This is a genomic window from Pseudomonas sp. 8Z (assembly GCF_902506535.1).
Lineage (GTDB): Bacteria > Pseudomonadota > Gammaproteobacteria > Pseudomonadales > Pseudomonadaceae > Aquipseudomonas.
Genome location: NZ_LR733825.1, coordinates 860,022 through 1,084,703, shown reverse-complemented (window position 1 = coordinate 1,084,703; position 224,682 = coordinate 860,022). Strand labels below are relative to the sequence as shown.

Here is a 224,682-nt window from a genome sequence, read left to right as displayed (position 1 = left end):
GTTGCCGCGCGAAACCAATGGTTTTGGCGACATCTACGGTGGCTGGCTGGTATCGCAGATGGATCTCGCCGGCACGGCCATGGCCAGCAAGGTCGCCGGTGGCCGTGTAGCGACTGTGGCCATCGACCGCATGGCCTTTCTGGTACCGGTGGCGGTTGGCGCACAGCTATCGTTCTATACCCAGGCACTGGAAGTGGGGCGCAGCTCGATTCAGATGATGGTGGAAGTGTGGAGCGATGACCCGCTTTCCAACGAGTGGCGCAAGGTTACCGAGGCGGTATTCGTCTTCGTCGCCATCGACGGCAGTGGTCGTACCCGGCCTGTACCGCCACGCCGTGGCTGATCTTGATGCCTATAAAAACGCCGGCTGAGTCGCCGGCGTTTTGCTATGCACGAGTGAGGCTTAGCCGCGGATGTTATAGATGTCCTTGTCGGCCACTTCCGCGTAGTCGTACAGGCGCTTGAGGTAGGCCTTCTGGTGTTCCCAGACCTTGGTGGCGGCCGGGTCGGCTGCGGCGCTGGCCTCGACCACTTCACCCGCCACTTCCTTCAAGCGGGCCAGAACGGCGTCCGGCAGGCGGCGAACTTCCACGCCGTCGGCCTTGAGCTGTTCCAGTGCTTCCATGTTCTTGGCGTTGTAGTCGTCGAGCATGTCGCCGTTGACGTCGCGCGCGGCGGCGCGAACGATGGCTTTGAGGTCTGCCGGCAAGGTTTCCCAGGCCTTGATATTGATGTCCAGCTCGAACAGTACGCTCGGCTCCTGCCAGCCAGGGGTGTAGTAGTACTTGGCGGCTTTGTGCAGGCCCAGGGCCAGGTCGTTGTACGGGCCGATCCACTCAGTGGCGTCGATGGCGCCAGTTTGCATGGCGGTGAAAATTTCACCGGCCGGCATGTTGACCACGGTGCCGCCCATTTTGGTCAGCACTTCGCCGCCCAAGCCAGGGGTACGCATCTTCAGGCCCTTGAAGTCATCGACCGAGTTCATTTCCTTGTTGAACCAGCCTGCGGTCTGCACGCCGGTGTTGCCGCAGGCCATCGGCAGTACGCCAAATGGCTTGTAGACCTCTTCCCAGAGGGCTTGACCGCCACCGTAGCTCAGCCAGGCGTTCATTTCCTGGGCGTTCGGGCCGAACGGCAGGGCGCAGAAGAACTGTGCCGCCGGTACCTTGCCTTTCCAGTAGTAAGGGGCGCCATGGCCCATTTCGGCGGTGCCGCGCGAGACTGCGTCGAACACTTCCAGTGCCGGCACCAGTTCGCCTGCGGCGTAGACCTTGACCTTCAGGCGGCCGTTGCTCATCTCGTCGACCAGCTTGGCGAAGCGCTCAGCTCCTACGCCGACGCCGGGGAAGTTCTTCGGCCAGGAGGTGACCATTTTCCAGGTGAAAGTCTGGGCACTCGAACCCTCTTGGGGCGCTGCGGCGCTCTTCGCTTCTTCTTTGCAGCCTGCCAGGGCGGTTGCTGCTAGGCCTACGCCTGCTGCGGCGAGTATGTCGCGACGTTTCATGCAATGCTCCTTGTTGTTGTATTGGTCTGACCACGGGATCGCCGAAGGTAGACCGGGCTTGAGTAACATAGGGCGAAGTGACTCACAAGCCTAGTCGCTACGACTAAAGTTGCATGGGCATTGCTGCATGGCCTGTAGCCTGCCTAGAATCGCCGGCCCGCGTCCCACAAGCTCGCCGGTGGCGTGGTCGCCAGCCAATCGGGCTGGTCCGGTCTCCTCCTCATAACGATAAAGGACTCACTATGTCCGACAAGCCATCACTTCCCCTCGCGCTTGCGTCCCTGATCGACAGTCTCAACGCCAATTTCGGCAAGGCCTGCGCCTGGCTGACCCTGTTTCTGGTGGTCGGCACTGCCATCGTCGTAGTGCTGCGCTACGGCTTCGGTATCGGTGCCACGGCTCTGCAGGAGTCTGTGCTGTACGCTCACGCATTGGTGTTCATGGGCGCTGCCTCTTGGGTTTTGCAGCGTAACGGCCACGTGCGTGTGGATATCTTCTATCAGAAATTCAGCGCACGCCTGCAGGCACTGGTCGATCTGTTCGGCACGTTGCTGTTTTTGTTACCGGTCAGCCTGTTCCTCGGCTGGGCCAGTTGGGACTATGTGAGCAACTCCTGGGCAACCCTTGAGGCCTCCAGCGAGTCGGGCGGTCTGCACTTCGTCTATCTGCAGAAGAGCATCATCCTGGTGCTGGTGGTCAGCCTGGTGCTGCAGGGCCTGTCCAACGTCATCAAGGCGCTCTACGTCGTCAGCGGTCGCCTGCCGGCCCCGGAGGTGAAACATGGCTGAGTTGATGGCGATTCTGCTGTTTATCAGCATCTGTGCGGCTTTGATGGCTGGTTTCCCAGTGGCTTTTACCTTGGCCGGTGTTTCTCTGCTGTTCGCCGGTATCGGCGCGCTCACTGGCAGCTTCGATGCCGGTTACCTGAGCGCCCTGCCCAACCGCCTGTTCGGCATCATGAACAACCAGACCATGCTGGCCGTGCCGCTGTTCGTGTTCATGGGCGTGATGCTGGAGCGCTCGCGGGTGGCCGAGGATTTGCTCGAGTCCATGTCGCGCCTGTTCGGCACCCTGCGTGGTGGTCTGGCGATTTCCGTGTGCGTGGTGGGCGCCCTGCTCGCCGCCAGCACCGGCATCGTCGGTGCCACCGTGGTGACCATGGGTCTGCTGGCTCTGCCAACCATGCTGCGCCGTGGCTATGACCCAGCGATTGCCACCGGCACCCTGGCGGCTACTGGCACTCTTGGGCAGATCATTCCGCCGTCGATCGTGCTGGTGCTGCTCGGTGATGTGATGTCCAGCGCCTATCAACAGGCGCAGTTGAAAATGGGCATCTTCTCGCCGAAGACCGTTTCGGTCGGCGACCTGTTCGTGGGTGCGCTGCTGCCGGGCCTATTGCTGGTTAGCCTGTACATCGCCTACATCATCTTCGTGGCGATCTTTCAGCCGAAGAAGCTGCCGGCGCTGCCGCAGGAAGAGCTCGGCCCGATCGAATGGGGCAAGCTGGCCAAGGCACTGATTCCGCCGCTGATCCTGATTGGCGCGGTGCTCGGTTCGATCCTCGCCGGTTATGCCACGCCGACCGAAGCCGCGGCTTTGGGCGCTGTCGGCGCCATGTTGCTGGCGCTGAGCAAGAACAAGCTGAATTTCAGCCAGCTCAAGGAAGTGGCCTACGGCACCACTGAAATCAGCGCCATGGTCTTCATGATCCTGATTGGCGCCTCGCTGTTCTCCCTGGTGTTCCGTGGTTTCGGTGGTGAAGTGCTGATCGAGGACGTGTTCGCCCAGTTGCCTGGCGGCGTGCTCGGTGCGTTCTTCGTGGTGATGCTGGTGATCTTCCTGCTCGGCTTCATCCTCGACTTCATCGAAATCACCTTCGTGGTGGTACCAATTGTCGGGCCGGTGTTACTGGCCATGGGCCTGGATCCGATCTGGCTCGGGGTGATGATCGCCCTTAACCTGCAGACCTCGTTCCTCACGCCGCCGTTCGGTTTCGCGCTGTTCTACCTGCGCGGCGTGACACCGGCCAGTGTGGCCACCAGCACTATCTATAAAGGTGTGGTGCCGTTCATCCTGATCCAGCTATTGCTGCTGGTGATCGCCTACGTCTTTCCTGGGCTTATTACTTGGCTGCCGGAACTGGTGTACGGCAAGTAGGTCTAAACACCCGCAAGTCACGCAAACGCCCGTCCTTGTGACGGGCGTTTTGTTTTGCGGCGGCATTGCACTTCACAAAGTGAGAGCTTTCATGAGCAGCACCCAAGTTGAACGCATGGAACTGGATCAACTGACCTGCTGGCGTATTCGTGTCGCCGGCAGCGAATTGCTGCTTGCGCAGCAAGGCGCACAGATCCTCAGCTATCGCCAGGAGGGGCAGCAGCCGCTGATCTGGCTCAGTCCTGAGGCGGCCTACCGCAGTGGGCAGAGTGTGCGCGGTGGTGTGCCGATCTGCTGGCCCTGGTTCGGCGACCTGCGCCGCAATCCCGATTCCGTTCAAGCCCACTATCAGCAGGCAGACGCCCCCGCGCATGGCTTGGTGCGCGCTGAGGATTGGCAACTGCAGGGCATCGACGAAGAGGATGGCGAGGTGACGCTGCACCTAGCCTACGACACGCGTAATTCGCCTCTACCGGGCTGGCAGCAGGATGCACGCCTGACCTTCTCGGTATGTGTGGCGCAGGATCTGTCGATGCGTCTGGAAACCCTCAATCGTGACCGTGCGCCTTTGGCCATCAGCCAGGCCCTGCACAGTTACTTCGCCGTCAGCGATGTACGCCAGGTGAGCGTCGAGGGCATGCATGGCTGCCGTTATCTGGACACCCTGCAGGATTGGCGTGAGCTGAACCAGGAAGGCGAGCCGACCTTCACGGCCGAGACGGATCGAATTTACCTCGATACACCAGCGCGTCTGAGCATCGTCGACCCTGGCTGGGGGCGACGCATTCATCTGGATGCGCGAGGCTCGCGTTCAGCGGTGCTATGGAATCCCTGGATAGAAAAGGCCAAGCGCTTGTCACAGTTTCCAGATGATGCCTGGCAAAACATGCTGTGCATCGAAACCGCCAACCTGCTTGAGGATATCGTTCAGTTGAAAGCCGACGAACGGCACCTGCTTGAGCTGCGCATTTCCAGCGTACCGATTGTCTGAGGAGATCTGGGGCGTTGCCGTGGCTGTTGGCATAAATCAACCAATCAAACCGCGTTAGGCATCGCAGAAAATACTATCAGCGCGCCATCAAATGTGACGCGCCACTACTTTGCCAGTAAGTTATCTCTTACAACTAAGAAATAATTTGTCTGATAGCAAAAGCGTTTATGGCAACTTGCTCGTTAAGTGTGGCAAGTCATCTTTACGGAGGTTTCGTAATAATTTGAAAGATGTGTGTGGATGTTATGCATTTCACACTTTGAGAGGTTGAACCACTCTGTACATGGGTCTAGGATGCCCGACCTATAAGGATCTTGCGCAAGTTGTTGCACAAACGGCTGCGCAAAAAGTTGCGCAAACGGCGTTTTTGCCATCATTTTGATGGCACTTTGTAGTTCCGTAGAAATTGCCCACTTTTTATAGTCGAGTCATGGAATGACATACTCCAGCAAACTGACAGCGCATTATCTAAATCTGGCCAAGACCCCTATTATCGAGGGTAACTTTGCTGGCGAAGATGTTCGTTATTCCAGTGAATACGAAATGCTGGAAACTGAGCTGGGCAAGGCCGCTTCCCTGCATGAAACCGGCGGTATCGACTGGCAGAAAGTGCGCGAGGGCAGCGAGAACCTGCTCACCACCCAATCCAAGGATCTACGTGCTGCCACCTGGTTGACCTGGGGGCTGTTTCAGCGTGAGTCCTTCGCCGGCCTGCAGGCTGGCCTCAACCTGCTGCATTACCTCTGCGAAAATCACTGGCACGAACTGCATCCGCGCAAGGCGCGTACCCGTGCGGCTGCCATTAATTGGTTGCTGCCGCGCCTGGAGCAGGCATTGGCCGAGCATGTACCGATCAGCGAGCAACTGCCGTTGTTCCGCCGACTGGCCGAACATCTGCATGGCCTCGAAGCCAGTTTGTCGAGCCACCTTGGCGAGGAATCGCCACTGCTACTGCCGCTGTGCCGTCGCCTCGATGAGCAGATCAAACGTGCCAGTCAGGGCCAGGCCGAGCCGGGTGCTGTGGGCGCCGCCATCGCCCAGGTCAAGCAGGTTGCCACCCAAATCATCACCGGCACCGGCCCCATCGAAAACGAGAAGGACGCGCACAAGGCCCTGCGTACCCAGCAGGATGCCGCCCGCCCGCTGTGCGCCTGGTGGCTGAAGAACAAGACCACCGACCTCAAACCGCTGCGCCTGTCGCGCACTCTGCTCTGGCTGCCCATCGAGTCGCTGCCCGAGCGCAACGCCGAACACATCACAGCCCTGCGCGGCCTGCCGGCCGACAAGCTGGCCTCTTATAAAGAGCGTTTTGCTCAGGCTGCCTACGCCGACCTGCTCGCCGACCTCGAAGCCAGCATCGCCCGCGCGCCCTTTTGGCTCGACGGCCAGCGCCTGGTCTGGGAATGCCTGCAGGAACTCAAGGCCGACCAGGCCATGCGTGAAGTGGAGATCCAGCTCGCCCTGTTCCTGCAACGTGTTCCCGGTCTCGACGAGCTGCGCTTTCACGACGGCGTGCCCTTCGCCGACGCCGAAACCCGTGCCTGGATCGGTGCCCACGTGCTGCCGCACTTGCAGGCGCCGGAAATCGAGAAGAAGCCCGCCGCCAGCGAGATGGGCGCCACGCCGCCCTGGGAAGAAGCCTTGCAGAAGGTGCTGCCCGGCCTGCGCAAGGACGGCCTGAAAGCCGCCGTGCAGCAGCTCAAGCAAGGCATGTCGCGTGCCCGTGGTGGCCGCGAACGCTTCTTCTGGCAACTGACTCTGGCCCGTCTGTGCTTCGCCGCGAAGAAGTACGACCTGGCCAAGACCCAACTCGAATCGCTCGACCAGACGCTGCAGGCCTCCGGCCTCGGCGAGTGGGAACCCGATCTCGCCCTGGATGTGCTGCGTCTGCTGCACAACTGCTGCGAACTGCTGCCGCAGAACCACGCGGTACGTGACAGCAAGGACGAGATCTATCGCAGGTTGTGCCACCTCGACCTCGAGGTGGTGCTGGAGTAAAGCGGCAATACGCCCAATCAAAGGCCTCCGGGCCATCAACGCAAAGGAGAACACCCATGGCCAAAGAAGGTTCGGTAGCCCCCAAGGAACGCATCAACGTCACTTTCAAGCCCGCCACCGGCGGTGCCCAGGAAGAAATCGAACTGCCCTTGAAGCTCATGGTGCTTGGTGATTTCACTCAGCGTGCCGACGATCGCAAGATCGAAGACCGCAAGCCCATCAGCATCGACAAGAACAGCTTCGATGAAGTGCTGGCCAAGCAAGAGCTGAACCTGACCTTCGCTGTGCCGAATCGTCTGCAGGACGAAGAGACCGACGACGAGCTGGCCGTGCAACTGAAGATCAACTCCATGAAGGACTTCAACCCCGCCAACCTGGTCGAGCAGGTGCCGGAGCTGAAGAAACTGATGGAACTGCGCGACGCCCTGGTCGCCCTGAAAGGCCCGCTGGGCAACGCTCCGGCTTTCCGCAAGGCCATCGAGAGCGTGCTCTCCGACGACGACTCGCGTGACCGCGTGCTCGGCGAACTGGGCCTGGCCGCCCAAGACAAGCTCGATTCCTGATACTCAACTGACAAGGACGCAACCTCATGAGCACGACTAGCGCAGCCGTAGAAAGCAGCCACAGCGCCGCTGATCTCGGCATCCTCGATCGCATCATCGCGGAAACCAAGCTGACTCCGGACGACGAAGCCTACGACATCGCCAAACGTGGCGTGTCGGCCTTCATCGAAGAGCTGCTCAAGCCGCAGAACGAAAACGAGCCGGTGAAAAAGGCCATGGTCGACCGCATGATCGCGGAGATCGACGCCAAACTCAGCCGGCAGATGGACGAAATCCTCCACCACCAGCAGTTCCAGGCTCTGGAATCCTCCTGGCGCGGCCTCAAGCTGCTGGTGGATCGCACCAACTTCCGCGAGAACATCAAGCTGGAGATCCTCAACGCCTCCAAGCAGGATCTGCTCGATGACTTCGAAGACAGCCCGGAAATCGTTCAGTCCGGCCTGTACAAGCACATCTACACCGCCGAGTACGGCCAGTTCGGTGGCCAGCCGGTCGGCGCCCTGATCGCCAACTACTTCTTCGACCCGAGCGCCCCGGACGTCAAGACCCTGCAGTACGTCGCCTCGGTGGCCTGCATGTCCCACGCGCCGTTTATCGCTGCCGCCGGCCCGAAATTCTTCGGCCTGGAGACCTTCACCGGCCTGCCGGATCTGAAGGATCTGAAAGACCACTTCGAAGGCCCGCAATTCACCAAGTGGCAGAGCTTCCGCGAGCAGGAAGATGCCCGCTACGTCGGCCTGACCGTACCGCGCTTCCTGCTGCGCAACCCGTACGACCCGGAAGACAACCCGGTTAAAACCTTCGTCTACAAGGAAAACGTGGCCAACAGCCACGAGCACTACCTGTGGGGCAACACCGCCTACGCCTTCGCCAGCCGTCTGACCGACAGCTTCGCCAAGTTCCGCTGGTGCCCGAACATCATCGGCCCGCAGAGCGGTGGCGCGGTGGAAGATCTGCCGTTGCACCACTTCGAGAGCATGGGCGAGATCGAGACCAAGATCCCGACCGAAGTGCTGGTCTCCGACCGCCGCGAGTACGAGCTGGCCGAAGAAGGCTTCATCGCCCTGACCATGCGCAAGGGCAGCGACAACGCTGCGTTCTTCTCCGCCAACTCCGCGCAGAAGCCGAAATTCTTCGGCATCAGTGAAGAAGGCAAGACCGCTGAACTGAACTACAAGCTGGGCACCCAGCTGCCGTACATGTTCATCATCAACCGCCTGGCTCACTACCTGAAAGTGCTGCAGCGCGAGCAGATCGGCGCCTGGAAAGAGCGTACCGACCTGGAGCTGGAACTCAACAAGTGGATCCGCCAGTACGTCGCTGACCAAGAGAACCCGAGCTCCGAAGTGCGTAGCCGTCGTCCGCTGCGCGCCGCCCAGGTCATCGTTAGCGATGTTGAAGGCGAGCCGGGCTGGTACCGCGTCAGCTTGAACGTGCGCCCGCACTTCAAGTACATGGGTGCCGACTTCACCCTGTCGCTGGTCGGCAAGCTGGACAAGGAGTAAGCAGCCATGGCCTACGGCAGCCTGTTCGAGCGCCTCGGTGGTGAGGCTGGCCAACGTGCCGGCTGGAGCCGCGAGGTCGCCGCCATGGCCTCGGTGGCTGCCCATCTGGCCAAGATGCTCAGCACCCGTGCGGGCAGCGTGCAAACGCTGCCCGACTACGGGTTGCCCGATTTGAACGATATGCGCCTGTCGCTGCATGACTCGCTGCAGCAGGCGCGTATCGCCATCGAACGCTTTATCGAAGCGTACGAACCACGACTGACCCAGGTGCGGGTGATTTCCCTACCGCGTACCCATGACCCATTGCGTCAGGCCTTCGCCATCGACGCCATGCTGGAAATGGACGGCATCAAGCGCCAGGTCAGTTTCTCCGCGAGCCTGGATGGCAGCGGTCAGGTCAACGTCAACCCAGGAGCCTCACATGTCCGGTAAACCCGCCGCCCGCCTGAGCGATCCCACCGCCTGCCCGATTCCCGGCCACGGCACCAACCCGATCGCCGCCGGCTCGCCCGACGTGCTGTTCGACAGCCTGCCGGCCGCCCGCCAAGGCGACCCTTCCGCCTGCGGCGGCGCAATGGCCGGCGCGGTGATTCCTACCGTACTGATCAACGGCAAGCCGGCGGCGGTGGTGGGGAGTGTGGGGAGCCATGGGAATGTGGTGGTGAGTGGGTCTGGCACCGTGTTGATTGGCGGTTGAGTCGCTCGTGATGAATCGCCACCTGCGCTATCCGACTCGATGGAGCTGTCTGCTCGCTGTACTTGCGTTGCAGGGTTGCGTGTTGGCCCCGCATGCGACGCCGATCAACCCGGCTATCGGTGGGCGTCTGGTGTCTGCAGAGAGCGGCCAGCCCGTGCAAGGTGCGGCGCTCGTTCTTGAGGTCGCCAGCGACCGCTCGCACAGCTATGAGCTGCGCAGCGACAGTCAGGGGCGATTCGCCTTTGCGGCCCGTGACGACTGGCGACTCTTTACGGTGCTCGCCGATGCGCCGATGTGCATCGTTGCCTTGACGGTTGAGGCGCAGGGTTATCAGCCGCGGCACTGCGTCTGGATGTCCCGCAATGGTTGCCCGACTCAGACTCCACCGATAGGTGATCTGAAACTGATTCCCGCGCAATGGAATGATCACCGCGCTGACGCCTTGCTAGCCAATGCCAGCGACTGTGTCGACCCAGCCACATGGACGAGCCGCTGAGATGTCTTTCAACTACTACCAAAGCGAACTCATTGCCCTGCGCCAGCCGAGCAAGCGCTTTGCCGAGCGTAGCCCAGTGAATAACTCGGTCTCCCGATTTTTCCAGATATCCATCTGGACACCTGCGGCTCTCTTGTTGTCGCTACCTTTTCTTGAGGTTTGGAGTCGCGGCAAGGGAAGTCTTGAGGACGTGCTCGTGACCTTTGGGCTTTGGTTCGGAGCATTGGCTTATCTGACTTTTGCAGTATGGGCTAGCTGTTATATCAAGAAGAAATCCGAGTCAGCTATTGTTCGGCTTGCTTGGTTTGCGCCTCTTGTATTTATTCCGTTCTATGGGATTCCCTGGGTTGCGTATGGATTGTTTCATGTCGCAATGGGTGATGTATCGGGTTTCGCGATGGCTGTGTTATGGGTTGCTTTCTCGCCTTGCATAGTTATAGCTGGATATGTTTTTGTGGCATTAACCTTGGTGGTTTACGAGGTTTTCCTTAAGTCAGCTAATTCAGGGCGTGAGAGATGAATGTTAAAAGAATCTCTATAGTCCTGCTGTTGCCAGTATCGCTCTTTATCTCCTTGTGGGGAGTGGTTCATGTTGTCACGACTCGGGATGCACAGTACTCGTACACCAGTCCGTCCGGGCGATATGTTATGGAGAATATTCATGTGGGTGGTGTTTTAGTCGCCTTTGAGGATTTGGCTTATTTGCGGGTGATAGATAAAAAATGCCGGGAGTTGTATTTCGCTCGCCGTTGTATTCGCTGCAGTCACTCGATATGCGGTCGCATGAGGACGATATGGTTGTGGGAATTGTTTGGATCGATTTTTTCAAGCATAGCCGAACCTTCAGTATCGGAGCTCCGGAATGGAACGAGCACTGGCTTAATGTTTTTATTAGCAATACGCCGTACGAAGTTATAGAAAATTAGTCTTTTGATTTTGTGTGATCTGTGCAGGGGCTGAGTTGTATGTCAATGCTGATTGGCGTCACTGGAGGTGCACTGCTATTGCTAATGGCGAGCTTGCTGTGCGTGAAGCTTGAGGCTGGTCGTAGCGCCAAGTTGTATGACCGTGTATGGAGTGAGTCTGGAGCCTGTTATATCGATGCATATATTACTAGCTACAAGTCATTAGGCTCTATCGGCAAGACGCTTGCACTGTTTTCCGGTAATGGATTTTATCGTGTGTACAGTAGAGAAGGTCGCGAAATAAGAAGCTCGGAATGGTTACTTTGGCAGCGCGACTACCCAAATATTGAGGGGGCGTTCTGGTCGGAAGGTCATGTTACTTACTCAACGTCCAGCGGTTATGGTGGATGGTCTTTACCAGAGTGTAAATAGGCAAGAACCTATCGGAGGGTCAGTAAAGATGACGTCACCACATAGTATAGCGAGAGATTAGTGAAAATGCCGAGCACAAACATTTCCGGTTATCTAGCCACTGTTGCTGACAGTGATCTGTTTGGGCTATTGGCTATCTACTGTTTCGTGACTGCAGTATTGGGATTCTTCGAAAAAGTACGCAGCACCACGCCATACCGATTCATGGCGTTTATTGGGCTCTTGATCGTTCCGACTCTGCATATTGCAGGCACTTATTTTCTTAACCAGGTACCTGCCTGATGACTATGTCACCTGAATCAAACACGCAGTTGGCGACCTATCCACGCAAGGTCTTCACCGGAGAGCAAGCGTCTGCCGTGCATTACTGTGTTCTGATGATCTCGGCAGGTGAGTTCGCTCTGCTTTGTGCGCTGATTGCAGAACGATTTGGTCAGGCAATCAGTGAGCCAGGGCAGGTTGTTGATGCAGTGAATGGAAGCGGAGAAGCACTGAAGCTTTTTGCTCGTGAAGAGTTCAACGGTTTGCTCATCGAGTTGACCACCAACTCGCAGATCTTTCTTGAACAACTTGATGCGACCTTCAAGGCACCTCCGGCGCCATGGTTTGCCTTTCCCGACATGGCGCCCATCGAAGCGGTCATGAGCAAGCAGGGCAGCCTCGAATACTGGTGGGATTGGATCTGGAATCCCTTTTGGCAGCACGCCTCCGATGAAGTCCGCATGGCCTACCTCAAGCAACACGGGGCCAGCGATGAATGGATCGAGTATTTGGCTGAACCCGCCAATGGCTCTGACTGATCAAGGATAGATAGATGTCTTTCAACCACTACTACCAAAGCGAACTCACTGCCCTGCGCCAACTGGGCAAGCGCTTCGCCGAGCGCAGCCCGGCGCTGGCGCCCTTCCTTGGGCAGGCTGGGCGTGATCCGGATGTCGAGCGTTTGCTCGAAGGCTTTGCCTTCCTGTCCGGGCGCCTGCGGCAGAAGCTCGACGACGAGTTGCCGGAGCTGACCCATTCGCTGATGCACCTGCTGTGGCCGAACTATATGCGCCCGCTGCCGGCCTTCAGCATGCTCCAGTTCGACCCGCTGACCCGCCCTGGCCCGGCGCTGCCGGTCAATCGTGGTACGCCGGTGGAAGCCAAGGCCATCGAAGGCGTCACCTGCCGTTTTCGTACCTGCTTCCCCACCGAGGTGCTGCCGCTGGCATTGAGCGGTCTGGACTACTCGGTCAAGGGCGATGGTGCACTGCTCAGCCTGCGCCTGAGCATGACCGCCGATGGCCATATCGGTGAGATTGGCCTGAGCAAGCTGCGCCTGCACCTGGCCGGTGAGCGCTATATCGGCCAGATGCTCTACCTGGCCCTGCTGCGCAATCTCGGCGGCATCCAACTGGTGCTGCTCGATGCTGCAGGTAAGCCGCTGCAGGATGAACTGCACCAACCGCTTGGTACGCTGCAGCTCAGGCCCGAGCAGGTACAGCCGGTAGGTTTCGCCGAAGACGAGGCGCTGATTCCCTACCCGCTCAACACCTTCCGCGGTTACCGCTACCTGCAGGAGTATTTTTCCTTCCAGGAGAAATTCCTCTTCGTCGATTTGCTGGGGCTGGATGCGGTCAACACCCTGCCCGAGGAGCTGCTCAAGCAGGCGCGCGGCGTCGAGTTGCGCTTCGATATCCACAAGGCGGGCGTGCAGCGTATCCGCCCGACGCTGGAAAACGTGCGCCTGTACTGCACGCCGGTGGTCAACTTGTTTCAGCACGACGCCATCCCGATCCGCCTCGATGGCAAGCAGGATCAGTACCTGCTGCTGCCGGCCGAATTCGATGCGCAGCATTGCGGCGTGTTCTCGGTCGACCGGGTCACCGGCTGGAAACCGGGCGGCATGGGTTATGAAGAGTACGTGCCGTTCGAATCGTTCGAGCACGATCCCAGCTTCGACGTGCCGGTGGCGCGCCCGCACTACAGCGTGCGTCAGCAGCCGTCGATGCTCGGCGACGGCCTGGAAACCTGGCTCAGCTTCGGCCTGCGTAACCTGGAGCAGCACGAGACGCTGTCCATCGAGCTGACCTGCACCAACCAGAATCTGCCGCGCCAGCTCAGCCTGGGCGATATCTGCCTGCCCAGCGAGGACACCCCGGATTTCCTCAGCTTCCGCAACATCAGCGCGGTCACGCCGAGCTACGCGCCGCCGCTGCACCGCGACTTCCTGTGGAAGCTGATTTCCAACATGTCGCTGAACTACCTGTCGCTGGCCAACGTCGAGGCGCTCAAGGTGATCCTCGAAACCTACGACCTGCCGCGCTACTACGACCAGCACGCCGAGCGCGTCAGCAAGCGCTTGCTGAGCGGCTTGAAGAAGATCGGCCATCGCCATGTCGACCGCCTGCACCGTGGCTTGCCCGTGCGTGGTGTACGCACCGAACTGACCATGAACCCCGAAGGTTACCTGGGCGAGGGCGATTTATTCCTCTTCGCTTCGGTACTCAATGAATTTTTCGCCCTCTACGCCAGTCTCAACAGCTACCACGAGCTGCACGTACAGAGCACACAGGGAGAGTTGTACAAATGGACGCCACGCATGGGGCAACAGCCCCTGCTCTGAATCGGCTCAGCCGAGGCATCCGCGAGTACAGCCTATTTCAGGCCGTACAGTTGGTGCTGGAGCGCCTAGGCGCGGCTCATCCGCATCTGGATGAGGAACGCCTCTACGAATACCTGGAGTTTCAGGCCAATCCGAGCCTGGGCTTTCCCGGCAGCGACATCGATCGCATTCAGTTCTTCGAGGAGCACGGCGAGCTACGCGCGCGCATGCGCGTCAATCTGGTCGGCCTGTTCGGCGGTGGCTCGCCGCTGCCTGCTTTCTACAGCGAGCAGGCGCTGGGCGACAGTGAGGACGGCAACCCGACCCGCGATTTCCTCGACCTGTTCAACAACCGCCTGCAGCGCCTGTTGCTGCCGATCTGGAAGAAGTACCGCTACCGCGCGAGCTTCCAGAGCGGAGCAATGGACGCCTTCTCGGCGCATCTGTTCGCTCTGATTGGCCTGGGCAGCGAGCAGATTCGCCAGGCGCAGGAGCTGAACTGGAAGCGCCTGCTGCCCTATCTCGGCCTGCTCAGCCTGCGCGCTCACTCGGCGGCGTTGATCGAGTCGGTGCTGCGTTACTACTTCAAGCATGCCGAACTGTTCATCGAGCAGTGCCTGGAGCGCCAGGTGATCGTGCAGCCGGAGCAGCGCAACCGTCTGGGCCGCGCCAACAGCCTCCTCGGTGAAGACACCGTGCTTGGCGAACGCGTGCGTGACCGTGGCGGCAAATTCCGTATCCATGTGCGTCAGCTTGGCTGGACGCGCTTTCACGAGTTCCTGCCGATTGGCACGGGTTACCAGCCGCTCTGCGCGCTGGTGCGCTTCACCCTGCGCGATCCGCTGGACTACGACATCCGCCTGGAGCTGCGTCAGGACGAAATCCGCGACCTGCGCATCGGCGAAGGCAACCCCTGCCTGTTGGGCTGGACCACCTGGCTTGGGCGTGAAAACGCCGATGGCCTGGTGACGCTCGGCAGCAAGATTCATTAAGGACAGATGAAATGATCAACGTCGACCTGCAACAACTGGTTCAAGCCCTGGACGCCGCGAGCAAGCGCGACCTGGAGATGGCCGCCGAACGCTGCGTGGTGCGTGGCGGTAACAAGATCCTCGTCGAAGACCTGCTGCTGGGCCTGCTGGAGCGCCCGGAAAGCCTGCTGGCGCGTGCCCTGCAGGATGCCGAGATCGATGTCGGCGAACTGGCCCAGGCGCTGCAACCGCGTGGCGAGCATAGCGAGTCGCGCAACCCGGTGTTTTCCGCCGAGCTGGTGCAGTGGCTGCAGGATGCACTGCTGGTGGCCAACCTGGAACTGGGCGCCAGCCAGATCGACCAGGCTGCGCTGATCCTCGCTCTGCTACGCAACCCCATGCGCTATGCCGGCAGCCGTTATCAGGCGCTGCTGGGCAAGCTCAATGCCGAGCGCCTGCGTGACTTCGCCCTCAGTCAGCAGCCGCAGACCGCAGGCGGCAAGCCGGCCGCCGGTGGCGAATCGAACCTGGCGCGTTTCACCCACAACTTCACCCAACAGGCCCGCGACGGCAAGCTCGACCCGGTGCTGTGCCGCGACGGCGCGATCCGCCAGATGGTCGATATCCTCGCCCGCCGCCGCAAGAACAACCCCATCGTGGTCGGCGAGGCCGGTGTCGGTAAGACCGCCATCGTCGAAGGCCTGGCCCTGCGCATCGCCACCGGCGAAGTGCCGCAGGTGCTCAAGGGCGTCGAGCTGCTGTGCCTGGATCTCGGCCTGTTGCAGGCTGGCGCCAGCGTCAAGGGCGAGTTCGAGCGTCGCCTGCAAGGCGTGATCGACGAGGTGAAGGCTTCGCCCAAGCCGATCATCCTGTTCATCGACGAAGCCCACACCCTGATCGGCGCCGGTGGTCAGGCCGGCAGCGGCGACGCCGCCAACCTGCTCAAGCCAGCCCTGGCCCGTGGTGAACTGCGCACCATCGCCGCCACCACCTGGAGCGAATACAAAAAGTACTTCGAGAAAGACCCGGCCCTGGCCCGCCGCTTCCAGCCGGTGCAATTGCACGAGCCCACCGTCGAGGAAGCTGTGACCATCCTCCGTGGCCTGGCGCCGGTGTACGAAAAGAGCCATGGCATCTACCTGCGCGATGACGCGGTGGTCGCCGCCGCCGAACTGTCGGCGCGCTACCTGGCCGGTCGGCAACTGCCGGACAAGGCCGTAGACGTACTCGACACTGCCTGCGCCCGCGTACGCATTAGCCTGGCCGCTGCCCCCGAAGCGCTGGAGCGCCTGCGCGGCGAGATCGCCGAGGGCGAGCGCCAGGGTGAAGCCATGCGCCGCGATCTGGACGCAGGCCTGAATATCGACCACGAAGCCCTGGATACGTTGGAAAGCCGTCTGGTCGCCGCTCGCGCCGAGCTGGAGCAGGTGGAAACCCGCTGGGCCGTACAGCGCGAGCTGGCCGAACGTCTGCTGGAGCAGCGTAAACAATGCGCCGCTGCACGTTTGGGTAACGACGAGGACGCCAGCGACGAACCTCGTCCGAACCTGGAAGAGCTGGAGGCGGAGCTGCGCGACCTGCAGGCCGAACTGGCTGCCGCCCAGGCCAGCGAGCGCCTGGTTAGCTTTGAGGTTTGCCCGCGCCTGGTCGCTGAAGTGATCAGCCACTGGACAGGCGTGCCGCTGAGCCAACTGGCCCGCGAGCACAACACCAAGGTCATCACCTTCGCTAACGACCTGCGCCAGCGCGTGCGTGGTCAGGAGCAAGCGATCCAGGCGCTGGACAAGGCCATGCGTGCCACCGCCGCCGGCCTGAACAAGCCCGACGCACCGGTTGGCGTGTTCCTGCTGGTTGGCCCTAGCGGCGTCGGCAAGACCGAAACCGCCCTGGCCCTGGCCGACCTGCTGTACGGCGGCGAGCGCTTCCTCACCGTAATCAACATGTCCGAGTTCCAGGAGAAGCACACCGTTTCCCGCCTGATCGGCGCACCACCCGGCTATGTTGGCTATGGCGAGGGCGGCATGCTCACCGAAGCGGTGCGGCAGAAGCCCTACTCGGTGATCCTCCTCGACGAAGTGGAGAAGGCCGACCCGGACGTGATGAACGTCTTCTACCAAATCTTCGATAAGGGCGTGGCCAACGACGGCGAAGGGCGCGAGATCAACTTCCGCAACACCCTGATCCTGATGACCAGCAACCTCGCCAGCGAGCGTATCGCCGGCCTCTGTGCCGGTGGCGAGCGCCCGGCCGCCGAGGATCTGGAACTGGCCATCCGCCCGCAACTGTCGCAGCACTTCAAGCCAGCCCTGCTCGGCCGCATGCGCGTGGTGCCTTACTACCCGATGGACGCCGATCTGCTGCGCCAGTTGGTCGGCCTCAAGCTGGCCCGCTTCGGTGAGCGCCTGGCCCGTCGTCAGCTTGCCTTCAGCCACTGCGACGCGCTGGTCGAGCATCTGGCCGAGCGTTGCACCCACGGCGACAGCGGCGCACGTCTGATCGACCACCTGATCGACCAGCATCTGCAGCCGCTGGTGGTTGACCGTCTGCTCGATGCCATGGCCGCTGGCGAAAGTCTGCAGCGTGTACACGCCACGCTCGACGCCGATTCGACCGTGATTTGCGAGTTCGCCTGAGATGTCGCCGATGTTCGCTGAAATCCCGCAGCCGCTGCGCTACGCCGAGGCTCTGTTGCAGCGCTATGCCGAACTGGCGGGCGCCGCCAGCAGCGAGCGCCTGCTCGCTGAGCTGGTGCGTGCGGCGGCAGAGCTGGCGGGTTGCGAGCTGGGCCAGCTCTATCTGCTGGATCACACCAACACGCGCCTGACCCTCAGCGCCGAGTGGTTGGACGGCAACCTGCAAGCGCGCACGGTCGCCAGCCTGCCCAGCGACTACGACGGTGAGCAACTGCTGCAGTACTGCCTGTGCCAGAACCAGCCCCTGTGCATCGAGGAACTCGACAGCAGCCTGCATGCCATCGCCTGCCTACCTGATGGCGCCACCTGGCGCAGCCTGCTGTGCCTGCCGCTGAACAATGCCGAGGGCCAGAGCCGAGGTTTGCTGCTGGTGGCCAGCCATGGTTCGCTGGAGCTGCAGGGCTTTACCGCCTCGTTCGCCCATCTGGGCAATTTCGCCCTGGCGCAACTGCAATTGCTGCAACGCCTGCGCACACCGGCAAGTGATGAGCTGCCCACGCCGAGCGTGCCCGTTGCCAGCGCCAGCGGTTACGGCCTGCTGGGTCAAAGCCAGGCGATCCAGCAGGTTTATCAACTGATCGGCAAGGTGCTGCACAGCGCGGTCAGTGTGCTGGTGACCGGCGAGACGGGCACCGGTAAGGAGCTGGTCGCGCGCGCCATTCATGATTGCGGCTCGCGCCGCAGCAAGGCTTTCGTCGTGCAGAACTGCGCAGCGTTGCCGGAGAACCTGCTGGAGAGCGAGCTGTTCGGTTATCGCAAGGGCGCCTTCACCGGGGCCGACAGCGACAAGCCAGGGCTGTTCGACATCGCCGATGGCGGCACCCTGCTGCTCGACGAAATCGGTGACATGCCGCTGGCCCTGCAAGCCAAGCTGTTGCGCGTGCTGCAAGAGGGCGAAGTGCGCCCGCTGGGCAGTAACGAGACGCACAAGGTCAACGTACGCATCATCGCGGCGACCCATCAGGAACTGCGCAAGCATGTTGAGGATGGGCGCTTTCGCGAAGACCTGTTCTATCGCTTGTCGAACTTCCCCATCGAACTGCCACCGCTGCGTGAGCGCGGCGAAGACATCCTGCTGCTCGCCCGCCACTTCGCCAGCACCGCCAGCAGCCTGTTGCAGCGTGATGCCTGCCGTTGGAGCGAGGCGGCGCTGGAGCACCTGGCCGGTTACGCCTTTCCTGGCAACGTGCGCGAACTCAAGGGTGTGGTCGAGCGCGCGGTACTGTTGTGCGAAGGCGGTGAACTGTTGCCTGAGCACTTCAACCTGGAGCAGAGCCCTTACATCGACACGGCGCCGCTGAGCCTGCGCGAACGCATGGATCGCCTCGAACGCAACCTGCTGCTCGACTGCCTGCGCAAGAACCGTGGCAACCAGACCAACGCCGCCAACGAACTGGGCCTGCCCCGGCGCACCCTGCTGTACCGCATGCAGCGGCTGAAGATCAGCCCGAGTGAAGTGTGATGGAAGCGTTCATGAAGAATTTACCGGGCCGTATTGCCTCGTTCGTACTGGAGCCAATGATCTCCAGTGGGCGTATTGGGCGCCTCAAGTATCTGCTGCTGCATGTATGGAGCGCTTGGCCACTTTTTCTAATTGTGGCCTTGAGCAACAAGAGCAATTCGCTGTGGGTGCAGAATGTGCTCTCGGCTCTTGTCGTTCTCGGGCTCATCTATTGGTGGGTTGCCACGCTGACTGCAGGCGTTCGTCGTCTGCATGACATCGGTTGCAGTGGTTACTGGGTACTGCTGGTCAATCTGATCTGGCCGTTGCTGGCGATCTGGCCAGGCCAGCGCCGTACCAATCGCTATGGCCCTCCGGCACCACAACGCTTTGCCGCCCGGCAGCTAACCGGGGCCATCTGACATGTTCACTTTCACCTCTCGCAAAGGAGCGCACCCCATGCAGCACCGCTATCGAGCCGCCGTCCTGCTGGCGCTGGCCATCACCCTGGCCGGTTGTGCTGGCAACTACAAGTTCAGCGACGACCAATACCGCCCACTGGGCGACCCGCAAGCCGAGAAACGCGGCCACTGACCGCAAGGAGTAGGTTCACCATGGAACTGGTATTCGATGTGGTCAGCGCGCAGCAGTTCGTGCCAGGTCTAACGACCACCAAAACCTTCAAGCAGGCCGGTGGTGTGATCGGACGGGCCGAGGAGTGCGACTGGGTGATCCCGGATCGCAAGCGCGTGCTGTCCAGTCGGCATGCAGAAGTCAGCTATCGCGATGGCGCCTTCTACCTGACCGACACCAGCAGCAACGGCATTGCCCTCAAGGACACCGGCGCCAGCCTGGCCAAGGGCAGCCCGCAGCGTATCGAGCATGGCAGCGTGTACTGCCTGGGCGACTTCGAGATCCGTGCGCGGCTGATCCGCGATCCGGCTATGTTCGAGGGTGATATCGGCCTGCCGCAGACGGCTGGCAGCATCATCCCTGACGATGCCTTCCTCGACCTTGACCCGCTCAACGCGCTGGAGCAGCAGGAGCGCGTGTACGCCGAGGTGGATGATCTGACCGCCGTATTGCGCCCCAGCACCGCACAGGCGCAGCAGCGCGACTACGCGCAGATCGACGAAGAGAACCTGCTGGTGCCCGAGCTGGTGGTGCCCAAGCCTGCGCCGCAGCCCAAACCGGCGCCGGAGCCCGAGCGCCTGCCGCCAACCTTCTGGGAGAAGTTCGCCGATGCCCTCGGTGTGCGCCTCGACGACCTCGATGAAGAGGCTCGCCAAGCCCTGGCGCTCAACGCCGCCAAGCTGCTCAAGCAGAGTATCGGCAGTTTGCAGCAGGCCCTGCGCACGCGCAGCGAATTGAAAAACGAACTGCGCCTGGCGCTGACCACGGTACAGAGCGCGGGCAACAACCCGCTCAAGCACGGCTTGGATACCAGTGAGACGCTGAGCCACCTGCTGCGTGGCGGAAAGGCCGGCCTGCTGCCCGCCGAACAGGCCATCAGCCGCAGCTTCCGTGATCTGCAGGCGCATCAGGTGGCGCTGCTGGCTGCCAGCCGCGCGGCGGTCAAGGGCATGTTCGAGCAGTTCGCTCCCGAACAACTGACTCTGAACTTCGAACGCAGTGGCCGCAAACCGCTGATCGCCACCGATGGCAGCCGCTGGCGCGCCTATCGCCGCCTGCATGCCTCGCTGGAGCAGAACGACGACTGGAGTGATCGCCTGTTCGCCCGTGACTTCGCCAGTGCCTACGAAGAGCAGGTTCGCCTGATCGCCACCCTCAACACCGACCTTCAAGGATGATGCCCATGCCTCGCCTGTTTTCTCTGGCGCTGTGCGCCCTGCTGCTGACGCTGACCGGCTGCTCGGCCCTGTCGCCTTACTCGACCATGACCAAGCTCGACTTGAGCCTGACCGGTAGCGATCAGCTCAACCCTGATCTCAACGGGCGGCCCTCGCCCATCGTTGTGCGCCTGATGGAGCTGCAGCACCCGGTGGCCTTCGAGAACGCCGATTTCTTCTCCCTCTACCAGCGTCCCAAGGAAGCCTTGGCGCCCGATCTGGTGGCGTTCGAGGAGCTGGAGCTGCGTCCGGGCGAAACCCGTGAACTGAAACTCTCGGTACAAGAAGGCAGCCGTTATGTCGGCGTACTCGCTGCCTACCGCGACCTGCCAGAAGCGAGCTGGCGCTACGTCATCCCCGTTGAGGCGCTGCAGCGCAACCAGGCGCATCTGAGCCTGGAGGAACGCGGCATTCGAAACCTCGATGACGAGCAGGAGCAGGCACAATGAGCCAGCACAAAGTCATCTGGCAGGAAGGCATGCTGCTGCGTCCGCAGCACTTCCAGCAAAACGATCGCTACTTCGATCATCAGCTCAAGCTCCGCACACAGAAGCTGGCCAGCTACGCCTGGGGCTTTTTCGAGTTGGAGATCGATCGCCAGTTTCTCAACATGGGCAAGCTGGTGGTGAGCAAGGCCAGTGGCGTGCTGCCCGACGGCAGCCTCTTCGACCTTGGCGTTGAGCGTGAACCGCTGGGGCTGGACGTGCCGCCCAATACCGGCAACACCCCGGTCTACCTGGCACTGCCGCTGGTTACCGGCAACCACATCGAGAGCCGTCGTTCGGAGCAGAAGGACGTGCTGGCGCGTTACGTCGCCTTCGACGAAGAAGTGGCCGACTGCAACGCTGGCGATAGCAGCATCAGCCAGGTCAGCACTGGCCGCCCGGATTTCCGCCTGCTGCTCGGCGAGCAACAGAGCGACCAGGCTTACGTCAAACTCAAGTTGTGCGACGTGCTCGACACCACCCCGGACGGTGTGATCAGCCTCGACCCGGAATTTACCCCGACCTACGTGAACTTCCAGGCCTCCGGCTACCTGCTGAGCTGCCTCAAGGAAGTGATCAGCATGCTCGCCCACCGTGGCGACATTCTCGCCGAACGGATTCGCGCCACCGGCAAGGTGGGCGGTGCCGAGGTCGGCGACTTCATGATGTTGCAGTTGATCAACCGCTATGAGCCGATCCTGCGTCACTATCTGGGCGTCGAACTGGTGCACCCAGAGCAGATCTACCGTGAGCTGGTCGGCCTGCTCGGCGAGTTGGCCACCTTCTCCAGCGAGACCAAGCGCCCGCGTCTGGAAGGCCGCTACCTGCACAGCGACCAGGGCCTGAGCTTCCGCAAGCTGATGGACGCCATTCGCCAGGTGCTGTCGATGGTGCTCGAACAGCACGCCATCGAGATGCTCCTGCAGCAACGTCAGTACGGTATCCAGGTGGCGCCGCTGCACGACCACAAGCTACTCGGCACCTCCAGCTTCGTGCTTGCGGCCAGCGCTCAGTGCGACTCCGAAGAGCTGCGTCAGCGTCTGCCGGCGCACCTCAAGGTCGGCCCGGTCGAGCGCATCCGCCAACTGGTCAACCTGCACCTGCCGGGAATCAAGGTCAAACCGTTGCCGGTGGCACCACGGCAAATCCCTTTCCACTCGGGCAAGACCTACTTCGCCTTGGAGCTCAGCTCCGAGGAACAGGCGCAGCTAGAACGCTCCGGCGGCTTCGCCTTCCACGTGTCCGGCGAGTTTTCCGGGCTTGAGTTGAAATTCTGGGCGATCAGGAACTGACCATGACTACCAAGGAAATGGAATACGGCCAGGATGACAAGACCGTCATCCTCAACCGCAAGGGCGAAGCCCGCGCCGAAAGTCCGCTGACCGACTTCAGCGCACCGCCGAAATTCGAGCAGCTCGAAGAACGCATGATCTTTGCCGCGCGCCTGCGCCCGGCGGAGAGCTTCAACATCAGCCTCAACCCGCTGGTGGCGGCGGCGTCCTCGCTGCTCTCGGAAGTGGTGCGTCTCAAGCACAGCTTCGAGGGCGAGGATCTGGACGCCCTCAACCAACGCCTGACCCGTGAGATCAAGCTGTTCGAGCACCGTGCCCTGCACGAAGGCGCCGAAAGTAGCCAGGTGATGGCCGCGCGTTACGTGCTGTGCACCGTGGTCGACGAGGCGGTGGTGACCACGCCCTGGGGCAACGAGAGCCAGTGGTCGCAGATGAGCCTGCTGTCCTCGTTCCACAACGAGACCTTCGGTGGTGAGAAGTTCTTCCAACTGCTCGAACGCCTGTCGCGCAACCCGGTCAAGCACCTGCCGATGCTGGAGCTGATGTACCTGTGCCTGTCGCTCGGTTTCGAGGGCAAGTACCGCGTGCTGGCGCGCGGCATGCTCGAACTGGAAGCGGTACGCGACAGCCTCTACCGGCAGATCCGCCAACTGCGTGGCGACGTGCCACGGGAAATCTCGCCGCACTGGCAGGGTCTCAAGGATGGCCGTCGGCGCCTGGTACGCATCGTGCCGTGGTGGCTGGTGGCGCTGTTCACCCTGATGTGCCTGGTGATGATGTACGCCGGTTTCGCCTGGGTGCTCGGCGAGCAACGCGACACCGTCCTCAAGCCGTATCAGCAACTCGACCCGGCCTCGGGTGTCAGCATGGATGACGTGAAATGAAGACCTTCTTCGCCAAACTTGGCGCCTTTTTCCGCAAAACCTGGGTCTGGAGCCTGTGCCTGGTTCTCGTCCTCGCGCTGCTGGTGTGGTTCGTCGGCCCGCTGCTGGCTGTGGACGACTACAAGTTCTGGGAGTCGGCCACCAGCCGCCTGCTGACCATCAGCCTGATCTTCCTGCTCTGGGGCCTGGCCATGGTGTTCGCCAGTTGGCGCGCCACTGCGCGCAAGAAGGCTGCCGAGAACGACGCCGATGCTCAGGAGCGCCTGCGTCGCGAGGAGCAGATCAACGAGGAACAGAGTGAGCTGCGCCATCGCTTCAAGGACGCCCTGCGCACCCTCAAACGCTCCAGCCTGTATCGCGGGCGCAGCGAGAAATGGCGCAACGACCTGCCCTGGTATCTGCTGCTCGGCCCGCAGGGCAGCGGCAAGACCAGCCTGCTGGATTTCTCCGGCCTGGACTTCCCGCTCAACCGTGGCGAGAACCAGCGCCTGACCAAGGATGTGTCCGGCACCCGCTATGCCGACTGGTATTTCGCCGACCACGCGGTGCTGATCGATACCGCCGGCCGTTACCTGACTCAACCTGATGCACAGATCGACAACAGTGGCTGGAATACCCTGCTCGGCCTGCTGCGCCAGCGCCGCGCGCGCCCGCTTAACGGTGTGCTGGTGAACATCCCGGTCGAGCAACTGCAAGGCGGTACGGAAGTGGAGCTGGAAACCCTGGCCCGCCAGACCCGCCAGCGGCTGCAGGAAATCCACCAGCGTCTGGGCGCCGATGTGCCGGTCTATCTGGTGCTGAGCAAGGCCGACAAGGTGTTGGGCTTCGACGAGTTCTTCGACCAGCTATCGCGCGAGGAAAGCGAGCAGGTACTCGGCGCCAGCTTCCGCAAGGAGCAGAACGCCACCGACGTGGCCGTGGTGCGCCAGGAGTTCGAAGAGCTGCTGCGCCGCCTCAACAGCCAGGTGATCCTGCGCATGCACCAGGAGCGCGATACCCAACGCCGTGGCCGCATCCTCGACTTCCCGCACCAGCTCGGCCAGATCGGTGAGCGCCTGTGCCTGTTCGTCGAACTGGCTTTCGCCGGCAACCGCTATCAGCGTGCCAGCAAGTTGCGCGGTTTCTACCTGACCAGTGCGCCGCAACTCAATGAGCAGCTCGACCCGATGACGGCGGGTATCGGCCGTAACCTCGGCCTGTCTGGCAACGCCCTGCCGACCTTCCGCAGCGGCCGCGCACGCTTCATCAACCACCTGCTTAGCCGGGTGATCTTCCCTGAGTCCGAGCTGGCGGGCCTGGATCAGAAAGAAGTGCGCCGTATCGATTGGGGTCAGCGCGCCATGTACGCCACCGCCTTTGGCGTGCTGGCACTGTTCGGCGTGCTCTGGGCCAGCGGCTTCTCGGCGAACCACGGCCGTCTGGAAGAACTGCGCGACATCGCTCAGACGCTGACCCGCGAGCACGGCACGATCAACCCGCAGGACGATGCCCAGCAAGTGCTCAAGGCGCTGGACAGCAGCTACGCGGCCACCCAGGTATTCCCGCCCAAGGATGATGTGTCCTACCTGCAACGCACGGGGCTGTTCCAGGGCGAGGCGGTTAATCCGGCGCTGTATTCGACCTACCGCGCTGAGCTGGAAAACCTGCTGCTGCCGCGTGTGGCGCGTCAGTTGGAGGCGCAGATCCGCGCTAACCTCAGCGACCGCGAGCGCCTGCTCGGCAGCCTGCGCGCCTACCTGATGCTCAATCTGCAGGAGCGCCGCGACCCGGACTTCCTCAAGGAATGGGTCGGCACCGACTGGTCGGTGCGTTATACCGGCAACAGCCCGGTGCAGCATGGCCTGAACACCCACTTCGCGCGTCTGCTCGACGAGCCGTTCGCGCCCTACGCACTCAACGCCCAATTGGTTGCCCAGGCGCGTCAGGTACTGCGCAGCGAGTCGCTGGCCAACGTCGTCTACCGCATGCTGCGGGAACAGGCGCGCAGCCTGCCGGACTATCGCCTGAGCCAGAAACTTGGCCCGCAGGCAGGCCTGATCAATGGCAGCGATTACGTTATTCCCGGCTTCTATACCCAGAGTGGTTACAGCAAGACCTTCACCGCCCAAGGCGCTAGCCTGGTGCGTGAGCTGCTGCGTGACAATTGGGTGCTGGGTGAGGGTGAAACCCTCAGTGCTGCTGATCTCAGTCGCCTGATGGTGGAGCTGGAGCAACTGTACTTCCGTGACTACGGCAACTACTGGGGCGAAGCCATCGCCCAGCTCAGCTTGGAGCCGATTGGCAGCGCCGGTCGTGGTGCTGCCCTGCTCAACGGTCTGACCGCCGCCAACTCGCCGCTGCTGCAATTGCTGGTTGAGGTTCGTGACAACACCCGTTTCAAAGGCCTGGCCGATGCGGCTGATGACGCGGGTGCTGCCGCCGATGCGTTGGAAGGTGCCAAGGGCAAGCTGGGCAAGGCTGCCAAGCTGGCCAGTGCCGCTGCCGAACAGGCGCAGCAAGCCCTGGCCAAGAACACCCCGGACACCGCGCGCAAGACTCTGGAGCGCCGCTTCGAAAGCCTGCACAAGCTGCTCGACGACAACGGCGGTGCCGGTGTCGATCTGGCGGCTGGCATGCAAGCTCTCGATGAGTTGCAGCGTCAGTTGGCCAGCCTGGCCAATGCCGGTGCCAGCGACCAGGCCGCGTTCGAAATGGCCAAGGCACGCATGGCCGGCAAGCGCGATGCGATCAACCAGGTGCGCAGCGCCGCAGCACGCCTGCCGCAGCCGGTGGGCAACTGGCTGGCGCTGCTGGCCGAGGATAGCTGGGGACTGGTGCTCAACGACGCCTATCAGTTCCTCAACCAGCGTTATCAGAGTGAGCTGTACGCCGCCTACGACAACTCGTTGAAGCAGCGTTACCCGTTCAGCGCGCACAGCGAGAGCGACGTAGCGGTGGCCGACTTCCGCGAGTTCTTCAAGTCGCAAGGCATCGCCGAGCGCTTCTTCGACCAGTACCTGCGTCCCTTCGTCAGCGGCAGCTCTGACGAATACCGTCTGCGGCGTGTCGATGGCCGTGGTCTGCCGCTGTCGCGCGAGTTCCTCCTGCAGATGAGCCGCGCCCAGGTGATCCGCCGCAGCTTCTTCGCCGAGAACCCGGCCGAGCCGCAGGTGCTGTTCAAGCTCGAACCCTACTCGCTGGATTCCAGCCTGAGCCGCGCCGACTTCCGCTTCGGCAATCAGGAGCTGGAATACCGCCACGGCCCAATCGTCGCCACCGCCTTCCGCTGGCCGGCCGCGAGCGACGAAGACCGCACCAGCCTGGTGGTCGAGGAACTGGGCGGGCGCCGCGTCGGCATCGAGAAGAACACCGGCCCCTGGTCGCTGTTCCGCCTGCTCGACCTGATGGACGTGGACTACCACAGCGGGCGTGACGTGCTGATCCTCAAGGCCAACCTCGGTGGTCTGCACGCCAACTACCTGCTGCACAGCCAGCGCTCGCCGAACCCGTTCGACATCGGCCTGCTGCGCAGCTTCAAACTGCCGGCGACGCTCTGATGACGGCAGTTGCCAACGCCTGGCGCAGCGCTGCGCGCACCGACACCGGCAAGGTGCGCGCGCGCAACGAGGATGCCTTCCTGGCCCTGCCTGAGCAGGGCCTGTGGGTAGTGGCCGACGGCATGGGCGGGCACCAGAACGGCGCCCTCGCCAGCCGCCTGATCGTCGAGCAACTGGCCGAGTTGCCCGACGGCAGCCTCGACCAGCGTCTGGTCGAATTGCGTCAGTGCCTGCACCGGCTCAACCATCGCCTCGGCCAGGAGCTAACCGTGACCGCCGACCGTTCCGATACGGTGATCGGCAGCACCGTGGTTGCCCTGTTGCTCGAAGGTGAGCGTGCCGTCTGCGTCTGGGCTGGCGACAGTCGCTGCTACCTATGGCGTGGCTCACGGCTGTATCAGCTCAGTCGCGACCACTCGCTGGTGCAACAACTGATCGACGAACAGGGGCTGACGCCACAGGAAGCCGCGCGGCATCCGGCGGCACACGCCCTGACCCGCGCCATCGGTGCCAGCGAAACCCTGCAACTGGACATCCTCGAACTCGATGTGCTGCCCGGCGATGTTTTTCTGCTGTGCAGCGATGGTCTTTATCAGGGCGTTTCCGCCGACGAGTTGGGGGCTTGTCTCAACCTACCTTCGCCGCACCTGGCCGTGGAGCGCCTGTTCCAGCGCGTGCTCGACGGCCCGGCCCGCGACAACCTCAGCGCCGTGGTGATCCGCCGATGACCGAATCTGCCGAAGCCAGCGACCTCACCTACTTCGCTCTGGCCGCTACCGCGGCCAAGGAGCCTGTGCGCGAAACCCCGCGCCAGGCGCCGGGCGAGCTGCCGGATGTGCTCGGCGGGCGCTACAAGATCGAGCGTCTGCTCGGTGTCGGCGGCATGGGCGCGGTGTATCGCGCCCGTGACCTGCTGCGCGAACAGTTCGGCGACCCCGAGCCTTATGTGGCGCTGAAGACCCTCAGCGACGACTTCGCCGAATACCCGGACGCCAACGCCCTGCTCTATAGCGAGTTCGCCCTCACCTCGCGGCTCAATCACCGGCATGTGGTGCGCCTGTTCGGTTTTGAAGTGGACACCGCCTGCCAGCGCGCCTTCATCACCTTAGAGCTGATGCGTGGCCTGACTCTCGACCAGTTGCTATGCGAGCGCCCCGAAGGCTTGCCCTGGGAGGAACTGCGCGCCATTGCCATCCCCCTGCTCGAAGCGCTCGCGTACTCCCACGAACTGGGCGTACTGCACGGCGATCTGAAACCCAGCAATGTGATGTTGGCCGAAGACGGCCTACGCCTATTCGATTATGGTCTCGGTCAACCTGTTGAAGGGCTGCTGCCGGGCCTGCCGCGCTTGTGCCGCAATCGCATCGCCGCCTGGACGCCGCGTTACGCCGCGCTGGAGTTGCTCGAAGGTGCCGCGTTGTCATCCGCCGCCGATGTGTACGCGGTGGCCTGCGTGCTAGTGGAGCTGGCCAGTGGGCAGCACCCGTTCCGTCGGCTCAGCGCCAAGCAGGCCAAGAGCATGGAGCTGGACAAGCAACTGCAACGCCCGGCGCAGATGCCACAGCACTGCTGGCAGGCCCTGCGCACCGCGCTGGCTTTCGAGGAAAGTCAGCGACAGATCGACTGCAACGCACTGCTCGATGCATTTCGTCGGCCTCCGGTTTCGCGCCTGCAACGCTGGCTGGGCATAACAGGCCGTTGAAGACGGACTCACTCGAAAGGATACGAACATGTTCAACCTGGCCAATGAAACCCATTTCAGCCTCACCCTCGAAGGTGTCGAGCACGACCTGCAGGTGCTCGAATTTACGGGCCGCGAGGCCATCAGCCAGCCCTACCGCTTCGATGTAGAACTGATCAGCGAGCGCGCCGATCTCGACCTGGCCAGCCTGCTGCACCAGCGCGCGTTCCTCGCCTTCAGCCCCAACGGTGACGGCATCCACGGCATCGTCCACCGAGCCGAACAGGGCGAGTCCGGCAAGCGCATGACCCGCTATCGCCTGGCCATCGTGCCGCAGCTCGCCTACCTCACGCACCGCACCAACCAGCGCATCTTCCAAAACCTCACCGTGCCGCAGATCGTCGCCCAGGTGCTGGAAGAACACGGCATCGTCCAGGGCGGCTACCAATTCCAGCTCGGCCCCACCGTCTACCCCGAACGCATCTACTGCGTGCAGTACGACGAGACGGATCTGCACTTCGTCCAGCGCCTGTGCGAAGAGGAAGGTATCCACTACCACTTCCAGCACAGCGAAAGCGGCCATGTGCTGATCTTCGGCGACGACCAGACCGCCTTCGCCAAGCTCGGTCGGCCCACGCCCTACATCCAAGACAGTGGCATGACCGCCGACGACCCGGTGATCAAAAAACTGGCCCTGCGCCTGGAAACCCGCACACGCACCACCACCCGCCGCGACTACGACTTCGAACAACCGCGCCTGCTGCTCGAAGCCGCCTACCAGGGCGAACAGGCCGCTGCAAACGACAGCCTGCCAGCCCTGGAAGACTACGACTACCCAGGCCGCTACACCGACCGCACCCGCGGCAAGCACCTGGCCAAACGCGCCCTGGAACGCCACCGCAGTGACTACCAGCAACTCGAAGGCAAAAGCGATGAGCCGCGCCTGGTCAGCGGCCATTTGCTGGAAATCTCCGAACACCCGCAAAGCGAGTGGAACGACCTCTGGCTGCTCAGCGAAGTGCTGCACGAAGGCAAACAGCCGCAGGTGCTGGAAGAGTCCATCACCAGCGATTCAATCCTGGGCAAGGCCCTGAACACACTGCTGCACAACGTGACGGGCAAAGCGCAGCCCACGGCAAACGATGGCGATGACTTTCGCCAGGGCTACCGCAACCGCTTCACCGCCACCCCCTGGAACGTGCCCTACCGCCCAGCGCTAAAGCACCCCAAACCCAAGGTACTGGGCAGCCAGACCGCCGTGGTCACCGGCCCGGCTGGCGAGGAAATCCACTGCGACGAATATGGCCGGGTGAAGGTGCAATTCTTCTGGGATCGCGAAGGCCAAGCCGACGACAAAACAAGCTGCTGGCTACGTGTGAGTTCAAGCTGGGCCGGTGACCGCTACGGCGCCATCACCATCCCGCGCATCGGCATGGAAGTGCTGGTCACCTTCCTCGAAGGCGACCCCGACCAACCGCTGGTCACCGGCTGCCTCTACCACGCCGAACACGTCGTGCCCTACGACCTACCGGCGAACAAGACAAGAAGCGTGTTCAAAACCCTCAGCAGCCCCGGCGGTGGGGGCTACAACGAACTGCGCATCGAAGACCGCAAGGGCGCCGAACAAATCTACCTGCACGCCCAGCGCGACTGGGACGAGAACATCGAACACGACCAGAAGATCCGCGTCGGCCATGAACGCCACGACACCGTGGAGAAGAACAGCTACACCGAACTGCTGGCCGAAGAACACCTCACCGTCACCGCCGAGCGCAAGGTCGAAGTCAAACCGCAGGACCACCTGACGGTGGGCACCGACCAACACATCAAACTGGGCACCGCACAACTGACCAAGGCCGGCCGCGAGATCCACCTCAAGGCCGGACAAAAAATGGTCATCGAAGCCGGCGTCGAACTGACCATCAAAGCCGGCGGCAGCTTCATCAAACTCGACCCCGGCGGCATCACCATCAGCGGCCCACTGGCCAGGCTCAATGCCGGCGGCTCGCCGGGCAAAGGCTCAGGGCTCAAGATCAAACCACCCGTGCTGCCTGGCGCCGCCGATAGCGACAAGGCGGGGAGTTTGTTGGAGCAGGCGTTGGCGAATGAGCTGACTGAGCCTAGCCCTGCAGATCCTCGCGAGTACCGATTCAATATTCGTTTGCAAGATATTCCCGGAGACGAGGGTTTTCCTTTGGCATACGCCCCATGGAGTATTGAACAGGGGGATGATGGCAATGTTTTGCTTGAGGGCGAGGCTGATGCCGATGGCCGGGTAGTGCTGGATGACATTCAGCAGAAGCAGCTAGCCAAAATCTACGTTAAAGCACCCAAGAGCCTGTGGCTCACTTATCCCGGCCAGCGGATAGCCCTACGGGTTCATCTGGAGCAACAGGGTTGGGACAGTGAGCGTTATGCCCTGGGCGCGATGGATTTCAGCGGTTGCCTCAGTCGCAATACCACAGGGAATGCGCTGCTGGAAAAAGAACGCAGCCATCACGATAGCCAGTGCACCAGCGATCTTTATACCCACCTGCAATCCAAGGAATGATTGGCCATGGCAACTGACTCTGCCTACAACGGCATTCGTACAAAGGAACTCAACCAGATCAACACCCAGGAGGGAAAGGCCTATGCGGCGTATTCCGCCCCGGACTTCTTCCTGAATGGGACGAATCTGTTCGCGCCCAAACGCACGGGTAATCAGGTTCGTTTCTTCACGACCGGGAGTGATTACTTCAAGGACGTCGCAGCCTCCATCGACCAGGCTAGTCAATGCATTTTCATCACGGGCTGGCAGGTCAACTACGACGTGTTGCTCGATGGCAAGCGCAGTCTTTGGCAGTGCCTGCACCAGGCCCTCAAGCGCCAACCTGCGTTGAAAGTTTATGTCATGCCCTGGCTAAGCCCTTCTGGCAGTCTTGGCACTTATGACTTCGAGACCATGTTGGCCATTTTCCAGCTCAATGCTGGCCTGTCTGGCGGCCCTCGTGCCTTCTGTACGCCCGCCATTCAGCAAAGCGATATGAAGGGGCTCGGTGTCGCGTTCTCGCACCACCAAAAATCGGTCGTGATCGACAACCGCATTGCCTATGTTGGGGGCATCGACCTGGCCTACGGTCGGCGTGATGACAATAACTTCAGCCTCGACGCCAGTAACAGGCAAGGCAACGATGCCTACAATCCAGGGCTGCCGAAGTTAGGTTGGATGGATATGGACAAGCATGTCAGCTCGATGGGGCTGATGATGGCCACGCTGTTCGACCTGTCCAAGCCTGTGTCGGGTAGCAGTTTCATCCCGCTTAGCAGGAGTACAGCTCTCAATGGCATGAGCCGCATTACGGACTTTTTTCGCAGCCCTCCATTCTCCGCTCTGCAATGGCTGAATCGTGCCAAGAACAGCGCTAAGGAGAACCTTGACGAGGGCTTTGAGCGGCTTAGTACGGCTCAACGTCAGATGCTGGGTAACAGTATCCGGGCGATGGCCCGGCTTATCAGCGACAACCTAGAGACCGTTCCGATGGCCAAAGAGTTGAAGCTGCGTTTGCAAGCCTGGTTGCGGGAGCTGGATGGGGCGGCAGGCAATCTTTATGAGTCATTACGCATCAAAAGTATTGAGCTGATCAGTCAGTGGATGAGTGAGACTGAACTTGGTCGCGTTCTGACCATGCTCAGCGGCAAGAGCTTTGAGGATATTCCAGGCGTGTATCGGGAGAGCGCCAACGAGTTGGCCAGTTCGATGCTCTGGTTTATCTATCACTTGCTACAGGAGCGCTCGGGACAACATCTGGAACCTTACGCCTATCTGCATGAAAAGCCGCAGCCATTGGCCTCACCGGACAATAGCCGATTGGCCGAGGATCAACCGCGTATGCCCTGGCAGGATGTGCATTGCCGTATCGAAGGCCCCTCGGTCTATGATGTGGCGCGTAACTTCATCGACCGCTGGAACGGGCAGCAGGCCTACCTGGCCGATACGCCAGCGCTACAGGACACCACGCTGGTGCGTAACCTGCTGGAGGCTATCGTGCGCTGGCTCAATGCTTTGGTTAGTGAGACAGGCCTTGAACACTTGGGCCTGAGGCTTAAGGTCAATGAAGCCCCGCGCCTGAGCTTTCCCAAACCACAGCCCGTATGGATAAACGCGCCCGCACAATTGCCTGTGGCGCCCAGCGCACAGCCCGGCGGGGTGAGCGTGCAAGTTTTGCGTAGTGCCTCCAGCCGCATGACCCAGCAGGAGCAGGTAGGGCGCAGCAAGGCGGGCGTTAATCTGCCCCTGCCGGCAGGTATCGATACTGGCGGCGTGCAGGCCAACTGCAAGGCGGCGATGCTGCAGGCCATCTCCAGTGCACAGCACTTCATCTATATCGAGAACCAGTTCTTTCAGAGTGCCTATGGTGCAGCGCGCGAAATATTCGATGATGCTCCGCTTTCCGGGCCTATGGCCAGCTTGCGCGACTATACCAGCCTGCCTCAGGAATACGTTGCCCGTGTGCGCCTGCGCGAAGCGCTGGAGGCCGAGGACATTTGGCAACTGGACTGGAAAGAAATCGATGCCATTGCCAAGGAGCCCAGTACCGAGGCGCGCCAGTTCTTGAAAAGTTTGCAAGCCATGTGGGGCGTCAATGCTCAGGGTTGGCTTACCCATAAACTGGGTGACGCCCAGACGGGCCTACTCAACGAGATTGGCGAAGCCCTGGCCAATCGCATTGGCCGTGCCATCGATGAGAAACGGACGTTTCACGTCTATATGATTCTGCCGGTGCATCCGGAAGGCGCGCTGAACGTCCTCAACATCATGCATCAGGTCACGCTCACCATGCAGAGCCTGGCTTTTGGCGAGAACAGCCTGATCAAACGTATCCAGAAACGCATGGCCCTGCGCGAACTGCTGGATCGAAAGGTGAACCGCGCCGAGGCACTCAAGGTCATCGAGCACAAGGACGCGAGCGGCCGACCCGTTTATGAGCAACAGGACTGGAGCCGTTACCTGACCCTGCTCAACCTGCGGACCTGGGAAAACCTCAAGGGGCGCGTGGTCACCGAACAGATCTATGTGCACAGCAAGCTGCTGATCGCCGACGACCGTGTGGCCATTCTTGGCAGCGCCAATATCAACGACCGCAGTTTGCTGGGCACGCGAGACTCAGAGTTGGCGGTCATCGTGCGTGATAGCTCGCCGGTACAGGTCAAGCTCGATGGCAAGCAGCCACATACCGTTGGCAAGACCGTGCATCAGTTACGTGTCGATCTGTGGAAGAAGCACTTTGGTTTGTCTATGGCTGGAGGCTCATCTGGTGTCACCACAGCAACCGGGCTGGCGCAGTATCTGGAGCAGCCCGCGGCGGAAGAAACTTGGAAGGCTATCCAGAAAAGGGCTCGGCTTAATACACGTATCTATGAAAAATCCTTTAACTTCATTCCACAAAATATCAGCCAGGTACAACCACGCAAAACACCAGACCTGAAACAATTTAAAAAGACAGGCTTCCCCGCCTCAACTTGGCCGACTTGGGTTTATCGAGACCTGGTGAATATCGGTCACGGCGGTGAACTGATGGAGCCTATGCCTCATGAAGAGCGCTTCTGGCGCTCCAATACCCTGGCTGATGTGAAGATGTTCTCCCCAGCCGTTGGTGTACAGGGCTTTATCTGCGCCTTGCCCGTCAACTGGACGAGGGGTGAGAACAACGACTCGGGTATCAACCTGAGCATTCTGGCTCAGATCTTTGAACAGCCCGAACGTGATAGCGCATTGGCGCAGGCGGATAACGGTCGTGAAGAAGAGAACCGTCGCACATGAAAAGCCTTTTCCGATACATGAGCCTCGGCCTGATTATCCCTGCTGGCATGGCCTTGGCCGATACCTCGCGGCAGGAATGCATTGGGCGCATGACCTTCGATGTGCCTGAGGATATGCAGTGGGCTACCTATTCCGCTCAGCGAACTGACAGGATTACTGATGGTCGAGGGGGGCATGTCTTTACCCCCAAAGTAACGGCTAAAGGGGATATGGGTAGTTATGACTATGATGGCCTGACCATTCGAGTGAGTGATATTGTTGGGCGTGATACGTTCGATGATGCTGCAAGATATATCAAAGGTACGGCACAGTTGTACCAAAAAGAATTACTGAAGAACTTAGAGAGTGACAAACAGATACTCGAAGAGCTAAAAGAACTCAATAAGAAAGAAAATACCCAGACAACCAAGGATGCTGTAGAGCGGTTTGCGAAAAGCATAGAAGAAGTTGAACGCCAGATACCTTTAACCAAAGTCTACGAATTTGATCTAGGTATCCCCGACGCCTACTTCCTAGGGGATAATATTTCTCCCGCAGATGTCTTGCTTTGGCGTAATAACCGAGTCTACTACTTCGGCTTCTCCAAGGCCGGTCCCGACTCCGCCGAGCGTATCAAGGCGCTGATGGCACGCTTTCAGCCGCGCGAGTTGTACGAGGTGCCCAAAGGCCCCGGTTTCTGCTTCCCCTACGGCTTTATTGCCGACGATGGCAAGACCGCTTATAGCATCAAGAACAGCCTGCGCTTCACCAAAACGCCCAATGTGATCTTTACCCTGATTAATGCCTCGGCCAATGACCCTTGGCAGACCAAGCCGACGCAAGGCACCTACGACAGCGACTACCGACCCGGCTACGACACCGAGAAATGGCGCAAGACTTCCTTCATCGAGCGCATCCAGCTCGGCAAGCGTCTGGCAGGCCTGGAGGGTTGGCGCCTGGATCCCAAGCCAGGCTCCGGCGAGCAGGAACGAGCCTGGTTTGCCCTGGCGCATCGAGGCGGGACGGGGTCACCGCTATTGGCGGTACAGATGTTCACCTTTCAGAAGGGTACGGACGACCTGAAGGAACTGACACCACCACCAGAAGAGGTCATCCCTCGCTTTAAGAAACTAAGCGAAAGTTTTAAATAGCATCACTCAAGGCCTAATACAGCACTCATGAATTCTTGGCTTACTGGAGCAAAGGCCTTCTGGTTCATTCTCTCGGGACTGGTCATGCCCGTTATCCTGACTGTTATTCCAATAGTGACCGGGGACGCACCTTTCTTTGTCGTTGCAGGTTGTTTTTTACTGGCCGGATGTATTCCTTTCATCATGCAGCTTTCGACTATCTTGCGATTGTGTTTAATCATCGCCGTCATTAGCTCGGGGATGATCTATGACGACCCCCATCGCTGGCCAGATGGCTTGTTACTGATGCTCGGCTTGCCTCTGATTCTGTACTTCATCTTGCGAGGCTCTCTCCGGTTGCTGCAGAAGCTCGGCGCTGCAATCCGTCTCTTGTGAGCGATCGTGTGGCCATCAGCCAGCCCTATCGCTTCGACGTCGAACTGATCAGCGAGCGCGCCGATCTCGACCTGGCCAGCCTGCTGCACCAGCGCGCGTTCCTCGCCTTCAGCCCCAACGGTGACGGCATCCACGGCATCGTTCACCGCGCCGAACAGGGCGAGTCCGGCAAGCGCATGACCCGCTATCGCCTGGCCATCGTGCCGCAGCTCGCCTACCTCACGCACCGCACCAACCAGCGCATCTTCCAAAACCTCACCGTGCCGCAGATCGTCGCCCAGGTGCTGGAAGAACACGGCATCGTCCAGGGCGGCTACCAATTCCAGCTCGGCCCCACCGTCTACCCCGAACGCATCTACTGCGTGCAGTACGACGAGACGGATCTGCACTTCGTCCAGCGCCTGTGCGAAGAGGAAGGTATCCACTACCACTTCCAGCACAGCGAAAGCGGCCATGTGCTGATCTTCGGCGACGACCAGACCGCCTTCGCCAAGCTCGGTCGGCCCACGCCCTACATCCAAGACAGTGGCATGACCGCCGACGACCCGGTGATCAAAAAACTGGCCCTGCGCCTGGAAACCCGCACACGCACCACCACCCGCCGCGACTACGACTTCGAACAACCGCGCCTGCTGCTCGAAGCCGCCTACCAGGGCGAACAGGCCGCTGCAAACGACAGCCTGCCAGCCCTGGAAGACTACGACTACCCAGGCCGCTACACCGACCGCACCCGCGGCAAGCACCTGGCCAAACGCGCCCTGGAACGCCACCGCAGTGACTACCAGCAACTCGAAGGCAAAAGCGATGAGCCGCGCCTGGTCAGCGGCCATTTGCTGGAAATCTCCGAACACCCGCAAAGCGAGTGGAACGACCTCTGGCTGCTCAGCGAAGTGCTGCACGAAGGCAAACAGCCGCAGGTGCTGGAAGAGTCCATCACCAGCGATTCAATCCTGGGCAAGGCCCTGAACACACTGCTGCACAACGTGACGGGCAAAGCGCAGCCCACGGCAAACGATGGCGATGACTTTCGCCAGGGCTACCGCAACCGCTTCACCGCCACCCCCTGGAACGTGCCCTACCGCCCAGCGCTAAAGCACCCCAAACCCAAGGTACTGGGCAGCCAGACCGCCGTGGTCACCGGCCCGGCTGGCGAGGAAATCCACTGCGACGAATATGGCCGGGTGAAGGTGCAATTCTTCTGGGATCGCGAAGGCCAAGCCGACGACAAAACAAGCTGCTGGCTACGTGTGAGTTCAAGCTGGGCCGGTGACCGCTACGGCGCCATCACCATCCCGCGCATCGGCATGGAAGTGCTGGTCACCTTCCTCGAAGGCGACCCCGACCAACCGCTGGTCACCGGCTGCCTCTACCACGCCGAACACGTCGTGCCCTACGACCTACCGGCGAACAAGACAAGAAGCGTGTTCAAAACCCTCAGCAGCCCCGGCGGTGGGGGCTACAACGAACTGCGCATCGAAGACCGCAAGGGCGCCGAACAAATCTACCTGCACGCCCAGCGCGACTGGGACGAGAACATCGAACACGACCAGAAGATCCGCGTCGGCCATGAACGCCACGACACCGTGGAGAAGAACAGCTACACCGAACTGCTGGCCGAAGAACACCTCACCGTCACCGCCGAGCGCAAGGTCGAAGTCAAACCGCAGGACCACCTGACGGTGGGCACCGACCAACACATCAAACTGGGCACCGCACAACTGACCAAGGCCGGCCGCGAGATCCACCTCAAGGCCGGACAAAAAATGGTCATCGAAGCCGGCGTCGAACTGACCATCAAAGCCGGCGGCAGCTTCATCAAACTCGACCCCGGCGGCATCACCATCAGCGGCCCGCTGGCCAGGCTCAACGCCGGCGGCTCACCGGGCAAAGGCTCGGGCATCAAGATCAAACCACCCGTGCTGCCGGGCGCCGCCGATAGTGACAAGGCGGGGAGTTTGTTGGAGCAGGCCATCAGCAACTGCGTGGACAAGCCGCAGAAGGCGGTCTGTGAAGAGTGTTTGCTCCGAGCACAAAGCAAAGTCCAAGCGCTAGTCGCACGTTAAGAGGCCCGGAAACACCATGAACACCATGACTCATGCTTGGTTAACCCATCTTGGCGAGCAGGCAGAACACGCGCGTTTGCAGCATCTTGATCTTCTGGTCGATGCCAGCAATCTGGACTATCCGTTGCTTACGCACCTCGATGAATCAGATCAGCGCCCAGATGTCGCCAAGTTGCTTGACGGTACGCCGGAGGAAGCTATTGCAGCCAAGGGGCCTCTGCTGATTCGCGTGAGCCTCGAGCAACCTGAACATCAGGCTTGGTTAGACGGATTGCTCGCCAGCAAGAATGCCCATCAGCATCTTCTGGCGTTGCTCAGCCCTTGGCCGTTCACGCAACTGGCCAGTCATTTGAGGCATTGCACCCAGGCCGAGTGGAACGACGGAAGGGGCAGCGGTCTGCTGCGTTTTTATGACCCGCGTATGCTGGTGCCCACTAGCGAAGCCCTAGATCCACATCAGATATGGTTCCATGCCCCGATCATCGCCTGGCACTGGCGGGATCGTGATCGGCAGCCACGTAGTTTGCCTGGCAACCTTATGCGTCCAGCGGAGTTACCTTCACCGCTACCGGTCTTGCAACTGACGCGAGCACAGATGGCCAGCCTGCTGGCCTGGAGCGCTGCCGAGGACTATCGGCGCAGTTGGGGTGTGCAGCCTCAGGACTATGGTATGGCCCAGCAAGAACCCTTGATGCGCCACCTGATGCACGGGCAATTGGCAGCTAACCGCGAGGGGCTATATGACCTCAATCAGCGTGACACTTTCATCCGTGCCTGGTTGGCCAAGAATTCTCCTGTTGCGCCGCCTGAAGAGACTGCTGAGGTGTGGGCATGACTCCCAGGGCCTTGGCCTCTCTTCTGGTGGTCCTATCGCTGAGTGGCTGTTTGGCCAAGGAGTCTGAGATGCTCGGGGCTCCTGTGGAGGGCTATAACCATACATCCGCGGCCATCAACCGTTTCACTGTCAACGGCGCTGGAGGCCCTAACCTAGGCCCTTATGGTGGCGGGGGCGGGCAGGTTTGTTGTGGCTCTGTGCCGCGCCATTGGCGACCAGGGCTTAGAGCCATTGTAGAGTGGGAGAAAGATCCTGACCCAAGGGCTTATGTGAATTGGCCGCCATTGGGTACCGATGCTTACAGAGAGGCATATAAGAAACACGCAGCTAATTACACCCGCCACCGTGTAGTGGTGGAGATACCTCAGTACGACCGTCCAGGCCCTCTCAAAGTGCATTTTCTTCCATGCGATCAAGTCAGAGTTACAGCGGCTGGCGTACTCCCTAGCCACCCTGACTATCCATACAACTTTCCCCGCAAGATGGAGGATACGGAATGTCCCACTCCTTGAGCCTTTGGTTAGCTCGCAATCTGATAGGCCGATACCCATTCGCGGGTTTATCACTGGTGCTATTACTGGTCAGCGGTTGCATGGCCAAGGAATCCGAGATGCTTGGTGCCCCTGTGGAGGGCTATAACCATACGTCCGCTGCCATCAACCGTTTCACTGTCAACGGCGCTGGAGGTCCGAATATTGGCCCATATCAGGGCGGTGGAAAGCAAGTTTGCTGTGGAGTGCTTCCTCGACATTGGCGACCAGGGCTTAGAGCCATTGTAGAGTGGGAGAAAGATCCTAATCCTCGGGGATACGGTAGTTGGCCGGAACGACCATATTCGGATGCTTGGAACAAACGTATGGACGAACACCGCAGTCACTACACCCGCCACCGTGTAGTGGTGGAGATACCTCAATACCAAGAAGCCGGAACCTTGAAAGTGCACTTTTTGCCCTGCGATCAGGTGAGAGTTTCGGCGGACAATATTTTTTATGGGGTTTCCGGCTACCCCTATAACTTTCCCCGCAAGATGGAGGATATGGAATGTCCCAAACCTTGAACCCGCCACCTGCCAGTGTGCTGATTGCACGTCCTTTCGAACGTACGGGTTTGCCAATCGATTCATCAGAGGTCGCTAGAAATATCCGTAGCCAGAATCGTGATGAGAAGAAGGCCTGGGGTAAAACAGTTGACGCTGCAGCTAAGCAAGGGGACGAAGCCCCCGAACCTTGCTGCAAGACGCTGCATATTAGCCTTTGCTTCGATGGCACCAATAATCACGAGCCTTCGGACTCCATTGCCGACCCGATATGCACGAGTAATGTGGCGCGCTTATTTCACGCTAGCTTAGGTCAGGTGCCAGAGGCGATGGCGCAAGGTTTTTTTGCCTACTACAGCCCCGGCGTGGGCACTGTTTTCGAGGAAATCAAAGAGTATCTGCCTAGCCAGACTGGCCTGATCGGGGCGAGTGGTGGTGAAGACCGAATCAATTGGGGGCTTACGCGCTTAATCGCGGCGCTCAAGGAAACCCTCAAGGAGGCAGGGCAGGAGCCGCTTTCGATTGCACAGACCCAAGCCTTGGTCGAGGCCATGGCCACCAACTGGACTGCTTCCGTATTGAGCGGAGGCATATTGGAAAATGGGGCCCGCAAGCGCAAGGCAGCGATGCAACCCTATGAGGATGAGCTGGCCAGTTTGCTGGAGCAGCGGAGAAACAGTGGTGAAAAACCGGAAATCCTCGCCTTGCGCCTCTATGTCTACGGCTTTTCCCGTGGGGCAGCCCAGGCCCGCGCTTTCGCTAACTGGTTGATGGAGCTGACGCGTCGGCAAAACGGCGAGGCCAGCGAATACCGCTTCGCCGGGCTACCCATTTCCATCGAGTTCATCGGCCTGTTCGATACCGTGGCCGCCGTGGGGCTGGCTGACAGCGCGCCTTTCGCCGCCGGTCATATGGACTGGGCCAGTGGCACCATGCGTTTGCCGGACGAAAGCCAGGTGCAAGCCTGCATGCCAACTGGGCTGCCTGAAGATTGCCTCTTCCTCAAACGCTGCGTGCATCTGGTTTCCGCTCATGAGCAACGTGCCAGCTTCCCGCTGGACTCCATTCGCCGCCGAGAGAAAACAGCCGACGGGGCGCGTGATGACTCACGCCCTTCCACCTATCGCAAGGACACCTGGGAATACGTCTATCCGGGTATGCACTCCGATGTGGGGGGCGGTTATCCGCCTGGCGATCAGGGCAAGGCCCGTGGTGGACAAGGAGAACTGCTGTCGCAGATACCTCTGCACCATATGTATCGTTCAGCCTTTGCTGCAGGTGCGCCTTTACAGGTTCCTGAAGCCGTTGCAGAGGGCCTCGAACAATGGCGAAAAATGGATCCTGAGACATTCGGAGAGTTTGCTGTAGGCGATACACTCACAACCCGCTTCAACTCCTGGCAGAAACAGGCCAAGGCCGGATCACTTGAGAATGTGATCAAGCGAGAACAAGCCCTGATCACGGCCTGGCGTATCGACCGCTATGCCGGTGGTATCGACAAGCAGGGCTTTTACAGCCATGTGAAGGGTCAGGACATGACCGAGGAGCAGCAGGACGCTCTGAAACGGCTGCATGCCCAGAAGCTGGCGGAAAATTCCGCAGCGGCTCAAGGCAAGGAACCGCCGGTACTCAGTGCGAAAGAGCAGCAGCAGCGCGAGGCCGATCTCGAGTTGGTTGGGGGCTCCGAGGCTTATGCGCGCATCAATACCAACAAGGCATTCGAGCCAGCGTTGGATGACCGACAACTACGCCGTGCCGCCGCCGAGTTCAAGCGCGATTACGAGCGTAATTGGGGAGTTCTTGAGGATACCTTCGAATGGGGTGGAATACTTAATCTATTACTTGGCGGCACTGTCTATCTGATTAACGAAGAAGACGAAGCCCAGGAGTATGCCGAGCTTTACCAGAATGGAACGCAGCGCCATGGCCAGTTATTCGCCGGGACGGGCGTCATCGCGAGTGGGCAACAGGATCTGATCGCGCTTTTCGATGATCACGTACACGATTCTCGGGCCTGGTTCACCAACTCTTCCGGTCTTGGCGAGCGCGAGCCTTTCACCGATTATTTCCGTTACCGCCTAGTACATTTCGACAATGAATCGAACAAGAGCCTGTCGGTACTGGCCAATGCGGGCCGCGTCGTTGGCGTGGGTATCGCCTTGGCCAGTATCGGGCTCTCAATCAAGAAGCATAATCCACGCTACTTGCTCGGTCTTTTCTTGCCCTCGTTGGCGACGCCTGTACTGACGGGCAGGCCGGGACTACCGGCTTTCCCGGAAATCAGCGCATTCGATCCTTTGACCGGTATCGCATTGCCGATGATGGAGGGTATGGAAGCCGTACGAGCCTTTACTCAAAAACCTGGTGACGTGGTGGCCATGCTCAATGCCATGCCGTTGCCCGTACCGCTTACCGAGCAAACTGCTACTACACCCGAGCTGCAAGCAGTCTTCAAAGCCGCTGAAACGGCGAAGGCTATCAAGGCGGCCAATGACTCTGGTGATATGAGCGGTCTACTGGGGCAAGCGATGGACATGATGGGCGAGAGCGATCCCAAGCCAGGGCTGCAATCTCCCGGTTGGCTGGATCAGGCCAAAGGCATGGCCAAGGATCTCACTGGCTAGGAGTAAGGGGTAGCAGCGCATTTCTGCGCTGCTACCCCTTCCGGTTTACGGCTCTACCGCCTCCAGCGCACTCTTCAGCGCCCCCGCCTCCTTGAACACCTTCTGCTCCACCAACTTCCCATCTTCCAACTGCAGCCACAGCACCTCACCTTCGCCTGCCTGATAACGCGGGGCGATGCGGGCGTCGTGGTCGAGGAGGATGCGGTAGTTGTAGTCGCGCATCTTCGGCAGGGCGAAGAGGGTGGCGATGACGCTGGGCATGCGGCTGATGTCGGCGAGGAACACCGCCTGGCGCTCGTCCAGGTAGCCCTTGGGTTTGCCTTCCAGGGCGGCGTTGACCAGCTTGGCGCCGTCCATGTCGCGGGCGACCAGCAGGATCTGGGTTTTGTCGCTCAGGGTGTAGGGGGCGTCGAACTGATCCAGCAGCGTCCAGGGTGCCAGGCGGTCGCCGGGCTCCAGGGCCAGTGCAGCGGTGGACAGCAGGCACAGCAACATCAAGAAAACAGCTTTCATGCTGGAACTCCTAGGCTTTGTACGAAGAGTGTCTGCACTCGGTGATGCTTCGTTAAAAACGGGCTGGAACGCCAGCCCGGTCGAATGCTCATTTACAGCTCGTAAACTCGAATGCGAGCCCAGTCCGTTCCTCACCTGTTTTTGCGGGGCCGCCATCGGTATCGCCTGACCTTCGCTCGACGACTTTTCGTTCAGAGCCGCGCAGGGAATTTCTGGGGTTAAAGGTCTTCGTCGGTTACCAGGCGCACTTCGCTGGCATCCAGGGCGTAGGCGGCGTCGGCCAGGTCATTGCTGATCTTTTCCACCTTGAGTGTGCCGCTGACCCAGATGGGCGCGTAGATATCGTCGAGCACGATGCCCTTGGGGTAGCGCACCAGTACCAGTTGGTTGGGCGGTGGTGGCGGTACGTGAATGCAGGCGCCGGGGTAGGGCACGAGGAAGAATAGGGTGCTGTGGCCTTTGGCGTCGTTCTCCAGCGGCACCGGGTAGCCCCCCAGGCGTATGACTTTGCCATCGAGCGCTGCGACGGTTTTGGCTGAGTACATTACGGCGGGTAGGTCTTTGTCTTGCTGACGCAGGCCGCCCTTGTTGTAGAAGGTGCTGTCGCCCTCGGGGCTGTCGTGGCTGATCTCGGGCATGTCCTCAAGGGCCTTGCGGTCGTCAGGGGGCATGAGGTCGAGCCAGTCGGTTTCCGGCAGTTCGGCGTGGGCTAGGCCGCAGAGCAGCAGCAGGGCGAGCAGCAGGTGGCGCATGGTGTGGGGGATCTCGTGGCGGCAGTGAGCGAGAGCCGAGGTGTCGACGCCTCGCAGGAGGGCGTTCAGCCCTTTTTGATCGCGCCATAGATTACCAGCAGAACGATAGCGCCGATTACTGCGCCGATAAAACCGGCAGTTTGCCCGGCCTGGTAGATGCCCAGTGCTTGGCCGCCGTAAGTGGCAGCGATGGAACCACCGATGCCGAGCAGGATGGTCATGATCCAGCCCATGCTGTCATCGCCTGGCTTGAGCATGCGTGCGAGCAGTCCGACGATCAGACCGATGAAAAGGGTGCCGATGATGCTCATGAGGTTTGTCTCCGCAGGTGGCGGCCGCGTGTGCGGCCTGTGCTGCATCGGACAGGCCATTGGCCTCAAGGGTTCGCGCTATCTGGCGCGGCCACGCCATGGCGACGATAGATCAGGGCAATTTCGCCGTCTTCGCGCATCTGTTCAAGTTCGCTCGCCAGGCGGTTGTAGAGCGCCTGGCGACCGCTGCGATAGCGTTTGAGCGAGGCGCCGAAGTGGTTGCCGAGCACTTGCCTGTGGACATAGTGGGCATAGCTGAAGTCGTGAAATGCCAGTGTGCTGAATTGCGTTTCCATTGGTTGCTGGTCGAGTACGGCAATGGCGTCGAGGCGTCCGGCGCGGAACATCGCGGCCAATTGTGCGTCATCGCTGGCATAGACGCGGTTCAGCTTGCGGTCACTGTCGAAGGGCTCGAAATAGGCTGTGCCGCGTTTGACGCCGACGGCCAAGCGGTACAAATCTCCGTACTGGTCGAGGTCGGCTTCGTGGCCAGGGTGTACGACGAAGCGGATATCCAGTGCCTGATTGCCGATGCTGGGAAAAAAGTGCACGTAGGTCTGGCGCTCCTCGGTCATGAGCACTCGGGGTACCAGATCGATACGGCCTGAGCGCAAGTCGTCGAGGCTGCGCAGGAAGGGCGCCTCGCGCCATTGCAGGGCAATGCCGAGGCGTTGTGCGGCGGTTTCCAGTACGACGACCAAGGGGCCGCCAGGCGCGCCATCGACGCGATACATCTCTGGCGGGCGTTCGCGAAAATCCACCCTGAGGGTTTCCTGCGCGAGCGCAGGCCAAGTCAGGGTGAGCAGGAGGAGGCAGAAAAGACGTTTCATCGGTCGGGCTCTTGGATACTGGCCGTCATCCAAGAGCTTAGCTGAGCGCTGTGGTTCAGCGCTTGCCGATCAATGCTTCTACTTCGCCAATGCGTGCTTTCAACGTGGCGAGGTCGGCGCAGCGCAGGGTGGCGTGACCGACTTTGCGCCCTGCCTTGAAGGCTTTGCCATAGTGGTGCAGATGGCAGTCGGCAATGGCGATCACTTTATCCACAGGCGGTACTTCACCGATGAAGTTGAGCATGGCGCTCTCGCCGACTTTGGCCGTCGAGCCCAGCGGCAGGCCGGCCACGGCGCGCAGGTGGTTTTCGAACTGGCTGCACTCGGCGCCTTCGATGGTCCAGTGCCCGGAGTTGTGCACGCGCGGGGCGATCTCGTTGGCTTTGAGGCCGCCGTCCACTTCGAAGAATTCGAAGGCCAGTACGCCGACGTAGTCGAGCTTGTCCAGCACGCGGCCAACGTAGTCTTCGGCCAGCGCCTGCAGCGGGTGCCTGGTGCTGGCAATGGACAGGGCGAGAATGCCGCTGTCGTGGGTGTTGTGCACCAGGGGGTAGAAGCGGGTTTCGCCATCACGGGCGCGCACGGCGACCAGCGAAACCTCGCCGGTGAAGGGCACGAAACCTTCGAGAATGCATGGCACGCTGCCCAGCTCGGCGAAGGCGCCGGTGACGTCTTGCGGCTTGCGCAGGACTTTCTGGCCCTTGCCGTCGTAACCCAGGGTGCGGGTTTTCATCACGGCCGGCAGGCCGATGCTGGTCACTGCGGCGTCGAGGTCGGCCTGCGACTGGATGTCGGCGAACTCGGGGGTAGGAATGCCCAGCTCGCGGAACATGGACTTCTCGAACCAGCGGTCGCGGGCAATGCGCAGGGCGTCTGCGCTCGGGTAGACCGGCACGAACTGCGAGAGAAAAGCGACGGTTTCGGCCGGCACGCTCTCGAATTCGAAGGTGACCAGGTCGACCTCATCGGCCAGTTGGCGCAGGTGTTCCTGATCGCCATAGTCTGCGCGGATATGCTCGCCGAGTGCCTGGGCGCAGGCGTCCGGCGCCGGGTCGAGGAAGGCGAACTGCATGCCCAGCGGAGTACCCGCCAGGGCCATCATGCGACCCAACTGGCCGCCACCGATCACACCGATTTTCATAACAAAGCCCCTTTTTCAGCAGGTGGCGAGACCAAGCCGTTGAACGCTGCCCTCAGCGCGGGAAGCGGAGTTTACGCCGGTAAATGAGCATTCCGAGCAGCGCACAGCGCGCTAATGCGCCGTGTCGTAGCTGCTGATGGAATGGGCTTCAGGCCTCGCGTGGGTCCGGGTTGTTCAGCACCGTCTCGGTCTGCTCCTCGCGGAACTGTTTGAGTGCGGTATGGAACTGCGGGTGCTGGTGGCCGAGGATGCTGGCTGCCAGCAGCGCCGCGTTGATCGCACCAGCTTTGCCAATGGCCAGCGTGGCGACCGGCACACCGGCCGGCATTTGCACGATCGACAGTAGCGAGTCGACGCCCGAGAGCATCGACGATTGCACCGGCACACCGAGCACCGGCAGGTGCGTTTTGGCTGCGCACATGCCCGGCAGGTGGGCGGCGCCACCGGCACCGGCGATGATCACCTGAATGCCACGGGCTTCAGCCTCTTCGGCGTACTGGAACAAGAGATCCGGGGTGCGGTGGGCGGAAACCACCTTGACCTCGTGGGGAATGCCCAGCTTGTCCAGCATCTCGGCGGTGTGGCTAAGGGTGGACCAATCGGACTTGGAGCCCATGATCACGCCAACCAGTGCGCTCATCGTCGTGCCTCTCATCTCGGGCGCCTCACGGCGCATCAAAAGTGTGCCCCGCAGGGCGCGTCAAAAACCAACAAGCCACGCGGGCAGGCCAGCGTGGCTTGTGAATGTTCGGTTGGCCGGGCGCTACCGGCCGAAGGCCGCGCAGTATAGCGCAAAGCCACGGCCGACGGGCACTACGCTTGACCGTTTGTCATGGCGGCGGTAGCTGGCGAGAAAACTGCCGCAAACCTTGCTCTGGGGCAATGCCGCAGTCGCTCAGGCGCGCACACTGAGCGAACACTCGCATGGAAGAGGCACCGCATATGAACCAGACCATGAAAGCCGCAGTCGTTCACGCCTTCGGCGCGCCGTTGCGTTTAGAGGAGGTGAAGATCCCGCTGCCAGGCCCTGGCCAGATTTTGGTGAAAATCGAGGCCTCGGGCGTCTGCCACACCGATCTGCATGCTGCTGAGGGCGATTGGCCGGTGAAACCGAGCTTGCCGTTCATCCCTGGTCACGAGGGCGTCGGCTATGTGGCGGCAGTTGGCAGCGGCGTGACCCGTGTGAAGGAAGGCGATCGTGTCGGCGTGCCTTGGCTGTACAGCGCCTGCGGCTGTTGCGAACACTGCCTGACTGGCTGGGAAACCCTCTGCGAAAGCCAGCAGAACACCGGTTATTCGATCAACGGCGGTTACGCCGAATACGTGCTGGCTGATCCGAATTACGTCGGTATACTGCCGAAATCCGTCGATTTTCTGGAAATCGCCCCGATCCTTTGTGCAGGCGTGACAGTGTACAAGGGCCTAAAGGAAACCCAGGCGCGCCCCGGTCAGTGGGTGGCGATCTCCGGTATCGGCGGTCTCGGTCACGTGGCTGTGCAGTACGCCCGCGCCATGGGCCTGCACGTGATCGCGGTGGATGTCGACGACGCCAAGCTGGAGCTGGCGCGCAAACTGGGCGCCAGCCTGACCATCAACGCGCGCAAGGAAAACCCGGCCGAGGTGGTGCAGCGCGATATCGGAGGTGCTCACGGCGTGCTGGTCACGGCTGTGTCCAACATCGCTTTCGGTCAGGCCATTGGCATGGCGCGCCGACGCGGCACGGTGGCGCTGGTCGGTTTGCCGCCAGGTGACTTCCCCACGCCGATCTTCGATGTGGTGCTCAAGGCTATCCACATCACCGGCTCCATCGTCGGCACCCGCGCCGATCTGCAGGAGGCGCTAGACTTCGCGGGCGAGGGCCTGGTCAAGGCCACGGTACGCAGCGACAGCCTGGACAACATCAATGGCATCTTCGAGCAGATGCGCGCGGGGCAGATCGAGGGGCGGGTGGTGCTGAAGTTCTGAGGTGTAAGTCGCCATTTTCTTACAGATCGGACGCGTACGGGCGCACAGAACACCGCCAGGCGGCTGGCTATACTGTGCGCCCTCGACCCGTACATGGACGTGCCTAATGAAACACCACCTTACGCTCTTCGCCCTCTCCTTACTCTCGCTTCAAGTGTCGGCGCTTGAGTTGGCCAAGCATCCCCAGGTATTCGATGCAGGTCAGGGCGTGAGCCTGGCGCTGGCGCCTTCGGCTGATGGCAAGCAGGCGCTGGTGCAGGTGCGTGGCATCAACCATCCGCTCGACGAAGTGGTATTTCTCACCGATGTACAGGAACTGGGTAACGAACAGCGTGACTATGGCATTCGCCTCGATGGCCGCGATTACAACCTAATCAACAAGCGTCGTGCCTGGCGCGGTGAGAGCTACCAGCTCAATCTGCCCAATACTCAGGGTTTCGAACTCAGCTACGACGAAGACACGAGCAAAGCGCTCAAGCCCGCCGAGCTGCTCGCGCTGTATGAAAAGCAAGAGAAGGAGGGCGTGCAGGCCCGTCTCGCGGCCTTTGATCGAAAAAAGCGCGTGGCGGACTACAGCGGTCGCTTGCAGGAAATAGATAGCGAGGCCAGCAAAGCCTGCGGTACTCCGCTGGCGACTCAGGTTGAGTGGAGTGCTATCACTGACGAACAATTGATCGGCCTCAGCGTGCCGAGCTTCTGCGGCGAGGTGGTCAATCAGATGGCCTATCTGTGCGGCAATGACGACCGCTACAAGGCCGAAGCCAAGACCATCAAGGGCGTCGACTGCCGCTTCGGCGAGGGGCTGAAACTGAACGAAAAAGATGGCCGCCTGCTGTTCACCACGCACCCGGATGAAGCCAACCAGGGCGACTTCATCAACGCCATTCTGCGTAACCGCTGAGCGCATCGGGCGGGGTTCGACCCGCCAATAGCGGCATATTTCTTGCGTTTTCTTGGCCGTCTACACCCACGGAACGCATCATGCCGTACACCTCGTTGACCACCCTGCATGTGGTTTCCCTGATTCTGCAACGCTTCGCCGACCAGCCCGAGCTGCGCGCGAAAATGCTGGCCGGGAGCGGGATTGGTGCGGCTGATCTGGACAATGCCGACGCACGCATTACGCGGGTGCAAGAGTTACAGGTGTGCGCTAACGCCTTGGCCCTGCGCGCTGATTTAGGGCTGGAGCTGGGGGGCCGTCTGCATGTTTCCTCTTATGGGCTGCTCGGTTACGCCGCACTGTCGGCTGCCACCCTGGGTGATGCCTGGCGCCTGCTATTGCAGTATCCGGCGCTGCTCGGTACCTATTTCCGCCTCGATCTGCAGGTGGATGGTGAGCTGGCTTGGATTAGCGCCAGTGGTTACCGCGATAGCGCTGCGTTGGAAGTATTCAACGTGGAGATGTGCCTGGCTTCGTTGAAATTGATCGGTGACGAACTGCTGCGCCAGTCGATGCCGCTGGAGGGCGCTGAGTTCACCCACGCCCAGCCGCACTACGTGCAGCGCTATGCACAGAGCTTTCCCTGCCCTCTGCGTTTTACGGCGCAACGCAACGCCTTTGCCTTTCCCGCCGCGTTGCTGGAGCGCCGTCTACCGCTGGCCGACAGCGTTACCCATGGCGATATGGTGGAGCGTTGCCGCCGCTTGAACGCCGAGTTCAGCAGTCGCCAGGCCTGGCTGGGGCGGGTGCGCCAGTTGCTTGCCGCGCAGATGGCCGAGCCACCGGGGCTGGAGAACCTGGCGCAACAGATGCACTGCTCGCCGCGTACCTTGCGCCGTCACTTGCAGGAATTGGGCACCAGCTATCAGGGGCTGCTCGATGAATTGCGTTTCGAGCGTGCCAAAGCGCTGCTTAGCGAGGAGCTGTGGCCGGTGCATCGCATCGCCGAGGTGCTGGGGTTCAGTGAAACGGCCAGCTTCCGCCATGCCTTCCAACGCTGGAGCGGCGTGCCGCCGAGTCGTTTTCGCGCCTGAGACGAGCGATGGCATTCGCGGCTAAAGCGCAATGCCGCCCAGCCGCTTCTACATGAGCCGCAGTTCACACTCCCCGTGGGAGCGGCTTTAGCCGCGATAAAGGCTCGCCGCTGAAGCGGCTCCTACAGGTTGGGCTTATTCCTCTGCCTGTACGTGGCGGTACATATGCAGCGTGTCGAGCGGATTTATCCGGGCTACGGACTAACACTGTGGGAGCGGCTTTAGCCGCGATAAAAGCTCGCCGCTGAAGCGGCTCCTACAGGTTGGGCTCAGTCCTCTGCTTGTACGTTGCGGTACATCTGCAAGCGCGCGGCTTCGTGCAGGCCACGGCCCAGGGGCAGCAGGCGTTTGAATTCCTCCGGGTGCTGTTCGGCGACGTTGTCGCGCGGTGTCGGCGAGTGCAGGTCGTGCAGGGTCGGCGAGCTGCCGTCGTGTTGCATCTGCACGAGAAAATCCTGGGTCACCGCGCCGATCACCGGGAAGCTGCCTTCCTGCAGTACCAGCGGCACCACGCGTTCGCCTTCCGGCGCTGGCAGTTGCAGGTCGCGACCCAGGCCGCCGTTGGCGAAGGGCACGCCCACCAGCCCGGCCACGGTTGGCAGCAGGTCGGCCAGGCCCACGGCTTCATCGAACTCGCGCGGCGCCAGCCACTTTGGCGCGTGGATCAGCAGCGGCACGTTGTTGCTCTCCAGTCCCAGTTGCTCGAAGGCCGGGGCCATGTGCGGGATCTGGCTGATGCGGGTGTTGTGGTCGCCGAAGAAGACGAAAATGGTGTCGTCGTAGAAGCCCTGCTCCTTGGCCAGTTCCATCAGGCGACCGATGTTGTAGTCCAGCAAGCGCACGGCGTTGTACTGCTCGACGCTGCGCGAGCCAGCCTGCTGCACCTGTTCCAGCGGCAGGTCGAGCGCCTCGAAGTCGTCATTGTCCTTGGGGATGGTGAAGGGGCGGTGGTTGCCGGAGGTTTGCAGATAGGCGAAGAAGGGTTTGTCCTTGGGCAGGGCGCCAAGGATGCGCGTGCCTTCCTTGAAGAAATCCAGGTCGGAGATGCCCCACACGTCCACCTGCGGCGACTGCCAGTGGCGCTCTTCATAGAGCTGTACGCCGTCGATGCTCTGGCGGATCAGTGCATTGATATTGGCCCAGCCGGCGTTGCCGCCGATCATGTAGAACTTCTCATAGCCGTCGAGCGCGTTGATCAGTGTGCGCTGGCGGGCAATCATCGGATTGCGTGTCGCCGTCTCCTGGCGCGATACGTCAGGGATGCCGGTGATGCTCGCCCACACGGTCTTGGCGGTGCCGGTCACCGGCACGTAGAAGTGGCGGAAGAACCAGCTTTCCTTGGCCAGGCGGTCGAGGTTTGGTGTCGGGTTCAGCGGGTTGCCATAGGCGCCCACGGCGCTGGTGCCGAGGGATTCGAGCATGACGAAGACCACATTCGGCTGGCGCTCGGCCTGGATGCGATGAGGTTGCAGCGGCTGCTGGCGGAAGAAGTTCAGGCCCTGCGCATCGCGCTCGCTCACGCCCAGGTAATCGGCCACCACCTCGTAGTGCTCACGCGTGGCGGCCTCGTCGAAGGCGGCGGGTTCGAGCTTGAGGGTGTCGAAGAGAAACAGCGCCGGGTTGATCCCGAGCGCGCCGATCTGACTGTTGCCGCTGTAGAAGGCATCGCTCCAGCGCAGTGGCACCGGGTTCTCCAGATTCAGCGCGCTGGCGCGGCCGAGCAGGCCGAAGAACACCAGCACGCTCACCACCGCTGCACCGCCGAGTGCTGGCAACACGCCAACCTTGTCGCTGGCAGGGCGATCCAGCGTGGCGCGCTCCAGGCGCAGCAGTGCCCATGTCCACAGCGCTACGCCCGCCAGCCAGGCCAGGGTTATCCACAGCACCGGGTAGGTCTGCCAGAGCATACCGGCGGAAATCTGCGCATCACCGGCAAAGCGCAGTACCGTGGCGTTGAGGCGCACGCCCAGGTAGGCGTAGTGGCCGAAGTCGATGATGTACAGCAGACCCAACGCTGCCACAGCCAATACCAGATAGCCGCGCAGCAGCCAGCGTGTGGCGCGAAAACGCGCCAGGCGCAGTTTGGGCAGGGCCAGCAGGATGCCCGCCGGTAACATCAGCAGCAGGGCCAGGCGCAGGTCGAAGCGCAGGCCGATGCCGAGGGTGTTCAGCACGTCCGCCTCGCTGATGCTGTCGACGGCGGAGAAGCCCAGCAGAAACACCCCGCGCAAGGCGGCGAAGAGCGCGAACAGCAGCGCCGTCAGGCCTGCCAGGTAATGCAGGCGGCGCGATTTCAACCAGCTCATGCGAGGTTCCTTGTCGGACGGTTCAGCAACCAGCGCAGCGCTGCGATCAGCAGGGCGCCGAGGCTATAGAGGGCCAGGTAGGGGTCGATCAGGTAATCCCAGTAGTTTTCCGAGGCGCCCAGGCGCAGGGCGAAGGCCAGGGTCGCCAGTACCAGCGCCAGGGCGCCGAGCCAACTGCGCTGGATGATCAGCACCGCGCACAGCAGGCCCAGCACCAGCAGCATCGGGCGTGGCTCGAAACCGAGCTGGTAAGGGTCGGCATAGCTCATGCCCAGCGCCGCCGGGTAGAGCAGCACGGCCAGGCCGGCGAACAGCGCCAGGCTGGCCAGACGATCACGGCTGCCGACCGGCGGCAGGCCGAAGCGGCTCAGGGTTGCCCAGCCGAGTAGCACCAGGCTGGCTATCGACAGATCGCCGATGTAGGTGCGCAACTGCAGCGCCAGGCTGATGCCCTGCATCGGCACCAGGCTGAGCAATAGGCAGGTGAACAGCTTGACCGCCTGCAGCGGGCGGCTGCGGCCAAGCGGGCTCAGTACCAGGAAGGCGAGCAGGGTGAAGGCCAGGTGTGGCAGCCAGAAGTCAGTCATGCGGGCGGCGCTCCGACAGCCAGGCCTCGTTGAAGGCCAGGTGCTTGATGAACATGTCGTTCCACGAATAGACGAGGTGGTAGGTGCCCTCACGGTCGCGGGTGAAGTAGGGGTACTCGTAGTCGAAGGTGCAGCCTTCGGCGCTGCACATGCGCGCGGTCACGCGGTCGAGGAACTGCGCTTGTTGCTCGGGCTTGCCGCCGCTGGCGCGGTACTTCTCGCTGACCACAGTGGGGAAATCCTGCTGGGCGATCGGCTCGCCCCAGGGGTTGGGGCTTTCGTCGAGCTCGCCCAGGCTGCGCCAGTTGCTCAGGTTGGCGTCGGTGGCGTAGAGGGTCAGGCGAAAGCGCCCGTCTTCCAGGTCGTTCATCGCCACCAGCAGGCTGCCGTCGGGGCGACCGACTGCTGCTAGGGACGAGTTGGGGTTGCTCGGCTCGACCGGCTGCGGGCGACTCCAGCTACGCCCTGCGTCCTCGCTGTAACTGGCCAGCACGCGGTGATGTTCCTCACCGGCATAGCGCAGCAGGGCCACGGCGCGGCGCTCGTCCAGTGGTACTACGGTGGGTTGCAAGGAGTAGCGGCCCTTGCCGATGCGGTATTTGCCCAGCACTTCGCCGTTCGCGCTCAGGTGCAGGTACTCGGGAAACTTGCCGAGGAACTCGTGGTACACCGGCAGGCCGATGCTGCCGTCGGCGTGGAACACGGGGGCGGCACGCACCAGAGTGCTGATGTTGAGAAAGGGGCTGGTGACCAGTTGCCGAGGTGCCGACCAGGTTGCGCCGAGGTCGTCGGAGACCATGGCGTTGATCGCGCTGCCGGCCCAGCCGCCGAGCGATACCGAGACGTAGAACAGCCACAGGCGGTTGTCCGGTGCCAGGCTGATCACCGGGTTGCCCAGTTTGCGGATGTGCTTGCCGACCGCGCGCTGTGTTGACTCGCGGCTGGCCAGTACGCGTTCGGCGCTCCACTGGCCACTGGCGGCATCGAAGCGCGCGGCGCGGATCTGCACGTCGGCGGCGCCTTCGCGTGTGCCGGCGAACCAGGCGGCCATCAGGTCACCACCAGGCAGGCCGGTGATGGAGGCTGAGTGGACGAAGTCATCTAAGTCAGAGGAGGCGAAGTGCGCCGTCATCTCGGCTGTTGCGCTGGCTGCGGGTGGTGCTGCCGGGCTGGCGAAGGGGGGCAGTGGGTGTGAGGTTTGGCCGAGCCAGGCCCAGGCGAAAACACCGGCGGTGCCCAGCAATAGGGCGCAGGTCTTGAGGATCGAAGTCATGATCACGTGTTCAGGGGTGGCTGGGCTTGTCCTGGGAGCTGCTGGCGACTTGCTCGACCGGGTGGGCATCGACCGGGTCGTAGTAGACCTCCAGCTTGCGGCCCTCGCGGTCGAAGCCATAAATCTCGTAGCAGTGGCCGGGAGTGATGCGGAACTTGGTGATCTGCACGCCCTGGCGCTTCATCTGCTCGCGGAACTGCGACTCCGGCATCCAGATGCTGCGGTCAGGGCGGGCACAGTCGGTGTCGGCCAGCAGCGGCATGGCGCTGAGCAGCAGCAAACCGCCGAGGGCGGTTCGGGCGAGGTAGGGCATGGTGGGGTCTCGTCAGGGCGGTGCCGACGGCATGGTCGGCACCAGGGCTTCGCTTAGTCTTCGATCTCGGTCTTCACGGCTTTGCCGCTGACCGGGTCGTGGTAGATCTCGACCTTGCGGCCATCCTTGTCGAAGCCATAAATCTCGTAGCAGTTGCCGTCGGTGACCTTGAACTTGTTGATCTTGTAGCCATCGGCCACGAGCTTGGCCTGGAATTGCTCGGGATCTTGCCAGGTAGAGCGGTCGGCGGTGGTGCACTCGGTCTTGGCGAAAGCCGGCGCGGCGCAGGCGAGCAGGGCGGAAACGAGCAGTAGGCGACGCATGGTGAGGCTCCTGATGGGTTCGGAGTCGCTACCTTCGACGCGCTGGCTTAACGAAAACTTAAGGTTCACACCCCGTTACATCTTGTCGGTGAGTCGTGAGGCGGCAGGGCAATTTGGCCATTTCGATCCCCTTTTGGCCGTTGCCAGCGTTCTCGCCGCCGCCCGAGCAAGCGAACAATGCAGGCACAACAACGAGCCTGGAGCGCTTTGCATGCTCACCTACTACAGCGACGACCACCACCTGCACCACGGCAAATGCGAGCTGATCGACGGGCAACTGATGCCCTGCTTCGAGAAGCCGCAGCGTGCTGATCACATCCTGGCGCGGGTCAAGCAGCGTCAGCTCGGCGAGGTGCGCGCACCCAAGGATTTCGGCCTGGCGCCCATCGAGCGCATTCACAGCCAGGCTTATTTGCAGTTCTTCCAGGGTGCCTGGACACGCTGGCAGGAACAGGGTGGCAAAGGCGATCTGCTGCCGTTCACCTGGCCTGCACGCACGCTGCGGCGGATGATCCCCAATGACCTGCACGGCCAACTCGGTTACTACAGTTTCGACGGTGGCGCGCCGATCACCGCTGGCACCTGGCAGGCCGCCTACAGCGCCGCACAGGTGGCGCTCAGCGCCCAGGCCGAGATCGCCAATGGCGCACACAGCGCCTTTGCCCTGTGCCGTCCGCCAGGTCACCACGCCGCCGCTGACGTGATGGGCGGCTACTGCTACCTGAACAACGCCGCCATCGCCACCCAGGCCTTCCTCGACCAGGGCTGCAAGAAGGTGGCCATCCTCGATGTCGATTACCACCACGGCAACGGCACCCAGGACATCTTCTACCCGCGCAGCGACGTGCTGTTCGCCTCGATCCACGGCGACCCGGCCGAGGAGTTCCCGTTCTTCCTCGGTTACGCCGACGAACTGGGCGAGGGTGAGGGCAAGGGCTGCAATTTCAACTACCCGCTGCCCATGGGCAGCTCCTGGGAAGCCTGGAGCGCGGCGCTGGAGCAGGCTTGCCAGCGCATCGGCGAATACGGCGCCGAGGTGCTGGTGGTGTCGCTGGGCGTGGACACTTACATGGACGACCCGATCTCGCAGTTCAAGCTCGACAGCCCGGACTACCTGGCCATGGGCCGACGCATCGCCGCGTTGGGCCTGCCGACGCTGTTCATCATGGAAGGCGGCTACGCGGTGGAGGCCATCGGCGTCAACGCGGTCAACGTACTGGAAGGATTCGAGGGTGCGTAGGGTGGACCGGTCCACCCAACTAAAAGACCAACAACGACACTTCAGGGGTGAGAAACGATGAACGCCATCAAACAGATGCTCGGCGCCGCCTTGTGCGGCGCCACCCTGCTCAGCGGCGCGGTGCAGGCCAAGGAGCTGCGCGTATACAACTGGGCGGACTACATCCTGCCGTCCGTGCCCAAGGACTTCCAGCAGGAAACCGGCATTCAGATCACCTGGGACACCTTCGAGACCAACGAGGCGCTGGAAGCCAAGCTGCTCACCGGCAACTCCGGCTATGACCTGGTGATCCCCTCCAACCAGTTCCTCGAAACCCAGATCAAGGCCGGCGTATTCGCCAAACTGGACAAGTCCAAGATCCCCAACTGGAATAACCTCGATCCGGCGCTGCTCAAGCTGCTGGAGAAGAACGACCCAGGCAACCAGTACGGCGTGCCCTATATGTACGGCACCGTACTGCTCGGCTACAACCCGGACAAGGTCAAGGCCGCGCTTGGCGACGATGCGCCGGTCAATAGCTGGGATCTGGTGTTCAAGCCGGAAAACATGGAGAAGCTCAAATCCTGCGGCGTGGCCATGCTCGACTCGCCCACCGAGATCATCCCCATCGCCCTGCACTACCTGGGTCTCGACCCCAACAGCAGCAACCCGGCTGATTACGAAAAAGTCACCGAGCTGCTGCTGAAAGTGCGTCCGTACGTGGCTTACTTCCACTCCGCCAAGTACATGACCGACATCGCCAACGGCGACATTTGCGTGGCCATCGGCTATTCGGGCAGCTTCTACCAGTTCGCCAACCGCGCCAAGGAAGCCGGCAACGGCGTGAAGATCAACTGGCGCCTGCCGAAAGAAGGCGCGCCGATCTGGTTCGACACCTGGGCCATCCCCAAGAGCGCGCAGAACGTCGATGAGGCCCATGCCTTTATCAATCACCTGCTTGACCCCAAGGTGATCGCGCCGATCAGTGATTTTCTCGGCTACCCCAATCCCAACGTGCCGGGTATGAAGCGAGTGGGCCAGGAAATCGCCGCCGACTCCGACTTGACGCCGACACCGGAGCTGCAGAAGTCGCTGTACGTGGTGCAGCCGCTGCCGCAGAAGATCGAGCGGGTAAGGACGCGGGCGTGGACTTCGATCAAGTCGGGTAAGTGATCTGTCCTGACAACGGACTGGCAAGTTTGTGTGGACGTGCTGTTATTTTCGGCGTTTAGGCTGCTTATCGGTGTTCTGCTGATAGCTCCCGTTTCGCCTCCCGGCGACCTTCTTTTGTCAAACGCCACAAAAGAAGGCAAAAGGTCTTGGCCCTGACATCCGGCCCCGGCTGCGCCGGGGTTCGTTCGTTCCATCATTGCTCCGAGGGCACGCTGCGAAGGGCCATCCATGGCCCGTCGCAGCTCTCGCGGCATCCATGCCGCTCAACCCTCTACACAATGATTCCACTCACCCTCCTGAAGGGGCCATTCGCGCGCCTGAGACTATGGATTTGATTCGGCGACCCCAGCGGTTTGCTGTTGCTCTTGCCAGAGCACTCCCAGCTACACCTGAGTTACCGCAGGTTCAGGCGCGTGCAGAGCCCGCCCAGGAGGGCGAACGGAATCGTCGTGGAAGAGGTCGAGCGACAGGATGTCGCGAGAGCCACGGAGGGCCATGGATGGCCCATCATGCAAAGCGCATGAATAACGCTTTACATTGACTTGCTAAGCCATTGATTTATAAGAGATTTATGAGTCGATAAAAGTTGGTACGAGCGCTGCAAGGATCAGTCATGTAAACCCCGACTGACCTACGTCGTGCTGCCCCGCCAAGTGTGATCGTGCAAATTGCATGCTGCGCAAATCGAGCATCATGCAAAGCGCATGAATAACGCTTTACATTGACTTGCTAAGCCATTGATTTATAAGAGATTTATGAGTCGATAAAAGTTGGTACGAGCGCTGCAAGGATCAGTCATGTAAACCCCGACTGACCTACGATGGAGACGCGCTATGCACACTGTACGACTGAGCCTGTTTTGCGCCGCTGCATTGCTGGCCAGCGGGGTTTACGCCAACGACTTCAGCGATGCGCTGGGCGCCAGCGCCAAAACCGCCGACTTCGTACTGACCCCTGCGCAAGACAACGTCACGCAGCCCGATGCCAAGCGTGAGCAGCGCCAGCAAACGACTTTCGAGGAAAGTCGCTGGTTGCGTGTTTCGGATCAGGGTCAGGTCGGCCTTGCCAGCCGTGAACCACGCCTGGCCAACAAAAGCCCGCGCTGGGTGTTCTGACCAACAAGGAGCCGCCGAGATGTCCAAAAGTGCCATCGTTCTGCTGACCATGACCCTGTTGAGCCTATCCCTCCTGTGGCTGGTGCCCGAACTGCAAACGCCAATCGACTTGGCACTCAAATGCACCAGCGGCGCCTTCGCCATAGGCTTTCTTGCCGCCTTGATGGTGGGCCGCCGCTTCAAATTCGATCCGGTGCTGCGCTAACCCAGCAAGCCTCGCGCTATGCCGGTTGCACCCTGCAAAACGCCGCGGAAATCGCGGCGTTTTGCTGTCTATCAGTTTCAGGCTGGCAGGCTGAAAGAGAAGCAAGCCCCTTCACCAGGCCGCGCGCAGACCTCCAGCCGCCCGCCATGCAGTTCAGCGATCTCCCGTGACAGCGCCAACCCCAGGCCGACACCCCCCTTGCGGCGGCTGACCTGCACGAACGGCTCGAAGATGCGCGCCTGTTGGCCGAACGCAATACCTTCGCCCTGATCCTGAACGCTGACGACTACTCGCTCACCCTCGCGCCGCACCTGCAACTCGACCTGACCACCCGCGTCGCTGTGGCGCAAGGCATTGCTGACCAGGTTGTCGAGCAGGCGCTGCACTTGGGCGACATCGAGGTTGAGCTGCGGCAAAGGCGCCTGGATCGCGCAAACCAGCGCTATCTCTCGTTCGGCGGCTTCATCAGCGAAACGCTCGCGGGTCTGCTCAAGCAGGGCAGCCAGATCGCACGGGCTGCGCTGCAGAGTTTTCAGGCCGTTCTGGTAACGGGAGAAATCCAACAGGTCGTCGATCAGCCGAACCAGGCGGCGCATTTCCTCGTCGACGGTACGAATCAGATCCTGCTCGCGCCCGCCTTCGGGCACTGACAGGCGCTCACGCAGTAGGCTGAACGCCATGTGCATACCGGTGATCGGCGTGCGCAGCTCATGCGAGGCGCGCAGCACAAACTCATTGCGCACGCGCTCAAAGGTGCGCTGTTCGGTGACATCTCGCAGCACCATCACCGCGCCAACGCTGCCGCCTTCGCGCAACTGCACTGGCGTTAGCGCCCAGGCTAGCAGGCGCACCTCGCCATTGCCCTCAATGCGCAGGTCGGCCGGCTGTTCATGCAGCACTTCACCCGCCAGCACCTGGCGCAACGCCTCGTCCACAGCATGGTCGGGCAACAACGGGCCGATGGGTTGCTCCAGCACCGTATCGTTCCACGAGAGCTGACGTAGCGCGACCGGGTTGGCGTGTTCGACGCGCCCCTGAGCGTCGAGGATGACCAGGCCGTCATCAATGCTGTCGAGCACCGCTTTAAGACGCCCCTCACTATTGAGCAACTGGTAGAGATTACTGGAGTGGTATTGACGCAAAGCCTCAGTCATCAGACCGAAACGGCGGCTCAACACCGCCAATTCGACGACCGGAGAAACAGGCAGTACGACGTCGTAGCGTCCTTGACCGACCCGATCAGCCGCCCTGGCCAACAGGTCGATAGGCGCACCGAAGCGGCGGGCGATACCGTTGGCCGTCAGCACACCAATGGTCAATATCGACAGGCCAATGAATACAAGCAGCGCAACGATCAACTGTGAGCGCTCACCCGCCAGTTTCTCACTGCCGCTAACGCGAGCTACGACCCGATCCTGCTCTTCCAGCAAGTGGCTGCGCAGTGCCTGGAAGGACTTGATGAAAGGCTCGTAAGTACCCAGGTTGTAGGGGGTCTGACCCTCCGGCACACCTTGCTCGGCAGCCTGCTCCATCACCTCGTACAGCCTCTTGGCCTCTGCCAGACCTTGCACATACTGTTCGCCCAAATTGCTCTGGAGTCCTTCGTTCAGAGCCCCGTGAAAGGCTTCGCGAGCATGGCTGAGACCTTGGGCATCAGGCTTCTGGGCAATCAATAAAAGCAGCTCTTCGCCCAAATGCTGGCGTAATTTCTGGCCGAGCTGCACAGCGCTGAAACCACGCTGGATCAGCTCACTCTGGCTGCGAGTCATCTGGGTGACGCTCAACAGTCCAACCAACAGCCCCAGCAAAGCCACCGTGATCAGAGCAGAAATGCTGAGGAACAGGCGGGTGCGAAGCTTCATCGAACGCTCCATGCGTGCTTCCTGAATCAAAGGTTGTACTGCTTGCGCTTGCGATAGAGGGTCGAGGCATCGATGCCCAGGGTCTTGGCCGCCAGATCCAGCGTGTTGCTGCTGGCCAGAACGGCAGCGATATGCGCCTTTTCCAGCTCTTCCAGACTCATCGGCGCGCCCACGCGCACGGTGCTGCTCGGCACCTCCGCGCCACCGCCGAGGCCCAGATGAGCGACTTCAACTGCCTCCTGTTGGCAGATGATGCTGGCGCGTTCGATGACGTTGCGCAGCTCACGGATATTGCCCGGCCAGCGGTAGGCCTGCAGCGCGGCAGTGGCTTCATCGCTGAAGGTGCAGGCCGGGCGCCCGTAATCGCTGACGAAACGAGCGAGAAAACGCTCGGCCAGCGACATGATGTCCTCGGGACGCTCACGCAGCGGCGGCAACTTGAGGGTGATGACATTCAGGCGGTAGAGCAGATCCTCACGGAAACGACCTTCACGCACCATTTCGTCGAGGTCCAGATTGGTCGCCGCGACGATACGCACGTCAGCGCGGCGGGTGACCGGGTCGCCCACGCGCTCGTATTCCTTGTCCTGAATGAAGCGCAGCAGCTTGGGCTGCAGGGCGAGGGGAAAGTCGCCGATCTCGTCGAGGAACAGGGTGCCGCCATCGGCCTGGCTGACCCGCCCCTGAGTGCTCTCGCTAGCACCGGTGAAGGAGCCCTTAGCATGGCCGAACAGCTCGCTCTCCATCAACTCGGCGGTCAGCGACGGGCAGTTGATGGTCACGCAGGTGCGCTTGGCGCGGCGGCTCCAGCCATGAATGGCGCGCGCCAGTTCACCCTTGCCGGTGCCGGACTCGCCGAGAGTGAGAATGTTGGCGTCGGTCGCCGCCACCTGGCGCGCGGTTTCCAGCACGCTCATCAGTACCGGGCTGTGGCTGTCGAGCTGTGCGCCTTTCTGGCGAACCTCATCCTCCAGCGCCTCCAGACGGGCCACCAATTGCCGCGCCTCCAATTGTTTGGCGGCGGCCATGCGCAGTTGCTCCGGGCTGCAGGGTTTGACCAGATAATCGACCGCACCGGCCTGCATGGCGTCCACGGCGGTGTCCACGGCGGAATAAGCGGTGACGATCACCACCCGCATCCAGGGCGCTTGAGCGCGCATTTGCGCCAGCACATCCAGACCACTTTCATCGCCCAGACGCAGATCGAGCAAACACAGGTCGAACACCTGACGCTGCAGCAAGGCTTCGGCTTGCGCCGCGCTGCTGGCAGTCGCCACGTCATAGCCTTCATCTTCCAGGCAATAGCGAAAAGTGCGCAGGATCGCGGCCTCATCATCCACCAGCAGGATGCGCCCGCCGGTCTGTGCTGAATCTGCCATGGTCATGCTCCGTCTAAAGGGTTTGATGCAGCTTAGTTAGGGAAAAACCGTGCAAGTTGCAAGACGCGCGCAAATAGATCCTGCAGGCTGCATGCAGGCAAATCGCCTTAAAATATCTATCTAACTGTTTTATAAGGATTTTTAGAAAATTTGTCGCCTGGCATGGCGGTTGCGTAAAGAAAAATATCTTTCCCGCACAGGAGTCAGCTAATGCCACGGTTCAATTCCCTGCTGCCGGCCCTCACTCTGGCCTTGGTGTTCGGCACCGCGCCATTGGCCAGCCATGCCGCGGAAACCGAGCTGGAGCAGCAACTTGTCGCCGCCCGTCAGGAAGGCTCGATCTGGACGGCCTTCGCCCTCAACCGTCACCTCAACCCATTCAAGCTGAAGGTCGACGTAAAGGACAATCGCGCCACCCTCAATGGCCGCGTCGAGAGCAACGTACAGAAAGACTTGGCCGAACAGGTTGCACTGAGCGTCGAAGGTATCGAAGCGGTGGATAACCGCATCGAAATCGACCCAGCCATCAACGAAGGCAATCCGCCGGGCCTGGTACAACGTCTGGACGACGCCACCCTGGCCGCCACGGTGAAATCCAAACTGCTGTGGAACAGCGACACACGCGGCCTGAACATCCAGGTACGCAGCGAGAACGGCGCCATCACCCTCAGCGGTAACGCACAAACCCCGGCGGCCAAGGAGCTGGCCGGCGAACTGGCAGAAAACACCGAAGGCGTGAGCGAGGTATTCAACCACCTGAGCATCAGCACCGCCGACAGCAGCAGCACCGAAGTGCAAACCGCCGTCGAAGAGGCCCGCGAAAACATCAGCGACGGCTGGATCACCAGCAAGGTCAAGGCCAGCCTCCTCTACAGCCGCAACCTCGACGGCCTGAACATCGAGGTCAACACCCAGGAAGGCCTGGTCACCTTGCGCGGCAAGGTACTGAGCAGCGCCGAAAAGCGCCTGGCCATGGACATCGCCCGTAACATCCGTGGCGTGCGCGGTGTGGACGCCGACGCCCTACTGGTCAGCAGCTAATCACCTCGGTGGCTGCGACCTGCGCGGCCACCATCCCTGCAAGTCCCATAGCCAAGGAGAAACTCCATGAGCAGCAAGACCGCACAACTCAACGAACTCATCGAAATCACCCGTGACGGCAAACGCTTCTACCAGCATGCCCACGAAGAAGTGCAGGACATCCGCCTGCAGGCGCTGTTCCGCGACATGGTGCGCGCCAAGACCGAAGTGATCGACGCCCTCACCGTCAAAGTTGCCGCCAACCAGAGCGAACCGGCCAGCGGCGGCACCCTGCTGGGAAAACTGCGACAGGTCTACGCCGACACCCGCGCCACCCTGGCCAAGGATGAAGAAGCCGCCTACGTCGCCCAACTCGAAGAAGCCGAAGACCGCATCCTGCACGCCTTCGAAGACGCCCTGGAAAGCGCCGAGAACGATGTGCGCGTACTGCTGGCGGTGGAAATGCCCAAGGTACGTGCCTGCCATGACCGCATGCGCGCACTGAAGCAGGAAATGAACTGAGCCATCGGCCAGTACCCAGCCCGCTGCGCCTGGCGTAGCGGGCTTTTTTGTGGGGCAATTAGCACCTTTGCATGCAAAAGCTCGCGGCTAAAGCCCCTCCCACAGCGCCATGCAAACACCGTGGGAGGGGCTTTAGCCGCGACAGTCCATGCCTAGCAGGACACCCAGACATACACCCGGATGTTTGCACCGCCTGGCAGCGTTACAGAACCGTAGGATGGGTAGAGCAACGCGAAACCCGTCAACCGGCTACCGGGTTTCGCTGCGCTCTACCCAGGCTACTTACTGCGCCTGGCGTANGTGGAGAGGTGGGCTGAAGCCCACCCTACAGCCCACCCTAATCGGGCGCCGCGTAGGGTGGGCCGGGCGGCGATCCGTTTCAGTGGCGTAGGGTGGGCTTTAGCCCACCAATGACAAGAGCGCCTGCTATCAGAACAGCGACAGCTTGATCACGCAGAAGATGGCCAGTGCCACCAGCATGCCGTTCAGTTCACGGAAGCGGCCGGCCAGGGTCTTGGCCGCGACCCAGGTGATGAAGCCGAAGGCGATGCCGGTGGCGATGGAGTAGGTCAGCGGCATGGCCAGCGCGGTGACCACCACGGGGGCGGCGACGGTGATGTCGTCCCAGTCGATTTCGGCCATGCCCGAGGCCATCAGCACGGCGACGAACAACAGCGCCGGGGCGGTGGCGAAGGCCGGTACGCTGCCGGCCAGCGGGGCGAAGAACAGGGCGAGGAGGAACAGCGCTGCGGTGACGATGGCGGTCAGGCCGGTGCGCCCGCCAGCGCTGACGCCGGCTGCCGACTCGATGTAGCTGGTGGTGGTGCTGGTGCCCAGCAGCGAGCCGCCCAACGCGGCGGTGCTGTCGGCGATCAGGGCGCGGCCCATCTTCGGTAGGTGGCCGTCCTTGCGCATCAGGCCAGCCTTTTTGGCCACGGCGATGAGGGTGCCGGAGTTGTCGAACAGGTCGACGAAGAGGAAGGCGAAGATCACGCTGACCAGGCCGACATCCAGCGCACCGGCGATATCCAGTTGCAGGAAGGTTGGGGCCAGAGACGGTGGCATCGACACCACGCCGCCGAACTGGCTGACGCCGAGCAGGATGCTCAGACCGGTGACCAGCAGAATGCTGATCAGCACCGCGCCGGTCACGCGCAGCGCTTCCAGGCCGATGATCAGGAAGAAGCCGAGGATCGCCAGGATCGCCTGCGGGCTGGCCAGGTTGCCGAGACCAACCATGGTGGCCGGATTATCAGCGACGATACCGGCGTTTTGCAGGGCAATCAGCGCCAGGAACAGGCCGATACCGGCAGCAATGGCCGAGCGCAGCTCCAGCGGGATGCTGTTGATGATCCACTCGCGGATCTTGAAGATCGACAGCAGGAAGAACAGGCAGGCCGAGAGGAACACCGCGCCGAGGGCGACTTGCCAGGTGTGGCCCATGCCCAGCACCACGGTGTAGGTGAAGAAGGCGTTGAGGCCCATGCCCGGCGCCAGGGCGATCGGGTAGTTGGCGATCAGGCCCATGACCACCGAGCCAAAGGCTGCGGCCAGGCAGGTGGCGACGAACACCGCGCCCTTGTCCATGCCGGTCTCGCCGAGGATGCTCGGGTTGACGAAGAGGATGTAGGCCATGGTCAGAAAGGTGGTGATCCCGGCCAGTACCTCGGTACGCACCGTGGTGTTGTGGGCTTTGAGTTGGAACAGTCTTTCCAGCATGGTGGCTCCCCGAGGCGCAAGTGCGCGGCAGTGGTCAGAACTCACGCACAGTACACCCGCTGTTTGGGGTGAAAATCTGTCGGGTTCGGTGAAAGCCGCGCATCATAGCAGCAAGATTGTGCACGGTGAATTTATGACCGGGCGGACAGTTTCAAGAGGCTGGATCGCTTGTTTTCGTGGCTGACAGGCTTGGCGATTCCTGCTCTAGCAAGCGTTGTTTGCGCAGCACTCCCCAGCGGTAGCCACTGAGGCTGCCGTCACTGGCCAGCACGCGGTGGCAGGGCAGGAGCAGGCCGATGGCATTGCTGGCGCAGGCCCGCGCCACGGCACGTGGGTGGCTGTCGAGTTGTTTGGCCAGCTCGGCGTAGCTGCGCGTTTCACCGCTGGGAATGTGCTGTAGGGCTTGCCATACCCGTTGCTGGAAGGCCGTGCCGCGAATGTCCAGCGGCAGATGGGCGGCACGTTCGGGTTCTCCGAGTTGATCGACTACCGCTTGCAGCCAGCTCTGCAGGGCGTGCCCGTCTTCTTGCAAATGGGCGGCGGCGAAGCGTTGCTGCAACTCGCTGCGCAGGCTTTCGTGGCTGTCGCCGAACAGTAGCGCGCAGACGCCTTTGCCACTGCTGGCGAGCAGCACCAGCCCCAACGGGCAGGGGGCGATGGCGTAGCGCAGGTGTTCGCCTGCGCCGCGTTGGCGGCGTTGGCTCGGGCTTATGCTGTGCGGCTTTTCATACAGGGCGCGGGTGCCTGCGTAACCGACCTGCAGAGCCGCCTGCAACACGCTGGGGGCGCCGGGCAACTGGGCGTCGAGGCGCTGGCGCCGTGCGGCGGCAGCCCAGGCGTTGGGCGTAAGGCCGGTGCGCGCCTTGAAAGCGCGGGCCAGGTGCGACGGCGAGAGGCCGATGCGTGCGGCCAGTTGCGCCAAGGGCAGGCGCTGTTCGTCGCGCAGCAGCTCACAGGCGGCAGCGACCAGCGCATCGAGCTGCTGCGCCGGACTCTGGCCCTGTGGCGAACAACGCTTGCAGGGGCGAAAGCCAGCGCCTTCGGCGTCGATGGCGGCCTCGTAGAAGCTGACGTTGGCTCGTTGCGGGCGCCGCGCCGGGCAGTTGGGGCGGCAATAGATGCCGGTGCTGTGCACGGCGAAGACGAAGCGACCGTCATACGCTGCATCGCGTTCGCAAACGGCCTGCCAGCAGCGATCCGGGTCGAGCATGGCGTGTTCCTCAATGACGATGGCTGGATTGTCCTGCGCGCTTCGCCGCCTGCCAATCCGTATCGCGCTTTCAAACTGAATCGTGGGGATCGGTAGGAGGGGCTTTAGCCGTGAGCTTTTTGTCGCGGCTAAAGCCCCTCCCACGGGTTCGTGCTGTGCAGGGCGATTGGTGTCAGGCTCGATCATCTCGCGCTGAAGCCGTTCCTAAGACAGGCTTACCTGACTGGTAGGAGCGGCTTCAGCCGCGAAAAGGGCTGGCACCGCACTGCGCAGCAATACTCACCTGTCAGGCAATTCGCTCCACGTGATGGCACGCTACCTGGCGTGCATCGATCAAGCGCAGCTCGGGTCGTTCGCCACGGCAACGCTCATCGGCATGCGCGCAGCGTTTGTGGAAGGCGCAGCCGGAGGGTGGATTCAGCGGGTTGGGTAGCTCGCCGCTGATCCTGAGCCGTGGCTTGTTCGGATCGGGATGGATGGCCGGCGTCGCCGATAGCAAGGCGCGGGTGTACGGGTGCAGCGGGCGACTGTAGAGCGCTTCGGCTGGGCCGATTTCCGCCGGGCGGCCGAGGTACATCACCAGCACGTCGTCGGCGACGTGGCGCACCACGGAAAGGTTGTGCGAGATGAACACGTAGCCGGTGTCGTATTGCTCCTGCAGATCCATGAACAGGTTGAGCACCTGGGCCTGGATCGACACGTCCAGCGCCGAGGTCGGTTCGTCCGCTACCAGCACCTTGGGTTGCAGCATCATGGCGCGGGCCAGGGCGATACGCTGGCGCTGGCCGCCGGAGAACATGTGCGGATAGCGCGCGTAGTGTTCGGGGCGCAGGCCCACCTGCTGCATCATTGCCTGCACTTTTTCGCGTCGCTCGCTGCGCGACAGGTGGGTGTTGATCAACAGCGGCTCGGCCAGTTGATCGCCAACCTTCTGCCGTGGGTTGAGCGAGGCGTAGGGGTTTTGGAACACCATCTGCACGTCGCGGCGCAGTTGCTTGCGCTCGGCCTTGCTGGCGCCAGCCACTTCGCGCCCGGCGATCTGCAGGGAGCCGGCGCTGGGCTCCTCGATCAGGGTCAGGGCGCGGGCCAGGGTCGACTTGCCACAACCGGATTCGCCAACCACCGCCAGGGTCTTGCCGGCGGCCAGCGTGAAGGACACGCCATTGAGTGCCTGCACTTTGGCTGCCGGTTGGAACAGACCGCGCGAGACGTTGTAGTGACGGGTCAGCTCATGGGCTTCGAGTACGGTGCTCATCAGGCCACCTCCAGCGGGAAGAAGCAGCGCGCGGCGCCACGGGCATGTTCGTCGAGCGTCGGGCGTTGCTGGTGGCAGCGCTCCTGCACGTAGGGGCAGCGTGGTGACAGCAGGCAACCCAGTGGACGGTCATAGCGGCCAGGCACGATGCCCGGCAGGGTGGCCAGGCGGCTGGCGCCTGCGCTGTGCTCGGGGATGGCCTTGAGCAGCGCCTCGGTATAGGGATGACTGGGCGCGTCGAACAGGGTCGGGATGCGGCCCAACTCCACCGCTTGCCCGGCGTACATCACGCAGACGCGCTGGGCGGTTTCGGCCACTACGGCCAGGTCGTGGGTGATCAGCACCAGAGCCATGCCCTGGTCGCGTTGCAGGTTCAGCAGCAGTTCCATGATCTGCGCCTGGATGGTCACATCCAGCGCCGTGGTTGGCTCGTCGGCGATCAGCAGCTTGGGTTCGGCGGCGATCGCCATGGCAATCGCCACGCGTTGGCTCATGCCGCCGGAGAGCTGGTGCGGGTAAGCGTCGAGGCGGCTGGCAGCGGCGGGGATTTCCACTCGCTCCAATAGCTCCAGAGCACGCGCGCGCGCTGCCTTGCCTTTCAGGCCGAGATGCTGACGGAGCACTTCCTCGATCTGGAAACCCACGGTGTAGCTGGGGTTGAGGGCGGTCATCGGGTCTTGAAAGACCATGGCCAGATCCTTGCCCACGATGTGCCGGCGCTGGCGGCCCTTCAACCGCAGCATGTCGGTGCCGTCGAACTGCATGCAGTCGGCCTGGACGATGCCGGGGGCGTCGATCAGGCCCATCAGCGCCATCATGGTGACCGATTTGCCGGAGCCGGACTCGCCGACGATGGCCAGCACTTCACCCTTGTCCACGCTCAGGTCGAGGCCGTCGACCACCGGTACGGCATCGGCGGCGCCGAAGCGCACGGACAGGTTGCGGATATTCAGCAGGCTCATGGGCGTGCCTCCTGGCGTAGGGTGGACGACGCTTCACCCGTCCACCGTCGTGCGCTCATGGTGGATGAAAAGAGTGTCATCCACCCTGCGCTACGGCGCGCTGTTGGGGTAGAGGGTACCGTGTGCACCGAGATGGTTCGGACAATGCGCTTACTCATTCGGGCTTCCTCACTGCGCATTCTTGAGTTTCGGGTCGAGCGCATCGCGCAGGCCGTCACCCATCAGGTTGATCGCCAGCACGCTGAGCAGAATCGCCAGGCCAGGCAGGCTCACCACCCACCAGGCGCGTTCGATGTAGTCGCGTGCCGAGGCCAGCATGGTGCCCCACTCGGGCGTCGGCGGTTGCACGCCGAGGCCGAGAAAGCCCAGCGCGGCGGCATCGAGAATCGCCGAGGAAAAACTCAGCGTGGCCTGCACGATCAACGGCGCCAGGCAGTTGGGCAGCACGGTGACGAACATCAGCCGTGGCAGGCTGGCGCCGCCCAGTTGCGCGGCGGTGACGTAATCACGACTGCGCTCGCCCATCACCGCCGCGCGGGTCAGGCGCACGTAGGACGGCAGCGAGACGATGGCGATGGCGAAGATGGTGTTGATCAGCCCAGGGCCGAGGATGGCGACGACCGCCACCGCCAACAGCAGCGAGGGCAGGGCCAGCATCACGTCCATCAGGCGCATGATGCTCGGGCCGAGCAGGCGTGGGTAAAAGCCCGCGGCCAGGCCCAGCAGAATGCCGGGCAGCAGCGACAGCAGCACCGAGGCCAGGCCGATCAGCAGTGACAGGCGCGCGCCATGGATCAGCCGCGAGAGCAGGTCGCGGCCCAGTTCGTCGGTACCGAGCAGAAATTGCGCCTGGCCGCCTTCCAGCCAGGCCGGCGGGGTGAGCAGAAAGTCGCGGTACTGCTCGCTGGGATCATGTGGCGCAACCCAGGGCGCGAACAGCGCGCAGAACACCATCAGCAGCATGAACGCGAGCCCGGCGAGTGCGCCTTTGTTGCGTTTGAAGGCTTGCCAGAACTCCTTGAGCGGCGAGGGGTAGAGCAGGCTTGGGTCGAGCGTGGTGGAGGTGGTCATGGGCGCACCTCGCGCAGGGTGGACGACGCTTCACCCGTCCATCGAAGTGTTTTCACGGTGGATGAAAAGAGCGTCATCCACCCTACGCAAACTATGGGCTTATGCATGGCGCTTTCCTTACTGCTGATGGCGAATGCGTGGATTGGCCAGGCCATAAAGGATGTCCACGATGAAGTTGACCAGGATGACCAGGCAGGCGATCAGCAGGATGCCGTTCTGCACCACCGGGTAGTCGCGAGCGTTGATGGCTTCGATCAGCCATTTGCCGATACCGGGCCAGGAGAAGATGGTTTCGGTCAGTACTGCACCGGCCAGTAGGGCGCCGACTTGCAGGCCGAAGACGGTCAGCACCGGCGTCAGCGCATTGCGCAGGCCATGCACGAACACCACGCGCGTTGGCGACAGGCCTTTGGCCCGTGCGGTGCGGATGTAGTCCTCACGCAGCACTTCGAGCATGGCCGAGCGGGTCATGCGGGCGATCACTGCCAGGGGGATGGTGCCGAGCACGATGGCGGGCAGCACCAGATGATGCAGCGCATCGAGGAAGGCGCCTGGCTCGTCGCTGAGCAGGCTGTCGATGAGCATGAAGCCGGTCACCGGCGCGATGTCGTAGAGCAGGTCGATGCGCCCGGAAACCGGCGTCCAGCCCAGGCCGACCGAGAAGAACATGATCAGTAGCAGGCCCCACCAGAAGATCGGCATGGAGTAGCCGGTCAGCGAGATGCCCATGACACCATGATCGAGCAGCGAGCCACGCTTGAGCGCCGCCACTACCCCGGCGATCAGCCCCAGGGTGCCGGCGAACAGCAGCGCGGCCAGGGCCAGTTCGACGGTGGCCGGAAACAGGGTGAGAAATTCCTTCCACACGCTCTCGCGTGAGCGCAGCGACTCGCCCAGATTGCCCTGGGCAAGCTGGCCTATGTAGTCGAAATACTGTGCATACAGCGGCTTGTTAAGACCCAGGCGCTCCAAAGCCTCGGCGTGCATTTGTGGGTCGACGCGGCGTTCGCCCATCATGACTTCCACCGGGTCGCCGGGGATCAGGCGGATCAGCGCGAAGGTCAGTAGGGTGACGCCGAAGAAGGTGGGGATCAGCAGCCCCAGGCGTCTGGCGATGAATGACAACATCAGGCAGTTTTACTCCGTGACGGGATCTGTACGCCTGACTGCATGGCCGGGCGTTGTTGTGGATATTGCTGCGTAGCCCGGATGCAAACCGGGCGACTCGTGGATCGGCCTGTGCGTTGTGGGAGGGGCTTGAGCCGCGACCGTATCGTCGTTAACGCGTCTGCCTCAAGCTCGGTGGGGTGATGCGCCCAGCCCTCGGCACGCACCATCAGACAGTCGTAAGCCGTAGGGGCACGAGTGTAAGACAGCGCTACCGATAACAGGCAGGGGCTTAGGCCGGGCATTAATTGCATTGGCATTCCTGAACGCGGCGCCCTAGCAGGCGCCGCCTGCATCACTTGATGCCGACACCATAAAAGGAGTTCAGGGCGAACGGGCTGATACGGAAGTCCTGCACCTCCTTGCGCATCGGCTGGTACACGGTGGAGTGTGCCAGCGGGGTGATCGGCACCTCGTGCTTGAGTATCACCTGTGCCTGCTTGTACAGCTCGGTGCGCTTGTCCACGTCGGTGGTGCGTTTGGCGGCCTTGACCAGCTTGTCGTAGTCCTCAAAGCACCACTTGGAGAAGTTGTTGCCGTCGACCGCATCGCAGCCGTAGAGGGTGCCGAGCCAGTTGTCCGGGTCGCCGTTGTCGCCGCTCCAGCCAATCAGCATGGCATCGTGCTCACCGGCCTTGGCGCGCTTGAGGTATTCGCCCCACTCGTAACTGACGATGCGTGCCTTGATACCGATTTTGGCCCAGTCGGCCTGCAGCATCTCGGCGATCTGCTTGGCGTTGGGGTTATAAGGGCGCTGCACCGGCATGGCCCACAGGGTGATCTCGGTGCCTTCCTTGACGCCAGCCTGCTTGAGCAGTGCCTTGGCTTTTTCCGGGTCGAAGGCCGGGTCTTTGATGTCTTCGTTATACGACCACTGATTCGGCGGCATGCCGCCCACGGCGAGTTGACCGGTCTTCTGGTAGACCGCATCGAGGATGGCTTGCTTGTTCACCGCCATATCCAGTGCCTGGCGCACTTGCAGTTTGTCGAATGGCGGGTGGGTGACGTTGTAGGCGATGTAACCGAGGTTGAAGCCGGCCTGATCGGGAACCTTCAGGTTGGCATCCTGTTGCAGCGACTCGATGTCCGCCGGGCGCGGGTTCAGGGTGACGTGACATTCGCCCGCCTTGAGCTTCTGCATGCGTACCGAGGCGTCGGTGTTGATGGCGAAGATCAGGTTGTCGATCTTCACGTCATCGGGCTTCCAGTAGTCCTTGTTGCCCTTGTAGCGAATCACCGCATCCTTCTGATAGCGGCTGAATACGAACGGGCCAGTACCGATGGGTTTCTGGTTGATGTCGGCGGCTTTGCCCGACTTGAGCAACTGCTCGGCGTACTCGGCGGACTGGATCGAGGCAAAGCTCATCGCCAGGTTCTGGATGAAGGCGGCGTCCACGGCATTGAGGGTGAAACGCACGGTCATGTCATCGAGCTTCTCCACCTTGGCGATGTTGCTGTCCATGCCCATGTCGGTGAAGTAGGGGAACTCGCTCGGGTATGCCTTGCGAAACGGGTGATCTTTGTCGAGCATGCGTTCGAAGGTGAACAGCACGTCGTCGGCGTTGAAGGTGCGGCTGGGCGTGAAGTATTCGGTGGTGTGGAATTTCACCCCAGGGCGCAGCTTGAAGGTGTAGACCAGGCCGTCATCGGAGACCGTCCAGCTCTCGGCCAGGCCGGGCTCGACCTTGGTGCCGCCACGCTCGAACTGGGTCAGGCGGTTGAAGATGGTTTCCGCTGCCGCGTCGAAATCGGTGCCGGTGGTGTATAGCGCCGGGTCGAAACCGGCGGGGCTGCCTTCGGAACAGAACACCAGGTTGGCGGCGCTGGCGAAGGGGACGCTGGCGATCAGCCCAGCGGTGAACAATGCCTGGATCAGGGCGTTCTTGCGCATCTTGACCTCGTGTTGTTGTGCTTGTTGGCGAGGAACCCCTCATGAGGGCCTCCTGGCAAACTATGCAGGGCATGTGCCCGAGGCAAGTTGCAGACGGGGTTCAGGGCTGTGTTTGCGGCGACTTTGTACGATCGTGTCGCATTTGTGAAATTTGCCGTGAAGATGTGGCAAAGCGCCGCTATTTGCATTGAACGGCGCTGCTTGATGTTGGGGCGAGAGTCAGGGCATCTGCACTTCAATGACGCCATCGGCGCTGACTGTCACCTGGCTGGTACCGGCTTCGATCTGTGGCGTAGGCGCTGCGTCCATTCTCTCCATGGCTTTGGCGGCGTAGGCGCGCATGGGAACCGGCGACTGGAAACCGCCGCTGTTGATGTTCAGGTTGACCAGCTTGTAACCCGTGCCACCGAGGGCTTGCGTGGCCAACTGGGCGCGCGCCTTGAAGGCGTCGATAGCGTCCTTGAGCATGGCGTCTTCGTGGCTCTTGCGGGTGGCCGAGGCGATGCTGAAATCCATGCCGGCCATCTTCATCGATTGCAGCAGTTCGCCGGTCAGGCCGGACAGGCGGGCGAAGTCGGCACTTTCCAGACGGACTTCGGCGCGCTCACGCCAAGCGCTGATCTTCTGGCCTTTGTCATCGTAGACCGGGTAGCTGTTACGGCTGCCCAGCTTGACCGCTATGCCAGCGACCTTGCGCGCCTGTTCCAGGGTTTTGTTGAGCGTGGTGGTGATCTCGGCGGCCAGTTTGGCCGGATCGGCACTTTGCGACTCGGTGTAGAGGGTGACGTGCATCAGGTCATGGGCGACTTCCTGATTCACCTCCGCACGCAGGGCAATCTGGTTGTAGCGCGGCTCGTCGGCGAACAGGGCGCTGCTGGCCAGGCTGGCAGCCATCAGGGTAAGGGCAGTGGCGAGGCGAGGCAGATTTCGCATAAGGCAGTTCCTTTTTCAGTGGCCGTAGTGGCCGTTGCCCGAGGGTAGACGAAGAGGATCAGGGAATGGGGTTAAGTGGTGTGTGTTTTTTGGGGCGCTGGCTCTGATAGCGGGCGTGCCATAAACAGGCGAAGCTACCCGTGCGTCCGGTTGCCGCAGCGGCGTAAGGCCGCGACTGGCTTGGTTATACTCGGCGCCAATCATTGGAGTCGCCATGCTCGAACCCGTCCAGTTACTGTCCGCCAGCCGCCAGAACCTCTGGCGACTGACGCTTATCCGTTTCCTCGTGCTTGCCGCTCAGGCCGGTTCGGTTGGCCTCGCCTATAAATCGGGCGTGCTGCAATTGCCTTGGCTGCAATTGTCGGTGACGTTGGGCGTCGCGCTGGTGCTGTGTCTGGGCACGGCGTTGCGCCTACGTGGGCCTTGGCCGGTCACAGAGGTGGAGTACGCGGTGCAGTTGGCCTGTGATCTGGTGATCCACAGTGTGCTGTTGTACTACTCCGGCGGTTCGACCAACCCTTTCGTGTCCTATTACCTGGTGCCGCTGACCATCGCCGCTGCGATCCTGCCGTGGCTGTTCACCATGGTGTTGTCCGGGCTTGCTCTGGCCGGCTACACCCTGCTGCTGGTGTGGACGCATCCGCTGGAGTTGCCAGCCGCGCGTGAGAGCTTGCTGGTTTATGGCATGTGGTTGAGCTTCGCCTTGGCCGCCGCATTGATCACTTTTTTCGTCGCCAAAATGGCCGAAGAGCTGCGCCGCCAGGACGCGATACGTGCCGAGCGCCGTGAGGAAAGCCTGCGTGATCAGCAACTGCTGGCCGTGGCCACCCAGGCTGCTGGCGCCGCCCATGAACTGGGTACGCCGCTGGGCACCATGAGCGTGCTGCTCAAGGAATTGCGCCAGGAATATTCGGATAAACCGGCACTGCAGGATGATTTGGCCCTGCTCCAAGAGCAGGTCAAACAGTGTAAATACACCTTGCAGCAACTGGTGCGCGCCGCTGAAAACGACCGCCGCCAGGCAGTGGTGGAGCAGTCCTGCGTTGATTGGCTGGAAGCCACTCTTAATCGCTGGCACCTGATGCGCCCTGAAGCCAGCTATCGCTATCAGTGCCTAGGGCGTGGCACTGCGCCGCGCTTGATGCCGCCGACCGATCTGACTCAAGCGTTGCTCAATTTGCTCAACAACGCAGCCGATGCCTGCCCGGACAAGCTCGATATCCGTCTCGACTGGGATCACCAGTGGTTGCGCCTGAGCATCCGCGACCACGGTGCTGGCGTGCCGCTGGCCATCGCCGAGCAGTTGGGCCGCCCTTTCTTTACCACCAAGGGCAAGGGGTTTGGTCTCGGCCTGTTCCTTAGTCAGGCCAGTGTGACCCGTGCTGGTGGTACGGTTAAGTTGTATAACCATGAAGAGGGCGGCACCCTCACCGAATTGAAGTTGCCACGCGTATATGGCGTGGCCTGATTAGGAGGATCCAGCATGAGCGAAGAAGCCCTGTTCGAAGGTGAAGAGCATCCACACCTGTTGTTGGTCGATGACGACCCCACCTTCACCCGCGTCATGGCGCGGGCCATGAGCCGCCGTGGTTTGCGCGTTTCCACCGCCTCAAGTGCAGAAGAAGGTCTGGCGCTGGCCAAGGCTGATCTGCCGGATTACGCCGTGGTCGACCTGAAGATGGAAGGCGACTCCGGCCTGGTGCTGCTGCCCAAGCTTTTGGAGCTGGATGCGGAAATGCGCGTGGTGATCCTCACCGGTTACTCCAGCATCGCCACCGCCGTGGAAGCCATCAAGCGCGGCGCCGCCAACTATCTGTGCAAACCGGCCGATGCCGACGACGTGCTCACCGCACTGCTTTCCCAACATGCCGACCTCGACAGCCTGGTGCCGGAAAACCCCATGTCAGTCGACCGCCTGCAGTGGGAGCATATTCAGCGTGTGCTGGCCGAGCATGAAGGCAATATCTCCGCCACCGCTCGTGCCCTGGGTATGCACCGTCGCACCCTGCAGCGCAAATTGCAGAAGCGCCCGGTACGGCGCTGAGTGTAGGCACGCGTAGGGTGGGCTTTAGCCCACCAGCGAAGGGCGTATTCGGCTTGGGCTTCCTGCGTCGCTGGCGGGCGTCTTGGGCGTGAATCGTGGTGCCGATCTCGGCATGGCCCGGCGGGCTGTTCGCTTTGCTCCTGAGCCCGCCCTACAGCCGACCTATGAGCAGAGTCCGCCGCTGGATCGCGCTTTTCGTAGGAGCGGCTTCAGCCGCGAAGCTTTTGGCTCACCGGCCTGATAGCGGCTGAAGCCCATGCCGCCCAACTGCCCCACGCGAGCGGCTATTGGCGCTCCGTGCCCATAGCCGATAAATGCTTAGCCAGCTAACATAGGTCGTCAGACAACTCTGGTGCCTCATGTTCGCTGTCGCTGCCCAAACCCTCGCCATTACCGCGCCTGTGTTCGCCATGCTGTTTCTCGGCGTGCTGCTCAAACGTCTGCGCTGGATCGACGGTGCTTTCATCGACACCGCCTCAAGCCTGGTGTTTCGCGGCACCATGCCGACGCTGCTGTTTCTCGGCGTGGTCAAGGCCGATCTGGACACGGCCCTGCAGCCTGCGCTGCTGACTTACTTCTTTCTGGGCACTGTCGCCTCGTTCTTCCTGGCGTGGGTATGGGCGATCTGGCGGGTGCCGTTCCAGGAGCGTGGCATCTACACGCAGGGCGCCTTCCGTGGCAACAATGGCATCGTCGGGCTGGCACTGGCGACCAGTATGTATGGTGACTATGGCCTGGCTGTTGGCTCTCTGCTCGCGGCACTGGTGATCCTTTGCTACAACGTGCTCTCGGCCATCGTACTGGCCATCTACACGCCGGGCGTAAAACCGAGTGCCAAAGTCATCACCTTCAGCATCGTGAAGAACCCGCTGATCATCGGTGTGCTGTCGGCAGTGCCTTTCGCTTACTGGCAGATTCCCTTGCCGCAGTGGCTGCTGACTTCAGCGCAATACTTTGCGCAGATGACCCTGCCGCTGGCGCTGATCTGTATTGGCGGCACCCTCAGCCTGGCTTCGTTGCGCCGCAGCAGTGGCGTGGCCATCGGTTCGAGCCTGATGAAGATGGTCTGGTTGCCGCTGCTGGCAACCTTCGGTGCTTGGTTGTTTGGCTTTCGCGGCGCTGATCTGGCGATCCTCTTTCTCTACTTCGCCAGCCCTACGGCGGCCTCCAGCTTCGTCATGGCGCGCGCCGTAGGGGCCAACCATGAGCTGGCGGCGGCGATTATCGTCATTACCACCCTGGCGGCAGTGTTGAGCACTAATGTCGGGCTACTGCTCCTGCAGTGGGGCGGCTGGATCTAGGTGCGCCGCCGCTCCAGATTGTCACGCATGGTTTATGGCTGAAGCGCCTGGCCGCGTTGTTTGTGCCAGGCACGCGCGGCGATCACCAGCAGAGTGATGGCTGTCAGTGGCAAGACGTAGCCGATCATTGCGTCAGCGAAGCTTTGCGCGAACGGTCGCCCTGTGGCGAACAGCACCAGATACAGGGTGTACGCCGCGTAGTAGGCGACGAAGAGCGCGCCTTCCCAGCGGTTGATGCGGTAGCCGCTGAAGAAAATCGGCAGACAGGCCACGGCCACCGCGATCATCACCGGGAAGTCGAAGGCCAGGGCGTTGGCGGCCACTGGAATGGCGTTAGGCGAGACCAGCGAGGCCAGACCCAGCACGCAGAGCAGGTTGAAGATGTTGCTGCCGACGATGTTGCCAACGGCGATGTCGCGCTCACCCTTGAAGGCGGCAATGATTGAGGTAGCGAGTTCCGGTAGCGAGGTGCCGATGGCGATGACGGTCAGGCCGATCACCAATTCCGAAAGGCCCAAGGCGCGGGCCAGTTGCACGGCACCTTCGACCAGCAGGTTGGAGCCACCCACCAGCAGTACCAGACCGGCGACGAGCAGGCCGAGGTTGACTGCCCAGGCGTAGGGTTTGGCGGGTTCGTTGAGGCCGAACTCTTCGGCGAACTCATCGTTCTGCGCGCCTTTGTCCTTGCGTGCGCTGTAGATCAGGAAACCGGTGTAGCTCAGCACGCCGGCGAATAGCAGGGCGCCGTCGAGGCGGCTCAGTTCGCCGTCCCAGGCCAGCGCATAAACCACCAGGCTGGCACCGATCATGATGGGCACGTCGAGGCGGATCAGTTGGCGCGAGACGATCAGCGGCGCGACCAGGGCGGTCATACCGAGGATCAGCAGGACGTTGGCGATGTTGCTGCCGATCACGTTACCGATGGCCAGGTCGCCGCTGCCATTGAAGGCCGACTGCACGCTGACGGCGGTTTCCGGCGCGCTGGTGCCGAAGGCCACCACGGTCAGGCCGATCACCAGTGGCGGAATGCCGAACTGCGCAGCCAGCTTGGCTGCGCCACGCACCAGCACTTCAGCGCCGGCTACCAGCAGCACCAGGCCGGCGATCAGGTACACGTAGGTCATCAGGGTCATTGCGCAGGGGCTCCGGAAAAAGTGCGGCTAGTGTAGCCACGGCCTGTGGTGATGCCAGTGGGGCCGTGCAGTGATTTGTTACAAGCTCTGTTTTAGTCCAGGGCTTCGATGCGTACCGGCACCACGCCGCTACGCAACATATCCAGGCGTTCGGCGGCCGCGCGCGAAACATCAATGATGCGCCCACGCACGAAGGGGCCGCGGTCGTTGATGCGTACCACCACGCTACGCTCGTTGTTGAGGTTGGTGACGCGCACCTGTGTCCCGAAGGGCAGGGTGCGGTGAGCGGCGGTCAGTGCGTTCTGGTTGAAGCGCTCGCCGCTGGCGGTTTTCTGCCCGTGGTGGCGATTGCCGTAATAAGACGCTTCGCCGGTTTCGCTGGTGCCTGAGCCCGCGCCGCCGAAGGTTGAACAACCTCCGAGCAGAGTGAGTGCACCAAGCAGGGCCCAGGCCTGTAGCCTGGCCGTAATCCGGGGGCTGGTGATTTCCCGGATAGCATCCGGGCTACGGATCATCATGGTGGTTATCTCCAGATAAAAAGACGCCGGGCAGGCCCGGCGTCGTTTCGATGAATAATAGAGGCTCAGCTTTCGAGCTTTTTCTTCAGCAGTTCGTTCACTTGTCCCGGATTGGCCTTGCCCTTGGAGGCTTTCATGGCCTGGCCGACGAAGAAGCCGAACATCTTGCCGCGTTTAGCTTCGTCGCTGGCGCGGTACTGTTCGACCTGCTCGGCGTTGGCCGCCAGCACTTCGTCGAGCATCTTCTCGATGGCGCCGGAATCAGTGACCTGCTTGAGGCCCTTCTTCTCGATCACTTCATCGGCGGTTGCGCCTTCACCGGCAGCCAGGGCTTCGAAGACCATCTTGGCGATCTTGCCGCTGATGGTGTTGTCCTTGATGCGCAGAATCATGCCGCCCAGTTGCTCGGCAGACACTGGCGACTGCTCGATCTCCAGGCCCTCTTTATTCAGCAGGCTGGACAGCTCGCCCATCACCCAGTTGGCCGATAGCTTGGCGTCGCCGCAGGCTTTCTCGACCGCTTCGAAGTAGTCGGCCATTTCGCGGCTGGCGCTGAGCACGCTGGCATCGTAGGCGGACAGGCCGAACTGGCTCTCGAAACGCTCGCGCTTCTGCGGCGGCAGCTCGGGCAACTGGCTGCGCAACTCGTCGAGGAAGCTGCGTTCGATGACCACCGGCAGCAGGTCGGGGCAGGGGAAGTAACGGTAGTCGTTGGCTTCTTCCTTGCTGCGCATGGAGCGCGTCTGATCCTTGTTCGGGTCGTACAGGCGGGTTTCCTGCACCACCTTGCCGCCGTCCTCGATCAGCTCGATCTGGCGCTGCACTTCGTGGTTGATGGCCTTTTCGATGAAGCGGAACGAGTTGACGTTCTTGATCTCGGCGCGGGTGCCGAACTCGGCTTGGCCTTTCGGACGTACCGACACGTTGCAGTCGCAACGCAGCGAGCCTTCGGCCATGTTGCCGTCGCAGATGCCCAGGTAGCGGACGAGTGCGTGGATGGCTTTGACATAGGCCACCGCTTCCTTGGCCGAACGGATGTCCGGCTCGGAAACGATTTCCAGCAGCGGTGTGCCGGCACGGTTGAGGTCGATGCCGCTCATGCCCTGGAAGTCTTCGTGCAGGCTCTTGCCAGCATCTTCTTCGAGGTGCGCGCGGGTGATGCCGATGCGCTTGACGGTGCCGTCTTCCAGGGTGATGTCCAGAAAACCCTTGCCGACGATGGGGTGATCCATCTGGCTGGTCTGGTAGCCCTTGGGCAGATCCGGGTAGAAGTAGTTTTTGCGGGCGAAGATATTGCGCTCGCCGATTTCAGCATCGATTGCCAGGCCGAACTGGCAGGCCATGCGTACAGCCTCGGCGTTCAGTACCGGCAGGGTGCCGGGCATGCCGAGGTCGACCAGGCTGGCCTGGGTATTGGGCTCGGCGCCGAAGGTGGTGGCGCTGGCCGAAAAAATCTTCGATTGGGTGCTGAGCTGAGCATGGATCTCAAGCCCGATCACGGTTTCCCATTGCATGTCTTGATCCTTCCTCAGAAGCCGCTCGGTGCGTGTTTATGCCAGTCGCTGACCTGCTGGTACTGGTGGGCGACGTTGAGCAGGCGACCTTCCTGGAAATAGTTGCCGAGCAGTTGCACGCCCACCGGCAGGCCATCGACGAAGCCGGCCGGCATCGACAGGCCGGGGATGCCGGCCAGGTTGGCGGTGATGGTGTAGATGTCTTCCAGATAGGCGGATACCGGGTCGCCACCTTTCTCGCCGATCTTCCAGGCCAGGTTCGGCGTGGTCGGGCCGAGGATCACGTCGACCTCGTTGAAGGCCGCGAGGAAGTCGTTCTTGATCAGGCGGCGGATCTGCTGGGCCTTGATGTAGTAGGCGTCGTAGTAACCGGCGGACAGGGCGTAGGTGCCGACCATGATGCGCCGTTTGACTTCCGCACCGAAGCCTTCGCCACGGGAGCGCTTGTACAGATCCTGCAGGTCCTTCGGGTTTTCGCAGCGATAGCCGAAGCGCACGCCATCGAAGCGCGACAGGTTGGAGCTGGCCTCAGCCGGGGCGATCACGTAGTAGGCCGGGATCGCGTGCTGCATGTTCGGCAGGCTGATGTCCTTGACGGTGGCGCCGAGCTTTTTCAGCTCTTCGACCACTGCCATGACCTTCTCGCCGATGCGCGCGTCGAGGCCGGCACCGAAGTATTCCTTCGGCAGGCCGATGCGCAGGCCGGCGAGCGGCTGGGCCAGCGCGGCCAAGTAATCATCGACCGGTTGATCGACGCTGGTGGAATCCTTCGGGTCGAAACCGGCCATGGCGCCGAGCAGCAGGGCGCAATCCTCGGCAGAGCGGGCCAGCGGGCCGCCCTGGTCAAGGCTGGAGGCGTAGGCGATCATGCCCCAGCGCGAGACGCGGCCGTAGGTGGGCTTGATGCCGGTGAGGTTGGTCAGCGCGGCCGGCTGGCGGATCGAACCGCCGGTGTCGGTGCCGGTGGAGGCCGGCAGCAGGCGTGCGGCCACTGCGGCGGCCGAACCACCCGAAGAACCGCCAGGTACACGGCTGGTGTCCCAAGGGTTCTTCACCGGGCCGTAGTGGCTGGATTCGTTGGCCGAGCCCATGGCGAACTCGTCCATGTTCAGCTTGCCGAGGGTGACGGTGCCGACGGCGGCCAGTTTTTCGACCACGGTGGCGTTGTACGGCGCCTTGAAGCCAGTGAGGATCTTCGAGCCGCAGGAGGTCAGCACGCCTTCGGTGCAAAACAGATCCTTATGTGCGATCGGTGCGCCGAGCAGGGCGCCATCCTCGCCAGCGGCACGGCGGGCGTCAGCGGCCTGAGCCTGAGCGACGGCCTGCTCGGCGGTGACAGTGATGAAGCTGTTGAGCTGCGGATCGAGCTGTTCGATGCGCGCCAGCAAGCTGCGGGTCAGTTCTTCGGCGGAGAATTGCTTGGCTGCGAGGCCCTTGGCGATCTCGGCCAGAGTCAGTTGATGCATGTCAGGCCCTTTCCTTTATTCGATGACTTTCGGCACGAGGTACAGGCCGTTTTCCACGGCCGGGGCGATGGCCTGGTAAGCGTCGCGCTGGTTGTGCTCGGTGGCCGCGTCGGCACGCAGGCGCTGGGTGGCTTCCAGCGGGTGGGCCAGGGGTTCGATGCCCTGAGTGTCGACGGCCTGCATCTGGTCGATAAGGCCGAGGATGTTGTTCAGGGTCTCGGTGGTTTGCGGAATATCGCCTTCATTCAGACCCAGGCGGGCCAGGTGGGCGATTTTTTCCACCTCGGAGCGTTCAAGCGCCATCGGGGTTCTCCAGTGGAAGTGTGATAAAGGGAACAGATCTGCAGGGAACGGATGCCGCAGGCAGACGGTCAAAGGCCGCTATGTGTGGCTGCAAGGCCCGGAAAAACGGGCAATCTACCATATTGCCGCCTTGCTCAAAATCCCTGCCGTTGTTAGAGTTTGCCGCACTTTTTACCTGCGCGTTTTCCGCGCCTGGCCTTCACCCACGCGTTGCCTAGGGTCCCTTCCTAATGTTCAAGAAACTGCGTGGCATGTTTTCCAGCGATCTGTCGATCGACCTGGGCACTGCCAATACCCTTATTTATGTGCGCGAGCGCGGCATTGTTTTGAATGAGCCGTCTGTGGTTGCCATTCGTACTCATGGCAATCAGAAAAGCGTTGTAGCTGTTGGTACCGAAGCTAAACGCATGCTGGGCCGTACGCCTGGCAATATTTCCGCAATCCGCCCAATGAAAGATGGCGTGATCGCTGACTTTAGCGTTTGCGAGAAGATGCTGCAGTACTTCATCAACAAGGTTCACGAGAACAGCTTCCTGCAGCCGTCGCCGCGCGTGCTGATCTGCGTGCCGTGCAAGTCCACTCAGGTCGAGCGCCGTGCCATTCGTGAATCCGCGCTGGGCGCCGGTGCCCGCGAAGTGTTCCTGATCGAAGAGCCGATGGCCGCTGCCATCGGCGCCGGCCTGCCGGTCGAAGAAGCCCGTGGTTCGATGGTCGTCGACATCGGCGGCGGCACCACCGAGATCGCCCTGATCTCCCTCAACGGCGTGGTCTATGCCGAATCCGTTCGCGTCGGTGGCGACCGTTTCGACGAAGCCATCATCACCTACGTGCGCCGCAACTACGGCTCGCTGATCGGTGAAGGCACCGCTGAGCGCATCAAGCAGGAAATCGGCACCGCCTATCCGGGCGGCGAAGTGCGTGAAGTCGACGTGCGTGGCCGTAATCTGGCCGAAGGCGTACCGCGCAGCTTCACCCTCAACTCCAACGAAGTACTCGAAGCGCTGCAGGAATCCCTGGCGACCATCGTGCAGGCAGTCAAAAGCGCCCTGGAGCAATCGCCGCCCGAACTGGCTTCGGACATCGCCGAGCGCGGCCTGGTGCTGACCGGTGGTGGCGCGCTGCTGCGTGATCTGGACAAGCTGCTCTCCCAGGAAACCGGCCTGCCGGTGATCGTCGCCGAAGACCCGCTGACCTGCGTGGCTCGTGGCGGTGGTAAGGCGCTGGAAATGATGGATCGCCACGCCATGGATCTGCTCTCCACCGAGTGAGCCGCGTAGCCGTGGCTACTACCGTGCCGCCTTCGGGCGGCACGCGCATATTCGAGCATTGCAGTACACTCGGCCCTATTTACTGACTGGTTCGCCGTACGCATGATTTCGCGCGCTGTTCAACGCTGTGGCGCACAAGGAGCAGGTTATTAAGCCGCTCTTCGCCAAAGGACCTTCGCTGGGGATTCGCCTGTTGGTGTTTGCCGTGCTCTCGGCTGCGCTGATGGTGGTCGATGCGCGTTTCGAAGCGCTCAAGCCGGTGCGCAGCCAGATGGGTCTGGTGCTGACTCCCTTCTATTGGATGGCCGATTTGCCTGTGCGTGCCTGGCAGAATGCCACGCAGCAAATCTCTTCACGCAATGAGCTGATGGCCGAGAACGAGAAACTCAAGGCCGAAGCCCTGTTGTTGCAGCGTCGTCTACAGAAGCTGGCGACCCTCACCGAGCAAAATGTGCGCTTGCGTGAGTTGCTCAACTCCGCCGCGCTGGTGGATGACGAGGTACTGGTCAGCGAACTGATCGGTGTCGACCCCAATCCTTATACCCACCGCATCCTTATCGACAAGGGTGAGAAGGACGGTGTGTTCCTCGGTCAGCCGGTGCTCGACGCCCGCGGTCTGATGGGGCAGGTGGTGGAGATCATGCCGTACACCGCGCGGGTGCTGCTGATCACCGATAACACCCACAGCATTCCCGTGCAGGTCAATCGCAACGGCCTGCGCGCCATTGCTGTCGGCACTGGCAACCCGGAAAGCCTGGAGCTGCGCCACGTCGCCGATACTGCCGATATCAAGGAGGGCGACCTGCTGGTCAGCTCCGGTATGGGTCAACGCTTCCCGGCTGGCTATCCGGTGGCGACGGTCAAGGAGGTGATTCATGACTCCGGCCAGCCCTTTGCCATCGTTCGTGCCACGCCGACTGCTGCGCTCAATCGCAGCCGCTATCTGCTGCTGGTGTTCTCCGACCGGCGTACGCCGGAAGAGCGCGCCAATGATTCTGCTCAGGCGCAGGAAGCCGCTGACCGCGAGGCGCAGCAGCAGCGTGAAAGCACCACGGCCAGTCAGGCCGAGAGTCCGGGCGAGGCGACTGATGCAGCGCCGCACGCGCCGACGCCCGCTCAGGAGACGCACTGATGGCCGGTACTTATCCCCGTAATGGCTGGGTGATCTGGCTCAGCCTCGGCCTCGCCTTGCTGCTGAGTGTGTCGCCGTTGCCAGAGTTCATGCAGGTTGGTCGACCGCTGTGGGTGGCGCTGTTTCTCACCTACTGGGTGCTGGCTTTGCCGCATCGTGTCGGTATGACCACTGCCTGGGTTCTCGGCTTGGCTCAGGATGTGCTGTTCGGTACGTTACTTGGACAGAACGCCTTGGTGCTGGCGCTGATCACCTTTCTGGTGCTGAGCCTGCACCAGCGCTTGCGGATGTTTCCCATGTGGCAACAAAGCATGGTGCTGATTGTGGTATTCGGCCTGGCGCAATTGGTGCAGCTATGGCTCAGCGCCCTGACCGGGAGTCGCCCGCCGACTCTGGCCTTTATTCTGCCAGCGCTGGTCAGTGCGCTGCTTTGGCCGTGGGTGTGCGTCATCCTGCGCGGCCTGCACGTACGCCTTAACGTCAACTGAGCGCGCTCCACTGCATGGTGGGGCGCCGTTCGCAAAGGAGTCACGCGCATGGCTGAGTTGTTTCTCGCATCCGCCTCACCCCGTCGACGTGAGTTGCTGGCCCAGATTGCTGTGCCTTGCGTCACGCAAATCGCCTCGATAGACGAAACCCCATTGCCAGATGAGCCGCCGGCAGCCTATGTAGAGCGTCTGGCGCGCGGCAAGGCGCACGCCGGGCTGGCAGCTCTGTCGAAACAAACTGACGCTGTGGTGCTTGGCGCCGATACAGCCGTGGTGCTCGACGGCGAAATTCTCGGCAAGCCACAGGATTTCGCTGATTTTCAACGTATGTTACGTGCGCTGAGCGGTCGCACTCATCAGGTGATGACCGCCGTGGCTCTGGTTGGTCAGGCACGCGAAGTGGCCCAGGTGGTGAGCAGTGATGTCACCTTTCGTGCGCTGAGCGATGCCGACATCTCGGCTTACTGGGCCAGCAACGAACCCTGCGACAAGGCAGGCGGTTATGGTATTCAAGGGCTGGCGGCGGTGTTCGTCAGCCGTATCGAGGGCAGTTACTCGGCGGTGGTCGGTCTGCCCTTGTGCGAAACGGCACAGATGCTCGCCGATTTCGGTATTGCCTGCTGGCAGATGCCGACGGCCAATTAACAGGGTTTGCCTCGCCAAGCGGGCAACGAATCCATCGGGATGGATACATGAGCGAAGAAATTCTAATCAATATCACGCCGATGGAATCGCGCGTGGCGGTGGTGGAAAACGGCGTTCTGCAAGAGGTGCATGTCGAACGCACGCAAAAGCGTGGCATTGTTGGCAACATCTATAAGGGCAAGGTGGTGCGGGTGCTACCGGGCATGCAGGCGGCGTTCGTCGATATTGGTCTGGAACGCGCGGCTTTTATCCATGCCTCGGAAATTTCCAGCCGTGAGGGCGCGGCGGTGGAGCCGATCAGTGCGCTGGTGCACGAGGGCCAGAGCCTGGTGGTGCAGGTGACCAAGGACCCCATCGGCAGCAAGGGGGCGCGTCTGACCACACAGTTGTCGATCCCTTCGCGCTATCTGGTGTACATGCCGCGCACCAGCCATCTAGGCATTTCCCTGAAGATCGAGGACGAGGCCGAGCGCGAGCGCCTCAAGCAGGTGGTCGCCGATTGCGTCAGCGCTGAGGGTATCGAGGAGGTGGGTGGCTTTATTCTGCGCACCGCTGCCGAGGGCGCCGGCGCTGATGAAATCCTCATCGATATTCGTTATCTGCGCCGCTTGTGGGATCAGATTTCTGCGCAGGTGCAGACGGCCAAGTCTCCGTCGGTCATCTATGAGGATCTGTCGTTGGCACTGCGCACGTTGCGCGATCTGGTCAGCCTGCGCACCGAGAAAATTCGCGTCGATTCACGGGAAACCTTCGGCAAGATCACCCTGTTCGTCGCCGAGTTGATGCCGGAGATTGCCGACCATTTAGAGCACTACCCTGGCGAGCGGCCTATCTTCGACCTGTACGGTGTCGAGGATGAAGTGCAGCGCGCGCTCGAGCGCAAGGTTCCGCTGAAGTCCGGTGGCTATCTGGTGGTCGATCCGGCTGAGGCGATGACCACTATCGACGTCAACACCGGGGCTTTCGTCGGTCATCGCACACTTGAAGAAACCATCTTCAAGACCAACCTGGAGGCGGCCACGGCCATCGCCCGGCAACTGCGTCTGCGTAACCTCGGTGGCATCATCATCATCGACTTCATCGACATGGTGGACGAAGAGCACCAGCGCCAGGTGCTGCGCACCCTGGAGAAGCAGCTCGAACGTGACCATGCCAAAACCAACATCATTGGCATCACCGAGCTGGGCCTGGTGCAGATGACTCGTAAACGCACCCGCGAGAGCCTTGAGCAGATCCTTTGCGAGCCGTGTAGCGCCTGTCAGGGGCGCGGCAAGTTGAAGACGCCAGAGACCATCTGCTACGAGATTTTCCGTGAGATTCTGCGTGAGGCGCGGGCCTATCAGGCGGAAAGCTATCGTGTGCTGGCCAACCAGAAGGTGGTCGATCGCCTGCTCGATGAAGAGTCGGGCAATGTCGCCGATCTGGAAGCCTTCATTGGCCGCACCATCAAGTTCCAGGTGGAGAGCATGTACTCCCAGGAACAGTACGACGTGGTGCTGCTCTGAGCGCGGGCGCCGAGGTGAACCGCCTCGCCGTGCTGTTCGCGGCGTTGCTGCGCTGGGGCCTGGGCCTGTGTGCGGCGCTGCTGGTGCTTGCCGCACTGTATGTCAGCCTGGGGCGTGAGTTGCTGCCCTTGGTGGCCGAGTATCGTTTGGAGCTGGAAAACCGCGCCACGGCGCAACTTGGCATGCCGGTGCGTATTGGGCGTCTGGAAGGGCGTTGGCAGGGTTTTTCCCCTGTTGTGGTGGCGCACGATGTGCAATTGGGGGCTGAGGCTCAAGGGCTAAGCCTGGAGCAAGTTCAGGTTGTGCCGGATATGCTGGGCAGCCTGCTGGCGCGCGCGCCGCGCATCGCCCATCTGCAAGTGCAGGGGCTGCAACTCAATGTTCAGGAAGATCAGCAGGGCGCTTGGCACGTGCAAGGCTTGCCGCAGCGGCAGACCTCGCCGGACGTTGCCCAGGTGCTGCAACAGTTGCATGTGCTGCAGCGTGTCAGCCTGGTCGATAGTCGTGTGGTGCTGCAGGCTCAAGGGCGTGAGCCACTGCTGCTCAGCTACGTCAACCTGAGTCTGCGCTACGGTGCTTCCAGCCAGCGCTTGGATGGCCGCCTGTTGTTGCCCGACGGCCAGCCAGTGGCCCTGCAGTTGCGCACGCGGTTGCAGCCACAAACGTGGCGCGAGGCGCAGTCCGAGCTCTATCTCAGTCTGCCGCAGAGTGATTGGGCCGCGTGGCTGCCGCCGCGGCTAACCGCTGACTGGAAGCTGCAACGGTTGAGTGCCGGTGGCGAGCTGTGGCTAGCGGCGCAGGGGACGCAACTGCAGCGCGCGGCACTGCGCGTGCATGCGCCACAGGTGCGGCTGAACTATGCCGAGCGTGCGCCGGTGACCGTTGATGATCTCGCCTTCAATGCGTTTTTCACTGGCAATGACGACGGCCTGCACGCGCAGATCGATTCCCTGGCCCTGAGTCACGGAGAGCAGCGCTTGGGTGAGGTGCATCTGGCTCTGGACGGTAGCGGTGAGGGTGAACAGAAGCAGTGGAAGCTGGCGGCTGACCGTATCGAACTGGCTGCTTGGTCACCGCTGGTCGAGGCGCTCGCGCCCATGCCCGAGGCGGTGCACGAGGCCCTGGTCGCTCTGGCGCCGAAAGGTAGCGTGAGCAATCTGCATCTGGATTACCGCCCTGCGTTGAGCGGCCCTGAACGCTTGCAGTTCGCCGCCAATCTTGAGCAGGTCGGCTTTGCTGCTTATCACGGAGCCCCAGCGGCGGAAAATGTCAGCGGTAGCATCGGCGGCGATCTGCAGCAGGGCGAGTTGCGCCTCAATGCTGAGGACTTCGCTCTGCATCTGGATCATTTTTTTCCCGAGCCCTGGCGTTACCGACATGCTCAAGCGCGTTTGGCCTGGCGTTGGAACGATGAAGGCGTGACGCTGATCAGCCCTTACATGCGCCTGGATGGCGAGGAAGGGCAATTAGCTGGCGATATGCTGATCCGCTTGCTGCGCGACCCTGAGGCCGAGGACTACATGGATCTGCGTGTGGGCCTGCGCGATGGCGATGCGGCCTACACCCGCAAGTATCTGCCGACGCGCTCACCGGCGATGAGCGAGGCCTTGAGCCAATGGCTGCAGAGCGCCATCAAGGGCGGCAAGGTGCAAGAGGGCTACTTCCAGTATCAGGGTTCGATTCGCAAGGGCGATCCGCGCGAAGCGCACAACATGAGCCTGTTCTTTCGTGTCAGCGATGCCGAGTTGGCGTTTCAGCCCGGCTGGCCAGCTCTGCGTGAGGGGCGCGGTGATGTGCTGATCGAACCCGACGCGGTGCGCGTGCGCTTGCAGCAAGGGCGCTTGCTTGACAGCACGGTCAGTGACGTCACAGCCGATATTGCTCTGCTGCACGATGGCAAACCGCCGCGTCTGAAGCTTGAGGGCGATGTACGAAGTAGTTTGCCGGATGCTCTCAAGTTGCTGCAGCAAGTGCCGCTGGGGACACAGAAAGTGTTCGCCGGTTGGCAGGGCGAGGGGCCACTGGCAGGTCGCCTGAATCTCGATATCCCCTTGCAGAAAGGACAAATGCCAGGTGTGGTGGTGGATTTCGCTACCGAAGGTGCGAGCCTGAAACTGGCTAACCCGGATTTGCAGTTGAGCCAGATTGAGGGCGCCTTTCGTTTCAATAACGCCAGTGGCCTGAGTGCACCTAAGGTCAGTGCTCAGGTATTCGGGCGTCCGGTGAGTGGCAGTATCAGCGCCCAGGGCTCGCGCGGGCAGGGGCGTACGCTGTTCGATCTGCGCGGCCAGGTTCAAGTGACGGCCTTGCAGAAGTGGCTCAAGGCTCCTTCGAGTATTCCTGTTTCGGGCTTGCTGCCTTACCGGCTACGTTTGACGCTCGATGGCGACGATAGCCTGTTACGTGTTGATTCCACGCTACGCGGCGTCGCTGTCGACCTGCCTGCGCCTTTTGGCAAAGCGGCAAATGAGAGTCGCCATGCCGATTGGCGCATGACCTTGGCTGGGCGTGAACGGCGCTACTGGGCGCAGTACGGCGAGCTGGCGAGTTTGAGTCTGGCCTCGCCGCCGAGCGCCTTGACTCAGGGGCGTGGCGAGTTGGTGCTGGGCGGTGAGGAGGCGCGCTTGCCGACCGAGCCCGGTCTGCGTGTGCGCGGGCGTTTGGTCGAGCTGGATCTTGCCGCCTGGCAGCAAGTGGGTAGCAAGCATCAGGTGTCGGTCGATGCCGACAGTCAGCGTTTGCTCAAAAGTGCGCAACTGGATATCGGGCGCTTCCACGGCTTCGGCCAGGATATCGAGAATATCCAGGTCGGGCTGCGGCGCGCTGGACAGGCCTGGGCGCTGCAACTCGATAGTGCACTGGCGGCTGGCCAGGTGCTGCTGCCCGATGCCGATGGCGCACCCATCGGCATCGATATGCGTTACGTGAAGTTGCCTGCGCCCGAGCCCAGCCAGGACAAGAGTGCGTCAACGGTCGACCCGCTGGCAGGTGTTGATCCGCGCAAGATCCCAGCCCTGAATGTGCATATCGACCAGGTCTGGCGTGGCGATAAAGTGCTTGGCACCTGGTCGCTGCAAGCACGGCCTGAAAAGCAGGGCGTGCGTTTCGACGCGCTGGATCTTGACCTGCAGGGATTGAAGATCGGCGGCACTATCGGCTGGCATGGCGAGCCTGGCAACACTCGTACTTGGTACAAAGGGCGCTTGCAGGGCAAGGAACTGAACAAGGTGCTGCTGGCCTGGAATTATGCGCCGAGTGTCACCAGTGAGAGCTTTCGCGTGGATGTCGATGGTAACTGGCCGGGCTCGCCCGCCTGGTTCTCGCTCAAGCGTTTCTCCGGCAATCTCGATCCATCGCTGCGCAAGGGGCAGTTCGTCGAGGTGCAGGGTTCGGCCCAAGCGCTGCGAGTGTTCGGTCTGCTCAACTTCAACTCCATTGGCCGCCGCTTGCGCCTGGATTTCTCCGATTTGCTGGGCAAGGGGCTGAGCTACGACCGGGTCAAGGGTAACCTGCAGGCGACCGATGGCCTGTTCGTCACGCGTGAGCCGATTACCCTGACCGGGCCGTCGAGCAACCTGGAGATCAATGGTCATCTCGATATGAACGATGATCTGATCGATGCCAAGCTGCTGGTGACCTTGCCGGTGACCAACAACCTGCCGCTGGCTGCGTTGATCGTTGGCGCTCCGGCAGTGGGTGGGGCGCTGTTCATCGCCGACAAGCTGCTGGGTGACAAGGTGGCGCGCTTTGCCAGCGTGCAGTACGACGTCAAGGGGCCTCTGCAGGAGCCCAAGATCACCTTCGACAAACCGTTCGAAAAGCCGCAATGATGCAGCGCATTGGCGTAGTCTGTGCCCAGGCGAACCCGTCGCGTACAAGGGCATACCCATGAATCTCGCAGTAATTCAGATGGTCAGTCAGGACGATGTGTTGACCAATCTCAGACTGGCGCGTCGCATGCTGGAACGCGCCGCTCAGGGAGGCGCTCGTCTGGTCGTACTGCCGGAGAACTTCGCGGCGATGGGGCGGCGTGACCTGGCTGCCATCGGCCGTGCCGAGGCGCTCGGTGAAGGCCCTATCCTGCCTTGGTTGAAGCAGGCCGCTCGTGACCTCAGCTTATGGATAGTGGCCGGCACGCTGCCGCTGCCGCCCGATGACGATGCTGAGGGCAAGCCACGGGCGTGCTCCTTGTTGATCGACGAGCAGGGCGAGCGTGCCGCGCGTTATGACAAGTTGCATCTGTTCGATGTCGATGTGGCCGACAGCCGTGGCCGTTATCGCGAGTCGGACGACTTCGCCCATGGCCAGCGCATTGTCGTGGCCGATACTCCGGTCGGGCGGTTGGGCCTGACGGTGTGCTATGACTTACGTTTCCCCGAGCTGTTTGGCGCCTTGCGTGAGGCCGGTGCCGAGTTGATCAGCGTGCCGGCCGCCTTTACCGCCGTGACCGGCGCTGCGCACTGGCAGGTGCTGACCCGCGCCCGCGCCATCGAAACACAGTGCTACCTGTTGGCTGCCGGACAGGGCGGTGAGCACCCCGGCCAGCGTCTGACCTTCGGCCATTCGGCGATCATCGACCCCTGGGGCAAGGTGCTGGCCGAGCAGGAACAGGGCGAGGCTGCCCTGCTGGCTTCGCGCGATGCCGCCGAGCAGGCAGCCATTCGCCAACGCATGCCGGTGCAACAGCACCGCCGATTATTTTCATCGGACGTACCGCGTCCGATCGTTGTGGAGTGATCATGAATACGATGTTGCAATCCGTCAGCGAGCACCTGCTCGCCCCCGGCAATCTGACCCTCGATAGCCTGAGCGCTGTGCTCGGCGAAGTCGCCGGGCCGGGCATCGATGCCGCCGATCTGTATTTCCAGAGCCAGGTCTCGGAAACCTGGGTGCTGGAGGATGGCATCGTTAAGGAGGGCAGTTTCAATCTCGACCAGGGCGTCGGTGTGCGCGCCCAGTCCGGCGAGAAAACGGGTTTTGCCTACAGCAATGCCATCAACCTTGATGCCTTGAGCCAGGCTGCGCGTGCGGCGCGCTCTATTTCCCGTGCGGGGCAGGAAGGCCGTGTGCAGGCTTTCGTCAGCCCGCAGGTGACGCAGCTCTACGCGGAAGGTAATCCGCTGGATGTGATGAGCCGCGCCGAGAAGGTCGAGTTGCTGCAGCGCATCGACCGCGCCACGCGCGCGCTGGATCCGCGTATCAAGCAGGTGACCGTCAGCCTGGCTGGCGTCTGGGATCGCATTCTGGTCGCTGCGCATGATGGCAGCCTGAGTGCCGATATCCGTCCGCTGGTGCGCTTCAATGTCAGTGTCATCGTCGAGCAGAACGGTCGTCGCGAGCGCGGCGGCCATGGTGGCGGTGGGCGTACCGATTACCGCTATTTCCTCGAAGAGGATCGCGCCATGGGCTATGCCCGCGAGGCGCTGCGCCAGGCGCTGGTCAACCTCGAAGCCATTCCCGCACCGGCCGGCACGCTGCCGGTGGTGATGGGCGCCGGCTGGTCCGGCGTGCTGCTGCACGAGGCGGTCGGTCATGGCCTGGAGGGCGATTTCAACCGCAAGGGCAGTTCGGCCTACAGCGGCAAAGTGGGCGAGAAGGTCGCTTCCAGCCTGTGCACCATCGTCGACGACGGCACCCTGGCCGGGCGCCGGGGTTCGCTCAGCGTCGATGACGAAGGCACCCTGACCCAATGCACCACGCTGATCGAGAACGGCGTGCTCAAAGGCTACATGCAGGACAAGCTCAATGCGCGCCTGATGGGCGTGGCGGCTACCGGTAATGGCCGTCGCGAATCCTACGCACACCTGCCGATGCCGCGCATGACCAACACCTACATGCTGGCCGGTGAGAGTGACCCTGAAGAAATCATCCGTTCGGTGAAGAAGGGCATCTACTGCGCCAACCTCGGCGGTGGCCAGGTGGACATCACCAGCGGCAAGTTCGTGTTTTCCACCAGCGAGGCCTATCTGATCGAGGACGGCAAGATCACCGCGCCGGTCAAGGGCGCCACGCTGATCGGCAATGGGCCTGAGGCCATGAGCCGGGTGTCCATGGTCGGTAACGATCTGGCGCTGGACAGCGGCGTCGGCACCTGCGGCAAGGACGGCCAGTCGGTGCCGGTAGGCGTGGGCCAGCCGACGCTGAAGATCGACGCGATCACCGTGGGCGGCACTGGCGCATGAAGCAGCCGCTTTTACCTGCGGCCTGTAGCTTGCGGCCTGCAGCCGCTTCTAGCAGACCGTTGAAAAACGTAGGCGAGGCAGCCAGTGCAATACCGATGGCGGCCCCGCAAAAACAGGCGAAAAAGCGGAGTTTACGCGTTGTAAATGAGCATTTTGATCGGACTCGCGCACGAGCCTGTTTTTAACGCAGCAATGGCAACGCAGGTAGTTTTTCAACAGCCTGCTAGCGCAGGCCGCGCTGGATTTCGTCCAGCTCGCGGATGTACTTGAACACCTTGCGCGCAGCGGCCGGTGGCTTGTTGCGCGCGGCTTCATGCTGGGCATGACGGATCAGCCCGCGCAGGTGTTGGATGTCGGCCTCGGGGTAGAGTTCGACGAAGCTTTCCAGGGCACTGTCGCCTTCGCCGATCAGGCGGTCGCGCCAGCGTTCGAGGGCATGGAAGCGCTCGTTGTATTCGCGGGTGGAGCTGTCCACCTGGTCGATCAGGGCGAGGATCGCCTCGACATCCTGTTCACGCATGAGTTTGCCGATGAACTGGATGTGGCGTTTACGCGCGGCGTTGGCCGTGTGCTTAGGCGCTTCGGCCAGAGCGCGGCGCAGGGCGTCGGTCAGCGGCAGCTTGGCCAGTAGATCCGGTTTGAGTGTCGTCAGGCGTTCGCCGAGATCCTGCAGGGCATGCAGTTCACGTTTGACCTGGGATTTGCTCTTCTCCAGAGAGAAGTCGTCATAGGAGTCAGACATGGGGTGGGTCCAGAGGGAAACGCTGCCATGATAACAGCAGCGGCAGGCTTCAGGCTTCAGGCTTCAGGCTGCTGGCGAAGAGCGGGGTAGGTGTTTTTCTTGTAGCTTGAGGCTTGTAGCTTGAAGCTGCTTTTTTAGGAGAGGTTATGAGTGACGTAGAACGGATCGGGCCACAGGCTCTGCCGGCGCTGCAACAGCAGGTCGAAGCCATTCTTGCCGAGGCCGCACGCCAGGGCGCCAGTGCTTGCGAGGTGGCGGTTTCCGCAGGCCAGGGGCTTTCCACCACTGTGCGCCAGGGGGAGGTGGAAACCGTCGAGTTCAACCGCGACCAGGGCTTTGGCATCACGCTCTATGTCGGCCAGCGCAAAGGCTCGGCAAGCACGTCGGCCACTGGTGAGGCGGCGATTCGCGAGACAGTGGCGGCGGCTTTGGCCATCGCTCAGCATGCCAGCGAGGACGAGTGCGCCGGCTTGGCCGATGCAGCCTTGATGGCGCGCGAGTTGCCGGAGTTGGATCTTTACCATCCCTGGTCGATCACGCCCGAGCAGGCGGTCGAGCAGGCGCTGAGTTGCGAAGCCGCTGCCTTTGCCGCTGATGCGCGGATCAAGAATGCTGATGGCACCAGCCTCAACACCCACCAAGGCTGCCGCGTATACGGTAATAGCCATGGCTTCATTGGCGGCTATGCCAGTACCCGCCACAGCCTAAGCTGCGTGATGATCGCTGAAGGCGAGGGGCAGATGCAGCGTGACTACTGGTATGACGTCAACCGTCAGGGTGAACTGCTGGCCGATGCCGTGGGCATTGGTCAGCGCGCGGCTGAGCGTGCGGTCAGTCGTCTCGGCGCGCGCCCGGTGCCAACCTGTGAGGTGCCGGTGCTGTTCGCCGCCGAACTGGCCGGTGGGCTGTTCAGTCATCTGTTGGCGGCGATCTCGGGCGGCAATCTGTATCGCCATTCCTCCTTCCTCGAAGGCGCGCTGGGCCAGCGTCTATTTCCTGAGTGGCTGAGTCTCGACGAGCGCCCGCATCTGCCGCGCGCGCTGGGTAGCGCGACGTTCGATGGCGACGGCCTGGCTACTTACGCCAAGCCTTTCGTGGATAAAGGCGAACTGGTTTCCTACGTGCTCGGCACCTATTCCGGGCGCAAGCTGGGGCTGCCGAGCACCGCCAACTCTGGTGGTGTGCACAACCTGTTCGTCACCCATGGCGATGAAGACCAGCAGGCGCTGATTCGTCGCATGGGACGTGGGCTGCTAGTCACCGAGCTGATGGGGCAGGGGTTGAATCTGGTAACGGGCGACTACTCTCGTGGCGCTGCCGGCTTCTGGGTGGAAAATGGCGAGATCCAATTCCCCGTGCAGGAAGTGACCATCGCCGGCAATCTGCGAGATATGTTCCGGCAAGTTGTCGCGGTCGGTCGCGATCTGGAGCGACGTGGCAACATCTGTACCGGCTCGGTGTTGATCGAACGGATGACGGTCGCCGGTAGCTGATCCATCCCCTCAGGCTCGGCCAGCAACAGGCCGAGCCTACCTTTTTGATAAAACCCGCACTTTCTGTGTATTGATTATTTTTCTCAAAAGAGAATAAATATCATTATCGGATAGGCGGGCACTTATGTACGACCCCTTCTTCACACCTTGTGCGAACTGCTGGCGCTGGCAGGGCTTTGTCTTGCGCTGTGCCTTACGCCCCGATGAGCCGCGCTTGTTCGATGTGCACGAGTGGCATGGTCGGCAGTTGGTGGCGCACGGTTTGCTCGATGCCTGGCGTGTATCGCGCATCACCTTCGAGTTGCTACTCGATAGCGCGAGTGATCCTGCGCTGCCCTGGCATTGGCGCTGTTTGTGCCTGGATCGCGCCTATCGCCCGTTATTGGTTCTGCAGCGTCTTGCGACCGATCTCAAGCGTCAGCACTGCCTGAATCGGCTGCGCAATCGCCTGGCGACTCTGCGCCTGGAACCCTCGCTCTCATTCAATGAATCGGCAGAAGGATATCCCTATGACTGACCCTCGCAATGACACCCGCATCGAACGTGACAGCATGGGGGAACTGGAGGTGCCGATGGCGGCCCTCTATGGCGCGCAGACTCAGCGCGCGGTGAACAATTTCCCTGTCTCTGGGCGGCGCATGCCGGCGCCATTCATTCGCACGCTGATTCTGGCCAAGGCTGCTGCTGCGCGCGCCAATGTGGAGCTGGAGCAACTGAGTCCGGCCATGGGCGATGCCATCGTCGCGGCCTGCCAGCAGTTGCTGGAGGGCGATTTCATGGCGCATTTCCCTGTGGATGTGTTCCAGACCGGCTCTGGCACCAGCTCCAACATGAATGCCAACGAGGTGATCGCGACCTTGGCTGGGCGCATCCTCGGTGAGGCGGTCAGTGCCAATGACCACGTCAACTGTGGGCAGAGCAGCAACGACATCATCCCCACCACCATCCACGCCAGTGCTGCCATCGAGCTGCACGAACAGCTCCTGCCGGCGCTGGGGCATCTGCTCAAGGTGTTGTGCGAAAAGTCGCTGGAGGTGCAGCCCTACGTGAAGACCGGGCGCACCCATTTGATGGATGCCATGCCGGTTCGCATGAGCCAGGTGCTCGATGGCTGGGGCCAGCAAATCCAGGCCAACATCGAACATCTGCGCGCACTGCAGCCCAGCTTGCAGGCTTTGGCACAAGGCGGCACGGCAGTCGGCACCGGGGTCAACGCCCATCCGCGATTCGCTGCGCAGTTCTGTCGTGAGTTGAGTGCGCTCAGCGGGGTGACCTTCAGCAGCGGGGGCAATTTCTTTGCGCTGATCGGTTCGCAGGATACCGCCGTGGCCATCTCTGGGCAGTTGAGGACGGTTGCTGTCTCGCTCATGAAGATCGCCAACGATCTGCGCTGGATGAACTCCGGCCCGTTGGCTGGGCTCGCCGAAATTGAGCTGGAGGCGCTGCAACCGGGCTCTTCGATCATGCCAGGCAAGGTCAATCCGGTGATCCCTGAGGCGACGGCCATGGTAGCCGCGCAGGTGATTGGCAATGATGCCGCCATCGCTATTGCCGGGCAGTCCGGCAACTTCGAGCTGAACGTCATGCTGCCGCTGGTGGCGGACAATCTGCTCGGCAGTATCCAACTGCTGAGCAATGCCAGTCGCTTGTTGGCCGACCGCGCGGTGGCAAGTTTCCGCGTCAATCAGCCGAAACTGAAGGAGGCGCTGGACCGCAACCCCATCCTGGTCACTGCTCTGAACCCGATTATTGGTTACCTCAAGGCTGCCGAAATTGCCAAGCAGGCCTACCGCGAGGGGCGGCCGATCATCGAGGTGGCTCTGCAGCACACGGATCTTTCGCGTTCGCAACTGGAGCAGTTGCTCAACCCGGAAAAACTGACCGAGGGCGGTCTCTGAGCGCCCATTGGGCGCCATGACTGCTGCCATGGCCTACAGGCCGAGGAGCTGGTAATGGAGCACTGGAAGAACACCATCGAGGCAGGCAACCGCTGTTTTGCCGAGGGCGATTGGGTGCAGGCGCGCGAACTCTACCTGCAGGCGCTGGCTGAGGCGCAGGTCTTGTTCGGGCGCTGGCGCGACCCTGACATGGCGGTTGCCGCATTCGTCATTTCCCACCACAACCTGGCTGACTTGCACCTGATGCTCGGCCAGTCGGAGGCGGCAGCGGATAACCTCTGCGCGAGTCATGAGCGGTTGCTGCAGACGCTGGCCGATGTGCAACAGCCTGAGGCCTTGCGTGACGCTGCGCTGCATCACAGCAGCCGTACCTATTTCCAACTGCTGCAGTTCATTGCCGAGCATGGCGCGTTTCCGCGCACCGATCGTCTGCTCGGTGCTGCGCAGCGCTATGCCTCTCGCCGCTGCGCTACCGACGCTGTCGGTCACGGGCGTCACTATCACTGAAGGAGAACCGCCATGCCGCACAGCTTGCCAGCTTTGCCTTATGCCTACGACGCCCTGGAGCCGCACATCGATGCGCAAACCATGGAGATCCATCACAGCAAGCATCACCAGACCTACATCAATAACCTCAATGCGGCTCTGGAAGGTACGGTATACGCCGAAGAGCCTGTGGAGACGCTGCTGCCGCGCCTGGCCGAATTACCTCAGGCGCTGCATGGCGCCTTGATCAATCAGGGCGGCGGTCATGCCAATCACACGCTGTTCTGGGCGGTGATGTCACCGCGCGGGGGCGGCGTGCCTCAAGGGGAGCTGGCGGCGGCCATCGACAGCCAACTCGGTGGTTTCGATGCATTCAAGGAGGCCTTCACCAAGGCAGCATTGACGCGCTTTGGTAGCGGCTGGGCATGGCTTAGCGTAACGCCTGAAAAAACACTGAGCGTGGAAAGCAGCGCCAATCAGGACAGCCCTCTGATGCATGGCAACACGCCTATCCTCGGTCTGGATGTTTGGGAGCACGCCTACTACCTGCGCTACCAGAACCGTCGCCCGGAATACATCGGCGCCTTCTACAACGTCATCGACTGGACCGAAGTAGCGCGCCGATACCGGCAGGCATTGAGCTGAATGGGTAGATATTGACCGTTATGCGAAGCCTGCTGACTACCTTGCCCGGCCTCAATGGTCGGGTCATGCGCTATTTGCTCGGTGGCACCATTATCTTCTGTGGTGGGTTGCTGCTTTTTATCCAGGCGGCAGTATTGATCGACCAGAGTGTGCAGCCGCAGTTGATGCGTGCATTGCAGGCCGGTTTGCTATGCGCAACGGGTACGGCCTTGGGCGCGATACCGGTGCTATTTATGGGCGAGCTTTCTCAACGCTGGCGCGACAGCCTGCTTGGTTTCGGCGGTGGCGTCATGCTGGCCGCCAGCGTGTTCTCCTTGCTGGTGCCAGCGCTGGATGTAGCGGGCGAGCAAGGCTTTACGCCTTGGGGCGCGGCTGGTCTGGCCAGTATTGGCCTGCTGTTGGGGGCGTTATTGTTGCTGGGCTTGGGGCGCTGCCTGGATGACTGGCAGCGGTTACCGAATCTTTATGCGCAGATGACGCCGGGCGTAGTGCTGTTCGTCATTGCCATCATGCTGCACAACGTGCCAGAAGGCATGGCTGTCGGAGTGGCGGCTGGGGCCGGGCTAAGCGGCGCGGATGGCCTGGCGATCGGCATTGCCTTGCAGGACGTACCTGAAGGTTTGATCGTCGCTCTGGTGTTGGCTGGTGCAGGCATGAAGCGCGGTAGCGCGGTGTTGGTAGGCGCTGCTTCCGGTCTGGTCGAACCGCTGTTCGCGGTTATCTGTGCCTGGTTGGTTGGCGTATCGCAGGTGCTCTTGCCTTGGGGGCTGGCGCTGGCGGCGGGGGCCATGTTGTTGGCCGTGGTTCATGAAATCATTCCTGAATCGCACGGCAATGGTTATCGCAGCGATGCCAGTCGGGCTCTGGCGATGGGATTCTGCTTGATGATGGTGCTGGACACTGCCTTGGCCTAGTTGCCTTTGGCTGTGTGCCGCAGCTTTATTCGCCTTCGTCGAAATAGTTTTCGATCAGCGCGACCAGGGCGGCCATGGCTTCTTGGTCCTGCTCGCCTTCGGTATGCAGGTGCACGTTGGTGCCCTTGCCAGCGGCCAGCATCATCACGGCCATGATGCTCTTGCCGTCGACCAGGCTCTCACTGCTGCGACCGATACGCACCTGGCAGGCAAATTGGCTGGCGACGCCGACGAACTTGGCTGCCGCGCGGGCATGCAGGCCAAGCTTGTTGATGATGGTGATTTCGCGGTTTGGCATCGCGTCGGAAGTTCCTTAGCTGAGGTCGCGGTGACGAACCTGAATGTTCTTTAGTGACCGCTTTAGTGCTTCGCTCAAGCGACTGGCCAGATAGACCGAGCGGTGATGACCACCGGTACAGCCAATGGCGACGGTCACGTAAGCACGATTGCTTGCGGCGAAACGCGGTAGCCATTTGTCCAGATAGGCAAGGATGTCCTGATACATCTCCTCGACTTCCGGCTGAGCGGCGAGGTAGTCGATAACCGGCTGATCGAGCCCGGAAAAGTCGCGCAGTTCAGGTTTCCAGTAGGGGTTGGGCAGGCAGCGCGCGTCGAACACCAAATCAGCGTCCACGGGCATGCCGCGCTTGAAGCCAAAGGATTCGACGAGAAAGGCTGTGCCCGTCTGGGCCTGGCCCAACAGGCGCAGCTTGAGGGTGTCGCGCAGTTGATAGAGGTTCAGGCGAGTAGTGTCGATTCGCAGGTCGGCGAGGTCGATTATCGGGGCCAGCAGTTGCGTCTCGTAGGCGATGGCTTCGGCCAACGAGCGATTGTCGTTGGTTAGCGGGTGGCGCCTGCGGGTTTCCGAGAAGCGTTTGAGTAAGGTGTCGTCTTCGGCATCGAGGTAGAGCACCTCGCAGCGGATGCCGTGCTTGTTGACCTCGCTCAGTAGCTCTGGAAAACGGCGTAACTGGCTAAGCAGGTTGCGGGCGTCTATGGAGACCGCGACCTGCGGTAGCATCAGGTCGCTATGCGGCAGGAATCGTTCAGCCAGATCCGGCAGCAGGCTGGCCGGCAGGTTGTCGATGCAATAAAAGCCGTTGTCTTCGAGGACATCGAGGGCGGTGCTCTTGCCTGAGCCGGAGCGACCACTGACGATGATCAGGCGCATGGTCATTGACCGTTCTGGATATCCACGACGACCTGATAAAGCGCGTCGCTGGTCGGTGCCTGGCGCAGGCGCTCGCGGACGTCCTGGCGGTCGAGCATGCTGGCGATCTGGCGCAGGAGTTCGAGGTGGGCGTCGGTAGCAGCCTCCGGTACTAGCAGCACGAACAGCAAATCCACCGGGGCTCCGTCGATGGCGTCGAAGTCGACCGCCGTATCGAGGCGCAGCAGAGCACTGATCGGGGCGCTGCAGCCAGCTAGGCGGCAGTGAGGAATGGCGATGCCATTGCCGAAACCGGTAGAACCGAGTTTCTCGCGGGCAATGAGGCTTTCGTAGATGTCCTGGTTGTCCAGGTCGGAGAGATCGCGGGCAACCAGGCTGGCGATCTGTTCGAGCACGCGCTTCTTGCTGCCGCCCGGCACGTTCACCAGGGAACGGCCGGGGGTCAGGATGTTTTCAAGTCGGATCATGGAGGGGAAATGTCAGCGGGCTGTAGCGCCTTGCAGGCGGTCGAGCTGCTTTTCCTTGTGCTTGATGAGTTGACGGTCGAGTTTGTCGGCCAGCAGGTCGATTGCAGCGTACATATCCGTATGCTCAGCGTTGGCGACAACCTCACCGCCGGCAACGTGAAGGGTGGCTTCGATCTTTTGCTTGAGCTTCTCGACCTCCATGATCACCTGAACATTGGTGATCTTGTCGAAGTGGCGTTCCAGTCGGCCCAGTTTCTCGCCGATATAGTCACGCAGGGCGTCGGTCACATCCAGCTGATGTCCACTGATGTTGACTTGCATACCGCTTTCTCCTTGTTGCCTTGTGTAAGTGGTGGGCCAGAAATCGGCCCACCGCCGGAACACCGTGGCCTGCTCGCGTGTGCGATCAGTCTGTCTTGCTTACATCAGGCGCTTGCGTTCACTGGACGGCGCGATACCGAGAGACTCGCGGTATTTGGCAACCGTCCGACGGGCGACCTGGATGCCTTGTGCTTCCAGTAAACCAGCGATCTTGCTGTCGCTCAACGGCTTTTTCGCGTTTTCTGCGGCGACCAGTTTTTTGATGATCGCGCGGATCGCGGTGGACGAGCATTCGCCGCCTTCGGAGGTGCTGACGTGGCTGGAGAAGAAGTATTTCAGCTCGTAAATACCGCGCGGCGTATGCATGAACTTCTGTGTAGTAACACGCGAGATGGTCGACTCGTGCATGCCCACCGCCTCTGCGATGTCATGCAGCACCAGCGGTTTCATTGCCTCGTCGCCGTAGTCGAGGAAGCCGCGCTGATGTTCGACTATCTGCGTGGCCACCTTCATCAGGGTCTCGTTGCGGCTTTGCAGGCTCTTGATGAACCAGCGTGCTTCCTGCAACTGGTTGCGCATGAAGGTGTTATCGGCGCTGGAGTCGGCGCGTTTGACGAAGCCTGCGTACTGCGCATTGACGCGCAGGCGCGGCATGGCTTCTTGGTTCAGCTCCACCAGCCAGCGCTCGTTGTGCTTGCGCACGATCACATCTGGCACCACGTACTCCGGCTCGCTCGACTCAATCTGTGAGCCTGGGCGCGGGTTGAGGCGCTGGATCAGATCGATGACCTGCTTGAGCTCGTCTTCCTTGAGCTTGGTGCGGCGCATCAATTGGGCATAGTCGCGGCTGCCGAGCAGTTCCAGATGATCACTGACCAGGCGCTGGGTTTCGTTCAGCCAGGGCGTACTGGCAGGCAATTGGCGCAACTGCAGCAGCAGGCATTCGCGCAGGTTGCGCGCGCCGATACCGGCTGGTTCGAACTGCTGGATGCGGTGTAGGACGACTTCCACTTCATCGAGTTCGATGTCCAGCTCAGGGTCGAAGGAGTCGGTGACTTCCTCGAGGGTTTCTTCGAGGTAGCCATCGTTGTTGATGCAGTCGATGAGGGTGGAGGCGATCAGGCGATCCTTGTCCGACATCGGCGCCAGGTTGAGTTGCCAGAGCAGGTGGCTCTGCAGGCTTTCGCCACCGGAAGTACGCGTGGTGAAGTCCCACTCGTCATCGTCATTGCTGGGCAGGCTGCTGGCGCTGGTCTGGTAGATGTCTTCCCAGGCGGTATCGACAGGTAGTTCATTGGGAATGCGCTCGTTCCATTCGCCATCTTCCAGGTTGTCCACGGTCGGTGTGGTTTCCTGAAAGCTGTCTTCCTTGGGCTGAGCTGGGGAGGCGCTTTCCGCGCCGTCGGCCATCGGATCGCTGTTATCGAAGTCGTCGCCATCTTCCTGGCGCTCGAGCATGGGATTGGATTCCAGTGCCTCTTGGATTTCCTGCTGAAGATCCAGGGTCGACAGTTGGAGGAGGCGGATAGCCTGTTGCAGCTGCGGTGTCATCGTCAGCTGCTGGCCCATCTTGAGGACTAGCGAAGGTTTCATTGCAGACCTTAATTTACTGGCGAGTTACGCCTTCCACATCAGGGCGCCGAAGCGCCGCCAGGAAGCAAATTATATGCCTGAAAATCGCTCGTTTGCCTAGGGGTTGCCTTATTTCTGTAATGCAAATCCGAGCGATTTACAGGCGGAACTCGTGCCCCAGGTACACATCTTTTACCGTCTGGTTGGCGAGGATGGTTTGGGCGTCGCCTTCGGCGATTAGCTGACCGTCATTGACGATGTAGGCTGTCTCGCAGATGTCCAGGGTCTCGCGCACGTTGTGATCGGTAATCAGGATGCCGATGCCCTTGGCCTTGAGGTGGTGGATGATCTGTTTGATGTCGCCCACCGAAATCGGGTCCACACCAGCGAAGGGTTCGTCGAGCAGGATGAACTTGGGATTGGTGGCTAGGGCGCGGGCGATCTCCACGCGGCGTCGTTCGCCGCCTGACAGGCTCATGCCCAGGCTGTCGGCAATGTGGTGGATATGGAATTCCTGCAGTAGGTTTTCCAACTCCGCCTGGCGACCGGAACGATCCAGGTCTTTGCGGGTTTCGAGAATGGCCATGATGTTGTCGGCCACCGACAGTTTGCGGAAGATCGAGGCTTCCTGAGGCAGGTAGCCAACGCCTGCTCGGGCGCGGCCATGCATGGGTTGGTGGCTGACGTCGAGGTCGTCGATCAGGACGCGCCCCTGATCGGCGCGTACCAGGCCGACGATCATGTAGAAGCAGGTGGTCTTGCCTGCGCCGTTGGGGCCGAGTAGGCCGACAATCTGCCCGCTTTCGATATTCAGGCTGACATCACGTACGACCTGGCGACCTTTATAGCTCTTGGCCAGGTGCTGAGCTTTGAGAGTGGCCATTACTGCTGTTGATCCGCGGGCTTGTTCTTCGGTTGGATAACCATGTCGATGCGTGGGCGCGGCATGCTTACATTGTTACCGGTGGCGCGGCCTGCGTTGACGATCTGGCGGCGGGTGTCGTAGACGATCTTCTCGCCTTCGAAGGTGTTGCCTTCCTGAATCACCTTGGCTTGGTCGATCAGTACGATGCGCTCATTGCTGGCGAAGTACTGGATGGTTTTGCCGTAGGCCTTGACGATTTCCTTGTCCACCGCAGGCTTCTGCTCGTAATAGGCCAGGTTGCCTACCGAGGTGAAAACGTCAACGTCGCCGCTGGCAGTCTGCGTGATGGTGACGGTATCACCGGTGATTTTCAGGGTGCCCTGAGTGATGACTACGTCGCCGCGATAGACCGCCACGCCCTGCTTGTCATCCAGTTCAGCCGTATCGGCCTGAATGCGGATCGGCTGGTCGCGATCGGAGGGCAAGGCCCAGGCGGCCGCGCTTCCCAATGCGGCGCCGAGGCTGAAAATCAGGGGGAGGGTATTAACGAACCTCATGCTGGCCTCTTACGTTGGACTGCAGGATCATCCTGCCGTCATTCAAGTACGCTTTCATTCCTTGTGCCGTGGTCACCCCATTGGCCGCGACGATTCTAACGGCTTGCTCGGTCTGCGCATATTCCTTGTCAGGAATCACGGTCATGCGGCTGCTGGTGATGATGGTCGGACGATTCTTGGCGTCGGTACGGGCGATGCGTACATCGTCGATCAATTCGACTTCGTTGCCGCCCGGGGACACTTCAGCGCGTTGGCTGGTGACTTTCCAGGGCAGTTCGGTGCCGCGGTAGAGATCCAGTTTGGGGTTCTCGACCTGGGTAATGTCGCTACTCTTGATGTGCTCAAGCTTGTCGGCAGTCATGCGGTAATGCAGTTTGCCGTCGTCTTGAAACTGTACGGTATGGGCGCCGACGGCATAGAAATCAACGATATCGTCACTGCCCGCCTGCTGTGCGGTGCGCGCGTTTTCCGGCGCGATATTCCAGTAGCCCAGTGCGCCGACCAGTACGGCGATCAGGGCGAAAATCAGGAGGTTGAGTGCTTTGCGCGGCATGCTGTGCCCTACAGGTAAGCGGCTTGGGCCGCATCTAGCGTGCCTTGGGCGCGCATGATCAGTTCGCAAAATTCGCGGGCGGCGCCTTCGCCGCCGCGAGCTTGGGTCACGCCGTGAGCGTGCTGACGCACGAAGCCATCGGCGCTTGCCACTGCCATGCCGAGGCCGACCCGACGAATGACTGGCAGGTCCGGCAAATCATCACCGAGATAAGCGACTTGCTCATAGCTTAGGCCGAGTTCGGCGAGCAGGCCGTCGAGTACGACGAGTTTGTCTTCGCGTCCCTGAAACAGGTGCTGGATACCAAGGTTGTTGGCGCGGCGCTCGACTACTGGTGTCTTGCGGCCACTGATGATGGCGGTGCGTACCCCTGAGGCCATCAGCATTTTGATGCCATGGCCGTCTAGGGTGTTGAAGGTCTTGAACTCGCTGCCGTCTTCGAGAAAGTACAGGCGGCCATCGGTCAGGACGCCATCGACGTCGAATACGGCCAGTTTCACGTCACGAGCACGCTGCAACAAACTATTCATCACATCACTCCTGCGCGTAGCAGATCGCCGAGATTAAAGGCGCCAACCGGGCGATCTTCTTCGTCGACCACCACCAAGGCGCTAATCTTGTTGTCTTCCATGATTTTCAGGGCCTCTGCCGCGAGCATTTCTGCATGCACGGTCTTACCGTGGGCGGTCATGACCTCATCGATTTTTGCGTCACGCACGTCGATGCCTTTGTCCAGCGCCCGGCGTAGGTCGCCATCGGTGAAGATGCCGGCCAGGCGGCCATCGCTTTCCAGTACGGCAGTCATGCCCAGGCTCTTTTGGGTCATTTCCAGTAGGGCGTCACGCAGGCTGGTGCCGCGCTGTACCAAGGGCAGTGTGTCACCGGCGTGCATGACGTGCTCCACTTTGAGCAGCAGGCGACGACCCAGGGCACCGCCTGGATGGGAGAACGCAAAGTCTTCGGCAGTGAAGCCGCGGGCTTCCAGTAGGGCGATGGCCAGGGCGTCGCCCAGTACCAGGCTGGCTGTGGTGGAAGAGGTGGGCGCCAGGTTCAGTGGGCAGGCTTCCTGCGAAACACGGGCATCCAGATTGACCTCAGCGGCCTTGGCCAGCGGCGATTCCGGGTTGCCGGTCATACTGATCATTTGGATGCCGAGGCGCTTGATCAACGGCAGCAGGGTGACGATCTCGGCGGTGCTACCGGAGTTAGAAAGGGCCAGGACGATGTCGTCACGGGTAATCATGCCCATGTCGCCGTGGCTGGCTTCGGCCGGGTGTACGAAAAAAGCCGCTGTACCGGTGCTGGCCAGGGTCGCGGCGATCTTGTTGCCAATGTGCCCGGATTTGCCCATGCCCACTACAACCACGCGACCCTTGGCTTGCAGGATCATTTCGCAAGCTTTGACAAAGTCGTTATCGATGCGCGGCAGCAGTTCCTGCACCGCGTCGATTTCCATGCGGATGGTGCGGCGGGCTGTTTCGATCAGGTCGTGGCTCTTATTCATGGGAGGGCGTTAGCTGCTTCTTGCGAAAAAGGCGGAGATTATACCGATAAAGCGTGTCCTGCTCACCTTCTACAAAATGTAGATTGGCTCGCAAAGCTGTCGCGAATCTGAACGTGAAAAACCGGCATGCTGGGCCCTTTGTATGGCAAATGCTATAGTCCGCGGCCATTTCAGCCATCCAGTAGCTGTGTCTCCATGCATGGGAGGTGGCGTCTGCCAGGAAGGCTTGAATTTCAAAGGAGTCTAGATGAGCGCCGAACACGATTACGCAATTGAGCTGCAAGGCGTCAGTTTCCGGCGTGGTGCGCGTGCGATTTTCGACAACGTCGATATCCGTATTCCGCGCGGCAAGGTCACCGGCATCATGGGGCCGTCTGGTTGCGGTAAAACGACGTTGCTGCGGCTTATTGCCGCCGAACTACGGCCTTCTGCCGGTGATATTCGAGTCGCCGGGGTAAGCCTGCCCACGTTGTCGCGTGAAGCGCTGTTCGACATGCGTAAACAGATGGGCGTGCTGTTTCAAAGTGGTGCGCTGTTCACCGATCTTGATGTGTTCGAAAACGTCGCCTTTCCCCTGCGCGTGCACACCCAGCTCCCGGAAGAAATGATTCGTGACATTGTGCTGCTCAAGTTGCAGGCCGTTGGTCTGCGTGGCGCCATCGAGCTGATGCCCGATGAGTTGTCTGGTGGCATGAAGCGCCGTGTGGCCCTGGCGCGTGCTATCGCTCTAGACCCGCAGATTTTGTTGTATGACGAGCCTTTCGTCGGCCAGGACCCTATTGCCATGGGTGTTCTGGTACGGCTCATTCGCCTGCTCAATGATGCGTTGGGCATTACCAGTGTGGTGGTCTCGCATGACCTGGCTGAGACCGCCAGCATTGCCGATTACATTTATGTGGTTGGTGATGCTCAGGTGTTGGGTCAGGGAACGCCGACCGAGCTGATGAACTCCGATAATCCACGTATCCGTCAGTTCATGAAGGGAATTCCTGATGGGCCGGTGCCGTTCCATTATCCGGCGACTGATTACCGCGATGATCTATTGGGGAAACTGTAATGCGTAGGACTTCTCCACTAGAACGGCTGCGCCTGTTCGGCCGCGCGGGTATCGATGTGGTGGCGACGTTGGGGCGCTCGGTGCTCTTTCTCGCTCATGCTGTCTTCGGGCGTAGCAGTGCCGGCAAGCCATTGCAGCTACTGATCAAGCAGCTTTACTCGGTGGGTGTGCTGTCGCTGGCGATCATCGTGGTGTCCGGCGTCTTTATCGGCATGGTGCTGGCGCTGCAGGGTTACAACATTCTGGTCAGCTATGGTTCTGAGCAGGCGGTTGGACAGATGGTCGCTCTTACGCTGTTGCGTGAGCTGGGGCCGGTGGTCACGGCCTTGCTGTTCGCCGGGCGTGCCGGTTCGGCACTGACCGCCGAGATCGGCAATATGAAGTCCACCGAGCAGCTCTCCAGTCTGGAGATGATCGGTGTCGACCCGCTCAAGTACATCGTCGCGCCGCGCCTGTGGGCAGGTTTCATTTCCATGCCACTGCTGGCGATGATTTTCTGCGTGGTGGGTATCTGGGGTGGGGCCATGGTCGCCGTGGACTGGCTCGGGGTCTACGAGGGCTCGTTCTGGGCCAATATGCAGAACAGTGTTTCTTTTTATGACGACGTGCTCAATGGCGTGATCAAGAGCATCGTCTTCGCATTCGTGGTGACCTGGATCGCGGTGTTTCAGGGTTACGACTGCGAGCCCACGTCCGAGGGTATCAGCCGTGCCACCACACGTACTGTGGTGTACGCCTCGCTGGCCGTGCTTGGGCTGGACTTCATTCTGACCGCTTTGATGTTTGGAGATTTCTGATGCAAAACCGCACGCTGGAGATTGGTGTCGGCTTGTTCCTCTTGGCTGGACTGCTGGCTTTGCTGCTTTTGGCCCTGCGGGTTAGCGGCCTGAGTGTCGGTGCGGCCGGAGATACCTATAGGGTCTACGCCTACTTCGACAACATCGCCGGGCTGACCGTGCGCGCCAAGGTGACCATGGCTGGTGTGACCATTGGCAAGGTAACGGCCATCGATCTGGATCACGACAGTTATATGGGGCGCGTGACGTTGGAGCTCGATAGCCATGTCAACAACCTGCCGGATGATTCCACGGCGTCGATCCTGACAGCGGGGCTGCTCGGTGAGAAATACGTCGGCATTAGCGTTGGTGGTGACGAGGCGGTGCTCAAGGAAGGCAGCACCATTCATGACACGCAGTCTGCGCTGGTGCTGGAAGACCTGATTGGCAAGTTCCTGCTCAATTCGGTCAATAAAGACGAAGCCAAGTGATGAGGGCCCCAAACATGCTCAAGACCCTACGCAATTCCCTGCTGGCTGTGCTTGCCTCCCTGCCGTTGCTGGCATTGGCTGCGCCGAGCGCTCATGAAGTGGTGCAGCAAACCACCGATAAGCTGCTGACCGATCTCAAGGCTAACAAGGAGCAATACCGCAGCGATCCTGCCGCTTTCTATCAGGCCCTGAATGACATCCTTGGCCCGGTGGTCGATGTCGACGGCATTTCGCGCGGCGTCATGACCGTGCGTTATTCGCGTAAGGCATCGGTGGAGCAGATGACCCGTTTTCAGGAGAACTTCAAGCGTGGCCTGATGCAGTTCTATGGCAATGCGCTGCTTGAATACAACAATCAGGATATTCGTGTGCTGCCTGCCAGTACGGGAACGGATGCTGAGCGCGCGTCGGTGAACATGGAAATCCGCGATGGTAAGGGCGTGGTTTACCCGCTGTCCTATACCATGGTGGCGCAGGATGGCACTTGGAAGATGCGTAATGTGATCATCAACGGCATTAACATCGGCAAGTTGTTCCGTGACCAGTTCGCACAGTCCATGCAGAACAATCGCAATGATCTGGACAAGGTCATCGATACCTGGGTTGATACCGTGGCCAAGGCCCGTGAGGCCAGGAGCGAGTCGTGAGTCAGGCTGCCATCGTCGAGCGCGTTCCAGGCGAGCTTGTTCTCAGTGGTGTAATCGACCACGCCAGCGGGCCGCTCTTGCGTGAGCAGGGGCGGCGACTCATTCAAGGTGGTACTACTGCGCTGGTGCTCGATTGCAGTGCTATCAGCAAGTCCAACAGTGTTGGCCTTTCGCTGTTGCTGGCCTTCATGCGTGATGCGCGTCAGGCCGGTCGTGAACTGCATATTCGCGCCCTGCCTGAAGAGCTGCGTGAAATGGCGCAGGTCAGTGCGTTGCTTGAGTTGCTGCCGATCGCTTCATGAAATCGTGGAGGGCTTGGCAGCCCTCCGTCAGTGGCATGTTGCGCGGGGTTCGCAGTCGATGGGCTTTTTTGTATGATGGCCGACCCGCGGGCCCAGGGCCCAACTGCGTCAATCGAGGTCGAGCATGCAGGCTGCAGAAGTGAAAAGCCTCCTAGAGGCAAAACTCCCGAATACCCAGGTGGAAGTGGAAGGTGAAGGCTGCAACTTCCAGCTCAACCTGATCAGTGACGAGCTGGCCGCTCTCAGCCCGGTCAAGCGTCAGCAACAGATTTATGCCCACCTCAATGCCTGGATCGCCGATGGCAGCATCCACGCGGTGACCATGAAATTCTTCAGCCAGGCCGACTGGGCCGCGCGTTCCTGAGCCTGCGGGCGACGAGACTCCTATGGATAAACTGATCATTACCGGCGGTGTTCGCCTAGACGGTGAAATTCGCATCTCCGGTGCCAAGAACTCCGCACTGCCGATTCTGGCTGCCACGTTGTTGGGTGACGAGCCTGTCACCATTTGCAACCTGCCACACCTGCATGACATCACCACCATGATCGAATTGTTCGGTCGTATGGGGATCGAGCCGGTGATCGACGAGAAGCTGGCTGTCGAGGTTGACGCCCGCGCGATCAAGACCCTGGTTGCGCCCTATGAGCTGGTCAAGACCATGCGTGCCTCGATTCTGGTGCTTGGGCCGATGGTGGCGCGTTTTGGTGAGGCCGAAGTAGCGCTGCCCGGCGGTTGCGCCATCGGTTCGCGGCCGGTCGATCTGCACATTCGTGGTCTTGAAGCCATGGGTGCGAAGATCGACGTGGAAGGCGGCTATATCAAGGCTAGAGCGCCGGAAGGCGGTCTGCGTGGCGCGCACTTCTTCTTCGATGTGGTCAGCGTCACCGGTACCGAGAACATCATGATGGCCGCCACCCTGGCCAAGGGGCGCAGTGTGTTGGAAAACGCTGCGCGCGAGCCGGAAGTGGTCGATCTGGCCAACTGCCTGATCGCCATGGGCGCGAAGATTCAGGGCGCCGGTACTGACACCATCATCATCGATGGTGTTGAGCGTCTGCACGGTGCGCGTTTCAATGTGATGCCCGACCGTATCGAAACCGGTACTTACCTGGTGGCCGCAGCGATCACTGGTGGTCGGGTCAAGCTCAAGGACACCGATCCTTCTACCCTGGAGGCTGTGCTGGCCAAACTGCAGGAAGCTGGTGCGGACATTACCACCGGGCCGGACTGGATCGAGCTGGACATGAAGGGCAAGCGCCCCAAGGCTGTCAACCTGCGCACCGCGCCGTACCCGGCATTTCCCACCGATATGCAGGCGCAGTTCGTTGCACTGAACGCGGTGGCCGAAGGCACCGGTACTGTGATCGAAACCGTGTTCGAAAATCGCTTCATGCACGTCTACGAGATGCTGCGCATGGGCGCCAACATCCAGGTCGAGGGCAACACCTCCATCGTCAACGGTGTTGAGGCGCTCAAGGGCGCGCCGGTGATGGCGACTGACCTGCGTGCTTCGGCGAGCCTGGTGCTGGCCGCGCTGGTGGCTGAGGGTGATACGCTGATCGACCGCATTTACCACATCGACCGTGGTTACGAGTGCATTGAAGAGAAGCTGCTGTTACTCGGCGCCAAGATTCGCCGCGTGCCGGGCTGAAGACCTGTAACTGGCTGCGCGCCTGCAGAACGCAGGCGCTAGCTTGCGAGGTTGTAAGCAGGTCTGGTGTTTGTCGCCATTGTCGTAGGGCCGCTCCGTTTTGGCGCGGTCGCTTCCGCTCAAGGAAACCGTTTCATGCTGACCATTGCCCTGTCCAAAGGCCGTATTCTCGATGACACCCTGCCACTGTTGGCGGCGGCTGGCATTGAGCCGACCGAGAATCCGGACAAGAGCCGCAAGCTGATCATCCCGACTACTCAGGATGACGTGCGCCTGCTGATCGTGCGCGCCACTGACGTGCCCACTTATGTTGAGCATGGCGCTGCCGACCTCGGTGTCGCCGGCAAGGACGTGCTGATGGAGTACGGCGGCCAAGGCATCTACGAGCCGCTGGATCTGCAGATCGCTCAGTGCAAGCTGATGACGGCAGGTAAGGTCGGCGCGGCGGAGCCTAAGGGGCGTCTGCGCGTGGCCACCAAGTTCGTCAATGTTGCCAAGCGTTACTACGCCGAGCAGGGCCGCCAGGTCGATATCATCAAACTGTACGGCTCGATGGAGTTGGCACCGTTGGTGGGGCTGGCCGACAAGATCATTGATGTGGTCGACACCGGCAACACTCTGCGTGCCAATGGGCTGGAACCACAAGAACTGATCGCCACCATCAGTTCGCGCCTGATCGTCAACAAGGCTTCGATGAAGATGCAGCACGCGCGCATCCAGGCGCTGATCGAAACTCTTCGTGGCGCCATCGAGGCGCGACACCAAGGCTGATTCCTTACCGCGACTTCTGGTCGCGGCAGCCTATCCGTGTCATAGCCAAATTCTCAGGTGCCCGCACGGTGGGCTTGCTACTCTAGCGGCGCCTGATTCGCTATCACACGAGGCTTAGCCATGACTGCTCCAATCGCCATACGCCGACTCAACGCCGCTGACCAGGACTTCGCCCGACATCTGGATCATCTGCTGAGCTGGGAGAGCGTGTCCGACGATGGCGTCAATCAGCGCGTGCTGGAAATTATCCAGGCCGTGCGTGAGCGCGGCGACGCGGCTCTGGTTGAGTACACCCAGCGTTTCGATGGTCTGGAGGTCGCCAGCATGGCCGACCTGATCCTGCCGCGCGAGCGTCTGGAATTGGCCCTGACCCGTATCAGTCCGGCTCAGCGTGAGGCGCTGGAAGTCGCTGCCGAGCGCGTGCGCAGCTACCACGAGAAGCAGAAGCAGGATTCCTGGCGCTACACCGAGGCCGATGGCACGGTGTTGGGGCAGAAGGTCACCCCGCTGGATCGTGCCGGTCTGTACGTGCCGGGCGGCAAGGCCTCCTATCCGTCTTCGGTGCTGATGAACGCCATCCCGGCCAAGGTGGCCGGTGTGCCCGAGGTGGTGATGGTGGTGCCGACGCCGCGTGGCGAGATCAACGAGATCGTCCTGGCTGCGGCCGCCATCGCCGGTGTCGACCGCGTGTTCACCATCGGTGGTGCCCAGGCCGTCGCCGCGCTGGCCTATGGCACTGAGAGCGTGCCACCGGTGGACAAGATCGTCGGCCCCGGCAATATCTACGTGGCTACCGCCAAGCGCCATGTGTTCGGCAAGGTCGGCATCGACATGATCGCCGGGCCGTCGGAGATTCTCGTGGTGTGCGATGGCCAGACCGATCCTGACTGGATCGCCATGGATCTGTTCTCCCAAGCCGAGCACGACGAGGACGCCCAATCGATCCTGGTCAGCCCGGATGCCGCCTTCCTTGATCGCGTGGCTGCAAGCATCGGAGAACTGCTGCCGACCATGGAGCGTGCCGAGATCATCCGTACCTCGCTGGAAGGTCGGGGCGCGCTGATCCAGGTGGCCGACATGGAGCAGGCCATCGAGGTGGCCAACCGTATTGCGCCGGAACACCTGGAGCTGTCGGTGGCCGATCCGGAAGCCTGGCTGCCCGAGATTCGTCACGCCGGCGCCATCTTCATGGGCCGTTACACCGCAGAAGCCCTGGGCGACTACGTGGCTGGGCCGAACCATGTGCTACCGACCTCCGGTACCGCGCGTTTTTCCTCGCCGCTGGGGGTGTACGACTTCCAGAAACGCTCGTCGATCATCTTCTGCTCGCCGGATGGTGCGTCGGAGCTGGGCAAGAGTGCTTCGGTTCTGGCCCGTGGCGAGTCGCTGACCGCGCATGCGCGCAGCGCTGAATACCGAATCAAGCCTTAAGGCTTGCGTAGGGTGGACAACGCTTCGCTTGTCCACCGCTATGCATAAGACAACTCAAGCATTCGAGGAGAGAAGGGCAGATGAGCAAATTCTGGAGCCCCTTCGTCAAAGACCTGGTGCCTTATGTGCCAGGCGAGCAACCCAAGCTGAGCAAGCTGGTCAAGCTCAACACCAACGAGAACCCCTACGGCCCGTCGCCCAAGGCCATTGCGGCGATGCAGGCCGAGGTCAACGACAACCTGCGCCTGTACCCGGATCCCAACGGTGATCGCCTGAAGCAGGCTGTGGCCGATTATTACGGCGTTCAGCCTGCTCAGGTGTTCGTCGGCAATGGCTCCGACGAGGTGCTGGCGCACGCCTTCTATGGCCTGTTCCAGCATGAGGCGCCATTGCTGTTCCCGGATATCAGCTACAGCTTCTATCCGGTTTACTGCGGTCTGTATGGCATCGAGTACCAGCAGGTGGCGCTGGGCGAGCAGTTCCAGATTCGTGTCGAGGATTATGCCCGCCCCAACGGCGGCATTATCTTCCCCAACCCCAATGCGCCGACGGGTTGCCTGCTGCCGCTCGACGCCATCGAGCGCCTGCTGCAGGCAAGCCCCGATAGTGTGGTGCTGGTGGACGAGGCTTATATCGACTTCGGCGGACGGACGGCCATTGCCCTGGTCGATCAGTACCCGAACCTGCTGGTGACCCAGACCCTGTCCAAGTCGCGTTCGCTGGCCGGACTGCGTGCCGGCATCGCGATCGGGCATCCTGACCTGATCGAGGCACTGGAACGGATCAAGAATAGCTTCAACTCCTATCCGCTCGACCGTATCGCCATTGCCGGTGCGGCGGCGGCCTTTGAGGATCGCGCCTATTTCGAGAAAACCTGCCAGCAGGTTATCGACAGCCGTGAAGCGGTGGTTGCTGGCTTGCAGGGGCTGGGCTTCGAGGTGCTGCCGTCGGCGGCCAACTTCGTTTTCGCTCGTCACCCGAGCAAGGATGCTGCGACGTTGGCAACGGGTTTGCGTGAACAGGGCGTGATCGTGCGCCACTTCAAGCAGCAGCGTATCGCCCAGTTCCTGCGTATCACCATCGGTACGCCGGAGCAGAATCAGGCGTTGCTGGACGCCTTGCAGGGTTTGTAAGCCAGCCAGAAGCAAAAAGGCCGGTAGCGCTGAGCGCTACCGGCCTTTTTATTGCCTAGTTGGCTTCAGTTGCTGCTGGCTGGTGGACGCAGGCCGATTTCGGCTGTCAGCTTCAGGGGCTTACCGTTGCGCAGCACTTCGATGAGGATTTTGTCGCCGGGCTTGGTGCGAGCCACTTGATTCATCGAGCGGCGACCATCACCGGCGGGCTCGCCATCGATGCTGAGAATCAGGTCACCTGGTTGCAGGCCAGCCTTTTGCGCCGGGCCATCGCGGTACAGGCCTGCAACGACGATGCCGGGGCGTCCTTCCAGGCCGAAGGACTCGGCCAGTTCCGGCGTCAGCGGCTGCACTTCGATGCCCAGCCAGCCGCGGATGACCTGGCCGTGCTCGATGATCGCCTGCATTACCTCCAGTGCCAGTTTCACCGGGATGGCGAAACCGATGCCTTGCGAGCCGCCGGATTTGGAGAAGATCGCCGTATTGATGCCCACCAGATTGCCATGCGCGTCGACCAGTGCGCCGCCTGAGTTGCCGGGGTTGATCGCCGCGTCGGTCTGGATGAAGTCTTCGTAGGTGTTCAAGCCCAATTGATTGCGCCCGGTGGCGCTGATAATGCCCATGGTCACCGTCTGACCGACGCCGAAGGGGTTACCGATGGCCAGGGTGACGTCGCCGATGCGCAGGTTGTCCGAGCGCCCCAGGGTCATGGCAGGCAGGTTGTCCAGGTCGATCTTGAGCACGGCCAGGTCGGTTTCCGGGTCGCTGCCGACCAGGTGGGCGTGGGTCTCGCGACCATCCTTGAGGGCTACGACAATCTCATCGGCGCCGCTGACCACGTGGTTGTTGGTCAGCAGATAGCCTTCCTTGCTCATGAGTACGGCGGAACCTAGGCTGGATTCCATACGCTGCTGGCGTGGCAGGTTATCGCCGAAGAAGCGACGGAATGCTGGATCCTCGAATAGCGGATGACTCGGCTTGCTGACCAGCTTGGTGGTGTACAGGTTCGCTACGGCAGGCGAGGCGATGTCGACTGCTTCGGCATAGGAGACCGGGCCTTCTTGCGTGCGCTTGTAGGTTGGGGCCTGAACCAACTTTACGTCCTGGCTCGGCAGGCCGACCCATTCCGGATATTGCTGGATCAGCAGGAGGGCGAGCAGTACGCCGACCAGTAGCGGCCAGCCGAGAAAACGCAGGGCCTTGGGCATCGAGACAATCCTGAGGGTTGCGGGGGCCAAATGCGCCCCTTTAAGGTGGCGCATTATAAAGAGGTGCGCGGCAATAAGGCAGCGGCCTGCAACAGCGTAAAAGGAATCTTCATGGCCATTGCTCTGTCCACACTGGTTGGCGAAGCTGACCAACTGCTCAATGCCGCGCGTATTGCTGACTACTGCCCAAATGGGCTGCAGGTTGAAGGGCGTCCACAGGTGCGCCGTATCGTCAGCGGCGTTACCGCCAGTCAGGCGTTGATCGAGGCAGCCATCGAGGCCGAGGCCGATGTGCTGCTGGTGCACCATGGTTATTTCTGGAAGGGCGAAAATCCTTGCATTACCGGTATGAAACAGCGTCGTCTGAAGGCATTGCTGGCCAATGACATCAGCTTGCTGGCCTATCACCTGCCGCTCGACGTGCATTCCGAGGTGGGTAACAACGTGCAGTTGGCGCGCCAGCTCGGCATCGTCGTCGAGGGGGCGCTGGAACCGGAAAATCCGCGCACCGTTGGCCTGGTCGGTTCGCTGGACGAGCCCATGAGCGCCACCGATTTCGCCCGCCATGTGCAGCAGGTGCTGGGCCGTGAGCCCTTACTGGTCGAGGGCGCTGGATTGATTCGGCGCATCGGTTGGTGCACTGGCGGTGGCCAGGGCTATATCGATCAGGCGATTGCCGCAGGTGTCGACCTGTACCTGACGGGGGAGGCGTCCGAGCAGACCTTCCACAGTGCTCGTGAAAATGGTGTGAGCTTCATTGCTGCCGGTCACCATGCCACCGAGCGCTATGGCGTGCAGGCGCTTGGTGATTATCTGGCGCGCCGTTTCGCCCTGGAGCATGTGTTCATCGATTGTCCCAACCCGGTGTAGACGCGCGCACGAGGCGGTATAACTCTAGATCGTTTCGGTCTAACCAGTGTTCTGAGTATAAGAAGACGCTGTGATAGAGTGCGCCCTCGTCCACGGCCCGCCGGCCCTACAACAGCAAACCGTGAGTAGCCATGCTCGACAAACTGACCCATCTCAAGCAGCTGGAGGCGGAAAGCATCCACATCATTCGTGAAGTGGCCGCCGAATTCGACAACCCGGTGATGCTCTATTCCATCGGTAAAGATTCCGCCGTGATGCTGCATCTGGCCCGTAAGGCGTTCTTCCCTGGCAAGCTGCCGTTCCCGGTGCTGCACGTCGACACCCGCTGGAAATTCCAGGACATGTACCGCTTCCGCGAGAAGATGGTCAGCGAATACGGCCTGGATCTGCTGACCCACATCAACCCCGATGGCGTGGCGCAGGACATGAACCCCTTCACTTACGGCAGTGCCAAGCACACCGATGTGATGAAGACCGAAGGCCTCAAGCAGGCGCTGGACAAGTACGGCTTTGACGCCGCCTTCGGTGGCGCGCGCCGCGACGAGGAGAAATCTCGCGCCAAGGAGCGCGTGTACTCCTTCCGCGACAGCAAGCACCGCTGGGATCCGAAGAACCAGCGCCCCGAGCTGTGGAACGTGTACAACGGCAAGGTGAAGAAGGGCGAGTCGATCCGCGTGTTCCCGCTGTCGAACTGGACCGAGCTGGATATCTGGCAGTACATCTATCTGGAGCAAATCCCGATTGTACCGCTGTACTTCGCCGCCGAGCGCGAAGTGATCGAGATGAACGGCGCGCTGATCATGATTGATGATGAGCGCATCCTTGAGCACCTGACGCCCGAGCAGAAGGCCAGCATCACCAAGAAGATGGTGCGTTTCCGTACCCTTGGCTGCTACCCGCTGACCGGTGCCGTGGAATCCACTGCCACCACGCTGCCGGACATCATCCAGGAAATGCTCCTGACCCGTACTTCCGAACGTCAGGGGCGCGTGATCGATCACGATGCAGCCGGATCGATGGAAGAGAAAAAACGCCAGGGCTATTTCTAAGGATCGCGCACCATGAGTCATCAGTCTGATTTGATCAGCGAGGACATCCTCGCTTATTTGGCCCAGCATGAACGCAAGGAACTGCTGCGCTTTCTCACCTGCGGTAACGTCGATGACGGCAAGAGCACGCTGATCGGCCGCCTGCTGCACGATTCCAAGATGATCTACGAAGATCACCTGGAAGCCATCACCAAGGACTCCAAGAAGGTTGGTACCACCGGTGAAGACATCGACCTGGCGCTGCTGGTCGACGGCCTGCAGGCTGAGCGCGAGCAGGGCATCACCATCGATGTGGCCTATCGCTACTTCTCCACCGCCAAGCGCAAGTTCATCATCGCCGACACCCCCGGCCATGAGCAGTACACGCGCAACATGGCTACCGGTGCTTCGACTTGCGACCTGGCCATCATCCTGATCGACGCCCGTTACGGCGTGCAGACCCAGACCAAGCGTCACAGCTTCATCACTTCCTTGCTGGGTATCAAGCACATCGTTGTCGCCGTCAACAAGATGGATCTCAAGGACTTCGATCAGGGCGTCTTCGAGCAGATCAAGGCTGATTACCTGGCCTTCGCCGAGAAGATCAACCTACGTCCGACCACCCTTGAGTTCGTGCCGATGTCGGCGCTCAAGGGCGACAACGTGGTCAACAAGTCCGAGCGCTCGCCGTGGTATAGCGGCCAGTCGCTGATGGAAATTCTCGAGACTGTTGAAGTCGCTGGCGACCGCAATTTCGATGACCTGCGCTTCCCGGTGCAGTACGTCAACCGGCCGAACCTGAACTTCCGTGGCTTTGCTGGCACTCTGGCCAGCGGCATCGTGCACAAGGGCGATGAGGTTCTGGCCTTGCCGTCGGGCAAGAGCAGTCGGGTCAAGTCCATCGTCACCTTCGAAGGCGAACTGGAGCAGGCTGGTCCCGGCCAGGCGATCACCCTGACCCTGGAAGACGAAATCGACGTGTCGCGCGGCGATATGCTGGTACATGCTGATAATCGTCCGCAGGTCACCGACAGCTTCGAGGCCATGCTGGTGTGGATGGGCGAAGAGCCGATGCTGCCGGGCAAGAAATACGACATCAAGCGCGCCACCAGCTACGTGCCGGGCTCGATCCCCAGCATCGTCCATCGCGTCGACGTGAATACCCTGGAACAGGGCGCGGCCAGCGAGCTGAAACTCAACGAGATCGGTCGGGTCAAGGTCGCGCTGGATGCGCCGATTGCCCTCGATGGTTACGAGTACAACCGCACCACGGGCGCATTCATTGTCATCGACCGCCTGACCAATGGCACTGTCGGTGCAGGCATGATCATTGCCGACCCGGTTGCTCATGGTGGTGGTCAGCATGGCCGCCTGGCACATGTGTCTACCGAGGAGCGTGCGTCGCGCTTCGGCCAGCAGCCAGCCACGGTGCTCTTCACTGGTCTCTCCGGCGCGGGCAAGAGCACTTTGGCCTATGCCGTGGAGCGCAAGTTGTTCGACATGGGCCGTGCGGTCTATGTGCTCGACGGCCAGAACCTGCGTCATGACCTGAACAAGGGGCTGGCGCAGGATCGCGCCGGGCGTGCCGAGAACTGGCGTCGTGCCGCGCATGTGGCGCGTCAGTTCAACGAGGCCGGGATGATTGCCCTGGCGGCGTTCGTCGCCCCGGATGCCGAAGGTCGTGAGCAGGCCAAGGCACTGATAGGCAGCGAACGCGCCCTGACCGTCTACGTCCAGGCCTCGCCGCAGGTCTGCGCCGAGCGTGACCCGCAGGGGTTGTATGCCGCCGGTGGCGACAACATCCCAGGCGAGGGCTTCCCCTACGACGTGCCGCTGAATGCCGATCTGGTGATCGACACCCAGACGCAATCGGTCGAGGAGGGTGTCAAGGCGGTGCTGGATCTGCTGCGCAGTCGCGGCGCGATCTGACAGGCCGTTGAAAAACTACCTGCGTTGGCAATACTGCGTTAAAAACGGCCTCGCGTGCGAGCCCAGTCAAAATGCTCATTTACAACACGTAAAGTCGAACGCGACTCCGAGCGTTTTTCGGCCGTTTTTGCGGGGCCGCCATCGGTATTGTCTTGCCGGCCTCGCCTACGTTTTTCAACAGCCTGCTAATCGCTTGTTCTACCTCTGCAACGCCGGGCTAATGCCCGGCGTTGTGCTATCTGCCGTTTGCTAACGCAGTTCGCGCAGGCGCTGCTTGTCCGCTTCCTGGGTCATGGCCTGTTCCGCGCGTGCCAGGGCGCGTTCTGCCTGTTCGAAGGCGGCCTGGCGAAACGCAGCGTCGCCCATCTGGCTGAGGGCCTGCAGCGTTTTGCGCAGCTTCATCTGCACTTCGAGCAGGCTCGCTCCGTCGCGGGCGATGGGGTTGAAGGCATCCTCGAACAGATCGCGCGTATGCAGTGCCTCAACCCAGACCCTGGGGAATTGCGGCGTCTGATCCGCTTGCTGGTCGCGTGCCCAGGTGCAGAGCACGCGTGCCTGACGCCCCAGCACATCGATTGCCGTACCCGGATCATTGACCGCCGGTGACAGCGCGCGTGAGGCAATCTCGCTCAGCACCGCCAGACCGAAGCGTGGATCTTGGTCGAAGCTGCGCTCTTTTCCGATGCTGAATGCCTCGCGGACGCATTTCAGGGCTTTGTCATCCTCATGCTGGAGATCGATCCAGGCCAGCGGCGTGTCGGGATAGACGAAGGCGCCGGGCGCTGCCAGCAGGTGGATATCGCTGTCTAGGCAATCGGCCTGTTCGGCCAGAGCCGTCATGTCGACATGCTGCACGTAGCCGACCGTATCAGCCGTCAGGCGCAGGACATTGTCGGGGATCGCCTGATTGACGGGCGCCGGGCTGCCGCCCAGGTAGGGATTGGCACAGCGCCAGTCGATGGCGCGCTGGGTGGCCTCCTCGACGCGCTCGGTGGTCTCGCCGACACGGCCCAGGCGCGTCAGGTGATCGATCCAGCGCAGCAAGCTGACCACCACCAGTGCAATCACGGCGATGGTCACGATGAACAGGACGAAACGCCCGCTGTCGCCGTAGGCGCCGGTCTTGAGTACGACGATACCGACGATGCTGAATAGGAAGGAACCGATGAAACTGGACAGCACGTTCTGCGTCAGGCGGTCTTCGATCAGCAGTTTGATCGCACGCGGTGTGACGTTGCTGGTGGCGGCACTATAGGCCGAGGTCATCACGCTGAGGCTGAAGGTGGTCACCGCGAGCATGCTTGAGGCGATGATGTTGAGAATGCCGTCGACTGCGTCGGCGCCGATGGTGGTGGGCAAATCCCAGGGCAGCAGGTGCTCGGTCAGGGCGGCCAGGCCGGCGGCGGCGATGCCCAGCGCACCGATCAGCGTGGCGCGAAACCAGAGCTGCCGGGTCATTCGTGTCAGTAGCCATTGCCAGCGCGACATGAGGTGTCCTCGGGAAGGGAAACACCTGCGATCATAGTCGGCTGGCGCTCTGCGGTGCAGGCTATGGCCGAAAAAACAACGCCCCGGCGGGCCGGGGCGTTGGTCATCGTGCACGTGTCGTCAGGACTTCTTCAGGCCGTAACTCTCGTCGAGCATGCCAGGCCCGTCGGTCTTGGGCGCGTAGTCCTTGGGCATTTCGTAATTCTTTGGCGGTGTCAGGCGCTCGCGCTTCTCGCCGCTTTCCGCACTGTTGAGGGTGGCCAGCAGACGCTGACGGGTCAGTTCGTCCAGGGCCAGGCGGTTGGCGCCGTCGGACAGGTGCTCCTGCACGTCCTGGTAGCTCTGGGTGAGTTTTTTCACCAGGCTGGCGGTGGTGTTGAAGTGGGTGACCACTTCGTTCTGGTAGGCCTCGAAGCGTGCCTGCATTTCATCCATCTGCCGCTGCGTCCGGCTGGGTGCGGCATTGGGGGCCAGGCGGGCGAGCAGAAAGCCCACGGCGATGCCGACCACCAGGGTCAGGGCGGGTATCAACCAGGCTGCAAGTGTCTGTTCCACGAGTCCTTCCTCTCAAAACGGCTTTGCTTTACGTTAGCGGCTCGAACCGGCGCTGTATACGTTTACCGCGCAGGTAGTTTGCTAGACGAGTCGACCCGTTGCGGGGTCACGGAGTTCAGTGTTGCTCAGTCGCGAAACCCCTCTTTTTATTCAAGGCCCAGTGGGCCAGCTCGAAGCCTTGCTGTTGGAAGTACCGGACGCCCGCGGTGTGGCGTTGGTCTGCCACCCCAATCCGATACAGGGCGGCACCATGCTCAACAAAGTGGTCTCCACGTTGCAGCGTACTGCGCGTGATAGTGGATACCACACTCTGCGTTTCAACTATCGTGGCGTGGGCGCCAGTGCTGGTAGCCATGATATGGGCACTGGCGAAGTGGATGACGCCGAGGCCGTGGCCGTCTGGCTGCAGGAGGAGTACCCGAACCTGCCTATCACTCTGCTGGGCTTTTCCTTCGGTGGCTTTGTCGCGGCTGCCCTGGGCGCACGCCTGGAGGCGCAGGGTGTCACGCCGAGCAAGCTGTTCATGGTTGCTCCCGCCGTGCATCGCCTGACTGCTGAAACCCCGCCTGCCAGCCAATGCCCGCTGGTGGTGATCCAGCCTGAAACCGATGAAGTGATCGAGCCGCAGGCTGTCTACGATTGGTCAGCCAACCTTGGGCGTGCCCATGAGCTGTTGAAAGTGGCAGAATGCGGTCACTTTTTTCACGGCAAGCTGACGGATCTCAAGGATCTGCTGTTGCCTCGCCTGTAAGCCTTTCATCTCTAAGCGAACGTCATGACCACCCGTATCCTCACCGGTATCACCACCACCGGCACGCCGCACCTGGGCAACTACGCCGGTGCCATCCGCCCAGCCATCGCCGCCAGTCGCGATCCGCAGATGGACTCGTTCTACTTTCTCGCCGACTACCACGCGCTGATCAAGTGCGATGACCCGGCACGCATCCAGCGTTCGCGTCTGGAAATCGCAGCCACCTGGCTGGCGCTGGGCCTGGATACCGACAAGGCGACCTTCTACCGTCAGTCCGACATCCCCGAGATCCCGGAGCTGTGCTGGCTGCTCACCTGCGTCGCCGGCAAGGGCCTGCTCAACCGTGCCCACGCCTACAAGGCCTCGGTGGACAAGAACGTCGAAGCCGGTGAAGACCCGGATGCCGGCGTGACCATGGGCCTGTTCAGCTACCCGGTGCTGATGGCGGCGGACATCCTGATGTTCAACGCACAGAAGGTGCCGGTCGGCCGCGACCAGATCCAGCACGTGGAGATGGCTCGCGACATTGGCCAGCGCTTCAACCACCTGTTCGGCAAGGGCAAGGATCTGTTCGTCCTGCCCGAGGTGGTGATCGAGGAGGAAGTGGCCACGCTGCCCGGCCTCGACGGGCGCAAGATGAGCAAGAGCTACGACAACACCATCCCGCTGTTCGGCAGCGCCAAGCAGCTCAAGGATGCCGTGGCGCGCATCGTCACCGACTCCAGGCTGCCGGGCGAGCCCAAGGATGCCGAGGGTTCGCACCTGTTCACCCTGTACCAGGCCTTCGCCAGCCACGCACAGCAGGCCGAGTTCCGCGCCGAGCTGGAAGGCGGCCTGGCCTGGGGGGAGGCGAAGAATCGCCTGTACCAGCTGCTCGAAGACACCCTGGGCGAGGCGCGCGAGCGCTACAACGCGCTGATCGCTCGGCCGGCCGACCTGGAAGATATTCTCCTTGCCGGCGCCGCCAAGGCGCGCAAGATCGCCACGCCGTTCCTTGGCGAGCTGCGCGAGGCGGTGGGCCTGCGTTCGTTCCGCGAGCAGGTGCAAGTCGCTACTGGCGAGAAGAAGAAAGCCGCCAAGAGCGCCCGCTTCGTCAGCTTCCGCGATGAAGATGGCAGCTTCCGCTTCCGTCTGCTGGATGCCGATGGCGAGCAACTGCTGCTGTCGAAATCCTTCGCCGATGGCAAGTCGGCCGGCATGATCAACAAACGCCTGCAATCCGGCGAGCCGCTGGATGTGCGCGTCGAAGGCCAGGTGTTCGCGGTATGGATCGATGGCGAGAGCGTGGCCAGCAGCCCCGAGTTCGCTGACGGTCAGGCGCTGGAAGATGCCATTGCCCGCCTGCGTGAGGCGTTGGCGCCGCAGGAGTGAGATAGCTGCTGCATACCGGGCGGCGGTTGCCGCCCACGGCACGATTGCCAAGCAACGGGGGCGTCGCTAAAGTGACGCCCCCGTTTTTACTTGCCCGGCTAACGAATCATGACCCCCCTAGAGCGTTATCAGGCCGACCTCAAGCGGCCCGACTTCTTCCATGATGCGGCCCAGGAAAATGCCGTTCGCCACTTGCAGCGTCTGTACGACGACCTGGTCGCCGTCGACCAGGGCAAGGGTGGCTTGTTGGGCAAGCTGTTCGGCAAGAAGCCGCAAGGGCCGGTCAAAGGCCTGTACTTCTGGGGTGGCGTCGGGCGCGGCAAGACCTATCTGGTCGACACCTTCTTCGATGCGCTGCCGTTCGAGCAGAAAATGCGTACCCACTTCCACCGCTTCATGAAGCGTGTGCATGAGGAAATGCGTACGCTCAAGGGCGAGAAGAACCCGCTGACCATCATCGGCAAGCGCTTCGCCGACGAGGCGCGGGTGATCTGCTTCGACGAGTTCTTCGTCAGCGACATCACTGACGCGATGATCCTCGCCACCCTGCTGGAAGAACTGTTCAAGAACGGCGTATCGCTGGTAGCGACCTCCAACATCGTGCCGGACGGCCTGTACCGTGACGGTTTGCAGCGCGCGCGCTTCCTGCCGGCCATCGCCCTGCTCAAGCAGCACACCGACATCGTCAACGTCGACAGCGGCGTCGACTATCGTCTGCGTGCCCTGGAGCAGGCCGAGCTGTTCCACTTCCCGCTCGGCCCGGCCGCCGAGGAGAGCCTGCGTAAGAGCTTCCAGAGCCTGCTGCCGGACTGCACGCACATGGTCGAGAACGAGGCGTTGATGATCGAGAATCGCGCGATCAACGCCGTGCGCGTGTGCGAAGACGTGGCCTGGTTCGAGTTCCGCGAGCTGTGCGACGGCCCGCGTAGCCAGAACGATTACATCGAGCTGGGCAAGCTGTTCCATGCGGTGATCCTGGCCAACGTCGAGCAGATGGGCGTGGCCAAGGACGATATGGCGCGGCGCTTCATCAACCTGGTGGATGAGTTCTACGACCGCAACGTCAAACTGATCATCTCTGCCGAGGTGGAGTTGAAGGATCTGTACATCGGCGGCCGACTGAACTTCGAGTTCCAGCGCACCCTGAGCCGCCTGCTGGAGATGCAGTCGCACGAGTTCCTCTCGCGTCCGCACAAGCCCTGAGCGCCTGAGCGCTTTTTCATGGGCCTGGGTTGCCGTGGCTGGCGGTATCCTTGTGCATGAACTGCTGCCGGTATTGCTTGGGTGTCAACGTAGTGTGCTGGCGGAACAATCTGGCGAAGAAGCTGGCGTCGTCGTAGCCCACTTCATAGCTGATGGTCTTGATGCTCTTGCGGGTGGAAGACAGCAGGCTTTTGGCTGTCTCGATCCGCAGGCGTTGTAGGTATTGCAGGGGTTTGTCGCCTGTTGCGCTCTGGAAGCGACGCATAAAGTTGCGGATGCTCATGCCATGCTCACGGGCTACGTCTTCGAAGCGAAACTTGTCGGCGTAGTGTTCCTCCAGCCACTGCTGAATCTGCAGCACGCTGACATCCTGATGCAGTTTCTGCCCGCCGAAACCAATGCGCCCTGGCGTGTAACTGCGCTGCACCTCGTAGAGGATGTCGCGCGCTACACCCTGAGCGATGCTTGCGCCGCAATAGCGCTCGATCAGGTGGATGTAAAGGTCGCAGGCCGAGGTCACGCCGCTGGCGCAGTAGAGATTGTCGGCGTCGGAGAGGTGCTTTTCCGGGTTTAGCTGCACCTTGGGAAAGCGCTCGGCGAACTCGCGGAAGAAGCGCCAGTAAGTGGTCGCCTCTTTCCCGTCGAGCAGGCCTGCTTCGGCCATCCAGAATACGCCGCTGGCCTCGCCGCAGATGGCGGTGCCTGCTGCGTGCTGCCGCCTTAGCCACTCAAGTACTTGCGGATAACGTGCGCTGAGCGCGTCGAAGTTGCCCCAGAAAGCCGGCAAAATGATGAGGTCGCAGGTATCCAGGTCGCTGTCGATCGGCACCTGTACCTTGCTGAAACTATCGACAGGTGAGCCTGAGGGGCTGACCAGGTGAATCTCGAAGGGCGGCTCCAAGCCTAATGCTTGCTGCCTGGCGTAACGTACCCCGGCCATGTGGAAGAAGTCCTTGGCCTGTAGCAGGGTAGAGGCGAACACGCCGTCTGTGGCGAGGATGCTGACGCGGCGCAGTTCGGCGCGCGGTAGAGGCGTAATCATGGCTATTGTTCTTGTTGATTAAGGCTGATTGGTCGCCTGATGGCTGGATCGTCTTATTTTTCGCCAGTTGTGTCTAGTGCACATAGAGAAGGGAGGAAGGGGTTTGCCCGGATGCAGTGGCAGGTGAATTGAGTGCTCGCCGAATGGCATCCGGGCGTCCTGTTCAGGGCGCTGGGTTGGGTTGCGCGGTGTGGATTGCTTCGATGCCTGCAAGCACTTCATCGGAGAGCTTTAGTTCAGCGCTTGCCAGGTTGCTGTCCAGTTGCTCCAGGCTCGTGGCCCCGATGATATTGCTGGTAACGAAAGGCTGTGCTGTGACGAAGGCCAGAGCCATCTGCGCGGGGTCCAGTCCATGTTCGCGGGCCAGGGCAATGTAGCGTGTGCAGGCGGCTTCGGCTTGTGGTTTGGTGTAGCGAGTGAAGCGGCTGAACAGGGTGATGCGGGCACCTGCCGGACGAGCGCCGCCTTCGTACTTGCCACTGAGCATGCCGAAGGCCAGTGGAGAGTAAGCCAGAAGGCCGCATTGCTCGCGAATTGCGATCTCGGCCAGGCCTACTTCGAAGCTGCGGTTGAGCAGGTTGTAGGGGTTCTGGATCGACACCGCGCGTGGCCAGCCACGGCTCTCGGCCAGTTGCAGGAACTTCATGGTGCCCCAGGGCGTCTCGTTGGACAGGCCGATGTGGCGGATCTTGCCTGCTTTGATTTGCTCGTCGAGCACTTCCAGGGTTTCTTCCAGCGGGGTGAAGTCGGTGTCCTGATGCTTGTAGCCGAGCTGGCCGAAAAAGTTGGTCGGACGCTCCGGCCAGTGCAATTGGTACAGGTCGATCCAGTCAGTCTGTAGGCGCTTGAGGCTGGCATCGAGTGCGGCAACGATATGCTGGCGATTGAACTTGAGCTGCCCGTCTCGAATATGAGTGATGCCGTTGCCTGGGCCGGCGATCTTGCTGGCCAGGATCCAGTCGGCGCGATCACCATGTTGCTTGAAATAGCTGCCGATGATCTGTTCGGTCTTGCTGTAGGTTTCGGCACGCGGTGGCACCGGGTACATCTCGGCTGTGTCGATGAAATTGATGCCGCTGGCCTTGGCCCGCTCGATCTGGGCATGGCCTTCGCGTTCACTGTTCTGCTCACCCCAGGTCATGGTGCCCAGGCACAGGGCGCTGACATCGAGTTCGGTTCGGCCTAGCTTGCGGTATTCCATGAGGTACTCCTTTGGCAAAAGAGCCATACAAGCAGGTTGAATTTTTTTTCGCAATCAGGATAATCCGCCACCTCTTTCTGCGGTGGAAGTGATGCGCCGCCTGCCGAAGAATCTTGCCGTACCGTGGACGCGCTGACCCGAGCCCCCGATAGCGTCCGTAGACGGCTGCCTTTGACTTGTCAAAGTACGCACTATTCAGTAAGATCCGCCGTCTATTTTTGCTGGGCGGCCCCTGAGGCTATAAAGAATGAAAACTTTTACTGCTAAACCGGAAACAGTAAAACGCGACTGGTTCGTCGTTGATGCTGCTGGCAAGACCCTGGGTCGTCTGGCCACCGAAATCGCGAGCCGTCTGCGTGGCAAGCACAAGCCTGAGTACACTCCTCACGTTGACACTGGCGACTACATCGTCGTTATCAATGCTGAGCAGGTGCGCGTGACTGGTGCCAAGACCAGCGACAAAATGTACTACTCCCACTCCGGCTTCCCGGGCGGCATCAAAGAGATCAACTTCGAGAAGCTGATCGCTCGTGCTCCTGAGCGCGTGATCGAGACCGCGGTTAAAGGCATGCTGCCGAAGAACCCGCTGGGTCGCGACATGTACCGCAAGCTGAAGGTGTACAAGGGTGCCTCTCACCCGCACACTGCTCAGCAGCCCCAAGAACTGAAGATTTAACGGAATAGTTCATTATGTCGGCGACTCAAAATTACGGCACTGGCCGTCGCAAGACTGCAACCGCACGCGTATTCCTGCGTCCGGGTACTGGCAACATCTCCATCAATAATCGCAGCCTGGATGTATTCTTCGGCCGTGAGACTGCTCGCATGGTCGTACGTCAGCCGCTGGAGCTGACCGAAACCGTCGAGAAGTTCGATATCTACGTCACCGTTGCTGGTGGTGGTGTCAGCGGTCAAGCTGGTGCTATCCGTCACGGCATCACTCGCGCTCTGATCGAGTACGACGAAACCCTGCGCAGCCCGCTGCGTAAAGCGGGTTACGTGACTCGCGATGCTCGTGAAGTTGAGCGTAAGAAAGTCGGTCTGCGTAAAGCGCGTAAGCGTCCGCAGTACTCGAAGCGTTAATTTTTCGACGCTTTCAAAAAAACGCCCAGTTCCTTCGTGGAACTGGGCGTTTTTTTTGCTGCTGGCAAAGTGCTGTGACAACGTGCCGCATGTATGCAGGCCGCGTTCTGCAAGGTTCTCGAGGGGTAGGCGCGGAGTAATGACCTTGTCAGGGAAGGGGCTTTTTCTTTACCATCTGGCGGATTTTTTGCGCGGCCCGACATTTAATTACTATAGGTCTGAACAACAGGCCATAAAGCTGATGGGAGACGACTGATGAGCAATGACGGCGTGAATGCAGGCCGGCGTCGCTTCCTGGTGGCGGCCACCTCCGTAGTGGGCGCTGCAGGGGCAGTAGGTGCTGCGACTCCGTTTGTGGGGTCATGGTTCCCCAGTGCCAAGGCCAAAGCGGCCGGGGCACCGGTGAAAGTGAACGTCGCCAAGGTCGAGGCGGGCCAGCAGATGGTTGCTGAATGGCGCGGTCAGCCGGTATTTATCGTGCGCCGCACCGAAGAGATTTTGAGCAATCTTGCCAAAATCCACGATCGTATGGCAGATCCAGAGTCCGCTGCTTCTGTGCAGCCTGACTACGTGGACAAGCAGACTCGCTCGATTAAGCCCGAGCTATTGGTGTTGGTCGGTCTGTGTACTCACCTGGGGTGTTCGCCATCCTTCCGTCCGGAAGTGGCTCCGGCGGATCTTGGGGCTGATTGGATGGGGGGGTATTTCTGCCCATGCCACGGCTCTCGCTACGATCTCGCGGGACGCGTCTACAAGGCTCAGCCGGCACCTTTGAATCTGCCGGTGCCGCCTTACAGCTACGAGACGGATGATGTCATCGTCATCGGTGTGGACCAGGAGAAAGCCTGATGAGCAAATTCATGGAATGGGTTGATGCGCGCTTTCCTGCCACCAAGATGTGGGAAGACCATCTCTCCAAATACTACGCCCCGAAAAACTTCAACTTCTTCTACTTCTTCGGCTCCCTGGCACTGCTGGTGCTGGTCAATCAGATCCTCACCGGTGTCTGGCTGACCATGAGCTTCACGCCCTCTGCCGAGGAGGCTTTCGCCTCCGTCGAATACATCATGCGTGATGTCGAGTACGGCTGGATCATCCGCTACCTGCACTCCACCGGCGCCTCGGCGTTCTTCGTTGTGGTGTACCTGCACATGTTCCGCGGTCTGCTCTACGGCTCCTACCAGAAGCCGCGCGAGCTGGTGTGGATCTTCGGCATGCTGATCTACCTGTGCCTGATGGCTGAAGCCTTCATGGGCTACCTGCTGCCGTGGGGCCAGATGTCCTACTGGGGCGCCCAGGTGATCATCTCGCTGTTCGGTGCCATTCCGGTCATCGGTGACGACCTGACTCAGTGGATCCGTGGTGACTACCTGATCTCCGGTATTACCCTGAACCGCTTCTTTGCCCTGCATGTGATCGCGCTGCCAATCGTCCTGCTCGGCCTGGTCGTACTGCATATCCTGGCGTTGCACGAAGTCGGCTCGAATAACCCGGACGGCGTCGAGATCAAGAAGAAGAAGGACGAGAATGGCATCCCGCTGGATGGTATTCCCTTCCACCCGTACTACACCGTGAAAGATATCGTCGGTGTTGTGGTGTTCCTGTTCGTGTTCTGCGCCGTGGTGTTCTTCTTCCCGGAGATGGGCGGTTACTTCCTCGAGAAGCCGAACTTCGAGCAGGCCAACCCGTTCAAGACGCCTGAGCATATTGCGCCGGTTTGGTACTTCACACCGTTCTACGCAATTCTTCGCGCTGTGCCGGACAAGCTGCTGGGCGTGATTGCCATGGGGGCGGCTATTGCGGTGCTGTTCGTGCTGCCGTGGCTGGATCGTAGCCCGGTCAAGTCCATGCGTTACAAGGGCTGGATGAGCAAGGTCTGGCTGCTGATCTTCTGCATTTCCTTCGTCATCCTTGGTGTGCTGGGCGTGCTGGCGCCTACTCCGGGGCGTACCTTGCTGTCGCAGGTGTGCACCGTCCTGTACTTCGCGTACTTCATCCTGATGCCGTTCTACACCAGGATGGAGAAGACCAAACCGGTTCCGGAAAGGGTGACTGGCTGATGAAAAAATTATTGGCTGCATTTGTTTTCGCTGCGCTGCCGACATTGGGCTTCGCTGCTGGCGGTGAGGGTGTGCATCTGGATAAGGTCGATATCGACCTGACCGACAAGGCGGCCATGCAAGACGGCGCGCGTACTTTCGCCAACTATTGCATGGGTTGCCACTCGGCCAAGTTCCAGCGTTACGAGCGGGTTGCCGATGATCTGGGGATTCCACACGAGATCATGCTCGAAAACCTGGTCTTCACAGGCGCCAAGATTGGCGATCACATGAACAACAGCATGCATTCGGAAGATGCCAAGGTGTGGTTCGGTGCGGCTCCGCCTGATCTGACGCTGGTTGCGCGTGTGCGTGGTAATGATTGGTTGTACACCTACCTGCGCAGCTTCTATGCTGACCCGACGCGCCCATTGGGGGCTAACAACAAGGTCTTCCCGAACGTCGGTATGCCGAACGTGCTAGTGGGTCTGCAGGGGAATCAGGTTATCGGTTGCAAACAGGTTCAGGTCGTGACCGATGGCAAGAAACAGTTCGACCCGCTGACCGGTGCACCGATCACTCACGAGGCCTGCGATCAGCTCACCGTTGAGCCGAACACCGGTACCCTGAGCGAGGCCGAGTTCGACGACAAGATCAAAAATCTGGTGACCTTCCTGGCCTACTCGGCTAATCCGGTTAAGCTGGAGTCCCAGCGCATCGGCACGTACGTTTTGCTGTATCTGGCGTTCTTCTTCGTGTTCGCCTATCTACTCAAGCGTGAGTATTGGAAGGACGTGCACTAAGTCGTCTTTCTGCCTTGAAGACTTGCGCGTCCTGTCGGGCGCGCAAGTTTTTATACCCCTGCCATTTCTGGTGGCCTCATTGCGAGGTTACTCTTTCGATTTCAAAAATTGCGCCTGGCAATTTTTTGTCTTTCTGGAAAATCAAAAAAGCGAGGAGGATCGCCATGGCGGTGACCAATCGGTTGACCTGCTACTCCGACCCCGCCGATCACTACTGCCATCGTGTGCGTCTGGTGCTCGCCGAAAAAGGTGTCAACGTCGAAATTGTCGAGGTCGAGGCGGGGCGTTGTCCGCCCAAATTGGCTGAGGCCAACCCATACGGTACCGTGCCGACCTTGGTTGATCGCGACCTAGCGTTGTACGAGTCCTCTGTTGTTATGGAGTATCTGGACGAGCGTTACCCACATCCGCCTTTGCTGCCGGTTTATCCGGTGGCGCGCGCTAACAGTCGCCTGCTGATGCATCGTATCCAGCGTGACTGGTGCTCACTGGTCGACCGTATTCTCGACAGTCGTAGCAAGGAGGCTGACAAGGCGCAGGCCCGTAAGGAGCTGCGTGAGAGTCTGACGGGGGTGTCGCCTCTGTTTGCCGACAAGCCTTTTTTTCTCAGTGAAGAACTGAGTCTGGTCGATTGTTGTCTGTTGCCGGTATTGTGGCGCTTGCCGTTGCTGGGGATCGAGCTACCACGACCTGCCAAGCCGCTGCTTGACTATATGGAGCGTCAGTTTGCTCGTGAGGCTTTCCGGGCCAGCCTTTCCAGTGTCGAGCGGGATATGCGCTAAAGCGCGAGGAGGACATGATGAATTCCAGTCGCCCATACCTGATACGTGCTCTGTACGAGTGGATCGTCGATAACGATTGCACGCCTCATCTATTGGTCAATGCTGAGTATCCTGGGGTGCGGGTGCCCGCCGGTTTTGCCAGTGATGGTCAGATCGTGCTCAATGCGTCGCCCAGTGCGGTTCGTCAAATGCACATGGATAACCAGGCGGTTAGCTTCGAGGGGCGTTTCGGCGGTGTAGCACATAGTCTTTATCTGCCGTCACCGGCCATTTTGGCGATCTATGCCAGGGAGAATGGTCAGGGCATGGTTTTCGATGTAGAGGCGCCTGAGCAGGAGCAGGAGGGGCACGAAGGTTCAGGTGAAGATGGCCCGGATGGCGGCGGCGAGCCGCCGCGCCCAAGCGGGCGGCCGAGCCTCAAAGTGGTTAAGTAAGCAGCAAGCGACAGGCTTCAAGCTGCAAGTAAAACGGGCGCCTCTGGGCGCCCGTCGTTTTTGCTCTGGCTTGTAGCTTCAGTTCGTGTACTCGAACAAGCGTACGACCCGCTGCACGCCTGATACGCCTTGCACCACGGCGGTTGCGGCATTGGCTTCGCTGCGGTTGACCACGCCCAGCAGGTAGACGATGCCGTTTTCGGTCACAACCTTGATCTTGCTGCTCGGTACGCTGCTGTCAGCCAGCATCTGCGTCTTGATCTTGGTGGTCAGTAGCGAGTCATTGCTGCGTGCCAGCAGCGACGCTGGCTGCTGTACCTGCAGTTCGTTATAGACCTTCTTTACACCTTGCACATTGCGCGCGCGTTGGGCGGCGAGGTCCTTCAGTTCGGCACGTGGAGTCTGGCCGGCAATCAGGATAACGCCGTTGTAAGCGGTGACGATGATACGTGAGGTTGGGCTGCTCAGGTCGGCATGGGCGTTGCTGATGCTGGTGGCAACGTCTGGGCCGAGAAACTGGTCGTCGATCTTGTTGCCGATGCTACGGCTGCCGCAGCCGGTCAGCGTCAGTACGAAGGCTAGGCTGGCAAGTATCAGTGCGGAACGCTTCATTCTTCACTCCCGAAAAGTTGGCTGTCGATCAGGTCGCAGAGGCAGTGTATGGCCAGAAGATGAACCTCCTGGATCCGTGCGGTGATTTTTGAGGGGACGCGGATTTCCACATCCTCAGGCAGCAGTAGCGAGGCCATTCCGCCGCCATCGCGTCCGGTCAGGGCAACTACTGTCATTTCACGATCGTGCGCGGCCTGGATAGCTTGAATGACATTCGCGGAATTGCCGCTGGTGGAAATGGCCAGTAGCACGTCGCCGGGTTGGCCCAGTGCGCGGATTTGCTTGGAGAACACCTCGTTGTAGCTGTAGTCGTTGGCGATCGAGGTGATGGTTGAGCTGTCGGTGGTCAGGGCGATGGCTGGCAAGCTCGGGCGCTCGCGTTCGAATCGATTTAGCAGCTCCGAAGAGAAGTGCTGGGCGTCACCGGCTGAGCCGCCGTTGCCACAGGAGAGAATCTTGCCCTCATTGAGCAGGGCCTGAACCATGATCAGGCTAGCGTGCTCGATGTAGGGAACCAGAACGTCCATGGCCTGTTGCTTGGTATCAATGCTGGCCTGGAAGAGCTGGCGGATTCGGGATTGCATGTCCATCGGTTAAAACCTTGAGTGTACGGCCGTTAGGTGTCGAAGGCGTTCTTGATCCAGTCGAGCTGAGCGGAGTTGCCGGTGCTGATAGCGACTACATCGAAGCGGCAGGGGTGGCGGGTCCAGTTGGGATGCTGTTGAAGGAACATCTGCGCTGCGTTGATCAGCTTGCTGCGTTTGCGTGCATCGATGCTCTCCAAAGCGCCGCCCCAGGCGCTATGACGCCGGGCGCGGACTTCGATGAATACTACTGTATCGCCGTCGAGCATGACCAGATCAAGCTCGCCGCGCCGACAGCTCCAGTTTTGTTGGATCAGGCGCAGGCCGTTGCGTTCCAGGTGTTGCCGGGCTGCTTGCTCGGCAGCCCGGCCCAGGTCGTTGTGTGCGCTCAATTGAGGCTGTCAGGCAGGCGCTGTACCTGGCCGTCACGAAACTCGGCCCAGGGTAGTTGGCGCTCGATGCGCTGAGTGGCGTTCAGACTGAGTGTGCCGGTGAGGCCGTCAACGCGCGACTCCGGCAGGGCCTTGAGTTGGCCCAGGCGTGGCGCCAGGCGATAAGCGTCTACACCCATAGCGTACAGACGGCCAAGGCTGCCACCGGCTTGGGGCCACTGTTTGCTGGCTTGTTGGCGCAGTGGATCTTGTTCATCCAGCAGCCATGGGGTTTCACAGAAGCGAATCCCTTCGAGATCCTGATACTGCGCTTGGCTGTGCGCGCCGGTGAACAGGTGCGAGGTGGCGTAGACCGGCACGTCGCCGGCGTACTGGAAGGCCAGGGTCGGCTTGATCTGCTGGGCTTGTTGTGGGGTGGCGGCGAGGAAGATGAAGTCGATGTCTTGGCGGCGTGCGGGTTGCGCGTCGAGGTTGTGGCCTAGGGTATTTTGCAGGCGTCGGGCGCGCGCTTCGCTTTCGCGCAGTTGGAATAGGTCGGCGATTTGCCTGGCCAGCTCTACGGGTTGGTCGACATGCTCTGCGGCGATCAGGGTTCCGCCCTGTGCCTGCCAAGTCTGGCGGAAAGCATCCAGCACACGGTCACCCCATTCGCCGCGTGGTACCAGGGCGGCCGCGCGGCGCATGCCGTCACTCCAGGCACGGCGGGCGACTTCGCGGGCTTCGTCCTCGGCGGCCAGGCCGAATTGGTAGAGTTGGGCCGGGCCTTCCTGGGTGGCGTCGCTATAGTTCAGTGCCAGCGTGGTGATAGGCAGTTGTTCGCGTTCGCTCAGTTGCTTGACCAGCGCTTTCTCCAGCGGGCCGACCACTAGCTGCACGCCGTCGGCTTGGGCTTGTTGGTAGAACGCGTCCAGGGAGCCGATGCGGGAGCTGTCATAGAGTTTGATTTGTGGTGGAGTCTGGCCAGCTTGTTCTGCTTGGAAGTGAGCGGCAAGGAAACCGTCGCGCAGGGCGCGGGCGACGCTCGCCAGTTGCCCTTCCTGCGGCAGTAAGAGTGCGATACGGGTCAGAGGCTGGCTGGCCAGCTCGCGCAGTTTGACTAGCGGGTCGGGCAGTTGTTGAGCGGCCGGATGTTGTGGGTTCTTCGCTACCCACTCGTCAATGGCGGCTTGCTGTTGCTCCAGTGTCGGTGCGCTTTTGGTTACGCGTGCCAGCTCCATCCAGCCGTTCAGATCGTTGTCGGCGCCGGTGGCGGGCTGTGGGGGCAGGCTGGACACCAGTTCCCAGATGCTCTCCTGATTATCATGCGCAGCTTGCCCGTTGAGCAGCGGGGCGATGAATACGCGTTCACGGGCTGCAGCGAGGATTTGGCCATCGGCCTCCAGTGCGCGTGCGCGAACCAGTTGGGTGCGTATTTGTTGCTCGATGGGCAGCTCTGCCAGACGTTCCAGGCTGTGGTGTTGCAGGGCCTGCAGGGCACTCTTGGGTTGCTTGCGTGCCATGGCCAGTTCCGCGCTAAGGGTACTGGCGAATATTTGCTGGGCAGGTTGCAGGGTATTCAGATCGATCTGTTCGAGAATGCGCGTCGCACGGGCGATATCGTGCTGTTGAGCGGCCTGGTCGGCGGCAGACAGGCGCAGCAAGTTGGCCTGCTCGGGCTTGCTGTCGGCAGCCTGTTGCAGCATCTGCTCGATGCTGGCTTGTGGCGTGCGGGGGAGCTGGCCCAGGTTGTTGGCGGGCGAGCTGGCGCAGGCGGCGAGCAAGCCAGCCAGAAATAATGCTGAAAGAGGGCGCAGGCTAGCGATCATCGGGTCATCCTGATACTTGAGCAAAACGAGCGGCGATTGTACCCAAGGGCGGGATACGGTGCGATGCCGCGGGGCGTTAACCCGCTAGAATGTGAAACTCTTTCAATTAACGAGGTATTTCCAGTGAGTCAGTCTGCAGTCGCCAGCGTCCAGCCAGGCACCCTTTACGTGGTTGCCACGCCGATTGGTAATCTGGACGACATCAGTGCGCGGGCTCTGCGGATCCTGCGTGACGTGGCGCTGATAGCCGCTGAAGACACCCGGCACTCGGCGCGCTTGCTGCAGCATTTCGGTATCCAGACGCCGCAGGCTGCCTGTCATGAGCATAATGAACGCGATCAGGGTGGGCGTTTCCTGGCGCGGCTGCAGGCGGGGGAAGATGTGGCGCTGATATCCGATGCGGGTACACCGCTGATTTCCGATCCAGGCTACCACCTGGTGCGCCAGGTCCGCGCTGCTGGCATCCCGGTAGTGCCAGTGCCTGGCGCCTGCGCACTGATTGCGGCACTTTCTGCGGCTGGGTTGCCGTCCGATCGTTTTATTTTCGAAGGCTTCCTGCCAGCCAAGGCAGTTGGACGGCGCGCGCGTCTGGAGCAGGTTCGTGAGGAGCCGCGCACGTTGATCTTCTATGAGGCGCCGCATCGTATTCTTGAGTGCCTTGAGGATATGCGTGAGGTTTTCGGTGGCGAGCGCCCTGCTTTACTGGCGCGCGAATTGACCAAGACGTTCGAGACCTTGCAGGGATTGCCGCTGGCTGAGCTGTGCCAATGGGTTGCCGCTGACAGCAATCAGCAGCGCGGTGAGTGCGTGGTGCTGGTTGCTGGTTGGCAAGCCCCGGAAGGTGGCGATGCGGTCAGTGCCGAGGCGTTGCGAGTGCTTGATCTTCTATTGGCTGAAATGCCGCTCAAACGTGCTGTCGCATTGGCTGCCGAGATTACCGGGGCGCGCAAAAATTTGCTCTATCAGGCGGCATTGGAGCGCAAGTAATAGTAGTTGTGATCTGGGTCACACTTGCAGGTTGCCATCATGCCCGGTACCCTACGCGGCGGAGAGTCGATCGGACAGTCGCTGCTTCGTTTCGCTTTGCGAGGCGAGGGGGAGGAAAGTCCGGGCTCCATAGGGCAGAGTGCCAGGTAACGCCTGGGAGGCGCGAGCCTACGGAAAGTGCCACAGAAAACAACCGCCTAAGCACGCAAGTGCCGGTAAGGGTGAAAAGGTGCGGTAAGAGCGCACCGCGCGGCTGGCAACAGTCCGTGGCTAGGTAAACCCCGCTCGGAGCAAGACCAAATAGGGTTCCATTGGCGTGGCCCGCGCTGGAACCGGGTAGGTTGCTAAAGATGTGCAGTGATGTACGTCGTAGAGGAATGGCTGTCCTCGACAGAACCCGGCTTATAGATCGACTCTCCTCCCCTCTTCCCTCGCAATGTGCTTCTAGCTTCCACTCGTCTGATACCGAAAAAATCTTACTCCTAAGAAATCACTTTAAGTTTGGGTTTCAGGGGCCTGCTGCGCTTGATTTTTACCCTGCTGATGCTGGCTCGGGTGTCGCTTTTTCCTTTCTTTTCGTGAGCTAAATCTCCGTCCTGTAAGGGTTTTTCCCTTCTGGCCCGCCTTGACGGTGGGGCGCACGCGTTCCTATAGTGTGCGCAAGTGGTGGAAAGTGGCATGAAGTGGGTTTTTATGGGCATGGGAAGCTAATTACAGGGGAAGCGCAGCCGTGTTTCGCGGAGCTAACGCCATTAGTCTCGACGCCAAAGGGCGCCTCGCGATGCCGAGTCGGTATCGCGATGAGCTCGTTGTGCGTTGTGGTGGTCAGCTCATCGTCACGATTGATGCTGTTGATCCCTGTCTTTGCGTTTATCCCTTGCCTGAATGGGAGCTTATCGAGAACAAGTTGCGCGAGCTGGCCTCTTTCCGTGAGGAGAATCGTCGCTTGCAACGCTTACTGATCGGTAACGCGGTGGATCTGGAGCTTGATGCCAGTGGTCGCTTCCTCGTTCCCCCGCGTCTTCGTGAGTACGCCAAGCTGGACAAACGCGCCATGCTCGTGGGCCAGCTAAACAAGTTTCAACTCTGGGATGAAGATGCCTGGAATGCCGTAGCCGAAGCTGACCTGGCCGCTATTAAAGAGCCTGGCGCGCTTTCCGATGAACTTCGTGACCTGATCCTGTGACCATGACCGATAGCAACTTCCGCCATATCACCGTGCTGCTCGACGAAGCTGTCGAGGCCCTTGCCGTGCGCGCTGACGGTTGCTATGTGGATGGCACCTTCGGTCGCGGTGGTCATAGCCGGATGATCTTGCACAAGCTTGGCCCCGGTGGACGGCTATTGGGATTCGATAAGGATCCCCTGGCCATCGCGACCGGGGAAGCGCTAGCGGCCGAAGACGGCCGCTTTGTCGTTGTGCAGCGCAGTTTTGCGGAACTTTCCGATGAGGCTGCTGTCCGCGGGCTGGCGGGCTCTATCTCCGGTGTTCTGCTAGATCTGGGGGTGTCGTCGCCGCAACTCGACGATCCTGAGCGTGGCTTCAGCTTTCTCAATGACGGCCCGCTGGATATGCGTATGAATCCGGCTGTCGGCGTCAGTGCTGCTGATTGGATCGCCACGGCTGACGAAGGCGAAATCGCCCGTGTGATGAAGGATTACGGCGAGGAGCGTTTCGCCAAGCGCATGGCGCGTGCCGTGGTGCTGCGTCGGGTCGAGCTGCCGTTCACGCGCACGGCCGACCTGGCTAAGGTGCTCACGGACGCCAATCCAGCCTGGGAGAAGGGAAAAAATCCCGCAACTCGGGCTTTTCAGGGCATTCGTATCCACGTTAACAACGAGCTGGGTGACCTTGAACGCGGTCTCGATGCTGCTCTGGATTCGTTGGAAGTCGGCGGTCGCCTGGTGGTGATCAGCTTCCATTCCCTGGAAGATCGTATCGTCAAACAGTTCATGAAGCGCCAGGCCAAGGGTGAGGCCGATAAGCTACCGCGTGATTTGCCGATTATTCCCAAGGCCTTCGAGCCGCGTCTGAAGCTGATCGGCAAACCGGTGTTCGCCAGCGATGCCGAGGTCAAGGTCAACCCACGCTCGCGCAGTGCGGTGATGCGTGTCGCGGAGAAGCTCCGATGAGTCGGCGCCTCGGCAAATCCATGCCCAGTGGCAGTTTGCTGCTGCTAGTGCTGTTCGTCGCCATTTTGGTGTCGGCCGTGGCGGTTTCCTACAGCGCCCACTGGAGCCGCCAGTTACTTAACGACCTTTATGCGGAGCTCAGCGTGCGTGACAAGGCGCAAGCCGAGTGGGGGCGTTTGATCCTCGAGCAGAGCACCTGGACTGCGCACAATCGCATTGAGGCGTTGGCCAGTGAACAGTTGAAAATGCATATCCCTGATCCCGCCGCCGTCCATATGGTGCAGCCATGATCGGGCTTGAAGGCGCGCTTTATCCCTGGCGTTTTCGCTTGGTGCTGGCGCTGCTCGCCCTGATGGTCGGTGCGATTGCCTGGCGCATGCTTGACCTGCAGGTGCTCGATCATGATTTTCTCAAAGCGCATGGCGATGCCCGTAGTGTGCGGCATATCCCCATTCCCGCTCACCGTGGCTTGATCACTGACCGCAATGGCGAGCCGCTGGCTGTCAGTACGCCTGTAACTACGCTGTGGGCTAACGGCAAGGAATTGCAGGCCGCGCGCGATCAGTGGCCTGCCCTGGCAGCGGCGTTGGGGCAGGATTCGGCCAGTTTTGCCGAGCGCCTGGAGCAGAATAAAGAGCGTGAGTTCATGTATCTGGTGCGCGGTCTGACGCCGGAGAACGGACAGCGTGTGCTCGATTTGAAGGTGCCTGGTGTCTATGCCATCGAAGAGTTCCGTCGTTTCTATCCGGCTGGCGAAGTCGCTGCGCATGTCGTTGGCTTCACGGATATTGATGATCATGGGCGTGAGGGTATGGAGCTCGCCTATGAGGATTGGCTGGCCGGCGTGCCGGGCAAACGTCAGGTGCTCAAGGATCGTCGTGGCAAGCTGATCAAGGATGTGCAGGTGGCGCAGAACGCCAAGGCCGGCAAGACGCTGGCGCTGTCCATCGACCTGCGTTTGCAATATCTGGCGCATCGTGAGCTGCGCAATGCACTGCTGGAGAACGATGCCAAGGCCGGCAGCCTGGTGATGGTTGACGTCAAGACTGGCGAAGTGCTGGCTATGGTCAACCATCCCACCTACAACCCAAACAATCGCCGCAGTTTGACGCCGGCGGCGATGCGTAATCGCGCGATGATCGACGTGTTCGAGCCGGGCTCGACCATGAAGCCTCTGTCCATGGCGGCGGCTTTGGAAACCGGGCGCTGGAAACCCAGTGACGTCGTGCCGATTGGTAACGGCACGCTGCGTATTGGCCGCTACACCATTCGCGATGTGTCCCGTACAGAAGGCCCGGCGCTGGATCTGACCGGCATTTTGATCAACTCCAGTAACGTGGGGATGAGCAAGGTAGCCTTCGATGTTGGTGGCGAGCGTATTTACGACACCATGAGCAAGCTGGGCTTCGGTCGTGATACCGGGCTGGGCTTTCCGGGAGAGCGGGTCGGCAATCTGCCCAATCACCGCAAGTGGCCCGAGGCGGAAACGGCCACGTTGTCCTATGGCTACGGTCTGTCGGTCACGGCGGTGCAGTTGGCGCATGCCTACGCGACTTTGGCCAATGGCGGTTCCATGGTGCCGCTGTCGATGATTCGCATGGATAGCAAGCCGGGCTCTATGCAGGTCGTGCCCAAAGAGGTCGCCACCACCCTGCAAGGCATGCTGCAGCAGGTCGTCGAGGCGCCGCGTGGTGTCTTCCGGGCTCAGGTGCCTGGCTATCACGTGGCTGGTAAGAGTGGTACTGCGCGCAAGAGCAGCGTAGGCACCAAGGGGTATCGCGAGAATGCCTATCGCTCCCTGTTTGCTGGCTTCGCTCCAGCGCAGGATCCGCGCATCGCTCTGGTTGTCGTGATCGACGAACCGGGTAAGGGCGCTTATTTCGGTGGCCTGATTTCGGCGCCGGTTTTCAGCAAGGTCATGGCTGGATCGCTGCGTCTGATGAACATTGCGCCGGACAACCTGCCGCCGCCCGAGCAGAAAGTGGCTGCCGTGAACCAGGGAGGGCGTAACTGATGCCTATGCCGCTGAATCAACTGCTGCCGGCCGCCGAGAGCAGCGTGCTGGTGCGCGAGCTGACGCTCGATAGCCGCAAGGTGCGTCCGGGCGATTTGTTCCTGGCGGTGCCGGGTACCCAGCAAGATGGCCGTGTGCACATTGCCGACGCTATTGCCCGTGGTGCAGCCGCCGTTGCCTATGAAGCCGCAGGCGCGCCAGACATGCATGCCGAGAGCGCTGTGCTGGTGCCGGTCAAGGGGCTGGTTGGTCAGTTGTCGGCGATTGCCGGACGTTTTTACGGCGCGCCGAGCCGTGCCCTGCATCTAGTCGGCATTACCGGTACCAACGGCAAGACCAGTGTGAGCCAGTTGCTGGCGCAAGCGCTGGATCTGCTTGGTCAGCCCTGTGGGATCGTTGGCACGTTGGGCAACGGTTTTTACGGCGCGCTGGAGCAGAGCAAACACACCACGCCAGACCCGGTCGGGCTGCAGTTCACCCTGGCCTCGCTCAAGCAAGCCGGTGCTCGCGCTGTGGCCATGGAGGTTTCCTCCCATGGTTTGGATCAGGGGCGTGTCGCTGCGCTGGAGTTTGACGTAGCGGTGTTCACCAACCTGTCGCGCGACCATCTTGATTACCACGGCAGCATGGAGGCTTATGGCGCCGCCAAGGCCAAGTTGTTTGCCTGGGCGAATCTGCGTTGCCGGGTAATCAATCTCGATGACGCCTTCGGTCGCGAGCTGGCCGCGCAGGCGCACGAGTCGCGTCTGATCGGTTACAGCCTGGAGCGCCCCGAAGCCTACCTGTATTGCCGCGATGCGCAGTTCGACGATCACGGTGTGCGCGCCCATCTGGTTACGCCGCGTGGTGAAGGAGTGCTGCGCAGCAATCTGCTCGGGCGTTTCAATCTGAGCAACTTGCTGGCGGTGGTCGGCGCTCTGTTGGGCATGGACTACGCCCTCGACGAAATTCTCAAGGTGCTGCCGCAGTTGCAGGGCCCGGCTGGACGCATGCAGCGCCTGGGCGGCGGTGACAAACCGTTGGTGGTGGTCGACTACGCGCATACCCCGGATGCTCTGGAAAAGGTGCTGGAGGCCATGCGCCCGCACGTCGAGGGGCGCCTGCTGTGTCTGTTCGGCTGCGGCGGCGACCGTGATCGCGGCAAGCGTCCGTTGATGGCTGCGGTGGCTGAACGTCTCGCCGATGAGGTGTGGGTCACTGACGACAACCCGCGTACCGAAGACCCGGCGCAGATCATCGAAGGTATTCGCGCTGGTTTCAGTGCGCCAGAAAGCGTGCAGTTCATTCATGGTCGTGGCGATGCCATCGCCCGGCTGATCGCCCAGGCTGCCGCCAGCGACGTGTTGGTGTTGGCCGGCAAGGGCCATGAGGATTACCAGGAAATCATGGGCGTGCGTCAGCCGTTCTCCGATTTGAACGAAGCGAACAAGGCTCTAGCCGCCTGGGAGGCTGTTCATGCTTAAGCCCTGGCTGCTCAGCGAAGTCGCTGCCGACTTGAGCGCGCGCGTGATCGGCGCGGATGTTGCCTTTTCCGCCGTGGGCACCGACAGCCGCACCATCGCGCCTGATCAACTGTTCGTGGCATTGACCGGGCCGCGTTTCGACGGTCATGACTATCTGGACGAAGTCGCCGCCAAGGGCGCCGTTGCCGCGCTGGTCGAGCGCGAGGTCATCGGTGCGCCATTGCCACAACTGCTGGTTGCCGATACTCGCCTGGCTCTTGGCCAGTTGGGGGCGCTCAATCGTCAGGCCTTTACTGGCCCGCTGGCTGCCGTGACGGGCTCCAGCGGCAAGACCAGCGTTAAGGAAATGCTCGCGGCCATTCTGCGTGCTGGCCTGAACGGCGCGGTACTGGCGACGCGTGGCAACCTCAATAACGATCTGGGCGCACCGCTGACCCTGCTGGAGTTGGCGCCGGTGCATCGCGCCGGCGTGATCGAGCTGGGTGCCAATCACGTTGGCGAAATCGCTTACACCGTCAGCCTGACCCGACCGCAGGTGGCCATCATCACCAACGCCGGCAATGCTCACGTCGGTGAGTTCGGCGGCCCGGAGAAGATCGTCGAAGCCAAGGGCGAGATTCTCGAAGGCCTGCCTGATGATGGCGTGGCCGTGCTCAATCTGGATGACAAGGCCTTCACCACCTGGCAGCGTCGCGCGCTCGGGCGCAAGGTGCTGAGCTTCGCCCTGCGCGATTCCCGAGCTGATTTCCACGGTGCCGAACTGGCCCGTGACCAACGTGGCTGCCAGGGCTTCACGCTGCACAGCCCGGTCGGTAGCGCCCGCATTCAACTCAACCTGCTTGGTGAGCATAACGTCGCCAATGCCCTGGCCGCCTGTGCCGCCGCTCATGCCCTGGGCATGCCGCTGGCCGCCATGGTCGAAGGCCTGCAAAACCTGCAGCCGGTCAAGGGCCGCGCCGTCGCGCAGTTGACCGCCGATGGCGTGCGGGTGATCGATGACAGCTACAACGCCAACCCCGTGTCGATGTGCGCGGCGGTGGATATACTCGCCGGCTTCTCCGGCCGCACCGTCCTGGTGTTGGGAGATATGGGCGAGCTGGGCGAGTGGGCCGAGCAGGGCCATCGCGATGTTGGGCGCCATGCTGCGGGCAAGGTCGATGCGCTGTATGCCGTCGGCCCGCTGATGCGTCACGCCGTCGAGGCGTTCGGTTCAAAAGGCCGCCATTTCGTTGATCAAGCCGAGCTGATCGCAGCGCTTCGCGCCGAGCAGGCTGGCAGCACACTACTAATCAAAGGTTCTCGCAGCGCAGCCATGGACAAGGTCGTGGCGGCGCTGTGCGACGTATCGGGGGAGATTCACTAAATGCTGCTGCTGCTGGCGGAGTACCTGCAACAGTTACACAAGGGCTTCGCGGTCTTTCAATACCTGACCCTGCGCGGCATTCTCGGCGTGCTCACCGCCCTGGCGCTGTCGCTGTGGCTTGGCCCATGGATGATCCGCACCCTGCAGGTGCGTCAGATCGGCCAGGCTGTGCGTAACGATGGCCCGCAATCGCACCTGTCGAAGAAAGGCACGCCGACCATGGGCGGCGCGCTGATTCTCACTGCCATTGCCGTCAGCACGCTGCTCTGGGCTGACTTGTCCAACCGCTACGTGTGGGTGGTGCTGGCTGTGACTTTGGCGTTCGGTGCCATCGGCTGGGTCGACGACTACCGCAAGGTGATCGAGAAGAACTCGCGCGGCCTGCCGAGTCGCTGGAAGTATTTCTGGCAGTCGGTATTCGGCCTGGCCGCTGCTGTCTTCCTTTATATGACTGCGCAGAGCCCGGTGGAAACCACCCTGATCCTGCCGCTGCTCAAAGATGTGAGTATCCCGCTGGGTGTCGGCTTCGTGGTGCTGACCTACTTCGTCATCGTCGGTTCGAGCAACGCGGTGAACCTCACCGACGGCCTCGACGGCCTGGCTATCCTGCCGACCGTGATGGTGGCGGGTGCGCTGGCGATCTTCTGCTACCTGTCGGGCAACATCAAATTCGCCGATTACCTGCTGATTCCGTACGTGCCGGGCGCTGGTGAGCTGATCGTGTTCTGCGCCGCGCTGGTAGGGGCCGGCCTCGGTTTCCTGTGGTTCAACACCTACCCGGCACAGGTGTTCATGGGTGATGTCGGCGCGCTGGCGCTCGGCGCCGCGCTGGGCACCATCGCGGTGATCGTCCGCCAGGAAGTCGTGTTGTTCATCATGGGTGGTGTGTTCGTCATGGAAACCCTGTCGGTGATCATCCAGGTCGCCAGCTTCAAACTGACCGGCAAGCGCGTGTTCCGTATGGCACCGATTCATCACCATTTCGAACTCAAGGGCTGGCCCGAGCCACGCGTGATCGTCCGCTTCTGGATCATCACCGTGATTCTCGTGCTGATCGGCCTGGCCACCCTGAAACTGAGGTAATTGCGCGTGACGTTGATCGCTTCCGACCAATTCCGCATCGTTGTCGGCCTCGGCAAGAGCGGCATGTCCCTGGTGCGCTTCCTGGCGCGTCAGGGCGTGCGCTTTGCCGTGGCCGACACGCGCGCGAATCCGCCGGAGCTGGAAACGCTCAAGCGCGACTACCCACAGGTGGAAGTGCGCTGTGGCGAGCTGGACGTGGATTTTCTCTGCCGCGCCTCGGAGCTGTACGTGAGTCCGGGCCTGGCAATCGCGACCCCGGCTCTGGCCGAAGCGGCCGCACGTGGCGTGAAGCTGTCCGGCGACATCGACCTGTTCGCCCGCCACGCCAAGGCGCCGATCGTCGCCATCACTGGCTCCAACGCCAAAAGCACCGTCACCACCCTGGTCGGTGAGATGGCCGCTGCTGCCGGCAAGCGAGTCGCTGTCGGTGGCAACCTCGGCACGCCGGCGCTGGATCTCTTGGTCGATGATGTCGAGCTGTATGTGCTGGAGCTGTCCAGCTTTCAGTTGGAAACCACCGACCAGCTCAATGCCGAAGTGGCCACCTGCCTGAACATCAGCGAAGACCACATGGATCGCTACAGCGGGCTGCCGGCTTATCACCTGGCCAAGCACCGGATCTTCCGTGGCGCGCGTCAGGTGGTGGTGAACCGTGACGATCCGCTGTCGCGTCCGTTGATCACCGACCAGGTGACCTGCTGGGAATTCGGTCTGGGCAAACCCGACTTCAAACGCTTCGGCCTGCTCGAAGAGAACGGCGAGAAATCCCTGGCGTTTCGCTTCGAGGCGCTGCTGCCGGTGAGCGAGCTGAAGATTCGCGGCGCGCACAATCAGTCCAACGCCCTGGCGGCGCTGGCCCTGGGGCATGCCGTTGGCCTTCCGATGGATGCCATGCTTGCCACCTTGCGTCAGTTCGCCGGTTTGCCGCACCGCTGCCAGTGGGTCGGTGAGCGCGCCGGGGTGAACTATTACGACGATTCCAAGGCCACCAATGTCGGCGCGGCGCTGGCGGCCATCGAAGGTCTGGGCGCGGACATCGCCGGCAAGCTGGTGCTGATCGCCGGTGGCGATGGTAAAGGCGCCGATTTCTCTGCCCTGAAACAGCCGGTCGCCCGCTTCTGCCGCGCCGTGGTGTTGCTGGGCCGTGATGCCGAGCTGATCGCAACCGCTCTGGGCGATGCCGCGCCGCTGGTGCGCGTACAGACTCTCGACGAAGCGGTGCAGCGCTGCAGCGAACTGGCCGAGGCCGGTGATGCCGTGCTGCTGTCGCCGGCCTGTGCCAGCCTGGATATGTTCAAGAACTTCGAAGAACGTGGGCGTCTGTTCGCCCAGGCCGTGGGAGGGCTCGCCTGATGCTGGGCTTCCTGCGCGTTCGTCCGTCGCCGCTGCTGGGGCGTGGCCTGGATCTCGACTTCCCGATGCTGGCCGGCTGCCTGGGTTTGCTGGGCCTCGGCCTGGTGATGATCACCTCGGCCTCGTCCGAGGTAGCGGCGGCGCTGTCTGGCAACCCGCTGTACCACATGATCCGTCACATCATTTATCTGGTGATTGGCCTGGGCGTGGCCGGCGTGGTGCTGATGATCCCCATGAGCTTCTGGCAGCGCTATGGCTGGATGATGTTGCTGGCGGCCTTCGCCCTGCTGGTGCTGGTGCTGATTCCGGGGATTGGCCGGGAGGTCAACGGTGCGCGGCGCTGGATAGGCTTCGGCGCGTTCAACGTGCAGCCTTCGGAAATCGCCAAGGTCTTCGTCGTGGTCTATCTCTCCGGCTATCTGGTGCGGCGCCAGGAAGAGGTGCGCGAAAGCTGGATGGGCTTCTTCAAGCCCTTTATCGTCCTGCTGCCGATGGCCGGCCTGCTGCTGCTGGAGCCTGACTTCGGTGCCACCGTGGTGATGATGGGCTCGGCCATGGCCATGCTGTTCCTCGGCGGTGTCGGCTTGCTGCGCTTCGGCCTGATGGTGGCGCTGGCTGTGGGTGCGGTGTTCGTCCTGGTGCAGACCCAGGAATACCGCCTGCAGCGTCTGATCACCTTTACCGATCCCTGGGCCGATCAGTACGGCTCCGGTTATCAGCTAACCCAGGCATTGATCGCCTTTGGCCGTGGCGAATGGTTCGGCGTCGGCCTGGGCAACAGTGTGCAGAAGCAGTTCTACCTGCCCGAAGCGCATACTGACTTCGTCTTCTCGGTGCTAGCCGAGGAGCTGGGCCTGGTCGGCTCGCTGCTGACCCTGGCGTTGTTCGTCTTCGTTTGCATACGCGGCCTGTACATCGGCCTGTGGGCCGAGAAGGCCAAACAGTTGTTCTCTGCCTACGTCGCCTACGGTCTGTCGTTCCTGTGGATCGGCCAGTTCCTCATCAACATCGGGGTGAACACCGGCCTGCTGCCGACCAAGGGTCTGACCCTGCCGTTCCTTAGCTATGGTGGTTCGTCCCTGGTGATCTGCTGCATCAGCCTGGCGATCCTGCTGCGTATCGAGTGGGAAAGCCGGCACGTGCTGGGCAACGAGGATGTGGAGTTCGATGAGTCGGATTTCGCCATCGAGCCACCATCCTTCGTCCTTGAGGAGCCTCGTCATGCGCGGTAACGTCCTGATCATGGCCGGCGGCACTGGCGGGCACGTGTTCCCGGCGCTGGCTTGCGCGCGCGAGTTCCAGGCGCGGGGTTATACCGTGCACTGGCTGGGTACGCCGCGCGGCATCGAGAACGAGCTGGTGCCGCAGGCGGGTCTGCCGCTGCATCTGATCAACGTCAGCGGTCTGCGTGGCAAGGGCAAGCTGTCCCTGCTCAAGGCGCCGTTCCAGTTGCTGCGTTCGCTGTTGCAGGCGCGTCGCATCGTGCGTGAGTTGCAGCCGGTGTGCGTGCTCGGCATGGGCGGTTACGTCACCGGGCCGGGCGGCCTGGCCGCGCGCATGGCTGGTGTGCCGCTGATCATCCACGAGCAGAACGCCGTCGCCGGTACCGCCAACCGCTTGCTGTCGCATATCGCCACGCGCATCTGCGAGGCTTTCCCGAATACCTTCGCCGCGTCCGACAAGCGCCGCAGCACGGGCAATCCTGTGCGCGAGGAGCTGTTCTTGGAGACCCCGCGCGAGCCGCTGGCCGGGCGCAAGCCGAAGCTGCTGGTGCTCGGTGGCAGCCTGGGCGCCGAGCCACTGAACAAACTGCTGCCCGCCGCCCTGGAAAAACTGCCTGGCGATATCCGCCCGCAGGTCTTCCATCAGGCTGGAAAGCAGCATTTTGATATCACCGCGGAGCGTTATCGCGAAGCTGCGGTCGAAGCCGAGGTCGCGCCCTTCATCAAGGACATGGCGCGTGCCTATGGTTGGGCCGATCTCGTCATTTGCCGCGCCGGTGCGCTGACTGTCAGCGAGCTGGCTGCCGCTGGCCTGCCGTCGTTCCTTGTGCCGCTGCCGCACGCCATCGACGATCACCAGAGCCGCAATGCCCAATACCTGGCGAAGGAGGGCGCTGCCGTCCTTCTTGCGCAACATGCCACTGACGCGGCCAAGCTCGCCGCGCAGCTCACCGAGGTTCTGATGCACCTGGAAAAACTCAACGTCATGGGCGCCACCGCGCGTCGTCTGGCCAAGCCCGATGCCACCCGCACGGTGGTCGACATCTGCCTGGAGGTGGCCCGTGGCTAAGTCTCCCGCTGCCGTCAAGGCTGAAGTCCGGCGCATGCGCCGCATCCGCCGCATCCACTTCGTCGGCATCGGTGGCGCCGGCATGTGCGGCATCGCCGAAGTGCTGATGAACCTGGGGTACGAAGTCTCCGGTTCCGACCTCAAGGCCTCGGCCGTGACCGAGCGCCTGGAAAATTTCGGCGCCACCATCTTCATCGGCCATCGTGCCGAAAACGCCGAGCAGGCCGATGTGCTAGTGGTATCCAGCGCCATCAACACTGCCAACCCGGAAGTCGCCACCGCGCTGGAGCGCCGCATTCCGGTGGTGCGCCGCGCCGAGATGCTCGCCGAGCTGATGCGTTACCGTCATGGCATCGCCGTGGCCGGCACTCATGGCAAGACCACCACCACCAGCCTGCTGGCTTCGGTATTCGCTGCCGGTGGCCTTGATCCGACCTTCGTGATTGGCGGTCGCCTGAACGCCGCTGGCACTAATGCCCAGCTTGGCTCCAGCCGCTTTCTGATCGCCGAGGCTGACGAAAGCGACGCCAGCTTCCTGCACCTGCAGCCGATGGTCTCGGTTGTCACCAATATCGACGCCGACCACATGAGCACTTATGGCGGCGACTTCAACAAGCTGAAGAAAACTTTCATCGAGTTCCTGCACAACCTGCCGTTCTATGGCCTGGCCGTGCTCTGCGTCGACGACCCTGTCGTGCGCGAGCTGCTGCCGCAGGTTGGTCGTCCGACCGTGACCTATGGTTTCTCCGACGATGCCGACGTACGCGCGATCAACGTGCGTCAGGAAGGCATGCGTACCCACTTCACCGTACTGCGCCCGGACTGCGCGCCGCTCGACGTGTCGGTGAACATGCCGGGCAATCACAACGTACTCAACGCACTGGCAACCATCGCCATTGCTACCGACGAGGGCATCGACGACAGTGCCATCGTCGCCGGTCTGTCGGGCTTCCAGGGTGTTGGTCGACGCTTCCAGGTCTACGGCGAACTGCCGGTGGACGGTGGCAGCGTGATGCTGGTCGATGACTATGGCCATCACCCGCGCGAAGTCGCTGCCGTGATCAAGGCTGTGCGCGGTGGCTGGCCGGAGCGCCGTCTGGTGATGGTCTACCAGCCGCACCGTTACAGCCGTACCCGCGACCTGTACGACGACTTCGTGCAAGTGCTCGGCGAGTCCAACGTGCTGTTGTTGGTGGAGGTGTATCCGGCTGGCGAGGAGCCGATTCCGGGCGCTGATAGCCGTCAGCTTTGCCACAGCATTCGTCAGCGCGGTCAGCTCGACCCGATCTATGTCGAGCGTGGTGTGGATCTGGCACCGCTGCTCAAGCCGCTGCTGCGTGCTGGCGACATCCTGTTGTGCCAGGGCGCGGGCGATATCGGCGCGGTGGCGCCGCAACTGATCAAGCACCCACTGTTCGTCGGGGAGTCGAAATGAGTTTGCACAGTACCCTCGATCCCAAGGCCTTCGGTCGCGTCGCCGTGCTGTTCGGCGGCAAGAGCGCCGAGCGTGAGGTGTCGCTGAAATCCGGCAATGCCGTGCTCAACGCCCTGCAGGCCGCCGGCGTGGACGCTTTCGGCATCGACGTGGGCGATGACTTCCTGGCTCGCCTGAGCAGCGAGAAGATCGACCGCGCCTTCATCGTGCTGCATGGCCGTGGTGGCGAGGATGGCTCCATGCAGGGCCTGCTTGAGTGCGCTGGCATTCCCTACACAGGCAGCGGCATCCTGGCCTCTGCCTTGGCCATGGACAAGTTGCGCACCAAACGCGTCTGGCTCAGCCTCGGTTTGCCGACGCCGAACCATGCCGTATTGGCCAGCGAGGCCGATTGTCGCGCTGCTGCGACTGAACTGGGCTTCCCGTTGATCGTCAAACCGGCCCATGAAGGTTCGAGCATCGGCATGGCCAAGGTGGAATCCCTGGACGCTTTGATCGCCGCCTGGCAGGACGCTGCGGGTTATGACAGTCAGGTGCTGGTGGAGCAGTGGATCGCCGGCCCGGAATACACCATCGCCGTGTTGCGTGGCGAGGTGCTGCCGCCCATTGGTCTGGGCACGCCGCATACCTTCTACGACTACGAGGCCAAGTACCTGGCCGATGACACCCAGTACCGCATTCCCTGCGGCCTGTCGGCGGAGAAAGAATCCGAGTTGAAAGACCTCACCGCGCGTGCCTGCGAAGCCGTGGGCACCCAGGGCTGGGCGCGCGCCGATGTGATGCAGGACGCCAACGGTCAGTTCTGGCTGCTGGAAGTGAACACCGTACCGGGCATGACCGATCACAGCCTGGTGCCGATGGCCGCGCGTGCCGCCGGTCTGGATTTCCAGCAACTGGTGCTGGCGATTCTGGCCGACAGCGTCGAGGCGAGGGGTTAAGTCATGGTCACGGCCGTGCGTCATCAAGACTCGCTGAGGGCGCCGCTACGCGGCAAGCCCGTACCGCGTGGCGCCAGCCGTATGGTAGCCAAGGAGCCAGTGCGCCTGCGCCTGCCCAAAGCTGACTTTTCCTGGGTTGCGCGTCTGGGCTGGCCGTTGCTGCTGGTTGGCCTGGGCTTTGGTGCCTACGAGGGCGCACAGCGCCTGCTGCCTTACGCTGATCGTCCGATTGCGCGCATCAGCGTGCAGGGCGATCTGGCCTATGTCAGCCAGGAAGCGGTGCAGCGGCGCATTGCGCCCTACACCCAGGGCAACTTCTTCAGTGTCGACCTGCGCAGCATGCGTGAAGAACTCGAGCGCATGCCCTGGATCGCCCACGCCGAAGTGCGTCGGGTGTGGCCGGATCAGATCGATGTGCGCCTGGAAGAGCAATTGCCCATCGCCCGCTGGGGTGATGAGGCGCTGCTCAATAACCAGGGTCAGGCGTTCGCCCCGCAGGAGCTGAACAACTATCAGCATCTGCCTCAGTTGTCCGGCCCCAAGCGCGCGCAACCGCAGGTCATGCAGCAGTACCAGATCCTTAGCCAGTTGCTGCGGCCAATGGGCTTTACCGTGGTTGGCCTGCAATTGCGTGAGCGCGGTAGCTGGTTCCTTTCGGCCACTGAGAATGCCAGCGGGCAGCGCATTGAGATGTTGCTGGGTCGTGATCACATCGTGGAAAAAATGCGTCGTTTCGCGGCTATCTACGAGCGCGAACTAAAAGAACAGAGCGCGAACATCGCGCGCATCGACCTGCGTTATGCCAACGGCTTGGCCGTTGCCTGGCGTGAGCCGGTGGAGCCGGCTGCGGCCGAGCAGAAAGTGAATTGAGAAGAGGCGGGATGAAATGAGTAGCGCGCAGAGCGGCAAGATGATCGTTGGCCTAGACATCGGCACTTCCAAGGTGGTGGCGCTGGTGGGCGAAGTGACGGCCGACGGCCAACTGGAAATCGTTGGCATTGGCACCCATCCGTCGCGCGGCCTCAAAAAGGGCGTGGTGGTCAATATCGAGTCCACCGTGGCTTCTATTCAGCGCGCGGTAGAAGAGGCCCAGTTGATGGCCGGCTGCCGCATCCACTCGGCATTCGTCGGCGTCGCCGGCAATCACATCCGTAGCCTCAACAGCCACGGCATCGTCGCCATTCGCGACCGTGAAGTCAGTGGCGCCGATATCGAGCGCGTGCTCGACGCGGCCCAGGCCGTGGCTATCCCGGCAGATCAGCGCGTACTGCACACCCTGGCGCAGGATTACGTGATCGACAATCAGGAAGGTGTGCGTGAGCCACTGGGCATGTCCGGTGTGCGTCTGGAGGCCAAGGTGCACGTGGTCACCTGCGCTGTGAATGCTGCGCAAAACATTGAGAAATGTGTGCGGCGTTGCGGTCTGGAGGTCGACGACATCATTCTGGAGCAGCTTGCATCGGCTTATTCGGTGCTGACCGAAGATGAAAAGGAACTGGGCGTGTGTCTGGTGGATATCGGCGGTGGCACCACCGATATCGCCATCTTTACCGAAGGCGCTATTCGCCATACGGCGGTGATTCCGATTGCCGGTGATCAGGTCACCAACGATATCGCCATGGCTCTGCGCACGCCGACCCAGTACGCCGAGGAAATCAAGATTCGCTACGCCTGCGCCCTGGCCAAGTTGGCCGGTGCCGGCGAAACCATCAAGGTGCCCAGCGTCGGGGATCGTCCGCCGCGTGACTTGTCGCGCCAGTCCCTGGCCGAAGTGGTCGAGCCGCGTTACGACGAACTGTTCACCCTGATTCAGGCCGAGCTGCGCCGCAGTGGCTATGAAGACCTGATTCCCGCCGGCATCGTCATGACTGGCGGCACGGCGAAGATGGAAGGTGCGGTCGAGTTGGCCGAAGAGATTTTCCACATGCCCGTGCGTTTGGGTGTGCCGCATAGCGTCAAGGGCATGGCTGACGTAGTACGCAACCCGATTTATTCGACCGGTGTGGGCTTGCTGTTGTACGGGCTGCAGAAGCAGAACGACGGCATCTCCATGTCGGTTGGCAGTCCGTATCAGGACGAAGGCAAAACCCCCGTATTCGAGCGCATCAAGCGCTGGGTACAAGGCAATTTCTAACTTTGCAGTAGGCGTTACACAACTAGAAGGAAAGGAGAGGGATCATGTTTGAATTAGTCGATAACGTTCCACAGAGTGCGGTTATCAAAGTCATCGGTGTCGGTGGTGGCGGCGGTAACGCGGTCAACCACATGGCGGTTAGCAACATCGAGGGCGTCGAGTTCATCTGCGCCAACACCGACGCTCAGGCGCTGAAGAACATCGGTGCGCGCACCGTGCTGCAACTCGGCCCAGGCGTGACCAAGGGGCTGGGCGCTGGCGCCAACCCGGAAGTCGGTCGTCAGGCCGCTCTGGAAGATCGCGAGCGTATCGCTGAAGTCCTGCAAGGCACTGACATGGTGTTTATCACCACCGGTATGGGGGGGGGGACCGGTACTGGTGCCGCTCCGGTGATTGCCGAAGTGGCCAAGGAACTGGGCATCCTGACCGTGGCCGTGGTCACCCGTCCGTTCCCGTTCGAAGGCAAGAAGCGCATGGTGATTGCCGATGAAGGCATCCGCGCGCTGGCCGAGAGCGTCGACTCGCTGATCACCATTCCCAACGAAAAACTGCTGACCATCCTCGGTAAGGATGCCAGCCTGCTGTCCGCCTTCGCCAAGGCCGATGACGTACTGGCTGGGGCCGTGCGCGGTATCTCCGACATCATCAAGCGTCCGGGCATGATCAACGTCGACTTTGCCGACGTTAAAACCGTGATGAGCGAAATGGGCATGGCGATGATGGGCACTGGCTGCGCCAGCGGTCCGAACCGTGCGCGTGAAGCCACTGAGGCGGCGATCCGCAACCCGCTGCTCGAAGACGTCAACCTGCAGGGCGCCCGTGGCATCCTGGTGAACATCACCGCCGGCCCGGATCTGTCCCTGGGGGAATACTCCGACGTGGGTAACATCATCGAGCAGTTCGCTTCCGAGCACGCCACCGTCAAGGTCGGCACCGTGATCGATGCCGATATGCGCGACGAACTGCACGTCACCGTGGTCGCCACCGGCCTCGGCGCGCGCCTGGAGAAGCCGGTCAAGGTGGTCGATAACACCGTTCAGGTCGCAGCCAGCCAGCCAGTTGCCCAGCAGCCGGTTACCCAGTCGCGTGGTGAGCACTCGGTCAATTACAAGGACTACGAGCGCCCGACCGTACAGCGTCAGAGCCACAGCGGCGCTGCCACTGCAGCCAAGCTCAATACCCAGGATGATCTCGATTACCTGGATATTCCGGCTTTCCTGCGTCGCCAAGCTGATTGATGGAATGTATCAGGAGTATATGGGTGATTGGTGTTCAGCAAAGGTCGGTTCTGCTATCATCCCCGACCATTGTTGAAAATAGTTCGCAACTAGCGATATAGCGGCCAAGCCATGATCAGACAACGCACTCTGAAGAACATCATCCGTGCCACCGGTGTTGGCCTACATTCGGGGGAGAAGGTTTACCTGACCCTCAAGCCGGCCCCGGTGGACACTGGTATCGTGTTTCGTCGTACCGATCTCGACCCGATCGTGGAAATCCGCGCATTGGCCGGGAATGTCGGTGAAACCACCATGTCGACTACGTTGATCAATGGTGATGTCAAGGTAGATACGGTAGAGCACCTGCTTTCGGCCATGGCAGGCCTGGGCATCGATAACGCCTACGTCGAGCTCTCCGCATCCGAAGTCCCGATCATGGATGGCAGTGCTGGCCCCTTTGTATTCCTGATTCAATCCGCTGGCCTGCAGGAGCAGGACGCGCCTAAGAAGTTTATTCGTGTCCTGCGTGAGGTGACGGTGGAGGAGGGCGATAAGCGCGCCACCTTCGTGCCTTTCGACGGGTTCAAGGTGAGCTTCGAGATTGACTTCGATCATCCCGTGTTCCGCAATCGTACGCAGAGCGCCAGTGTGGATTTCTCCAGTACGTCTTTCGTCAAGGAAGTCAGCCGGGCCCGCACTTTCGGCTTCATGCGTGATATCGAGTTCCTGCGTTCGCAGAACCTGGCGCTCGGTGGCAGTGTGGAAAACGCTATCGTGGTCGACGAGCATCGTGTACTCAACGAAGATGGCCTGCGTTACGAGGATGAATTCGTTAAGCACAAGATTCTCGATGCCATCGGCGATCTGTACCTGCTGGGTAACAGCCTGATTGGTGAGTTCAAAGGCTTCAAGTCCGGTCACGCGCTGAACAACCGTTTGCTGCGTACCCTGATCGAACAGACTGATGCCTGGGAAATGGTGACCTTCGAAGACGCCACGCTTGCGCCAATTTCCTATATGCGTCCGGTAGCGGCCGTATAACCCCTCCCTCTTTCTTGCTTTATCTCAGGCCACCTTTGGGTGGCCTTTTTTATGCTGGGCAGGTTCGGCGGGCGTCGTTTTCGTGGAGGGGCTGTCGAATTGGCGTCAAATTTTTAGACGGGCGGCAGAGGCTTCACTCATCGTCGCGTACGTGGCTGGCCAGGCGCCCGAGAGCCGCGCGCAGCCTGGGGTCGCGGATGCCTTCGGCGCTGGCCTGGATGTTCTCAGCGGCGGCCTTAGACAGGTGAAGGGTGCGACCGGTTCCGCGATTGTGGCCGCTTTGTGGTTGCACCTTGAACAGGATTTTCGTTAAGGTCGCGAATTCTTCCAGTGCCTGGAGCTGCCGTTGCAGCCTGCGCTGTTGGTAACGCAATCGAGTTGCCCAGTGACCATCGGTCACGATCAACAACAGACAACCGCCACGCCACGACGCGACATGACAGTGTTCACGGGCGGCAGGTTGTAGCTGGCTTTCGACAAGACGCTGTAAATGGGCGAGGCGTTGGGCTTCGTTGAACAGCGCTTTCAGCGGCTTGGCTTCGCGTAACAGCGTGGCGGGCGCTTGAGCCGGCAAGGGACGAAACGACATGGCAGGAAGCCTTGAGTTGCGGAGACGTCATGGTAGCAGAGCGTGCTGCCAGCTTGTGCTCCGCCATTACCAGTCCATCGGAACAGGGATGCTGGCCGCCGCGATTGCCTGAATACGGGTGTCGAGGGGATATGCGAAGCCAGTGCCGAAGTGGTTCTCAAGTGGTCTGTCAGGGGACGCCATGCACATCATCTTGCTCGACAGTCGACGCGGTTCGACTCGAACGATTCATCTCAATCTTCGTTGGTTATCGTTATCTGCGCTGCTGGCGCTTTCGTTGAGTCTGGCTGCCGGTGCTGCGCTGGGCGCCAAGTGGTTTACTGCTGAGCCGCTGACTGATAGCCGTCTGGCTGAGGCGCTCGATGTGCAGCGCCAGCAGGTCGGGGCTGTGCGTGAGGATGCTCAGCGGCAACTGGATGCCTTCGCGGCCCATGTTGCCGAGCTGCAAGCGCGCCTGACGCGTCTAGATGCCTTGGGTGAGCGTCTTACCGAGCTTGCAGACCTGGACTCCAGCGAGTTCGACTTTTCCTTGAATGTCGGCCAGGGCGGTGCCGAAGACGCGCTGGGCGCTTCTGCCTATGCGCCGCCGCCCTTTATGAATGCGCTCGATGAGCTGGCCTTGCGCGTGGACAGCCGTGAGCAGCAACTCGAAGTGTTGGAGCAATTGCTTGGCGAGCGGCGTATCAATGAGGCTGAAACCTTGTCTGGTCGGCCTGTGCTGCAGGGCTATATTTCCTCGCCCTTTGGCCGTCGGGTGCATCCGCTGACCGGACGTGTCAGCGTACACAAGGGCATCGACTTCGCGGCCAAGCGCGGCAGTGATGTGGTTGCGGTCGCGGCTGGGGTGGTGACCTTCTCTGGCCGCAAGAATGGTTATGGCAATGTTGTCGAGATCAGTCATGCCGACGGCTACACCACGCTCTACGCGCACAACCGCAGCAATGTGGTGCAGGTCGGAGATCTGGTGCAGCGCGGCCAGGCCATTGCCAAGGTAGGTAGTACCGGGCGCTCGACAGGCGCGCATGTGCATTTCGAGGTCAGCAAGAATGGCCAGCCGGTCAATCCGTCCTTGTATATCGCGCGCAATAGTGGCGAGTCGTGATGTTGCGCCTGCTGGTTATGGCCTTGAATTTGCCGCCTGTTATCCCCATCTATAGCGGCGAAGCGATGCGCTGTGAAGCTCTTGGCCGCTGTTGCTGAACGCCTTGTGCGTGCTGCTACTGGCCGAGAACGCCACTTTCCTCCCGGGGTTTTCCGGGTAGAATGCCCCCTTCGTCCGCAGCCATGCTGGCTGCCCGGCCGTCATTGACGGTGACCTCCATCCATTCGCCGGAAGACCCTGCCGATATGTTTGCGCCTTTGTTGAAAAAACTTTTCGGAAGCAAGAATGAGCGTGAAGTCAAACGCATGCTCAAAGCGGTGCAGTCCGTGAACGCCTTGGAAGAGCAGGTGATCGCACTCTCGGACGAGCAACTGCGGGGCAAAACCGAAGAGTTCAAGGCTCGTTTGAGCAAGGGTGAAACCCTCGACCAAATACTGCCGGAGGCCTTTGCCGTTGCGCGTGAGGCGGGCAAGCGTGTGATGGGCATGCGCCATTTCGATGTGCAGCTAATCGGTGGTATGACCCTGCACGAAGGCAAGATCGCCGAAATGCGAACCGGTGAGGGCAAGACCCTGGTGGGCACCCTGGCCGTTTACCTTAATGCGCTGTCCGGCAAGGGCGTGCACGTGGTGACCGTCAACGAATACCTGGCACGCCGTGACGCCAACTGGATGCGTCCGCTGTACGAATTTCTCGGCCTGAGCGTCGGTATCGTCACCCCGTTCCAGCCGCCGGAAGAAAAGCGCGCGGCCTATGCTGCTGATATCACCTACGGCACCAACAACGAATTTGGCTTCGACTACCTGCGCGACAACATGGCGTTCAGCCTGGAAGACAAGTTCCAGCGCGAACTGAATTTCGCTGTGATCGACGAAGTCGACTCCATCCTTATCGATGAGGCCCGTACGCCGCTGATCATCTCCGGCCAGGCCGAAGACAGCTCCAAGCTGTACATCGAGATCAACAAGCTGATCCCGCGCCTCACTCGTCACATTGAAGAGGAAGAGGGCGTCGTCACTCAGGAAGGGCATTACAAGGTCGATGAGAAGACCCGTCAGGTCGAACTCAACGAAGCGGGCCACCAGTACGTCGAGGAACTGCTTACTACAGTCGGTCTGCTAGCTGAGGGCGAGAGCCTCTACTCTGCGCACAATCTGGGCTTGCTGACTCACGTATATGCCGGTCTGCGTGCTCATACCCTGTTCCATCGCAACATCGAATACATCGTGCAGAACGGTCAGGTGATCCTGATTGACGAGCACACTGGCCGTACCATGCCGGGTCGCCGCCTGTCTGAAGGCCTGCACCAGGCCATCGAGGCCAAGGAAGGGGTGAACATCCAGGCCGAGAGTCAGACGCTGGCCTCGACCACCTTCCAGAATTACTTCCGTCTATATAACAAGCTCTCCGGCATGACCGGTACCGCCGACACCGAGGCGTTCGAGTTCCGCCAGATCTATGGCCTCGATGTCGTCGTGATCCCGACCAACAAATCTGTCGCGCGCAAGGATTTCAACGACCTGGTCTACCTGACCCAGGAAGAGAAGTACCAGGCGATCATCGCCGATATCAAGGACTGCCAGGCCCAGGGCCGGCCGATTCTGGTCGGTACGGCGACCATCGAGACCTCCGAGTACGTCAGCCAGTTGCTGGACAAGGAAGGTATCGAGCACAAGGTGCTCAACGCCAAATTCCACGATAAGGAAGCCGAGATCATCGCCCAGGCAGGCCGTCCGGGGGCGCTGACCATCGCCACCAACATGGCCGGCCGCGGTACCGACATCCTGTTGGGCGGCAATTGGGAAGTGGAAGTCGCTGCCCTGGAAAATCCTAGCGACGAGCAGATCGCGCAGATCAAGGCCGAATGGCAGAAGCGTCACCAGCAGGTGATCGAGGTCGGCGGCCTGCATGTGATCGCTTCCGAGCGTCACGAATCGCGGCGTATCGACAACCAGCTACGTGGCCGTGCAGGCCGCCAGGGCGATCCGGGTTCCAGCCGTTTCTACCTGTCGCTGGAAGACAACCTGATGCGTATTTTCGCCTCTGATCGGGTGAAGAACTTCATGAAGGCGCTCGGCATGCAGGCTGGCGAGGCCATCGAGCACCGCATGGTCACCAATGCCATCGAAAAGGCCCAGCGCAAGGTCGAGGGCCGCAACTTCGACATGCGTAAGCAACTGCTTGAGTTCGATGACGTAGCCAACGAGCAGCGCAAGGTGATCTACCACATGCGCAACAGCCTGCTGGCTGCGGAGAACGTCGGCGACACCATCGCCGAGTTCCGCGAGGAGGTGTTGGGTGCTGCCGTCAATGGCCACATTCCGCCGCAGTCGATGCCGGAACAGTGGGACGTAGCGGGCCTGGAGTCGACCCTACAAAGCGATTTCGGCATCAAACTGCCGATCCAGCAGTGGCTGGACGAAGACGACAAGCTGTACGAGGAAACCCTGCGCGAGCGCATCCTTGCCGAGCTGATCGCTGCCTACAACGAGAAGGAAACCCAGGCCAGCGCCGAAGCCCTGCGTACCTTCGAGAAGCAGATTCTGTTACGCGTGCTCGATGACCTGTGGAAAGACCATCTGTCGACCATGGATCACCTGCGTCACGGTATTCACCTGCGTGGTTATGCGCAGAAGAACCCCAAGCAGGAGTACAAGCGCGAGTCCTTCACCCTGTTCCAGGAGCTGCTGGAGTCGATCAAGCGCGACGCCATCCGCGTACTCAGCCATGTGCAGGTGCGCCGCGAAGATCCGGCCGAAGAGGAAGCCCGCCTGCGCCGCGAAGCCGAGGCCATGGCTGAGCGTATGCAGTTCCAACACGCCGACGCTTCTGCGCTGGCCGAGGACGAAGGCAGCGCCGCAGAAGGTGACGTGGCGGCAGCCGTAGCGCCGGTGCGTAGCGAGAACAAGGTGGGTCGTAACGAACCCTGTCCTTGTGGCTCGGGCAAGAAGTACAAGCACTGCCACGGCCAGATCGGTTGATCATGACCGTGGTGCGCCGCTAAAGGCGCTTGCAGTAGAGAGGGCTTCGGCTATGCTGCCTGCGCCCTCGCTAACGCCGCGACGGCTTTGCTGTTCGCGGCGTTTTACCATCTTTCAGACCGCCTGGCGGTCGGCAACGTCTCACAAGGAGTTCACCTCATGGCTGTTGGTCTTGGCCCGCTGTCTACCCTGCACCCGGTTCCTGGTTTCGAGCTGGGTATCGCCTCGGCCGGTATCAAGCGCCCAGGGCGCAAGGACGTGGTGGTGATGCGCTGCGCCGAAGGTTCGCGCATTGCCGGGGTCACCACCACCAACGCCTTCTGCGCTGCGCCGGTGTTGATCACTCGCGAGCGTCTGGGTGGTGAGGTGCGCTACCTTTTGACCAACACCGGCAATGCCAACGCCGGCACCGGCCCTGATGGCCTGGCTCGCGCCCGCCGTGCCTGCGCACGCCTGGCCGAGCTGACCGGTGTTGCCGAAAGCGCCGTGCTGCCGTTCTCCACCGGGGTAATCGGCGAGCCGCTGCCGGTCGAGAAAATCGAGGCCGCGCTGCAGGCCGCGCTGGATGATCTCAATACCGACAACTGGGAAGCTGCCGCCACCGGCATCATGACCACCGACACCCTGCCCAAGGGTGCCAGTCGCCAGTTCCAGCACGATGGCGTGACCGTCACCGTGACCGGCATCTCCAAGGGCGCCGGGATGATTCGCCCGAACATGGCCACCATGCTCGGCTACATCGCCACCGATGCCAAGGTCGCTCAGGGTGTGCTGCAGGATCTGGTGCGCGACGCGGCGAACAAGTCCTTCAACCGCATCACCATCGACGGTGACACCTCCACCAACGATTGCTGCATGCTCATCGCCACCGGCCAGGCCGCACTGCCGGAAATCGCCGAGGCATCCGGCGAGCTGTTCGCCAAGCTCAAGCAGGCGGTATTCGAGGTGTTTATGGACGTGGCACAGGCCATCGTCCGTGACGGTGAAGGTGCGACCAAGTTCGTCACCGTACAGGTCAACGGCGGCGGCACCCATCAGGAGTGCCTGGACGTGGCCTACGCCGTGGCCCATTCGCCGCTGATCAAGACGGCGCTGTTCGCCTCCGACCCCAACTGGGGGCGCATTCTTGCCGCTGTCGGCTATGCCGGCGTGCCGCAACTGGACGTGAGCAAGATCGACGTGTTCCTCGGTGAGGTCTGCATCGCCAGCAAGGGCGCGCGCGCCACCACTTACACCGAAGAGCAGGGCGCGGCGGTGATGGCGCGTGAGGAAATCACCATCCGCATCGAGCTGGGTCGTGGTGATTGCAGCGAGACCATCTGGACCACTGATCTGTCCCACGAGTACGTGAAGATCAACGCCGAATACCGCACCTAAACCGCTACAAGCAGCAAGCCATAAGCGCCAGGTAAAAGCGTGGAGTGCCCTCTTTTGCAGCTACTTTCATTCCCGCGCCTCATGCCCCCATGACGCGCGGGAATTTGCTATTTGCAGGTCTGACTTTTAACGTCGTGTCACGGCACTCAACTTGATAGAGGCATGGGTAATGGCTTTGCAATTGGTAGTGGGCGACAAGAATTACTCTTCCTGGTCGTTACGTGCGGCGTTGGCCGTCGAGCTGAGCGGTGCCGTTTGCGAAGAGCTGCGGGTGCGCCTGTATCAGCCTGACAGCCGTGCCCGCCTACTGAATCATTCGCCGACCGGCAAGGTGCCGGTGCTGGTGACCGAGCATGGCCCTGTCTGGGATTCGCTGGCGATTGCCGAGTACCTGGCCGAACGCTTCCCCGAGGCGCAGTTGTGGCCGCAGGATGTCGCTGCACGCGCGTTGGCACGCAGCCTGTGCGCCGAGATGCACAGCGGCTTCGGGGCTCTGCGCAGCCATCTGCCGATGGATCTGGCACGCGACCAGGCGCTGGCTGAAGTGCCGACAGACGCCATGGCTGATATTGAGCGAGTTTGCTCTCTGTGGGCCGATTGCCGCGCACGCTTTGGCGCTGAAGGCGAGTTTCTCTTCGGGCGCGCCACTTTGGTCGATGCCTTCTACGCACCGGTCGCTGCGCGTCTGCGCAGCTATCGTGTCGCCCTGCCGCTGGTGGCGGCTGCGTATGTTGAGACGATCTATCAATGGCCTGCATTCGTGCGTTGGCATGAGGCGGCCCTGCAGGAGGTCAAGCGGTGAAACGCGTTCACGTTGCAGCGGCGGTCATTCGAGGTATTGATGGCCGTATCCTGATTGCCAGGCGCCCGCAGGACAAGCATCAGGGCGGCTTGTGGGAGTTCCCAGGTGGCAAGGTGGAAGAGGGCGAGGCAGTGAGCGTGGCGCTGGCGCGTGAGCTGGAGGAGGAGTTGGCCATTCGCCCGACAGTGGCGCGCCCGCTGATCCAGATTCGCCATGACTACCCGGACAAGCAGGTGCTGCTGGATGTCTGGGAGGTCACCGCCTTTACTGGCGAGCCGCACGGCGCCGAAGGCCAGCCACTGGCCTGGGTCAGTGAGCGGCAACTGTTGGGATACGAATTTCCCGCCGCCAACAAGCCGATCGTCGCTGCCGCACGTCTACCGGAGCGTTACCTGATTACGCCAGATGGTATCGAGTCGGCTGATCTATTGAGCGGTGTACGTGCGGCGCTGGCGCAGGGCGCGCGCCTGATTCAACTGCGTGCGCCGAATATGTTCGACGCGCAGTACCGCGATCTGGCTGTGGACATTCAAGGGCTGTGCGCAGGCAAGGCGCAACTGATGCTCAAGGGGCCGCTGGAGTGGCTGGGCGATTTTCCGGCGGCTGGCTGGCACCTCACGGCCGAACAACTGCGCAAATACGCCGCCCACGGTCGGCCATTTCCCGAGCAGCGTTGGCTGGCAGCGTCCTGTCACAGCGCCGAGGAGCTCGAACTGGCAATGCAGATGGGCGTGGATTTCGTCACGCTGTCTCCCGTACAGGCCACCGCGACGCATCCTGAGGCGCAGCCTTTGGGTTGGGAGGCCGCGAGCGAGCTGCTCACGCAATGCAACCTGCCAGCCTATCTGCTGGGCGGTGTCGGCCCTGCCGATATCGAACGCGCCTGGCAGATCGGCGCCCAGGGCGTGGCGGGCATCCGCGCGTTCTGGTCGGCGAACGGCTCGTAGGGCGGACCGGAACGCCCTACGCGCTGGCCGCACGGTCGGTAGGAGCGGATTTATCCGCGAAGAGCGGATGGCACCGAGGCCATGATGATCGCGAATAAATTCGCTCCTACAGAAGCACCACTCCTGCGTCTGGATGCACAGCCCGTAGGGCGGACTCAGGAGCGCCAGTGAACAGTCCGTCAGTCCATGCCAGCTTCGGCACCACGACTCCCCCCGAGACTCCTGCCTCGCTCCTACGTCCATACATGAGCTCCAGCGCCGGCCTATGGCTTGTCCGCTGCCTTCCACAGCACCTCGGCGATCCCCTGGCGCTTGGCGATCAGGCGTGCAGCGACGAACAGTAAGTCGGAGAGGCGGTTGACGTAGGCCAGACCTTCGCTGCGCAGTGGCTCCACTGCATTGAGGTGCTGGCAGCGGCGCTCGCTGCTGCGGGCGAAGCTGCGGCAAACGTGGGCTAGGGCGATCAAACGGGAGCCGCCCGGCAGGATGAAATTTTCCAGCGGGCCGACTTCATCGTTCCAGCGGTCGATGACGGCTTCCAGGCGCTCGACTTCTGCCTGCTGCAGGGCCTGGTACTCAGGCATTGCCAGTTCGCCCCCAAGATCGAACAGGCGGTGCTGGCAGGGGCCGAGCACCTCTATCAATTCTTGCAGTCCCGTGCACTGTGTTGCCGCCTCTTCCAGTTCGGCCAGCAGCAGGCCCAGTTGGCTGTTGAGGGTGTCCAGCTCACCGATGGCTTCGATGCGTGGATGGTCTTTGCCTACCCGGCGGCCATCAGCCAGGCCGGTTTCGCCTTTATCGCCGGTGCGTGTGTAGATCTTGGAAAGGCGGTAACCCATGGTTCAGAGTCCTGCGTGGCTGTCGGGTACGGTGGTCAGTGGCAAGCGCAGGATGAAGCAGGTGCCTTGGCCGGCGCGCGAGTGCACTTCCATCTGTCCCTTGTGGTTGTTGGTGATGATGAAGTACGACACGGCCAATCCCAGGCCTGTGCCCTGGCCGACTTCCTTGGTGGTGAAAAACGGCTCGAAGATGCGCTTGCGCACCGCTTCGCTCATGCCGGTGCCGTTGTCCTCGACCTGAATCTCCGCCCAGTGACCAGCCTGGCGCGTACGCAGGGTGATGCGTCCGGGGGCATCGCGCTCTTCGTTCTGGTGGATGGCCTGAGCGGCGTTTTTCAGCAGATTGAGTAGCACCTGTTCGAGTTCATTGGCGGTGGCAGCCACTGGTCCCAGGTTGGCGTCGAATTCGCGGACGATTTCCAAGGTTTTGAAGTCGAAGCCGTCTGCCAGGTCGAAGTCGTTGCCGGCGATATCCAGCGCCTGGTCGATCAGTGCCGGTAGATCACAAGGTGCTAGCTGGCGGTTGCTACGGCGGCTGAAACTGAGCATATGGCTGACGATCTTGGCGGCGCGCTGACCGGCTTGCTGAATGCCGTCGAGCATGCGCGGAATGTCGCGTGCGCGCAGGTACTGATCGATGGCTGGCAGGCTCACGCCAGCCTGGTCGGCCTGCTCCAGGTTCTTCTCCAGTTCTGGCGATAGGCGCCTGCGGATGTTCTGCACGTTGTGCAGGATGGCGCCCAGGGGATTGTTGATCTCGTGCGCCATGCCCGCCGCCAGGCCGCCGACCGAGAGCATTTTCTCCGACTGCACCATCATTTCTTCCAGCGACAGGCGTTGGGTGATGTCGTCGATACGAATGACCACGCCGCGCCCGCTGCCGCCCATCAGCGGGTAGAAGGTCAGTGCGTAGTGCAGTGGCTCTTCATCCTTGAGCCAGGTAACGCGCTCGATTTTTTCTACCCGCAGTTGCTCGGCGGTGCGTTTGAGTTGCGCCAGGAAGGGTTTGAGTGACGGGAAGGCAAGGAAGACCGGTTGATTAAGGGCCTCGTCCAGAGGTGTGCCGGAGAGTGCGCTGGCCTCCTGGTTCCATTGGGTGACGTAGAGCTGCTCGTCGAGGGCGATCAGCGCCGAGGGCATAGAGTCGATAATGCTGTTGAGGTAATTCTGGAAGCCGGTGAGCTTCTTCTCGATCTTGCTGCGTACCTGTACTTCCAGCTCCAGCTTGCGGTTGGAGTGGCGGGTTTCCTCGGCGAGCCTTTGCGCTTGGTCGAAAGCCTGTTGGGCGTCGTCACGCGCGCCCTTGAGCTGCTGTTCGCGGGCCTGCATACGCGTGAGCATGGTGTTGAAGGCGTCAGCCAAGCTGCCGATTTCGTCCTGATTGCCGCGGTTGGCGCGCAGCGCATAGTTTTCCTCGCGGGTGACCTGGCGCGAGAGTTCTTCCAGGCGGCGAATCGGCTTGGTGATCAGGCGGCGAATCTGCCGGGCGACCAGGAACCAGAGCGCCACGCTGAGCGCGAGGATGGCCAGGCTGGCGGTCAGGGTGCCGGTGTAGAAGGCGCCGGGGAGTTCGCTCGATGCCACCAGCAGCAAAGCGCCGGGGCGACCGCTGGGGTGCGGCAAGTCCACCAGCAGATTGGTGCGAAAGGCTGTCTCGCGCCAGCGCTCCAGTTCGTCGAGGCGCTGCGGTAACTGCAGTTTTTCGCCGCGCTGCAGTTGCGCCAGGCTATTGCCGTTGCTGTCGTAAATCACGGCTGCGCGCAGTGGCGCGTACTCGTCCAGGCGCTTGAGCACCATCGCGGCGGATCTGGACGAGTGCAGAGCCTCGCTGCTCAGGGCTGGGCTGGCGATCAATCGGCCTAGGGTGTGCAGCGCCTGCGGCGCCATGCTTTGCTGGGTGATCCAGTAGGCCGCGCTGATGAAGGTCAGGTTGGCGACCAGTAAGACGGCGCTGAGCAGTACCAGTAGGGCCGCGAGCAGTTTGCGGCCGACGGGCAGGTTTTCGAGGCGCTGGCGCAGGGTCATGGGTTCGGTGCGTTTGGCGGGCGAGCTGGCAGGTTAGCGCGCTCGCGTTGTCATTGCTATGCCGGGCAAGGCCGCGCCGGTTGGCTTAGTTCTGGGGAAGGCCACGCGCTGCCAGGTGCCTGAGCAGGCGTTGGTGCACCTGCTGCAAATGGGGCAAGCGCAAGCCATGACGTTCGGCGGCGACGCAGGCATAGCCGAGCAGATAGCTGATCTCGGTACGACGCCCTTGGCTCACGTCCTGGTGCATCGAGCAATAGTTGGCCGCAGTGGCATCGATTACGCGTAGCACTTCTTCGTGCAGGTGTTCAGCCGCCGCTGTTTGCGTGCAGGCGTGCAGCAGTTCGGTGAGTTCCGCGCATATGTTGGCGACTTCGACTGGATAGTCGCGCAGGCCGCCGTTGCGGCAGTCATGCAATACGGTCAACGGATTGATTGCGCAATTGAGTGCCAGCTTACGCCAGAGCCGGGCGAGGATGTCCGCGCTCCACTGGTGGGGGATGCCCGCTGCTTGCAGGTCTTCCAGCCACTTTGGTGCAGCGGGTAGCAACGGGTCGCCCAGCCAGTTATGGCCAGCTCCGGCGAAAACCACCTGGAAGTCGGCCTGGCGAAACGCGCCCTCGGTGCTTGAGGCATATACGCAGCGGCGGCCCTGCAGATGTTGCGCTACGGCATCCTGGCTGCCGAGGCCGTTCTGCAGCAGCACTATGCTTGCATCTGCCGTTAGACGGTGGGCCAGTTGCCTGGCCGCTTCGAGCGCGTCATAGGCTTTGCTGGCCAGCAGCAGGTGCTGGATTGGCGTGTCGCTATCCAGCGTTTCCGCCGGGATGGCATAGCGCTGTGGTAGGCCCTGTTCGATCAGGGTCAGGCCACCGGCTCGGGTGTAGTCGGCAAGGCGTTCGGCATTGCGCAGGATCAGCCGCACCGGCAGTCCAGCGCGAGCCAGACGGGCGGCCCAGAGTGTGCCTAGGCTGCCGGCGCCAAGTACGTGCCAAGTCATGCTTGTGGCAGGCGTAGTGCGGTGACACGGCCACTGGCGTAGGCATCGGGCAGGATTCGCTCGGCATGCTGCAGCACCTGATCGACCTCGACGGGCAGGGCCTTGATATCCAGACCAACCAGGCTGATACCCGCTTTGAGGGTGATGAAGCCTTCGCTGGTCTTGAACGCCTTGAGGTTGAGGCCGTCATGCAGGCGCTTGAAACTGCTCGGCGAGCATTCGTGCAGGTCTTCGAGCAGGGTGATCAGGCCGAAATGGTTGTCGTCCAAGCGCGCCAGCACATCGAGTGGGCGTACCAGTTGCTGCAGACGGCGGGCGATGCCGTGCACCAGTTCGTTGTAAAAGCGCTCGCCATGTTTGCTGCGTAGCTCGTTGGCTTCTTGCAGGCCGATCAGCAGGTAGCACAGGGCGCCACCGCGTGATTCCACCTGGCGCAGGCAGTCAGCCATCTTCTGGCGCAGGTAACGCGGATTGCCCAGGCCGGTGAGTGGGTCGACTAGATTGCGCCGTTCGAGGCTGGCGATGCTTTGGGTGAGCATGCGTTTTTCCTGTAGCAAGCGCTGCAGGGTGTTGCACAGACGGTCTGCCGCGTATACGCGCGGCACCAGTTGCTCGTTCATCGCCGCCTTGCTGATGAAGTCGTCGACGCCACGGTCGAAGGCCTCGCCCAGCACGTTTTCGCCTTCCTTGCCGGTGAGCAGGATGATGTAGGTGTAATGGTCGGCCATTTCGTCGAGCTGGCGCACCCGTGAAGTCAGCTCCAGGCCGTCTATCTCGGGCATCAGCCAGTCGGCCAGGAGCACGCTGGCCGGTCGCTGTTCGAGTTGGCCGAGGGCCTCGGTGGCGCTGCTGGCAAAACGTACGTCCTGATAACCCGCTTGAGTCAGAGCGCGGCCGATCATGGCGCTGGAAAACTTGGCGTCGTCCACCACCAGGATGCTGAGATGGGGGTTGGGCATAGGTGGGCTCGTGGGCAGCAAAGAGAAGGGTGGGCCAAAAGGCAGGTAACAGTCTGGTTATAATGGGCCCGCTATCGTTATCGTCAAGTCAGGCGCGCTTACTCCGTGAAGAGTATCGTGCCGTCCATCAGGAGCTCGCTCATGCCTTCGTTCGACGTGGTGTCGGAACTGGACAAACACGAACTGACCAATGCGGTCGACAATGCCATCAAGGAACTCGACCGCCGCTTCGATCTGCGAGGTAAATGCAGCATCGAGAGCAAAGATAAAACCCTCACGCTGACCGCCGAAGCCGAGTTCATGCTTGAACAGGTGCTCGACATCGTGCGTGGCAGCTTGATCAAACGCAAGATCGACAGCCAGTGCATGGAAGCCAAGGACCCCTATGCTTCGGGCAAGGTGATGAAGCAGGAGATCACCTTCCGCGAAGGTATCGACAAGGAGTTGGCGAAAAAGATCGTCGCGCACATCAAAGATGCCAAGCTCAAGGTACAGGCTGCCATTCAGGGCGAGCAGGTACGGGTAACCGGCAAGAAGCGCGATGACCTGCAAGAAGCCATCGCTTTGCTGCGCGGTCATGAATTTGGCATGCCGCTGCAGTTCAACAACTTCCGCGATTGAACCTTTAGTGCACCAAGGCGTCGCAACCTTGATAGCACTTTAACCGCCATGGCATGCCATGGCGGTTTCGTTTCATGCATAGGACACAGGAGCAACCCATGGAGATGAACGTCGACGAACTGGTCAAGCTATCCGAGGCTTGGCTGCCCGTCGTGCTGGAGTACAGCGGCAAGCTGACCCTGGCGCTGGTTACGCTACTGATCGGTTGGTGGTTGATCGGCAAGTTGACCAACAGCATTGGTCGCTTGCTTGAAGGGCGTAAGGTCGATCGTGCGCTGAGCGGTTTCATTGGCAGCCTCGTCAGCATCGTGATGCGAATTTTGCTGCTGATCAGCGTAGCCTCGATGATCGGTGTGGAGACCACCTCTTTCATCGCCATGATCGGTGCTGCTGGTCTGGCTATTGGTCTGGCCTTGCAGGGTAGCCTGGCGAACTTCGCCGGTGGCGTGCTGATCATGTTCTTTCGCCCGTTCCGCGCCGGTGACTGGATCGAGGCGCAGGGTGTATCCGGTAGCGTCGACAGCATCCAGATCTTCCATACCACGTTGAAAACTGCTGATAACAAAGTGGTGATCGTGCCCAATGGCTCGCTGTCCAACGGCCACATCACTAACTACTCGCGCGAGCCTCGGCGGCGCGCCGAGATTGTCGTTGGCATCGATTACTCCAGCGATATCAAGCGTGCCCGTGAGGTGCTGCTGGAGATTGCCAATGATCCGCGTGTGCATCGTGATCCTGAGCCGGTGGTATTCGTCACGGGGCTTGGTGACAACGCGGTGAATCTGTCGATGCGCGTGTGGGTCAACACCGGCGATTTCTGGCCCGTGACCTTCGAGTTCATCGAACTGGCCAAGGAGCGGCTGACTGCCGCCGGGATTGGCATTCCCTTCCCGCAGCGTGTGGTGCACATGGCCAAGGCCGACTGATTGCAGCCCTGATACGCAAGAGCCCCGGCATGTCCGGGGCTCTTTGCATGTGGCCTCAGGCCTTTTCCAGCGTCGGCGGCTCTTCAGCCTCCGGCGGGGCCTGCAGATCGCGCCGCCATTGCAGGACGATCAACAGCAGAGTCGGTACGCCCATCAGTGCTGTGGCGAGGAAGAAATGGGCATAGCCGAGTTTCTCCACCATGACGCCTGAATAGCCGCCGATCAGCCTGGGTAGCAGCAGCATGATCGAGCTGAGCAGGGCGTATTGGGTGGCGGAGAATTTCAGGTTGGTCAGACTCGACAGGTAAGCGACGAAAGCCGAGGTCGCCAGGCCGGCGCTGAAGTTGTCGCAACTGATGGTCACCACCAGCATCTGCAGGTGTGCGCCCATGCCCACCAGGGCCATGAACAGCAGGTTGGTCGCGGCCGAAGCCAGGGCGCCGGCGAAGAGAATTGGCATGATGCCGAAGCGTACGATCAACAGACCGCCAGCCCCAGCACCGAGCAGGGTCATGATCAGGCCGAAAATCTTGCTGACGCTGGCGATCTGCTCTTTGGTAAATCCTTGGTCGATGTAGAACACGTTGGCCATCACCCCCATCACCGTATCCGACAGGCGATAGGTGGCGATCAGCGACAGCAGCAGCAGTGCCTGCCAGCGGTAGCGCAGGATGAAATCGTTGACTGGCGTGAGTACCGGCGCCATGCCGCCCCAGAACAGGCTGGAAATCGACAGGCCGGTCAGCAGGGTATAAAGCAGTGCGCGCAAGAAGGCACGGTCGTAATAGAGCAGATCCTGCAGGCTCATCTGCCCCTGGAAGACCAGGCTCAGGTCGCTCTCGTAGAACTGTGTGGCCATCGCCGGTATCGAGATCAGCAGGATGATCAGCAGCAGGACGGAGAGCAACTGATGGAAGAAACCGTACTTAGCGGCTGCGGTTTTCAGTACCGGCGCCAGGCCGCCCCAGAACAACCCCGAGGCGCACACGCAGGTCAGCGCCGTGTAGAGCAGCGCACGCAGGAAGGCGCGGTCGTTGTACAGCAGCTCTTGTGCGCTGACGTTGCCCATCAGCATTGGCAGCAGGTCGCTCTGGTAGAACTGAATGAACATCGTCGGCACGGAAATCACCAGCACGATCACCGCCAGAATCGACAGCAACTGATGAAAGAAACCGTGCTTTGGCGGTGTTGCCTGGATAGGTGTCGGCGCCGCGGGCTCACGCATCCAGATCGAGGTGAGTAAGCCAGGCAGCATAAGCAGGGCGAACACCAGATAGGTGCCCGTCCAGGCGCTGAACTGGTAGTCCTTGGCGGTGGAGCCGAAGCCTTCGGCGAAGTACAGGGCGCCGGCCGTGGCCAGCAGCGCTGCGACTCGGTAGCCGGTCATATAGGCCGCGGCCAGCGCGGCCTGGTGTTCGTCGCCGAGAATTTCCAGGCGGTAGGCATCGACGGCGATATCCTGGGTGGCCGATGCAAAAGCCACCAGCACGGCTAGGGCGATCAGCGAGGACAGGTGCGTCTGCGGGTCGAAGTTGGCCATGCCAATCAGGCCGATGGCCACCAGACCTTGCGCCAGCACTAGCCAGGAGCGGCGCCTGCCGAGTTTGCCGAGCAGGGGCAAGCGCCATTGATCGAGCATCGGCGCCCACACCCATTTGAAGGCGTAGGCCAGGCCGATCAGGCTCGCGAAGCCGATGGTTTCGCGAGCCACACCGGCCTCGCGCAGCCAGACCGATAGCGTCGAAAACACCAGCATGTAAGGCAGGCCTGCGGCAAAGCCTAAGAGCAGAAGTGCCAGTGTGGCGGGGTTGGCGTAGGTGGCGAGGGCTTCTCGCCAGGATTTACGTGGCATTGGGTTTGAGTCTGGGGGTAGCGGTTTGGTTGCGCGCACTCTAACTGGAGAGCTCCGTTTGACGCCAGCCGTGGCGGCGCATATCCACACGTTCGTTCAGAATGCTCACGCCCTCGGCTCGCAAGCGTGCGCGCTGTTCGCTACCGGAGGCTGTTCCTGCAGGTAGGCTGAGGCGCCCGCCCGCGGCGATCACGCGGTGCCAGGGCAGGCGAGTCCCTTCTGGCAATTGGCTCAAGGTTCGCCCGACCCAGCGCGCGGCACGGCCCAGCCCGGCCAGGCTGGCCAATTCGCCGTAACTGATGACCTTGCCTGCGGGTATCTGTGCCAGTGCCAGATACAGTGCCTCGCGCCGGGCGTCGAGGCTGGCTGACGCGGGATATTGCATCGCTACTTGTCTATCCATATGAGGGGCGTACCTGGCGTGCTGAAAAAAATTCGACAGTGCCGCTGAGCTGAAAGTGCTGAACTCTGTTGCATCACGTCGGTCAGCTCTTGCTCTGGTGCTGGGCGTCCTCATAATGCCCGGCTTTTGCCACTCCCGAGCCGATTGTTTTTGCCATGCCGCGTTCAGCTTCTGTTTCCCTGCTCAGTCTGAGCATCGCCCTGTTCAGTGCTCCCGTCCTTGCCGATACCGTCTGGTTGAAGAATGGCGACCGCCTCACCGGCACCATTCGTGTCTTCGACGGCAGTAAGCTGCTGTTGCAGACTGACTATGGCGGCTCGATTCCGCTTGATTGGAAGAAAGTGGCCACTCTGGAGAGCGATCACGAACTGCTGGTCAAGATGGGCCCCGTCGATGGCGAGCGCGCCAAGTCACTGCTGGCGGCCGAGCCGGGCAAGGTCACCTTGGCCAATGGCGAGGCGCCGAAGACAGTGGAGCTGGCGCAGATCGAGCAGATCATGAAACCCAAGCCGCTGGTCGAGGATTTCGTCTGGAAGGGCAATATCGACCTGGCTATGGACTACAAGCGCGCCGAAAGCGACACCGATGACTATGACGTGGACATCGATACCCAAGCCCGTCACGGGCAATGGCGGCACAACGCGCAGGCGGAGTACAACCGCGAGCTAAAGGACGACGTGGTCAGCACCGACAACTGGTCGACCGAGTACGCCCTCGACCGCTTCCTGACGGAGAAACTGTTCTGGCAGGGCCGTCTCGAATACAAGCGTGATCGAGTCGAGGAGCTGGAGCGTCAGCGCACGGTTGGTACGGGGCCGGGTTATCAGTTTTGGGATGACGAGCTGGGCGCGTTCTCCGTCGCCACTCTGGCCAACCGCAGTGACTACAGTTTCAGCAACGGTGAGCGCAATCGTTTCTACGAGCTCAGCGTGAAGTGGGATTACAACCGTTACTTGGTCGGTAAGACGGTGGAGCTGTTCAGCACCGGTGAGGTTGGCAGGCCGCTCAGTGGCGCTGCCGATTTCAGCCTGGATGCTGAAGTGGGTCTGCGCTACAAGGTCACCGACTGGGCTTCGCTGAACATGAAGGCCGAGAAGGATGTGGTCAGTGGTGCCGAAGGCGATCTGGATGAAACCCGCTACACCCTTGGTTTTGGTGTTGGCTGGTAAGTTTCAGACGAGCGCTAAAGAAAAAGCCCGGAATCGCTTCCGGGCTTTTTCGTTTCAAGGCTCTTCCTGAGGCTTGTTGCGCCATCCACCGCCGCCTGGCAGCAGCAGGTTGAGCGCCAGTGCGCTGATGGCGCACAGGGATATGCCCGACAGAGCGAACTCCTTGCCGCCAATCACCATACCTCCGATACCGAATACCAGAGTGATCGAGACAATCACCAGATTGCGGGCCTCGGACAGATCCACCTGATGACGGATCAGGGTGTTGAGGCCAACCACGGCAATGGAGCCGAACAGCAGGCAGAGAATGCCGCCCATCACGGGTACCGGAATGGCCTGCAGCGCGGCGCCGAACTTGCCGATGAAGGCCAGGGCGATAGCGAAGATCGCCGCCCAGGTCATCACTTTGGGGTTGAAGCTCTTGGTCAGCATCACCGCGCCGGTGACTTCGGCGTAGGTGGTATTGGGCGGGCCGCCGAACAGGCCAGCAGCGGATGTGGCCAGGCCGTCACCGAGCAGGGTGCGGTGCAGACCGGGCTTGCGTACGAAATCCTTACCGGTGACGGTGCCGACGGCGATCACTCCGCCGATGTGTTCGATGGCTGGCGCCAGGGCAACCGGCACCATATACAGGATGGCACCCAGGTGGAACTCAGGAGCCATGAACTTGGGCATGGCCAGCCAGGGTGCGGCGGCGATGCTGCTGGTATCGATCACCCCGAAATAGGCCGAGAGCAAGCAGCCGACCACGATACCGGAGAGAATCGGCACCAGGCGGAACAGGCCGCTACCGAGCACGGCCACCAGTACGGTGGTTGCCAGGGCGGGAATGGAAATGAACATCGCGGTTTGATACGGCACAAGCTCTGCTGCGCCGTCGCCGGTCTTGCCCATGGCCATATTTACGGCGACTGGCGAGAGCGCCAGGCCGATGGAGATGACCACCGGGCCGATCACCACGGGCGGCAGAATACGGTCGATGAAGCCAGGGCCTTTCACCTTCACGGCCAGCCCCAGGAGCATATAAACGAAGCCTGCGGCCACTACGCCGCCGAGTACCGCTGGCATGCCGAACTCACCCTTGGCAGCGATGATCGGGGCGATAAAGGCGAAGCTGGACGCCAGGAACACCGGCACCTGACGACCGGTCGCCAGTTGAAACAGCAGGGTACCGAGGCCGGCGGTGAACAGCGCCACATTGGGGTCCATACCGGTGATCAGCGGCATTAGCACCAGGGCGCCGAACGCGACGAAGAGCATCTGCGCGCCGGAAAGGATCTGCTTGGGCAGCGGATCGTTGTACTCGCTCATGCTCAGGCGTCCTTCTGCTTGGTACCGAAGATCTTGTCACCGGCATCGCCAAGCCCAGGGATGATGTAGCCGTGCTCGTTAAGGCACTGGTCGATGGAGGCGGTGTAGATAACGACATCTGGGTGAGCGTCATTGACTGCCTTGATGCCTTCGGGGGCGGCAACCAGCACCATGGCGCGGATTTCCTTGCAGCCGGCTTTTTTCAGCAGATCGATGGTGGCAACCATGGAGCCGCCGGTGGCCAGCATCGGGTCGATGATCAGGGCCAGGCGCGAGTCGATTTCCGGCGCCAGCTTTTCCAGGTAGGTGTGTGCTTGCAGGGTTTGTTCGTTGCGCGCGACGCCAACGGCGCTGACCTTGGCACCAGGGATCAGGCTGAGCACGCCGTCGAGCATGCCGATACCGGCGCGCAGGATTGGCACCACGGTGATCTTTTTGCCTGCGATCTTCTGCGCTTGCACCGGGCCGGCCCAGCCTTGAATCTCGTAGGGCTCCAGTGGCAGGTCGTTGGTGGCCTCGTAGGTCAGCAGGGCGCCCACTTCCTGAGCCAGCTCACGGAAGTTTTTGGTGCTGATATCGGCGCGGCGCATCAGGCCGATCTTGTGACGAATCAGTGGGTGGCGAATCTCGCGAATGGGCATGGGTCTCTCTCCGACTGGCTGAACATCCGCCCACACCACAGCGACCACTGCGACGATGAGCATGCGCAGGGCGTGCTCATACAGCGTGCGGACTGATCGAGGGGCGACGGGTTGTGAAAAAAACGCGTTAGATTAAAGCATTGCTCATACCAAGTGGTGATTGACTGGTCGCTGGCGTGCTAAATCCTGACCGAGCGGTTACGTTTGTCTGCTCGGGCTTGTTCGTCGCTGCGCAGGCCTGTACCTTTTCCCGTTTTTATCTGACGGTTTGATCAGCTTTATGCTGCTTAATGCCGCCGCTAGCCAAAAGAGAGAAACGTCATGCCTGCCGATCTCGCGCATATCCGCCAAGTGATGGCGCAAGCCGATTGCCTGTTCACCGAAGCTCAGGTGGAGGCCGCCATCGATCAGGTGGCTGCCCGCATCAATGCCGACCTGGCCGAGCGCAACCCGGTGGTGTTTTGCGTCATGAATGGCGGCCTGATTTTCTCCGGCAAGCTGCTGACCAAGCTGAATTTCCCACTGGAGGCTTCCTACCTGCATGCCACCCGTTATCGCAATGAAACCAGTGGTGGCGAGCTGTTCTGGAAAGCCAAGCCGGAAGTCTCGTTCATCGACCGTGATGTGCTGATCATCGATGACATCCTCGATGAGGGGCACACCCTGGGGGCGATCATCGATTTCTGTCACCACGCAGGCGCGCGTGCCGTGCACACGGCGGTGCTGATCGACAAAATGCATGACCGCAAGGCGCGCCCGGATCTGAAGGCCGACTACGTGGGGCTTTCGTGCATCGATCGCTACATCTTTGGCTATGGCATGGACTACAAAGGTTACTGGCGCAACGCGGCGGGCATCTACGCGGTCAAGGGTCTGTAACGCCCTCTGCTCGCGAACCTGGCGTGACTGCTCAGGCGCGTCTGCCGTTAGGCGCGCGCGGGTGGTTATGCCATCGAGCGAGTGGCCGCGGATACAATCCAGGCCTGCAGGCGCTGGGCTAAACCTGCGGGCTCTCTTCCAGCCAGCGCAAAGCCTTCTGCCGCGCTTGCGGCAAATTGCGCACGTAGGCCAATTCACCCTTGTGGCGCTGCACTCCGGCGCGACGTAGTTGCAGGCGTACCTGCGCAGTGGCGCCGCTGAGGATCAGGGCGATGCCCTGCTGGCGATAATCGCGCAGTACGTTGTCCAGCGCGGCAATGGCGGTCATGTCCAGCAGGGGCACGGCGCTGATGTCGACGATCACCACCTGCACACCTGTACTGAAGCGGCGCAGCACGCTCAGGGCCTTCTCTGCCGCACCGAAAAACAGCGGGCCGCGAATGGTGTAGGCCATTACCGCTTCCGGCAAATCGAGAAGAGATTGACGTTGCTGGCGATCCAGCGCGGCGGTGTCGGTCAGCTCGCTCATGCGCTTGATGAACAGCCCTGCAGCCAGTAGCAGGCCCACGGCGACGGCCAGCACCATGTCGAACACGACTGTCAGCACCAGGCAGGTGAGCAGCACCAGCACGTCGCCGCGTGGCGCGATGCGCAGGGTGTGCAGCACGTGCTTGGGCTCGCTCATGTTCCACGCCACCATCAACAGCAGCGCTGCCAGGGCGGCCATCGGCAGGTAGCTGAACAGCGGTGCGAGCAGCAGGATAGCGGCCAGTACCACGCCGGCATGGATGATCGCCGCCAGTGGAGAGAAGGCGCCGCCGCGTACGTTGGCGGCGGTGCGGGCAATGGCGGCAGTGGCGGTGATGCCGCCGAACAGCGGGGCGAGCAGGTTGCCCAGGCCCTGGCCGATCAGCTCGGCGTTCGGATCGTGCTTGCTGCCGCTCATGCCATCCGCTACCACGGCACACAGCAGCGATTCGATGGCGCCCAGCATGGCGATGGCGAATGCCGGGGCGAGCAACTGACGGATCAGTTCGAATGACAGTTGCAAGGGCTGGCCATCGGCGCCTGGCAGATTCCAGGGCAATGCCAGGCTGGGCAGGAATGGCGGGATGCCAGGATGAGCGATGCCGTCGAGGTCGTAGCTGAAGCGCTCGCCAAGGGTGGCCACATGCAGGCCGAAATGTTCGAGCGCCAGCGTCAGCAGGGCGCCGAGCGTCAGGGCAATCAGGTGTGCCGGTATCCTCGGCAGTAGTCGCGGCCATATCAGCAGGGTGGCCAAAGTACACAGCGCCACCAGGCTATCACCGAGGCTCAGGCTGGGCAGGCCGCGTACCAACAACACCAGGGTTTCGGTCAGGTGTTGTGCGCTACCGGGCAGCGTCAGCCCGAGTAAATCCTTGATCTGCAGGATGGCGATGACGATGCCGATGCCGGCGGTGAAGCCCAGCGTGACAGGGTAGGGCACGAATTCGATCAGTCGCCCCGCGCGTAACAGGCCTAAGCCGATGAGGATGATGCCGGCCATCAGCGTGCACAGCAGCAGGCCGCCGAGGCCGTGTTGCTGGGTGATAGGTAGCAGGATCACGACGAAGGCCGCTGTCGGGCCGGAAATGTTGAAGCGTGAACCGCCGAACAGGGCAATCAGCGGCGCGGCGATCAGTACGGTATACAGACCGTGCTGCGGTGCCGCGCCGACGGCGATGGCCAGTGCCATCGCCAGCGGAATGGCGATGATGCCGACCGTCAGGCCGGCGCTTAGGTCTCCGCGCAGGGCTTTCCAGGAGTAACCGGCGCGCAGGGTCTGGCGCCAGGCGGCGAACAACGGCAATGACAGGCGTGGCATGGCAGCTCCCGGTCGGCTCTGCGGCATTATAGGGGGAGCCGCTATCTTTCCGGTATTGACTTGCGGCGGCGCGCAGGCGTCGCTAGCTGCGCGTTGAGCGTGGCCGGTGGCGGCGTTACACTTGCGACCCTTTCTACAAGTTGGCGGAGTGGGCGATGCGTAAAGACAAGAAGCAGGTGATCGGCGAAGAGATCAGCGATGACTCGATCAAGCTGTTCCTCGGCGTGGAACCGGCCGATGCCACGCCCGCTTCTCTGCACAAGCTGATCAAGGCCTATCGTGGTCTGCGTGTTGACGACTTCGAGCGCTTTGTCGGCTTCTTCGTCGAGGCCGGTTATGACCTCTCGGCGCAGGATGCGCAGGGCAATGATTTCGTTGCGCTGATTCAGGATCAGCGCAACGCCGAGCCTTACATCGAGGTGATCAAGGCGGCGCGTGGCTGATATTCACTAGCTGGTCTGAATGCCCGCATCTCGTAAGAGCGCGGGTATTTTTATGCTTGGTGATTTATTGCAGGCAATAAAAAACCGGCCCAGAGGCCGGTTTTTCAAGAACCTGCGCGCTAATTAGGCGGCAGCAGCTTCGCCCAGCGCTTTGATGTGCGCGTTCAGGCGGCTCTTATGACGAGCGGCTTTGTTCTTGTGGATGATACCTTTATCAGCCATGCGGTCGATGACCGGAACAGCAACGGTATAGGCAGTCTTGGCAAGCTCGTGGTCTTTGGCAGCGATGGCCTTGACGACGTTCTTGATGTAGGTACGGACCATGGAGCGCAGGCTGGCGTTATGGCTACGGCGCTTCTCAGCCTGTTTGGCGCGTTTTTTGGCAGAAGGTGAGTTGGCCACCGTCAAGCTCCTCGAAAACTGGGGGGTTTACACAAATTAAGGCCGCGAATCATGCCGATATGACTTTCGGCTGTCAAGTCCGCGGGCACTTTTCGCTGCTGGCCTGACCAGCGGTGGCTCGCTACACTCGACGCTTTTACGAGCGAGGGATTGTCCACGTTCGCAATTGTTCGGAAAAGCCCAAACACTCATGAATCTGCTCAAATCCCTGGCTGCTGTCAGCTCTCTGACCATGCTTTCCCGCGTACTGGGCTTCGTGCGGGACACCATCATCGCCCGCACCTTTGGCGCTGGAGTGGCCTCGGATGCCTTTGTGGTGGCCTTCAAGCTGCCCAACCTGTTGCGCCGGATCTTCGCCGAGGGGGCTTTCTCCCAGGCTTTCGTGCCCATTCTGGCCGAGTACAAGATGCAGCAGGGCGAGGAGGCGGCGCGTACCTTTGTCGCCTATATCAGCGGCTTGTTGACCCTGGTGCTGGCGCTGGTCACGGCCCTTGGTGTGCTGGCTGCGCCCTGGATCGTTTGGGTCTCTGCTCCAGGTTTTGCAGGCGATGCCGAGCGTTTCGAACTCACCACTGACCTGTTGCGGGTGACTTTTCCTTATATATTGCTGATCTCGCTGTCTTCGCTGGCCGGGGCGATCCTCAACACCTGGAACCGTTTCTCCGTGCCGGCCTTCGTGCCGACGTTGCTCAATGTCAGCATGATCGTCTTCGCCCTGTTTCTCGCGCCTTATTTCGATCCGCCCATCATGGCGCTGGGCTGGGCCGTACTGGTTGGTGGTCTGGCGCAGTTGCTTTGGCAACTGCCGCATCTCAGGCGCATCGGTATGCTTGTACTGCCACGCCTGAATCTGCGTGATAGCGGCGTGTGGCGGGTGCTCAAGCAAATGGGGCCGGCGATCTTTGGCGTGTCGGTAAGCCAGATTTCGCTGATCATCAACACGGTTTTCGCTTCCTTTCTGGTGGCCGGTTCGGTGTCGTGGATGTACTACGCCGATCGCCTGATGGAGCTGCCTTCCGGTGTGCTTGGCGTGGCATTGGGCACCATCCTGCTGCCTGCGCTGTCGAAAACCTATGCCAGCCAGGATCGCGATGAGTACAGCCGCCTGCTCGATTGGGGCTTGCGCCTGTGCTTTCTGTTGGTGCTGCCCTGTACGCTGGCATTGGCGATCCTGGCCGAGCCCTTGGTGGTGTCGCTGTTCCAGTACGGCAAGTTCGGCGCCGAAGATGCTCTGATGACCCAGCAGGCCTTGGTGGCTTATGCGGTCGGCCTGTTGGCGCTAATTCTGATCAAGATTCTCGCCCCCGGTTTCTATGCCCAGCAGAACATCAAGACGCCGGTGCGTATTGCCATTGTCAGTTTGCTGGCGACTCAGGCGATGAACGCGTTGTTCGTCTTCGGTCTGCAGTTAGCGCATGTTGGTCTGGCACTGTCGATTAGTCTGGCGGCCTGTCTCAATGCCGGGCTGCTGTATTGGCAGTTGCGCCGTGGCGATATTTTCCGGCCGCAGCCGGGGTGGGCCATGTTCCTGCTCAAGTTGGTGCTGGCGGTGGCGGTGATGGTGGCGGCGCTGCTGGGCATGCTGCAGATCATGCCGGCCTGGGCCGAGGGCGAGATGCTGCTGCGTTTGCTACGTTTAGGCGTTTTGGTGGCAGTTGGCCTGGCGGCGTATTTTGGCATGTTGCTGTTGCTCGGTTTCCGCCCGCGTGACTTTGCCCGCAAGGCGCTGTGATGCCTGTTGTACGCGGCGCGCTGTGCGTATAATCGGCCACTTTGTGAACAAGAAGCCTGTTATGCAGCTGGTTCGAGGTCTTCATAACCTGCAGCCGCCCGCGCGTGGCTGTGTGGTCACCATCGGTAATTTCGACGGCGTTCATCGTGGGCACCAGGCCATCCTGGCGCGCTTGCGTGAGCGTGCCGCAGAATTGGCCGTGCCTAGCTGTGTGGTGATCTTCGAGCCGCAGCCGCGTGAGTTCTTTGGCCCTGACACCGCGCCGGCACGCTTGACCCGGCTGCGCGACAAGCTCGCCTTGTTGGCGGCAGAGGGTGTCGATCTGGTGCTGTGTCTGGCCTTCAATCGTCGTTTGCGCGAGCTTTCGGCGGCCGAATTCGTGCAGCGCGTGCTGGTCGATGGGCTCAAGGTGCAGGATCTGGAAATCGGCGACGACTTTCGTTTCGGCTGCGACCGCGCGGGTGATTTCGAATTTCTCAAGGCGGCCGGGCTGCGTCATGGCTTCAGTGTCGACGCCTCGACCACCATCGAGGTGCTGGGTGGGCGCGTCAGCAGCACCCGCGTACGTGAGGCGTTGACCTCTGGCGATTTCGCTTTGGCCGAAGCCCTGCTGGGGCGGCCGTTCCGCATCGCCGGTCGTGTCCTGCACGGACAGAAGCTTGGCCGCCAGCTCAATGCACCGACTGCCAATGTTCAGCTCAAACGGCGCAAGGTGCCGCTGACCGGTGTTTATCTGGTGAGCTGTGAGATCGATGGCGTGATTCAACCGGGCGTCGCCAATATCGGCGTGCGCCCCAGCGTTGCCGGTGACGGCAGCGCCCATCTGGAAGTGCACCTTCTGGATTTTGCCGGCGACCTTTATGGCCGGCGCCTCTTGGTGGCTTTCCACCACAAGCTGCGTGATGAGCAGCGTTTCGCCTCGCTGGAGGCCTTGAAGGCGGCGATTGCCGCCGATATTGCCGCTGCCCGTGACTATTGGCAGAGCCACCCGCTGATGAAGAGCCCGACATGACCGATTACAAAGCCACGCTGAACCTGCCCGACACTCCCTTCCCGATGAAGGCTGGCCTGCCGCAACGCGAGCCGCAGACCCTGCAGCGCTGGATTGATATTGGCCTGTACGAGAAGCTGCGCAAGGCGGGCGAGGGGCGCCCGAAGTTCGTCCTGCACGATGGCCCGCCCTACGCCAATGGCAGCATCCATATCGGCCATGCGCTGAACAAGATCCTCAAGGACATGATCGTCCGCTCCAAGACCCTGGCCGGTTTCGACGCGCCCTACGTGCCAGGCTGGGACTGCCACGGCTTGCCGATCGAGCACAAGGTCGAGACCACCTTCGGCAAGAACCAGCCGGCGGATCTGACCCGCGAGCGCTGCCGTGCCTACGCCACCGAACAGGTGGAGGAGCAGAAGGCCGGCTTCATCCGTCTTGGCGTGCTGGGTGACTGGGACAACCCGTACCTGACCATGAACTTCGCCAACGAGGCCGGCGAGATCCGCGCCCTGGCGGAAATGGTCAAGAACGGCTTCGTGTTCAAGGGCCTCAAACCGGTCAACTTCTGCTTCGATTGCGGCTCGGCCCTGGCCGAGGCCGAAGTCGAGTATCAGGACAAGAAGTCCGAAGCCATCGACGTCGCCTTCCCGGTTGAAGACGCAGGCAAATTGGCCGCCGCCTTCGGCCTGGCCAGCCTGAGCAAGCCGACCTCCATCGTCATCTGGACCACCACGCCCTGGACCATTCCGGCCAACCAGGCGTTGAACGTGCACCCGGAATTTACCTACGCGCTGGTGGATGTGGGCGAGCGCCTGCTGTTGCTGGCCGAGGAAATGGTCGAGAGCTGCCTGCAGCGCTTTGGCCTCGAAGGCCAAGTGGTCGCCACCGCCCAGGGCTCGGCGCTGGAACTGATCAACTTCCGTCACCCGTTCTATGACCGCCTGTCGCCGCTGTACCTGGCCGACTACGTTGAGCTGGGCGCCGGTACTGGTATTGTCCACTCCGCGCCGGCCTACGGCGAGGATGACTTCCAGAGTTGCAAGCGCTACGGCATGAGCAACGACGAGATTCTCAACCCGGTGCAGAGCAACGGCGTGTATGTCGACTCGCTGCCGTTCTTCGGTGGTCAGTTCATCTGGAAAGCCACGTCGTCCATCATCGCCAAGCTCGAAGAAGTCGGCGCGCTGCTCAAGCACGCCAGCATCAACCACAGCTACATGCACTGCTGGCGCCACAAGACGCCGCTGATCTACCGCGCTACCGCGCAGTGGTTCGTCGGGATGGACGCTCAGCCGAAAGAGGGCGGCACCCTGCGTGAGCGTTCCCTGGCGGCCATCGAAGAAACCAAGTTTGTCCCGGCCTGGGGCCAGGCGCGCCTGCACAGCATGATCGCCGGGCGCCCGGACTGGTGTATCTCGCGTCAACGTAACTGGGGCGTGCCGATTCCGTTCTTCACTCACAAAGAGAGCGGCGAGCTGCACCCGCGTACCGTCGAGCTGATGGAAGAAGTCGCCAAGCGCGTCGAGCAGGAGGGTATCGAGGCCTGGTTCAAGCTCGACGCCGCTGAGCTGCTCGGCGCCGAGGCCGACCAGTACGACAAGAGCCGCGACACTCTGGACGTGTGGTTCGACTCTGGCACCACGCACTGGCACGTACTGCGCGGCTCCCACGCCGAGTTGGCGCATGCCGATGGCCCGGTGGCTGACCTGTATCTGGAAGGCTCCGACCAGCACCGTGGTTGGTTCCATTCCTCGCTGCTGACCGGCTGCGCCATCGACGGCCATGCGCCGTACAAAGAACTGCTGACCCACGGCTTTACCGTGGACGAGCAGGGCCGCAAACAGTCGAAATCGCTGGGCAACGTGGTCGCGCCGCAGAAGGTGATCGACAGCATGGGCGCCGACATCCTGCGCCTTTGGGTCGCCTCGACCGACTACTCCGGCGAAATGGCGGTTTCCGACCAGATTCTGCAGCGCAGCGCCGATGCCTACCGCCGTATCCGCAACACCGCACGTTTCATGCTGGCCAACCTCAACGGCTTCGATCCGGCCAAGGATCTGCTGCAGCCCGAGCAGATGCTCGACCTCGATCGTTGGGCGGTGGATGCCACCGCGCGTTTGCAGGACGAGTTGACCGAGGCTTACAGCGAGTACCGTTTCTGGAACGTCTACTCCAAGGTGCACAACTTCTGCGTGCAGGAGCTGGGCGGCTTCTATCTGGACATCATCAAGGATCGTCAGTACACCACCGCCGCCGACAGCGTGGCGCGCCGTTCCTGCCAGAGCGCGTTGTTCCACATCTGCGAGGCGTTGGTGCGCTGGATCGCCCCGGTGCTGGCCTTTACCGCCGAGGAAATCTGGCAGTTCCTGCCGGGCGAGCGCGCCGAGTCGGTGATGCTGGCGACCTGGTACGAAAACCTGGCCCGTCTGCCGGAAGGTTTCGAACTGGATAACGGCTATTGGGAGCGCGTTATGGCGGTCAAGGGCGCCGTCAACAAGGAGCTGGAAAACCTGCGTGCAAGCAAAACCGTCGGCGCCAGCCTGCAAGCCGAGGTGACCCTGTTCAGCGATGATGCTTTGGCTGGTGATTTGGCCAAGTTGGGGGATGAGCTGCGCTTTGCCTTGATTACTTCCGCCGCGCAAACCGCGCCATTGAGCGAGGCGCCTGCCGATGCTGTGGGCACTGAGGTGCCAGGGCTGAAGTTGAAAATCGTCAAGTCGGCTCACAGCAAGTGCGGTCGTTGCTGGCATTTCTGTGCCGATGTTGGCAGCCATGCCGAGCATCCAGAGCTTTGTGGTCGCTGCGTGAGCAATATCGAAGGCACTGGTGAGGTGCGCAAGCATGCCTAATGCTCGTTTCGGCAAATTGCCCTGGCTGTTGCTCAGTGTATTGGTGCTGATCGCTGATCGCCTGACCAAGGATTTCTTCGAGGGCAGCTTGAGCATGTACCAGCAGATCGTGGTCATTCCCGACTACTTCAGTTGGACTTTGGCCTATAACAAAGGCGCGGCGTTTAGCTTCCTGGCCGACGCCGATGGTTGGCAGCGCTGGTTCTTCACTGGTATTGCCGTCATCGTCAGTGCCGTACTGGTGGTTTGGCTCAAGCGCCTCAAGCGCAACGAGACGCTGTTGGCAGTGGCGCTGGCTATGGTGCTAGGGGGCGCTTTGGGCAACCTCTATGACCGTGTGGTGCTGGGGCATGTGGTCGATTTCATTCTGGTGCACTGGCAGAACCGCTGGTACTTCCCGGCTTTCAACTTGGCTGACACCTTCATCACCATCGGCGCTATCCTGCTGGGGTTGGATATGTTCAAGAGTGACAAGCCCGCGAAGGAGGCTGCGCAATGACAGATGTACGCATCGGCCCGGATCGGGAAGTGACCCTGCACTTCGCCCTCAAGCTGGAGAATGGCGATGTGGTCGATAGCACGTTCGACAAAAAACCGGCGACCTTCACGGTCGGTGACGGCAACCTGTTGCCGGGCTTTGAACAGGCTATGTACGGTTTCAAGGCTGGCGACAAGCGCAGCGTGCAGGTGCAACCCGAGCAGGGCTTCGGCCAGCCCAACCCGCAGAACGTGCAGATCATGCCGCGTAGCCAGTTCGAGGGCATGGAGCTTTCCGAAGGGCTGTTGGTGATCTTCAACGATGCGGCCAACACCGAGCTACCGGGCGTGGTCAAGGCCTTCGACGACAAGCAGGTGACCATCGACTTCAACCACCCGTTGGCCGGTAAAGTGCTGCAGTTCGACGTGGAAATCATCGACGTCAAAGCGCTCTAAATCAGCAGTGCCTAGCCTGTAGGAGCGGCTTTAGCCGCGAGCTCTTCTTGCAGCCTGCACGCATTGCGCGCAGGCTTCGACTTTCGGGATCGCTCAAGAGCCTTGGGCCGATCCATCGATTTATCGCGAGATGCCTTGCATGTATATCAAACTCGCCAATCCCCGTGGCTTCTGTGCCGGTGTCGACCGCGCCATCGAGATCGTCAACCGCGCCCTGGAAGTCTTCGGCCCGCCTATCTACGTGCGTCATGAAGTGGTGCACAACAAGTTCGTGGTCGAAGACCTGCGCGCCCGTGGCGCGGTGTTCGTCGAGGAACTGGATCAGGTGCCGGATGACGTCATCGTCATCTTCAGTGCCCACGGCGTCTCCAAGGCCGTGCGCGACGAGGCCGCGCGGCGTGGCCTCAAGGTCTTCGACGCGACCTGCCCGCTGGTGACCAAGGTGCACATGGAGGTGGTGCGTTACAGCCGTGAAGGGCGCGAGTGCATCCTGATTGGTCACGCCGGCCACCCGGAAGTGGAGGGCACCATGGGCCAGTACGACGCCAGTAATGGCGGCGCCATCTATCTGGTTGAGGACGAGGCGGATGTGGCCGAGCTGCAGGTGCGTAACCCAGAGAATCTTGCGTTCGTGACTCAGACAACGCTGTCGATGGATGACACCAGCAAGGTGATCGATGCCCTGCGTGGCAAGTTCCCGGCCATTGGCGGGCCGCGCAAGGACGACATCTGCTATGCCACCCAGAACCGCCAGGACGCGGTCAAACAGCTCGCTAGCGAGTGTGATGTGTTGCTGGTGGTTGGCAGCCCTAATAGCTCTAACTCCAACCGTCTGCGCGAGCTAGCCGAGCGCATGGGCACACCCGCGTATCTGATCGATGGCGCCGAGGATATGCGCGCCGAGTGGTTTGCTGATGCCAAAGGCGTCGGCATCACCGCAGGCGCTTCCGCTCCTGAAGTGTTGGTACGCGGCGTGGTTGAACAACTGCGCGCCTGGGGCGCTGAAGGGGAGACCGAGCTGGATGGTAGGCCGGAGAACATTACCTTCTCCATGCCGAAGGAATTGCGGGTAAAAGCTATCTAAGCCTGTCGCGCTGAAAAAAATGCCCCGCGTTCATCCGAAAGCGGGGCATTTTTGTATGCGGTTTTTCTATCGCCAGCAATCGTCAACGCTTGCAGCTGTGCCGGTGTGCCCTTTGACGCCCTTGGCGTCCAGGGTCAAATCCCCACACTTGTCGTCATCGAATTGATGGCCTGCGGTCAGGGTATAGCCACCGTCATCATCGACCTTGCTCAGCGACAGTGAGTATTTGCCGGTATCCGAAAGCGTGCCGTTTTTCAGCGCCAGTTTGGCGACATTTGCATCGCTGGTGATGTAGGCGCTGTTCTGAGCGAAGTAGCGCTCCTGGCGGGCGGCGACGTCATTGAGAAACGCCTGACCTTCGGTGCGGTTACCACGCTTCACGTACTCGCTGTAATTCGGGTAGGCAATCGAGGCCAGGATGCCGATGATCACCACGACGATCATGACTTCTATCAGAGTGAAACCGCTCTGGCGCACATACCGCTCTTTCATATTCACTCCTCGTTTTCCACTCGGCGCCAGGTTTGGCGACCGATGCTGGAGGGATCCGGGTAGATGGTGACGGATTCCTGGCCAGTGTTGTACTGGAATCCGCCATCGGAGTCTTGCGAAAGGGTCCCGCCGCCTTCGCCATCCTGCCTGATTGCGGAAACATTGTCCGTGCCCACATTCGATGTTGGTGAGTAATCGAATGAGTTACGACTGGTTCTGCCGCCGGTAAAGGGGTTGAGTGCATAAGTCCAGTTGGTTGCGCCGTCTCCACAGGGGTCGCTATTGGGTACCAGCGACTGGAAGAACAGGGTGCGGCCCAGTTGCGAGAGGTCTTCGACGACCATTTCGCCATCGGTTTGTACCAGGTTGAGGTACCAGCCATTTTGAGTCGTCCAATCGATATTGTTGTTACTGATCACGCGGCCTTCGCGGGTGCTGCCATCCTCGGCGCTGACCGTGGTTGACGTCGTGATGGTCTGTTGCTGCAGGCTGCCGCGGCTGATGTTGGGGTTGCCTGTGTCCTGGCCCAGGGTTTCTTTGTCCCAGATGCCGTACACCGTTTGGGAGATGCTCTTGTCGCCGTCCTTGTCACCGGTTTCATAGAACTTCCCGGTGCCAAAGACCACCAGATAGCCGCTGGTGCTTGGATGTCGAATTAGACTGGGGGCCGAGGTAATAGGCTGTCTGGTGCTACCGAAAGTTGCCCTGAACAGAGGGGCGCCGCCGTAGGACACCTCGAAGTCGTTGCGGGCGCCAGCCCCGTCATCGTCACGGGTGAACGGCGTGTCTTCATCGCGGCCATCTCGTAGCAGGTCGAAGCGCCAGAGATTGCCTTGCAGGTCGCCTGCGTAGGCATAGTCGGCGACGCCGTCAGCATTGAAGTCCCCCAGTTTGGGCGTCGACAGGCCATTGGCAACGCCTGTGGTGCCCTGCACCTCCAGGCGCCTCAGAACGGTGCCCTGCAAGGCGTCGAGAATGAACAGCGCGGCTTTGCCGTTGGTATTGCCCGCGCTTTCATAACCATTGCCGAAGACCACGCCCCAGCTACCGTCATGCAGGCGGGCGATGGTGGGCTGCGAGAAGCTGTAGCCCATTTTCACCTCGGCATCGTTCGGCAGGTCGCTGTCATCGAACTCCCACAGGAGCTGTTCGCTGCCCGGGGTGGTGATATCCAGGGCAAAGAGTGATTTGCCACCGGCTTTGAGCGTGCCGACCAGAATGGTGCGCCAGTTCGTGCCATCGAATACATCGGCAACGACTGGGCTGCCCTCGACATAGAACTCGTGGCTGTAGTTGCTGCCGGTGAGTTTGTTCAGCTTGTTGAACACCGCGCTGGGGATAAAGGCAAACTCCTCTGCACCCGTTAACGCGTTGAAACCATGCAGCATGCCGTCATTACCGCCGACATAGACACGTTGTGTACGCTGCGCGGCAGAGCTGGCAAAGGCGGTGTAGCTGGTGGTGTTTTCCAGGTTATTGGCGATGTTGACCAGATAGCGAGCGCCCAGAACGACGGCGGGTGACGACGAATAAAAATCGCCCAGAACGCCACTGCGGCGGCGGAATGTCGTGCCTTCACCGCTGCGGTCTCCGCGCAGGTATGCCAGGCGTTGCTGACCGAGGGTGTCCGTGGCATTGCCGTTCTCTGGGTTGCGGCTTAGCCAGTAGGCCAGTGTGCCGACGGTGCTGGCGCTGCCTGCGTTGTTCCAGGTGAAGTCAACCAGGCCGCTGGAGCTGTTGCCGGCAATCTTGATCGTGCGGGTGCTTGGCACATTGCTGGCTGCACTCCAGATCTGGCGGGTCTCGAAGGCGTTGGTTTGAGCATTCCAGGTTTTTTCAAAGCGCTTGAGATCTCCCGACCAGTTGTCATCGCTGGCATAGGAGGTTTGGTAGGAGACGGTTTTGACCACGCCGTTGTCGTTGATATCTGCGCTGATTTGGCCGGAGTTGATGGCGGGGCGCGCGGCGGTGGACTTGCGGTCGGCAATGCGCTGGAGGATGTCGTCAAATGCCTGAACCATGGCGTCGGGGCTGTCCACACTGAAAAACTCCCCGCGTGAGTTGATCGCCGTGTGCCACAGGTCATAGACGTTGTTGGCGCTGCCGCTGGAGGCGGCAGGCCAGTTGGCGGCCCCGGACACCAAGTTGGCATAGCCGGTACCTGTAAAGGTACTGCCAGCCCAGGGTACGTTGGTGTTGTTCAGCGACTCGGTAAGCCCCAGGCCCATGACGAAGTTGGTCATGTGTTGCCAGGTTGCCGGGTCGTTGCGCGGGTCCCAGTAATCGGTGGTGGTGTCGCCGCTCTTGAACGGGGTATAGGCGGTGATTCTATTTTGCAGGTTTGGGTTGAGGTCCGTGGCCCAGTAATGCATGGCCAAGTCGGCCAGGGTTTCCGCTGTTGCATCGGTGTAAGGGCGGCGCGCACTGAAGGCTCTGGCATCCGGGAGCGTAAAGCTGGCGGCATCATCCCGGAAATTACTGGGCATGGTGGTGGTGGAGTTCCACTGCCCATCGGTCATGAGGATGTGGTAACTGGCGCGGCAGGCGTAGGTGTTTTGCGTTGTGTTGCCAGTGCCATTCGGGTTCAGTTGCCAGGGCGTGCTGGTGCTCAGGAACTCACCCGCCCGCTTGAGAGCGGCAGGCAGGGGAGTGCTCTGGTCAAAGGCGATGCTTTGCAACCAGGCATAGAGCTGGCCCTTGTGCGCAGGAGAATATTCCTTGAACGCGTTGATCTTGCACGCGTTGCTGGCGCTGGTGCTGTTGAAGGTGGTGCAGTTGCCAAGGCTCTGCCAGCTCAGGCGCACAGAGGGCGACAGGTCATAGAAGGCCAGTGCTGCCGCAGAAACTGTAGCCAGTGCACGGTTGCGATAGAACGAGTACCAGTTGGCGAAGTTTTGTTGTTCGCTGGTACCAACAAAATTCAATCGGTAGCAGTTGTCATTGGCGGTTGTGCAGTTGCTCGCCAAGGTTGGGTCGTAGGTGTAGTAATAAGCGGGAACGCTCTGTTGTGCTAGAGATGCTGTAAAGTTGTTTCCATTTATTGTGCAGGATGGAGTGAGGGCGCTCGTTAAGCTTGTATGGCTCGCTGTCGCGCTACATTGCGCGACAGTTGTAGTGCAACGGCGCCCACAACTTACAGTTGAAGAACTGCGTGTAATATTGAATGTTATCCCGCCAGGGGTTTGTACGCTGGTTGAACCGTCTGAAGTCAGGGTGGCGGTGGCTGTAAAGTCCGTGTCGGGGTTTTGTGCCAGGCGGAAAACCGTTCCGGTTGGGGCAGCATAGTTAGTCGCATTAGTATAAGAGTAACTTGACGGTGCGTCGGTGATGGGGACGTCCCAAGAGACTCTATAGTTTGCCCCGCTTAGATCAACTGAGCCGACACTTGTATTGAAGCCATTATGGAAGGCCGCTGTAAAAGTAGTCGACAATTGCTGCTCAATACCATTGGTGTCGAATACGATCGGCGCCCTGTAGGTGACCCTGGGGTTGTAGTAAATCGGGTTGAATGAACTGGATTTCACACGCCGAGTGGTATAGGCCGCCGCCATATTGTCCGGCGCAAAGCCCCAGCGCATACTGCCCGAGTCATCCAGGGTCAGCAGCATGTTGGGCGGCACGCCAACGGTAAGGCTTAGCGGGCTTTGTGAAACATCGGCATAGGCGTCGGCCGCACTGAGCAGGACAATCCCGGCTATTGTGCAGGCCATGGTTTTCGCATAAGCGTCACGAATGAATTTCATGGCTGCACTCTCAGTTATTGATGCCAAGGTAAATATTGCCGTGGCTGGATTGTAAATAAAGGTCAGGGCCGGCAATTCCTGCTTTTGGCGTTGCTTTGGCATTGTTCAGGTAAAAATACGTTCCTTTTCCTGACTGCATATCTCCGTATTCAGCATTGATTGCGGAGGTTTTACTCGCAGGGGCCAATGTGCTGTTCCAGGCAACATCATGCGTGCTATTAGCTGATGTTGTATTGGCTGCGTCAGTGCCTCGGTAAGGCATCCAGCTCAGACCGTCTTGGGACAGCTCTCCTAGTGCGCTATCTAGGGGGATCCATGGTTTTTCGACGAAATCCTGCAGTTTGCTTTCTACGATTTCCAACAGACAGGGTTTGTTTAGGTTGTTGCTTCGTAGGGTATTTGCGGTACTGCAATTGCTCGCGCTTGGCGTCAATTTGTCTGCGATATTACCGGGGCCGTAATAACGGAACTCCGCTTCGCGTAGCGCCGCATCGGCAGCATTTTCCAGTTGTACGGTCTGCGCGCGGTTGGCGGTGATGCGTGTTTCCAGGGTGACGTTGCGCATGCTGCCGACGGCAAGCAGGGTAATGACCACTAGCATGACCAGGGCAACGAGCAGCACGGCGCCTTCTTGGCGTTTCATGGTGTTTCTCATGGCATGAGGTTCCTCAAGGTCTGCGAGCTACTGGCTACTTGATAGATGCGGCGGTTGTCTGCGCTTTCCAGGCGCTCTTTGCTGGCATCCGAGGCGGTGGCCAGCCAGTCGCTGAGAACCGCGGAGTCATCGCTGTCGCGCATTTTTTCCTTGCTGGTCAAAAGCATGCTGTAGCGGATGCTGTGGATGGCGCCGCTATCGGCTGTCCAGTCTTGCTGAGCGACGCTGGACTCCACTTCCTTGTTCAATGCATCGGAGTTGCCAATGCCAAATTCCAGGCGTAGGTCTGCGATGCCACTCAACAGTTCGTTGTATTGCGGGGTGCTGGCATTGAGGTTCTTGCACAGCAAACGGCCTTTTTCCAGATCGGTGTCGTCCGGCTCGTACTTGAATGCCAGGATGATGAGGTCGTTTTCGGTGAGTTCTGGGAATGCCGCGTCATATACGAAGCTGCTGGCGCTGCCTTGGCAGTCCAGCTCCCTGCTGGTTTCCGGTTGGTAGCGAATGCAAAAGCCTGTACCAACCGCGGGGTCCAGCCCGGTGGCGCTGTGGCCGGGTTTGAAGGTGAGGCAGTCGCCCTCCGCTGCTCGTTCAGGGAAGGCCGTATCGATGATGTCCGACGGGTTGCGGTGATAACCGGCTTTGCCGAGGTATTGGTCGAGCACGAGCCCCGCGAAGCGGCTGTTTTCCAGGTTGCCGACCTGATTAGTCAGGAAGACCTGGTTACGCTTGTTGTCGATGTACACCTGGGTGATCCCCAGAATCAGAAAGCTGCTGATAGCCAGGCTGATCAGCAGCTCGACCATGGATAGGCCGTGCTGGCGTCGTGTGTCGGTCATAGCTGAACCCGTACTCGGTAAGTGCAAATCGTGGCGTCAGGGTCTACGGCATCCAGGCAGGCGCCGGGGCGCACTCGCCAGGCCAGTTGAATTTCTATCATCGAGCCCTGGTCATCCGTGCATTGCCCTGGGGATGCACTGCGGCAAATGTACATATCGCTGGTCAGCAGGTCGGCGGCCTCTGGCAGTTGCTCTTCCACACGGTCTGCCCAGCAGTCACGCTGCTGTTGTGCGTTGGCTGGCAGTTCTCCCTCGTCGCGAACGCAGTCTTCCCGATTACTGAAATCTTCGGCTTTGTCTTTGAAGAACACGGAATTGCTGTTGATACCGCTGTTCATGGGGGAGGCCGGAGGCACTTTGTCGAATAGCGCCTTGGGGTTGGCGCGCATGATCTCCATCAGGTCATTGGCCAGCTCGACGGCGGTGTTGCGTTGCACCGAATCCTGCGTGTACTGAATGCTGCGGCCTTGCAGTGCAACCATGCCGAGAACGCCAACCGTGGTTAGCAGTAGTGCCACTAGCACTTCGATCAGGCTGAAACCTTGCGTACCTTTCATGGCGTTCCTCATGGGGTGCAGCTCGTCATTTCGGTGTTCTCGTTGTCGGTGCGGCCCTGGGGGAACAGTGAAATAGCGCCGCTGGCCTGAACCTCAAGCCGGTATCCCTTGGCTGCCTCGTCGTTTTGGCAAACGGTGAAGCTGGCTGCTGTTGCCGTGCCGTTGCTTCTGAAGCGGATTTCATCGACGCTGGCTTCGATTTGCGCCTGCTCCGGGTTCTGCGCAAGTTGGCGCAGCTCTTCATCGCCGCGTTTGGCAACCCACTCGTCGTTGTCGTTTTGAGTCACGGTTATCGAGGTGCTGCGGCTGACTGCTTCACCGCGTGCAAACAGCAGAAAACCCTTGAGTTCTTCAGCTTGGGCTTGGGTGCGATTGCGCTCGATCAAGTCGGTGAAGTTCGGCACGGCGATAAAGGCAACGATTGCCAGCAGCACCAAGACGATCATCAGTTCGACCAAGGTAAACCCCAGTGCCTGTTTTTTGCCTGACATGACCCACTCCACGATGACGTTATCTGTCATGTTCGCCGAAGTCGCGCGTTGTGGTCGTCTGTCTGGGGATAACCGGTGCAAGTGGTGGGATGATCGGCCGGGACTGGTGGCAGAATTTGCGCCAGTTCACGCTCTGCGCGGGGTTAACCGCAGCGATAGGCTTCGTCCTGGTTTTCCGCGTCGCTCGTTTGGCGAATGCGGCCTGAGCGGCTGATGACCAGTTGCCACACCACGTTGCTGTCATGACACAGGTAGAATCGCCCGTTGCTGCTCGGCGTCTGCCCGCTGCGATGGAACAGAATGCGTTGCTGATACCCGCGCCAGTGCAGGGTCGCATCGTTTGTATCAGCTTGTTCTACGGCGAGCACTTCGGCGCTGGCGGGCATGCGCAGAATCCAGCCTTGGTTCCAGTCGCTCCCGCATTGCTGATTGTCGCTCAAGGGGCAAATTTCCAGCGCTTGGCCCTGAAGGACAGCCCTATTTCTAGCCGATTGGAGATGGTGCCAGAGAGTTTCTTGCAGGGTGCGATGCTTGCTGGCTTCGACCCATTGGCTGAACGAGGGGACGGCGTAGATTGCAGTGATGGCGACGAGCAGTACGAGTGTCAGTAGTTCAGGTAGCGTCATGGCGCGCTGACGGGAGTGGTTCATTGTCCGCATCCTTGTGGGGGTTGATTGGCCGTCCTGGCTCAGAAAGGTTTAGACCGCTGAACAACGATGTGCAAGTTAAGGGGGAGTATTGGAAAGCGTTCTGGTTGTGGGGGCGGGGGCGATAGGTCTGCTGTCAGCCCTGATGTTGGGGCGGCAGGGCTGCACGGTGAGGCTGGTTGAGGCGCAGGCAGTTGGCCGTGAGTCGTCCTGGGCGGGAGGTGGAATCGTGTCGCCGCTCTACCCGTGGCGTTACAGCGCGGCGGTGACGGCTCTGGCGCATTGGTCGCAGGACTTTTATCCCCGCCTGGGGGAGGACCTTTTGGCGCAGACTGGGATTGACCCTGAGGTGCATGTCAGCGGTTTGTACTGGCTGGATCTGGAGGATGAGGCCGAGGCACTGGCGTGGGCTGCGCGTGAGCGGCGTGACCTGCGCGCGGTGGATATCGCTTCGGTATATGGTCAGGTTCCGGTGCTCGGTGCAGGGTTCGCCCATGCCATCCATATGCCGGGCGTCGCCAATGTGCGTAATCCGCGCCTGGTCAAGGCCCTGCGTGCGGCACTTGCAGCGCTGCCGAACGTCGAGGTGCGTGAGCAGTGCCCGGTGACTGGCTTCATTCAGCAGCAGGGACGCATTCAGGGCGTGACCACTGCCGATGGGCCGTTATATGCCGAGCGTGTGGTGCTGGCGGCTGGCGCCTGGAGTGGTGAGTTGCTCAAGACACTGGGCTTGCGATTGCCGGTCGAGCCAGTGAAGGGGCAGATGATTCTCTACAAGTGCGCCGAGGACTTTTTGCCCAGCATGGTGCTGGCCAAGGGGCGCTATGCGATCCCGCGTCGCGATGGGCACATTCTGGTAGGCAGTACGCTGGAATATGCAGGCTTCGACAAGGCGCCGACCGAGATTGCGCTGCAGAGCCTCAGGGCTTCTGCCGAGGCGCTTTTGCCGACACTCGCCAAGGCGCAAGTGGTCGGGCACTGGGCCGGGTTGCGTCCTGGCTCGCCGCAAGGCATCCCCTTTATCGGCGAGCTGCCATCACATCCTGGGCTGTGGCTTAACTGCGGACATTTTCGCAACGGCCTGGTGTTGGCGCCGGCGTCCTGTCAGTTGCTCGTTGAGCTGATGCTCGGGCGTGAGCCGATCATCGATCCAGCGCCCTATGCGCCTGCTCGGCGGTTGTTTGAGGGCGCAGGTGGTTAGCGCTGAGCGGGTCAGTCGATGCCCAGTTTCTTTAGCCGATAGCGCATCGAGCGGAAGCTAAGGCCCAGGCGCTCTGCCGCTGCTGTGCGGTTCCAGCGGGTTTCCTCCAGTGCCTGCATGATCAGTTTGCGCTCGATATCTTCGAGGTGGTCTTCGAGGTTATCGATCTGCGCCAGGCTGGCTTCGCCGCTGCTTTGGCTGGCGCCGCTAGCGTCGGCCAGGCGCAGGTCGTCAGGCATGATCTGGTCATCGTCGCAGAGGGTGTAGGCGCGTTCGAGCATATTCTCCAGCTCGCGCACGTTACCGGGAAAACGGTAGTTCTTCAGCTTTTCCAGGGCGTCTGGGTGTAGCTTCGCGGCACTCAGGCCGGTATCTGCCGCCAGCCGGGCGAGCATGACCGCCGCCAGGTGGGCGATATCCTCGCGGCGTTCGCGCAGGGGGGGCACGCGCAGTTCAATGACATTGAGGCGGTAGTAGAGATCCTGGCGGAAGCGGTCTGCGGCAACTTCGGCGGCCAGGTCCTTGTGGGTAGCGCAGAGGATGCGTACATCCACCACCACTTCCTGCTGGCCGCCGACGGTGCGTACGGCCTTTTCCTGGATGGCGCGCAGCAGTTTCACCTGCATGGGCAGCGGCAGGTCGGCAACTTCGTCAAGAAAGAGCGTGCCGCCATTGGCCGCCTGGAACAGGCCCTGTTTGTCTTCGATGGCGCCGGTGAAGCTGCCTTTCTTGTGGCCGAAAAATTCGCTTTCCATCAGTTCGGATGGAATCGCGCCGCAGTTGACCGGTACGAAGGGGCGTTCGGTACGTGGCCCCTGCTCGTGGATCAGGCGGGCGACCAGTTCCTTGCCGCTGCCCGATTCGCCGCTGATATAGACCGGCGCCTGGCTGCGGGCGAGTTTCTGGATCTGTTTGCGTAGGGCTTTCATCGGCGGCGAGTCGCCGAGCAGGCGGCTGTCGACAGGTGTGTCCTGAGCCTCAGATGTATGCAGGCGCATCGCAGTTGTCACCAGCTCACGCAGGCGGCCCAGATCGACGGGTTTGGTGATGAAGTCGAACGCTCCGGCCTTGAGGGCGTTGATCGCGGTATCCAGGCTGCCATAAGCGGTGATCATCGCCACGGGAACCTGCGGGTGGCGTTGCTGGATGTGTTGCACCAGCTCCAGGCCGGTGCCGTCTGGCAGGCGCATGTCGGTCAGGCACAGGTCGAAAGGCTCGCGTGCCAGCCATTCGCGTGCTTCCTTGACGTTGCGCGCGCTGCGGGTGTCCAGTTTCATGCGGCCGAGGGTGATTTCCAGCAGTTCGCGGATATCGGGCTCGTCGTCGACGATCAGGGCTCTCTGGCGGTTCATGCTCAACTCAGCTTGCGTGAATGGGCGAAGGTGATGCGCAAGCAACTGCCGCCTTCTTCGCGGGGTTTGTAATCGAGACGGGCCTGGTTGCTTTGGCACAGCTCACGAGAGATGTATAGGCCAAGGCCGGTGCCTTTGTTTTCCGTGGTGTAGAACGGCTCGAAAATATGCTGTTCCTGCTCGGGCGGTACGCCAGCGCCGTCGTCGAGTATTTCCAGTACGGGCAAATCGCTCTGCTCATCGCGGAATAAACGCAGCCACACCTGACCGACTCGGTGCTTCTGTGCACTATAGCGCAGGCCATTTTGTACCAAGTTGGTCAGCACCTGATTGAGCTGGTGCGGGTCCATACGGGTTTGCAGGCTGCCGCCGCGCGTTTCCAGATGAATCTGTCGGTCAGCCGGTGCAGAACTGCGAAATTCGCTGGCGAATCGATGCAGCCAGTACTTGAGGTCGAGTAGTTGTGGTTCGGCCTGACGGCGGCGCGACAACTGCAGGACGTTCTCGATGACCAGGTTCATGCGCTTGGATTGATCCTGGATGATCTGTGCCAGGCGTTGATCCGGCCCCTGTAGATCCTCGGACTCCTGCAGCAGTTGAGCGGCGTGGCTGATAGCGCCCAGTGGATTGCGGATCTCGTGGGCGATGCCCGCAGTGAGGCGGCCAAGCGAGGCAAGCTTGAGTTGTTGGGCCTGCTGGGCGATTTGCGAAATGTCGTCGAGAAATACCAACGTGTGCTGCACCGTGCCGCGCTGCAGGGAGATGAAACTGGGTTGCAGGATCGGCCCATTCGGCTGCGCCTGCAGGCTCTCTGGACGCAGGGTTGGGTTGTGTAGCCATTGTTGCAGACGCTTGACCAACTCCGGGCAGTGCGGGTCGATGATCTTGCCGCTCAGCTCACCGCGCCCGAGCAGTTGGGTCGCGCCTTGGTTGGCCAGCAGCACACGGTGCTGGGTATCGAGCACCAGAATGCCGGTCCGCATGCGCTGGATGATCTGTGTGTTGAGCTCTTCCAGATTGGCCACATCGGCGGCGCGTTGCTCGGCCAGCGTTTCGCTCAGGCGTAGGCGACGGGTGATGCCTTGGATGAACAATGCGCCGGCAAAACACAAGGCCCCGAGCGCACCGGCCTGCACATATTGGCTGGAAGCCGCCGGGTAGTGCAGGCTCAAATAGAAAGTGGTGAAGATCAGGGCGATGGCGGTGATGGCCGCGATCAGCAGGCCGATACGCCCGCGCAAGAGGATATTGGCGATGGCGACGGCGACCACCAGCAGGTTGCCGATGCCGCTGGGAGTGCCGCCGGCTGCGTAGAACAGCGCCGAGAGAAAAATGACGTCGACCAGCGCCAGGCTGAAGAGCTGCATCAGGTGCTTGGGTTTGTGCACCAGTACAGCGATCAGAATGTTGAGTATCAGGTAGATCCAACTGCCGGTGCGGAACAGCTCGATATGCACCACATCGAGCAGTTGTTCATCGAGCTTGCTGGAAATCAGCAGCACCAGCGACAGGCCGATGCTGAGGCGGTAGAAGTTGTAAAGCCGGAGAATCCGCCGTGCAGGGGTGCTGTCGAGGGTTGGAGAGCTTTCAGCGATCACCGGATTGCGTGCCTTGAGCAAGGTGTGCCTGGCTGCAGAACCAGTGCTGATCCTGTTTCAGTGCCTGAGTTTGCAGCACATGTACGCCGCAATGGGCGCAGCGCACCATGGGGCTTGCTTCTTGTGCGCGCTTGGCTTGCCGTGCGGCTTTGGGGGCGCTGATAAAGCGGCGCCAGAGCCAGACTGCGGCACAGATAATGGCGATCCAGAACAGCAGGCGGAACAGACCCATGGTGCACTCTTTGTCGTGATGAGGGCTGGCAGTTTAGCCAAGCGCACGCCGTCGGCACAGTGGCTAAATGGCAAGCGCTACGCAGTTCGCAGGTACAAAAAAAGGAGGCCGTAGCCTCCTCGTCGTATCGATACCTGAATCAGTCGAACAGGCCGAAGGTCAGGTAGCTCCAAATCGAGTGCTTCTTCTCGGTTTCGCCGGTCTTGGCATCTTGCTGCAGTTCGCGCGGGATCTCTTGTACGGCGTCTTCGTACTGACGGATTACGTCTTGGTTGGCGCGGGTCTCGCCCGGTGGCAGCGGGGTTGCGGTGTCCAGCAGACCGAGGGTGGCAGTGGCCAGCCAGGAACGGTCGTCGTCTTCCTCTTCCAGCGGGACGAACTGGCCGTCCTGCAGGCTTGGGTGATCCGGGTAGTTGAGCTTGAGGGTTTCCAGGCTGGTGGCGGCCAGGTCATCGAGCGACAGGTGCTGGTAAGCCTCGGTCATGATCGCCAGACCGTCACCGACCGACGGGGTTTCCTGGAAGTTTTCCACCACGTAGCGACCACGGTTGGCGGCGGCTACATAGGCTTTACGGGTCAGGTAGTAGTGGGCGACATGCACCTCGTAGGCGGCCAGCAGGTTGCGCAGATAGATCATGCGCTGCTTGGCGTCCGGTGCGTAGCGGCTGTTCGGGTAGCGGCTGGTGAGCTGGGCGAACTCGTTGTAGGAGTCGCGCGCCGCGCCTGGGTCACGCTTGGTCATGTCCAGCGGCAGGAAGCGCGCCAGCAGGCCGCGATCCTGGTCGAACGAGGCCAGACCCTTGAGGTAGTAGGCGTAGTCGACATTGGCATGCTGCGGGTGCAGGCGGATAAAGCGCTCAGCCGCAGACTTGGCGGCTTCAGGCTCGGCATTCTTGTAGTTGGCGTAGATCAGTTCGAGTTGCGCCTGCTCGGCATAACGGCCGAAGGGGTAACGCGATTCCAGCGCCTTGAGCTTGGCGGTGGCCTGGGTGTAGCTGCGGTTGTCCAGATCGGCCTGGGCCTGCTGGTACAGCTCCGCCTCGCTGAGGTTTTCATCGACCTCCGGCTGCTTGGAGGAGCAGGCGGCGGTAAGGGCGAGGATGGCGATTAGCAGCAGGTGTTTCACTTGCATAGCGGCTTGCGTCCCTGTGACGGCTGCAGGGCCGTCCTGTTATGATGAGCGCCCCCCGGAAAAGCCTGGGGCAAAGACGCCGTATTTAACCACAAGCCCGTTGCTGAAACCAAAGGCCGGGCACCCGCCGTTGCCGAAGATGACTTCCACGATTAAACAGCCCATCCAACTCCAGGCCGACGTGCCGTTCGAACTGGGCGGTCAGCGCCTCGATCAGGTTGCCGCACAACTGTTCGACGAGTTCTCCCGCTCGCGCCTTGCCGCCTGGATCAAGGACGGCCGCCTGACCGTCGACGGCGCCGTGGCACGCCCGCGCGACACCGTGCACGCCGGCTCGAAGCTGGTGCTCGATGCCGAGCAGGAAGCCCAGGGCGAATGGGTCGCGCAGGACATCGAGCTGAATATCGTCTACGAGGACGAGCACTTGCTGGTGATCGACAAGCCGGCTGGCCTGGTCGTGCACCCGGCGGCCGGGCATGCCGACGGCACCTTGCTCAACGCTTTGCTGCATCACGTACCGGATATCGTCAACGTACCGCGCGCGGGCATCGTCCATCGTCTGGACAAGGACACCACCGGTCTGATGGTGGTGGCCAAGACTCTGCAGGCGCAGACCAACCTGGTCGAGCAACTGCAAAAGCGCACTGTCAGCCGCATCTATGAATGCATCTGCATTGGCGTGATTACCGCCGGTGGCACCATCAACGCACCTATCGGGCGCAGTTCCAGCCAGCGTCAGCGCATGGCAGTAACTGATGGCGGCAAGCCGGCGATCAGTCATTACCGTGTGCTGGAGCGCTACCGTTCGCACACCCATGTGCGGGTCAAGTTGGAAACCGGGCGTACTCATCAGATCCGTGTACACATGACCCACGTGGGTTATCCGCTGGTGGGCGATCCGGTCTATGCCGGGCGCTTCCGTATTCCGCCAGCCGCCAGCCAGAGCCTGGTGCAGAGCCTCAAGGAGTTTCCGCGCCAGGCCCTGCATGCGCGCTTCCTTGAGCTTGAGCACCCGGCCACCGGGCAGCGCATGAAGTGGGAGTCGCCATTGCCGGATGATCTGGTTTGGTTGCTGACTCTGCTGCGTCAGGATCGCGAGGCGTTTGTCGGGTGAGTGCCTACGACTGGCTGGCGCCCGACTGGCCTGCGCCAGCCAACGTGCGCGCTTGCGTGACCACGCGCAACGGAGGCGTCAGCGTGGCGCCGTTCGACAGCTTCAACCTGGGCGATCATGTCGATGATGCCCCGGCTGCCGTTGCTGCCAATCGCGCACATCTGGTCGACAGCCTTGGCTGCCAACCCGCCTGGCTACGCCAGGTGCATGGCATCGTGGTGGTCGAGGCTGACCCAGCGACGGTGATCGAAGCTGACGGCAACTGGACTAACACTCCCGGTATCGCCTGCACGGCGATGACCGCTGATTGCCTGCCGGTGTTGTTCTGCGACCGCGCCGGTACGCGCGTGGCCGCCGCCCATGCCGGTTGGCGCGGGTTGGCCGGTGGCGTGCTGGAGGCGACCGTCAAGGCGCTGGATGTTGCGCCGCAAGAGCTGCTGGTCTGGCTCGGCCCGGCCATCGGCCCGGCGGCGTTCGAAGTCGGTGGCGAAGTGCGCGAGGTTTTCGTGCAGCAGCATGCCGAGGCCGCAGCGGCGTTCGTAGCGAGTGCCAATGCAGGCAAGTTCATGGCCGACATCTACCAGTTGGCGCGCATTCGCCTGGCTGCCATTGGCGTCACTGCCGTGAGTGGGGGAGGGCTGTGCACGTACAACGATGCGCGCTTCTATTCCTACCGGCGCAGCTCCCGCACCGGACGCTTCGCCTCGCTGATCTGGCTGCAGCCCTGAGCGTCCACTGGATCTAGCTCTTAATCACTCGCATCAATAGTGCTGTGCCTGGATAAAGACCTGGCCGTATCCTCCTCGCTATCCTGCGCAACCTGTCCGGTTTGCGCGCCCGACCAGAAGAGGAACGATGATGAGCGCCCCCGCACAAGCCCTGTTCACCCCCTTTCAACTCGGCACGCTGGCGCTGCCGACCCGCGTAGTCATGGCGCCAATGACCCGTTCCTTCTCGCCTGGCGGCATTCCCGGCGCTGATGTGGTGGAGTATTACCGCCGCCGCGCGGCCGCCGGGGTTGGTCTGATCGTTACCGAGGGCACCACCGTTGGGCACAAGGCCGCCAATGGCTATCCGAACGTGCCGCGCTTCTACGGTGAAGATGCTCTGGCTGGCTGGAGGCAGGTGGTCGATGCCGTGCATGCCGAGGGCGGCAAGATCGTCCCGCAGCTCTGGCATGTGGGTAACGTGCGTAAGCTGGGCACCGAGCCGGATGCCAGTGTGCCGGGCTTTGGGCCGATGGAGAAACTCAAGGACGGCCAGGTGGTGGTGCATGGCATGACTCAGGCCGATATCGATGAGGTGGTGGCCGCCTTCGCCCAGGCTGCGCGCGATGCCAAGGCCATTGGTATGGATGGTGTGGAAATTCACGGCGCCCATGGCTACTTGGTCGATCAATTTTTCTGGGAAGGTAGCAACCAACGTACCGATGGCTACGGCGGTGATCTGGCGGCGCGTTCGCGTTTCGCCATTGAGCTGATCCGGGCGGTGCGTGAGGCCGTTGGCCCGGACTTCCCGATCATTCTGCGTTACTCGCAGTGGAAGCAGCAGGACTACACCGCGCGCCTGGTGCAGACGCCGGAACAACTGGAAGCCTTCCTCAAGCCACTGTCTGAAGCTGGGGTGGATATCTTCCATTGCTCGACCCGTCGTTTCTGGGAGCCGGAGTTCGAAGGCAGCGACCTCAATCTGGCCGGCTGGACGCGCAAGCTCACCGGCAAGCCGACCATCACCGTCGGCAGTGTCGGCCTGGATGGCGAGTTCCTGCAGTTCATGGTCAAGACCGACAAGGTGGCCGAACCGGCCAGCCTTGAAAACCTGCTTGAGCGCCTGAATAAACGGGAATTCGACTTGGTCGCGGTGGGCCGCGCGTTGCTGGTCGACCCGGACTGGGCGTTGAAGGTGCGTGATGGCCGCGAGCAGGAGATCCTGCCGTTCAGCCGCGAGGCGCTGACTACGCTGGTCTGAGCCCGTTTCTATCGGGCGTCGCAAGTCGGCGCCCTGTTTTTCAAGCTCCGGCACATCGGCGCTTTTTTACGCCTGCCTGTCTGAGCGGATGTGCCGTAGGGCGGGTGCAACCCGCCAGATTGTATCAGTGGCGGGTTTCACCCGCCCTACGGGCAAGCTCCGCGTGGGCGCCGAGTTGCGCCTGCGGCTGCATGGCGCTGCGCAGATGCGCCTCGAACTGCGTGACGATGCCGTCCCAGCTCAGGTGGCTGGCATGGCGACGGGCGTTGAGGCGGATGCGCCGCAGTGTTTCTGCATTTTCCAGCGCCTGACACGCGGCTTCGCAAAAGCCGGTTTCATCGCCAGGGCGAGCGACCAGGCCGTTGTGTTCGTGGTGGATATGCTGAGCTGCCGCCGCCTGATCGAAGGCCACTACGCCGAGGCTCGAAGCCAGGGCTTCCAGCACTACGTTGCCGAAGGTTTCCGACAGGCTGGGGAACAGGAACAGATCACCCGAGGCGTAGTGCCTGGCCAACTCTTCCCCACGTTGCAGGCCGCAGAATACCGCGTCGGGCAAGTGCGCCTGGAGGCTGGCGCGCAATGGGCCGTCGCCGACCAGGATCAGGCGCATACGCCGTTGCGGGTAACTGGCCTGCAACTGACGGAAGGCTTTGGTCAGCAGGCCGAGATTTTTCTCCGCTGCCAGGCGGCCGACATGCAGCACGGCCAGATCATCCGCGCCTAACCCCCAACTGGCGCGCAACTGATCACTGCGCTTGCGTGGGTGAAACAATTGGCTGTCGACGCCACGGGCGAGCAAGGCCAGGCGCTCGAACTCACGGCGCTCCAGATCAACCTTCTGCCCGACGCTGGGCACCAGGGTCAGTTGCGTGCGGTTGTGGAACCAGCGCAGGTAGTTGGTCATCGCCCGCGTCAGCAGGCCAATGCCGTAGTGTCCGGTGTACTGCTGGAAGTTGGTGTGAAAGCCGCTGACCACGGGGATCGCCAGGCGCCGTGCGGCGCGCAGCGCAGACAAGCCCAGCGGGCCTTCGGTGGCAATGTAGAGCACATCCGGGCGTTGCCGTTTCCAGCGCCGCAGCAGCTTGTGCATCGAGGTCTGGCCCCATTGCAGGCCGGGGTAGCCGGGCAGCGGCCAGCCACGGGTCAGCAGCAGCTCCGTGTCGGGAGGCGCCGCCGTATCAGTGTTCTGCCGTGGGCGCACCAGTTGCACGCGATGGCCGCGCCCTCGCAGGCCTTCGACCAGGCGCCCGAGGGTATTGGCCACACCGTTGACTTCCGGCGGGAAGGTTTCACTGATCAGCGCGATATGCAGAGACGATGCGTTCATAAACGCAGTCTCTGCCTATGCGATGTAATGTCTGTGACGTTTGCGTTGCTGATTTGTGACGGCTGCGGCTAGCCGCGTTCGCGCACCCAGAACAGGGTCGCACCGGCCACCGCCGCTGGCATCATCAGGATATTCAGGCCTGGCACCAGCAGGGCTGCGTAGGTGATGCCGCCAAAGCTCAGGCTCTGCCAGCGCTTCTCGCGTAGCCAGGCGAGCATCTCGCTCCAGCCCAACTTGTTGTTGTCCGCCGGGTAGTCGATGTATTGCACGGCCATCATCCAGACGCCGAACAGCAGCCACAGCGGTGCGGCGATCAGGTTCACCACGGGGATGAAGCTGAGGATCAGCAGAGCGATGGCGCGTGGCAGGAAGTAGGCCAGTTTGCGCATTTCCCGGCTCAGGGTGCGCGGCACCATGGCGGTCAGCTCGGCGATGCTGAAGGGCGGGAAGTGATCCTCGCCGCGCACCACCACTTCCACTTTCTCGGCGAGAAAACCGTTGAACGGTGCGGCGATGATGTTGGCCAGCAAGGTGAAGGTGAAGAACACCATCAGCAGCACCAGCACCACGAACAGCGGCCAGAGGATGTATTGCAGGAAGCTCAGCCAGCTCGGCAGGGTGGGCATGAAGGTGTCGACCCAGCCGCTGAACTCGTTGACTGCGAAGCCGATCATCAGTGAGAACAGGATCAGGTTGACTGCCAACGGCAGCAGTACGAACAGGCGCAGGCCGGGACTGAGTACCAGCTTGAGGCCTTCGCGCAGGTATTGCGGGCCGGACAGAACGGGAGCGGCGGGCATGATGGCCTCCTGGATGACGATGTGGCGCGACCATACCGATTTCAGCGCGGGGGGGAAAGTTCAGTCACTCAGTCGTCTGTTGGGCTTGATGCCTGGCCAAGGACAACGTGGCCGCGTTGCTCCTTGGCCAGGTACATGGCGCTGTCAGCAGCCTTGACCAGGGTGGTTGGGTCCTTGCCATCGTGCGGACATAGGGCGATGCCGATACTCAGGCTTACGAAGTCGATGCGACGGCCTGCGATGTCGAATGGTTTTTGCAGCGTTTCATTGAGGCGTTCGCCTAGCACCTGTGCGGTTGTGGCATCGGTATTGGCTAGTAGCAGGGTGAACTCGTCGCCGCCGAGGCGGTATAGATTATTGGGTTGGCGCAGGTTGTGCTGCAGGCGCGAGGCGATGGCACGCAGCAGTTCGTCGCCGACATCGTGCCCGAAGCGGTCGTTGACTTGCTTGAAGTGATCGAGGTCGATGAAGAACAGCGCCAGTTGGCTACCGCTGTTCAGACTGTCGGCAATCCGTTGGCGCAAGTGTTCGAGGAAGGCCTTGCGGTTACCCAGCCCTGTGAGGGGGTCTTTATAGGCCAGGGCGTGCAGTTCTCGGCGCTGTGAAACCTGCGCACTGACATCGCGCAAGATGCCGCGATATCCCGCGAATTGGCCAGCACCATTGTGCATCAGCGACAGGCGCGCTTCGAAGTCGCCGAGGCTGCCGTCGCTGCGGCGCAATTGTGTGGTGATGCTGTGCAGGCTGCTGTCGTCGCGTGCGTTGTGCAGATACTGCTGCGCCTTTGGGTGATCGGCGGGTTGTAGCAACAAGGTCAGCGGTTGCCCCAGCAGCTCCTCGCTGCTGTAGCCAAGCGTCTGCAACATCGCGCTGTTGACCCGCTGAAAATGACCGCGCTCGTCCATTTCGAAGTAGCTGTCTTGAATCGATTCGAGAATGGCGCGGTCGCGTTCCTCGCTCTGCTCAAGGCGCTCAAGCATACGATTGAGGGCGCTGCTCAACTGCCCCAGCTCATCCTTGCCGAGGCTAATGAGTCTGGGCAGCTTGGCTTGATCACCGATGCCGTCAATCTCCCGGTTGAGCATTTCCAGGCGCCTGAGCAGCCAAAATTCCAGCCCCAGATAGACGACCACCGCGGCACCGAGAACGATGGCAAAACTGATCGCCAGAAAGAATCCAAGTGCTGCACGACCGCCGCTGTAATTGCTGCGCTTGGTGGTCATGCTCAGCGCCAGTTCCGGTGCCTGCCACTGAGTGTCGATTTGCAGCAGAATGCGCTGTTGGTTGTTGGGTAGTAATTGCCGGGGGCTGACCTTGACGCTGAGTGCCTCATTGCCATGTTTTTGCTGCCAGTCACGGGTGTCGTCGGCCGACATGGGAACGAAGGTGACATTACCGACGAACTGATGCTCCAGTGCCTCTGTGCGTGATGTGTTGAAGAAGCGGCCCGCCATGAAGGTTCCAGCCGCTGGCGCAGTACCGTTGTTGTTGCTGATTGCGCTGCTCAGTATCAGCGCCGGTATGCCGCGAATCAGCACGATCTGCGCTGTGGCGAAGCGCGGGTCACCTTTGGCATCAAGCATGCCCATCTGAGCGCTGCGGCTGTAAAGCTCATTGCGCAAGTCGGCGCGTGTCGGTATGGCCGCGTTGTCGAGCCGCAGCAGTTTGGTGGTGTCGATCGTGGCCCAGCGCTCCAGCAACAGGCGCCCCTGGGCGTCGAACATGGCCATGAAGTCGAAGTCGTAGTTGTCCAGTTCGGTGGCGTCGAGATTCTCCTGCAGATAATCGTCCAGCGGGCTACGCGTCTGTGCCACCTCATAGCTCTGGTTCCACCAGCCATAACTGCGCAACAACTGCGCGGCCTGCTCGATATGACTGAACAGAATGTGTTCTGCCTTGCTGGCGGCGTCGCTGAGCATCTGTTCGTCCTGCAGGTCGAAGCGACGCAGCAGCAGGTGGTTCGACAGAAACTGGACGCTCAGCAGGGTCACTATCAGCAGCGGCACAAAGAGTGAGAACAAGCGTTTGCGCAGGCTCATAGTAGGCTTTATCCCGGTCGTTACAGCCTCAGTATAGTGATGAGTCGAGTTGGCGCTGGATTGATAGGTCTTATCTATCCCAGGCATTGGCGAAGGGTATTTCCGCTTCTGCAGGCGACTCTATAGGCTGTGCTCCAGTTCACGTTTTTGGGGTTTTCAGTTGTAGGAGCCTGTCCCGAGCTCTTTGAAAGCCCTCTTTTATTGCTGCCGACGCAGTGAGTCGGCAAGGAGTCAGCGGTGTCCAGTGTTCATCATGCCCGTGTCATCATTTTGGGCTCTGGCCCGGCCGGGTACAGCGCGGCGGTGTATGCCGCGCGGGCTAACCTGAGGCCGTTGCTGATCACCGGTATGCAGGCTGGCGGTCAACTGACCACCACCACTGAGGTGGACAACTGGCCGGGCGACCCGCATGGGCTGACGGGCCCGGCATTGATGCAACGCATGCAGGAACACGCCGAGCGTTTCGAGACGAAAGTGGTGTTTGATCACATCAATGGCGTGGATCTGGCTGGCAAGCCCTTCACCTTGGTCGGTGACAACGGCACTTACACATGTGATGCGCTGATCGTCGCCACTGGCGCCAGCGCTCGTTACCTGGGGCTGCCGAGCGAGGAAGCGTTCATGGGGCGCGGCGTATCGGCTTGCGCCACTTGCGATGGTTTCTTCTATCGAGGCCGTGAGGTGGCAGTGGTCGGCGGTGGCAATACGGCGGTCGAAGAGGCGCTGTACCTATCCAATATCGCCAGCAAGGTCACACTGATTCACCGCCGTAATGCCTTCCGTGCCGAGAAAATTCTGCAGAACAAACTGCAGGAGCGCGTGGCCCAGGGCAAGATCGAGCTGCAACTCAATGCCGAAGTCGATGAGGTGTTGGGCGATGCCAGCGGTGTTACCGGTGTGCGTCTGAAGCAATACGGCGGCGCCTACCGTGAGTTGCAGGTTGATGGGCTGTTCGTCGCCATTGGGCATACCCCCAATACCAGCCTGTTCGAAGGCCAACTGGAGCTGAGGGACGGCTATCTGGTGGTGAACGGCGGACGCGATGGTAACGCCACCGCTACCGGTGTCCCTGGCGTTTTCGCCGCTGGTGATGTCGCCGATTCGGTGTATCGTCAGGCCATCACCTCGGCTGCTGCCGGCTGCATGGCGGCGTTGGATGTCGAGCGTTACCTCGACGGACATTGATACGCTGCGCAGAGCAAAGCCCCGTCATCGTGAGATGACGGGGCTTTTTTATCGTCTGCTGGTTGAGCGCTATCAGTGCCTGTTGCCATGACGCGGCGAAAAGGCCAGCCAGGCCAGCACGGGGTAGCACAGGTAATGCAGGCTGAAGAGAAACAGGCCCATGGGACTGGGCGTGTCCTGCATGTACATCATGCCCAGCAGGCCTAAATAGAGAAGCCCCAACACGCCGCCATAAAGAGCGCTGAAGCGCCAGCGCTCGGCGTTACTGGGGGCGCGGCCCTGGCGCCAGTGGAACAGCAGCGCCAGGCCAGCGGCGATGGTTGTGGCGATCAGCACGGTGGTGAACACGCCGCCAAGACGCACGAAGGTGCGCAGCAGGGTATTGAGCACAACGGCTGCGCCTACTCCGGCGATGGCGTAATAGCGCACCTGTATATGGACGTTCATAACGAGCGGTTCAGACCGAAGCGTTTGCGCAGCACGTGCTCAAGCAGTGCCTTGGGCAACAGTGCGGCCAGTAGCGGCAGGGCGCGGCTGCCGTTGCCCAGGCGCAGCAGGCGTGGGCGTTTGTCGCGTTGCACGGCCGCCAGCAGTTGCGCGGCGAAATCACGGGCAGGCGTTGGGTTGTCTTGCGAGGCTCTGGCTCGCGCGCGGATGCCCTCACGCAGCGGCCACCAGGGCGAGTCCTCGCGGATCAGGGCTTCGGCCTGTTGGCTGGCGCTGGCGCCGAAGCTGGAGGCGATGGCGCCGGGTTGTACTTCCATCACCTCGATGGCGAAGGGCGCCAGCTCCATGCGCAACGCGTCGCTGAGTGCGTGCACGGCAGTCTTGGACGCGCAGTAGGCGCCGGCGAACGGCGTGACCAGCACGCCAGATACGCTGCCGATATTGACCACCAGGCCACGGCTGCGGCGCAGCAGCGGGAAGAAGGCGCGAGTGACGCCGACGATGGCGACCACGTTGGTTTCGAATTGTCGCTGCATGGCCTCCACGCCGCCGTCGAGCAGTGGGCCCATGGCGCCGTAACCGGCGTTGTTGATCAGCACGTCGAGGCCGCCGATTTCCTCGCTCAGGTGTGTGGCCAGTTGCTGCAGGGCTGCGCCGTCGTTGACGTCGAGCTGTACGGCGTGAAAACCGGCCTGGCTGAGCGCGGCCAGATCCACTTCCTGGCGCGCACTGGCCCAGACGGCGTAACCGGCAGCCTTGAAGGCATCGGCCAGGGCGCGACCGATGCCGCTGGAGCAACCGGTGATCAGGACGCTGGGTTGTGGCATGGCGGGGTTCCTGGGGCAAATGGATGTGCAGCTTAGCACTCGCAGAGGACGCTGCCCGAGTCTGCTCATGCGCGCCTACAGGGGGCAAATCAGCTTGGCAGCGTCAGCACGGGTTAGCGGACGAAGGTGCCTTGCAAGCGTTCGGCGCGAAACTCCAGGGTGTCCGGGCGGTAGCCGCTGCGCAGGTCGGGTAGGGGCAGGCAGTCTTGCCAACTGTCGCCGACCAGCAGGTCACCAGGGCCGTCGTAGCGTGGCGATTCGTACAGGCGCTGGGCCAGATTGGTGGTGGTGCCGGGGCGGTAGGCGGCGATTTCCCAGTGCAGTTCTTGCAGGGCGGCTTCGCTGCCGTTTTTCAGTTGCACGGCCAGCGGTCTGTCGGCTGGGCAATGTGTGGGCGCGTATTGGATGCGCAGTTGCAAATGGGCGAGGTCGCGGGTGTCGCGGTGTTCCTGCCAGAGCACCCAGCAGGCGATCAGGGCAAGGCCAAGCAGCGCCGCTGCCGAGACAGGCAGGGCCTTGGTCGGGTAGCGGATCAGCAGGATCAGCCAGGTAAGGGCGAGTACGGCACCGAAGAGCATGAGCGATAACCTTGATAGGTGTCTGCCGTCATCCTACACAAGGTGGGGGAGGGAGCGGTGGGTGGTGCGTTAGCCGTGATCTGCATGACGGCTAGCGCACCACCCTCGGCTCATTTACTGCGCGGCGGCAACGGCGGCCACTGCATCACTACGGCCATAGACATCTTCCAGGCGTTCGATGTCGTCTTCGCCGAGGTAGGTGCCGGACTGCACTTCGATGATCTCCAGCGGGATCTTGCCCGGATTGGCCAGACGGTGCACCGAGGTCATCGGGATGTAGCAGGACTGGTTTTCGGTGAGCAGGAACTCGCGGTCATCGCAGGTCACCTTGGCCGTGCCGGATACCACGATCCAGTGCTCGGCGCGGTGGTGGTGCATCTGCAGCGACAGTTGCGCCCCCGGCTTGACGGTAATGTGCTTGACTTGGAAACGGCCGCCCATGTCCACCGAGTCGTACGAGCCCCACGGACGGTACACGGCGCAGTGGTTCTGGGTTTCGCTACGGCCCTGCTCGTCGAGCTTGTTGACCAGTTTTTTGACGTCCTGCACGCGATCTTTGTGCGCGATCATCGTGGCGTCTTTGGTATCGACGACGACGATATCGTCCAGGCCGAGCACCGAAACCAGCTTGCCGTTGCCGTGTATCAGGCAGTTGCGGCTGTCTTCGAGCAGTACGTCACCGCTGACGACGTTGCCGGAGGCATCCTTGTCGTGCACTTCCCAGATCGACGACCAGCTACCGACATCGTTCCAGCCAGCAGCCAGTGGTACGACGCAAGCGCGGCTGGTTTTTTCCATTACGGCGTAGTCGATGGAGTTATCCGGGCAGCAAGCGAAGGTCGCTTGGTCGATGGCGATTTCGCCGTCCTTGCGTTGGCTGCGCTCCAGGGCCAGCAGGCAGGTGTCGTAGATGTCCACGTCGTGCTGCTTGAGCTCTTCCAGGAAGCGGCTGGCGCGGAACAGGAACATGCCGCTGTTCCAGAAGTAGTCGCCACTCTGCACGTACTCGCTAGCGCGCTGGGCGTCGGGTTTTTCGACGAAGCTGGCAACGCGCGCCACGCCTTCGGGCAGGTTGCCGTCAGCCGCACCACGGATGTAGCCGTAGCCGGTTTCCGGGCGGTTGGCCGGTACGCCGAACAGCACCATCTCGCCTTTCTCGGCGGCTACGGTGGCCAGCGCCAGGGCCTTGCGGAAGGCTTGTTGGTCATCCAGCACATGGTCGGCCGGCAGTACCAGCATCAGTTCGTCGCGGCCTTCCGCGATAAGTTGCAGGGCGGCCATGGCCACCGCAGGTGCGGTGTTGCGACCAAAGGGTTCGAGCAGCAGTAGTTGCGCCTGCTGGCCAATCTGCTCCAGTTGCTCTTGAACGATGAAGCGGTGCTCCTGGTTAGCGACCAGTACCGGCGGCTGTATGCCCTCGATGGAAAGGCGCTGCAGGGTTTGCTGGAACAGGGTCTTATCGCCAGTCAAGGCGAGGAACTGCTTGGGATACAGCTTGCGCGAAAGAGGCCAGAGTCGGGAGCCGCTGCCACCGGAAAGGATGATGGGGGTCATGATGTGTCTCTCCTTAACCTTTGATCGAGATGGATGCCCGTGTCGTGTCGGTGCGGCGTGTGCCCGCCGTTTCCCTTGTTCTAAAAAACTGTTGCCTTAACCATCGATGGGGCGCTTGACCCACACCGGCGATAACTTGCCTTGGCCACCGGTGACGAACAGGCTGACGACTTCGCCGCGTTCGAGGGTGACGGGTTTCAGATCTGTGATTTTCTTGTCGCCAGCAAACAGCGCCAAGCCGACTTTCACCGGATTGATTTCGCGATCGCCACGACCGTTCGGGGCGACGTCGGCGACCACGGCAGTCTTGCCGTCAGCGGTTTTCACGCTGAGTTTGCTGTCGCTGAGGTTCTGCACGCGCAGCATGGCTTTTTGCTTGTTGGTAAAGGCCGGTTCTTCGACCAGACGCGGGGCGCTGCCGGTCTGGTTGACCAAGGTGTAGTAGTGCGCCGATTCCAGCTTCACCGGCAGCGCGGTGCTGCCAACCTGGGCCTGGTAGCTACCAGCCGGGAGGAATTTGAAATCACTGGAACCCAGCGGGGCGACCTGCTTGAGCTGCACGTCGCCGACGCTGACGTCGAGTTCGGAGTTGCCGGCGTTGTAAGCCCGTACGAAGGTCGAGCCTTTGGGGGCCTGCGGGCCATAGAGGGCAGCATCACCTGCGTGTGCCTGAACTACGCCCAAGCTGAGGCTCAGGGCGCAAGCAGCAAGGGTCATGCGGCGAAAAGTATTGGGGGTCTTCATGATGAGGTCATCCTCCTTAAAGGTGATTCAGCGGCTGGCCGAAGCCAGCTTCTGTTGCTTGCCATCCGCTTTGAGCGCGGCGATCCAGTTAGGTTCGAAACCTTTCAGATCAGCGGCCATCGGCAGGTAGCGCTCGGGGAATTCCCAGATCACCAACTGCGGCGGATTGTTTTTCAGCTCGTCGCTTTGCAGGTACTTGAGCATCGGCACCAGCGGGCCCTGGCCTTCTTCGGCTTGATTGGTCAGGTCACGCTTGAGGTGCTGGCGCAGGGCACCGGCAAAGTTCCAAGAGGGGTTGGCGCTGTAGCTGGTGCCGACCAGCGCTACTGGCAGGTCGCTGTCGCCGAACAGGTCGTCACCACTGGCCTGAGCGCTGTGGGTCTCGCGTAGGTGCAGGTTGTCAGGCGCTGGCAGCAGGTTGTCGAACAGCGGGGCCAGCGGCAGGAAGTGAGTCAGATCGCCTTCATGCTCGCGTGTCTGCACCGTCTCGGTGACGAACTCCTGCGGCTCGCCGCGCAGTGGCACGGCGCTATTGATCACCTCGCTGAGGGCCTGCGCAGCGACATCGGCACCTTCCGGCGTCCAGTGCGTATCGGTACGCAGGAACATTTGCGCGTTCTGCTTGCCCGCTTGCAGTGGGCCGAGCAGATCCGGCGCGGCGATACCGGCTTCACGCACGGCGCTGTGGAAGCGCGGGTAGAGGCTGTCCTGCTGGGCGCTGGGGTGATGCTCGCCAGTGTGTTCCGGGTACAGGCGGGTCTTGGCCGGGACGATGGCCAGCAGCAGATGGACGTTTTGTTTATGCAACTGCTGCTGTACGCCGCGAATCAGATCCAAGTTGTCGCGAATCTGCCGCTGGCCGTTGGCCACCGGGTCGAACTCTTCATCCGAGTACAGCCAGCCGTCTTCACCAATCACCAGGCCGGCGCGGCCTTCGCCGAACGCCAGGTACTCCAGCGCGGCCCAGAGGTTGATGCCGATTTGCTTCAGCGGAAACTGCTCGTCGTAGTAATGCTCGAAGCTGCGGGTCAGCTCGCCATCGAGCAGATCCGGGTTGTTGGGCGCGCGGTAGCCGCCGAGTTTTGCCAGCGCCAGCAGGCTGGTGCAAAGCATGACCAGGATGAACAGGGCGACGTGAAGGGTCTTGAAAGTACGACTCATGACAGTGCCTCCGTTCAGAACTGGAAGTAGAGGAAAGCGGAGTAGCTCTGCGCCGAGAGCTTGAGTAGCGAGGCGCAGAACAGCAGGAGCAGGGCGCCTTGCACGATCAGTGCACGGCTATGCACGCGGCTCATCACGCCAGCACCGCTGGCCAGTAGCGTGGCGCCAGCGTTGCCGTTTTGGGCCTGGCGCTGAGCCATGAACTGGCGCGCACCATTGACCACGATTACCACCCAGGCCAACACCAGGGTGACGATCTGCAGGCTGCTGATCTGCGCCAGGGTCAGCTCGCTCAGGTGCCAGTTGCTGAAGCTGAACAGGGCGGCGTACATACGCCCGGCCACTTCCAGGTTTTCGGCGCGGAAGATCACCCAGCCGAGCATCACCAGCAGCAAGGTGAAGGCCCACTTCAACAGGTTGAACGAGGTCGGCGCGGCCTTCACGCCCAGGGCGCGTTCGATGGCCAGCCAGGTGCCGTGCCAGGCACCCCAGATCAGGAAAGTCCAGTTGGCGCCGTGCCAGAAGCCGCCCAGTAGCATGGTCAAGAACAGGTTGCGATAGGTGTTGAAGGTGCCGTGGCGGTTGCCGCCCAGCGGCACGTAGAGGTAGTCGCGCAGCCAGGTCGACAGGCTGATGTGCCAGCGTCGCCAGAACTCGGTGATCGACTGGCTGATATACGGTTGGTTGAAGTTCTCCATGAAGCGGAAACCCATCATCAAACCCAGGCCGATGGCCATGTCGCTGTAGCCAGAGAAGTCGAAGTAGAGCTGCGCGGTGTAGGCGATCATGCCCAGCCAGGCGTCGCCGGTGCTGGGGTTTTCCAGGGCGAAGCAGTGGTCGACCAGCGGTGCCAGGCTGTCGGCGATGAACACCTTCTTGACGAAACCCTGCATGAAGCGCGTGGCACCTTCGCTGAACTTGTCCAGGCTGTGTGTGCGGTCGGTGAACTGGTCGGCCAGATCCTTGTAGCGCAGTACCGGGCCGGCGATGAGCTGGGGGAACAGGGCGATGAACGCGGCGAAGTTGATCAGGTTGCGCGTTGGCTCGGTGTCCTTGCGGTACACGTCGATCAGGTAGCTGATCGACTGGAAGATGTAGAAGGAAATACCGATCGGCAGAATCACCGAGGTCAGCACGAAGGGCTCCAGGCCCATGGATTCGAGCACGGCGTTGATGTTGGCGACGCCGAAGTTGGCGTACTTGAAGTAGCCCAGCGTAGCCAGGTTACCGATGACCCCGGCGACCACCCATTTGCGTGCCACTTCGGTACCGGCATGAGCGTGAATGCGCAGGCCGAAGACGTAGTTCCACAGCGTCACGGCGGCGAACAGCAGGAGAAAGTCCACTCGCCACCAGGCGTAGAAGGTGTAGCTGCCAATCAGAATGAGCAGATTGCGCCCGCGATTCGGGCACAGGTAGTACAAGCCGAGAAAGATCGGCAGGAACAGGAACAAAAAGACGTTGGATGAAAAGACCATCCTGTTTCTCCGTGAATACCTGGGGCAACGCCCCCCTTTCCCCCCACGCGTGGAGGGTTTGTTTTGTTACGCCCAGTAGGAGCCGATTCATCCGCGAAAATCGCGGCTAAAACGGAATGCCGCCCAGCCGCTCCTACGGTTTTTCGAATACCTGAGTCACTTCTCCGCCAAGGCGGAAGCTGTTGAACGGCCCCATGTCCTTGCGCAGCTCTTGAGCTTTGGCGCTGCAGTCATAGAGGCTGCAATAGGGCGCCAGCCAGGCGTATTTGTAGTCCTTGCGCAGCTCGCTCATGTCCTGCTTGGCGCCGCTGCGCTGGGCAAAGGCTTGTGGATCTTGCGCGCCTTGCAGCACGCGTTCGGCCAGGCGTTGCAGGGCGTTATGGTTTTCACTACGCAGGTCGACGCCATTGGCCTGGGCGAAGGCGGCGACCATCGCCAGCGGTGGCAGGGCATAGTTGTGATAGGCCAGGGCGCGTTGGCGGCGGCGCATTTCGTTGGCCAGGAAGCCATCGCTATCGACTTGGTTGGCGGCGACGCGAAATTGATCCACAGACCAGTCGAACAGGTCGCGGCGGTCGCTGATCACTGCGGTGGCCATCACCGACCAAGCGGCCCAGTAGCTGTGGTTGTTGATCTTCTTCAGTGGCAGGTTGCTCCATTCGTGCACCGTGCGATCGGCCAGGTTGACGAACCAGCGCTCGATACGCGCACTTTCCTGCGGGTAGTCCTTCAGCGGTTGCGATTCGGAGAACTTCAGGCGCAGCCAGGCGCCGGCCAGGCTGCCGAGCGCCCATTTGCGCATCGACTTGCCGGTGTGGTTGAACTGCTCGGACTCCAGGGCATCAGCGCTGGCCCAGCGGTCGATCCATGCGATGGCGCAGTCCAGGCGCTCGCGCTGTCCGGTACGCATGTAACCGGTGATCATCTGCCCGGCTTCTTTCTCCAGGCGGTTGATGTCAGCGGTCTGATCGCGGAAGTTCTTTTCCGCTTTGGCATTGAGCGTGGCACGCGCGCTGTCGGAGCCGGCGTACTTGCTGGTGAATTGCATCTCGCCGGTATAGGGCTGGGGAATGGCCGGGCAGGTCGGGGCTTGGCCGTCGCGCTGCTCTACGGCTGCGCGATAACCGACGGGGGGCTGCAAGGCGGCCTGCGCCGCACTGCTGAGCAGCAGTGCGGTGAACAGGGCCAGTGGCGAGAGTTTGTGCATGGCTAACCTCAGCTTTCGGTGGCGTTGTGGGCGACCTGCTGGCCATTACCGGATGGCCGTTGGCACAAGCTGGCCTGCACCTTGACGTCATCGGCGCTGTCCTCGGGCTTTTGTATTTCCAGGGCGAAGAAGTTTTCGTTGCCCCAGCCCGGCTCGTCGCGTAGCTCGAAGGTGAAGCGGCCATCGGTGTCGACGGTGTTGGTCTTCTCCAGCTTGAGCTGTTCTCGTTGACCGTTGAGATACCAGATGGTTGCGTCGATGCGCTTGATCGAGGTGTCGCTGAAGCGCAGGTCGAGTTGGTGACGGTTGCCGGGCAGGGTCAGCAGCTTGTTCTGGCCGTTGACGAGGATTTCGTTGTTGCCTGGGCGCAGGCGCGTTTCCTTGCTGAGCAGTTCGGTCTGGCCACTGCAGCCATTGCTCAGGGCAGCCATCATCTGGCGATGGATCTTGTCCGAGGCCAGGTCATAGAGCGGCGAGAACTCCCAGATGATGACCTTCGGCGGGTCGTTCTGGAACGAGTCGCTGGCCAGGTATTCGAGCATCGAGCCTTCCAGGCCGCCGCCGGGGAAGGCGACGTTGAGCACATCGGTGCCGAGGTTCTGTTCGAGGAAGCCGCTGAAGTTGTAGTTCTTGCCACTGTGGCTGGTGCCGACCAGGGTGACCTTCGGCGTGCTTTCGTCGCCGAACAGGGCGTCGCCGCCGCTGGTGTCCTTGGGCTCGGTGAGGAACTGGTCGACGTACTGCACGGCATAACCGGTGCCGCACAGTTGGCTGGCGACATTCTGCATGGTGCCGGTCTTGCCCATCAGGCCGATGCGCTGGGTGACAAATTCTTTCTGTGGAATATCTGCGAAGCCTGGGATGCGCTTGACCGTTTCGGCCACCAGACGCGCGGTGCGTTCGGCGCCGTAGGGCGTCCAGTGCTGGTCGCGGCGGAAGTAGAACTCTTTGGCGTCCTTCTCGTCGGTAAGCGGGCTCAGATCCGGCACCCAGATACCCAGTTGCTCGAAGCGCGCCAGGGTCTGGCGGTAGTTGCGCAGCGCCTTGTCGTAGTCGAAGCGCTGGTAATCTTCGGGTGCGAGTTTTTCCCGATTGACCAGGCCGCGGGTCGGTTGGTAGACCACCACCAGCTCCACACCGCGTTGCTTGAGGCCGTCGCGCAGTTCCTTGAGGTAGCGATAGCCTGTGTCGTTGGTGCCAAACTCGGTACGCAGGTCTTCCACGCTGCGGAACAACCAGCCTTCGCGGGCGTCGCGCAGGGTGACGAAGTTCTTCATGTAGTTGGTGGTGTAGTTGCTGGCGTCATGTGCCGCCGGGCACAGCGAGCAGCAGTCCTCCACCTGATACTGCGGTGCCTGTTGCTCCTGGGCTTGCAGCAGGCCGCCGTAGGCGGCGCAGGTTACCGCCAGGGCGAGGGTCTTGAGTTTCGATACGCTCATTCTTGGGCCTCGTCAGTTGGTCATCTGCTCGGGGTCGATGGGGTCGATCAGCACGGGCTGGCGCTTGCGCAGCAGCAGGTCGAGGATCTCGTCTTGTTTCTCGCCGAGAATGCCGGCCAGTTGGATGCCGGTGCTCTTGCTCGGGGCGAGCATCTTCACGCGGTACAGTTCGACCGATAGCGGCGAGTCGATGTTGATTGGGCTGGAGCCGTTACCGGCCAGCGTGCCGCCGACGATGATCATGGAGATCTTGGCGTCATAGGGGTCGAGCTGCAGGTTACGGCCGGTGCCTGAGAGGTCCTTGATGTGGCCGTATACGCCGGTTAGCTGGTTGAGCGCCGAGAGATTTTCGTAAAGGCGGATGTTCTCGCTGTTACGAATGCGGATGCCATGACGCTTGTTGCTCAGTACCTGATTGCCCCACAGCAGGTTGTCGCCACTCTCGTACAGGGTGATGCCGTCGGAGTAGTTTTCATACGTCTTGTTGTAGGCGATGACGTTGCGCACGCTGTCACGGTCGATGACGATGCCGGAGAGCTTGTTGTCGTAGCTCTTGTTGTTGATGATCCAGCTATCGTTGACCTCACGGGAGATGATGATGCCGTGCTTCTTCTTGGTACCGAACACGGTGTTGTCGGCGATGATCAGGCCGTGCGAGCGGTCGTGCGGGTCGATGCCGTAGACGATGTTGTCGCGGTAGGTGTTGCCCTTGATCACGATGTTCTGCGCTTCGTAGCAGTAGAACCCGTACCAGTGGTCGACGAACTCCGAGTCGATCAGCCAGCCGGTCGGCTCGGGACGCTGCAGGATTTTGTGCTGGTTCGGCGTGTACTGGGTAATCGACACACCATAGGACTTGGAGTTGCTGTAACCCAAGCTGGTTATCACGCTGCTGGCGATGTACAGCTCGCTACCGCCCCAGGACACCAGGAACGGGCGAAATTCCTTAGGATCGCGGAAGGTCGCCGGGCCGTTGTCGGCCTCACGCCAGGCGGTGACGCGGGTGTCGGTAATGAACATCAGGCCATCGTTGACCAGGAACGAGCCGCGCTCCTGCGACAGGCGCAGTTCGTTGGTTTCCTTGCCGACGTGCAGCGTGGCGTTTTGCGCCACCACGATCGGCAGGCGCGCGAGGTAGACCCCCGGCGCCTGTTCGGCGAACTGGCTGTCGGGCAGTGCATCGGCGATGTCCTGCGGCGTGACCAGACCGCCTTCGATGAAGATGGCCTGGGGCATGCCTTGCTGGCGCTTGATCCACTCACGCAGACGCTCGTTGCCGCCGGTGAAGTCCTTCAGCGCGTCCTGGCGCAGCATGCGCCGCACCACGACTTTACCTTTCGCGCTGTGCGGAATCTTGGCCAGCACGGCCTCTTTGGTATAACCGGACAGATCCGGCAGCTTGGGCGCTTCCATGTGCAGCTCATCGGCTGGAGCGCTGCGCACGCGGTAGTCCAATTGCGGCTGCTGTTCTGCTTGCGCTGGCTGGTCGGCCAGGGCCAGTGGCGCTGTGAGGCACAGGGCACTGAGCAACAGGGGTAAGGCTAAGCCGTTAGATTGCATGATCCGATCCCTCAGAAACGCCAGATGAAGTCGACGAAGGCGCGGTGCATCACCGAGTCGGTGCCGCTGCCATAGGCATCGCCTGGCAGGAACACGCCGGCGCGCAGGCGCACCAGGGCCGAACGCTCGTCCAGTTGCTCGGCGACCGCCGCTGGCAGCAGGCCTTGCTTGAAGTAGCGGGTGAGCACCAGGTCGACTTCCTGGCCGATGTCTTTTTCGCCATCTACCAGCGGCGCAGTGATGCCGTTGTCGCCGACGTCCTGATTGCTGTCGACACGCCAGAAGCGGTGGTAGACCAGGCTGGCGTCATAGTTTTCGTTCAACTCCCAGGAGCTGAATGCGCTGGCCACTTGCAGGTTGGACAGCTCGCCGCGGAAGGCTTCGCCGTAACGATGCAGGCGCGATTCGACGCCGGTGAAGTTGGCGCGGTTGCTCTGCAGACCGGTCTGCATGAACTGCTTCGATTTATTTTCGTCACCGCCGCCGCTACCGCGTGCGTAGGCCGCACCGACTTTCCACTGATCGTCGAGGTCGTAACGCAGGCCCAGATCCACGGCCCAGGCGTCGACGTCCTGGCTGCGCGAGCCGGTGGCGACGCGGTTGTTGCCCACCACTTGCTGCTGCAGTTGATCGGTGTCGCCTTTGAGCAGGGTGACCTGCGCCCAGTAGTTGAGGCGGTTACGCGAGTTGCGCTCGAAGAAGCCGCCGTCGGCGTGCAGGCCGAACCAGGTCAGGTCGCCGGTATAGCGCTTGCTCAACTCGTCGATACGCTCGCCGGGGCGCGCCAGGCTGCCGTCGTCGCGGCTGTGATGCAGGTTGGCACCGATGCGGTGGCCTGGCGTCCACTGGTAGTCGAGGCCGGCGAAGAAGTGGCGACGATCCTCGTCTTCGGGGGCCAGATCATCGAGGTCAGTGCGGTATTCGGAGAAACGCTCGGCGACGCCGACTTTGGCCTGCAGTAGGGTGGTGTCGAACTGCCATTGCACGGCTTCGATGTTGCTGTCCATCCAGGCGCCGTCATCGCTACGCAGGCGTTGGCGGCCGACGCGCAGGTGCTCACCGGGGTAGGCGGTTAGGCCGCTGTAGTCGACCCAAAATTCGCGCATGGCCAGGTAGCTTTTGTCCGGTTGGCGGGCGTCGCTGTTCTGATCGGCGGTTTGGTCATCGCTTTGCAGCGTGTCGGTTTCGACGATGTCGGTGGCGGTGACCGCCTGGCCCATGGCGAAGGCGCTCCAGTCGCCACGCTCGCCATAGACCCAGGGGCGCAGATCGAGGCCGAGACCGTTGACATCGCCGCCACTGCGGGTGCCCAGGTCACGGTCGTCTTCCGATTGCGCGGTAATCTTCACATCCAGACCGAAGTTCTTCGGCGCATCCGCCGCCCAGGCTGCGCTCGCGGCCAGCAGGCTGGCGCTCAGGCCCAACTGAGTAACGATACGATTGAACTGCATGCGGGAATCCTTGTTCATGGCTGGCTGACCTGCAGGGCGGCCTGCTGCTGCAGGACGTTGCCGCGTACCTGGCGCTCTTCACGCAGCAGGCGCTGGCCTTCAGCCAATTGGGCTGGGGTCAGGTTCTGGGCGATGCTATCGGCCAGTTCTTGGGCCTGCGGCGTCTGGCGCGGCAGCGCCAGTTGGCTGAAGACGTAGGCGTTGACCGGGTTTGGCTTGATACCGCGGCTCTGGCTGTACATCTGCGCCAGGGCAAAATCGGCGCTGAGCTGGCCTGCACGGGCGGCGCTGAGCAGGTGGTCGAGGGCTTTTTGCGCATACACCTCACCGAGGTAGCCGCGCAGGTAAAGTTGGCCCAGGTAGTAGTTGGCGCTGGGCTCGCTAGGCGCGGCTTTGCGCAGGTGCTCCTCGGCTTTGTGCGGCTCTTGCGGCAGCAGTTTGCCTTCGTAGTACAAACGCCCGAGCAGCAGCTCTGCACGCGGCAAGGCGGCCTCGCGGCCCTTGTCCAGGTAGCCGAGCAGGGTTTCGGTATCGCCCTGTTGTGGGTAGTCGTAGAGTAGGCGTGCCAGGCTGACCCAGGCAGCCGGATAATCCGGGGCGATGACTTCGAGCAGTTCCTGGGCGCGTTGCGGTTGCGGTTGGCCCAGTTCGGCATCGCTTAGCACATGTGCCACGGCCTCGACTTGGTTGGGCGAGACGCGCCCGGCGCGGTAGCCAGCGAGCAGGCGCTCGGTCAGCGCCTGGCGGGCATCTTCACGGTTCTGCTTCTGATAGACCTCGGCCAGTTCGGCGTAGCAGGCTTCTTCCTGAGTCAGGCGTTGCTCGCAGATGCGCTCGATCTCGGCGAGGTGCTGATCGTAGGAGCCTTCGCTGCGGTACAGGAGAATCTGCGCCAGCTCGGCCTGTGGTCGGCCTTCTTGGCGCCAATCATGGATACGCTGGGCGACATTCATGGTGGGGAAGTCCTGTGGGTAGAACAGGTAAAGTTCTGCCAGTGGCAACAGTGCGCTGGGTTCACCGGCGCGGCTGGCGCTTTCCAGCAACTGAGCGGCCTCGCGGCGCTCGGCCAGGCTACTGCCGGGCTTACGCGCCAGCAGCTTGCCCAGGCGCGCTTCGGCGCGCGGCGAACCATCCAGGGCCTGGCGGTAGATGCGTTCGGCTGCATCCAGGTCCTGGGTCTGGCCACCGGCGGCGTAGATGTCGGCCAGGCCGATCTGCGCGTCGCTGTAGCCCATGTCAGCCAACTGACGGAAATTCAACTCGGCGGTCTGCTGGTCACCGTTTTGCAAGGCCTCGCGGGCCAGGCGCTCATCCGGTAGACCTGCGCAGCCGGCCAGCGTGGCGCTGACCGCTAGACCGAGCAGGGCAGGGCGAAGAAGGGGCATGGTCACGGCTGACCCTCCTTAGCGGCCTGCCGCGACAGCTTGATCGACCAGGCCGCCCAGCGACGGGCCGCGATCGATGACCACATCCACCGGCTGCCCGGCGAGGCTGGCTGGCAGGGTCTCATTCGGCTTGATCACGACGCGGATGTCCGAGCTCAGGCCGCCGTCATGCAGGGCGCTGCTGACAATCTGGCCGTGGCGCGCTTCGTCTTCACCTGCCACTTTGAAGGTTACCGGCGTGCCAGGACGCGCCTGCTCCAGGTTGCGGTAGGCGAAGCTGGCGCTGACAGTGGCTACGCCGTCCTGCGGTACCAATTCGAAGATCACGTCACCCTTGCTGGCGAATTGGCCGTCGGCCACCAGTTGGCGCGATACCTTGCAATTGCAGGGGCTGGTCAGAGTGCCCTGCATTTCACGGGAGAACAGCTCCTCGACCTGGCTCGGTTCGAGCTGATCGTCATTGAGGTGCCCCTTGAGCATCTCCAGCATGCTGGTGGTGAAGGTGGCGATGGGAGCGCCTTTTTCTACTACACCATCGGGCTGTACCAGGGCTTGCACGCTGCCTTCGCGCGGCATGGTCACTTGCAGGGCCGGGAGGCTGATCTGCGCCGATTTGGCGTGGGTGACGAAGTACAGGCCATACACCGACTTGCCGATATAGCCGAAGGCCGCCAGGCCGATGAGGAAGATGGCGCCGCTGAAGGTCACTGCACGCAGGCGACCGAATACGCCCATGCCGCCACCTGCACCGTTCTTGCGGGCTTTGGTGAAGTTGTCGCGCTGCAGGATGTGCAGCACTTCGCCAACATTGACCAGCTCACCGGCCAGGTGAGCGCTGATCAGGTGACGCAGGGCGGCTGCTTCACGCGCGCCGATGTTGTGGAACTGGCAGCCGACACGATTGTGCTCCGGTTGCACGGCGTTGACCTGGAACTCGACGTCCAGGCCCAGGACGAGGCTGTCGAGTTGGAACTGCAACTGGCCTCGGTGGAAGTCACCGATCTTGTGCGTGTTTTTTTCGCTGGTGAAGCTGAAACCACCGGCAGAAACATCCTGCAGGCGTGCATCGATGCGTTCACCTTGGGCGTTGGTATAGCGCAGGCGGCCGGGCAGCTTGACGCGGGCATGCTGGCGCTGGGCTTCGGACTCATGGACAACGTTGAGATTGGCTGCGGAGTTCATGATGGCTAATTCCTATTTAAGTACGGTCATACCAGCGCCAGCAGCGCGGCGATAAATACAGAGGCAGCAGAGAAAGTCATGGCGCGTGACGACCAACTGTTGAACCAGTTGGCGAAGCTGGACAGGCCGCGATTGAGCTTGGTGTTCTGGCGCGTCCAGGACTGTTGGTCGAGGCGGAAGAACACGTAGATCTTCACCAGCGCGCCGACGATCTGGTTGTAATAAAGGAGCACCGGGTAGGCCGGGCCGATGCGGTGCCCGGAGAGCATCAACAAGAAGGTCAGGATCAGGCGTGTGGTGCCGATCCACAGCAGGTAGATCAACAGGTACATCACGCTGTACTTGATGCTGGCGATGATCGCCACGCACAGACCGAGGATGCAGGTCCACATCGATACGCGTTGGTCGAACAGCACCAGGCTGGTGAAGGCACCGAGGCGATTCATCCCCAGGCGCAGAGCGCGCGAGTTCTGCCGCAGGTTGTTGCCGTACCAGCGGAACATCAGCTTGCGGCTGGCTTTGACGAAGCTCTTCTCCGGCGGATGCTCGACCGTGTTGATCGCCGCATCCGGCACGTAGAAGGTGTCGTAGCCCAGGCGCATCAGGCTGTACCAACTGGACTTGTCGTCACCCGTGAGGAACTGGAAACGCCCGAGGCGCCAGTGCTCCAGGTGATCGCTTTCCACGTCGCGGATGAACTCGGGGTCGGTCACCACGCTGGCGCGGAACACCGACATACGACCGGTCATGGTCAACACGCGTTTGGAGAGCGCCATCGAGCACATGTTGAGGTGGCGCTGAGCGAAACGCAGCTTGTGCCACTCGCTCATGATGTAGCTGCCACGCACCTCGCAGAACTCGTTGGTGGTCAGGCCGCCGACGTTGGGGAAGAGCTTGAACCAGGGTACGGTTTTCTTCACCACGTCTGCTTCGAGCACGGTGTCACCGTCGATCACCGCCACCACCGCATCGCGGTCCGGCATCTGCCGGGAGATGGCGCGGAAACCATGGGCCAGTCCGTCACGCTTACCGGTGCCAGGAATCCGCACGATGTCCAGCTTGACGTGCGCCGGCGGCTCGGCCTGGTTCCACAGGTTCTTGATCAGCAACTCGTCGGACAGCTCGACGATCGAGCAGACCACCGTGCATGGATAACCGCAGTCGATCGCTTCGCGGATTACCGAGCGGTAGACCATGGCGGTGGTCAGCGCATCGATACGGAAGCTGGTGACCATCAGATAAACATGAGAGGGGTCGGCGTCCTTGCCGAGTTTTTGCACCTTGCGGCGATACCAGGGGTATACCAGGTAAAGGAACAGGCAGCCGCGCACGAAGTGCATGGCGCCCATGGAATAACGCCAGATACCGACGATACCGATGAGCAGGAGGAAATCCCGCGAGTCGGGGTCGAATACCGTGCGCGGTAGAGCCAGTGCCAGGAGCATCAGCAAGCTGAGGTAGAGCATCCAGCCGCTGGCTTCGTTGAGGCCGTGCTTGAGCTTATCCATATGCGTCTCTCGGTGCCCGCGCCAGAGCGCGGGCACACTTGGTCCTTACCAGCAGATACCTTCGGCCACACCATTGCTGGCGTGGGGCATGAAACCGACCAGGTCGATCACGCGCTTACCGTTCGGTGCCTGTTCTGCCAGCTTGGCGAAACGCTCGTCGCTGTTACCCAGGACGATGATGTCGGCCTTGGCCACGACGTCATCCAGATCACTGTTGAGCAGCGAGGAGACGTGCGGGATCTTCGACTCGATGTAGTCCTTGTTGGCGCCATGGACACGGGCGTACTCGACGTTGCGGTCGTAGATGCTCAGGTCGAAACCCTTGCCGATCAGCATTTCCGCCAGTTCCACCTGCGGGCTTTCACGCAGGTCATCGGTACCGGCCTTGAAGCTCAGACCGAGCAGAGCGACCTTGCGCGAGTCATGGCTGGCGATGATGTCGAAGGCTTTCTGCACCTGGGCGGCGTTGCTGCGCATCAGCGAGCCTATCAGCGGCGCTTCCACGTCCAGGCTGCCGGCGCGGTAGTTCAGGGCGCGTACGTCCTTGGGTAGGCAGGAGCCGCCAAAGGCGAAGCCGGGCTTCATGTAGTACTTGGACAGGTTCAGCTTGTGATCCTGGCAGACCACGTCCATCACCTCGCGGCCATCGACGCCGACGGCTTTGGCGATGTTGCCGATTTCATTGGCGAAGGTGACCTTGGCCGCGTGCCAGACGTTGCAGGTGTACTTGATCATCTCGGCGACTTCGATGTCTTTGCGGATGATCGGCGCGTCCAGCTCGCTGTAGATGCTTTCCAGCAGGTCGCCGGAGGCCTTGTCCAGCTCACCGATGACGGTCATCGGTGGGAAGTCGTAATCCTTGATCGCGGTGCTTTCGCGCAGGAACTCTGGGTTCACCGCCAGACCGAAATCGACGCCGGCCTTCTTGCCCGAGCAGTCTTCGAGAATCGGCAGTACCACGTTCTTGGCGGTGCCTGGCAG

208 protein-coding genes, 1 other RNA gene and 1 pseudogene (2 of these 210 running past the window's edge) are annotated in these 224,682 nt (G+C 61.4%); 123 read left to right on the top strand and 87 right to left on the bottom strand.

Annotation, left to right across the window (positions count from 1 at the left end; all coding sequences use genetic code 11):
- Positions 1 to 343, top strand: partial view of an acyl-CoA thioesterase gene (locus AERO9A_RS09190; RefSeq protein ID WP_021442733.1) — the 3' portion only. Its footprint begins 62 nt before the window's first position; 343 of the gene's 405 nt are visible here — the last part of the coding sequence; the start codon falls outside the window, past its left edge; its stop codon occupies positions 341 to 343.
- Between the two features lie 60 nt (positions 344 to 403).
- On the opposite strand, the gene AERO9A_RS09185 is transcribed toward AERO9A_RS09190, so the two are convergent.
- Positions 404 to 1,504 carry a TRAP transporter substrate-binding protein gene (locus tag AERO9A_RS09185; RefSeq protein ID WP_159971592.1) on the bottom strand — a complete coding sequence of 367 codons (1,101 nt, stop codon included), beginning with the start codon at positions 1,502 to 1,504 and terminating at the stop codon, positions 404 to 406.
- 242 nt (positions 1,505 to 1,746) lie between these two features.
- Here AERO9A_RS09185 and AERO9A_RS09180 point away from each other — a divergent pair, with 242 nt between their 5' ends.
- The 34 genes from AERO9A_RS09180 (at position 1,747) to AERO9A_RS09015 (ending at position 42,531) form a co-directional block, all read left to right on the top strand.
- Positions 1,747 to 2,292, top strand: coding sequence for a TRAP transporter small permease subunit (locus AERO9A_RS09180; protein ID WP_159971591.1), 546 nt, complete (start codon positions 1,747 to 1,749; stop codon positions 2,290 to 2,292).
- On the top strand, positions 2,285 to 3,661 hold the full coding sequence (locus tag AERO9A_RS09175) for a TRAP transporter large permease subunit (protein ID WP_159971590.1): 1,377 nt from the start codon (positions 2,285 to 2,287) through the stop codon (positions 3,659 to 3,661). The genes AERO9A_RS09180 and AERO9A_RS09175 overlap by 8 nt, the downstream gene beginning before the upstream one ends.
- Positions 3,662 to 3,752: 91 nt before the next feature.
- A complete protein-coding gene (locus tag AERO9A_RS09170) occupies positions 3,753 to 4,652 on the top strand; it encodes a D-hexose-6-phosphate mutarotase (RefSeq protein WP_159971589.1) in 900 nt (299 codons plus the stop codon).
- A gap of 435 nt (positions 4,653 to 5,087) precedes the next feature.
- Positions 5,088 to 6,650, top strand: coding sequence for a type VI secretion system protein TssA (gene tssA, locus AERO9A_RS09165; RefSeq protein WP_159971588.1), 1,563 nt, complete (start codon positions 5,088 to 5,090; stop codon positions 6,648 to 6,650).
- A 56-nt stretch (positions 6,651 to 6,706) separates the two neighbouring features.
- Positions 6,707 to 7,213 carry a type VI secretion system contractile sheath small subunit gene (gene tssB / locus AERO9A_RS09160; RefSeq protein ID WP_159971587.1) on the top strand — a complete coding sequence of 169 codons (507 nt, stop codon included), beginning with the start codon at positions 6,707 to 6,709 and terminating at the stop codon, positions 7,211 to 7,213.
- Positions 7,214 to 7,239: 26 nt separating this feature from the next.
- Entirely contained in the window at positions 7,240 to 8,718 is a 1,479-nt protein-coding gene (tssC, locus tag AERO9A_RS09155) for a type VI secretion system contractile sheath large subunit (protein ID WP_159971586.1), read from the top strand.
- A gap of 6 nt (positions 8,719 to 8,724) precedes the next feature.
- Positions 8,725 to 9,150 carry a type VI secretion system baseplate subunit TssE gene (gene tssE / locus AERO9A_RS09150; protein WP_099524980.1) on the top strand — a complete coding sequence of 142 codons (426 nt, stop codon included), beginning with the start codon at positions 8,725 to 8,727 and terminating at the stop codon, positions 9,148 to 9,150.
- Entirely contained in the window at positions 9,140 to 9,415 is a 276-nt protein-coding gene (locus tag AERO9A_RS09145) for a PAAR domain-containing protein (RefSeq protein ID WP_159971585.1), read from the top strand. The genes tssE and AERO9A_RS09145 overlap by 11 nt, the downstream gene beginning before the upstream one ends.
- A 10-nt stretch (positions 9,416 to 9,425) precedes the next feature.
- A complete protein-coding gene (locus tag AERO9A_RS09140; RefSeq protein WP_256665887.1) occupies positions 9,426 to 9,911 on the top strand; it encodes a carboxypeptidase-like regulatory domain-containing protein in 486 nt (161 codons plus the stop codon).
- Position 9,912: 1 nt separating this feature from the next.
- Positions 9,913 to 10,431 (top strand): hypothetical protein, encoded by a 519-nt coding sequence (locus AERO9A_RS09135; protein ID WP_159971584.1) that lies wholly within the window; start codon positions 9,913 to 9,915, stop codon positions 10,429 to 10,431.
- A 445-nt stretch (positions 10,432 to 10,876) separates the two neighbouring features.
- A complete protein-coding gene (locus tag AERO9A_RS09130; RefSeq protein WP_159971583.1) occupies positions 10,877 to 11,248 on the top strand; it encodes a hypothetical protein in 372 nt (123 codons plus the stop codon).
- 281 nt (positions 11,249 to 11,529) lie between these two features.
- Complete coding sequence (locus AERO9A_RS09125; protein WP_159971582.1) at positions 11,530 to 12,048, top strand: hypothetical protein; 519 nt, start codon at positions 11,530 to 11,532, stop codon at positions 12,046 to 12,048.
- Positions 12,049 to 12,062: 14 nt separating this feature from the next.
- Positions 12,063 to 13,853 carry a type VI secretion system baseplate subunit TssF gene (gene tssF, locus AERO9A_RS09120; protein WP_159971581.1) on the top strand — a complete coding sequence of 597 codons (1,791 nt, stop codon included), beginning with the start codon at positions 12,063 to 12,065 and terminating at the stop codon, positions 13,851 to 13,853.
- Positions 13,817 to 14,824 (top strand): type VI secretion system baseplate subunit TssG, encoded by a 1,008-nt coding sequence (gene tssG / locus AERO9A_RS09115; RefSeq protein WP_159971580.1) that lies wholly within the window; start codon positions 13,817 to 13,819, stop codon positions 14,822 to 14,824. Before tssF ends, tssG begins: the two co-directional genes overlap by 37 nt.
- Positions 14,825 to 14,835: 11 nt before the next feature.
- Positions 14,836 to 17,436, top strand: coding sequence for a type VI secretion system ATPase TssH (tssH, locus tag AERO9A_RS09110; RefSeq protein ID WP_159971579.1), 2,601 nt, complete (start codon positions 14,836 to 14,838; stop codon positions 17,434 to 17,436).
- A 10-nt stretch (positions 17,437 to 17,446) separates the two neighbouring features.
- Positions 17,447 to 18,958: a sigma 54-interacting transcriptional regulator gene (locus AERO9A_RS09105; RefSeq protein WP_159971578.1), complete on the top strand. Its 1,512-nt coding sequence runs from the start codon at positions 17,447 to 17,449 to the stop codon at positions 18,956 to 18,958.
- Positions 18,959 to 18,969: 11 nt separating this feature from the next.
- Complete coding sequence (locus tag AERO9A_RS09100; RefSeq protein WP_159971577.1) at positions 18,970 to 19,359, top strand: DUF805 domain-containing protein; 390 nt, start codon at positions 18,970 to 18,972, stop codon at positions 19,357 to 19,359.
- 37 nt (positions 19,360 to 19,396) lie between these two features.
- Positions 19,397 to 19,531, top strand: a complete 135-nt coding sequence (locus AERO9A_RS09095) for a type VI secretion protein (RefSeq protein ID WP_159971576.1) — start codon at positions 19,397 to 19,399, stop codon at positions 19,529 to 19,531.
- A 20-nt stretch (positions 19,532 to 19,551) separates the two neighbouring features.
- A complete protein-coding gene (tagH, locus tag AERO9A_RS09090) occupies positions 19,552 to 20,748 on the top strand; it encodes a type VI secretion system-associated FHA domain protein TagH (RefSeq protein WP_159971575.1) in 1,197 nt (398 codons plus the stop codon).
- 5 nt (positions 20,749 to 20,753) lie between these two features.
- The gene (gene tssJ / locus AERO9A_RS09085) at positions 20,754 to 21,236 is read left to right on the top strand and encodes a type VI secretion system lipoprotein TssJ (protein WP_159971574.1); all 483 of its coding nucleotides are present in this window, start codon (positions 20,754 to 20,756) and stop codon (positions 21,234 to 21,236) included.
- Positions 21,233 to 22,564 (top strand): type VI secretion system baseplate subunit TssK, encoded by a 1,332-nt coding sequence (tssK, locus tag AERO9A_RS09080; RefSeq protein WP_159971573.1) that lies wholly within the window; start codon positions 21,233 to 21,235, stop codon positions 22,562 to 22,564. The genes tssJ and tssK overlap by 4 nt, the downstream gene beginning before the upstream one ends.
- 2 nt (positions 22,565 to 22,566) lie before the next feature.
- Positions 22,567 to 23,448 (top strand): type IVB secretion system protein IcmH/DotU, encoded by an 882-nt coding sequence (gene icmH, locus AERO9A_RS09075; protein ID WP_159971572.1) that lies wholly within the window; start codon positions 22,567 to 22,569, stop codon positions 23,446 to 23,448.
- The gene (gene tssM / locus AERO9A_RS09070; protein WP_159971571.1) at positions 23,445 to 26,984 is read left to right on the top strand and encodes a type VI secretion system membrane subunit TssM; all 3,540 of its coding nucleotides are present in this window, start codon (positions 23,445 to 23,447) and stop codon (positions 26,982 to 26,984) included. Before icmH ends, tssM begins: the two co-directional genes overlap by 4 nt.
- A complete protein-coding gene (locus tag AERO9A_RS09065; protein WP_159971570.1) occupies positions 26,984 to 27,712 on the top strand; it encodes a PP2C family serine/threonine-protein phosphatase in 729 nt (242 codons plus the stop codon). The genes tssM and AERO9A_RS09065 overlap by 1 nt, the downstream gene beginning before the upstream one ends.
- Positions 27,709 to 28,686, top strand: coding sequence for a serine/threonine-protein kinase (locus AERO9A_RS09060; RefSeq protein WP_159971569.1), 978 nt, complete (start codon positions 27,709 to 27,711; stop codon positions 28,684 to 28,686). The genes AERO9A_RS09065 and AERO9A_RS09060 overlap by 4 nt, the downstream gene beginning before the upstream one ends.
- A 28-nt stretch (positions 28,687 to 28,714) precedes the next feature.
- Positions 28,715 to 31,216, top strand: a complete 2,502-nt coding sequence (gene tssI, locus AERO9A_RS09055) for a type VI secretion system tip protein TssI/VgrG (protein ID WP_159971568.1) — start codon at positions 28,715 to 28,717, stop codon at positions 31,214 to 31,216.
- Between the two features lie 6 nt (positions 31,217 to 31,222).
- Complete coding sequence (locus tag AERO9A_RS09050; RefSeq protein WP_159971567.1) at positions 31,223 to 34,468, top strand: phospholipase D-like domain-containing protein; 3,246 nt, start codon at positions 31,223 to 31,225, stop codon at positions 34,466 to 34,468.
- Complete coding sequence (locus AERO9A_RS09045) at positions 34,465 to 35,598, top strand: T6SS immunity protein Tli4 family protein (protein ID WP_256665886.1); 1,134 nt, start codon at positions 34,465 to 34,467, stop codon at positions 35,596 to 35,598. The genes AERO9A_RS09050 and AERO9A_RS09045 overlap by 4 nt, the downstream gene beginning before the upstream one ends.
- An 84-nt stretch (positions 35,599 to 35,682) precedes the next feature.
- Complete coding sequence (locus tag AERO9A_RS09040) at positions 35,683 to 35,973, top strand: hypothetical protein (RefSeq protein ID WP_159971566.1); 291 nt, start codon at positions 35,683 to 35,685, stop codon at positions 35,971 to 35,973.
- Positions 35,970 to 38,036, top strand: coding sequence for a type VI secretion system tip protein TssI/VgrG (tssI, locus tag AERO9A_RS09035; RefSeq protein WP_372239647.1), 2,067 nt, complete (start codon positions 35,970 to 35,972; stop codon positions 38,034 to 38,036). The genes AERO9A_RS09040 and tssI (AERO9A_RS09035) overlap by 4 nt, the downstream gene beginning before the upstream one ends.
- A gap of 16 nt (positions 38,037 to 38,052) precedes the next feature.
- Positions 38,053 to 38,871 (top strand): DUF4123 domain-containing protein, encoded by an 819-nt coding sequence (locus AERO9A_RS09030; RefSeq protein ID WP_159971565.1) that lies wholly within the window; start codon positions 38,053 to 38,055, stop codon positions 38,869 to 38,871.
- Positions 38,868 to 39,383 (top strand): DUF3304 domain-containing protein, encoded by a 516-nt coding sequence (locus AERO9A_RS09025; RefSeq protein WP_159971564.1) that lies wholly within the window; start codon positions 38,868 to 38,870, stop codon positions 39,381 to 39,383. The genes AERO9A_RS09030 and AERO9A_RS09025 overlap by 4 nt, the downstream gene beginning before the upstream one ends.
- 80 nt (positions 39,384 to 39,463) lie before the next feature.
- Positions 39,464 to 39,928: a DUF3304 domain-containing protein gene (locus AERO9A_RS09020; RefSeq protein WP_256665884.1), complete on the top strand. Its 465-nt coding sequence runs from the start codon at positions 39,464 to 39,466 to the stop codon at positions 39,926 to 39,928.
- Positions 39,913 to 42,531 (top strand): DUF2235 domain-containing protein, encoded by a 2,619-nt coding sequence (locus AERO9A_RS09015; protein ID WP_159971562.1) that lies wholly within the window; start codon positions 39,913 to 39,915, stop codon positions 42,529 to 42,531. Before AERO9A_RS09020 ends, AERO9A_RS09015 begins: the two co-directional genes overlap by 16 nt.
- Positions 42,532 to 42,576: 45 nt before the next feature.
- Here the strand turns inward: AERO9A_RS09015 and AERO9A_RS09010 are convergent, their stop codons facing one another.
- From AERO9A_RS09010 to purE, 6 genes are all read right to left on the bottom strand, one after another.
- Positions 42,577 to 43,044, bottom strand: a complete 468-nt coding sequence (locus AERO9A_RS09010) for an FAD/FMN-containing dehydrogenase (RefSeq protein ID WP_159971561.1) — start codon at positions 43,042 to 43,044, stop codon at positions 42,577 to 42,579.
- Between the two features lie 218 nt (positions 43,045 to 43,262).
- Positions 43,263 to 43,796 (bottom strand): DUF3299 domain-containing protein, encoded by a 534-nt coding sequence (locus tag AERO9A_RS09005; RefSeq protein ID WP_159971560.1) that lies wholly within the window; start codon positions 43,794 to 43,796, stop codon positions 43,263 to 43,265.
- A gap of 65 nt (positions 43,797 to 43,861) precedes the next feature.
- Positions 43,862 to 44,107 carry a GlsB/YeaQ/YmgE family stress response membrane protein gene (locus AERO9A_RS09000; protein ID WP_159971559.1) on the bottom strand — a complete coding sequence of 82 codons (246 nt, stop codon included), beginning with the start codon at positions 44,105 to 44,107 and terminating at the stop codon, positions 43,862 to 43,864.
- Between the two features lie 65 nt (positions 44,108 to 44,172).
- Positions 44,173 to 44,937 carry an ABC transporter substrate-binding protein gene (locus AERO9A_RS08995; RefSeq protein WP_159971558.1) on the bottom strand — a complete coding sequence of 255 codons (765 nt, stop codon included), beginning with the start codon at positions 44,935 to 44,937 and terminating at the stop codon, positions 44,173 to 44,175.
- A gap of 55 nt (positions 44,938 to 44,992) precedes the next feature.
- A complete protein-coding gene (locus AERO9A_RS08990; protein WP_159971557.1) occupies positions 44,993 to 46,078 on the bottom strand; it encodes a 5-(carboxyamino)imidazole ribonucleotide synthase in 1,086 nt (361 codons plus the stop codon).
- Between the two features lie 148 nt (positions 46,079 to 46,226).
- On the bottom strand, positions 46,227 to 46,718 hold the full coding sequence (purE, locus tag AERO9A_RS08985; RefSeq protein WP_159971556.1) for a 5-(carboxyamino)imidazole ribonucleotide mutase: 492 nt from the start codon (positions 46,716 to 46,718) through the stop codon (positions 46,227 to 46,229).
- A gap of 302 nt (positions 46,719 to 47,020) precedes the next feature.
- Between purE and adhP the strand changes: the two genes are divergently transcribed.
- The 3 genes from adhP (at position 47,021) to AERO9A_RS08970 (ending at position 50,017) form a co-directional block, all read left to right on the top strand.
- The gene (gene adhP / locus AERO9A_RS08980; RefSeq protein WP_159971555.1) at positions 47,021 to 48,043 is read left to right on the top strand and encodes an alcohol dehydrogenase AdhP; all 1,023 of its coding nucleotides are present in this window, start codon (positions 47,021 to 47,023) and stop codon (positions 48,041 to 48,043) included.
- Between the two features lie 106 nt (positions 48,044 to 48,149).
- Entirely contained in the window at positions 48,150 to 48,944 is a 795-nt protein-coding gene (locus tag AERO9A_RS08975; RefSeq protein WP_159971554.1) for a hypothetical protein, read from the top strand.
- An 80-nt stretch (positions 48,945 to 49,024) separates the two neighbouring features.
- On the top strand, positions 49,025 to 50,017 hold the full coding sequence (locus tag AERO9A_RS08970) for an AraC family transcriptional regulator (protein ID WP_159971553.1): 993 nt from the start codon (positions 49,025 to 49,027) through the stop codon (positions 50,015 to 50,017).
- A gap of 269 nt (positions 50,018 to 50,286) precedes the next feature.
- On the opposite strand, the gene AERO9A_RS08965 is transcribed toward AERO9A_RS08970, so the two are convergent.
- From AERO9A_RS08965 to AERO9A_RS08945, 5 genes are read right to left on the bottom strand one after another with little or no spacing between them, the layout of a single operon-like run.
- Complete coding sequence (locus AERO9A_RS08965) at positions 50,287 to 52,323, bottom strand: LTA synthase family protein (RefSeq protein WP_159971552.1); 2,037 nt, start codon at positions 52,321 to 52,323, stop codon at positions 50,287 to 50,289.
- Positions 52,320 to 52,910 (bottom strand): hypothetical protein, encoded by a 591-nt coding sequence (locus AERO9A_RS08960; RefSeq protein ID WP_159971551.1) that lies wholly within the window; start codon positions 52,908 to 52,910, stop codon positions 52,320 to 52,322. Before AERO9A_RS08960 ends, AERO9A_RS08965 begins: the two co-directional genes overlap by 4 nt.
- A complete protein-coding gene (locus AERO9A_RS08955) occupies positions 52,903 to 54,183 on the bottom strand; it encodes an exo-alpha-sialidase (RefSeq protein ID WP_159971550.1) in 1,281 nt (426 codons plus the stop codon). Before AERO9A_RS08955 ends, AERO9A_RS08960 begins: the two co-directional genes overlap by 8 nt.
- Before the next feature lie 10 nt (positions 54,184 to 54,193).
- Entirely contained in the window at positions 54,194 to 54,496 is a 303-nt protein-coding gene (locus tag AERO9A_RS08950; RefSeq protein ID WP_159971549.1) for a PepSY domain-containing protein, read from the bottom strand.
- Positions 54,497 to 54,549: 53 nt separating this feature from the next.
- The gene (locus AERO9A_RS08945) at positions 54,550 to 54,819 is read right to left on the bottom strand and encodes a PepSY domain-containing protein (RefSeq protein ID WP_159971548.1); all 270 of its coding nucleotides are present in this window, start codon (positions 54,817 to 54,819) and stop codon (positions 54,550 to 54,552) included.
- Between the two features lie 211 nt (positions 54,820 to 55,030).
- On the opposite strand from AERO9A_RS08945, the gene AERO9A_RS08940 reads away from it, so the two are divergent.
- The 4 genes from AERO9A_RS08940 (at position 55,031) to AERO9A_RS08925 (ending at position 58,531) form a co-directional block, all read left to right on the top strand.
- A complete protein-coding gene (locus AERO9A_RS08940) occupies positions 55,031 to 56,059 on the top strand; it encodes a histone deacetylase family protein (protein WP_159971547.1) in 1,029 nt (342 codons plus the stop codon).
- Between the two features lie 57 nt (positions 56,060 to 56,116).
- Positions 56,117 to 57,211 carry a polyamine ABC transporter substrate-binding protein gene (locus tag AERO9A_RS08935; RefSeq protein ID WP_159971546.1) on the top strand — a complete coding sequence of 365 codons (1,095 nt, stop codon included), beginning with the start codon at positions 56,117 to 56,119 and terminating at the stop codon, positions 57,209 to 57,211.
- Between the two features lie 833 nt (positions 57,212 to 58,044).
- The gene (locus AERO9A_RS08930) at positions 58,045 to 58,326 is read left to right on the top strand and encodes a hypothetical protein (RefSeq protein WP_159971545.1); all 282 of its coding nucleotides are present in this window, start codon (positions 58,045 to 58,047) and stop codon (positions 58,324 to 58,326) included.
- A 19-nt stretch (positions 58,327 to 58,345) separates the two neighbouring features.
- Complete coding sequence (locus tag AERO9A_RS08925; RefSeq protein ID WP_159971544.1) at positions 58,346 to 58,531, top strand: PA3371 family protein; 186 nt, start codon at positions 58,346 to 58,348, stop codon at positions 58,529 to 58,531.
- A 77-nt stretch (positions 58,532 to 58,608) separates the two neighbouring features.
- Here AERO9A_RS08925 and AERO9A_RS08920 read toward each other — a convergent pair whose 3' ends face one another.
- Positions 58,609 to 60,405 (bottom strand): ATP-binding protein, encoded by a 1,797-nt coding sequence (locus AERO9A_RS08920; RefSeq protein ID WP_159971543.1) that lies wholly within the window; start codon positions 60,403 to 60,405, stop codon positions 58,609 to 58,611.
- A gap of 14 nt (positions 60,406 to 60,419) precedes the next feature.
- On the bottom strand, positions 60,420 to 61,772 hold the full coding sequence (gene algB / locus AERO9A_RS08915; RefSeq protein WP_159971542.1) for a sigma-54-dependent response regulator transcription factor AlgB: 1,353 nt from the start codon (positions 61,770 to 61,772) through the stop codon (positions 60,420 to 60,422).
- A gap of 210 nt (positions 61,773 to 61,982) precedes the next feature.
- Between algB and AERO9A_RS08910 the strand changes: the two genes are divergently transcribed.
- Positions 61,983 to 62,813, top strand: coding sequence for a BON domain-containing protein (locus tag AERO9A_RS08910; protein WP_159971541.1), 831 nt, complete (start codon positions 61,983 to 61,985; stop codon positions 62,811 to 62,813).
- Between the two features lie 66 nt (positions 62,814 to 62,879).
- Positions 62,880 to 63,314 (top strand): PA2169 family four-helix-bundle protein, encoded by a 435-nt coding sequence (locus AERO9A_RS08905; protein ID WP_159971540.1) that lies wholly within the window; start codon positions 62,880 to 62,882, stop codon positions 63,312 to 63,314.
- Positions 63,315 to 63,743: 429 nt separating this feature from the next.
- Here the strand turns inward: AERO9A_RS08905 and AERO9A_RS08900 are convergent, their stop codons facing one another.
- From AERO9A_RS08900 to AERO9A_RS08865, 8 genes are all read right to left on the bottom strand, one after another.
- Positions 63,744 to 65,033 carry an NCS2 family permease gene (locus tag AERO9A_RS08900; RefSeq protein ID WP_159971539.1) on the bottom strand — a complete coding sequence of 430 codons (1,290 nt, stop codon included), beginning with the start codon at positions 65,031 to 65,033 and terminating at the stop codon, positions 63,744 to 63,746.
- Positions 65,034 to 65,184: 151 nt separating this feature from the next.
- A complete protein-coding gene (ada, locus tag AERO9A_RS08895) occupies positions 65,185 to 66,243 on the bottom strand; it encodes a bifunctional DNA-binding transcriptional regulator/O6-methylguanine-DNA methyltransferase Ada (protein ID WP_159971538.1) in 1,059 nt (352 codons plus the stop codon).
- A gap of 286 nt (positions 66,244 to 66,529) precedes the next feature.
- Entirely contained in the window at positions 66,530 to 67,498 is a 969-nt protein-coding gene (locus tag AERO9A_RS08890) for a peptide ABC transporter ATP-binding protein (protein ID WP_159971537.1), read from the bottom strand.
- Positions 67,498 to 68,460 carry an ABC transporter ATP-binding protein gene (locus AERO9A_RS08885; RefSeq protein WP_159971536.1) on the bottom strand — a complete coding sequence of 321 codons (963 nt, stop codon included), beginning with the start codon at positions 68,458 to 68,460 and terminating at the stop codon, positions 67,498 to 67,500. Before AERO9A_RS08885 ends, AERO9A_RS08890 begins: the two co-directional genes overlap by 1 nt.
- Positions 68,461 to 68,628: 168 nt before the next feature.
- Entirely contained in the window at positions 68,629 to 69,531 is a 903-nt protein-coding gene (locus tag AERO9A_RS08880; protein WP_159971535.1) for an ABC transporter permease subunit, read from the bottom strand.
- A 117-nt stretch (positions 69,532 to 69,648) separates the two neighbouring features.
- Positions 69,649 to 70,659, bottom strand: coding sequence for an ABC transporter permease subunit (locus AERO9A_RS08875; RefSeq protein WP_159971534.1), 1,011 nt, complete (start codon positions 70,657 to 70,659; stop codon positions 69,649 to 69,651).
- A 334-nt stretch (positions 70,660 to 70,993) separates the two neighbouring features.
- Complete coding sequence (locus tag AERO9A_RS08870; protein ID WP_159971533.1) at positions 70,994 to 72,589, bottom strand: ABC transporter substrate-binding protein; 1,596 nt, start codon at positions 72,587 to 72,589, stop codon at positions 70,994 to 70,996.
- Positions 72,590 to 72,808: 219 nt separating this feature from the next.
- Positions 72,809 to 73,522, bottom strand: coding sequence for an SIMPL domain-containing protein (locus AERO9A_RS08865; RefSeq protein WP_159971532.1), 714 nt, complete (start codon positions 73,520 to 73,522; stop codon positions 72,809 to 72,811).
- Between the two features lie 214 nt (positions 73,523 to 73,736).
- Between AERO9A_RS08865 and AERO9A_RS08860 the strand changes: the two genes are divergently transcribed.
- The 3 genes from AERO9A_RS08860 (at position 73,737) to AERO9A_RS08850 (ending at position 76,867) form a co-directional block, all read left to right on the top strand.
- Entirely contained in the window at positions 73,737 to 74,990 is a 1,254-nt protein-coding gene (locus AERO9A_RS08860) for an ATP-binding protein (protein WP_159971531.1), read from the top strand.
- A 15-nt stretch (positions 74,991 to 75,005) separates the two neighbouring features.
- Complete coding sequence (locus tag AERO9A_RS08855; RefSeq protein WP_159971530.1) at positions 75,006 to 75,566, top strand: response regulator transcription factor; 561 nt, start codon at positions 75,006 to 75,008, stop codon at positions 75,564 to 75,566.
- Positions 75,567 to 75,925: 359 nt separating this feature from the next.
- Positions 75,926 to 76,867 (top strand): AEC family transporter, encoded by a 942-nt coding sequence (locus AERO9A_RS08850; RefSeq protein WP_159971529.1) that lies wholly within the window; start codon positions 75,926 to 75,928, stop codon positions 76,865 to 76,867.
- 32 nt (positions 76,868 to 76,899) lie between these two features.
- On the opposite strand, the gene AERO9A_RS08845 is transcribed toward AERO9A_RS08850, so the two are convergent.
- The 5 genes from AERO9A_RS08845 to gatC all read right to left on the bottom strand — a co-directional run bounded on the left by AERO9A_RS08845 (position 76,900) and on the right by gatC (position 81,801).
- The gene (locus AERO9A_RS08845; protein ID WP_159971528.1) at positions 76,900 to 78,000 is read right to left on the bottom strand and encodes a calcium/sodium antiporter; all 1,101 of its coding nucleotides are present in this window, start codon (positions 77,998 to 78,000) and stop codon (positions 76,900 to 76,902) included.
- Positions 78,001 to 78,092: 92 nt separating this feature from the next.
- Positions 78,093 to 78,518 (bottom strand): septal ring lytic transglycosylase RlpA family protein, encoded by a 426-nt coding sequence (locus AERO9A_RS08840; protein ID WP_159971527.1) that lies wholly within the window; start codon positions 78,516 to 78,518, stop codon positions 78,093 to 78,095.
- Positions 78,519 to 78,583: 65 nt separating this feature from the next.
- Complete coding sequence (gene gatB / locus AERO9A_RS08835) at positions 78,584 to 80,032, bottom strand: Asp-tRNA(Asn)/Glu-tRNA(Gln) amidotransferase subunit GatB (protein WP_159971526.1); 1,449 nt, start codon at positions 80,030 to 80,032, stop codon at positions 78,584 to 78,586.
- 14 nt (positions 80,033 to 80,046) lie between these two features.
- Complete coding sequence (gatA, locus tag AERO9A_RS08830; RefSeq protein WP_159971525.1) at positions 80,047 to 81,498, bottom strand: Asp-tRNA(Asn)/Glu-tRNA(Gln) amidotransferase subunit GatA; 1,452 nt, start codon at positions 81,496 to 81,498, stop codon at positions 80,047 to 80,049.
- 15 nt (positions 81,499 to 81,513) lie between these two features.
- Positions 81,514 to 81,801 carry an Asp-tRNA(Asn)/Glu-tRNA(Gln) amidotransferase subunit GatC gene (gene gatC / locus AERO9A_RS08825; RefSeq protein ID WP_159971524.1) on the bottom strand — a complete coding sequence of 96 codons (288 nt, stop codon included), beginning with the start codon at positions 81,799 to 81,801 and terminating at the stop codon, positions 81,514 to 81,516.
- Between the two features lie 230 nt (positions 81,802 to 82,031).
- On the opposite strand from gatC, the gene mreB reads away from it, so the two are divergent.
- The 8 genes from mreB to tldD all read left to right on the top strand — a co-directional run bounded on the left by mreB (position 82,032) and on the right by tldD (position 93,021).
- Positions 82,032 to 83,069, top strand: coding sequence for a rod shape-determining protein MreB (gene mreB, locus AERO9A_RS08820; RefSeq protein WP_159971523.1), 1,038 nt, complete (start codon positions 82,032 to 82,034; stop codon positions 83,067 to 83,069).
- 196 nt (positions 83,070 to 83,265) lie between these two features.
- Positions 83,266 to 84,201: a rod shape-determining protein MreC gene (mreC, locus tag AERO9A_RS08815; RefSeq protein WP_372239656.1), complete on the top strand. Its 936-nt coding sequence runs from the start codon at positions 83,266 to 83,268 to the stop codon at positions 84,199 to 84,201.
- Complete coding sequence (gene mreD, locus AERO9A_RS08810; protein WP_159971521.1) at positions 84,201 to 84,689, top strand: rod shape-determining protein MreD; 489 nt, start codon at positions 84,201 to 84,203, stop codon at positions 84,687 to 84,689. The genes mreC and mreD overlap by 1 nt, the downstream gene beginning before the upstream one ends.
- Positions 84,690 to 84,737: 48 nt before the next feature.
- Positions 84,738 to 85,334, top strand: coding sequence for a nucleoside triphosphate pyrophosphatase (locus AERO9A_RS08805; protein WP_159971520.1), 597 nt, complete (start codon positions 84,738 to 84,740; stop codon positions 85,332 to 85,334).
- A 47-nt stretch (positions 85,335 to 85,381) separates the two neighbouring features.
- A complete protein-coding gene (gene rng, locus AERO9A_RS08800) occupies positions 85,382 to 86,839 on the top strand; it encodes a ribonuclease G (RefSeq protein WP_159971519.1) in 1,458 nt (485 codons plus the stop codon).
- A gap of 14 nt (positions 86,840 to 86,853) precedes the next feature.
- Positions 86,854 to 90,669, top strand: coding sequence for a YhdP family protein (locus tag AERO9A_RS08795; RefSeq protein ID WP_159971518.1), 3,816 nt, complete (start codon positions 86,854 to 86,856; stop codon positions 90,667 to 90,669).
- 58 nt (positions 90,670 to 90,727) lie between these two features.
- Positions 90,728 to 91,576 (top strand): carbon-nitrogen hydrolase family protein, encoded by an 849-nt coding sequence (locus tag AERO9A_RS08790; protein WP_159971517.1) that lies wholly within the window; start codon positions 90,728 to 90,730, stop codon positions 91,574 to 91,576.
- A gap of 2 nt (positions 91,577 to 91,578) precedes the next feature.
- Positions 91,579 to 93,021: a metalloprotease TldD gene (tldD, locus tag AERO9A_RS08785; RefSeq protein WP_159971516.1), complete on the top strand. Its 1,443-nt coding sequence runs from the start codon at positions 91,579 to 91,581 to the stop codon at positions 93,019 to 93,021.
- Between the two features lie 223 nt (positions 93,022 to 93,244).
- On the opposite strand, the gene yjgA is transcribed toward tldD, so the two are convergent.
- Positions 93,245 to 93,763: a ribosome biogenesis factor YjgA gene (gene yjgA, locus AERO9A_RS08780; protein ID WP_256665883.1), complete on the bottom strand. Its 519-nt coding sequence runs from the start codon at positions 93,761 to 93,763 to the stop codon at positions 93,245 to 93,247.
- Between the two features lie 146 nt (positions 93,764 to 93,909).
- Here yjgA and pmbA point away from each other — a divergent pair, with 146 nt between their 5' ends.
- The 6 genes from pmbA (at position 93,910) to AERO9A_RS08750 (ending at position 99,199) form a co-directional block, all read left to right on the top strand.
- Positions 93,910 to 95,256 carry a metalloprotease PmbA gene (gene pmbA / locus AERO9A_RS08775; protein WP_159971515.1) on the top strand — a complete coding sequence of 449 codons (1,347 nt, stop codon included), beginning with the start codon at positions 93,910 to 93,912 and terminating at the stop codon, positions 95,254 to 95,256.
- A gap of 124 nt (positions 95,257 to 95,380) precedes the next feature.
- The gene (locus AERO9A_RS08770) at positions 95,381 to 95,773 is read left to right on the top strand and encodes a FagA protein (RefSeq protein ID WP_159971514.1); all 393 of its coding nucleotides are present in this window, start codon (positions 95,381 to 95,383) and stop codon (positions 95,771 to 95,773) included.
- A complete protein-coding gene (locus tag AERO9A_RS08765) occupies positions 95,766 to 97,154 on the top strand; it encodes a lyase family protein (RefSeq protein WP_159971513.1) in 1,389 nt (462 codons plus the stop codon). Before AERO9A_RS08770 ends, AERO9A_RS08765 begins: the two co-directional genes overlap by 8 nt.
- A gap of 54 nt (positions 97,155 to 97,208) precedes the next feature.
- On the top strand, positions 97,209 to 97,661 hold the full coding sequence (locus AERO9A_RS08760) for a hypothetical protein (protein ID WP_256665882.1): 453 nt from the start codon (positions 97,209 to 97,211) through the stop codon (positions 97,659 to 97,661).
- 12 nt (positions 97,662 to 97,673) lie between these two features.
- On the top strand, positions 97,674 to 98,285 hold the full coding sequence (locus AERO9A_RS08755) for a superoxide dismutase (RefSeq protein WP_159971512.1): 612 nt from the start codon (positions 97,674 to 97,676) through the stop codon (positions 98,283 to 98,285).
- 20 nt (positions 98,286 to 98,305) lie between these two features.
- The gene (locus AERO9A_RS08750; protein ID WP_159971511.1) at positions 98,306 to 99,199 is read left to right on the top strand and encodes a ZIP family metal transporter; all 894 of its coding nucleotides are present in this window, start codon (positions 98,306 to 98,308) and stop codon (positions 99,197 to 99,199) included.
- A 25-nt stretch (positions 99,200 to 99,224) separates the two neighbouring features.
- Here the strand turns inward: AERO9A_RS08750 and AERO9A_RS08745 are convergent, their stop codons facing one another.
- The 10 genes from AERO9A_RS08745 to AERO9A_RS08700 all read right to left on the bottom strand — a co-directional run bounded on the left by AERO9A_RS08745 (position 99,225) and on the right by AERO9A_RS08700 (position 106,209).
- Entirely contained in the window at positions 99,225 to 99,497 is a 273-nt protein-coding gene (locus AERO9A_RS08745) for an HPr family phosphocarrier protein (RefSeq protein ID WP_159971510.1), read from the bottom strand.
- A gap of 15 nt (positions 99,498 to 99,512) precedes the next feature.
- The gene (gene rapZ / locus AERO9A_RS08740; protein ID WP_159971670.1) at positions 99,513 to 100,370 is read right to left on the bottom strand and encodes an RNase adapter RapZ; all 858 of its coding nucleotides are present in this window, start codon (positions 100,368 to 100,370) and stop codon (positions 99,513 to 99,515) included.
- 2 nt (positions 100,371 to 100,372) lie between these two features.
- Positions 100,373 to 100,837: a PTS IIA-like nitrogen regulatory protein PtsN gene (ptsN, locus tag AERO9A_RS08735; RefSeq protein WP_159971509.1), complete on the bottom strand. Its 465-nt coding sequence runs from the start codon at positions 100,835 to 100,837 to the stop codon at positions 100,373 to 100,375.
- A gap of 12 nt (positions 100,838 to 100,849) precedes the next feature.
- The gene (gene hpf / locus AERO9A_RS08730) at positions 100,850 to 101,158 is read right to left on the bottom strand and encodes a ribosome hibernation-promoting factor, HPF/YfiA family (protein WP_159971508.1); all 309 of its coding nucleotides are present in this window, start codon (positions 101,156 to 101,158) and stop codon (positions 100,850 to 100,852) included.
- Between the two features lie 99 nt (positions 101,159 to 101,257).
- A complete protein-coding gene (locus AERO9A_RS08725; protein ID WP_159971507.1) occupies positions 101,258 to 102,751 on the bottom strand; it encodes an RNA polymerase factor sigma-54 in 1,494 nt (497 codons plus the stop codon).
- A gap of 136 nt (positions 102,752 to 102,887) precedes the next feature.
- Positions 102,888 to 103,613 (bottom strand): LPS export ABC transporter ATP-binding protein, encoded by a 726-nt coding sequence (lptB, locus tag AERO9A_RS08720; RefSeq protein WP_159971506.1) that lies wholly within the window; start codon positions 103,611 to 103,613, stop codon positions 102,888 to 102,890.
- A complete protein-coding gene (lptA, locus tag AERO9A_RS08715; protein ID WP_159971505.1) occupies positions 103,613 to 104,152 on the bottom strand; it encodes a lipopolysaccharide transport periplasmic protein LptA in 540 nt (179 codons plus the stop codon). Before lptA ends, lptB begins: the two co-directional genes overlap by 1 nt.
- Positions 104,139 to 104,705, bottom strand: coding sequence for an LPS export ABC transporter periplasmic protein LptC (gene lptC, locus AERO9A_RS08710; protein WP_159971504.1), 567 nt, complete (start codon positions 104,703 to 104,705; stop codon positions 104,139 to 104,141). The genes lptA and lptC overlap by 14 nt, the downstream gene beginning before the upstream one ends.
- 8 nt (positions 104,706 to 104,713) lie before the next feature.
- Entirely contained in the window at positions 104,714 to 105,235 is a 522-nt protein-coding gene (locus AERO9A_RS08705; protein ID WP_159971503.1) for an HAD family hydrolase, read from the bottom strand.
- Positions 105,235 to 106,209, bottom strand: coding sequence for a KpsF/GutQ family sugar-phosphate isomerase (locus AERO9A_RS08700; protein ID WP_159971502.1), 975 nt, complete (start codon positions 106,207 to 106,209; stop codon positions 105,235 to 105,237). Before AERO9A_RS08700 ends, AERO9A_RS08705 begins: the two co-directional genes overlap by 1 nt.
- Positions 106,210 to 106,456: 247 nt before the next feature.
- On the opposite strand from AERO9A_RS08700, the gene AERO9A_RS08695 reads away from it, so the two are divergent.
- The 10 genes from AERO9A_RS08695 (at position 106,457) to hisC (ending at position 114,469) form a co-directional block, all read left to right on the top strand.
- Positions 106,457 to 107,266, top strand: coding sequence for an ATP-binding cassette domain-containing protein (locus AERO9A_RS08695; RefSeq protein WP_159971501.1), 810 nt, complete (start codon positions 106,457 to 106,459; stop codon positions 107,264 to 107,266).
- Entirely contained in the window at positions 107,266 to 108,063 is a 798-nt protein-coding gene (gene mlaE, locus AERO9A_RS08690; RefSeq protein ID WP_159971500.1) for a lipid asymmetry maintenance ABC transporter permease subunit MlaE, read from the top strand. Before AERO9A_RS08695 ends, mlaE begins: the two co-directional genes overlap by 1 nt.
- Positions 108,063 to 108,533: an outer membrane lipid asymmetry maintenance protein MlaD gene (gene mlaD / locus AERO9A_RS08685; RefSeq protein ID WP_159971499.1), complete on the top strand. Its 471-nt coding sequence runs from the start codon at positions 108,063 to 108,065 to the stop codon at positions 108,531 to 108,533. Before mlaE ends, mlaD begins: the two co-directional genes overlap by 1 nt.
- A gap of 14 nt (positions 108,534 to 108,547) precedes the next feature.
- Positions 108,548 to 109,180, top strand: a complete 633-nt coding sequence (locus AERO9A_RS08680; RefSeq protein ID WP_159971498.1) for a phospholipid-binding protein MlaC — start codon at positions 108,548 to 108,550, stop codon at positions 109,178 to 109,180.
- Complete coding sequence (locus tag AERO9A_RS08675; RefSeq protein ID WP_159971497.1) at positions 109,177 to 109,482, top strand: lipid asymmetry maintenance protein MlaB; 306 nt, start codon at positions 109,177 to 109,179, stop codon at positions 109,480 to 109,482. Before AERO9A_RS08680 ends, AERO9A_RS08675 begins: the two co-directional genes overlap by 4 nt.
- A 124-nt stretch (positions 109,483 to 109,606) precedes the next feature.
- Positions 109,607 to 109,846, top strand: coding sequence for a BolA family protein (locus AERO9A_RS08670; RefSeq protein ID WP_159971496.1), 240 nt, complete (start codon positions 109,607 to 109,609; stop codon positions 109,844 to 109,846).
- A 22-nt stretch (positions 109,847 to 109,868) separates the two neighbouring features.
- A complete protein-coding gene (murA, locus tag AERO9A_RS08665) occupies positions 109,869 to 111,134 on the top strand; it encodes a UDP-N-acetylglucosamine 1-carboxyvinyltransferase (RefSeq protein WP_159971495.1) in 1,266 nt (421 codons plus the stop codon).
- Between the two features lie 135 nt (positions 111,135 to 111,269).
- Positions 111,270 to 111,905 (top strand): ATP phosphoribosyltransferase, encoded by a 636-nt coding sequence (gene hisG, locus AERO9A_RS08660; protein ID WP_159971494.1) that lies wholly within the window; start codon positions 111,270 to 111,272, stop codon positions 111,903 to 111,905.
- A gap of 120 nt (positions 111,906 to 112,025) precedes the next feature.
- Positions 112,026 to 113,336 carry a histidinol dehydrogenase gene (gene hisD, locus AERO9A_RS08655; protein ID WP_159971493.1) on the top strand — a complete coding sequence of 437 codons (1,311 nt, stop codon included), beginning with the start codon at positions 112,026 to 112,028 and terminating at the stop codon, positions 113,334 to 113,336.
- An 80-nt stretch (positions 113,337 to 113,416) separates the two neighbouring features.
- Positions 113,417 to 114,469, top strand: a complete 1,053-nt coding sequence (hisC, locus tag AERO9A_RS08650; RefSeq protein WP_159971492.1) for a histidinol-phosphate transaminase — start codon at positions 113,417 to 113,419, stop codon at positions 114,467 to 114,469.
- A 65-nt stretch (positions 114,470 to 114,534) separates the two neighbouring features.
- Here hisC and algW read toward each other — a convergent pair whose 3' ends face one another.
- Entirely contained in the window at positions 114,535 to 115,677 is a 1,143-nt protein-coding gene (gene algW / locus AERO9A_RS08645; RefSeq protein WP_159971491.1) for a Do family serine endopeptidase AlgW, read from the bottom strand.
- A gap of 111 nt (positions 115,678 to 115,788) precedes the next feature.
- Between algW and AERO9A_RS08640 the strand changes: the two genes are divergently transcribed.
- From AERO9A_RS08640 to cysN, 3 genes are all read left to right on the top strand, one after another.
- Positions 115,789 to 116,547, top strand: a complete 759-nt coding sequence (locus AERO9A_RS08640) for a Nif3-like dinuclear metal center hexameric protein (RefSeq protein ID WP_159971490.1) — start codon at positions 115,789 to 115,791, stop codon at positions 116,545 to 116,547.
- Positions 116,548 to 116,678: 131 nt separating this feature from the next.
- Positions 116,679 to 117,596, top strand: coding sequence for a sulfate adenylyltransferase subunit CysD (gene cysD, locus AERO9A_RS08635; protein WP_159971489.1), 918 nt, complete (start codon positions 116,679 to 116,681; stop codon positions 117,594 to 117,596).
- Between the two features lie 12 nt (positions 117,597 to 117,608).
- On the top strand, positions 117,609 to 119,504 hold the full coding sequence (gene cysN, locus AERO9A_RS08630; RefSeq protein ID WP_159971488.1) for a sulfate adenylyltransferase subunit CysN: 1,896 nt from the start codon (positions 117,609 to 117,611) through the stop codon (positions 119,502 to 119,504).
- A 249-nt stretch (positions 119,505 to 119,753) separates the two neighbouring features.
- Here cysN and AERO9A_RS08625 read toward each other — a convergent pair whose 3' ends face one another.
- Together AERO9A_RS08625 and AERO9A_RS08620 are read right to left on the bottom strand one after the other, a co-directional pair.
- Positions 119,754 to 120,992 carry a DUF2254 domain-containing protein gene (locus AERO9A_RS08625; protein ID WP_159971487.1) on the bottom strand — a complete coding sequence of 413 codons (1,239 nt, stop codon included), beginning with the start codon at positions 120,990 to 120,992 and terminating at the stop codon, positions 119,754 to 119,756.
- Positions 120,993 to 121,112: 120 nt separating this feature from the next.
- The gene (locus AERO9A_RS08620; protein WP_159971486.1) at positions 121,113 to 121,547 is read right to left on the bottom strand and encodes a YhcB family protein; all 435 of its coding nucleotides are present in this window, start codon (positions 121,545 to 121,547) and stop codon (positions 121,113 to 121,115) included.
- Positions 121,548 to 121,668: 121 nt separating this feature from the next.
- Between AERO9A_RS08620 and AERO9A_RS08615 the strand changes: the two genes are divergently transcribed.
- From AERO9A_RS08615 to zapE, 3 genes are all read left to right on the top strand, one after another.
- Positions 121,669 to 122,298, top strand: a complete 630-nt coding sequence (locus AERO9A_RS08615) for an alpha/beta hydrolase (RefSeq protein WP_159971485.1) — start codon at positions 121,669 to 121,671, stop codon at positions 122,296 to 122,298.
- 24 nt (positions 122,299 to 122,322) lie between these two features.
- Positions 122,323 to 123,669, top strand: coding sequence for a tryptophan--tRNA ligase (locus AERO9A_RS08610; protein WP_159971484.1), 1,347 nt, complete (start codon positions 122,323 to 122,325; stop codon positions 123,667 to 123,669).
- Between the two features lie 108 nt (positions 123,670 to 123,777).
- Positions 123,778 to 124,872, top strand: a complete 1,095-nt coding sequence (gene zapE, locus AERO9A_RS08605) for a cell division protein ZapE (protein WP_159971483.1) — start codon at positions 123,778 to 123,780, stop codon at positions 124,870 to 124,872.
- Positions 124,873 to 124,888: 16 nt separating this feature from the next.
- On the opposite strand, the gene AERO9A_RS08600 is transcribed toward zapE, so the two are convergent.
- Positions 124,889 to 125,812 (bottom strand): GlxA family transcriptional regulator, encoded by a 924-nt coding sequence (locus tag AERO9A_RS08600; RefSeq protein WP_178111119.1) that lies wholly within the window; start codon positions 125,810 to 125,812, stop codon positions 124,889 to 124,891.
- Positions 125,813 to 126,077: 265 nt separating this feature from the next.
- Positions 126,078 to 127,115 carry an NADP(H)-dependent aldo-keto reductase gene (locus AERO9A_RS08595; protein ID WP_159971481.1) on the bottom strand — a complete coding sequence of 346 codons (1,038 nt, stop codon included), beginning with the start codon at positions 127,113 to 127,115 and terminating at the stop codon, positions 126,078 to 126,080.
- Between the two features lie 247 nt (positions 127,116 to 127,362).
- On the opposite strand from AERO9A_RS08595, the gene rplM reads away from it, so the two are divergent.
- The 7 genes from rplM (at position 127,363) to AERO9A_RS08560 (ending at position 132,256) form a co-directional block, all read left to right on the top strand.
- Entirely contained in the window at positions 127,363 to 127,791 is a 429-nt protein-coding gene (gene rplM, locus AERO9A_RS08590; protein ID WP_159971480.1) for a 50S ribosomal protein L13, read from the top strand.
- Between the two features lie 14 nt (positions 127,792 to 127,805).
- Complete coding sequence (gene rpsI / locus AERO9A_RS08585) at positions 127,806 to 128,198, top strand: 30S ribosomal protein S9 (RefSeq protein ID WP_159971479.1); 393 nt, start codon at positions 127,806 to 127,808, stop codon at positions 128,196 to 128,198.
- Between the two features lie 255 nt (positions 128,199 to 128,453).
- Entirely contained in the window at positions 128,454 to 129,047 is a 594-nt protein-coding gene (gene petA, locus AERO9A_RS08580; protein ID WP_159971478.1) for a ubiquinol-cytochrome c reductase iron-sulfur subunit, read from the top strand.
- The gene (locus tag AERO9A_RS08575; RefSeq protein WP_159971477.1) at positions 129,047 to 130,258 is read left to right on the top strand and encodes a cytochrome bc complex cytochrome b subunit; all 1,212 of its coding nucleotides are present in this window, start codon (positions 129,047 to 129,049) and stop codon (positions 130,256 to 130,258) included. Before petA ends, AERO9A_RS08575 begins: the two co-directional genes overlap by 1 nt.
- Positions 130,258 to 131,040, top strand: a complete 783-nt coding sequence (locus AERO9A_RS08570) for a cytochrome c1 (RefSeq protein ID WP_159971476.1) — start codon at positions 130,258 to 130,260, stop codon at positions 131,038 to 131,040. Before AERO9A_RS08575 ends, AERO9A_RS08570 begins: the two co-directional genes overlap by 1 nt.
- Before the next feature lie 164 nt (positions 131,041 to 131,204).
- Entirely contained in the window at positions 131,205 to 131,822 is a 618-nt protein-coding gene (locus AERO9A_RS08565) for a glutathione S-transferase N-terminal domain-containing protein (RefSeq protein WP_159971475.1), read from the top strand.
- A gap of 17 nt (positions 131,823 to 131,839) precedes the next feature.
- Positions 131,840 to 132,256, top strand: coding sequence for a ClpXP protease specificity-enhancing factor (locus tag AERO9A_RS08560; protein ID WP_159971474.1), 417 nt, complete (start codon positions 131,840 to 131,842; stop codon positions 132,254 to 132,256).
- 78 nt (positions 132,257 to 132,334) lie between these two features.
- Here AERO9A_RS08560 and AERO9A_RS08555 read toward each other — a convergent pair whose 3' ends face one another.
- From AERO9A_RS08555 to AERO9A_RS08540, 4 genes are read right to left on the bottom strand one after another with little or no spacing between them, the layout of a single operon-like run.
- The gene (locus AERO9A_RS08555; RefSeq protein WP_159971473.1) at positions 132,335 to 132,868 is read right to left on the bottom strand and encodes a BON domain-containing protein; all 534 of its coding nucleotides are present in this window, start codon (positions 132,866 to 132,868) and stop codon (positions 132,335 to 132,337) included.
- Positions 132,865 to 133,458 carry a phosphoheptose isomerase gene (locus AERO9A_RS08550; RefSeq protein ID WP_159971472.1) on the bottom strand — a complete coding sequence of 198 codons (594 nt, stop codon included), beginning with the start codon at positions 133,456 to 133,458 and terminating at the stop codon, positions 132,865 to 132,867. Before AERO9A_RS08550 ends, AERO9A_RS08555 begins: the two co-directional genes overlap by 4 nt.
- Before the next feature lie 26 nt (positions 133,459 to 133,484).
- Positions 133,485 to 133,844 carry a YraN family protein gene (locus tag AERO9A_RS08545; protein WP_159971471.1) on the bottom strand — a complete coding sequence of 120 codons (360 nt, stop codon included), beginning with the start codon at positions 133,842 to 133,844 and terminating at the stop codon, positions 133,485 to 133,487.
- Entirely contained in the window at positions 133,841 to 135,649 is a 1,809-nt protein-coding gene (locus tag AERO9A_RS08540) for a penicillin-binding protein activator (protein WP_159971470.1), read from the bottom strand. Before AERO9A_RS08540 ends, AERO9A_RS08545 begins: the two co-directional genes overlap by 4 nt.
- A 123-nt stretch (positions 135,650 to 135,772) precedes the next feature.
- Between AERO9A_RS08540 and rsmI the strand changes: the two genes are divergently transcribed.
- The 18 genes from rsmI to lpxC all read left to right on the top strand — a co-directional run bounded on the left by rsmI (position 135,773) and on the right by lpxC (position 155,105).
- Positions 135,773 to 136,636: a 16S rRNA (cytidine(1402)-2'-O)-methyltransferase gene (gene rsmI, locus AERO9A_RS08535; protein WP_178111112.1), complete on the top strand. Its 864-nt coding sequence runs from the start codon at positions 135,773 to 135,775 to the stop codon at positions 136,634 to 136,636.
- Between the two features lie 62 nt (positions 136,637 to 136,698).
- An RNA gene (gene rnpB, locus AERO9A_RS08530) (RNase P RNA component class A) lies at positions 136,699 to 137,057 on the top strand.
- A gap of 309 nt (positions 137,058 to 137,366) precedes the next feature.
- Positions 137,367 to 137,822 (top strand): division/cell wall cluster transcriptional repressor MraZ, encoded by a 456-nt coding sequence (gene mraZ / locus AERO9A_RS08525; RefSeq protein ID WP_159971468.1) that lies wholly within the window; start codon positions 137,367 to 137,369, stop codon positions 137,820 to 137,822.
- 2 nt (positions 137,823 to 137,824) lie between these two features.
- Complete coding sequence (gene rsmH, locus AERO9A_RS08520; RefSeq protein WP_159971467.1) at positions 137,825 to 138,769, top strand: 16S rRNA (cytosine(1402)-N(4))-methyltransferase RsmH; 945 nt, start codon at positions 137,825 to 137,827, stop codon at positions 138,767 to 138,769.
- Complete coding sequence (gene ftsL / locus AERO9A_RS08515) at positions 138,766 to 139,059, top strand: cell division protein FtsL (protein ID WP_159971466.1); 294 nt, start codon at positions 138,766 to 138,768, stop codon at positions 139,057 to 139,059. The genes rsmH and ftsL overlap by 4 nt, the downstream gene beginning before the upstream one ends.
- Positions 139,056 to 140,783 (top strand): penicillin-binding protein 2, encoded by a 1,728-nt coding sequence (locus AERO9A_RS08510; protein ID WP_159971465.1) that lies wholly within the window; start codon positions 139,056 to 139,058, stop codon positions 140,781 to 140,783. The genes ftsL and AERO9A_RS08510 overlap by 4 nt, the downstream gene beginning before the upstream one ends.
- Positions 140,783 to 142,246, top strand: a complete 1,464-nt coding sequence (locus AERO9A_RS08505; RefSeq protein WP_159971464.1) for a UDP-N-acetylmuramoyl-L-alanyl-D-glutamate--2,6-diaminopimelate ligase — start codon at positions 140,783 to 140,785, stop codon at positions 142,244 to 142,246. Before AERO9A_RS08510 ends, AERO9A_RS08505 begins: the two co-directional genes overlap by 1 nt.
- Entirely contained in the window at positions 142,239 to 143,609 is a 1,371-nt protein-coding gene (gene murF / locus AERO9A_RS08500) for a UDP-N-acetylmuramoyl-tripeptide--D-alanyl-D-alanine ligase (RefSeq protein ID WP_159971463.1), read from the top strand. The genes AERO9A_RS08505 and murF overlap by 8 nt, the downstream gene beginning before the upstream one ends.
- The gene (gene mraY / locus AERO9A_RS08495; protein ID WP_159971462.1) at positions 143,610 to 144,692 is read left to right on the top strand and encodes a phospho-N-acetylmuramoyl-pentapeptide-transferase; all 1,083 of its coding nucleotides are present in this window, start codon (positions 143,610 to 143,612) and stop codon (positions 144,690 to 144,692) included. It begins immediately after the preceding gene.
- Between the two features lie 6 nt (positions 144,693 to 144,698).
- Positions 144,699 to 146,045: a UDP-N-acetylmuramoyl-L-alanine--D-glutamate ligase gene (gene murD, locus AERO9A_RS08490; protein WP_178111111.1), complete on the top strand. Its 1,347-nt coding sequence runs from the start codon at positions 144,699 to 144,701 to the stop codon at positions 146,043 to 146,045.
- The gene (ftsW, locus tag AERO9A_RS08485; RefSeq protein WP_159971460.1) at positions 146,045 to 147,277 is read left to right on the top strand and encodes a putative lipid II flippase FtsW; all 1,233 of its coding nucleotides are present in this window, start codon (positions 146,045 to 146,047) and stop codon (positions 147,275 to 147,277) included. Before murD ends, ftsW begins: the two co-directional genes overlap by 1 nt.
- Positions 147,267 to 148,337, top strand: coding sequence for an undecaprenyldiphospho-muramoylpentapeptide beta-N-acetylglucosaminyltransferase (murG, locus tag AERO9A_RS08480; protein WP_159971459.1), 1,071 nt, complete (start codon positions 147,267 to 147,269; stop codon positions 148,335 to 148,337). Before ftsW ends, murG begins: the two co-directional genes overlap by 11 nt.
- A gap of 34 nt (positions 148,338 to 148,371) precedes the next feature.
- Positions 148,372 to 149,772 (top strand): UDP-N-acetylmuramate--L-alanine ligase, encoded by a 1,401-nt coding sequence (murC, locus tag AERO9A_RS08475; protein WP_218580138.1) that lies wholly within the window; start codon positions 148,372 to 148,374, stop codon positions 149,770 to 149,772.
- On the top strand, positions 149,769 to 150,710 hold the full coding sequence (locus tag AERO9A_RS08470; RefSeq protein WP_159971457.1) for a D-alanine--D-alanine ligase: 942 nt from the start codon (positions 149,769 to 149,771) through the stop codon (positions 150,708 to 150,710). Before murC ends, AERO9A_RS08470 begins: the two co-directional genes overlap by 4 nt.
- Positions 150,711 to 150,713: 3 nt before the next feature.
- A complete protein-coding gene (locus AERO9A_RS08465) occupies positions 150,714 to 151,580 on the top strand; it encodes a cell division protein FtsQ/DivIB (RefSeq protein WP_159971456.1) in 867 nt (288 codons plus the stop codon).
- Positions 151,581 to 151,596: 16 nt separating this feature from the next.
- Entirely contained in the window at positions 151,597 to 152,844 is a 1,248-nt protein-coding gene (gene ftsA, locus AERO9A_RS08460; RefSeq protein ID WP_159971455.1) for a cell division protein FtsA, read from the top strand.
- 44 nt (positions 152,845 to 152,888) lie between these two features.
- Positions 152,889 to 154,082, top strand: coding sequence for a cell division protein FtsZ (gene ftsZ / locus AERO9A_RS08455; protein WP_159971454.1), 1,194 nt, complete (start codon positions 152,889 to 152,891; stop codon positions 154,080 to 154,082).
- 111 nt (positions 154,083 to 154,193) lie between these two features.
- Positions 154,194 to 155,105 (top strand): UDP-3-O-acyl-N-acetylglucosamine deacetylase, encoded by a 912-nt coding sequence (gene lpxC, locus AERO9A_RS08450; protein WP_159971453.1) that lies wholly within the window; start codon positions 154,194 to 154,196, stop codon positions 155,103 to 155,105.
- Between the two features lie 133 nt (positions 155,106 to 155,238).
- On the opposite strand, the gene AERO9A_RS08445 is transcribed toward lpxC, so the two are convergent.
- The gene (locus AERO9A_RS08445; protein WP_159971452.1) at positions 155,239 to 155,694 is read right to left on the bottom strand and encodes a DciA family protein; all 456 of its coding nucleotides are present in this window, start codon (positions 155,692 to 155,694) and stop codon (positions 155,239 to 155,241) included.
- A gap of 181 nt (positions 155,695 to 155,875) precedes the next feature.
- Between AERO9A_RS08445 and AERO9A_RS08440 the strand changes: the two genes are divergently transcribed.
- The 5 genes from AERO9A_RS08440 to AERO9A_RS08420 all read left to right on the top strand — a co-directional run bounded on the left by AERO9A_RS08440 (position 155,876) and on the right by AERO9A_RS08420 (position 162,903).
- The gene (locus AERO9A_RS08440; RefSeq protein ID WP_159971451.1) at positions 155,876 to 156,796 is read left to right on the top strand and encodes a M23 family metallopeptidase; all 921 of its coding nucleotides are present in this window, start codon (positions 155,876 to 155,878) and stop codon (positions 156,794 to 156,796) included.
- Positions 156,797 to 157,041: 245 nt separating this feature from the next.
- Positions 157,042 to 159,777 (top strand): preprotein translocase subunit SecA, encoded by a 2,736-nt coding sequence (gene secA / locus AERO9A_RS08435; protein ID WP_159971669.1) that lies wholly within the window; start codon positions 157,042 to 157,044, stop codon positions 159,775 to 159,777.
- 159 nt (positions 159,778 to 159,936) lie between these two features.
- Positions 159,937 to 161,154, top strand: coding sequence for a bifunctional glutamate N-acetyltransferase/amino-acid acetyltransferase ArgJ (gene argJ, locus AERO9A_RS08430; RefSeq protein WP_159971450.1), 1,218 nt, complete (start codon positions 159,937 to 159,939; stop codon positions 161,152 to 161,154).
- Between the two features lie 169 nt (positions 161,155 to 161,323).
- Complete coding sequence (locus AERO9A_RS08425) at positions 161,324 to 161,956, top strand: glutathione S-transferase family protein (RefSeq protein WP_159971449.1); 633 nt, start codon at positions 161,324 to 161,326, stop codon at positions 161,954 to 161,956.
- Positions 161,953 to 162,903, top strand: a complete 951-nt coding sequence (locus tag AERO9A_RS08420) for a Nudix family hydrolase (protein WP_159971448.1) — start codon at positions 161,953 to 161,955, stop codon at positions 162,901 to 162,903. The genes AERO9A_RS08425 and AERO9A_RS08420 overlap by 4 nt, the downstream gene beginning before the upstream one ends.
- Positions 162,904 to 163,166: 263 nt before the next feature.
- On the opposite strand, the gene AERO9A_RS08415 is transcribed toward AERO9A_RS08420, so the two are convergent.
- From AERO9A_RS08415 to AERO9A_RS08400, 4 genes and pseudogenes are all read right to left on the bottom strand, one after another.
- Positions 163,167 to 163,742 (bottom strand): cob(I)yrinic acid a,c-diamide adenosyltransferase, encoded by a 576-nt coding sequence (locus AERO9A_RS08415; protein WP_159971447.1) that lies wholly within the window; start codon positions 163,740 to 163,742, stop codon positions 163,167 to 163,169.
- A gap of 3 nt (positions 163,743 to 163,745) precedes the next feature.
- A complete protein-coding gene (locus AERO9A_RS08410; RefSeq protein ID WP_159971446.1) occupies positions 163,746 to 165,767 on the bottom strand; it encodes a HAMP domain-containing sensor histidine kinase in 2,022 nt (673 codons plus the stop codon).
- 85 nt (positions 165,768 to 165,852) lie between these two features.
- Positions 165,853 to 166,764 (bottom strand): putative 2-dehydropantoate 2-reductase, encoded by a 912-nt coding sequence (locus AERO9A_RS08405; RefSeq protein ID WP_159971445.1) that lies wholly within the window; start codon positions 166,762 to 166,764, stop codon positions 165,853 to 165,855.
- Positions 166,761 to 167,741, bottom strand: a pseudogene (locus tag AERO9A_RS08400) (response regulator); the annotation flags it as partial. The pseudogene AERO9A_RS08400 and the gene AERO9A_RS08405, both read right to left, overlap by 4 nt.
- Before the next feature lie 123 nt (positions 167,742 to 167,864).
- Here AERO9A_RS08400 and AERO9A_RS08395 point away from each other — a divergent pair.
- Positions 167,865 to 168,344, top strand: coding sequence for a YajQ family cyclic di-GMP-binding protein (locus AERO9A_RS08395; protein WP_159971443.1), 480 nt, complete (start codon positions 167,865 to 167,867; stop codon positions 168,342 to 168,344).
- A gap of 98 nt (positions 168,345 to 168,442) precedes the next feature.
- Positions 168,443 to 169,270 carry a mechanosensitive ion channel family protein gene (locus AERO9A_RS08390; RefSeq protein ID WP_159971442.1) on the top strand — a complete coding sequence of 276 codons (828 nt, stop codon included), beginning with the start codon at positions 168,443 to 168,445 and terminating at the stop codon, positions 169,268 to 169,270.
- 55 nt (positions 169,271 to 169,325) lie between these two features.
- Here the strand turns inward: AERO9A_RS08390 and AERO9A_RS08385 are convergent, their stop codons facing one another.
- Both AERO9A_RS08385 and AERO9A_RS08380 read right to left on the bottom strand, forming a co-directional pair.
- Entirely contained in the window at positions 169,326 to 171,122 is a 1,797-nt protein-coding gene (locus AERO9A_RS08385) for an AmpG family muropeptide MFS transporter (RefSeq protein ID WP_159971441.1), read from the bottom strand.
- A gap of 40 nt (positions 171,123 to 171,162) precedes the next feature.
- Positions 171,163 to 171,525 carry an MGMT family protein gene (locus tag AERO9A_RS08380; RefSeq protein ID WP_159971440.1) on the bottom strand — a complete coding sequence of 121 codons (363 nt, stop codon included), beginning with the start codon at positions 171,523 to 171,525 and terminating at the stop codon, positions 171,163 to 171,165.
- A 155-nt stretch (positions 171,526 to 171,680) separates the two neighbouring features.
- On the opposite strand from AERO9A_RS08380, the gene AERO9A_RS08375 reads away from it, so the two are divergent.
- Positions 171,681 to 172,694 carry a DUF481 domain-containing protein gene (locus AERO9A_RS08375; RefSeq protein WP_159971439.1) on the top strand — a complete coding sequence of 338 codons (1,014 nt, stop codon included), beginning with the start codon at positions 171,681 to 171,683 and terminating at the stop codon, positions 172,692 to 172,694.
- 54 nt (positions 172,695 to 172,748) lie between these two features.
- Here AERO9A_RS08375 and AERO9A_RS08370 read toward each other — a convergent pair whose 3' ends face one another.
- Together AERO9A_RS08370 and upp are read right to left on the bottom strand one after the other, a co-directional pair.
- Complete coding sequence (locus AERO9A_RS08370; protein WP_159971438.1) at positions 172,749 to 174,005, bottom strand: uracil-xanthine permease family protein; 1,257 nt, start codon at positions 174,003 to 174,005, stop codon at positions 172,749 to 172,751.
- A gap of 2 nt (positions 174,006 to 174,007) precedes the next feature.
- Positions 174,008 to 174,646 carry a uracil phosphoribosyltransferase gene (gene upp / locus AERO9A_RS08365; protein WP_159971437.1) on the bottom strand — a complete coding sequence of 213 codons (639 nt, stop codon included), beginning with the start codon at positions 174,644 to 174,646 and terminating at the stop codon, positions 174,008 to 174,010.
- Between the two features lie 321 nt (positions 174,647 to 174,967).
- Here upp and AERO9A_RS08360 point away from each other — a divergent pair, with 321 nt between their 5' ends.
- The gene (locus AERO9A_RS08360; RefSeq protein WP_159971436.1) at positions 174,968 to 175,525 is read left to right on the top strand and encodes a hypoxanthine-guanine phosphoribosyltransferase; all 558 of its coding nucleotides are present in this window, start codon (positions 174,968 to 174,970) and stop codon (positions 175,523 to 175,525) included.
- A 118-nt stretch (positions 175,526 to 175,643) separates the two neighbouring features.
- On the opposite strand, the gene dauA is transcribed toward AERO9A_RS08360, so the two are convergent.
- Positions 175,644 to 177,371: a C4-dicarboxylic acid transporter DauA gene (gene dauA / locus AERO9A_RS08355; RefSeq protein ID WP_159971435.1), complete on the bottom strand. Its 1,728-nt coding sequence runs from the start codon at positions 177,369 to 177,371 to the stop codon at positions 175,644 to 175,646.
- A 155-nt stretch (positions 177,372 to 177,526) separates the two neighbouring features.
- Here dauA and AERO9A_RS08350 point away from each other — a divergent pair, with 155 nt between their 5' ends.
- On the top strand, positions 177,527 to 177,814 hold the full coding sequence (locus AERO9A_RS08350; protein WP_159971434.1) for a PA4642 family protein: 288 nt from the start codon (positions 177,527 to 177,529) through the stop codon (positions 177,812 to 177,814).
- A gap of 123 nt (positions 177,815 to 177,937) precedes the next feature.
- Here the strand turns inward: AERO9A_RS08350 and rpsT are convergent, their stop codons facing one another.
- The gene (gene rpsT, locus AERO9A_RS08345) at positions 177,938 to 178,216 is read right to left on the bottom strand and encodes a 30S ribosomal protein S20 (RefSeq protein WP_159971668.1); all 279 of its coding nucleotides are present in this window, start codon (positions 178,214 to 178,216) and stop codon (positions 177,938 to 177,940) included.
- Between the two features lie 190 nt (positions 178,217 to 178,406).
- Between rpsT and murJ the strand changes: the two genes are divergently transcribed.
- The 6 genes from murJ (at position 178,407) to ispH (ending at position 185,808) form a co-directional block, all read left to right on the top strand.
- Positions 178,407 to 179,948 carry a murein biosynthesis integral membrane protein MurJ gene (gene murJ / locus AERO9A_RS08340; protein ID WP_159971433.1) on the top strand — a complete coding sequence of 514 codons (1,542 nt, stop codon included), beginning with the start codon at positions 178,407 to 178,409 and terminating at the stop codon, positions 179,946 to 179,948.
- A 61-nt stretch (positions 179,949 to 180,009) separates the two neighbouring features.
- Positions 180,010 to 180,960: a bifunctional riboflavin kinase/FAD synthetase gene (gene ribF / locus AERO9A_RS08335; protein ID WP_159971432.1), complete on the top strand. Its 951-nt coding sequence runs from the start codon at positions 180,010 to 180,012 to the stop codon at positions 180,958 to 180,960.
- A complete protein-coding gene (ileS, locus tag AERO9A_RS08330) occupies positions 180,957 to 183,791 on the top strand; it encodes an isoleucine--tRNA ligase (RefSeq protein ID WP_159971431.1) in 2,835 nt (944 codons plus the stop codon). Before ribF ends, ileS begins: the two co-directional genes overlap by 4 nt.
- Entirely contained in the window at positions 183,784 to 184,290 is a 507-nt protein-coding gene (lspA, locus tag AERO9A_RS08325; protein WP_159971430.1) for a signal peptidase II, read from the top strand. The genes ileS and lspA overlap by 8 nt, the downstream gene beginning before the upstream one ends.
- On the top strand, positions 184,287 to 184,724 hold the full coding sequence (locus AERO9A_RS08320; protein WP_159971429.1) for a peptidylprolyl isomerase: 438 nt from the start codon (positions 184,287 to 184,289) through the stop codon (positions 184,722 to 184,724). The genes lspA and AERO9A_RS08320 overlap by 4 nt, the downstream gene beginning before the upstream one ends.
- A 139-nt stretch (positions 184,725 to 184,863) precedes the next feature.
- The gene (gene ispH, locus AERO9A_RS08315) at positions 184,864 to 185,808 is read left to right on the top strand and encodes a 4-hydroxy-3-methylbut-2-enyl diphosphate reductase (protein WP_159971428.1); all 945 of its coding nucleotides are present in this window, start codon (positions 184,864 to 184,866) and stop codon (positions 185,806 to 185,808) included.
- A 66-nt stretch (positions 185,809 to 185,874) separates the two neighbouring features.
- Here ispH and AERO9A_RS08310 read toward each other — a convergent pair whose 3' ends face one another.
- The 7 genes from AERO9A_RS08310 to AERO9A_RS08280 all read right to left on the bottom strand — a co-directional run bounded on the left by AERO9A_RS08310 (position 185,875) and on the right by AERO9A_RS08280 (position 193,235).
- A complete protein-coding gene (locus AERO9A_RS08310) occupies positions 185,875 to 186,300 on the bottom strand; it encodes a type IV pilin protein (protein ID WP_159971427.1) in 426 nt (141 codons plus the stop codon).
- Between the two features lie 2 nt (positions 186,301 to 186,302).
- Positions 186,303 to 190,118 carry a pilus assembly protein gene (locus AERO9A_RS08305; RefSeq protein WP_256665881.1) on the bottom strand — a complete coding sequence of 1,272 codons (3,816 nt, stop codon included), beginning with the start codon at positions 190,116 to 190,118 and terminating at the stop codon, positions 186,303 to 186,305.
- Complete coding sequence (locus tag AERO9A_RS08300) at positions 190,054 to 190,686, bottom strand: PilX N-terminal domain-containing pilus assembly protein (protein WP_256665880.1); 633 nt, start codon at positions 190,684 to 190,686, stop codon at positions 190,054 to 190,056. Before AERO9A_RS08300 ends, AERO9A_RS08305 begins: the two co-directional genes overlap by 65 nt.
- Before the next feature lie 8 nt (positions 190,687 to 190,694).
- Entirely contained in the window at positions 190,695 to 191,537 is an 843-nt protein-coding gene (locus AERO9A_RS08295) for a PilW family protein (protein WP_159971425.1), read from the bottom strand.
- Complete coding sequence (gene pilV, locus AERO9A_RS08290) at positions 191,534 to 192,094, bottom strand: type IV pilus modification protein PilV (protein ID WP_159971424.1); 561 nt, start codon at positions 192,092 to 192,094, stop codon at positions 191,534 to 191,536. Before pilV ends, AERO9A_RS08295 begins: the two co-directional genes overlap by 4 nt.
- Before the next feature lie 8 nt (positions 192,095 to 192,102).
- Complete coding sequence (locus AERO9A_RS08285) at positions 192,103 to 192,585, bottom strand: GspH/FimT family pseudopilin (RefSeq protein ID WP_159971423.1); 483 nt, start codon at positions 192,583 to 192,585, stop codon at positions 192,103 to 192,105.
- A 143-nt stretch (positions 192,586 to 192,728) separates the two neighbouring features.
- Positions 192,729 to 193,235, bottom strand: a complete 507-nt coding sequence (locus AERO9A_RS08280; protein WP_159971422.1) for a GspH/FimT family pseudopilin — start codon at positions 193,233 to 193,235, stop codon at positions 192,729 to 192,731.
- 88 nt (positions 193,236 to 193,323) lie between these two features.
- Between AERO9A_RS08280 and thiO the strand changes: the two genes are divergently transcribed.
- Positions 193,324 to 194,433 carry a glycine oxidase ThiO gene (gene thiO, locus AERO9A_RS08275; protein ID WP_256665879.1) on the top strand — a complete coding sequence of 370 codons (1,110 nt, stop codon included), beginning with the start codon at positions 193,324 to 193,326 and terminating at the stop codon, positions 194,431 to 194,433.
- A gap of 11 nt (positions 194,434 to 194,444) precedes the next feature.
- Here the strand turns inward: thiO and AERO9A_RS08270 are convergent, their stop codons facing one another.
- The 4 genes from AERO9A_RS08270 to AERO9A_RS08255 all read right to left on the bottom strand — a co-directional run bounded on the left by AERO9A_RS08270 (position 194,445) and on the right by AERO9A_RS08255 (position 198,747).
- On the bottom strand, positions 194,445 to 195,785 hold the full coding sequence (locus AERO9A_RS08270) for a sigma-54 dependent transcriptional regulator (RefSeq protein ID WP_159971421.1): 1,341 nt from the start codon (positions 195,783 to 195,785) through the stop codon (positions 194,445 to 194,447).
- A 2-nt stretch (positions 195,786 to 195,787) separates the two neighbouring features.
- Positions 195,788 to 197,383, bottom strand: coding sequence for a PAS domain-containing sensor histidine kinase (locus tag AERO9A_RS08265; RefSeq protein ID WP_159971664.1), 1,596 nt, complete (start codon positions 197,381 to 197,383; stop codon positions 195,788 to 195,790).
- Positions 197,373 to 197,615, bottom strand: coding sequence for a PP0621 family protein (locus tag AERO9A_RS08260; RefSeq protein WP_159971420.1), 243 nt, complete (start codon positions 197,613 to 197,615; stop codon positions 197,373 to 197,375). Before AERO9A_RS08260 ends, AERO9A_RS08265 begins: the two co-directional genes overlap by 11 nt.
- A gap of 139 nt (positions 197,616 to 197,754) precedes the next feature.
- Positions 197,755 to 198,747 carry an outer membrane protein assembly factor BamD gene (locus tag AERO9A_RS08255; protein WP_159971419.1) on the bottom strand — a complete coding sequence of 331 codons (993 nt, stop codon included), beginning with the start codon at positions 198,745 to 198,747 and terminating at the stop codon, positions 197,755 to 197,757.
- 139 nt (positions 198,748 to 198,886) lie between these two features.
- On the opposite strand from AERO9A_RS08255, the gene rluD reads away from it, so the two are divergent.
- The 3 genes from rluD to AERO9A_RS08240 all read left to right on the top strand — a co-directional run bounded on the left by rluD (position 198,887) and on the right by AERO9A_RS08240 (position 201,829).
- The gene (gene rluD / locus AERO9A_RS08250) at positions 198,887 to 199,861 is read left to right on the top strand and encodes a 23S rRNA pseudouridine(1911/1915/1917) synthase RluD (RefSeq protein WP_159971418.1); all 975 of its coding nucleotides are present in this window, start codon (positions 198,887 to 198,889) and stop codon (positions 199,859 to 199,861) included.
- Entirely contained in the window at positions 199,858 to 200,589 is a 732-nt protein-coding gene (gene pgeF, locus AERO9A_RS08245) for a peptidoglycan editing factor PgeF (RefSeq protein WP_159971417.1), read from the top strand. Before rluD ends, pgeF begins: the two co-directional genes overlap by 4 nt.
- Positions 200,590 to 200,719: 130 nt before the next feature.
- Entirely contained in the window at positions 200,720 to 201,829 is a 1,110-nt protein-coding gene (locus AERO9A_RS08240; protein WP_159971416.1) for an NADH:flavin oxidoreductase, read from the top strand.
- Between the two features lie 124 nt (positions 201,830 to 201,953).
- On the opposite strand, the gene AERO9A_RS08235 is transcribed toward AERO9A_RS08240, so the two are convergent.
- The 3 genes from AERO9A_RS08235 to AERO9A_RS08225 form a co-directional block, all read right to left on the bottom strand.
- Positions 201,954 to 203,156: a glycosyltransferase family 1 protein gene (locus AERO9A_RS08235; RefSeq protein WP_159971415.1), complete on the bottom strand. Its 1,203-nt coding sequence runs from the start codon at positions 203,154 to 203,156 to the stop codon at positions 201,954 to 201,956.
- A 68-nt stretch (positions 203,157 to 203,224) separates the two neighbouring features.
- Complete coding sequence (gene cysZ / locus AERO9A_RS08230; protein WP_159971414.1) at positions 203,225 to 203,956, bottom strand: sulfate transporter CysZ; 732 nt, start codon at positions 203,954 to 203,956, stop codon at positions 203,225 to 203,227.
- Positions 203,957 to 204,024: 68 nt separating this feature from the next.
- Positions 204,025 to 205,995: a diguanylate cyclase domain-containing protein gene (locus AERO9A_RS08225; RefSeq protein ID WP_159971413.1), complete on the bottom strand. Its 1,971-nt coding sequence runs from the start codon at positions 205,993 to 205,995 to the stop codon at positions 204,025 to 204,027.
- 237 nt (positions 205,996 to 206,232) lie between these two features.
- On the opposite strand from AERO9A_RS08225, the gene trxB reads away from it, so the two are divergent.
- Positions 206,233 to 207,180: a thioredoxin-disulfide reductase gene (gene trxB / locus AERO9A_RS08220; RefSeq protein WP_159971412.1), complete on the top strand. Its 948-nt coding sequence runs from the start codon at positions 206,233 to 206,235 to the stop codon at positions 207,178 to 207,180.
- A 72-nt stretch (positions 207,181 to 207,252) separates the two neighbouring features.
- Here trxB and AERO9A_RS08215 read toward each other — a convergent pair whose 3' ends face one another.
- The 15 genes from AERO9A_RS08215 to algD all read right to left on the bottom strand — a co-directional run.
- Entirely contained in the window at positions 207,253 to 207,627 is a 375-nt protein-coding gene (locus AERO9A_RS08215; RefSeq protein WP_159971411.1) for a hypothetical protein, read from the bottom strand.
- Entirely contained in the window at positions 207,624 to 208,454 is an 831-nt protein-coding gene (locus AERO9A_RS08210) for an SDR family oxidoreductase (protein ID WP_159971410.1), read from the bottom strand. Before AERO9A_RS08210 ends, AERO9A_RS08215 begins: the two co-directional genes overlap by 4 nt.
- A 113-nt stretch (positions 208,455 to 208,567) precedes the next feature.
- Positions 208,568 to 209,032 carry a multidrug transporter gene (locus AERO9A_RS08205; protein ID WP_159971409.1) on the bottom strand — a complete coding sequence of 155 codons (465 nt, stop codon included), beginning with the start codon at positions 209,030 to 209,032 and terminating at the stop codon, positions 208,568 to 208,570.
- 114 nt (positions 209,033 to 209,146) lie between these two features.
- Positions 209,147 to 210,586, bottom strand: coding sequence for a mannose-1-phosphate guanylyltransferase/mannose-6-phosphate isomerase (locus tag AERO9A_RS08200; RefSeq protein WP_159971408.1), 1,440 nt, complete (start codon positions 210,584 to 210,586; stop codon positions 209,147 to 209,149).
- Between the two features lie 96 nt (positions 210,587 to 210,682).
- Positions 210,683 to 211,330, bottom strand: coding sequence for an alginate O-acetyltransferase AlgF (locus tag AERO9A_RS08195; RefSeq protein ID WP_159971407.1), 648 nt, complete (start codon positions 211,328 to 211,330; stop codon positions 210,683 to 210,685).
- A 27-nt stretch (positions 211,331 to 211,357) separates the two neighbouring features.
- Positions 211,358 to 212,491: an alginate O-acetyltransferase gene (locus AERO9A_RS08190; RefSeq protein WP_159971406.1), complete on the bottom strand. Its 1,134-nt coding sequence runs from the start codon at positions 212,489 to 212,491 to the stop codon at positions 211,358 to 211,360.
- A 14-nt stretch (positions 212,492 to 212,505) separates the two neighbouring features.
- Positions 212,506 to 213,969, bottom strand: coding sequence for an MBOAT family protein (locus tag AERO9A_RS08185; RefSeq protein WP_159971405.1), 1,464 nt, complete (start codon positions 213,967 to 213,969; stop codon positions 212,506 to 212,508).
- A gap of 133 nt (positions 213,970 to 214,102) precedes the next feature.
- Positions 214,103 to 215,176 carry a mannuronate-specific alginate lyase gene (locus AERO9A_RS08180; RefSeq protein WP_159971404.1) on the bottom strand — a complete coding sequence of 358 codons (1,074 nt, stop codon included), beginning with the start codon at positions 215,174 to 215,176 and terminating at the stop codon, positions 214,103 to 214,105.
- 8 nt (positions 215,177 to 215,184) lie between these two features.
- Positions 215,185 to 216,615 (bottom strand): alginate O-acetyltransferase, encoded by a 1,431-nt coding sequence (locus tag AERO9A_RS08175; protein WP_159971403.1) that lies wholly within the window; start codon positions 216,613 to 216,615, stop codon positions 215,185 to 215,187.
- A gap of 12 nt (positions 216,616 to 216,627) precedes the next feature.
- Complete coding sequence (gene algG / locus AERO9A_RS08170) at positions 216,628 to 218,175, bottom strand: mannuronan 5-epimerase AlgG (RefSeq protein WP_159971402.1); 1,548 nt, start codon at positions 218,173 to 218,175, stop codon at positions 216,628 to 216,630.
- Positions 218,176 to 218,186: 11 nt separating this feature from the next.
- Positions 218,187 to 219,626 carry an alginate export family protein gene (locus AERO9A_RS08165; protein ID WP_159971662.1) on the bottom strand — a complete coding sequence of 480 codons (1,440 nt, stop codon included), beginning with the start codon at positions 219,624 to 219,626 and terminating at the stop codon, positions 218,187 to 218,189.
- 14 nt (positions 219,627 to 219,640) lie between these two features.
- Positions 219,641 to 221,017: an alginate biosynthesis TPR repeat lipoprotein AlgK gene (gene algK / locus AERO9A_RS08160; protein ID WP_159971401.1), complete on the bottom strand. Its 1,377-nt coding sequence runs from the start codon at positions 221,015 to 221,017 to the stop codon at positions 219,641 to 219,643.
- 12 nt (positions 221,018 to 221,029) lie between these two features.
- Complete coding sequence (locus AERO9A_RS08155) at positions 221,030 to 222,193, bottom strand: alginate biosynthesis protein Alg44 (RefSeq protein ID WP_159971400.1); 1,164 nt, start codon at positions 222,191 to 222,193, stop codon at positions 221,030 to 221,032.
- A 26-nt stretch (positions 222,194 to 222,219) separates the two neighbouring features.
- Positions 222,220 to 223,701 carry a mannuronan synthase gene (alg8, locus tag AERO9A_RS08150; RefSeq protein ID WP_159971399.1) on the bottom strand — a complete coding sequence of 494 codons (1,482 nt, stop codon included), beginning with the start codon at positions 223,699 to 223,701 and terminating at the stop codon, positions 222,220 to 222,222.
- A 45-nt stretch (positions 223,702 to 223,746) separates the two neighbouring features.
- On the bottom strand, positions 223,747 to 224,682 hold the 3' portion of the coding sequence (gene algD, locus AERO9A_RS08145; protein WP_159971398.1) for a GDP-mannose 6-dehydrogenase. 375 nt of this gene lie beyond the right edge of the window; the window shows 936 of its 1,311 coding nt (coding positions 376-1,311); its start codon lies beyond the right edge, outside the window; the stop codon is at positions 223,747 to 223,749.

Excerpts from the sequence above, each read along its gene's own strand:
- AERO9A_RS09185 (WP_159971592.1), bottom strand. The coding sequence starts at position 1,504 with ATGAAACGTCGCGACATACTCGCCGCAGCAGGCGTAGGCCTAGCAGCA.
- AERO9A_RS09180 (WP_159971591.1), top strand. The coding sequence starts at position 1,747 with ATGTCCGACAAGCCATCACTTCCCCTCGCGCTTGCGTCCCTGATCGAC.
- AERO9A_RS09175 (WP_159971590.1), top strand. The coding sequence starts at position 2,285 with ATGGCTGAGTTGATGGCGATTCTGCTGTTTATCAGCATCTGTGCGGCT.
- AERO9A_RS09170 (WP_159971589.1), top strand. The coding sequence starts at position 3,753 with ATGAGCAGCACCCAAGTTGAACGCATGGAACTGGATCAACTGACCTGC.
- tssA (WP_159971588.1), top strand. The coding sequence starts at position 5,088 with ATGACATACTCCAGCAAACTGACAGCGCATTATCTAAATCTGGCCAAG.
- tssB (WP_159971587.1), top strand. The coding sequence starts at position 6,707 with ATGGCCAAAGAAGGTTCGGTAGCCCCCAAGGAACGCATCAACGTCACT.
- tssC (WP_159971586.1), top strand. The coding sequence starts at position 7,240 with ATGAGCACGACTAGCGCAGCCGTAGAAAGCAGCCACAGCGCCGCTGAT.
- tssE (WP_099524980.1), top strand. The coding sequence starts at position 8,725 with ATGGCCTACGGCAGCCTGTTCGAGCGCCTCGGTGGTGAGGCTGGCCAA.
- AERO9A_RS09145 (WP_159971585.1), top strand. The coding sequence starts at position 9,140 with ATGTCCGGTAAACCCGCCGCCCGCCTGAGCGATCCCACCGCCTGCCCG.
- AERO9A_RS09140 (WP_256665887.1), top strand. The coding sequence starts at position 9,426 with ATGAATCGCCACCTGCGCTATCCGACTCGATGGAGCTGTCTGCTCGCT.
- AERO9A_RS09135 (WP_159971584.1), top strand. The coding sequence starts at position 9,913 with ATGTCTTTCAACTACTACCAAAGCGAACTCATTGCCCTGCGCCAGCCG.
- AERO9A_RS09130 (WP_159971583.1), top strand. The coding sequence starts at position 10,877 with ATGTCAATGCTGATTGGCGTCACTGGAGGTGCACTGCTATTGCTAATG.
- AERO9A_RS09125 (WP_159971582.1), top strand. The coding sequence starts at position 11,530 with ATGACTATGTCACCTGAATCAAACACGCAGTTGGCGACCTATCCACGC.
- tssF (WP_159971581.1), top strand. The coding sequence starts at position 12,063 with ATGTCTTTCAACCACTACTACCAAAGCGAACTCACTGCCCTGCGCCAA.
- tssG (WP_159971580.1), top strand. The coding sequence starts at position 13,817 with ATGGACGCCACGCATGGGGCAACAGCCCCTGCTCTGAATCGGCTCAGC.
- tssH (WP_159971579.1), top strand. The coding sequence starts at position 14,836 with ATGATCAACGTCGACCTGCAACAACTGGTTCAAGCCCTGGACGCCGCG.
- AERO9A_RS09105 (WP_159971578.1), top strand. The coding sequence starts at position 17,447 with ATGTTCGCTGAAATCCCGCAGCCGCTGCGCTACGCCGAGGCTCTGTTG.
- AERO9A_RS09100 (WP_159971577.1), top strand. The coding sequence starts at position 18,970 with ATGAAGAATTTACCGGGCCGTATTGCCTCGTTCGTACTGGAGCCAATG.
- AERO9A_RS09095 (WP_159971576.1), top strand. The coding sequence starts at position 19,397 with ATGCAGCACCGCTATCGAGCCGCCGTCCTGCTGGCGCTGGCCATCACC.
- tagH (WP_159971575.1), top strand. The coding sequence starts at position 19,552 with ATGGAACTGGTATTCGATGTGGTCAGCGCGCAGCAGTTCGTGCCAGGT.
- tssJ (WP_159971574.1), top strand. The coding sequence starts at position 20,754 with ATGCCTCGCCTGTTTTCTCTGGCGCTGTGCGCCCTGCTGCTGACGCTG.
- tssK (WP_159971573.1), top strand. The coding sequence starts at position 21,233 with ATGAGCCAGCACAAAGTCATCTGGCAGGAAGGCATGCTGCTGCGTCCG.
- icmH (WP_159971572.1), top strand. The coding sequence starts at position 22,567 with ATGACTACCAAGGAAATGGAATACGGCCAGGATGACAAGACCGTCATC.
- tssM (WP_159971571.1), top strand. The coding sequence starts at position 23,445 with ATGAAGACCTTCTTCGCCAAACTTGGCGCCTTTTTCCGCAAAACCTGG.
- AERO9A_RS09065 (WP_159971570.1), top strand. The coding sequence starts at position 26,984 with ATGACGGCAGTTGCCAACGCCTGGCGCAGCGCTGCGCGCACCGACACC.
- AERO9A_RS09060 (WP_159971569.1), top strand. The coding sequence starts at position 27,709 with ATGACCGAATCTGCCGAAGCCAGCGACCTCACCTACTTCGCTCTGGCC.
- tssI (WP_159971568.1), top strand. The coding sequence starts at position 28,715 with ATGTTCAACCTGGCCAATGAAACCCATTTCAGCCTCACCCTCGAAGGT.
- AERO9A_RS09050 (WP_159971567.1), top strand. The coding sequence starts at position 31,223 with ATGGCAACTGACTCTGCCTACAACGGCATTCGTACAAAGGAACTCAAC.
- AERO9A_RS09045 (WP_256665886.1), top strand. The coding sequence starts at position 34,465 with ATGAAAAGCCTTTTCCGATACATGAGCCTCGGCCTGATTATCCCTGCT.
- AERO9A_RS09040 (WP_159971566.1), top strand. The coding sequence starts at position 35,683 with ATGCCCGTTATCCTGACTGTTATTCCAATAGTGACCGGGGACGCACCT.
- AERO9A_RS09030 (WP_159971565.1), top strand. The coding sequence starts at position 38,053 with ATGAACACCATGACTCATGCTTGGTTAACCCATCTTGGCGAGCAGGCA.
- AERO9A_RS09025 (WP_159971564.1), top strand. The coding sequence starts at position 38,868 with ATGACTCCCAGGGCCTTGGCCTCTCTTCTGGTGGTCCTATCGCTGAGT.
- AERO9A_RS09020 (WP_256665884.1), top strand. The coding sequence starts at position 39,464 with ATGGCCAAGGAATCCGAGATGCTTGGTGCCCCTGTGGAGGGCTATAAC.
- AERO9A_RS09015 (WP_159971562.1), top strand. The coding sequence starts at position 39,913 with ATGTCCCAAACCTTGAACCCGCCACCTGCCAGTGTGCTGATTGCACGT.
- AERO9A_RS09010 (WP_159971561.1), bottom strand. The coding sequence starts at position 43,044 with ATGAAAGCTGTTTTCTTGATGTTGCTGTGCCTGCTGTCCACCGCTGCA.
- AERO9A_RS09005 (WP_159971560.1), bottom strand. The coding sequence starts at position 43,796 with ATGCGCCACCTGCTGCTCGCCCTGCTGCTGCTCTGCGGCCTAGCCCAC.
- AERO9A_RS09000 (WP_159971559.1), bottom strand. The coding sequence starts at position 44,107 with ATGAGCATCATCGGCACCCTTTTCATCGGTCTGATCGTCGGACTGCTC.
- AERO9A_RS08995 (WP_159971558.1), bottom strand. The coding sequence starts at position 44,937 with ATGAAACGTCTTTTCTGCCTCCTCCTGCTCACCCTGACTTGGCCTGCG.
- AERO9A_RS08990 (WP_159971557.1), bottom strand. The coding sequence starts at position 46,078 with ATGAAAATCGGTGTGATCGGTGGCGGCCAGTTGGGTCGCATGATGGCC.
- purE (WP_159971556.1), bottom strand. The coding sequence starts at position 46,718 with ATGAGCGCACTGGTTGGCGTGATCATGGGCTCCAAGTCCGATTGGTCC.
- adhP (WP_159971555.1), top strand. The coding sequence starts at position 47,021 with ATGAACCAGACCATGAAAGCCGCAGTCGTTCACGCCTTCGGCGCGCCG.
- AERO9A_RS08975 (WP_159971554.1), top strand. The coding sequence starts at position 48,150 with ATGAAACACCACCTTACGCTCTTCGCCCTCTCCTTACTCTCGCTTCAA.
- AERO9A_RS08970 (WP_159971553.1), top strand. The coding sequence starts at position 49,025 with ATGCCGTACACCTCGTTGACCACCCTGCATGTGGTTTCCCTGATTCTG.
- AERO9A_RS08965 (WP_159971552.1), bottom strand. The coding sequence starts at position 52,323 with ATGAGCTGGTTGAAATCGCGCCGCCTGCATTACCTGGCAGGCCTGACG.
- AERO9A_RS08960 (WP_159971551.1), bottom strand. The coding sequence starts at position 52,910 with ATGACTGACTTCTGGCTGCCACACCTGGCCTTCACCCTGCTCGCCTTC.
- AERO9A_RS08955 (WP_159971550.1), bottom strand. The coding sequence starts at position 54,183 with ATGACTTCGATCCTCAAGACCTGCGCCCTATTGCTGGGCACCGCCGGT.
- AERO9A_RS08950 (WP_159971549.1), bottom strand. The coding sequence starts at position 54,496 with ATGCCCTACCTCGCCCGAACCGCCCTCGGCGGTTTGCTGCTGCTCAGC.
- AERO9A_RS08945 (WP_159971548.1), bottom strand. The coding sequence starts at position 54,819 with ATGCGTCGCCTACTGCTCGTTTCCGCCCTGCTCGCCTGCGCCGCGCCG.
- AERO9A_RS08940 (WP_159971547.1), top strand. The coding sequence starts at position 55,031 with ATGCTCACCTACTACAGCGACGACCACCACCTGCACCACGGCAAATGC.
- AERO9A_RS08935 (WP_159971546.1), top strand. The coding sequence starts at position 56,117 with ATGAACGCCATCAAACAGATGCTCGGCGCCGCCTTGTGCGGCGCCACC.
- AERO9A_RS08930 (WP_159971545.1), top strand. The coding sequence starts at position 58,045 with ATGCACACTGTACGACTGAGCCTGTTTTGCGCCGCTGCATTGCTGGCC.
- AERO9A_RS08925 (WP_159971544.1), top strand. The coding sequence starts at position 58,346 with ATGTCCAAAAGTGCCATCGTTCTGCTGACCATGACCCTGTTGAGCCTA.
- AERO9A_RS08920 (WP_159971543.1), bottom strand. The coding sequence starts at position 60,405 with ATGGAGCGTTCGATGAAGCTTCGCACCCGCCTGTTCCTCAGCATTTCT.
- algB (WP_159971542.1), bottom strand. The coding sequence starts at position 61,772 with ATGGCAGATTCAGCACAGACCGGCGGGCGCATCCTGCTGGTGGATGAT.
- AERO9A_RS08910 (WP_159971541.1), top strand. The coding sequence starts at position 61,983 with ATGCCACGGTTCAATTCCCTGCTGCCGGCCCTCACTCTGGCCTTGGTG.
- AERO9A_RS08905 (WP_159971540.1), top strand. The coding sequence starts at position 62,880 with ATGAGCAGCAAGACCGCACAACTCAACGAACTCATCGAAATCACCCGT.
- AERO9A_RS08900 (WP_159971539.1), bottom strand. The coding sequence starts at position 65,033 with ATGCTGGAAAGACTGTTCCAACTCAAAGCCCACAACACCACGGTGCGT.
- ada (WP_159971538.1), bottom strand. The coding sequence starts at position 66,243 with ATGCTCGACCCGGATCGCTGCTGGCAGGCCGTTTGCGAACGCGATGCA.
- AERO9A_RS08890 (WP_159971537.1), bottom strand. The coding sequence starts at position 67,498 with ATGAGCACCGTACTCGAAGCCCATGAGCTGACCCGTCACTACAACGTC.
- AERO9A_RS08885 (WP_159971536.1), bottom strand. The coding sequence starts at position 68,460 with ATGAGCCTGCTGAATATCCGCAACCTGTCCGTGCGCTTCGGCGCCGCC.
- AERO9A_RS08880 (WP_159971535.1), bottom strand. The coding sequence starts at position 69,531 with ATGACCACCTCCACCACGCTCGACCCAAGCCTGCTCTACCCCTCGCCG.
- AERO9A_RS08875 (WP_159971534.1), bottom strand. The coding sequence starts at position 70,659 with ATGTTGTCATTCATCGCCAGACGCCTGGGGCTGCTGATCCCCACCTTC.
- AERO9A_RS08870 (WP_159971533.1), bottom strand. The coding sequence starts at position 72,589 with ATGCGCAAGAACGCCCTGATCCAGGCATTGTTCACCGCTGGGCTGATC.
- AERO9A_RS08865 (WP_159971532.1), bottom strand. The coding sequence starts at position 73,522 with ATGCGAAATCTGCCTCGCCTCGCCACTGCCCTTACCCTGATGGCTGCC.
- AERO9A_RS08860 (WP_159971531.1), top strand. The coding sequence starts at position 73,737 with ATGCTCGAACCCGTCCAGTTACTGTCCGCCAGCCGCCAGAACCTCTGG.
- AERO9A_RS08855 (WP_159971530.1), top strand. The coding sequence starts at position 75,006 with ATGAGCGAAGAAGCCCTGTTCGAAGGTGAAGAGCATCCACACCTGTTG.
- AERO9A_RS08850 (WP_159971529.1), top strand. The coding sequence starts at position 75,926 with ATGTTCGCTGTCGCTGCCCAAACCCTCGCCATTACCGCGCCTGTGTTC.
- AERO9A_RS08845 (WP_159971528.1), bottom strand. The coding sequence starts at position 78,000 with ATGACCCTGATGACCTACGTGTACCTGATCGCCGGCCTGGTGCTGCTG.
- AERO9A_RS08840 (WP_159971527.1), bottom strand. The coding sequence starts at position 78,518 with ATGATGATCCGTAGCCCGGATGCTATCCGGGAAATCACCAGCCCCCGG.
- gatB (WP_159971526.1), bottom strand. The coding sequence starts at position 80,032 with ATGCAATGGGAAACCGTGATCGGGCTTGAGATCCATGCTCAGCTCAGC.
- gatA (WP_159971525.1), bottom strand. The coding sequence starts at position 81,498 with ATGCATCAACTGACTCTGGCCGAGATCGCCAAGGGCCTCGCAGCCAAG.
- gatC (WP_159971524.1), bottom strand. The coding sequence starts at position 81,801 with ATGGCGCTTGAACGCTCCGAGGTGGAAAAAATCGCCCACCTGGCCCGC.
- mreB (WP_159971523.1), top strand. The coding sequence starts at position 82,032 with ATGTTCAAGAAACTGCGTGGCATGTTTTCCAGCGATCTGTCGATCGAC.
- mreD (WP_159971521.1), top strand. The coding sequence starts at position 84,201 with ATGGCCGGTACTTATCCCCGTAATGGCTGGGTGATCTGGCTCAGCCTC.
- AERO9A_RS08805 (WP_159971520.1), top strand. The coding sequence starts at position 84,738 with ATGGCTGAGTTGTTTCTCGCATCCGCCTCACCCCGTCGACGTGAGTTG.
- rng (WP_159971519.1), top strand. The coding sequence starts at position 85,382 with ATGAGCGAAGAAATTCTAATCAATATCACGCCGATGGAATCGCGCGTG.
- AERO9A_RS08790 (WP_159971517.1), top strand. The coding sequence starts at position 90,728 with ATGAATCTCGCAGTAATTCAGATGGTCAGTCAGGACGATGTGTTGACC.
- tldD (WP_159971516.1), top strand. The coding sequence starts at position 91,579 with ATGAATACGATGTTGCAATCCGTCAGCGAGCACCTGCTCGCCCCCGGC.
- yjgA (WP_256665883.1), bottom strand. The coding sequence starts at position 93,763 with ATGTCTGACTCCTATGACGACTTCTCTCTGGAGAAGAGCAAATCCCAG.
- pmbA (WP_159971515.1), top strand. The coding sequence starts at position 93,910 with ATGAGTGACGTAGAACGGATCGGGCCACAGGCTCTGCCGGCGCTGCAA.
- AERO9A_RS08770 (WP_159971514.1), top strand. The coding sequence starts at position 95,381 with ATGTACGACCCCTTCTTCACACCTTGTGCGAACTGCTGGCGCTGGCAG.
- AERO9A_RS08765 (WP_159971513.1), top strand. The coding sequence starts at position 95,766 with ATGACTGACCCTCGCAATGACACCCGCATCGAACGTGACAGCATGGGG.
- AERO9A_RS08760 (WP_256665882.1), top strand. The coding sequence starts at position 97,209 with ATGGAGCACTGGAAGAACACCATCGAGGCAGGCAACCGCTGTTTTGCC.
- AERO9A_RS08755 (WP_159971512.1), top strand. The coding sequence starts at position 97,674 with ATGCCGCACAGCTTGCCAGCTTTGCCTTATGCCTACGACGCCCTGGAG.
- AERO9A_RS08750 (WP_159971511.1), top strand. The coding sequence starts at position 98,306 with ATGCGAAGCCTGCTGACTACCTTGCCCGGCCTCAATGGTCGGGTCATG.
- AERO9A_RS08745 (WP_159971510.1), bottom strand. The coding sequence starts at position 99,497 with ATGCCAAACCGCGAAATCACCATCATCAACAAGCTTGGCCTGCATGCC.
- rapZ (WP_159971670.1), bottom strand. The coding sequence starts at position 100,370 with ATGCGCCTGATCATCGTCAGTGGTCGCTCCGGCTCAGGCAAGAGCACC.
- ptsN (WP_159971509.1), bottom strand. The coding sequence starts at position 100,837 with ATGATCCGACTTGAAAACATCCTGACCCCCGGCCGTTCCCTGGTGAAC.
- hpf (WP_159971508.1), bottom strand. The coding sequence starts at position 101,158 with ATGCAAGTCAACATCAGTGGACATCAGCTGGATGTGACCGACGCCCTG.
- AERO9A_RS08725 (WP_159971507.1), bottom strand. The coding sequence starts at position 102,751 with ATGAAACCTTCGCTAGTCCTCAAGATGGGCCAGCAGCTGACGATGACA.
- lptB (WP_159971506.1), bottom strand. The coding sequence starts at position 103,613 with ATGGCCACTCTCAAAGCTCAGCACCTGGCCAAGAGCTATAAAGGTCGC.
- lptA (WP_159971505.1), bottom strand. The coding sequence starts at position 104,152 with ATGAGGTTCGTTAATACCCTCCCCCTGATTTTCAGCCTCGGCGCCGCA.
- lptC (WP_159971504.1), bottom strand. The coding sequence starts at position 104,705 with ATGCCGCGCAAAGCACTCAACCTCCTGATTTTCGCCCTGATCGCCGTA.
- AERO9A_RS08705 (WP_159971503.1), bottom strand. The coding sequence starts at position 105,235 with ATGAATAGTTTGTTGCAGCGTGCTCGTGACGTGAAACTGGCCGTATTC.
- AERO9A_RS08700 (WP_159971502.1), bottom strand. The coding sequence starts at position 106,209 with ATGAATAAGAGCCACGACCTGATCGAAACAGCCCGCCGCACCATCCGC.
- AERO9A_RS08695 (WP_159971501.1), top strand. The coding sequence starts at position 106,457 with ATGAGCGCCGAACACGATTACGCAATTGAGCTGCAAGGCGTCAGTTTC.
- mlaE (WP_159971500.1), top strand. The coding sequence starts at position 107,266 with ATGCGTAGGACTTCTCCACTAGAACGGCTGCGCCTGTTCGGCCGCGCG.
- mlaD (WP_159971499.1), top strand. The coding sequence starts at position 108,063 with ATGCAAAACCGCACGCTGGAGATTGGTGTCGGCTTGTTCCTCTTGGCT.
- AERO9A_RS08680 (WP_159971498.1), top strand. The coding sequence starts at position 108,548 with ATGCTCAAGACCCTACGCAATTCCCTGCTGGCTGTGCTTGCCTCCCTG.
- AERO9A_RS08670 (WP_159971496.1), top strand. The coding sequence starts at position 109,607 with ATGCAGGCTGCAGAAGTGAAAAGCCTCCTAGAGGCAAAACTCCCGAAT.
- murA (WP_159971495.1), top strand. The coding sequence starts at position 109,869 with ATGGATAAACTGATCATTACCGGCGGTGTTCGCCTAGACGGTGAAATT.
- hisG (WP_159971494.1), top strand. The coding sequence starts at position 111,270 with ATGCTGACCATTGCCCTGTCCAAAGGCCGTATTCTCGATGACACCCTG.
- hisD (WP_159971493.1), top strand. The coding sequence starts at position 112,026 with ATGACTGCTCCAATCGCCATACGCCGACTCAACGCCGCTGACCAGGAC.
- hisC (WP_159971492.1), top strand. The coding sequence starts at position 113,417 with ATGAGCAAATTCTGGAGCCCCTTCGTCAAAGACCTGGTGCCTTATGTG.
- algW (WP_159971491.1), bottom strand. The coding sequence starts at position 115,677 with ATGCCCAAGGCCCTGCGTTTTCTCGGCTGGCCGCTACTGGTCGGCGTA.
- AERO9A_RS08640 (WP_159971490.1), top strand. The coding sequence starts at position 115,789 with ATGGCCATTGCTCTGTCCACACTGGTTGGCGAAGCTGACCAACTGCTC.
- cysD (WP_159971489.1), top strand. The coding sequence starts at position 116,679 with ATGCTCGACAAACTGACCCATCTCAAGCAGCTGGAGGCGGAAAGCATC.
- cysN (WP_159971488.1), top strand. The coding sequence starts at position 117,609 with ATGAGTCATCAGTCTGATTTGATCAGCGAGGACATCCTCGCTTATTTG.
- AERO9A_RS08625 (WP_159971487.1), bottom strand. The coding sequence starts at position 120,992 with ATGTCGCGCTGGCAATGGCTACTGACACGAATGACCCGGCAGCTCTGG.
- AERO9A_RS08610 (WP_159971484.1), top strand. The coding sequence starts at position 122,323 with ATGACCACCCGTATCCTCACCGGTATCACCACCACCGGCACGCCGCAC.
- zapE (WP_159971483.1), top strand. The coding sequence starts at position 123,778 with ATGACCCCCCTAGAGCGTTATCAGGCCGACCTCAAGCGGCCCGACTTC.
- AERO9A_RS08600 (WP_178111119.1), bottom strand. The coding sequence starts at position 125,812 with ATGGCCGGGGTACGTTACGCCAGGCAGCAAGCATTAGGCTTGGAGCCG.
- AERO9A_RS08595 (WP_159971481.1), bottom strand. The coding sequence starts at position 127,115 with ATGGAATACCGCAAGCTAGGCCGAACCGAACTCGATGTCAGCGCCCTG.
- rplM (WP_159971480.1), top strand. The coding sequence starts at position 127,363 with ATGAAAACTTTTACTGCTAAACCGGAAACAGTAAAACGCGACTGGTTC.
- rpsI (WP_159971479.1), top strand. The coding sequence starts at position 127,806 with ATGTCGGCGACTCAAAATTACGGCACTGGCCGTCGCAAGACTGCAACC.
- petA (WP_159971478.1), top strand. The coding sequence starts at position 128,454 with ATGAGCAATGACGGCGTGAATGCAGGCCGGCGTCGCTTCCTGGTGGCG.
- AERO9A_RS08575 (WP_159971477.1), top strand. The coding sequence starts at position 129,047 with ATGAGCAAATTCATGGAATGGGTTGATGCGCGCTTTCCTGCCACCAAG.
- AERO9A_RS08570 (WP_159971476.1), top strand. The coding sequence starts at position 130,258 with ATGAAAAAATTATTGGCTGCATTTGTTTTCGCTGCGCTGCCGACATTG.
- AERO9A_RS08565 (WP_159971475.1), top strand. The coding sequence starts at position 131,205 with ATGGCGGTGACCAATCGGTTGACCTGCTACTCCGACCCCGCCGATCAC.
- AERO9A_RS08560 (WP_159971474.1), top strand. The coding sequence starts at position 131,840 with ATGAATTCCAGTCGCCCATACCTGATACGTGCTCTGTACGAGTGGATC.
- AERO9A_RS08555 (WP_159971473.1), bottom strand. The coding sequence starts at position 132,868 with ATGAAGCGTTCCGCACTGATACTTGCCAGCCTAGCCTTCGTACTGACG.
- AERO9A_RS08550 (WP_159971472.1), bottom strand. The coding sequence starts at position 133,458 with ATGGACATGCAATCCCGAATCCGCCAGCTCTTCCAGGCCAGCATTGAT.
- AERO9A_RS08540 (WP_159971470.1), bottom strand. The coding sequence starts at position 135,649 with ATGATCGCTAGCCTGCGCCCTCTTTCAGCATTATTTCTGGCTGGCTTG.
- rsmH (WP_159971467.1), top strand. The coding sequence starts at position 137,825 with ATGACCGATAGCAACTTCCGCCATATCACCGTGCTGCTCGACGAAGCT.
- ftsL (WP_159971466.1), top strand. The coding sequence starts at position 138,766 with ATGAGTCGGCGCCTCGGCAAATCCATGCCCAGTGGCAGTTTGCTGCTG.
- AERO9A_RS08510 (WP_159971465.1), top strand. The coding sequence starts at position 139,056 with ATGATCGGGCTTGAAGGCGCGCTTTATCCCTGGCGTTTTCGCTTGGTG.
- AERO9A_RS08505 (WP_159971464.1), top strand. The coding sequence starts at position 140,783 with ATGCCTATGCCGCTGAATCAACTGCTGCCGGCCGCCGAGAGCAGCGTG.
- murF (WP_159971463.1), top strand. The coding sequence starts at position 142,239 with ATGCTTAAGCCCTGGCTGCTCAGCGAAGTCGCTGCCGACTTGAGCGCG.
- mraY (WP_159971462.1), top strand. The coding sequence starts at position 143,610 with ATGCTGCTGCTGCTGGCGGAGTACCTGCAACAGTTACACAAGGGCTTC.
- ftsW (WP_159971460.1), top strand. The coding sequence starts at position 146,045 with ATGCTGGGCTTCCTGCGCGTTCGTCCGTCGCCGCTGCTGGGGCGTGGC.
- murG (WP_159971459.1), top strand. The coding sequence starts at position 147,267 with ATGCGCGGTAACGTCCTGATCATGGCCGGCGGCACTGGCGGGCACGTG.
- murC (WP_218580138.1), top strand. The coding sequence starts at position 148,372 with ATGCGCCGCATCCGCCGCATCCACTTCGTCGGCATCGGTGGCGCCGGC.
- AERO9A_RS08470 (WP_159971457.1), top strand. The coding sequence starts at position 149,769 with ATGAGTTTGCACAGTACCCTCGATCCCAAGGCCTTCGGTCGCGTCGCC.
- AERO9A_RS08465 (WP_159971456.1), top strand. The coding sequence starts at position 150,714 with ATGGTCACGGCCGTGCGTCATCAAGACTCGCTGAGGGCGCCGCTACGC.
- ftsA (WP_159971455.1), top strand. The coding sequence starts at position 151,597 with ATGAGTAGCGCGCAGAGCGGCAAGATGATCGTTGGCCTAGACATCGGC.
- ftsZ (WP_159971454.1), top strand. The coding sequence starts at position 152,889 with ATGTTTGAATTAGTCGATAACGTTCCACAGAGTGCGGTTATCAAAGTC.
- lpxC (WP_159971453.1), top strand. The coding sequence starts at position 154,194 with ATGATCAGACAACGCACTCTGAAGAACATCATCCGTGCCACCGGTGTT.
- AERO9A_RS08445 (WP_159971452.1), bottom strand. The coding sequence starts at position 155,694 with ATGTCGTTTCGTCCCTTGCCGGCTCAAGCGCCCGCCACGCTGTTACGC.
- AERO9A_RS08440 (WP_159971451.1), top strand. The coding sequence starts at position 155,876 with ATGCACATCATCTTGCTCGACAGTCGACGCGGTTCGACTCGAACGATT.
- secA (WP_159971669.1), top strand. The coding sequence starts at position 157,042 with ATGTTTGCGCCTTTGTTGAAAAAACTTTTCGGAAGCAAGAATGAGCGT.
- argJ (WP_159971450.1), top strand. The coding sequence starts at position 159,937 with ATGGCTGTTGGTCTTGGCCCGCTGTCTACCCTGCACCCGGTTCCTGGT.
- AERO9A_RS08425 (WP_159971449.1), top strand. The coding sequence starts at position 161,324 with ATGGCTTTGCAATTGGTAGTGGGCGACAAGAATTACTCTTCCTGGTCG.
- AERO9A_RS08415 (WP_159971447.1), bottom strand. The coding sequence starts at position 163,742 with ATGGGTTACCGCCTTTCCAAGATCTACACACGCACCGGCGATAAAGGC.
- AERO9A_RS08410 (WP_159971446.1), bottom strand. The coding sequence starts at position 165,767 with ATGACCCTGCGCCAGCGCCTCGAAAACCTGCCCGTCGGCCGCAAACTG.
- AERO9A_RS08405 (WP_159971445.1), bottom strand. The coding sequence starts at position 166,764 with ATGACTTGGCACGTACTTGGCGCCGGCAGCCTAGGCACACTCTGGGCC.
- AERO9A_RS08395 (WP_159971443.1), top strand. The coding sequence starts at position 167,865 with ATGCCTTCGTTCGACGTGGTGTCGGAACTGGACAAACACGAACTGACC.
- AERO9A_RS08390 (WP_159971442.1), top strand. The coding sequence starts at position 168,443 with ATGGAGATGAACGTCGACGAACTGGTCAAGCTATCCGAGGCTTGGCTG.
- AERO9A_RS08385 (WP_159971441.1), bottom strand. The coding sequence starts at position 171,122 with ATGCCACGTAAATCCTGGCGAGAAGCCCTCGCCACCTACGCCAACCCC.
- AERO9A_RS08380 (WP_159971440.1), bottom strand. The coding sequence starts at position 171,525 with ATGGATAGACAAGTAGCGATGCAATATCCCGCGTCAGCCAGCCTCGAC.
- AERO9A_RS08375 (WP_159971439.1), top strand. The coding sequence starts at position 171,681 with ATGCCGCGTTCAGCTTCTGTTTCCCTGCTCAGTCTGAGCATCGCCCTG.
- AERO9A_RS08370 (WP_159971438.1), bottom strand. The coding sequence starts at position 174,005 with ATGAGCGAGTACAACGATCCGCTGCCCAAGCAGATCCTTTCCGGCGCG.
- upp (WP_159971437.1), bottom strand. The coding sequence starts at position 174,646 with ATGCCCATTCGCGAGATTCGCCACCCACTGATTCGTCACAAGATCGGC.
- AERO9A_RS08360 (WP_159971436.1), top strand. The coding sequence starts at position 174,968 with ATGCCTGCCGATCTCGCGCATATCCGCCAAGTGATGGCGCAAGCCGAT.
- dauA (WP_159971435.1), bottom strand. The coding sequence starts at position 177,371 with ATGCCACGCCTGTCATTGCCGTTGTTCGCCGCCTGGCGCCAGACCCTG.
- AERO9A_RS08350 (WP_159971434.1), top strand. The coding sequence starts at position 177,527 with ATGCGTAAAGACAAGAAGCAGGTGATCGGCGAAGAGATCAGCGATGAC.
- murJ (WP_159971433.1), top strand. The coding sequence starts at position 178,407 with ATGAATCTGCTCAAATCCCTGGCTGCTGTCAGCTCTCTGACCATGCTT.
- ribF (WP_159971432.1), top strand. The coding sequence starts at position 180,010 with ATGCAGCTGGTTCGAGGTCTTCATAACCTGCAGCCGCCCGCGCGTGGC.
- ileS (WP_159971431.1), top strand. The coding sequence starts at position 180,957 with ATGACCGATTACAAAGCCACGCTGAACCTGCCCGACACTCCCTTCCCG.
- lspA (WP_159971430.1), top strand. The coding sequence starts at position 183,784 with ATGCCTAATGCTCGTTTCGGCAAATTGCCCTGGCTGTTGCTCAGTGTA.
- AERO9A_RS08320 (WP_159971429.1), top strand. The coding sequence starts at position 184,287 with ATGACAGATGTACGCATCGGCCCGGATCGGGAAGTGACCCTGCACTTC.
- ispH (WP_159971428.1), top strand. The coding sequence starts at position 184,864 with ATGTATATCAAACTCGCCAATCCCCGTGGCTTCTGTGCCGGTGTCGAC.
- AERO9A_RS08310 (WP_159971427.1), bottom strand. The coding sequence starts at position 186,300 with ATGAAAGAGCGGTATGTGCGCCAGAGCGGTTTCACTCTGATAGAAGTC.
- AERO9A_RS08300 (WP_256665880.1), bottom strand. The coding sequence starts at position 190,686 with ATGAAACGCCAAGAAGGCGCCGTGCTGCTCGTTGCCCTGGTCATGCTA.
- AERO9A_RS08295 (WP_159971425.1), bottom strand. The coding sequence starts at position 191,537 with ATGACCGACACACGACGCCAGCACGGCCTATCCATGGTCGAGCTGCTG.
- pilV (WP_159971424.1), bottom strand. The coding sequence starts at position 192,094 with ATGAAAGGTACGCAAGGTTTCAGCCTGATCGAAGTGCTAGTGGCACTA.
- AERO9A_RS08285 (WP_159971423.1), bottom strand. The coding sequence starts at position 192,585 with ATGTCAGGCAAAAAACAGGCACTGGGGTTTACCTTGGTCGAACTGATG.
- AERO9A_RS08280 (WP_159971422.1), bottom strand. The coding sequence starts at position 193,235 with ATGAACCACTCCCGTCAGCGCGCCATGACGCTACCTGAACTACTGACA.
- AERO9A_RS08270 (WP_159971421.1), bottom strand. The coding sequence starts at position 195,785 with ATGAACCGCCAGAGAGCCCTGATCGTCGACGACGAGCCCGATATCCGC.
- AERO9A_RS08260 (WP_159971420.1), bottom strand. The coding sequence starts at position 197,615 with ATGGGTCTGTTCCGCCTGCTGTTCTGGATCGCCATTATCTGTGCCGCA.
- AERO9A_RS08255 (WP_159971419.1), bottom strand. The coding sequence starts at position 198,747 with ATGCAAGTGAAACACCTGCTGCTAATCGCCATCCTCGCCCTTACCGCC.
- rluD (WP_159971418.1), top strand. The coding sequence starts at position 198,887 with ATGACTTCCACGATTAAACAGCCCATCCAACTCCAGGCCGACGTGCCG.
- AERO9A_RS08240 (WP_159971416.1), top strand. The coding sequence starts at position 200,720 with ATGAGCGCCCCCGCACAAGCCCTGTTCACCCCCTTTCAACTCGGCACG.
- AERO9A_RS08235 (WP_159971415.1), bottom strand. The coding sequence starts at position 203,156 with ATGAACGCATCGTCTCTGCATATCGCGCTGATCAGTGAAACCTTCCCG.
- cysZ (WP_159971414.1), bottom strand. The coding sequence starts at position 203,956 with ATGCCCGCCGCTCCCGTTCTGTCCGGCCCGCAATACCTGCGCGAAGGC.
- AERO9A_RS08225 (WP_159971413.1), bottom strand. The coding sequence starts at position 205,995 with ATGAGCCTGCGCAAACGCTTGTTCTCACTCTTTGTGCCGCTGCTGATA.
- AERO9A_RS08215 (WP_159971411.1), bottom strand. The coding sequence starts at position 207,627 with ATGAACGTCCATATACAGGTGCGCTATTACGCCATCGCCGGAGTAGGC.
- AERO9A_RS08210 (WP_159971410.1), bottom strand. The coding sequence starts at position 208,454 with ATGCCACAACCCAGCGTCCTGATCACCGGTTGCTCCAGCGGCATCGGT.
- AERO9A_RS08205 (WP_159971409.1), bottom strand. The coding sequence starts at position 209,032 with ATGCTCTTCGGTGCCGTACTCGCCCTTACCTGGCTGATCCTGCTGATC.
- AERO9A_RS08200 (WP_159971408.1), bottom strand. The coding sequence starts at position 210,586 with ATGACCCCCATCATCCTTTCCGGTGGCAGCGGCTCCCGACTCTGGCCT.
- AERO9A_RS08195 (WP_159971407.1), bottom strand. The coding sequence starts at position 211,330 with ATGAAGACCCCCAATACTTTTCGCCGCATGACCCTTGCTGCTTGCGCC.
- AERO9A_RS08190 (WP_159971406.1), bottom strand. The coding sequence starts at position 212,491 with ATGAGTCGTACTTTCAAGACCCTTCACGTCGCCCTGTTCATCCTGGTC.
- AERO9A_RS08185 (WP_159971405.1), bottom strand. The coding sequence starts at position 213,969 with ATGGTCTTTTCATCCAACGTCTTTTTGTTCCTGTTCCTGCCGATCTTT.
- AERO9A_RS08180 (WP_159971404.1), bottom strand. The coding sequence starts at position 215,176 with ATGCACAAACTCTCGCCACTGGCCCTGTTCACCGCACTGCTGCTCAGC.
- AERO9A_RS08175 (WP_159971403.1), bottom strand. The coding sequence starts at position 216,615 with ATGAGCGTATCGAAACTCAAGACCCTCGCCCTGGCGGTAACCTGCGCC.
- algG (WP_159971402.1), bottom strand. The coding sequence starts at position 218,175 with ATGCAATCTAACGGCTTAGCCTTACCCCTGTTGCTCAGTGCCCTGTGC.
- AERO9A_RS08165 (WP_159971662.1), bottom strand. The coding sequence starts at position 219,626 with ATGCAGTTCAATCGTATCGTTACTCAGTTGGGCCTGAGCGCCAGCCTG.
- AERO9A_RS08155 (WP_159971400.1), bottom strand. The coding sequence starts at position 222,193 with ATGAACTCCGCAGCCAATCTCAACGTTGTCCATGAGTCCGAAGCCCAG.
- alg8 (WP_159971399.1), bottom strand. The coding sequence starts at position 223,701 with ATGGATAAGCTCAAGCACGGCCTCAACGAAGCCAGCGGCTGGATGCTC.